The 222797-nt window shown below is 72.3% G+C and carries 216 protein-coding genes, 1 tRNA gene and 2 pseudogenes; 112 read left to right on the top strand and 107 right to left on the bottom strand.

The features are described 5' to 3' along the window. Nucleotides 1-182 precede the first annotated feature (182 nt). The 6 genes from ACGFWJ_RS12990 to ureA form a co-directional block, all read right to left on the bottom strand. Nucleotides 183-809 carry a TetR/AcrR family transcriptional regulator gene (locus ACGFWJ_RS12990; RefSeq protein ID WP_392948451.1) on the bottom strand — a complete coding sequence of 209 codons (627 nt, stop codon included), beginning with the start codon at nt 807-809 and terminating at the stop codon, nt 183-185. Nucleotides 810-880: 71 nt separating this feature from the next. Then, entirely contained in the window at nt 881-1042 is a 162-nt protein-coding gene (locus ACGFWJ_RS12985) for a hypothetical protein (protein WP_392948448.1), read from the bottom strand. 70 nt (nt 1043-1112) lie between these two features. Beyond that, nucleotides 1113-2024, bottom strand: coding sequence for a spherulation-specific family 4 protein (locus ACGFWJ_RS12980; protein WP_392948446.1), 912 nt, complete (start codon nt 2022-2024; stop codon nt 1113-1115). 183 nt (nt 2025-2207) lie between these two features. Then, a complete protein-coding gene (locus ACGFWJ_RS12975) occupies nt 2208-3251 on the bottom strand; it encodes an agmatine/peptidylarginine deiminase (RefSeq protein WP_387645637.1) in 1044 nt (347 codons plus the stop codon). A gap of 32 nt (nt 3252-3283) precedes the next feature. Beyond that, nucleotides 3284-5005: an urease subunit alpha gene (locus ACGFWJ_RS12970; RefSeq protein WP_387645634.1), complete on the bottom strand. Its 1722-nt coding sequence runs from the start codon at nt 5003-5005 to the stop codon at nt 3284-3286. A 37-nt stretch (nt 5006-5042) separates the two neighbouring features. Further along, nucleotides 5043-5753, bottom strand: coding sequence for an urease subunit gamma (gene ureA / locus ACGFWJ_RS12965; protein ID WP_387863798.1), 711 nt, complete (start codon nt 5751-5753; stop codon nt 5043-5045). Between the two features lie 689 nt (nt 5754-6442). On the opposite strand from ureA, the gene ACGFWJ_RS12960 reads away from it, so the two are divergent. Both ACGFWJ_RS12960 and ACGFWJ_RS12955 read left to right on the top strand, forming a co-directional pair. Further along, nucleotides 6443-6844, top strand: coding sequence for an ATP-binding protein (locus ACGFWJ_RS12960; RefSeq protein ID WP_387645630.1), 402 nt, complete (start codon nt 6443-6445; stop codon nt 6842-6844). Nucleotides 6845-7094: 250 nt separating this feature from the next. Next, complete coding sequence (locus ACGFWJ_RS12955) at nt 7095-9278, top strand: SpoIIE family protein phosphatase (RefSeq protein ID WP_392948442.1); 2184 nt, start codon at nt 7095-7097, stop codon at nt 9276-9278. Between the two features lie 165 nt (nt 9279-9443). On the opposite strand, the gene ACGFWJ_RS12950 is transcribed toward ACGFWJ_RS12955, so the two are convergent. The 5 genes from ACGFWJ_RS12950 to ACGFWJ_RS12930 form a co-directional block, all read right to left on the bottom strand. Beyond that, a complete protein-coding gene (locus ACGFWJ_RS12950) occupies nt 9444-10427 on the bottom strand; it encodes a DUF2637 domain-containing protein (RefSeq protein WP_387645626.1) in 984 nt (327 codons plus the stop codon). A 137-nt stretch (nt 10428-10564) separates the two neighbouring features. Next, complete coding sequence (locus tag ACGFWJ_RS12945; RefSeq protein ID WP_392948439.1) at nt 10565-11371, bottom strand: iron-sulfur protein; 807 nt, start codon at nt 11369-11371, stop codon at nt 10565-10567. A gap of 95 nt (nt 11372-11466) precedes the next feature. Then, complete coding sequence (locus tag ACGFWJ_RS12940; protein WP_392948436.1) at nt 11467-12246, bottom strand: hypothetical protein; 780 nt, start codon at nt 12244-12246, stop codon at nt 11467-11469. A gap of 195 nt (nt 12247-12441) precedes the next feature. After that, nucleotides 12442-13272, bottom strand: a complete 831-nt coding sequence (locus ACGFWJ_RS12935) for a hypothetical protein (protein ID WP_392948434.1) — start codon at nt 13270-13272, stop codon at nt 12442-12444. A 137-nt stretch (nt 13273-13409) separates the two neighbouring features. Then, nucleotides 13410-14000, bottom strand: a complete 591-nt coding sequence (locus ACGFWJ_RS12930; protein ID WP_392948431.1) for an NTP transferase domain-containing protein — start codon at nt 13998-14000, stop codon at nt 13410-13412. A 166-nt stretch (nt 14001-14166) separates the two neighbouring features. Here ACGFWJ_RS12930 and ACGFWJ_RS12925 point away from each other — a divergent pair, with 166 nt between their 5' ends. Continuing rightward, on the top strand, nt 14167-14928 hold the full coding sequence (locus tag ACGFWJ_RS12925; protein WP_392948428.1) for an HNH endonuclease family protein: 762 nt from the start codon (nt 14167-14169) through the stop codon (nt 14926-14928). A gap of 199 nt (nt 14929-15127) precedes the next feature. Here the strand turns inward: ACGFWJ_RS12925 and ACGFWJ_RS12920 are convergent, their stop codons facing one another. Then, entirely contained in the window at nt 15128-16258 is a 1131-nt protein-coding gene (locus ACGFWJ_RS12920) for an alpha/beta hydrolase (RefSeq protein WP_392948426.1), read from the bottom strand. A gap of 131 nt (nt 16259-16389) precedes the next feature. On the opposite strand from ACGFWJ_RS12920, the gene ACGFWJ_RS12915 reads away from it, so the two are divergent. After that, the gene (locus ACGFWJ_RS12915) at nt 16390-18231 is read left to right on the top strand and encodes a hypothetical protein (RefSeq protein ID WP_392948423.1); all 1842 of its coding nucleotides are present in this window, start codon (nt 16390-16392) and stop codon (nt 18229-18231) included. 36 nt (nt 18232-18267) lie between these two features. Further along, nucleotides 18268-20124, top strand: a complete 1857-nt coding sequence (locus ACGFWJ_RS12910; protein ID WP_392948420.1) for a hypothetical protein — start codon at nt 18268-18270, stop codon at nt 20122-20124. Between the two features lie 68 nt (nt 20125-20192). Here ACGFWJ_RS12910 and ACGFWJ_RS12905 read toward each other — a convergent pair whose 3' ends face one another. Continuing rightward, nucleotides 20193-22496 (bottom strand): glycosyl hydrolase family 18 protein, encoded by a 2304-nt coding sequence (locus tag ACGFWJ_RS12905; RefSeq protein ID WP_392948417.1) that lies wholly within the window; start codon nt 22494-22496, stop codon nt 20193-20195. Nucleotides 22497-22801: 305 nt separating this feature from the next. On the opposite strand from ACGFWJ_RS12905, the gene ACGFWJ_RS12900 reads away from it, so the two are divergent. The 3 genes from ACGFWJ_RS12900 to ACGFWJ_RS12890 all read left to right on the top strand — a co-directional run bounded on the left by ACGFWJ_RS12900 (nt 22802) and on the right by ACGFWJ_RS12890 (nt 28405). After that, complete coding sequence (locus ACGFWJ_RS12900) at nt 22802-23893, top strand: HoxN/HupN/NixA family nickel/cobalt transporter (RefSeq protein ID WP_392948414.1); 1092 nt, start codon at nt 22802-22804, stop codon at nt 23891-23893. A gap of 286 nt (nt 23894-24179) precedes the next feature. Then, nucleotides 24180-26618: an endonuclease/exonuclease/phosphatase family protein gene (locus ACGFWJ_RS12895; RefSeq protein ID WP_392948412.1), complete on the top strand. Its 2439-nt coding sequence runs from the start codon at nt 24180-24182 to the stop codon at nt 26616-26618. A gap of 128 nt (nt 26619-26746) precedes the next feature. Continuing rightward, the gene (locus ACGFWJ_RS12890; protein ID WP_392948409.1) at nt 26747-28405 is read left to right on the top strand and encodes an FAD-binding dehydrogenase; all 1659 of its coding nucleotides are present in this window, start codon (nt 26747-26749) and stop codon (nt 28403-28405) included. 8 nt (nt 28406-28413) lie between these two features. Here the strand turns inward: ACGFWJ_RS12890 and ACGFWJ_RS12885 are convergent, their stop codons facing one another. The 3 genes from ACGFWJ_RS12885 to ACGFWJ_RS12875 form a co-directional block, all read right to left on the bottom strand. Continuing rightward, a complete protein-coding gene (locus tag ACGFWJ_RS12885; RefSeq protein WP_392948406.1) occupies nt 28414-28914 on the bottom strand; it encodes a DinB family protein in 501 nt (166 codons plus the stop codon). A gap of 66 nt (nt 28915-28980) precedes the next feature. After that, nucleotides 28981-29721, bottom strand: coding sequence for a hypothetical protein (locus ACGFWJ_RS12880; RefSeq protein WP_392948404.1), 741 nt, complete (start codon nt 29719-29721; stop codon nt 28981-28983). A gap of 61 nt (nt 29722-29782) precedes the next feature. Beyond that, nucleotides 29783-30358: an HIT domain-containing protein gene (locus tag ACGFWJ_RS12875; protein ID WP_392948402.1), complete on the bottom strand. Its 576-nt coding sequence runs from the start codon at nt 30356-30358 to the stop codon at nt 29783-29785. Nucleotides 30359-30614: 256 nt separating this feature from the next. Here ACGFWJ_RS12875 and ACGFWJ_RS12870 point away from each other — a divergent pair, with 256 nt between their 5' ends. The 3 genes from ACGFWJ_RS12870 (at nt 30615) to ACGFWJ_RS12860 (ending at nt 33645) form a co-directional block, all read left to right on the top strand. Continuing rightward, a complete protein-coding gene (locus tag ACGFWJ_RS12870; RefSeq protein ID WP_392948400.1) occupies nt 30615-31394 on the top strand; it encodes an aminotransferase class IV in 780 nt (259 codons plus the stop codon). Nucleotides 31395-31621: 227 nt separating this feature from the next. Then, nucleotides 31622-33244 carry a purple acid phosphatase family protein gene (locus ACGFWJ_RS12865; protein WP_392948397.1) on the top strand — a complete coding sequence of 541 codons (1623 nt, stop codon included), beginning with the start codon at nt 31622-31624 and terminating at the stop codon, nt 33242-33244. Between the two features lie 68 nt (nt 33245-33312). Then, nucleotides 33313-33645 (top strand): YnfA family protein, encoded by a 333-nt coding sequence (locus ACGFWJ_RS12860; protein WP_387645581.1) that lies wholly within the window; start codon nt 33313-33315, stop codon nt 33643-33645. A 7-nt stretch (nt 33646-33652) separates the two neighbouring features. Here ACGFWJ_RS12860 and ACGFWJ_RS12855 read toward each other — a convergent pair whose 3' ends face one another. After that, the gene (locus tag ACGFWJ_RS12855) at nt 33653-34129 is read right to left on the bottom strand and encodes a hypothetical protein (protein WP_392948394.1); all 477 of its coding nucleotides are present in this window, start codon (nt 34127-34129) and stop codon (nt 33653-33655) included. Between the two features lie 85 nt (nt 34130-34214). After that, nucleotides 34215-35423 (bottom strand): HEAT repeat domain-containing protein, encoded by a 1209-nt coding sequence (locus ACGFWJ_RS12850; RefSeq protein WP_392948391.1) that lies wholly within the window; start codon nt 35421-35423, stop codon nt 34215-34217. A 253-nt stretch (nt 35424-35676) separates the two neighbouring features. Here ACGFWJ_RS12850 and ACGFWJ_RS12845 point away from each other — a divergent pair, with 253 nt between their 5' ends. Further along, entirely contained in the window at nt 35677-35961 is a 285-nt protein-coding gene (locus ACGFWJ_RS12845; protein ID WP_392948388.1) for a hypothetical protein, read from the top strand. On the opposite strand, the gene ACGFWJ_RS12840 is transcribed toward ACGFWJ_RS12845, so the two are convergent. Beyond that, complete coding sequence (locus tag ACGFWJ_RS12840; protein ID WP_392948385.1) at nt 35949-37160, bottom strand: pyridoxal phosphate-dependent aminotransferase; 1212 nt, start codon at nt 37158-37160, stop codon at nt 35949-35951. The genes ACGFWJ_RS12845 and ACGFWJ_RS12840 overlap by 13 nt on opposite strands. A 99-nt stretch (nt 37161-37259) precedes the next feature. Between ACGFWJ_RS12840 and ACGFWJ_RS12835 the strand changes: the two are divergent. Continuing rightward, nucleotides 37260-37616 (top strand): annotated as a pseudogene (locus tag ACGFWJ_RS12835) (winged helix-turn-helix transcriptional regulator); the annotation flags it as partial. A gap of 130 nt (nt 37617-37746) precedes the next feature. Here the strand turns inward: ACGFWJ_RS12835 and ACGFWJ_RS12830 are convergent. Then, the gene (locus ACGFWJ_RS12830) at nt 37747-37926 is read right to left on the bottom strand and encodes a hypothetical protein (protein ID WP_392948382.1); all 180 of its coding nucleotides are present in this window, start codon (nt 37924-37926) and stop codon (nt 37747-37749) included. Here ACGFWJ_RS12830 and ACGFWJ_RS12825 point away from each other — a divergent pair. From ACGFWJ_RS12825 to ACGFWJ_RS12800, 6 genes are all read left to right on the top strand, one after another. Then, nucleotides 37925-38389, top strand: a complete 465-nt coding sequence (locus ACGFWJ_RS12825; RefSeq protein WP_387645566.1) for a hypothetical protein — start codon at nt 37925-37927, stop codon at nt 38387-38389. The genes ACGFWJ_RS12830 and ACGFWJ_RS12825 overlap by 2 nt on opposite strands. An 11-nt stretch (nt 38390-38400) precedes the next feature. Next, a complete protein-coding gene (locus ACGFWJ_RS12820) occupies nt 38401-38913 on the top strand; it encodes a hypothetical protein (RefSeq protein ID WP_392948380.1) in 513 nt (170 codons plus the stop codon). Nucleotides 38914-39026: 113 nt separating this feature from the next. Next, nucleotides 39027-40088, top strand: a complete 1062-nt coding sequence (locus ACGFWJ_RS12815; protein WP_392948377.1) for a Dyp-type peroxidase — start codon at nt 39027-39029, stop codon at nt 40086-40088. Beyond that, the gene (locus ACGFWJ_RS12810) at nt 40085-40885 is read left to right on the top strand and encodes a family 1 encapsulin nanocompartment shell protein (protein ID WP_392948374.1); all 801 of its coding nucleotides are present in this window, start codon (nt 40085-40087) and stop codon (nt 40883-40885) included. Before ACGFWJ_RS12815 ends, ACGFWJ_RS12810 begins: the two co-directional genes overlap by 4 nt. 140 nt (nt 40886-41025) lie before the next feature. Next, a complete protein-coding gene (locus ACGFWJ_RS12805; protein WP_392948371.1) occupies nt 41026-42279 on the top strand; it encodes a cytochrome P450 in 1254 nt (417 codons plus the stop codon). Between the two features lie 37 nt (nt 42280-42316). Next, nucleotides 42317-43093 carry an SGNH/GDSL hydrolase family protein gene (locus ACGFWJ_RS12800; RefSeq protein ID WP_392948369.1) on the top strand — a complete coding sequence of 259 codons (777 nt, stop codon included), beginning with the start codon at nt 42317-42319 and terminating at the stop codon, nt 43091-43093. A gap of 7 nt (nt 43094-43100) precedes the next feature. On the opposite strand, the gene ACGFWJ_RS12795 is transcribed toward ACGFWJ_RS12800, so the two are convergent. Together ACGFWJ_RS12795 and ACGFWJ_RS12790 are read right to left on the bottom strand one after the other, a co-directional pair. Next, a complete protein-coding gene (locus tag ACGFWJ_RS12795) occupies nt 43101-43484 on the bottom strand; it encodes a PPOX class F420-dependent oxidoreductase (RefSeq protein WP_392948367.1) in 384 nt (127 codons plus the stop codon). Nucleotides 43485-43515: 31 nt separating this feature from the next. After that, a complete protein-coding gene (locus ACGFWJ_RS12790) occupies nt 43516-44793 on the bottom strand; it encodes a glycosyltransferase 87 family protein (RefSeq protein ID WP_392948364.1) in 1278 nt (425 codons plus the stop codon). Between the two features lie 238 nt (nt 44794-45031). Between ACGFWJ_RS12790 and ACGFWJ_RS12785 the strand changes: the two genes are divergently transcribed. Together ACGFWJ_RS12785 and ACGFWJ_RS12780 are read left to right on the top strand one after the other, a co-directional pair. Further along, on the top strand, nt 45032-47350 hold the full coding sequence (locus ACGFWJ_RS12785; RefSeq protein ID WP_392948727.1) for a Tex family protein: 2319 nt from the start codon (nt 45032-45034) through the stop codon (nt 47348-47350). Nucleotides 47351-47774: 424 nt separating this feature from the next. Further along, nucleotides 47775-48080: a hypothetical protein gene (locus ACGFWJ_RS12780; protein ID WP_392948361.1), complete on the top strand. Its 306-nt coding sequence runs from the start codon at nt 47775-47777 to the stop codon at nt 48078-48080. 1 nt (nt 48081) lies between these two features. Here the strand turns inward: ACGFWJ_RS12780 and ACGFWJ_RS12775 are convergent, their stop codons facing one another. The 5 genes from ACGFWJ_RS12775 to ACGFWJ_RS12755 form a co-directional block, all read right to left on the bottom strand. Continuing rightward, the gene (locus tag ACGFWJ_RS12775; RefSeq protein ID WP_392948358.1) at nt 48082-48648 is read right to left on the bottom strand and encodes an NUDIX domain-containing protein; all 567 of its coding nucleotides are present in this window, start codon (nt 48646-48648) and stop codon (nt 48082-48084) included. A gap of 140 nt (nt 48649-48788) precedes the next feature. After that, on the bottom strand, nt 48789-49379 hold the full coding sequence (locus ACGFWJ_RS12770; RefSeq protein WP_392948355.1) for a hypothetical protein: 591 nt from the start codon (nt 49377-49379) through the stop codon (nt 48789-48791). A 2-nt stretch (nt 49380-49381) separates the two neighbouring features. Continuing rightward, a complete protein-coding gene (locus tag ACGFWJ_RS12765; protein ID WP_392948352.1) occupies nt 49382-50599 on the bottom strand; it encodes a hypothetical protein in 1218 nt (405 codons plus the stop codon). Beyond that, nucleotides 50599-51330, bottom strand: a complete 732-nt coding sequence (locus ACGFWJ_RS12760) for an ATP-binding cassette domain-containing protein (protein WP_392948349.1) — start codon at nt 51328-51330, stop codon at nt 50599-50601. The genes ACGFWJ_RS12765 and ACGFWJ_RS12760 overlap by 1 nt, the downstream gene beginning before the upstream one ends. 307 nt (nt 51331-51637) lie before the next feature. Further along, entirely contained in the window at nt 51638-52303 is a 666-nt protein-coding gene (locus tag ACGFWJ_RS12755; RefSeq protein ID WP_392948347.1) for an FMN-dependent NADH-azoreductase, read from the bottom strand. Between the two features lie 157 nt (nt 52304-52460). On the opposite strand from ACGFWJ_RS12755, the gene ACGFWJ_RS12750 reads away from it, so the two are divergent. Then, complete coding sequence (locus tag ACGFWJ_RS12750; protein WP_387863716.1) at nt 52461-53081, top strand: TetR/AcrR family transcriptional regulator; 621 nt, start codon at nt 52461-52463, stop codon at nt 53079-53081. Nucleotides 53082-53236: 155 nt separating this feature from the next. Here the strand turns inward: ACGFWJ_RS12750 and ACGFWJ_RS12745 are convergent, their stop codons facing one another. The 3 genes from ACGFWJ_RS12745 to ACGFWJ_RS12735 all read right to left on the bottom strand — a co-directional run bounded on the left by ACGFWJ_RS12745 (nt 53237) and on the right by ACGFWJ_RS12735 (nt 56473). Further along, nucleotides 53237-53845 carry a GNAT family N-acetyltransferase gene (locus tag ACGFWJ_RS12745; protein ID WP_392948344.1) on the bottom strand — a complete coding sequence of 203 codons (609 nt, stop codon included), beginning with the start codon at nt 53843-53845 and terminating at the stop codon, nt 53237-53239. A 132-nt stretch (nt 53846-53977) separates the two neighbouring features. After that, complete coding sequence (locus tag ACGFWJ_RS12740) at nt 53978-54658, bottom strand: nitroreductase family protein (protein ID WP_387645523.1); 681 nt, start codon at nt 54656-54658, stop codon at nt 53978-53980. A 168-nt stretch (nt 54659-54826) separates the two neighbouring features. Continuing rightward, the gene (locus ACGFWJ_RS12735; RefSeq protein ID WP_387863711.1) at nt 54827-56473 is read right to left on the bottom strand and encodes an ABC-F family ATP-binding cassette domain-containing protein; all 1647 of its coding nucleotides are present in this window, start codon (nt 56471-56473) and stop codon (nt 54827-54829) included. 360 nt (nt 56474-56833) lie between these two features. Between ACGFWJ_RS12735 and ACGFWJ_RS12730 the strand changes: the two genes are divergently transcribed. Continuing rightward, nucleotides 56834-58444: an ABC-F family ATP-binding cassette domain-containing protein gene (locus ACGFWJ_RS12730; RefSeq protein ID WP_392948340.1), complete on the top strand. Its 1611-nt coding sequence runs from the start codon at nt 56834-56836 to the stop codon at nt 58442-58444. A 16-nt stretch (nt 58445-58460) separates the two neighbouring features. Here ACGFWJ_RS12730 and ACGFWJ_RS12725 read toward each other — a convergent pair whose 3' ends face one another. Both ACGFWJ_RS12725 and ACGFWJ_RS12720 read right to left on the bottom strand, forming a co-directional pair. Then, nucleotides 58461-60080, bottom strand: a complete 1620-nt coding sequence (locus ACGFWJ_RS12725; protein WP_392948338.1) for a right-handed parallel beta-helix repeat-containing protein — start codon at nt 60078-60080, stop codon at nt 58461-58463. 42 nt (nt 60081-60122) lie between these two features. Beyond that, nucleotides 60123-60626, bottom strand: coding sequence for a hypothetical protein (locus tag ACGFWJ_RS12720; protein ID WP_392948335.1), 504 nt, complete (start codon nt 60624-60626; stop codon nt 60123-60125). A gap of 205 nt (nt 60627-60831) precedes the next feature. On the opposite strand from ACGFWJ_RS12720, the gene ACGFWJ_RS12715 reads away from it, so the two are divergent. Beyond that, complete coding sequence (locus tag ACGFWJ_RS12715) at nt 60832-61917, top strand: substrate-binding domain-containing protein (protein ID WP_392948332.1); 1086 nt, start codon at nt 60832-60834, stop codon at nt 61915-61917. Here the strand turns inward: ACGFWJ_RS12715 and ACGFWJ_RS12710 are convergent. Beyond that, the gene (locus tag ACGFWJ_RS12710; protein WP_392948330.1) at nt 61914-62570 is read right to left on the bottom strand and encodes a GNAT family N-acetyltransferase; all 657 of its coding nucleotides are present in this window, start codon (nt 62568-62570) and stop codon (nt 61914-61916) included. The two genes, ACGFWJ_RS12715 and ACGFWJ_RS12710, sit on opposite strands and share 4 nt — an antisense overlap. A gap of 83 nt (nt 62571-62653) precedes the next feature. Here ACGFWJ_RS12710 and ACGFWJ_RS12705 point away from each other — a divergent pair, with 83 nt between their 5' ends. Continuing rightward, on the top strand, nt 62654-63340 hold the full coding sequence (locus ACGFWJ_RS12705; protein WP_392948327.1) for a hypothetical protein: 687 nt from the start codon (nt 62654-62656) through the stop codon (nt 63338-63340). A 14-nt stretch (nt 63341-63354) separates the two neighbouring features. Next, on the top strand, nt 63355-64011 hold the full coding sequence (locus ACGFWJ_RS12700; RefSeq protein ID WP_392948324.1) for a hypothetical protein: 657 nt from the start codon (nt 63355-63357) through the stop codon (nt 64009-64011). On the opposite strand, the gene ACGFWJ_RS12695 is transcribed toward ACGFWJ_RS12700, so the two are convergent. After that, nucleotides 64008-64238 carry a hypothetical protein gene (locus ACGFWJ_RS12695; protein ID WP_392948322.1) on the bottom strand — a complete coding sequence of 77 codons (231 nt, stop codon included), beginning with the start codon at nt 64236-64238 and terminating at the stop codon, nt 64008-64010. The two genes, ACGFWJ_RS12700 and ACGFWJ_RS12695, sit on opposite strands and share 4 nt — an antisense overlap. Before the next feature lie 73 nt (nt 64239-64311). Here ACGFWJ_RS12695 and ACGFWJ_RS12690 point away from each other — a divergent pair, with 73 nt between their 5' ends. Beyond that, nucleotides 64312-65331, top strand: a complete 1020-nt coding sequence (locus ACGFWJ_RS12690) for an LD-carboxypeptidase (protein ID WP_392948320.1) — start codon at nt 64312-64314, stop codon at nt 65329-65331. 82 nt (nt 65332-65413) lie between these two features. Here the strand turns inward: ACGFWJ_RS12690 and ACGFWJ_RS12685 are convergent, their stop codons facing one another. After that, nucleotides 65414-66136, bottom strand: coding sequence for a TetR/AcrR family transcriptional regulator (locus ACGFWJ_RS12685; protein ID WP_392948318.1), 723 nt, complete (start codon nt 66134-66136; stop codon nt 65414-65416). Between the two features lie 107 nt (nt 66137-66243). Between ACGFWJ_RS12685 and ACGFWJ_RS12680 the strand changes: the two genes are divergently transcribed. Next, nucleotides 66244-67152: an NmrA family NAD(P)-binding protein gene (locus tag ACGFWJ_RS12680; RefSeq protein WP_392948316.1), complete on the top strand. Its 909-nt coding sequence runs from the start codon at nt 66244-66246 to the stop codon at nt 67150-67152. Between the two features lie 59 nt (nt 67153-67211). Here ACGFWJ_RS12680 and ACGFWJ_RS12675 read toward each other — a convergent pair whose 3' ends face one another. Both ACGFWJ_RS12675 and ACGFWJ_RS12670 read right to left on the bottom strand, forming a co-directional pair. Next, complete coding sequence (locus ACGFWJ_RS12675) at nt 67212-68180, bottom strand: alpha/beta hydrolase (RefSeq protein ID WP_392948313.1); 969 nt, start codon at nt 68178-68180, stop codon at nt 67212-67214. A gap of 102 nt (nt 68181-68282) precedes the next feature. Next, complete coding sequence (locus ACGFWJ_RS12670) at nt 68283-68600, bottom strand: putative quinol monooxygenase (protein ID WP_392948311.1); 318 nt, start codon at nt 68598-68600, stop codon at nt 68283-68285. A gap of 144 nt (nt 68601-68744) precedes the next feature. On the opposite strand from ACGFWJ_RS12670, the gene ACGFWJ_RS12665 reads away from it, so the two are divergent. Then, nucleotides 68745-69638 (top strand): AraC family transcriptional regulator N-terminal domain-containing protein, encoded by an 894-nt coding sequence (locus ACGFWJ_RS12665; protein WP_387863684.1) that lies wholly within the window; start codon nt 68745-68747, stop codon nt 69636-69638. 158 nt (nt 69639-69796) lie between these two features. Then, nucleotides 69797-70546 carry an SDR family oxidoreductase gene (locus tag ACGFWJ_RS12660; RefSeq protein WP_392948308.1) on the top strand — a complete coding sequence of 250 codons (750 nt, stop codon included), beginning with the start codon at nt 69797-69799 and terminating at the stop codon, nt 70544-70546. A gap of 273 nt (nt 70547-70819) precedes the next feature. On the opposite strand, the gene ACGFWJ_RS12655 is transcribed toward ACGFWJ_RS12660, so the two are convergent. The 4 genes from ACGFWJ_RS12655 to ACGFWJ_RS12640 form a co-directional block, all read right to left on the bottom strand. Then, complete coding sequence (locus ACGFWJ_RS12655; protein WP_392948305.1) at nt 70820-71149, bottom strand: hypothetical protein; 330 nt, start codon at nt 71147-71149, stop codon at nt 70820-70822. Between the two features lie 37 nt (nt 71150-71186). Next, nucleotides 71187-71837, bottom strand: coding sequence for a DUF4937 domain-containing protein (locus ACGFWJ_RS12650; RefSeq protein ID WP_392948303.1), 651 nt, complete (start codon nt 71835-71837; stop codon nt 71187-71189). Between the two features lie 127 nt (nt 71838-71964). Continuing rightward, entirely contained in the window at nt 71965-72744 is a 780-nt protein-coding gene (locus ACGFWJ_RS12645; protein ID WP_392948300.1) for a sugar phosphate isomerase/epimerase family protein, read from the bottom strand. A 97-nt stretch (nt 72745-72841) separates the two neighbouring features. Next, nucleotides 72842-74737, bottom strand: coding sequence for a DUF2264 domain-containing protein (locus ACGFWJ_RS12640; RefSeq protein ID WP_392948297.1), 1896 nt, complete (start codon nt 74735-74737; stop codon nt 72842-72844). A 319-nt stretch (nt 74738-75056) separates the two neighbouring features. On the opposite strand from ACGFWJ_RS12640, the gene ACGFWJ_RS12635 reads away from it, so the two are divergent. The 6 genes from ACGFWJ_RS12635 to ACGFWJ_RS12610 all read left to right on the top strand — a co-directional run bounded on the left by ACGFWJ_RS12635 (nt 75057) and on the right by ACGFWJ_RS12610 (nt 81602). Next, nucleotides 75057-76412 (top strand): ABC transporter substrate-binding protein, encoded by a 1356-nt coding sequence (locus tag ACGFWJ_RS12635; RefSeq protein ID WP_392948294.1) that lies wholly within the window; start codon nt 75057-75059, stop codon nt 76410-76412. Further along, on the top strand, nt 76412-77476 hold the full coding sequence (locus ACGFWJ_RS12630; protein ID WP_392948291.1) for a carbohydrate ABC transporter permease: 1065 nt from the start codon (nt 76412-76414) through the stop codon (nt 77474-77476). The genes ACGFWJ_RS12635 and ACGFWJ_RS12630 overlap by 1 nt, the downstream gene beginning before the upstream one ends. Before the next feature lie 74 nt (nt 77477-77550). Further along, nucleotides 77551-78375, top strand: a complete 825-nt coding sequence (locus ACGFWJ_RS12625; protein ID WP_387645975.1) for a carbohydrate ABC transporter permease — start codon at nt 77551-77553, stop codon at nt 78373-78375. Between the two features lie 39 nt (nt 78376-78414). Then, the gene (locus tag ACGFWJ_RS12620) at nt 78415-79470 is read left to right on the top strand and encodes a hydroxyacid dehydrogenase (RefSeq protein ID WP_392948288.1); all 1056 of its coding nucleotides are present in this window, start codon (nt 78415-78417) and stop codon (nt 79468-79470) included. 202 nt (nt 79471-79672) lie between these two features. Continuing rightward, nucleotides 79673-80863 carry an alpha/beta hydrolase family protein gene (locus tag ACGFWJ_RS12615; protein ID WP_392948285.1) on the top strand — a complete coding sequence of 397 codons (1191 nt, stop codon included), beginning with the start codon at nt 79673-79675 and terminating at the stop codon, nt 80861-80863. Nucleotides 80864-80891: 28 nt separating this feature from the next. Then, on the top strand, nt 80892-81602 hold the full coding sequence (locus tag ACGFWJ_RS12610; protein WP_392948282.1) for a DUF6193 family natural product biosynthesis protein: 711 nt from the start codon (nt 80892-80894) through the stop codon (nt 81600-81602). 127 nt (nt 81603-81729) lie between these two features. Here the strand turns inward: ACGFWJ_RS12610 and ACGFWJ_RS12605 are convergent, their stop codons facing one another. The 3 genes from ACGFWJ_RS12605 to ACGFWJ_RS12595 form a co-directional block, all read right to left on the bottom strand. Beyond that, on the bottom strand, nt 81730-82161 hold the full coding sequence (locus ACGFWJ_RS12605) for an NUDIX domain-containing protein (RefSeq protein WP_392948279.1): 432 nt from the start codon (nt 82159-82161) through the stop codon (nt 81730-81732). Between the two features lie 344 nt (nt 82162-82505). Further along, on the bottom strand, nt 82506-82721 hold the full coding sequence (locus ACGFWJ_RS12600) for a DUF397 domain-containing protein (protein ID WP_392948276.1): 216 nt from the start codon (nt 82719-82721) through the stop codon (nt 82506-82508). Further along, nucleotides 82702-83544, bottom strand: a complete 843-nt coding sequence (locus ACGFWJ_RS12595; protein WP_392948273.1) for a Scr1 family TA system antitoxin-like transcriptional regulator — start codon at nt 83542-83544, stop codon at nt 82702-82704. The genes ACGFWJ_RS12600 and ACGFWJ_RS12595 overlap by 20 nt, the downstream gene beginning before the upstream one ends. Nucleotides 83545-83741: 197 nt before the next feature. Between ACGFWJ_RS12595 and ACGFWJ_RS12590 the strand changes: the two genes are divergently transcribed. The 5 genes from ACGFWJ_RS12590 (at nt 83742) to aroA (ending at nt 87308) form a co-directional block, all read left to right on the top strand. Further along, entirely contained in the window at nt 83742-84152 is a 411-nt protein-coding gene (locus tag ACGFWJ_RS12590) for a hypothetical protein (RefSeq protein WP_392948270.1), read from the top strand. Between the two features lie 118 nt (nt 84153-84270). Further along, entirely contained in the window at nt 84271-84513 is a 243-nt protein-coding gene (locus ACGFWJ_RS12585; protein ID WP_392948267.1) for a DUF397 domain-containing protein, read from the top strand. Between the two features lie 96 nt (nt 84514-84609). Continuing rightward, nucleotides 84610-85098: a hypothetical protein gene (locus ACGFWJ_RS12580; RefSeq protein ID WP_392948264.1), complete on the top strand. Its 489-nt coding sequence runs from the start codon at nt 84610-84612 to the stop codon at nt 85096-85098. Nucleotides 85099-85112: 14 nt separating this feature from the next. After that, the gene (locus tag ACGFWJ_RS12575; protein ID WP_392948262.1) at nt 85113-86012 is read left to right on the top strand and encodes a JmjC domain-containing protein; all 900 of its coding nucleotides are present in this window, start codon (nt 85113-85115) and stop codon (nt 86010-86012) included. Nucleotides 86013-86087: 75 nt separating this feature from the next. After that, nucleotides 86088-87308: a 3-phosphoshikimate 1-carboxyvinyltransferase gene (gene aroA, locus ACGFWJ_RS12570; RefSeq protein ID WP_392948259.1), complete on the top strand. Its 1221-nt coding sequence runs from the start codon at nt 86088-86090 to the stop codon at nt 87306-87308. Nucleotides 87309-87314: 6 nt separating this feature from the next. Here the strand turns inward: aroA and ACGFWJ_RS12565 are convergent, their stop codons facing one another. From ACGFWJ_RS12565 to ACGFWJ_RS12555, 3 genes are read right to left on the bottom strand one after another with little or no spacing between them, the layout of a single operon-like run. Then, complete coding sequence (locus tag ACGFWJ_RS12565) at nt 87315-88163, bottom strand: carbohydrate ABC transporter permease (RefSeq protein WP_387645433.1); 849 nt, start codon at nt 88161-88163, stop codon at nt 87315-87317. Next, the gene (locus ACGFWJ_RS12560; protein ID WP_392948255.1) at nt 88160-89134 is read right to left on the bottom strand and encodes a carbohydrate ABC transporter permease; all 975 of its coding nucleotides are present in this window, start codon (nt 89132-89134) and stop codon (nt 88160-88162) included. Before ACGFWJ_RS12560 ends, ACGFWJ_RS12565 begins: the two co-directional genes overlap by 4 nt. Nucleotides 89135-89177: 43 nt before the next feature. Next, nucleotides 89178-90476: an extracellular solute-binding protein gene (locus ACGFWJ_RS12555; RefSeq protein ID WP_392948724.1), complete on the bottom strand. Its 1299-nt coding sequence runs from the start codon at nt 90474-90476 to the stop codon at nt 89178-89180. Between the two features lie 204 nt (nt 90477-90680). Between ACGFWJ_RS12555 and ACGFWJ_RS12550 the strand changes: the two genes are divergently transcribed. Further along, a complete protein-coding gene (locus tag ACGFWJ_RS12550; RefSeq protein ID WP_392948252.1) occupies nt 90681-91490 on the top strand; it encodes an IclR family transcriptional regulator in 810 nt (269 codons plus the stop codon). A gap of 3 nt (nt 91491-91493) precedes the next feature. Here the strand turns inward: ACGFWJ_RS12550 and ACGFWJ_RS12545 are convergent, their stop codons facing one another. The 5 genes from ACGFWJ_RS12545 to ACGFWJ_RS12525 form a co-directional block, all read right to left on the bottom strand. Next, nucleotides 91494-91907: a DNA-binding protein gene (locus ACGFWJ_RS12545; protein ID WP_392948249.1), complete on the bottom strand. Its 414-nt coding sequence runs from the start codon at nt 91905-91907 to the stop codon at nt 91494-91496. Next, nucleotides 91889-92173: a hypothetical protein gene (locus tag ACGFWJ_RS12540; RefSeq protein ID WP_387645424.1), complete on the bottom strand. Its 285-nt coding sequence runs from the start codon at nt 92171-92173 to the stop codon at nt 91889-91891. The genes ACGFWJ_RS12545 and ACGFWJ_RS12540 overlap by 19 nt, the downstream gene beginning before the upstream one ends. 49 nt (nt 92174-92222) lie before the next feature. Next, nucleotides 92223-92873 (bottom strand): Pr6Pr family membrane protein, encoded by a 651-nt coding sequence (locus ACGFWJ_RS12535; protein WP_392948246.1) that lies wholly within the window; start codon nt 92871-92873, stop codon nt 92223-92225. 160 nt (nt 92874-93033) lie between these two features. Then, nucleotides 93034-93297, bottom strand: coding sequence for a DUF1876 domain-containing protein (locus tag ACGFWJ_RS12530; RefSeq protein WP_387645419.1), 264 nt, complete (start codon nt 93295-93297; stop codon nt 93034-93036). A gap of 205 nt (nt 93298-93502) precedes the next feature. Further along, nucleotides 93503-94996: a flavin-containing monooxygenase gene (locus ACGFWJ_RS12525; RefSeq protein WP_392948244.1), complete on the bottom strand. Its 1494-nt coding sequence runs from the start codon at nt 94994-94996 to the stop codon at nt 93503-93505. Nucleotides 94997-95124: 128 nt separating this feature from the next. On the opposite strand from ACGFWJ_RS12525, the gene ACGFWJ_RS12520 reads away from it, so the two are divergent. Both ACGFWJ_RS12520 and ACGFWJ_RS12515 read left to right on the top strand, forming a co-directional pair. Further along, on the top strand, nt 95125-96333 hold the full coding sequence (locus ACGFWJ_RS12520) for a PucR family transcriptional regulator (RefSeq protein ID WP_392948242.1): 1209 nt from the start codon (nt 95125-95127) through the stop codon (nt 96331-96333). A gap of 114 nt (nt 96334-96447) precedes the next feature. Further along, a complete protein-coding gene (locus ACGFWJ_RS12515) occupies nt 96448-96990 on the top strand; it encodes an AAA family ATPase (RefSeq protein WP_392948239.1) in 543 nt (180 codons plus the stop codon). An 87-nt stretch (nt 96991-97077) separates the two neighbouring features. Here the strand turns inward: ACGFWJ_RS12515 and ACGFWJ_RS12510 are convergent, their stop codons facing one another. Together ACGFWJ_RS12510 and ACGFWJ_RS12505 are read right to left on the bottom strand one after the other, a co-directional pair. Further along, a complete protein-coding gene (locus ACGFWJ_RS12510) occupies nt 97078-97605 on the bottom strand; it encodes a GNAT family N-acetyltransferase (RefSeq protein ID WP_392948237.1) in 528 nt (175 codons plus the stop codon). A gap of 47 nt (nt 97606-97652) precedes the next feature. After that, complete coding sequence (locus ACGFWJ_RS12505) at nt 97653-98354, bottom strand: GNAT family N-acetyltransferase (protein ID WP_392948234.1); 702 nt, start codon at nt 98352-98354, stop codon at nt 97653-97655. 149 nt (nt 98355-98503) lie between these two features. Between ACGFWJ_RS12505 and ACGFWJ_RS12500 the strand changes: the two genes are divergently transcribed. From ACGFWJ_RS12500 to ACGFWJ_RS12485, 4 genes are read left to right on the top strand one after another with little or no spacing between them, the layout of a single operon-like run. Continuing rightward, nucleotides 98504-99646, top strand: a complete 1143-nt coding sequence (locus ACGFWJ_RS12500; RefSeq protein ID WP_392948231.1) for a CaiB/BaiF CoA transferase family protein — start codon at nt 98504-98506, stop codon at nt 99644-99646. Between the two features lie 12 nt (nt 99647-99658). Beyond that, the gene (locus ACGFWJ_RS12495) at nt 99659-100801 is read left to right on the top strand and encodes an acyl-CoA dehydrogenase family protein (protein WP_387645403.1); all 1143 of its coding nucleotides are present in this window, start codon (nt 99659-99661) and stop codon (nt 100799-100801) included. A gap of 53 nt (nt 100802-100854) precedes the next feature. Beyond that, entirely contained in the window at nt 100855-102069 is a 1215-nt protein-coding gene (locus ACGFWJ_RS12490) for an acetyl-CoA C-acetyltransferase (protein ID WP_380481793.1), read from the top strand. Between the two features lie 41 nt (nt 102070-102110). Next, nucleotides 102111-104279, top strand: coding sequence for a 3-hydroxyacyl-CoA dehydrogenase NAD-binding domain-containing protein (locus ACGFWJ_RS12485; RefSeq protein WP_392948226.1), 2169 nt, complete (start codon nt 102111-102113; stop codon nt 104277-104279). Here the strand turns inward: ACGFWJ_RS12485 and ACGFWJ_RS12480 are convergent. The 6 genes from ACGFWJ_RS12480 to ACGFWJ_RS12455 form a co-directional block, all read right to left on the bottom strand. Further along, nucleotides 104267-105016 carry a MerR family transcriptional regulator gene (locus tag ACGFWJ_RS12480; protein ID WP_392948721.1) on the bottom strand — a complete coding sequence of 250 codons (750 nt, stop codon included), beginning with the start codon at nt 105014-105016 and terminating at the stop codon, nt 104267-104269. The genes ACGFWJ_RS12485 and ACGFWJ_RS12480 overlap by 13 nt on opposite strands. A 103-nt stretch (nt 105017-105119) precedes the next feature. Next, nucleotides 105120-106136 carry an isopenicillin N synthase family dioxygenase gene (locus ACGFWJ_RS12475; RefSeq protein ID WP_392948224.1) on the bottom strand — a complete coding sequence of 339 codons (1017 nt, stop codon included), beginning with the start codon at nt 106134-106136 and terminating at the stop codon, nt 105120-105122. A 120-nt stretch (nt 106137-106256) separates the two neighbouring features. Further along, a complete protein-coding gene (locus ACGFWJ_RS12470) occupies nt 106257-106331 on the bottom strand; it encodes a putative leader peptide (protein ID WP_354644872.1) in 75 nt (24 codons plus the stop codon). 84 nt (nt 106332-106415) lie between these two features. Next, nucleotides 106416-106976: a DinB family protein gene (locus ACGFWJ_RS12465; protein ID WP_392948221.1), complete on the bottom strand. Its 561-nt coding sequence runs from the start codon at nt 106974-106976 to the stop codon at nt 106416-106418. Nucleotides 106977-107016: 40 nt separating this feature from the next. Continuing rightward, the gene (locus ACGFWJ_RS12460; RefSeq protein ID WP_392948219.1) at nt 107017-107442 is read right to left on the bottom strand and encodes a VOC family protein; all 426 of its coding nucleotides are present in this window, start codon (nt 107440-107442) and stop codon (nt 107017-107019) included. 133 nt (nt 107443-107575) lie between these two features. Next, nucleotides 107576-108217: an NAD(P)-dependent oxidoreductase gene (locus ACGFWJ_RS12455; protein ID WP_392948217.1), complete on the bottom strand. Its 642-nt coding sequence runs from the start codon at nt 108215-108217 to the stop codon at nt 107576-107578. A gap of 116 nt (nt 108218-108333) precedes the next feature. Between ACGFWJ_RS12455 and ACGFWJ_RS12450 the strand changes: the two genes are divergently transcribed. Then, nucleotides 108334-108666, top strand: a complete 333-nt coding sequence (locus tag ACGFWJ_RS12450; RefSeq protein ID WP_392948214.1) for a winged helix-turn-helix transcriptional regulator — start codon at nt 108334-108336, stop codon at nt 108664-108666. Here the strand turns inward: ACGFWJ_RS12450 and ACGFWJ_RS12445 are convergent, their stop codons facing one another. The 4 genes from ACGFWJ_RS12445 to ACGFWJ_RS12430 all read right to left on the bottom strand — a co-directional run bounded on the left by ACGFWJ_RS12445 (nt 108667) and on the right by ACGFWJ_RS12430 (nt 114231). Next, complete coding sequence (locus tag ACGFWJ_RS12445) at nt 108667-109131, bottom strand: GNAT family N-acetyltransferase (protein ID WP_392948211.1); 465 nt, start codon at nt 109129-109131, stop codon at nt 108667-108669. It lies immediately after the preceding gene. Between the two features lie 11 nt (nt 109132-109142). After that, nucleotides 109143-111062, bottom strand: coding sequence for a hypothetical protein (locus ACGFWJ_RS12440; protein ID WP_392948208.1), 1920 nt, complete (start codon nt 111060-111062; stop codon nt 109143-109145). 100 nt (nt 111063-111162) lie between these two features. Beyond that, a complete protein-coding gene (locus ACGFWJ_RS12435; protein ID WP_392948205.1) occupies nt 111163-113577 on the bottom strand; it encodes an ATP-binding cassette domain-containing protein in 2415 nt (804 codons plus the stop codon). A gap of 204 nt (nt 113578-113781) precedes the next feature. Beyond that, the gene (locus ACGFWJ_RS12430; protein WP_392948203.1) at nt 113782-114231 is read right to left on the bottom strand and encodes a hypothetical protein; all 450 of its coding nucleotides are present in this window, start codon (nt 114229-114231) and stop codon (nt 113782-113784) included. Nucleotides 114232-114298: 67 nt separating this feature from the next. On the opposite strand from ACGFWJ_RS12430, the gene ACGFWJ_RS12425 reads away from it, so the two are divergent. Then, complete coding sequence (locus ACGFWJ_RS12425) at nt 114299-115027, top strand: SDR family oxidoreductase (RefSeq protein ID WP_392948200.1); 729 nt, start codon at nt 114299-114301, stop codon at nt 115025-115027. A gap of 178 nt (nt 115028-115205) precedes the next feature. Here the strand turns inward: ACGFWJ_RS12425 and ACGFWJ_RS12420 are convergent, their stop codons facing one another. Continuing rightward, nucleotides 115206-116804, bottom strand: a complete 1599-nt coding sequence (locus ACGFWJ_RS12420; protein WP_392948197.1) for a multicopper oxidase family protein — start codon at nt 116802-116804, stop codon at nt 115206-115208. 115 nt (nt 116805-116919) lie between these two features. On the opposite strand from ACGFWJ_RS12420, the gene ACGFWJ_RS12415 reads away from it, so the two are divergent. The 5 genes from ACGFWJ_RS12415 to ACGFWJ_RS12395 all read left to right on the top strand — a co-directional run bounded on the left by ACGFWJ_RS12415 (nt 116920) and on the right by ACGFWJ_RS12395 (nt 124727). Then, nucleotides 116920-117558 (top strand): alpha-ketoglutarate-dependent dioxygenase AlkB, encoded by a 639-nt coding sequence (locus tag ACGFWJ_RS12415; protein ID WP_387863598.1) that lies wholly within the window; start codon nt 116920-116922, stop codon nt 117556-117558. 151 nt (nt 117559-117709) lie between these two features. Further along, a complete protein-coding gene (locus ACGFWJ_RS12410; protein WP_392948194.1) occupies nt 117710-118495 on the top strand; it encodes a hypothetical protein in 786 nt (261 codons plus the stop codon). Between the two features lie 532 nt (nt 118496-119027). After that, a complete protein-coding gene (locus ACGFWJ_RS12405) occupies nt 119028-120872 on the top strand; it encodes a hypothetical protein (RefSeq protein WP_392948193.1) in 1845 nt (614 codons plus the stop codon). A gap of 81 nt (nt 120873-120953) precedes the next feature. Then, nucleotides 120954-124157 (top strand): error-prone DNA polymerase, encoded by a 3204-nt coding sequence (locus tag ACGFWJ_RS12400; protein WP_392948191.1) that lies wholly within the window; start codon nt 120954-120956, stop codon nt 124155-124157. 84 nt (nt 124158-124241) lie between these two features. Next, nucleotides 124242-124727: a hypothetical protein gene (locus ACGFWJ_RS12395; protein WP_392948189.1), complete on the top strand. Its 486-nt coding sequence runs from the start codon at nt 124242-124244 to the stop codon at nt 124725-124727. Nucleotides 124728-124739: 12 nt separating this feature from the next. Here the strand turns inward: ACGFWJ_RS12395 and ACGFWJ_RS12390 are convergent, their stop codons facing one another. Beyond that, on the bottom strand, nt 124740-125522 hold the full coding sequence (locus ACGFWJ_RS12390) for a TIGR03084 family metal-binding protein (RefSeq protein WP_392948186.1): 783 nt from the start codon (nt 125520-125522) through the stop codon (nt 124740-124742). 749 nt (nt 125523-126271) lie between these two features. On the opposite strand from ACGFWJ_RS12390, the gene ACGFWJ_RS12385 reads away from it, so the two are divergent. Further along, nucleotides 126272-126913 (top strand): NAD(P)-dependent oxidoreductase, encoded by a 642-nt coding sequence (locus tag ACGFWJ_RS12385; protein ID WP_392948184.1) that lies wholly within the window; start codon nt 126272-126274, stop codon nt 126911-126913. Here the strand turns inward: ACGFWJ_RS12385 and ACGFWJ_RS12380 are convergent. Together ACGFWJ_RS12380 and ACGFWJ_RS12375 are read right to left on the bottom strand one after the other, a co-directional pair. Continuing rightward, nucleotides 126907-127314 carry a hypothetical protein gene (locus ACGFWJ_RS12380; RefSeq protein ID WP_392948182.1) on the bottom strand — a complete coding sequence of 136 codons (408 nt, stop codon included), beginning with the start codon at nt 127312-127314 and terminating at the stop codon, nt 126907-126909. The genes ACGFWJ_RS12385 and ACGFWJ_RS12380 overlap by 7 nt on opposite strands. Nucleotides 127315-127370: 56 nt before the next feature. Next, nucleotides 127371-128153: a dioxygenase gene (locus ACGFWJ_RS12375; RefSeq protein WP_392948179.1), complete on the bottom strand. Its 783-nt coding sequence runs from the start codon at nt 128151-128153 to the stop codon at nt 127371-127373. A gap of 107 nt (nt 128154-128260) precedes the next feature. Between ACGFWJ_RS12375 and ACGFWJ_RS12370 the strand changes: the two genes are divergently transcribed. Continuing rightward, on the top strand, nt 128261-128725 hold the full coding sequence (locus tag ACGFWJ_RS12370; RefSeq protein WP_392948177.1) for a MarR family winged helix-turn-helix transcriptional regulator: 465 nt from the start codon (nt 128261-128263) through the stop codon (nt 128723-128725). A gap of 38 nt (nt 128726-128763) precedes the next feature. On the opposite strand, the gene ACGFWJ_RS12365 is transcribed toward ACGFWJ_RS12370, so the two are convergent. Then, nucleotides 128764-129858 (bottom strand): WD40/YVTN/BNR-like repeat-containing protein, encoded by a 1095-nt coding sequence (locus ACGFWJ_RS12365; RefSeq protein ID WP_392948175.1) that lies wholly within the window; start codon nt 129856-129858, stop codon nt 128764-128766. A gap of 163 nt (nt 129859-130021) precedes the next feature. Here ACGFWJ_RS12365 and ACGFWJ_RS12360 point away from each other — a divergent pair, with 163 nt between their 5' ends. Then, nucleotides 130022-130777, top strand: coding sequence for a pirin family protein (locus ACGFWJ_RS12360; protein ID WP_387863573.1), 756 nt, complete (start codon nt 130022-130024; stop codon nt 130775-130777). A gap of 180 nt (nt 130778-130957) precedes the next feature. Here the strand turns inward: ACGFWJ_RS12360 and trxA are convergent, their stop codons facing one another. After that, nucleotides 130958-131338 carry a thioredoxin gene (gene trxA / locus ACGFWJ_RS12355; protein WP_387645326.1) on the bottom strand — a complete coding sequence of 127 codons (381 nt, stop codon included), beginning with the start codon at nt 131336-131338 and terminating at the stop codon, nt 130958-130960. A gap of 221 nt (nt 131339-131559) precedes the next feature. Here trxA and ACGFWJ_RS12350 point away from each other — a divergent pair, with 221 nt between their 5' ends. From ACGFWJ_RS12350 to ACGFWJ_RS12330, 5 genes are all read left to right on the top strand, one after another. Then, nucleotides 131560-132117 (top strand): hypothetical protein, encoded by a 558-nt coding sequence (locus ACGFWJ_RS12350; RefSeq protein ID WP_392948172.1) that lies wholly within the window; start codon nt 131560-131562, stop codon nt 132115-132117. A gap of 282 nt (nt 132118-132399) precedes the next feature. After that, on the top strand, nt 132400-132888 hold the full coding sequence (locus tag ACGFWJ_RS12345) for a sigma-70 family RNA polymerase sigma factor (protein ID WP_392948718.1): 489 nt from the start codon (nt 132400-132402) through the stop codon (nt 132886-132888). Next, on the top strand, nt 132885-133604 hold the full coding sequence (locus tag ACGFWJ_RS12340; RefSeq protein WP_392948169.1) for an anti-sigma factor family protein: 720 nt from the start codon (nt 132885-132887) through the stop codon (nt 133602-133604). Before ACGFWJ_RS12345 ends, ACGFWJ_RS12340 begins: the two co-directional genes overlap by 4 nt. Before the next feature lie 82 nt (nt 133605-133686). Continuing rightward, nucleotides 133687-133851: a hypothetical protein gene (locus ACGFWJ_RS12335; protein WP_387645315.1), complete on the top strand. Its 165-nt coding sequence runs from the start codon at nt 133687-133689 to the stop codon at nt 133849-133851. A 31-nt stretch (nt 133852-133882) separates the two neighbouring features. Beyond that, nucleotides 133883-134128: a DUF1876 domain-containing protein gene (locus tag ACGFWJ_RS12330; protein WP_392948166.1), complete on the top strand. Its 246-nt coding sequence runs from the start codon at nt 133883-133885 to the stop codon at nt 134126-134128. Nucleotides 134129-134170: 42 nt separating this feature from the next. Here ACGFWJ_RS12330 and ACGFWJ_RS12325 read toward each other — a convergent pair whose 3' ends face one another. After that, complete coding sequence (locus ACGFWJ_RS12325; protein WP_392948163.1) at nt 134171-135376, bottom strand: NAD(P)/FAD-dependent oxidoreductase; 1206 nt, start codon at nt 135374-135376, stop codon at nt 134171-134173. A 268-nt stretch (nt 135377-135644) separates the two neighbouring features. Between ACGFWJ_RS12325 and ACGFWJ_RS12320 the strand changes: the two genes are divergently transcribed. Continuing rightward, nucleotides 135645-136346, top strand: coding sequence for a VOC family protein (locus tag ACGFWJ_RS12320; protein WP_392948161.1), 702 nt, complete (start codon nt 135645-135647; stop codon nt 136344-136346). Here the strand turns inward: ACGFWJ_RS12320 and ACGFWJ_RS12315 are convergent, their stop codons facing one another. Together ACGFWJ_RS12315 and ACGFWJ_RS12310 are read right to left on the bottom strand one after the other, a co-directional pair. Beyond that, nucleotides 136347-137102: a DUF2470 domain-containing protein gene (locus ACGFWJ_RS12315; protein WP_392948158.1), complete on the bottom strand. Its 756-nt coding sequence runs from the start codon at nt 137100-137102 to the stop codon at nt 136347-136349. A 71-nt stretch (nt 137103-137173) separates the two neighbouring features. Further along, nucleotides 137174-137800, bottom strand: a complete 627-nt coding sequence (locus ACGFWJ_RS12310; protein ID WP_392948156.1) for a TetR/AcrR family transcriptional regulator — start codon at nt 137798-137800, stop codon at nt 137174-137176. Nucleotides 137801-137967: 167 nt separating this feature from the next. Between ACGFWJ_RS12310 and ACGFWJ_RS12305 the strand changes: the two genes are divergently transcribed. The 3 genes from ACGFWJ_RS12305 to ACGFWJ_RS12295 are packed head-to-tail and all read left to right on the top strand — an operon-like array spanning nt 137968 to nt 140488. Then, nucleotides 137968-138723, top strand: a complete 756-nt coding sequence (locus ACGFWJ_RS12305; RefSeq protein WP_392948154.1) for an SDR family oxidoreductase — start codon at nt 137968-137970, stop codon at nt 138721-138723. Further along, complete coding sequence (locus tag ACGFWJ_RS12300) at nt 138720-139523, top strand: SDR family oxidoreductase (protein ID WP_392948153.1); 804 nt, start codon at nt 138720-138722, stop codon at nt 139521-139523. The genes ACGFWJ_RS12305 and ACGFWJ_RS12300 overlap by 4 nt, the downstream gene beginning before the upstream one ends. After that, on the top strand, nt 139520-140488 hold the full coding sequence (locus ACGFWJ_RS12295; RefSeq protein ID WP_392948151.1) for an NADPH:quinone oxidoreductase family protein: 969 nt from the start codon (nt 139520-139522) through the stop codon (nt 140486-140488). Before ACGFWJ_RS12300 ends, ACGFWJ_RS12295 begins: the two co-directional genes overlap by 4 nt. Nucleotides 140489-140532: 44 nt before the next feature. Here the strand turns inward: ACGFWJ_RS12295 and ACGFWJ_RS12290 are convergent, their stop codons facing one another. The 5 genes from ACGFWJ_RS12290 to ACGFWJ_RS12270 form a co-directional block, all read right to left on the bottom strand. Continuing rightward, nucleotides 140533-141762, bottom strand: a complete 1230-nt coding sequence (locus tag ACGFWJ_RS12290; protein WP_392948148.1) for an acyl-CoA dehydrogenase family protein — start codon at nt 141760-141762, stop codon at nt 140533-140535. A 4-nt stretch (nt 141763-141766) separates the two neighbouring features. Then, a complete protein-coding gene (locus ACGFWJ_RS12285; RefSeq protein ID WP_392948145.1) occupies nt 141767-142786 on the bottom strand; it encodes a phosphotransferase family protein in 1020 nt (339 codons plus the stop codon). Between the two features lie 129 nt (nt 142787-142915). Beyond that, entirely contained in the window at nt 142916-144367 is a 1452-nt protein-coding gene (locus ACGFWJ_RS12280; protein ID WP_387645287.1) for a catalase, read from the bottom strand. Between the two features lie 133 nt (nt 144368-144500). After that, the gene (locus ACGFWJ_RS12275) at nt 144501-145034 is read right to left on the bottom strand and encodes a DUF6529 family protein (protein WP_392948142.1); all 534 of its coding nucleotides are present in this window, start codon (nt 145032-145034) and stop codon (nt 144501-144503) included. Nucleotides 145035-145050: 16 nt separating this feature from the next. After that, a complete protein-coding gene (locus ACGFWJ_RS12270; RefSeq protein ID WP_392948139.1) occupies nt 145051-146322 on the bottom strand; it encodes a hypothetical protein in 1272 nt (423 codons plus the stop codon). A gap of 242 nt (nt 146323-146564) precedes the next feature. Here ACGFWJ_RS12270 and ACGFWJ_RS12265 point away from each other — a divergent pair, with 242 nt between their 5' ends. Together ACGFWJ_RS12265 and ACGFWJ_RS12260 are read left to right on the top strand one after the other, a co-directional pair. Next, a complete protein-coding gene (locus ACGFWJ_RS12265; protein WP_392948136.1) occupies nt 146565-147530 on the top strand; it encodes an ATP-binding cassette domain-containing protein in 966 nt (321 codons plus the stop codon). After that, nucleotides 147527-148348, top strand: coding sequence for an ABC transporter permease (locus ACGFWJ_RS12260; protein ID WP_392948134.1), 822 nt, complete (start codon nt 147527-147529; stop codon nt 148346-148348). Before ACGFWJ_RS12265 ends, ACGFWJ_RS12260 begins: the two co-directional genes overlap by 4 nt. Nucleotides 148349-148354: 6 nt before the next feature. Here the strand turns inward: ACGFWJ_RS12260 and ACGFWJ_RS12255 are convergent, their stop codons facing one another. Both ACGFWJ_RS12255 and ACGFWJ_RS12250 read right to left on the bottom strand, forming a co-directional pair. Then, complete coding sequence (locus tag ACGFWJ_RS12255; protein WP_392948131.1) at nt 148355-148717, bottom strand: hypothetical protein; 363 nt, start codon at nt 148715-148717, stop codon at nt 148355-148357. 102 nt (nt 148718-148819) lie between these two features. Further along, nucleotides 148820-149203, bottom strand: a complete 384-nt coding sequence (locus ACGFWJ_RS12250; RefSeq protein WP_392948129.1) for a hypothetical protein — start codon at nt 149201-149203, stop codon at nt 148820-148822. Between the two features lie 178 nt (nt 149204-149381). Here ACGFWJ_RS12250 and ACGFWJ_RS12245 point away from each other — a divergent pair, with 178 nt between their 5' ends. Then, nucleotides 149382-150707 carry a cytochrome P450 gene (locus ACGFWJ_RS12245; protein ID WP_392948126.1) on the top strand — a complete coding sequence of 442 codons (1326 nt, stop codon included), beginning with the start codon at nt 149382-149384 and terminating at the stop codon, nt 150705-150707. Here the strand turns inward: ACGFWJ_RS12245 and ACGFWJ_RS12240 are convergent. The 4 genes from ACGFWJ_RS12240 to ACGFWJ_RS12225 all read right to left on the bottom strand — a co-directional run bounded on the left by ACGFWJ_RS12240 (nt 150688) and on the right by ACGFWJ_RS12225 (nt 155047). Further along, on the bottom strand, nt 150688-151716 hold the full coding sequence (locus ACGFWJ_RS12240; protein ID WP_392948124.1) for an NAD(P)/FAD-dependent oxidoreductase: 1029 nt from the start codon (nt 151714-151716) through the stop codon (nt 150688-150690). The two genes, ACGFWJ_RS12245 and ACGFWJ_RS12240, sit on opposite strands and share 20 nt — an antisense overlap. Beyond that, a complete protein-coding gene (locus tag ACGFWJ_RS12235; RefSeq protein ID WP_392948715.1) occupies nt 151713-152231 on the bottom strand; it encodes an isoprenylcysteine carboxyl methyltransferase family protein in 519 nt (172 codons plus the stop codon). Before ACGFWJ_RS12235 ends, ACGFWJ_RS12240 begins: the two co-directional genes overlap by 4 nt. A 6-nt stretch (nt 152232-152237) precedes the next feature. After that, the gene (locus ACGFWJ_RS12230) at nt 152238-153296 is read right to left on the bottom strand and encodes a type III polyketide synthase (RefSeq protein ID WP_392948121.1); all 1059 of its coding nucleotides are present in this window, start codon (nt 153294-153296) and stop codon (nt 152238-152240) included. A gap of 86 nt (nt 153297-153382) precedes the next feature. Beyond that, nucleotides 153383-155047 (bottom strand): serine/threonine-protein kinase, encoded by a 1665-nt coding sequence (locus tag ACGFWJ_RS12225; protein ID WP_392948119.1) that lies wholly within the window; start codon nt 155045-155047, stop codon nt 153383-153385. 181 nt (nt 155048-155228) lie between these two features. Here ACGFWJ_RS12225 and ACGFWJ_RS12220 point away from each other — a divergent pair, with 181 nt between their 5' ends. Beyond that, a complete protein-coding gene (locus ACGFWJ_RS12220; protein WP_392948116.1) occupies nt 155229-156038 on the top strand; it encodes a UbiA family prenyltransferase in 810 nt (269 codons plus the stop codon). A gap of 16 nt (nt 156039-156054) precedes the next feature. Here the strand turns inward: ACGFWJ_RS12220 and ACGFWJ_RS12215 are convergent, their stop codons facing one another. The 5 genes from ACGFWJ_RS12215 to ACGFWJ_RS12195 all read right to left on the bottom strand — a co-directional run bounded on the left by ACGFWJ_RS12215 (nt 156055) and on the right by ACGFWJ_RS12195 (nt 160819). Beyond that, complete coding sequence (locus ACGFWJ_RS12215; protein ID WP_392948113.1) at nt 156055-157188, bottom strand: methyltransferase domain-containing protein; 1134 nt, start codon at nt 157186-157188, stop codon at nt 156055-156057. Nucleotides 157189-157410: 222 nt separating this feature from the next. Further along, nucleotides 157411-158259, bottom strand: coding sequence for a helix-turn-helix domain-containing protein (locus ACGFWJ_RS12210; RefSeq protein WP_387868670.1), 849 nt, complete (start codon nt 158257-158259; stop codon nt 157411-157413). A gap of 35 nt (nt 158260-158294) precedes the next feature. Continuing rightward, a complete protein-coding gene (locus ACGFWJ_RS12205) occupies nt 158295-158822 on the bottom strand; it encodes a DUF6879 family protein (protein WP_387645251.1) in 528 nt (175 codons plus the stop codon). Then, nucleotides 158776-159057 (bottom strand): hypothetical protein, encoded by a 282-nt coding sequence (locus ACGFWJ_RS12200; RefSeq protein WP_392948111.1) that lies wholly within the window; start codon nt 159055-159057, stop codon nt 158776-158778. The genes ACGFWJ_RS12205 and ACGFWJ_RS12200 overlap by 47 nt, the downstream gene beginning before the upstream one ends. A gap of 382 nt (nt 159058-159439) precedes the next feature. Continuing rightward, a complete protein-coding gene (locus tag ACGFWJ_RS12195; protein ID WP_392948108.1) occupies nt 159440-160819 on the bottom strand; it encodes an IPT/TIG domain-containing protein in 1380 nt (459 codons plus the stop codon). 367 nt (nt 160820-161186) lie between these two features. On the opposite strand from ACGFWJ_RS12195, the gene ACGFWJ_RS12190 reads away from it, so the two are divergent. Beyond that, nucleotides 161187-162044, top strand: coding sequence for an aminoglycoside phosphotransferase family protein (locus tag ACGFWJ_RS12190; protein ID WP_392948713.1), 858 nt, complete (start codon nt 161187-161189; stop codon nt 162042-162044). A gap of 238 nt (nt 162045-162282) precedes the next feature. Here the strand turns inward: ACGFWJ_RS12190 and hemC are convergent, their stop codons facing one another. The 5 genes and pseudogenes from hemC to ACGFWJ_RS12165 all read right to left on the bottom strand — a co-directional run bounded on the left by hemC (nt 162283) and on the right by ACGFWJ_RS12165 (nt 167262). Beyond that, a complete protein-coding gene (hemC, locus tag ACGFWJ_RS12185) occupies nt 162283-163203 on the bottom strand; it encodes a hydroxymethylbilane synthase (RefSeq protein ID WP_392948710.1) in 921 nt (306 codons plus the stop codon). Nucleotides 163204-163241: 38 nt separating this feature from the next. Further along, complete coding sequence (locus tag ACGFWJ_RS12180) at nt 163242-163595, bottom strand: hypothetical protein (protein ID WP_392948106.1); 354 nt, start codon at nt 163593-163595, stop codon at nt 163242-163244. A gap of 283 nt (nt 163596-163878) precedes the next feature. Next, nucleotides 163879-164901, bottom strand: a complete 1023-nt coding sequence (locus tag ACGFWJ_RS12175; protein ID WP_392948104.1) for a CU044_5270 family protein — start codon at nt 164899-164901, stop codon at nt 163879-163881. Then, a pseudogene (locus ACGFWJ_RS12170) lies at nt 164898-165530 on the bottom strand (RNA polymerase sigma factor). Before ACGFWJ_RS12170 ends, ACGFWJ_RS12175 begins: the two are co-directional and overlap by 4 nt. A 166-nt stretch (nt 165531-165696) precedes the next feature. Next, entirely contained in the window at nt 165697-167262 is a 1566-nt protein-coding gene (locus ACGFWJ_RS12165; protein WP_392948101.1) for an alpha-amylase family glycosyl hydrolase, read from the bottom strand. Between the two features lie 237 nt (nt 167263-167499). Here ACGFWJ_RS12165 and ACGFWJ_RS12160 point away from each other — a divergent pair, with 237 nt between their 5' ends. From ACGFWJ_RS12160 to ddaH, 14 genes are all read left to right on the top strand, one after another. Continuing rightward, entirely contained in the window at nt 167500-168783 is a 1284-nt protein-coding gene (locus ACGFWJ_RS12160) for a lysine N(6)-hydroxylase/L-ornithine N(5)-oxygenase family protein (protein ID WP_392948098.1), read from the top strand. Beyond that, the gene (locus ACGFWJ_RS12155) at nt 168783-170342 is read left to right on the top strand and encodes a class I tRNA ligase family protein (RefSeq protein ID WP_392948095.1); all 1560 of its coding nucleotides are present in this window, start codon (nt 168783-168785) and stop codon (nt 170340-170342) included. The genes ACGFWJ_RS12160 and ACGFWJ_RS12155 overlap by 1 nt, the downstream gene beginning before the upstream one ends. After that, nucleotides 170339-171397 (top strand): NAD(P)/FAD-dependent oxidoreductase, encoded by a 1059-nt coding sequence (locus ACGFWJ_RS12150; protein ID WP_387868678.1) that lies wholly within the window; start codon nt 170339-170341, stop codon nt 171395-171397. The genes ACGFWJ_RS12155 and ACGFWJ_RS12150 overlap by 4 nt, the downstream gene beginning before the upstream one ends. Beyond that, a complete protein-coding gene (locus ACGFWJ_RS12145; RefSeq protein WP_392948092.1) occupies nt 171394-172662 on the top strand; it encodes an MFS transporter in 1269 nt (422 codons plus the stop codon). Before ACGFWJ_RS12150 ends, ACGFWJ_RS12145 begins: the two co-directional genes overlap by 4 nt. Before the next feature lie 16 nt (nt 172663-172678). After that, on the top strand, nt 172679-173968 hold the full coding sequence (locus tag ACGFWJ_RS12140; RefSeq protein ID WP_392948089.1) for an ATP-grasp domain-containing protein: 1290 nt from the start codon (nt 172679-172681) through the stop codon (nt 173966-173968). After that, entirely contained in the window at nt 173965-175293 is a 1329-nt protein-coding gene (locus ACGFWJ_RS12135) for an ATP-grasp domain-containing protein (protein WP_392948086.1), read from the top strand. The genes ACGFWJ_RS12140 and ACGFWJ_RS12135 overlap by 4 nt, the downstream gene beginning before the upstream one ends. Beyond that, nucleotides 175290-176495: an acyl-CoA dehydrogenase family protein gene (locus ACGFWJ_RS12130; protein ID WP_392948083.1), complete on the top strand. Its 1206-nt coding sequence runs from the start codon at nt 175290-175292 to the stop codon at nt 176493-176495. Before ACGFWJ_RS12135 ends, ACGFWJ_RS12130 begins: the two co-directional genes overlap by 4 nt. Before the next feature lie 27 nt (nt 176496-176522). Next, on the top strand, nt 176523-177692 hold the full coding sequence (locus ACGFWJ_RS12125; RefSeq protein ID WP_387645215.1) for an acyl-CoA dehydrogenase family protein: 1170 nt from the start codon (nt 176523-176525) through the stop codon (nt 177690-177692). 36 nt (nt 177693-177728) lie between these two features. Further along, entirely contained in the window at nt 177729-179456 is a 1728-nt protein-coding gene (gene tsrT, locus ACGFWJ_RS12120) for a tryptophan 2-C-methyltransferase (RefSeq protein ID WP_392948080.1), read from the top strand. 121 nt (nt 179457-179577) lie between these two features. Next, complete coding sequence (locus tag ACGFWJ_RS12115) at nt 179578-180258, top strand: response regulator (protein WP_392948078.1); 681 nt, start codon at nt 179578-179580, stop codon at nt 180256-180258. Nucleotides 180259-180299: 41 nt separating this feature from the next. Beyond that, entirely contained in the window at nt 180300-180653 is a 354-nt protein-coding gene (locus ACGFWJ_RS12110) for a cupin domain-containing protein (protein WP_392948076.1), read from the top strand. Continuing rightward, nucleotides 180650-180988 (top strand): hypothetical protein, encoded by a 339-nt coding sequence (locus tag ACGFWJ_RS12105; protein WP_392948074.1) that lies wholly within the window; start codon nt 180650-180652, stop codon nt 180986-180988. The genes ACGFWJ_RS12110 and ACGFWJ_RS12105 overlap by 4 nt, the downstream gene beginning before the upstream one ends. Beyond that, the gene (locus ACGFWJ_RS12100; RefSeq protein WP_392948072.1) at nt 180985-182337 is read left to right on the top strand and encodes an FAD-binding oxidoreductase; all 1353 of its coding nucleotides are present in this window, start codon (nt 180985-180987) and stop codon (nt 182335-182337) included. The genes ACGFWJ_RS12105 and ACGFWJ_RS12100 overlap by 4 nt, the downstream gene beginning before the upstream one ends. A 72-nt stretch (nt 182338-182409) precedes the next feature. Beyond that, nucleotides 182410-183222: a dimethylargininase gene (gene ddaH, locus ACGFWJ_RS12095; protein WP_392948069.1), complete on the top strand. Its 813-nt coding sequence runs from the start codon at nt 182410-182412 to the stop codon at nt 183220-183222. 59 nt (nt 183223-183281) lie between these two features. Here the strand turns inward: ddaH and katG are convergent, their stop codons facing one another. Continuing rightward, complete coding sequence (gene katG, locus ACGFWJ_RS12090; RefSeq protein ID WP_392948067.1) at nt 183282-185504, bottom strand: catalase/peroxidase HPI; 2223 nt, start codon at nt 185502-185504, stop codon at nt 183282-183284. A gap of 191 nt (nt 185505-185695) precedes the next feature. Here katG and ACGFWJ_RS12085 point away from each other — a divergent pair, with 191 nt between their 5' ends. Then, nucleotides 185696-186118, top strand: coding sequence for a Fur family transcriptional regulator (locus ACGFWJ_RS12085; RefSeq protein WP_387645194.1), 423 nt, complete (start codon nt 185696-185698; stop codon nt 186116-186118). Here ACGFWJ_RS12085 and ACGFWJ_RS12080 read toward each other — a convergent pair. Further along, nucleotides 186076-187509 carry an MFS transporter gene (locus ACGFWJ_RS12080; RefSeq protein ID WP_392948063.1) on the bottom strand — a complete coding sequence of 478 codons (1434 nt, stop codon included), beginning with the start codon at nt 187507-187509 and terminating at the stop codon, nt 186076-186078. The genes ACGFWJ_RS12085 and ACGFWJ_RS12080 overlap by 43 nt on opposite strands. Nucleotides 187510-187587: 78 nt before the next feature. On the opposite strand from ACGFWJ_RS12080, the gene ACGFWJ_RS12075 reads away from it, so the two are divergent. Next, nucleotides 187588-188031 (top strand): MerR family transcriptional regulator, encoded by a 444-nt coding sequence (locus tag ACGFWJ_RS12075; RefSeq protein WP_392948060.1) that lies wholly within the window; start codon nt 187588-187590, stop codon nt 188029-188031. Nucleotides 188032-188231: 200 nt separating this feature from the next. On the opposite strand, the gene ACGFWJ_RS12070 is transcribed toward ACGFWJ_RS12075, so the two are convergent. After that, a tRNA-Leu gene (locus ACGFWJ_RS12070) sits at nt 188232-188319 on the bottom strand. Nucleotides 188320-188725: 406 nt separating this feature from the next. Between ACGFWJ_RS12070 and ACGFWJ_RS12065 the strand changes: the two genes are divergently transcribed. Continuing rightward, the gene (locus tag ACGFWJ_RS12065; protein WP_387645185.1) at nt 188726-189247 is read left to right on the top strand and encodes an ATP-binding protein; all 522 of its coding nucleotides are present in this window, start codon (nt 188726-188728) and stop codon (nt 189245-189247) included. A gap of 4 nt (nt 189248-189251) precedes the next feature. On the opposite strand, the gene idi is transcribed toward ACGFWJ_RS12065, so the two are convergent. Beyond that, a complete protein-coding gene (gene idi / locus ACGFWJ_RS12060) occupies nt 189252-189863 on the bottom strand; it encodes an isopentenyl-diphosphate Delta-isomerase (protein ID WP_392948057.1) in 612 nt (203 codons plus the stop codon). 428 nt (nt 189864-190291) lie between these two features. Here idi and ACGFWJ_RS12055 point away from each other — a divergent pair, with 428 nt between their 5' ends. The 15 genes from ACGFWJ_RS12055 (at nt 190292) to ACGFWJ_RS11985 (ending at nt 207456) form a co-directional block, all read left to right on the top strand. After that, nucleotides 190292-191047, top strand: coding sequence for a sugar phosphate nucleotidyltransferase (locus tag ACGFWJ_RS12055; RefSeq protein WP_392948054.1), 756 nt, complete (start codon nt 190292-190294; stop codon nt 191045-191047). Further along, nucleotides 191035-192096 carry an iron-containing alcohol dehydrogenase family protein gene (locus ACGFWJ_RS12050; RefSeq protein ID WP_387645177.1) on the top strand — a complete coding sequence of 354 codons (1062 nt, stop codon included), beginning with the start codon at nt 191035-191037 and terminating at the stop codon, nt 192094-192096. The genes ACGFWJ_RS12055 and ACGFWJ_RS12050 overlap by 13 nt, the downstream gene beginning before the upstream one ends. Next, nucleotides 192074-192904, top strand: coding sequence for a CDP-alcohol phosphatidyltransferase family protein (locus tag ACGFWJ_RS12045; RefSeq protein WP_392948050.1), 831 nt, complete (start codon nt 192074-192076; stop codon nt 192902-192904). Before ACGFWJ_RS12050 ends, ACGFWJ_RS12045 begins: the two co-directional genes overlap by 23 nt. Further along, the gene (locus ACGFWJ_RS12040; protein WP_387645172.1) at nt 192901-193785 is read left to right on the top strand and encodes a glycosyltransferase family 2 protein; all 885 of its coding nucleotides are present in this window, start codon (nt 192901-192903) and stop codon (nt 193783-193785) included. The genes ACGFWJ_RS12045 and ACGFWJ_RS12040 overlap by 4 nt, the downstream gene beginning before the upstream one ends. A 120-nt stretch (nt 193786-193905) precedes the next feature. Further along, on the top strand, nt 193906-194877 hold the full coding sequence (locus ACGFWJ_RS12035) for an ABC transporter permease (RefSeq protein WP_387868199.1): 972 nt from the start codon (nt 193906-193908) through the stop codon (nt 194875-194877). Beyond that, nucleotides 194870-195682 (top strand): ABC transporter ATP-binding protein, encoded by an 813-nt coding sequence (locus ACGFWJ_RS12030; protein WP_392948047.1) that lies wholly within the window; start codon nt 194870-194872, stop codon nt 195680-195682. Before ACGFWJ_RS12035 ends, ACGFWJ_RS12030 begins: the two co-directional genes overlap by 8 nt. Before the next feature lie 189 nt (nt 195683-195871). Further along, nucleotides 195872-196792 carry a squalene synthase HpnC gene (gene hpnC, locus ACGFWJ_RS12025; protein ID WP_392948045.1) on the top strand — a complete coding sequence of 307 codons (921 nt, stop codon included), beginning with the start codon at nt 195872-195874 and terminating at the stop codon, nt 196790-196792. Between the two features lie 41 nt (nt 196793-196833). Further along, on the top strand, nt 196834-197691 hold the full coding sequence (gene hpnD / locus ACGFWJ_RS12020) for a presqualene diphosphate synthase HpnD (RefSeq protein ID WP_387645953.1): 858 nt from the start codon (nt 196834-196836) through the stop codon (nt 197689-197691). A gap of 94 nt (nt 197692-197785) precedes the next feature. Further along, on the top strand, nt 197786-199183 hold the full coding sequence (hpnE, locus tag ACGFWJ_RS12015; RefSeq protein WP_387868194.1) for a hydroxysqualene dehydroxylase HpnE: 1398 nt from the start codon (nt 197786-197788) through the stop codon (nt 199181-199183). An 86-nt stretch (nt 199184-199269) separates the two neighbouring features. After that, nucleotides 199270-200343, top strand: a complete 1074-nt coding sequence (locus ACGFWJ_RS12010) for a polyprenyl synthetase family protein (protein WP_392948043.1) — start codon at nt 199270-199272, stop codon at nt 200341-200343. A gap of 7 nt (nt 200344-200350) precedes the next feature. Beyond that, nucleotides 200351-202309: a squalene--hopene cyclase gene (shc, locus tag ACGFWJ_RS12005; protein ID WP_392948040.1), complete on the top strand. Its 1959-nt coding sequence runs from the start codon at nt 200351-200353 to the stop codon at nt 202307-202309. After that, nucleotides 202306-202974: a 1-hydroxy-2-methyl-2-butenyl 4-diphosphate reductase gene (locus tag ACGFWJ_RS12000; protein WP_392948038.1), complete on the top strand. Its 669-nt coding sequence runs from the start codon at nt 202306-202308 to the stop codon at nt 202972-202974. The genes shc and ACGFWJ_RS12000 overlap by 4 nt, the downstream gene beginning before the upstream one ends. A 3-nt stretch (nt 202975-202977) precedes the next feature. Then, on the top strand, nt 202978-204000 hold the full coding sequence (gene hpnH, locus ACGFWJ_RS11995; protein WP_392948035.1) for an adenosyl-hopene transferase HpnH: 1023 nt from the start codon (nt 202978-202980) through the stop codon (nt 203998-204000). A gap of 124 nt (nt 204001-204124) precedes the next feature. Beyond that, complete coding sequence (gene dxs, locus ACGFWJ_RS11990) at nt 204125-206068, top strand: 1-deoxy-D-xylulose-5-phosphate synthase (RefSeq protein WP_392948032.1); 1944 nt, start codon at nt 204125-204127, stop codon at nt 206066-206068. Further along, entirely contained in the window at nt 206065-207456 is a 1392-nt protein-coding gene (locus ACGFWJ_RS11985) for an aspartate aminotransferase family protein (RefSeq protein ID WP_392948029.1), read from the top strand. The genes dxs and ACGFWJ_RS11985 overlap by 4 nt, the downstream gene beginning before the upstream one ends. On the opposite strand, the gene ACGFWJ_RS11980 is transcribed toward ACGFWJ_RS11985, so the two are convergent. The 4 genes from ACGFWJ_RS11980 to fabG all read right to left on the bottom strand — a co-directional run bounded on the left by ACGFWJ_RS11980 (nt 207453) and on the right by fabG (nt 210190). Continuing rightward, nucleotides 207453-207728: a DUF6343 family protein gene (locus ACGFWJ_RS11980; protein WP_392948027.1), complete on the bottom strand. Its 276-nt coding sequence runs from the start codon at nt 207726-207728 to the stop codon at nt 207453-207455. The genes ACGFWJ_RS11985 and ACGFWJ_RS11980 overlap by 4 nt on opposite strands. Before the next feature lie 81 nt (nt 207729-207809). Next, a complete protein-coding gene (locus ACGFWJ_RS11975; protein ID WP_392948025.1) occupies nt 207810-208820 on the bottom strand; it encodes a phosphatase PAP2 family protein in 1011 nt (336 codons plus the stop codon). Between the two features lie 291 nt (nt 208821-209111). Then, on the bottom strand, nt 209112-209303 hold the full coding sequence (locus ACGFWJ_RS11970; protein ID WP_387645137.1) for a hypothetical protein: 192 nt from the start codon (nt 209301-209303) through the stop codon (nt 209112-209114). Nucleotides 209304-209404: 101 nt separating this feature from the next. Continuing rightward, the gene (fabG, locus tag ACGFWJ_RS11965) at nt 209405-210190 is read right to left on the bottom strand and encodes a 3-oxoacyl-ACP reductase FabG (protein ID WP_392948022.1); all 786 of its coding nucleotides are present in this window, start codon (nt 210188-210190) and stop codon (nt 209405-209407) included. A 484-nt stretch (nt 210191-210674) separates the two neighbouring features. On the opposite strand from fabG, the gene ACGFWJ_RS11960 reads away from it, so the two are divergent. Continuing rightward, entirely contained in the window at nt 210675-211499 is an 825-nt protein-coding gene (locus ACGFWJ_RS11960; protein ID WP_387645132.1) for a MarR family winged helix-turn-helix transcriptional regulator, read from the top strand. Nucleotides 211500-211700: 201 nt separating this feature from the next. Here the strand turns inward: ACGFWJ_RS11960 and ACGFWJ_RS11955 are convergent, their stop codons facing one another. After that, on the bottom strand, nt 211701-212576 hold the full coding sequence (locus tag ACGFWJ_RS11955; protein WP_392948019.1) for an aldo/keto reductase: 876 nt from the start codon (nt 212574-212576) through the stop codon (nt 211701-211703). Between the two features lie 276 nt (nt 212577-212852). Here ACGFWJ_RS11955 and ACGFWJ_RS11950 point away from each other — a divergent pair, with 276 nt between their 5' ends. From ACGFWJ_RS11950 to ACGFWJ_RS11920, 7 genes are all read left to right on the top strand, one after another. After that, on the top strand, nt 212853-213095 hold the full coding sequence (locus tag ACGFWJ_RS11950) for a LapA family protein (RefSeq protein WP_392948016.1): 243 nt from the start codon (nt 212853-212855) through the stop codon (nt 213093-213095). 41 nt (nt 213096-213136) lie between these two features. After that, entirely contained in the window at nt 213137-213865 is a 729-nt protein-coding gene (locus ACGFWJ_RS11945) for an amino acid ABC transporter ATP-binding protein (protein WP_387868217.1), read from the top strand. A gap of 9 nt (nt 213866-213874) precedes the next feature. Beyond that, nucleotides 213875-214789 carry a glutamate ABC transporter substrate-binding protein gene (locus tag ACGFWJ_RS11940; RefSeq protein WP_392948013.1) on the top strand — a complete coding sequence of 305 codons (915 nt, stop codon included), beginning with the start codon at nt 213875-213877 and terminating at the stop codon, nt 214787-214789. 13 nt (nt 214790-214802) lie between these two features. Further along, nucleotides 214803-215447, top strand: coding sequence for an amino acid ABC transporter permease (locus tag ACGFWJ_RS11935; protein WP_387645121.1), 645 nt, complete (start codon nt 214803-214805; stop codon nt 215445-215447). Continuing rightward, nucleotides 215444-216298, top strand: coding sequence for an amino acid ABC transporter permease (locus ACGFWJ_RS11930; protein ID WP_392948009.1), 855 nt, complete (start codon nt 215444-215446; stop codon nt 216296-216298). The genes ACGFWJ_RS11935 and ACGFWJ_RS11930 overlap by 4 nt, the downstream gene beginning before the upstream one ends. 95 nt (nt 216299-216393) lie before the next feature. After that, entirely contained in the window at nt 216394-217086 is a 693-nt protein-coding gene (locus ACGFWJ_RS11925; RefSeq protein ID WP_392948006.1) for a spermidine synthase, read from the top strand. 99 nt (nt 217087-217185) lie between these two features. Then, entirely contained in the window at nt 217186-217536 is a 351-nt protein-coding gene (locus tag ACGFWJ_RS11920) for a hypothetical protein (RefSeq protein ID WP_392948003.1), read from the top strand. On the opposite strand, the gene ACGFWJ_RS11915 is transcribed toward ACGFWJ_RS11920, so the two are convergent. The 4 genes from ACGFWJ_RS11915 to ACGFWJ_RS11900 all read right to left on the bottom strand — a co-directional run bounded on the left by ACGFWJ_RS11915 (nt 217533) and on the right by ACGFWJ_RS11900 (nt 222528). After that, entirely contained in the window at nt 217533-217949 is a 417-nt protein-coding gene (locus ACGFWJ_RS11915; protein ID WP_392948000.1) for a DUF4259 domain-containing protein, read from the bottom strand. The genes ACGFWJ_RS11920 and ACGFWJ_RS11915 overlap by 4 nt on opposite strands. A 59-nt stretch (nt 217950-218008) precedes the next feature. Further along, entirely contained in the window at nt 218009-218755 is a 747-nt protein-coding gene (locus tag ACGFWJ_RS11910) for a dienelactone hydrolase family protein (protein WP_392947998.1), read from the bottom strand. 262 nt (nt 218756-219017) lie between these two features. After that, entirely contained in the window at nt 219018-221333 is a 2316-nt protein-coding gene (locus tag ACGFWJ_RS11905; RefSeq protein WP_392947995.1) for a hypothetical protein, read from the bottom strand. 412 nt (nt 221334-221745) lie between these two features. After that, nucleotides 221746-222528 carry a TetR/AcrR family transcriptional regulator gene (locus ACGFWJ_RS11900; RefSeq protein WP_392947992.1) on the bottom strand — a complete coding sequence of 261 codons (783 nt, stop codon included), beginning with the start codon at nt 222526-222528 and terminating at the stop codon, nt 221746-221748. Between the last annotated feature and the right edge of the window lie 269 nt (nt 222529-222797).

Genomic DNA, 222797 nt, shown 5'->3' with positions numbered 1-222797 from the left:
GTGGTTGCCCGGTGTGGCGCGGCATCCGATCGTGAACGCCCTGCCGCTTGCGTTCGTCGGCGGCCCGGTGCCCAACGGCCGGTGGCCGGTTGCCCGTGGCACGCCGCCGGTGGCCGGGCCTGTGCCGGTCGTTTTCCGTCGGCCCGTGCCGAAGCCGTCGCGCCCGTCCGACCGCTGCTCCGCTACTCCGCCGCCTTCGCCGGGACGCCGAGGAGGGCGTGGGCGGCGGAGGTGGCGTGGGCGGTGGCCTGGGGGCGGGTGGTGGCGGGGAGGCCGATGGCGAGGGGGATGGCGAGGCCGTCGAGGAGGGCGCGGAGCTGGGTGGCGCGAGCGGGAGCGGGGGTGTCGGCGACGGTTGTGAGGACGCCGGTGGTGAGGCCCTCGGTGATGAGTGCGGTGAGGTCGTTCTGCCAGGGGGTCTCGATGTCGGGCTGGCCCTGGCGGAGTTCCGCGGTGCCGGGGGAGCGGCTCCACACCTCGATCCACAGGATCCAGCGGGGGTCGCCGGGGCCTTCGGGCAGGTAGAGGTCGATGTAGCGGGCGAGCCGTTCGAGTACCGGCAGGTCGTGGCGGGCGAGTTCGCGGGTGCGGCGTTCGCCGAGCTGGGCCTCGCTCCAGCGGAGGGTCTCCAGCAGGAGCTGGTCCTTGCTGCCGAAGTAGTAGAGCAGGTGTCCGGCGCTCATGCCGAGCTGCTGGCCGAGGCCGGCCATGGTGAGGCGGGCGAGGCCGTGTTCGGCGATGGCGGCGCGGGCGGCCGCGTACACCTCTTCCCGCGGGCGGGCCGGGCGGCGGGTGCGTGGCGGGGCCATCCGCTCTCCTCGTTGCTGGCTGTCCGGCGTCCAGTTTCCCGTACGGGGCGGGGCGGGGGTGCGGCCGGGGGTCACCAGCCGCTGTGTTCGCGTCCTTCGGCGGTCTCCTGCCGGCCGTGGTCGAGGCCGGCCCGGTAGGCCTTGCGGAGGACGGCGGCGGCCTGTTCGCGGTCCAGTCCGGGGGCGAGGCGCAGCAGTTCGTCGGTGAGTTCGTCGAGCGTGGGGGGTGTCATGCCTCCATGACACCCCGGCGCGGCTGGGCCCGCCCCTCCTGTCGACGAAGGGGTGGGCCCGGCCGGGAGGTCAGCCGATGGTGGCGGCGTACGAGGTCTCCGCGCCGAAGCCCCAGGCGGGGGTGGCGTCCCACGGGTTGAGTTCGACGTCGTCGGTGGCGTACGCGTACCCGGCGCCGCGGGTGAACGCGGTGCTGAGGGCGGTCTTCATGGCGGTGGCGTTGGGCGTGGCGTGGATCAGGTGCCAGTAGGAGGTGCCGTCGGGGTCGAACCCGGCGCCGGGGTAGTAGCCGGCGGTCAGGTTGAAGACGTTCCCGCCCAGGTAGTGGTTGATGTAGTTGTCGTAGGTGCCTTCGAAGGTGACGAAGGTGTCGGCGGTGCGCTTGCCGGGCTCCAGGAAGCAGTCCTGGACGGCGGTGCCGGGGTTGTTCACCACCAGTTCCTGCACGGTCGGGTCGATCGAGTGGACGAGCGCCTGGACCTGGTGGCGCAGGTCGAGGTAGAAGTCGCGTTCGACGTTGTTGACGCCGCAGTTGCGGCTGCTGGTGTCGAAGAAGATGCCGTCGACGTGCAGCTTGCCGTCCGGGGTGACCAGGTAGTTGCGGACGTCCTTGAGTACGGCGTCCCGGTCGCGCCCGGTGGCTTCGGTGTGCACGTAGCCGATCACCTTGGTGTGCTCGCCGGTGGCGGTGGTCTTGGCGCGCAGCGCGTCGGCGCGGGCCTGCCAGTCGGCGGCGAACGGGGCTTCGCCGCTGCCCGGGTTGAGGATGACGACGGACGGCGCGGGCGTGGTGGCCTGGACGTTCAGCAACATCGGGTAGTCCGGGAAGCTGTAGGCCGGGATGCCGATCTCCAGGCCTCGGGTCGAGGCGGTGGTGGCGGCCGGGATGGTGCCGGCGCCGGCCTGCGGTGCGGCGGTGGCGCCGACGGCGAGCAGCGAGCCGAGGAGCAGGGCGGTGAGCCCCTTCGCGCGAATGCGCATGCGTGGATCCCCCAATGCTGGGCGGGCGCCCCCCTGGCGCCGCACGGGCATGCTAACCAGTGACGCGCGTTCCGAGGCCGAATACCGGAGATCGTTCGCAGGAGTTCACCGGCGACCGGACGGCCGGTCGGTGACGGAGCGTCGGCTCCACCACTGACCGGCCGTTCGATGCGTGAGGAGGCGTCAGGCCTTCGGCTGCTGCTGGGTGATGCAGTGGATGCCGCCGCCGTTGGCGAAGATCTCGCGGGCGTCGACCAGTTCGACGGTCCGGCCGGGGTACGCCTTCTCCAGGATGGCCTTGGCCTGCTCGTCGCGCGGGTCGTCGAAGGCGCACAGGACGACGACGCCGTTGGCCACGTAGTGGTTGATGTAGGAGTAGTCGACGGGCTCGCCGTCCTCGTCGAACAGGACGGTGGGGGCCGGGAGTTCGATGACCTCCAGGCTGCGGCCCCGGGCGTCGGTGGCGGAGCGGAGGATCCCGGCGAGCTCCTGGCAGACCGCGTGGTCGGGGTGCGCCGGGTCGGGCTGGGAGTGCACGACGACGGTGCCGGGGCGGACGAACGAGGCGACGATGTCGATGTGGCCGCGGGTGCCGAACTCGTCGTAGTCGCGGGTCAGTCCGCGCGGCAGCCAGATCGCCTTGGTGGTGCCGAGGTGCGCGTGCAGTTCGGCCTCGACCTGCTCGCGGGTCCAGTCGGCGTTGCGGCCCTCGCCGAGCTGGACGGTGTCGGTGACCAGGACGGTGCCCTCGCCGTCGACGTGGATGCCGCCGCCCTCGTTGATCAGACGGGAGGCGAAGCGCCGCACGCCGGCCAGCTCGGTGACGTGTTCGGCGATGTGCTGGTCGTTGTCCCAGCGGGCCCAGGACTGGGCGCCCCAGCCGTTGAACACCCAGTCGGCGGCGGCCAGTTGACCTTCGCCGTCGATCAGGAAGGACGGGCCGATGTCGCGCATCCAGGCGTCGTCCAGCGGGCGCTCGACGATCTCCACGTCGGGGGAGAGATAGGGGCGGGCGGCCTCGGTCTCGCCGGTGTTGACGACCAGGGTGACCGGCTCGTGGCGGACGATCGTGTTGGCGACCTCGGCCCAGGCGCGGCGGGCCGCGTCCAGCTGCTCCGCTCCGTCGAAGGTCGGGTTCGGGGTCGGGAAGGCCATCCAGGTGCGCTCGTGCGGGTGCCATTCGGCGGGCATCCGGAAGCCGAGCGAGGCGGGGGTGGGGGAGGTCATGAGGAATCAAGTCCTAGGAAAGTGAGGGGAGTTCACAGGAAGTACAGGCGGCTGAGGGAGACCGAGTCGGCGGGCGCGGAGCGCAGCGGCTCGCCGTCCAGCGAGACCAGGCCGGTCGCCGAGACGTCGACCTGTCCGAGCCGGCCGTTGCGCAGCATCGAGCGCGGGCCGATGCCCCGGGTGCCGCGCACTCCCACCCGCCGCCTGCGGGTGGGCAGTTGGTCGCCCGCGACGTCCAAGTAGGCGGAATCGGCGGCGGCTTGGGCGACGAACGCCACCGAGAGGTCCGCGGCGGTGGCGCCGTGCGCGCCGAACTGCGGCCCCAGCACCAGGGGTTCGCACCGGTCGGTGGAGGCGTTCGGGTCGCCGACCACGCCGTACGCGGGGAAACCGGCCTTCAGTACCAGCTGCGGCTTGGCGCCGAAGTGGTCCGGCCGCCACAGCACGATGTCGGCCAGCTTGTCGACCTCGATCGAGCCGACCTCGTGGGAGAGGCCGTGGGCGATGGCCGGGTTGATGGTCAGCTTGGCGATGTAGCGCAGCACCCGCTCGTTGTCGTCGCCGCCCTCGGCGGTGCCGTACGAGCCGGTGCCGTCCAGCGGGCCGAGTTCGGCCTTCATCTTGCCGGCCATCGCGAAGGTGCGGCGCACCGTCTCGCCGGCCCGGCCCATGCCCTGGGCGTCGGAGGAGGTGATGCCGATGACCCCGAGGTCGTGCAGCACGTCCTCGGCGCCCATCGTGCCGGCCCGGATCCGGTCGCGGGCCATCGCGGCGTCGCCCGGCAGGTCGGGCTTGAGGTCGTGGGCGGAGACGATCATGTCGTAGTGCTCGCCCAGCGCGTCCCGGCCGAACGGCAGGGTCGGGTTGGTGGAGGAGCCGATCACGTTCGGCACGCCCGCCATCTTCAGCACGTTCGGCACGTGGCCGCCGCCGCAGCCCTCGATGTGGAAGGCGTGGATGGTGCGGCCCTCCAGCACCGCGAGGGTGTCCTCCACCGACAGGCATTCGTTCAACCCGTCGGTGTGCAGGGCAACTTGGACGTCGTACTCCTCGGCGACCCGCAGCGCGGTGTCCAGCGCCCGGGTGTGCGCGCCCATGTCCTCGTGCACCTTGAAGCCGGACGCGCCGCCCTCGGCGAGCGCCTCCACCAGCGGAGCCGGGTCGGAGGACGAACCGCGGCCCAGGAAGCCGATGTTGACCGGCCAGGCGTCGAAGGAGTTGAACGCGTGCCGCAGCGCCCACGGCGAGTTGACGCCGACGCCCCAGACCGGGCCGAACTCCTGGCCGATGATGGTGGTCACGCCGGAGGCCAGCGAGGCCTCCATGATCCGCGGCGACAGCAGGTGGACGTGGGTGTCGATGGCGCCCGCGGTGGCGATCAGGCCCTCGCCGGAGACGATCGTGGTGCCGGTGCCGACCACCACCTCCACGCCGTCCAGGGTGTCGGGGTTGCCGGCCCGGCCGATCGCCGAGATCCGGCCGCCCCGGATGCCGATCGAGGTCTTCCGGATGCCCTGCACCGCGTCGATCACCAGCACGTTGGAGATCACCACGTCGCAGGTCTCGCGGACCGCGGCCGGCTTCAGGTGCAGCCCGTCCCGGGCGGTCTTGCCGAACCCGGCGAGGAACTCGTCGCCCGGGGCCTGCGAGTCCGACTCGACCCGGACGATCAGCCCCGAGTCGCCGAGCCGGACCCGGTCGCCGGCCCGCGGGCCGTGCACCGAGATGTAGTCGTGCGGGGTGATAGCACTCATGCGTGGTGATCCTTCCTGGTGCGGCGGGCGTTGGCGGTCACTGCGCGGGCTCCGTGTCGTCGAACTCGGTCAGGTAGCCGGTCGCCCGGGCCTTGGCCAGCGCCGCGTCCTTCGCGCCCGGCGCGTCCAGCGGCCCGTCCACCAGCCCGGCGAATCCGATCGCGACCCGCTCGCCGCCGATCGGCACCAGGCCGACCTCGACGGTGCTGCCCGGGTCGAAGCGCACCGAGGAACCCGCCGGCACCGCCAGGTGCATCCCGTACGCGGCGGCGCGGTCGAAGGCCAGGCGCGGGTTGGACTCGAAGAAGTGGAAGTGCGAGGTCACCGAGATCGGCACCGAGGCGGTGTTGTGCACCGGCAGCAGCAGCGCCTCCTCCACCGGGTCGTAGCCCGCGCCGGCGCCCGGCAGCGCCGCGCCCGGGGCCCCGTCGCCCAGCGAACCCGCGCCGCGGAACGGGTCGTTGACCACTGCCAGGCGCGTCCCGTCCTCGAACACCGCCTCCACCTGGACGACCGTCACCACGTCCGGCACGCCCGGCAGCACGTCGGCGGCGCTCAGCACGGTGCGGCCGGCCTCGATCGCCTCGGCCAGACGGCGGCCGTCGCGGGCCGCCTCGCAGACGGTGTCGGCGATCAGCGCCGTCGCCTCCGGCACGTTCAATCGCACGCCGCGCGCCCGTCGGGCGCGGGCCAACTCGGCCGCGGTGAAGATCAGCAGCCGGTCCCGTTCGGTGGGAGTCAGTCGCACGGTGCCTCGCTCGTCGAGGGTGGACGGAGGGTGGTCGGTGAAGAGTTTAGAACGACGTTCAAACGCGTCGGGCCCCATTGAACCCGCGGCTGCCCGCCATGTCCAGCGTCCGGCCGCGGGCCCGGGACGCCCCGCAGGCGCACGGGAGGGGTGTGGGAGAAGTGGGGAGGAGCTGTGCGGAAGTGGTCGGCAAGGATCGGAATCGATGATCGGGGCGGGCGAGGATCGCGCCGGGGACGAGCCGACGCACCGGCCCGGAGATCGCCGACCGGCGCACCGGCAACGCCGCGCCCGCCCGGCTGTGGGACTGCACCAACGGCGCCGACCAGGGCCGGCGGATCTCCTGACGCCGAACGGGCACGCGGGTGAACCGGGGCCCCGGCCCGGGCGAGCGCCCCCGGCTCACCCGCGTGCCCGCGCACGCCCTTGCGCACCGTTCACCACGGGCGTAGGGGCGGATCACTGTTGCAAACGCCGCCGAGTGGGCATGAGGATGACCAGAAGTGGCCGCCGGGCCGGTGGGGGACCGGAGCGGCCGTCCGGAACGAGGGCGGGGGCTGAAGAAGTTGATGGACGGTCAGGCAAGGTTCCCGCGGCAGCGCTCGGCCTCGCGCCGGGAGCAGACGGACCGGCAGGGGCCCGCACAGATTCAGTCACAGCCGGCGGCGAAGCCGCAGGGTCCGGCCCCGGTGCACCAGCCGGAGTGTGCCCTGCACCGCCGGCTGCACGCCTCCCTGGAGGCGGCGGACCTGCCCGCCGTCAGCACCGTCCGGCGCCGGCTGCGGGCCGCGCTCGACCACTGGGGTGTGCCGGAACTTGCCGACACCGCCGAGCTGCTGACCTCCGAACTGGTCACCAACGCGCTGGTGCACACCGGCAAGGGCGCCGAGTTCGACGCCCAGTTCACCGCCGAACAGCGCCTGCGGGTCGAGGTGCACGACCGCACCAGCCACCTCCCCGGCCGCCGCCACCCGAACGAGGACGCCACCTCCGGGCGCGGCCTGCTGCTGGTGGAGGCGCTCGCCGACGACTGGGGAGTGCAGTTGCGCGGGGACGGAAAAGTCACCTGGTTCGAGCTGTCCGTGCTCTGAGCGGGCCCGCCCCGAACCGGTGGGGGGAATTCCGGACCGGCCACCCGGGTGGGCCGTTCGGGTGAGGATTCTCCGGCGGGATCGTGTGCGATCAGTACCGCGCAGGTCACCGGCATTGCCGCCTTGCCGAACATACGAGAGGGTAGTGAGAATGTGTGCCAGTAGGCACACGCAACCATCGCGGTCCGGCCGGCCCAACAGGGGACACGGAAACCAGCGGCCGCCAGGCAAGGCATCCGGCAGGAGAAGCATGGCCACCGAGCCCGAGGCGCCTGGGCCCGCCCGCCGCACCCCGCCCGCCCAGGCCACCCGGAACAGCACTCCCGCGAACCCGCTGCGCACCGCCGCCGGCCGCGCCGTGCCGTCCACCGCCCGGGGCCTGCCCACCCGCACCGGGGACTCCACCCCCGAGTGGCTCGAACCGGCGATGGCCGCCAACGGCATCGGCTCCTTCGACTGGGACATCCGGCGCGACACCCTGGTCGGCGACCGGCGCGCCTGCACCATCCTGGGCCTGGCCGGCCAGCAGTTCGACCGCAGCTCCGGCGCCTTCCTCGCCCTGCTGCACCCCGAGGACGCCCCCGTGGTGCGCCGCCGGGTCGAACGGGCCGTCGCCGAACTCGGCCAGTGCGGCGCCTACTACCGCACCGTCTTCCCCGACGGCGAACTGCACGCCGTGCGTTTCCGAGGCCGGGTCCTCGCCGACGCCTTCGGCCGCCCCTCGCGGATGGTCGGCTTCGTCTGGGACGCCACCGTCGAACTCCACAAACGCGAACGCGCCGACGAACTCGCCGTGCTGCGCGAGGAACGCTCCCGGTTCATCAAGGAAGCCGCCCGCGCCCTCTCCGATGCCGTCACCGTCCGCGACGTCACCCGGGTCTTCACCGAACTTCCGCTGCCCGGCCTCGGCCCCGACGGACTCGCCCTCGCCTCGCTCGAAGGCGGCCGGATCGCCGTGCTCGGCTCCAGCGGCTACCGCAGTACCCTCGACGCCCAGTTCGACCGCATCCCGCTCGCGCCCACCCACCCCGCCGCCGAGGCGGTCCGGCAGCGCGCCCCGATCTTCGTCTCCAGCCGCGAGGAGTACCGCGAGCGCTACCCCGAGGCCTGGGACTGGGCCGAGAGCAGCGGACGCTCCTCCTGGGCGTTCCTCCCGCTGGTCGCCAGCGGCCGCCCCACCGGCGTCTGCGTGGTCTCCTTCGACGACGACCGCGAACTCGACCCCGACGAACGCACCCTGCTCTCCACCCTCGGCGGACTGGTCGCCCAGTCCCTCGCCCGGGCCCGCCTGCACGACGCCGAACACGAACTCGCCGCCGGCCTCCAGCGCGTCATGCTGCCCCGCACCGTCCCCGCCGTCCCCGGCGTCACCACCGCCGTCCGCTACCTCGCGGCCGGCTCCGGCCTCCAGATCGGCGGCGACTGGTACGACGTCGTCCCGCTGCCCGGCGGCCACGTCGGCCTGGTCATCGGCGACGTCCAGGGCCACGACGTGCACGCCGCCGGCATCATGGGCCAACTCCGTATCGCGCTGCGCGCCTACGCGGCCGAAGGGCACCCGCCGGCCGCCGTGATGGCCCGGGCGTCGCGCTTCCTGGCGGACCTCGACACCGACCACTTCGCGACCTGCACCTACGCCGAGGTCAACGTCGACTACGGCGTGGTCTACGCCGTCCGGGCCGGCCACCTCGACCCCGTGGTGCGCCGCGCCGACGGCAGCACCCACCCCGTTCCGGTGGCGGGCGGGCTGCCGCTCGGCGTCGCGCCCGACGAGGAGTACCGGGTGACCCGGTTCAGCCTCGACCCCGGGGAGACCGTGCTGCTGTTCACCGACGGCCTGGTCGAAGCCCGCGACATGGACCTCGACACCGGGTTCGCCCGCCTCTGCGACACCGTCTCGGAACACCTCCCCCCGATCGACGAATCCCCACGCGAGCCACTGGAGGAACTCGCCGACCGGATCGCCTCGCAGGCCGCCGACACCAGCGAACGCGAGGACGACATCGCGCTGTTGCTGCTGCGCTGGGACGGGCCCGCGGGCGGCCGCGCCGCGCAGCAGTTGCGGCGCAGGATCGGGCAGGCGGACCTGGCGCGGATCTCCGAACTCCGGGCGGAGCTGCGGGACGCGTTGCGGCGCTGGGGGGTGCCCGAACTCATCGACACCGCCGAGCTGTTGTCGTCCGAGCTCGTGACGAACGCGATTCGGCACACGGACCGGGACGCGATGTTCACTGCGCGGCTCTACCAGGAGGACGGGCGGGCGCGGCTGCGGGTCGAGGTCGAGGACGAGAGCGATCTCTGGCCGACACGCCGCACGCCCGGCGAACAGGCGTCGTCCGGGCGTGGGTTGATGCTGGTCGAGGGCTTGGCCGATGCGTGGGGGGTTGAGCCTCGCGGCTCGGGCAAGCGGATGTGGTTCGAGTTGAGCAGCTGAGTATTCAGGGGCTCGGGGAACGGCGAGGCCGGGCTGCGAGTGGTCGGGACTGCTTGGGGTCAGAGCGGGGACCAGAAACGGCGGAACCTTTCAGCGCCCTGTTGATCGCCAGCAGACTCGGCCCCGCCGTTCCCCGGGCCCCTGTCGGGGCTCCGTCCGTTCTCCTCAGCCGAACTGCTGCTCCAGGTCCTTGAGCTTCTGTTCGAGCGAAGCGAGTCTCGTGGTGTCCTCGTCCGGGGTGAGGTCGATGCTGCGGTGGGCGGGTGTGGCGGGGAGGCCGGCGGGGGCTATGGCGGGCTCCGTCGGGGTGGGGGTGGTGGGGGCGGGTTCGAGTTGGCGGGTGTGGCGGGTGCGCCAACTGGTGCCGGGCTGGCGGCCGATGGCGCGGATCTCGGCGCGTTCCCGGCGGGAGGCCATCCTGCGGCGTTCCCGGTTCTCCGCCGAGGTGCGCTTGTCGTCGCGGACCTCCTCGACGGCCTCGTCCAGGGTGCGGACGCCTTCGAGGAGCATCAGCGACCATGCGGCGTAGGTTTCGCGCGGGGCGCGCAGCCAGCGGACCACGCGGATCTGCGGGAGCGGTCGCGGGACCAGCCCCTGCTCGCGCAGGGCGGCGACCCGGGTCTGCTTGAGGGCGCGGTCGAACAGGACGGCGGCCGACAGCGACATGCCGGCGAAGAACTGGGGTGCGCCGTCGTGGCCGAAGCCGCGGGGGGCGTGCACCCAGTTGAACCAGGCGGAGGCCGCGGCGAACAGCCACACCAGGAGGCGGGAGCCGAGTGCCGCATCGCCGTGGCTGGCCTCCCGGACGGCGAGGACCGAGCAGAACATGGCGGCCCCGTCGAGGCCGAACGGGACCAGGTACTCCCAGCCGCCGGAGAGGCCGAGGTTCTGGACGCCGAAGCCGACCAGTCCGTGGAAGGAGAGCGCGGCGGCGACCGCGGCGCAGCAGAAAAGCAGTAAGTAGGAGGCGCCCCCGTAGAGGGATTCGGTGCGGCGGCGGCGTTCCTCGGCGCGTTCCCAGGAGTCCGAATTGCCGGTGTTGGTGGCTGCGGCCGAGCGGCTGCGGGCGAAGGCCAGCAGGGCGACGGCGCCCACGAGGGCGGCTGCGCCGGCGACGACCCAGCCCAGCGGTATGTCCGACAGTCTCATGAGCTGATCAAGCCTCGCTTTCCGCATCGTGATTGAGGGGAACCATCATGGCGGAGATATGCGGGGAATCATGACCGGATCGCGAGCAAAACACCAATTGGGGGGAATTTCGGAATCAGATCAAAATATTGTCGGAGCTATTTGCTGCGGGGGCAGCTGAAACAGGGTTCGGCCGGCCGGACCGTGTAGAACAGGCAGCAGCCGACCCTGGTCCTGGTGCGGTGTCCGCCCTCCTCGCGGAAGCCGGGCGGGCCGACGAACGGGGCCGAGGAGGCGTCGGCGGTCAGCAGGGTGGTCAGTTCGGCCACGGCCCGGGGCTCCTCGTCGAGCAGGGTGGCGAGGTACCAGAGGCCGTTCACCACGTCGTCGGTGGCGAGCGCCCAGAGGGTGCGCGGGCCGCGTCGCACGCGGGGGCGGAAAGCGTGGAGCACCGGCGCGAGATGGTCGGCGAGCGCGGTGCGCAGTGCGGCGTCGAGGGCCGGGCGGTCCGGGACGACCAGGGCGTTCGGACGGTCGGCCGCGGGGTCGTCAGGCAGGCAGTGGAGGGCGGTCGGGCGGGCGGTGAGTTCGCCGGTGGCGCGGTTGATCGAGACGCGTTCGACCGGGAGCACCGGGACGCGGCGCTCGAGGAACCACGGCAGGGTGAAGGCGAGGGCGGCCGGCCAGGCGTAGCGGTGCAGGCTGAAGCCGGCGGTGACGTCCGGGCGGGTGGGGGCGCCGTACAGCTCGAGGCCGAGGCGTTCGTCGAAGGCGATCGTCGCGTCGAGGGCGGCCGGGTCGGTGGCGAGGGCGGCGGCGGTGGTCCAGCCGGCGCCGGTGCGCGGGGCGGCCGGGTGGATCCGCAGGCCCGGGAAGACCTCGGTGAGGCGCCGCCAACTCCCGTGCAACACCTGGGAGTCGGCGGCGGTCGGTGCGGGGAACTGCTCGACCTGGTGCGCGGTCACGCGGGCTCCCTGGGTGGTACCCCGGGAGCGGGGCCCGGGCACGGCACGGTGGACCTGTCCGGGCCACTGCTCGCCCCGGACAGGTAAGGCTCACCTTAGCTGATGCCGTGCCGCGGGTCGTGCACAGTGCCGTCTTCCGGCTCCGCCGCCCTCGCCGGGGCCCGGCCCAGCCGCCGCGCCAGCCACACCGGCACCCCGCCGAGCGCCTGGACCAGCCGGGACGCCTCGGCGCGCAGCCGTTCCGCCTCGGCCGGTTCCGACACCTCCGCCAGCGAGGCCAGGGCCGGCGCCACCCCCACCGTGAACCCGAGTTGTTCACGCAGCTTCAATGCCGCGCCGAAACCCTCCCGGGCCCGCTCCGGATCGCCCGCTGCCGCTGCCAGCCCCGCCAGGTGGCACCAGGTCGAGGAGCGCAGCAGGTCGTCGCCGCGCTCCCTGGCCCCCTCGTGCGCCCGGGTGTACGCACTGTGCGCCGCCGCCGGATCGTGCAGCAGGTTCTCCGCGACCAGCCCGCGCCGGAAGTCCAGCAGTGGCCGGCCCGGTGCCTTCGGCGGCAGCAGCGCCGAGGTGCGGCCCAGCGCGGCCTGTGCCTCGTCCAGCCGGTCCCGGCGGTTCAACACGCTGGCCACGTACGCCAGGTAGCCGCGTGCGCAGGAGGCCGCCGCGCGGTGCTCGCTGCCGGCGACCGAGGCTTCCGCCTGGCGCAGGGCGTCCTCCGCGCGCTCCCAGTGGTCCGCGGTGAACAGGCACTGCTCGATCAGCAGTTCGGCCCGCTGGAGCGCCGCCGTCGGATCCCGGCCGGCCTGCGGGCGGAGCAGGTCCGCCGCCTCCTGCCAGCAGCCCCGCGACCGTAGCCGCCAGACGACGTCCGCCATGCCCCCCGGGGCAGTCCCGTGCACCGACAACGCCACCTCCTTGTGCGCGCCATGCAGCGACCAGCCGGCCCTCCCCAATCCCCAAGGGCCCGCGTCGTGGCGGCAATTCAACACGCGTAGGAGCTTGTGCACCAGATCACGAGCGTGAGGAAATCCGGAAGACGTGCTTCCGGGTGACGGTGGCGTGACGGCGTGTCAGGACGTCCAGCCGGTCTCCATCAGCGCCTCGGCCGCGCCGTTCGAAGGCTGCGGGATGCCCGCCGCGTCCAGCGTGAAGAGGGCCACCAGCAGCTGTTCGCCGCGCACCATGGCCTGCCGGGAGTAGCCGGAGACGGTGAACATCGCCGCCGCGACCTGCTCACTGTGCAGGGTCTCCAGCCACAGGCACTCCACCGCCTTGACGTCGGCCGGCTCCGTCCAGGTGTCCACCCGGGCCACCATCCGGCCGCCCAGCAGACTGGTCGAGTCGCGCTCCTGGCTGGTGGTCAGCTCCAGGTCGTCGAAGCCCAGCCACTGCAAGTAGCGGGCCGCCGTCAGCACCGCGTCCTGCGGGGTGCGCACCGGCTGCGGGCGGAACGGCGGGCGCAGCGCCCGGGCCGGGCCCGAACCGGCCGCGAGCGGGTCCGGCGGGGAGAGCGGCGGCACCGCCGTGGTGTACGGGCGGGCCGCCTCGGCCGGACGGGTCGCCCGCGGGCCCGCGCTCTGCAGCTTCGGCGCCCGGTCCACCGGCATCCGCACCGTCGCCCCGCAGTCGCAGGTGAACTCCGGCTGCGGCCACTGGTCGTTGCGCCCGCAGTGCGGGCAGCGCATGCTCACCCAGGAGTCCTCCCAGGAGCGGAACCGCACCTGCACCGGCACCCCGCCGCGCAGCAGCGGCACCCGCAGCTGCGCGCCGCACGGGCAGGGCAGGCTCGGCGGCTCGTAGCGGTGCTCGCGACGGCAGGCCGGGCAGCGCAGTTGGCTGGCCCCCGACGGCGAACCGGGGGAGAACCGGGCCGGATCTGCGGCGTCCTCGGGCAGCGGCATGGTGGGCACCGTCCGTCTGGGTCGAGCTGGCAGGGATGCCATCCATCCTCGCCGATCGGGCTCCGGCCCGGTGCGGAATGAGGCAATCCTGCACCGCAGTTGAGGCGGGGAAAAGGTGCAGACGGGCTGACGAACCGTCAACTGATGTGCCATCGGGCCAGATCCGCCGGGGTGTCCAGGTCGTCGGGGGCGGCCACGCCGGTGCAGTCCACCAGGGCGACCGGATGGGAGGACAGCAGGGCGCGGGCGCCCGCATCGCCGGTCGAAGTGGCCAGCAGCTCGGGAAAGTGCGCCGCGCCGATCAGGACCGGGTGCGCCCGGCGCCCGTGGTAGGCGCACGCCGCCAGATCCGTGCGCCGGGCGTGCGACGCCAGCAGCCTGCGCACCGCCTCGGCCGTGACGCCCGGGGTGTCCACCAGCAGCACCAGCACCGCACTCGCCCCGGCCGGCAGCGCGGCCAGGCCCGCGCGCAGAGAAGAGGAAAGCCCGGTGGGCCAGGCGGGATTGTCGACCAGCACGCAGTCGCCGGTGTCGACCCGCGACCGGACCTCCGCCGCCGCCGCGCCCAGCACCGCCACGGTTTCGTCGCACCCGCCGTCCCGCGCCGCCAGCAGCGTGTGCTCCAGCAGCGTGCGCCCCCGGTGGCGCAGCAGCGCCTTGGGCCGCCCGCCCAGCCGGGACCCGCCGCCCGCCGCCAGCACCAGGGCCGGCACCCGCAATTCCGTCATACCGCCAGTCTGCGCCCCCGCCCCCGGGCCTCGGCGAATCCTTCGTACGGACAGGTTTTGCCCGGATTGTGAGGTGTGTCATGCTGCGGCGTGGTCGCCTTGACCCCTGCTTGACCGGCTGGTCTTCTGGTGGGCCGTCAGACTCGCCCACCCGCAGAGGAATACCGTGCGATCCCGCCGTCCCGTCATAGTCGCCGCCCTGTTGCTCGGATCGCTCGCCCTCGGCGCGTGCACCAGTGCCAACAAGGCATCGACAACCGGCAGTTCGAAGCCCCAGTCGGCCCAGTCCGCCTCCAAGGGCACCAACCCGCTGCAGAACCCGGACGGCACCAAGCCCGGCCTGGCGCCCGTCACCAGCGACGCGGACCGCAAGGCGGGGCGGGATCTGATCGGAAAGGTCAAGACTGCCGACGCGGGTCCGAAGACCGGCTACGACCGCGACCAGTTCGGCCCGCCGTGGACGGACAATGTGGACGGCGTCCCGATGGGCCACAACGGCTGCGCCACCCGCGACGACATGCTGGCCCGGGACGGGCAGAAGGTGGAGCACAAGGACGGCTCCGAGTGCGTCGTCACCGGAATGACGATCTGGGACCCGTACACCGGCAAGACGGTGGACTGGAACAAGCAGCAGGCGTCGAAGATACAGATAGACCACGTGATGCCGCTGTCCTACGACTGGCAGCAGGGCGCCTCGCAGTGGGAGAAGCCCAAGCGGGTGCAGATTGCCAACGACCCGCTGAACCTGATCCCGGCGGACGGCTCGCAGAACGCCTCCAAGGGCGACTCCGGCCCCGCCAGTTGGCTGCCCGCCAACACCGAGGTGCACTGCTCCTACGCGATCCGCTGGGCGCAGGTCTCGCTGAAGTACCAGCTGCCGGTGACGCCCGCCGACAAGAAGACCATGCTGTCGCTGTGCGGCGGCTGACGCGGCAGTTGTCGACCGGCGTGGAATGACCCGAGGCCGTTCGCGTCCCCCCTCGGGGGGTCGCGGCGTCGGGCCACGGCTCGCTGGTCGGAGGAACGGAACCGGACGTGGTCATGGGAGACACGTGGGGTGGCGTGCCCGAGAACCCGATGAGGCCCGACTACGAGCGGGCCGCAATCTCCGCGCAGCCCACGGTTCGTCAGCTCGCGGCGGCAGCCGGCTGCGGGAGCCGGCTGCCGAGCCAGGTGAGGGCCGGGGGGATCTCCCGGGTCCAGGTGTGGAAGTTGTGGCCGCCGGTGTCCAGGGTGATGGTGGACAGCTGGGTCGGGGCCTTGAACGCGCCGATCATCTGCTGCGTCGCCGGGTAGTTCTCCTCGTTGCGGCTGGTGGCGAGCAGCAGCGAGACCGGCGGTGCGGGCTTGTTCTGGAGCCGCCACAGCAGGTCGTTGTCCTGCTTGACCTCGGCGCTGCCGCCGAACAGGTCGCCGGTGGTCGGGTCGTTGTGGACCTCGTAGTAGCCGGACAGTGCGATCGCCGCCCGGTACGAATCCGGCTTGCGCATCGCGAACTTGACGGCGCAGTAGCCGCCGGTGGAGTCGCCGATCACCGCGCGAGCCTCGGGCCGGTCGTCGATCCGGTAGGCGGCGGACATCGCCTTCGGCAGGTCCTCGGTGAAGAAGGTCTCCGCCTGCGGGCCGTTCGGCACGTCCATGCACTCGGTGTCGCGGTTGGCGACCAGGGTGGGCCGCATCATCACCAGCACCGTCGGCGGCATCTCCTTGGCCTCGATCGCCTTCAGCGTGGACGCCGGGTACTGGAGCAGCGAGATCAGCTTCTCCGCCGTGCCCGGGTAGCCGGACAGCGCGAGCAGCATCGGGAACTTCGTCCCCGCGTAGGCCGGCTGGAAGTACTGCGGCGGCAGGTACACGTACGCCGGGGTACCGGTCAGCCCGGAGTGCTCGCCGCGGATCTCGACCTTCTGGATCACGCCGGAGCGGTCCTGTGCGGAGCCCTGCGAGGAGTACATCTTCTGCTCGCCGGTCACCGAGACGGCCTTGCCGCCCGGCTCGTGGTTCACCACGGTGCCCGGGCTGCCGTCCAGGCCGAGCAGGTCGCTCCAGGTCGAGTAGAAGCCGAAGTACGAGTTGGCGACCAGCCCCATCGCGGCCAGCACCACGATCTGCGTCCCGAAGAACGCCCCCAGCCGCCCGAGCCACGCCCGCCAGCTCCGGCCGCCCAGCCGGGGCCAGAGCCACATGGTGGCGGCGAAGGCGGCGATCGCCAGCAGGCTGGCGATGATCTGGATCGGGACTCCGGTCAGGCTCGGCACCCGATGATCGTAAGGTACGGCTTCATCTGGCTCACAGCCGCCTCCCAGCACCTTCCCGGGTTTGCCAAGCACCCCCCAAGGGCGTGCCAACTCCCTGCTCTGTCAGTGTGGATCATTAGGTTCCGGTGCTCGTGAGAACACCTGAGCAACTGCACCTGGTCGACTGGGCATCGCTGTACCACGCGTACGGGGACGGCACCGACGTGCCCGGCTGGATCCGCGCGCTGTACTCCGAGGACGAGGCGGTGGTCGACGGGGCGCTGGACGAGCTGTTCGGACGGGTGCTGCACCAGGGCTCGGTCTACCCGGCGAGCGTCGCGGCGGTGCCGTACGTCGCGCACGCCGCCGTGCACGCCGTCCACCGGCGCCACCTCATGCTGGCGTACCTGGCGGCGACCGGCGGTACGGAGGCGGAGACCTGGCCCGGGCCGCAGCAGGAAGGGTGCGGCCTGGTCGCCGAGGAACTGCCCGGCCTGCTGCACCTGATACGCGACCCCGACCCCGAGGTGCGCCGACAGGCCGTGCGGGTGGCCCGCCGCGCGACCGGGGACAGCCTGCGGCCGGCGCTGGACGCGTTGACGGCCTGCCACCGCGACGACCCCGTCGTGCGGGTGCGGGCCGAGGCGCTGACGGTGCTGAGCCGCCTCGACGCCGACCCGGGCCCGCTGCTGCGCGCGGCACTGGAGGACTCCGAGCCGGCCGTCCGGGCCACGGCCGCGGTCGCCCTGCTGGAGGAGGACCCGACCCCCGAGTTGCCGGCGGTCCTGGTGGCGGACGGCGGCGACCCCGACTTCCGGCTGGTCTGGACCGAGTGGTTCCCGGGCGTCGGCAGCACCGAGGACCGCCTGCAGCGCCTGATCAACGACGACCCGGAGCTGGTCCACGAGCTCGCCACCGCCTGGATCGCGGCCGGCGACCACGACGGACGCGGCACCCGCCGCGCGCTGCGGCTGTCCACCCACTGGCGCGGCTACGAGGAGGAGACCGTCGCGCTGCTCCTCGCCGCGCTGCCGCACCAGCGGGAGTGGTACTGGCGGATGCGCGTCCTGGACGGCCTCGCCGACCGCGTCGCCCGCTGCGCCGACCCCGCCGCCGTCGCCGAGGCGGTGCTGCCGCACGCCACCGACCCCGACCCGCGCATCTTCCGGCCCGCCCAACTCGCCCTCGCCCGGGCCGGCGACACCCGCCTGCTCACTGCTGTCCCCGAACCCCACCCGGACGCCCTCGACGCACTCGCCACCCGCACCGACGACCTCGACCTGCGCCGCCAGGCCCTCACCCCGCACCCCTGCCCGGGCGGCTGCGGCGGCTCGCACAGCAGCACGGACGAACTCCTCGACGCCCTCACCCCCGAGAGCGCCGCCCCGCTGCTGCCCGAACTGACCGCGCTGCTGCGCACCTGCCCGAACCGTCGCCTCCTCCACCTGCTCGGCGAGCTCGGCCTCACGGACCCCGAACTCCTGGCCGCCCTGGACGAGTTGGCGCAGCGCACCGATCACCTGCTGGCGCCCGCCGCCGCTGTCGCCGCCGCCCGGCTCGGCGCGGACCCCGGGCCGGCCCTCCGCCTGCTCGCCGACCGCCTCGCCACCGACGCCGACCGCCTCCCCGAGGCCGCCCTGCTGGGACCGGCCGGCGCGCCGCTGCTGCCACTGGTGGAGCCGTACCTGGCAGCGGACTTCCCGAGGACGCGGGTCGACGCCGCCGAGGCCCTGTGGCGGATCACCGGCGACCCCACCCGGGCTGTCCCGGCGCTGCTCGCCGAAATCGCCGGGCCCATCCCGACCTGGTCGGCCGTGCAGGCCCTGTCGGTGCTGCGCCGGACGGGCCAACCCCTGCCACCCGGGCAACGGGCACTGGTGGAGGGCTGGCGGGACTTGGACCCGGCCGTGATGGCGGACGAGATCTTCTGGAGCCGGCAGGACGGGGAGCGGCTGCACGAAGAAGTCCGGCTGCTGCTCGACCAACAGCCGTAGGGCCTTGTCAGGGCGCTCGGCTAAGGTCCGGCGTTCGTGAGATCACCTGAGGAACTGCACCTGACCGACTGGGCATCGCTGGAGCACTCGTACGGGAGCGGTACCGACGTCCCCGACTGGATCCGCGGGCTGTACGCCGAGGCCCGGGAGGCTGTCGATCGCGCGCTCGGTGAGCTGTTCAACCGGGCCCTGCATCAGGGGACGGTCTCCTCGGCGGGGGCCGCCGCCGTCCCGTACCTGGCGCACGCCGCCGTGCACGCCGTCCACCGGCGGGACGACATGCTGGCGTTCATCGCGACCACCGGCGGGGCCGAGGAGGAGTACGAGGGCGAGGCGGACGAGTCCGGGTTCGAGGACAAGGTGACGGGGCGGACCCTGGCGGCCGAGGAACTCCCGGGCCTGCTGGGCCTGTTGCGCGACGACCCCAACCCCGAGGTGCGCCGTCGGCTCGTCCGGGTGGCGCGCTGGGCGGCGGCGGGGGAGTGTCTGCCGCTCGCGGTGGCCGCGCTGACTGCGTTTCAGCGCGAGGACCCGGCGCCCGCCGTGCGGGCCGAGGCGCTGACGGTGCTGCGCTTCCTCGACGCCGACCCGGCCGGGCGGCTGCGGGCGGCGCTGGCCGACCCCGAGCCGGCCGTCCGGGCCACCGCCGCGCTCGGGCTGCTGGAGGCGGCCGAACTTCCTTACCCGGCCGAGCTGTTGGACGTTCTGGTCGCGGACGGCGGCGACCCGGCGTTCCGGGTGGTCTCGGGCGAGTGGTTCCCCGGCGTCGGCAACACCGACGACCGGCTGCGGTACCTGCTCGACGAGGACGCGGAGGCGACCCGGGCCGTCGCCGCCGCCTGGATCGCCGCCGGCGACCACGACGGACGCGGGGCCCGCCGCGCGCTGCGACTGGCCGAACGCTGGCGCGGATACGAGGAGGAGGCCGCCGCGCTGCTGGCCGCCGCGCTGCCCCACCAGCACGAGTGGTACTGGCGGATGAGAGTCCTGGACGGCCTGGCCGATCTCGTCGCCCGCTGCGCCGACCCGGGCCCGATCGTCGAAGCGGTACTGCCGCACACCACCGACCCCGACTGGCGGATCCACCGGCCCGCCCAACTCGCCCTCGGCCGGGCCGGCGACACCCGCCTGCTCACCACCGTCCCCCAGCCCGAAGCGGCCGCACTCGACGCGCTCGCCGCCCGCACCGACGACCTCGACCTGCGCCGCCGGGCCCTCGCCCCGAAGCCCTGCGGCGGGTGCGGCAGCATGCACGGCCGCGCCGACGAACTCCTCGACACCCTCACGCCGGAGAACGCCGCCCCGCTGCTGCCCGAACTGACCGCGCTGCTGCGCACCCGCCCGACCGTGAAACTCGTCCGCTTCCTCGGCGGCACCGGCCTCACCGACCCCGAACTCCGCGACCTGCTGGGTGAGTTGGCGGCCGGGGAAGACCGGCAGCTGGCCCCTGCGTCCGCCGTCGCCGCCGCCCGGCTCGGCGCCGACCCCGAACCCGCGCTGCACCTGCTCGCCGAACGCACCGACTGCCTGGCCGACATCGCCCTGCTCGGCCCGCCCGGCGCGCCGCTGCTGCCACTGGTGGAACGCTGCCTGACGGAGGGCCACCCGCGGCAGCGAGTGGAAGCCGCCGAAGCGCACTGGCGAATCACCGGCGACCCCGACCGGGCCCTCCCCGTCCTGCTCGCCGCACTGTCCCGCCGCGCGCCGGCCGTCCACGCCCTCACCGTGCTGCGCCGGATCGGCCGGCCGCTGCCGCCCGAGCACCGGGCCCTGGTCGAAGGGTGGTTGGCCACGGACCGGCGCGTACCGGTCGGGAAGGACCACTTCTGGAACATGCGCGAGGAGGACCAACTCCGCGCGGAGGCCCGGCTGCTGCTCGCCCACCGGCCGTGAAACGGCGACGGCCCGCCGCACCCATGGGGAAGATGCGGCGGGCCGTCCGTTCATTGTGCGACGAGGTGTCAGCCCAGGCTGGTGAAGAGGGAGTTCAGCAGGGTGCCGGAGTTGTCGTCGTTCTCCAGGGCGAAGGCGAACATGCCGGCCAGGCCCTTGGACTTGGCGTAGGCCGCGCGAGCCTGGATGGCCTTGGGGTCGTCACCGGTCCAGAAGTTGGTGCCGTCGTAGACCCAGGTGGACTCGGTGATCGGGTCCCAGTGGGTGTTCTGGGCGGTCAGGGTGAGCTCGCGCCAGCTGGCGAGGCCGGCTTCCTGGCTGCCGGGCTTGGCAGGGGTGGCGCCGGTGGCCTTCTGGTAGAGGCCGTAGTTGTTGCCGGCCTGGACGCCGGTCCAGCCGCGGAAGTAGAACGGAACGCCGAGGACGATCTTGTTGGCGGGGAAGCCGCCGGTGATGCCGTACTCGGGGAGGCCGGTGGTGTAGGCGGCCAGCGCGGTGTCCACGTTGTACTTGGCGGTGCCGGGGGCGATCGGCAGGGTCGGGTCGGCGGGGCTGTCGTGCAGCGGGTCCTGGAGGTTGGTGGGGCCGGTGGCGTCCCAGGAGCCGTGCATGTCGTAGGTCATGATGTCGGCGTAGTCGAGGTACGCGCCGATCTTGTCGGTCTCGATGGACGAGATCTTGTCCTGTCCGGACGGCAGGGCCGCGGTGAGCAGGAACTTCTTGCCGAGGCTGGCGCCGTAGGTGTCCAGCTGGCTGCGGAACTCGGCGAGCAGCGCGGTGAAGTTCTGCTTGTCGGCGGCGGAGTAGTGGTTGCCGGTGTGGCCGCCGGCCGAGCCGGGGTACTCCCAGTCGATGTCGATGCCGTCGAAGATGCCCGCGGCGCTGGCGGCGCCGCCGGAGGCGTCACCGGCCACGCCGGTCGGCAGGTTGCCCTTGAGGAACATGTCGATGCAGGACGAGACCAGCTTCTTGCGCGAGGCGTCGGTGGCCGCCGCGTCGGAGAAGTACTTGGAGTAGGTCCAGCCGCCGAGCGACAGGGTGACCCGCAGGTTCGGGTTCTTCGCCTTGAGCTGGCGCAGCTGGTTGAAGTTGCCCTTCAGCGGCTGCTGCCAGTCGTCGCCGGAGCCGTCGACGGAGATGGCACCGCTGTAGTCCATCTGGTAGTCGGCGTACGCGTCGGCCGCGCCGTCGCCCGCGTTCGGGTTGTCCTCGTGGCTGGCGTCGGAGGCCTTGACCGCCTCGAAGCAGTTGAGGTTGGTCGGGTGGATGTTCTCGAACGCGTAGGAGATGACGTCCAGCTTGCCGGCCGCGCCGGAGGTGTCGACGTTCTTCGGGTAGTAGGCGGCGTCGTACACCGACCACTGGTCGAAGTAGGCGGACTTGACCGGCTTGGCGGTGGCGGGCGCGGCGGCGGTGGAGGTGGTCACCGCGGCGGACTGCTGGGAGGCGTGGCCGGCCTTGTCGTACGCCTGGACGGTGAAGGTGTACGAGGTGTTCGGCAGCAGCGAGGAGATCGCGATGGAGGTGCCCATCGAGGTGCCGACCAGCTGGCCCTTCGACCAGACCTTGTAGCCGACGTAGTTGTCGGTGGAGTCGGTCGAGGCGTTCCACTTCAGCACCACGGCGTTGGCGGTGGTGCTGCCGACCGTCACTCCGCCCGGGACGGTGATCTTGCCGTCGCCGGCGGGGCCGTTGCCGGTGCCGGAGCTGGAACTCGCCGACGGCGAGGGCGAGGTGGAGGTGGACGGGCTGGGGGAGGCGCTCTGCGAGGGGCCGGCCGAGGCCGAGGCGCTGGCGCTCGCGGAGGTCGACGGGCTCGGGGAGCCGCCGCCGTCGGGGCCGGTCAGGCTGAGGTCGTCGGCCTGGTAGGCGCCGGCGCCGTACCAGCCGTGGGTGAACACCGTCACCGAGGTGGTGGTCGCGCCGGTGGTGAAGGTGGTGCTCAGCTGGGTCCAGTTGGCCGCGGCCGGAGTCCAGGTGGAGGCGTTGACCCCGGTGCCGGTGGCGCCCAGGTACACGTAGTTGCCCTTGAGCCAGCCCGCCAGGGTGTACTTGGTGTTCGGCTGGACGGTGACGGTCTGCTGACACTGGCCGGTGTCGCCGGCGGTGGCGTTGGCGTTCAGTGCGTAGGTCCCGCCGTGTGCGCCGGTGTTGACCACCGAGGCGCTGGTACAGGTCCAGCCGCTCGGGCTGCCGGTCTCGAAGTCGCCGTTGGCGAGCAGGTTGACGGCGGCGGCCGAGGCGCTGCCCATGGAGAGCGCGAGCGCGGTGGAGCCGACCGTCATGGCGGCGGCCACCACGAGGGCGCCGGCGCGGCGACGGGAGGGGGCCCGGCGCGTCGACCCGGGTGCGGGCGTGGCCCGTTCAAGCATGGAGGAACCTCCGGAGTCAGTGGGGTTTGTCCGGTAGGTGCGGTGGCCCGGCGGGCCCAGGTGGGAGCCTGTGCGCTTTGGGGTGAGCGCGTCACCTAGATTGGACTGGACCAATCGTCCGGGTCAAGGATTTCGGCTCACGAACCGTCAGGAAGCTTTCCGATCGGTTCGGTTGGGGAGGGCCGGGCGGGACCGGGGATCGCGCCGTTGTGCGCCTTTGGCTTTCAGTTGCATATGACTTGCAATTACGAGCTGATCAAAGGAAGGATGATGCGGCTCGCCACCCTCCCGGAAGGACCTCCCCAATGCCCGCGCCCACGCGCCTGCGCGACCGGCTCACCCGCGAGGAGTGGATCCGGCTGGCCGGAATGGCCGCGTTCGTCCTCGCCCTGCACGTGGTCGGCTGGTTCACCCTGCTGGCGGTCATCGCGCCCAAGCACTACGACGTCGGCGGCCAGGTGTTCGGCGCCGGCATGGGCCTGACGGCGTACACCCTGGGCATGCGGCACGCCTTCGACGCCGACCACATCGCCGCCATCGACAACACCACCCGCAAGCTGATGGGCCAGGGCAAGCGCCCGCTCTCGGTGGGCTTCTGGTTCTCGCTCGGGCACTCCTCGATCGTGTTCGGCCTGTGCGCCCTGCTGGCGTTCGGCATCCGCTCGCTGGCCGGGCAGGTCGAGTCCGACGAGTCGGCGCTGCACAAGGCGACCGGCCTGATCGGCGTCACCGTCTCCGGCACGTTCCTGGTGCTGATCGGCCTGATCAACCTGGGCGCCTTCAACGGCATCCTGAAGGTGTTCCGGCGGATGCGGCAGGGCGACTTCGACGAGGCCGAGCTGGAGCGCCAGCTCGACAAGCGCGGTTTCCTGAACCGGATCCTCGGCAAGGTCACCCGGGCGGTCACCAAGCCCTGGCACATGTACCCGGTGGGCCTGCTGTTCGGCCTCGGCTTCGACACCGCCACCGAGGTGTCGCTGCTGGTGCTGGCCGGCGGCGCGGCCGCGTTCTCGCTGCCCTGGTACGCGCTGCTGGTGCTGCCGATCCTGTTCGCGGCGGGCATGAGCCTGCTGGACACCATCGACGGCTCGTTCATGAACTTCGCCTACGAGTGGGCGTTCTCCAAGCCGGTCCGCAAGATCTACTACAACCTCACCGTCACCGGCCTGTCGGTGCTGGTGGCGCTGGTGATCGGCGTGATCGAGCTGGTCGGCCTGCTGGCCGAGAAGCTGGACATCACCAGCGGCCCGATCGGCTGGATCGGCTCGCTCGACCTCAACCTGGTCGGCTACGTGATCGTCGGCCTGTTCGTGCTCACCTGGGGCGCCGCGATGGCGTTCTGGAAGTTCGGCAAGGTCGAGCAGAAGTGGTCGGCGGGGCTGCGCGAGCAGTCCTGACCGACGCGTCGTCAGCGAACAAGGGGCACCCGGCGGGTGCCCCTTTCGCATGTGCGGGGGCCGGGGTGTACCCGCTCGGTGGCGAGAAGTTCACGTCAAGGCCCTTGTCGGGCCAACTTCTACGCGCGTATCTTTCTGGCTGGATCTACGCGAGTTGCCGTTCGGGGCCCGCCCGGCAGGGCCGGAGAGGCCCCGGCGGTCAGCCTCCTGACGAACCCTCAATGCCACCCGGCGCCCGAATGACGGCGACCGGGCCATGGTCCTGCCACGAAGGAGCCCCGCCAAGGTGCCCAGCCCCACCCCCGCCCGCCGCTCCCGCCGCACGCTGCTGCGCGTCACCGCGCCGGCCGCGGTCGCCGCGTCCCTGGTCCTCGTCCCGCTGCCGGGCGCGTTCGCCGCGCCGTCCACCGGTGCGGTGATCGCCGAGGTGTACGGCGGCGGCGGCAACTCCGGTGCGACGCTGAAGAACGACTTCATCGAGCTCGGCAACCCGACCGGCGCCGCCTTCGGCCTGTCCGGCTACAGCGTGCAGTACCTGCCCGGCAGCCCCGGCGCCACCACCCAGTGGGGCGTCACCCCGCTGAACGGCTCGATCCCGGCCGGCGGCCGCTACCTGATCTCCGAGGCGCCCGGCGCCGGCGGCACCGCCGACCTCCCGGCCGCCGACGCCGGCGGCAGCCTGAACATGTCCGCCACCTCCGGCACCGTCGCGCTGGTCAACGGCACCGCGCCGCTGAGCTGCAAGACCGCCGCCGACTGCGCCGCCGACACCCGGATCGTCGACCTGGTCGGCTTCGGCTCCGCCGTGGTCCGCGAGGGCAGCGGCCCGGCCGCGGGCGCGTCCAACAGCGCCTCGGTGGCCCGCGGTTCGTCGCTCGCCGACACCGACGACAACGCCAAGGACTTCACCGTCGGCGACCCGACCCCGGTCAACTCCAAGGGCCAGACCACCGGCGGCGGCACCACCCCCGGCGGCGGCGGTGGCACGCCCGTCCCCGGCGACGTGCGGATCCACGACATCCAGGGCACCACCCGGATATCGCCGCTGAACACCAAGACCGTCACCAACGTCCCCGGCATCGTCACCGGCGTGCGCGGCTACGGCACCAAGGGCTTCTGGATCCAGGACCCCAACCCGGACAACAACCCCGCCACCAGCGAGGCCGTCTTCGTCTTCACCGGCTCCGCCGCCCCGACCGTCAAGGTCGGCGACTCGGTGCTGGTCACCGCCAAGGTGAGCGAGTACTACCCGAACAGCGCGGGCGGCTCGCAGTCCGTCACCGAGCTGACCGGCCCGAAGGTCACCGTGCTGTCCTCCGGCAACGCCGTGCCCGCCCCCGTGGTGCTGGACGCCGCCAAGATCCCGGCCGCGTACGCCCCGGACGCCGCCGGCGGCTCGATCGACAACCTGCCGCTGGACCCGTCGAAGTACGCCCTCGACCTGTACGAGTCGCTGGAGGGCATGAACGTCGAGGTCCGCGACGTGCCGGTGGTGCAGGCCACGGACAAGTACCACGAGCTCTGGGTGGACGCTTCGTCGGCCGACCCGCGCACCAACCGCGGCGGCGTGGTCTACCTCGGCTACGACAAGCCGAACAACGGCCGGATCATGATCCAGTCGCTGCCGCCGCTGACCGAGCAGCCCTTCCCGGTCGCCAACGTCGGTGACAAGCTGACCGGTTCCACCGCCGGCCCGCTCGACTACAACCAGTTCGGCGGCTACACCATCGCCGCGAACACCGTCGGCACCGTCCAGGACAACGGCCTGCAGCGCGAGGTCGCCGACCGGGCACTGCCCAGCGAACTCGCCATCGCCACCTACAACGTGGAGAACCTCGCCCCCGGCGACCCCGACGCCAAGTACAGCGAGCTCGCCCAGGCCGTCGTCACCAACCTGCGCTCGCCCGACATCGTCGCCCTGGAGGAGATCCAGGACAACAGCGGCGCCGTCGACGACGGCACCGTGGACGCCTCGGTCACCGTGCAGAAGTTCATCGACGCGGTCAAGGCCGCCGGTGGCCCCGCCTACGACTGGCGCTCCATCGACCCGGTGAACGACAAGGACGGCGGCCAGCCCGGCGGCAACATCCGCCAGGTCTTCCTGTTCAACCCCGACCGGGTCTCCTTCACCGACATCGCCGGCGGCGACTCCACCACCGCCGTCGACGTCACCGGCACCGGCAAGCGCACCTCGCTGACCGCCTCGCCCGGCCGCATCGACCCGAACAACGAGGCCTGGAACAGCAGCCGCAAGCCGCTGGTCGGCCAGTTCAGCTTCCACAACAAGCCGGTCTTCGTGATCGCCAACCACTTCAACAGCAAGGGCGGCGACCAGGGCATCGACAGCCGCTTCCAGGCCCCCACCCGCAGCTCCGAGGTGCAGCGCCAGAAGCAGGCCGAGATCGAGCACGCCTTCATCGCCAAGCTGGAGGCCGCCGACCCGAACGCCCGGATCGTCTCGCTCGGCGACTTCAACGACTACCAGTTCTCGCCCGCGATGCAGACCCTCACCAAGGACGGCGTGCTCCGCGACCTGGTGAACGACCTGCCCGCGAGCGAGCGCTACTCGTACGTCTACCAGGGCAACTCGCAGGTGCTCGACCACATCCTGGTCAGCCCCGCGTTCAAGCAGCAGCACGTCCGCTACGACGTGGTGCACATCAACAGCGAGTTCGCCACGCAGGCCTCCGACCACGACCCGCAGGTGGTCCGCGTCAAGCCGTGACGGCCCTTCGGGAGCCCTCGTTCCGCCTGAATCGGTGGGGCGGGGGCTCCCGCGTTGTTACCGGTGGGTTGACCTCGCGGCCGGGTGGCCGCAGGATCGGGGCTCACTGTCTCTGGGAAGGACCTCGGATGGCCCTCGACGCCGACGTCATCGTGATCGGAGCCGGCCTGGCAGGCCTGGCCGCCACCGCCGAACTCGCCGACGCCGGACGGCGCGTCATCCTGCTCGACCAGGAACCCGCCGGGTCGCTCGGCGGGCAGGCGCACTGGTCCTTCGGCGGACTCTTCCTCGTCGACTCGCCCGAACAGCGCCGGATGCGGATCAAGGACTCCCGCGAACTCGCCTGGCAGGACTGGCTCGGCACCGCCGGCTTCGACCGCCCCGAGGACGCCTGGGCGCGCCGCTGGGCCGAGGCGTACGTCGACTTCGCGGCCGGCGAGAAGCGGGCCTGGCTGCACGCGATGGGCGTCCGGCTGTTCCCGGTGGTCGGCTGGGCCGAACGCGGCGGACTGCTCGCCACCGGACCGGGCAACTCCGTCCCGCGCTTCCACATCACCTGGGGCACCGGGCCCGGCCTGGTCGAACCGTTCGCCCGCCGGGTCCGCGACGCCGTCCGGGCCGGACGGGTCACGCTGCGCTTCCGGCACCGCGTCACCGGCCTTGCCGCGAGCGGCGGTTCACTCGACACCGTCACCGGCGAGATCCTCGCGCCGTCCGCCGTACCGCGCGGCGAGGCCAGCTCCCGGTTGGTGGTCGGACACTTCGAACTGCGCGCCCAGGCTGTGATCGTCGCCTCCGGCGGCATCGGCGGCAACCACGACAAGGTCCGCGCCGCCTGGCCCGAACGGCTCGGCACCCCGCCCGCGCGGATGCTCTCCGGGGTCCCCGCGCACGTCGACGGCCTTATGCTCGACGTCGCCGCCGAAGCCGGCGCCGGACTCGTCAACGGCGACCGGATGTGGCACTACACCGAGGGCATCGAGAACTGGAACCCGATCTGGGCCCGGCACGGCATCCGCATCCTGCCCGGCCCGTCCTCGCTCTGGCTCGACGCCACCGGCGCCCGCCTCCCCGTCCCGCTGTTCCCCGGCTTCGACACCCTCGGCACCCTCGACCACATCATGCGCACCGGCCACCAGCACACCTGGTTCGTGCTCACCCAGAAGATCATCGAGAAGGAGTTCGCACTCTCCGGCTCGGAACAGAACCCGGATCTGACGGGGCGTTCCCTTCGACGGGTGCTCGGGCGGGCGCTGCCCGGCGCGCCCGGGCCGGTCGAGGCCTTCAAGCAGCGGGGCGCGGACTTCGTGGTCGCCACCACCGTGGACGAGCTGGTGCGCGGCATGAACGAGCGCCAGGACGGGGCCCCGCCCATCGACGCCGACGCGCTGCGCCGCGAGATCGAGGCCCGCGACCGCGAGATCGCCAACCCCTTCGGCAAGGACCTCCAGGTCACCGCGATCCACGGCGCCCGCCGCTACCTCGGCGACAAGCTGATCCGCACCGCCACCCCGCACCGCCTGCTCGACCCCGCCGCCGGACCGCTGATAGCCGTCCGGCTCCACATACTCACCCGCAAGTCCCTCGGCGGCCTGCACACCGACCTCGACTCCCGCGTCCTGCGCCCGGACGGCTCGGTGCTGGACGGCCTCTACGCGGCAGGCGAGGCAGCCGGCTTCGGCGGCGGCGGCATCCACGGCTACCGCTCCCTCGAAGGCACCTTCCTCGGCGGCTGCCTCTTCACCGGCCGCACCGCCGGCCGGGCGGCCGCAGCCGCCACCGCCTGATCCGCGCACTACCGGCCGGTCGCGCCGTCGATCTGCTCCCGCAGAATGTCGGCGTGACCGGCGTGCCGGGCCGTCTCACTCGTCATGTGGGCGACCACCCAGCGCACCGAGAGCAACTCCTCGCGGACCGGCACCGCCACCGGACGCGACAGGTCGGCGGACGCGCCGATCGCCGCGTCACTGGCCTCGATCGCCTCCGCGTATGCGGCCAGCACCTGCCCGGCGCTGGTGTTCGCCGGGACCGCCATGTCGAAGTCCACGTTCTCGTAAGCCATTTGGCCCGCCACATGGTGCCCGAACCAGTACCGCTCGGCCGCCGTCAGGTGCTGCACCAGACCCAGCAGGTTCGTCCCCGTCCCGACCAGGACGCGGCGCAGCTCCTCCTCCGTCAGCCCCTCGGTCTTCTTGACGACGGACTCCCGGGCGAACCTCAGGAAGGCCAGCGCGGTGTCGAGTTCGCCGCTGTCGTTGAACGGAACGGGGCGGCGCTGGGTCTCGGTCGCAGTCATCCTTCGAACCTATCCGGCCGCCGCGTGGGTCGCACCGAGATTTCCGGGTCGGTCAGCCCTGGCCGGTCAGCCCTGGCCGGTCAGCTGGGCCAGGACGATCTTGGCCATGGTCTCGGCGCCGAGCGTGGACTTCGGGTCGAGGGCCAGCTCGCCGAGAACGGCGACCGCCGCAGTGGGGTCGCTGTGCTGGAGCAGCAGGGCCTTGTTGACCAGCAGCATGCCCCGGGTCTCCCCGTCCGGCTCCCCGGCCAGCCCGCGTTCCAGGGCGTCGATCTGCTCGTCCGGGTCGGTCAGCAGCGCGGCCAGCTCCTTCCAGGCCGGCGGGAAGTCCGGGAAGCGCTGCACGATGCCCTGGAGCAGCTCACGCTTCTGCGTCGGATCCTCCAGCCACTCCAGCTGCAGGAACGCCTGACTGAAACCGTCGAACAGCTCGCCGCGAAGCTCCCGGCGCAGCGTGTCCAGCGTGGTCTTGCAGGTGAAGAACCCACGCGGCGCGAGCCGGTCCACCTCCGCGTACAACTTCTCCGCCCCCACAGCGTCACCCTGCAACAACACCGTGAACGCCGCGTCGTACGACGGATGCGGCCACCCCGGCGCCAGCGCCTGAGCCTGCCCCAACAGCCCGAGCGCCTCCTCGTACTCGCCGCGCTCCCCGGCCTCCCGCCCCCGCTGATGCAACAGCCGCGCCTCCGCCGGTACTTCCTCACCCCCGACGAGCTCCCACCCCACCTCCCCGCTCACCCCGGCCAGATCGCCCTCGGTGAGCTCCCGCCCCTCCGCGTCCCTGAACACAACCCGTCCGGCCATCGGGCACCCCCACCTGTCGCAGCGAATCCGTCGCGCGAGGCTACCGGACCCGAAGGGGAGCTCAGCCCTGACCCTCCGGCAGCCCGCCACGGAAGAGCACATGCCAGTGCAGGTGCTTCGAGTCCTGGTACGCACCCTCGTTCGTCATGACGCACGCCGCGCCGTACTCCTCCCGCACCTTCGCCGCGACCCTCCGAACCACCCGGAGGACGTCCGCGAGCACCTCCTCATCGCCGTCGCCGAGGCCCACCAGAGAGGGGATGTGCCGCTTCGGAACGACCACGATGTGCACCGGCCAGCTCGGCCTGGTGTGCTCGAACGCGAGGACCGTGTCCGTCTCCTCCACCACCGTCACCGGCGTTCTCCCGTTCAACGCCTCGTTGCAGTAGAAGTCCGAAACCTCCGCCGCCGGAGTCGTCACAGTTGCCCCCCGTTCCTCGCCGTCGTGCTCGCAGGCTTCCCGCTCATCCTGACTCTTCGTGAGGATGCCGAGAAAGCCGCTTTCCGGCCGGTCGTCACGAACCCCTACGAACCCCTCGGAGCAGATCCCGTGACGAGCAGGACCGCCTCGCGGCAGGACGCCGCCGTTGCCGACCGGGCGATCCTCGCGAACAGCGCCTACGCCGACGGACGGCACCTGGCGGCTCGGCAGTCGATCTACCAATGGCAGCAACCGCAGTACGACCTGCCCGGGATCCTCGTCGAGGAGCCGGCCGGCACCGGCGGCACCGTCCTCGATGCCGGCTGCGGCACGGCAAGTTCGTGGCCCGCCTGCACCGGGACCGCCCCCTCCGGGTTGTCGGGACAGACATCTCGGCCGGCGTCCTCGCCGACGTCGAGCGGCCGGTGCCGGTGTGCCGGTATTGAGTGGGCGGGTGCGGAGAATGGGGAGCGTGAACAGAGCGGAGTTGGACGGGCGGCCGGTGACGGTCGGGGAGTTGCAGGTGTTGGCGCTGACGAACTACGGGCACTTCACCACGATGCTGGTGGAGGACGGCCGGGTGCGGGGGCTGGGGTTGCATCTGGCGCGGTTGGAGCGGGACTGTGCGGCGGTGTTCGGGGTGCGGCCGGATTGGGAGTGGGTGCGGGAGTTGGCGCGGCGGCAGGCTCCGGCGCGGGGGGCGGTGGTGGTGCGGGTGACGTTGTTCGATCCGGCGATCGACCTGGGGAGTGTCGGGGGGCCGGCGCATCCCCGGGTGTTGGTGACGGCCCGTTCGGCGGGGAGTGGGGTGCCGGGGGCGACGAGGGTGCGGACGGTGCGGTACCGGCGGGATCTGCCGGAGGTGAAGAGTGTGGCGCTGTTCGGGGCGTTGCGGCAGCGGCGGCTCGCGCAGCAGGCGGGGTTCGACGACGCGCTGTTCGTGGACGAGGCGGGCGGGCTGACGGAGGGCGCGACGTGGAACGTCGGGTTCCTGCGGGGCGGTGAGGTGGTGTGGCCGCAGGGGGAGTACCTGGCGGGTACGGCGATGGCGCTGCTGCGGCAGGAGTGCGGCGGTGGCAGTGAGGAGCGGGTGGGCCGGGAACTGGCGGGCGTGGACGCGGTGTTCGCGACCAATGCGACCACCGGCGTGCGGGCGGTGGCGGCGGTGGACGGCCGGGAGTTCGATGTCGAGGCGGCGGGCCTGGCGCGGTTGCGGGCGGCGTACCTGGAGGTGCCGGGTGACCCGCTGTGAGCTGTGACGACGAGTCATGATCGGGCCGGGCACCTCGCGGCGTACCTGGAGGTGCCGGGTGACCCGCTGTGAGCTGTGACGACGAGTCATGATCGGGCCGGGCACCTCGCGGCGGAGGTGGCTTTACCAACGCATGGTCTGATCATGTGCTCGGCCAGACCGACGCGATGACGCTCGTTCACCGAGCATCCGGATGGCGGCCACCGGTCACTGACAGTCTCCCGCGCATGGATATCCCCAACATGGGCGTGCCCGCCCAGCTGGCCGCTCGCATGAACATGGCCGAGCAGCACGAGTACCTGCGCAGCAAGCTCTCCCGCCGCACCCTGCTGCGCTCCAGCGCGGTGACGGTCGGCGTGCTGGCCGTCGGCGGGGCGCTGGGCTCCGGCACGGCGTTCGCCGACCAGGCCGCGAAGCAGGGCAACGCGACGGACGCGGTGTCCGGTGCGCTGGTCGCCCCGGTCGGTCGTCACCTGCAGTTCGGTGCCGAGGCCGACACCCAGATGCGGGTGTCCTGGCAGGTGCCGGCGCCGGTGAAGAAGCCGTTCCTGCGCTTCGGCCGGCACCCGTGGGAGCTCAGCCACAAGATCGAGGCCGAGGTCCGGGCGCTGCACACCCCCGCGCTGGTCGACGGTGCCACCCCGGTCGACCAGTACTACCTGCACGTGGAGCTGAACCACCTGCAGCCCGGCACCACCTACTACTACGGCGTCGGCCACGAGGGCTTCGACCCGGCGTCGCAGCAGGCGATCTCGACGCTCCAGACCTTCACCACCGCGCCGTCCCGCAACGGCCGGCGGGGCCGCCCGTTCGAGCCGTTCACCTTCACCGCCTTCGGTGACCAGGGCGTCTCCTCGCACGCGGCCGGCAACGACCACGTGATCCTGGCCCAGAAGCCGGTGTTCCACCTGCACGCCGGCGACATCTGCTACGCCGACCCGATGGGCCAGGGCAAGGACAGCGACCGCGTCGCGTTCAACGCGCTGACCTGGGACGCGTTCCTTGCGCAGACCGAGACGGTGGCGGCGAAGATCCCGTGGATGGTCGCCTACGGCAACCACGACATGGAGGCCTGGTACTCGCACAACGGGTACGGCGGCGACGACGCCCGCTTCACCCTGCCGACCAACGGCCCGGACCCGCGCAAGGCGCCCGGCGTCTACGCGTTCAACTACGGCAACGTGGGCGTCATCTCGCTGGACGCCAACGACGTCTCCTACGAGATCCCGGCCAACCTGGGCATCACCGCGGGCCGCCAGACCGAGTGGCTGGAGCGCAAGCTGCGCGAGCTGCGGGCGGACGAGGCGATCGACTTCGTGGTGGTCTTCTTCCACCACTGCGCCTTCTCCACCACCCACCAGCACGCCTCCGACGGCGGCGTCCGGGACGCCTGGGTGCCGCTGTTCGAGAAGTACCGGGTGGACCTGGTCATCAACGGCCACAACCACGTGTACGAGCGCACCGACGCGATCCTCGGCAACAAGGTCAACAAGGCGGTGCCGAGCGGTGCCAGCATCGACCCGGCCAAGGACGGCGTGGTGTACGTGACCGCCGGTGCGGCCGGCCGCAGCCTGTACTCGTTCGACGCTCCCGACACCTACGAGGGCCACGAGAACCACCAGGACGAGGTGGTCACCTACCACTTCGACAAGGGCAGCGTGAAGGTCGCGGAGACCGTGCAGTGGTCGCGGGTCCGCTACACCGGCTACTCGTTCATCAAGGTGGACGTCACCCCGGCGCACCGTGGTGCGACCAGCACCATGAAGGTCACCGCGCTCGCCGAGAACGGCACCCAGATCGACCACTACTCGATCACCCGCCGCGCGGGCCGCAGCGAGCACGGTCACTGACGCCCACGTGCAGCGCCCCCGGCCCCGGTGCTGTCGGGTCCGGGGGCGCCGCCGTCTAGGGTTGTTCGGTGAGTACCGCCCGTTCGATCATGTTGTTCGCCGTGGCCGCGCTGCTGGAGATCGGCGGCTGCTGGCTGGTCTGGCAGTCCGTCCGCGAGTCCCGCCCGTGGTGGCTGGCCGGCCTCGGCGTCCTCGCGCTCGGCCTGTACGGCTTCACCGCCGCCCTCCAGCCCGACGCCAACTTCGGCCGGGTGCTGGCCGCGTACGGTGGGGTCTTCGTGGCGGGCTCCCTGCTGTGGGGCGTCGTCGTGGACGGCTTCCGCCCCACCCGCTGGGACGTGTTCGGCGCGCTGATCTGCCTGGCCGGCGTCGGCGTGATCATGTACGGACCGCGCCGCTGAGCGGGCCTCAGGCCGCGACCCACCGCCAGCCGTTCTTGTCCTCGCACCGGATGGTGCGCCCCGAGGCGTCCGTACCCCACACCCCGTGGTCCGAAGCCCGGCAGTACTGGCCCGCCTTGTAACAGTTCCCCGCGTTCGACAACGGGTGGCACCCCGCCGCCTCCTGCGTGTGCGTCGGCTCCGCCGGCGGCTTGGCGGTGGTGGTCTTCGGCGCGGGCTGCGGCGGCTGGGTGGCCGGCGGGGTCGGCGTCTCGGCGCTCGGGCTCGGCGTGGCGCTCGGCGTGGCGCTCGGCGTCGGGCTCGGTGTCGGCGTGGGCGACGGCGTCTCGGACGCGCTGGGCGATGGCGCGCTGTTGCTGACGGCGGCGGGTGCGGACGGCGCGGCGGGCGCCGTGTCGGCGGGCTCGCAGGCGGTGGCGAACAGTGCGGCGGCCAGCAGCGCACCGGCCGCGGAGGCCCGGCGCAGGCGGAGGGAGAAGGACAAGACGGCTCATCTCGGAAGGGCGGCTCAGGACGGGACGCCATCCTTCCGAGTGTGTGCGAGCCGTGTAGTTCGAGTGATGGGTTCGTTATCGATCGGCAACCGGAGCGCGGTGCAGCAACGTACCTTCGACGCAGGCCCGGACGTGCCGGCTCGGGTCCTCGCGTAGCTGCCGGATCACCGCGAAGGCCTCCGAAGTGCCGATCAGCGCAAGCGACTTGACGGCCTGGGCGCGTACCCGCTGGTCGCCGTCCCGGGTGGCGGCTTCGAGGCGGCTCAGCTGCTCCGGCTGGTCCGGCAGCCAGGGTGCGAGCCAGGCCCGCGAGATCGGTTCACGGATCCAGAGGCGCCGGCGCTCGACCAGGGCGGGGTCGGTCTCGGCGATCCGCCGGATGCCGTGGGTGGCGATGCGCCGGATCTTCCGGCTGGTCGTGGTGTTGACCAACTCGACCAGCATGTCGAGCAGTTCGGGGTCGCCGCGGTCGGCCAGCGGGCGGACCAGCTCGGGCCGGACCACGCCGTGCAGCAGCAGGGTGACGATCAGGTCGGTGGCGCGTCGGTCGGTGCAGCGGGCCAGGGCGTTCATGACCAGCGTGCGGTTGCCGTGGAGCGGGTTGCGGGCCTCGGCGAGGAGCAGGTCCACGGCCGGGTCGGGGCCGAGCTGTGTCAGGGCCGTGATCAGCATCGGCTGTGCCCACTTCGCGCGGCGGAAGGCGTCGACGAGGGCAGGCACCGCCTCGGTCGCGCCGAGTCGGGTGAGGGCCACCACGACGTCGTGGACGACCCCGTTGGTGCGGCCGATGGCGGCGATCAACTCGGGGACGGCCTCGGTGAGTTCGAGCCGGTGGGCGACGTGCGCGGCCCGGTCGGGTGCGGCGGTCGGGTCGCGCAGCACGGCGAGGGCGGCGCGACGGCGGGCCTCGGTGCCGCCGATCGCCTCGATCGCCTCGTCGGCGGCGCGCTGCAGCACACTGCTCCGGTGGCCGAGGGCGGCCGTCAGCACGGGCAGGGCGGACGCGTCACCGTGGCGGCCCAGGGCGCGGACGGCGCCGAGGTGTGACGGGTCGGCGGTGACGAGGGCGATCAGCCGGCGGTTGATCTCCTGCGGCCGGCGGGGCGTCGGTTCGTCCTCGGCGAGCCCCAGGACCGGGCGCAGCCGCTGTAGGTCGTACTCGGTGACGGCTGCGCGGGCGGCGGGGTCGTCGAGGCGGCGCAGGACCCGGGCCGCGCTGTCGCGCAGCAGCTCGTCGGGGTAGGTGACCAGGCGCAGGGCGAGCGGCAGTTGGGCGGTGGTCATGCAGCTGGCGGCGACTTGGATCAGCGTGAGCCGTCCGCGACGGCTGGCCCTCGCCCCCGCTCGCCGCCGAGCCGGGCAAGTCGCCCCGGCCGTCCCCGTCCCAGACCCCGGTCCGGCCGTTCGGCGGGCGCTGAGCCGGGCGCGCTGAGCCGGGCGCCGAGCCGGGACCGAATACCCCACCGTCCGGTACGACGCGGCGGGCAGGCCGACCGGCGTCAGCCCGCTCGGCGACCCGGTGGCCGGTCGGCCGGCCATGGGTCACTCGGAGTCCACGTCCTGGATCAGCCTCGACTCCTCGGGCAAGGCCAAGTCCCGTGGCGGCCCCGGCGGCAGGACCGAGACCCTCCTGGTGGCCCGGAACGCGGACGGCTCCGGCGGCCGCATCGAGTTGGCCGTGTGGCGCAACGACGGTGGCCCGGTGAACCGCGAGATGCTGCTCCGCCTCGCCGAGAAGATGCCGCCCACCCTGGACGGCTGGGGCCCGGCCGGAGCGGCGAGCGCCCCGGCCGTCGGGCTGACGCGCCGCTACTGGCGGTAGGTGGCCAGGAAGCGCCCGATCCGGTTGATGGCCGTCTCCAGGTCGTCGGCGCGGGGGAGGGTGACGAAGCGGAAGTGGTCGGGGCGGGGCCAGTTGAAGCCGGTGCCCTGGACGATGTGGATCTTCTCGCGGAGCAGCAGGTCGAGGACGAAGCGCTCGTCGTCGGCGATCTTGTGGACGGCGGGGTCGAGCTTGGCGAAGGCGTAGAGCGCGCCGCGCGGCTTGACGCAGGAGACGCCGGGGATCTCGTTCAGCGCCCGCCAGGTGACGTCGCGCTGTTCGGTGAGGCGGCCGTTCGGCAGGACCAGGTCGTTGATGGACTGCCGGCCGCCGAGCGCGGCCTGGACGGCGTACTGGGCGGGCACGTTGGGGCACAGGCGCATGCCGGCCAGCATGGTGAGGCCTTCGAGGTAGTCCTTGGCGCGCTGCTTGGGGCCGGAGACGACCAGCCAGCCGCTGCGGAAGCCGGCCACCCGGTAGGACTTGGAGAGGCCGTTGAAGGTGAGGGTGAGGACATCGTCGGCGAGGGCGGCCAGGCAGTGGTGCTCGACGCCGTCGTAGAGGATCTTGTCGTAGATCTCGTCGGCGAAGACCATCAGGTTGTGGCGGCGTGCCAGGTCGAGCAGGCCTTGGAGGAGTTCCTTCGGGTAGACCGCGCCGGTCGGGTTGTTCGGGTTGATCACCACGATGGCCTTGGTGCGGTCGGTGATCTTCGAGGCGATGTCGTCCAGGTCCGGGTACCAGTCGGACTCCTCGTCGCACAGGTAGTGCACCGCCTTGCCGCCGGCGAAGGTCACCACGGCCGTCCAGAGCGGGTAGTCCGGCATCGGGACGAGCACCTCGTCACCGGTGTCCACCAGGGCCTGCACGCTCATCTGGATCAGCTCGGAGACGCCGTTGCCGAGGTACACGTCGTCCACGCCGACGTTCGGGACGCCGCGCTGCTGGTAGTACTGCACGACGGCGCGGCGGGCCGGCAGGATGCCGCGGGAGTCGCTGTAGCCGTGCGCGTTGGCGAGGTTGCGGACGATGTCCTGGACGATCTCCTCGGGCGCCTCGAAGCCGAACGGCGCCGGGTTGCCGGTGTTCAGGCGCAGGACGCTGTGGCCTGCCTCCTCCAGGGCGTTGGCGGTGTCGACGACCGGGCCGCGGATCTCGTAGCACACGTCTTTCAGCTTGCTGGACTGGCGAAACTCCATCAGCGGCCTCCCGACCCGTCACCGAGCCCCTGCGGCCGGCTTGCTTCGTTCTACCAAGTGAGCACTTGGAAAGTCCAACTTCTTGGCTATGCTGACGACATGCCACGCCGAAGCTACGACCAGTACTGCGCCGTCGCCCGCGCCCTGGACGCGGTCGGGGAGCGCTGGAGCCTCCTGATCGTCCGTGAACTCCTCGGCGGACCGCGCCGCTACACCGACCTGCACGCCGACCTGCCGGGCGTCTCCACCGACATCCTGGCGACCCGCCTCAAGCAGCTGGAGGCCGAAGGACTGGTCGAGCGCCGCCGCCTGGAGCGCCCCGCCAACGCCACCGTCTACGAACTCACCGACCGCGGCACCGAACTGCGCCCCGTCATCGAGGCGCTCGCCCACTGGGGTACCCCCGAACTCGGCGAGCCGCGCCCGACCGACGCCTTCCGCGGACACTGGTACGCCGCCAAATGAGTTGAGCCGTACCACAGTTGGGTAAAATCACCTTGTCCGGGCACGACCGGTCGCCCGGCGGCGAACGGGGGGTTCCGCTGTGCTGCGTCCAATCGCGATGCTTGTCGATGTCTACCGCTGGTCACGCCGCCGGTTCGGGCGCCGGCGCCCGGCGTACGACCACACCGAGGCCCACCGCGCCGCCGTCGGCCGGGACGTCGCGGCGGCCCGGCACCACCGCTCCGCCAACCACACCTGGACCGGCGGAGGACCGGCCCAATAGCTCGGTGCTGTCGGCGAGTTGTGCTTGGCTGGCGGCCATGGACGACTCCTCGCGCATGTGGATCACCGCCGTACCCCCGTTCGGGCCGGACGAGATCGGGGTGCTGCTCTCGCTGGACGGCGAGTCCGCCGACCCCGGTGAACAGGCCGCCTTCCGCCTGCTGGACCGCGGCCACGAGGGCGAGGAGGGCGTCTTCTACCTGCTGCCCTTCGACCTCTCCGCCCGCTACACCCGCACCGGCGACCGGCTGGCCGTCACGCTGGTCGCCCAGCGGGCCGTGCTCGACGAGGAACTCGCCGCACCAGAGCGACAGTTGGACGAGGGCGGCTGGGTGACGCTGCTGCGCCGCGAACTCGTCACCGACTTCGAGCCGGCCGAGCAGGACGGCGAGAAGCAGGCCGTCCTGCTGATCGACCACCTCGGGCCGGTGCATACCCTGGACGAACTGCTCGCCGGGTTCGAGGCCGGGGATTCGGGGATCGCGGTGCTCAACGCCCAGTAGGAGGAGGGGACATGCCGGAGACCGACCGCTCGCGCGCGCTGGGCGGGCTGGCGGCGGGGGCGCTCGGGGCGGGCCTGGGGGTGGCCCTGATCCTGCTGGCCTGGGGGGTCATGGCGCTGCTCGGTGACGGCGAGTTCCCATCCGGCCTCCTGGGTGCGGCGCTCATGCCGGCGGGCGGCCCCATGCGCTCGCTGTGGGAGCGCCGGCCCGTGAACCGGCGGCCCGCCGTGCTGGTCGCGCTGCTCCTGCTTCTGCTGGTCGTCCTGTTCGCAACTGCCCTCGGCGACCTCTACGCGGAGGATTCGGACGGGCAGTCGGGCCTCGCTCAACTGCTGTTCGGCTACGTCCCGGGGGTGTTGCTGTTCGGCACGGTCTTCGGCGTACTGTGCGGCGAGTCCGTCGACGAGCCGGGCCGCCACTGGCTGCGCTTCACCGGCCGCGGGGGCCGCTTCCATCTCGCCGTGTACGGCGGCCTGTTCGCGCTGCTGGTGCTGACCGTGGCCGCGATCGGGGCGTCCGCCTGACAGCGGTTCCCCAGCATGGGGACACGCCCGATTAGGGTGCTATCGCGGAGTCTTGGGCCTTTTGCCCGGTATGGTCGGCGGGCGTCCGATCGTCCCCCCTGGGAGCATCCGCCATGCCGCAGCCCCAACCGGTCCTCGCCAATCTGACCGGGGCCGCCGTGTTCCTGGTGCTCGGCATCGAGGACGGTGGCGAGCAGACCGTCCGCGACCTGCTGCCCGACCTCGGCGGGCTGACCCGCTCGGTCGGCAGCCGCGCCCCGCACGACGGGCTGGCTCTGGTCGTCGGCATCGGATCGGACGCCTGGGACCGGCTGTTCGCCGGCCCCCGCCCCGCCGGGCTGCACCCCTTCGAGGAGTTGGCCGGGTCCCGGCACCTCGCCCCCGCCACCCCCGGCGACCTGCTGCTGCACGTCCGCGCCGAACGCATGGACCTGTGCTTCGAACTCGCCACCAAGATCACCGGCCGGCTCGGCGCCGCGGTGAGCGTCCTCGACGAGACGCACGGCTTCCGGTACTTCGACTGCCGCGACCTGATCGGCTTCGTCGACGGCACGGAGAACCCGGTCGGCCAGGACGCCACCGACGCCGTGCTGATCGGCGAGGAGGACCCGGCGTTCGCCGGCGGCTCCTACGTCATCGTGCAGAAGTACCTGCACGACATGGCCGGTTGGAACGCGCTCAGCACCGAACGGCAGGAGCTGATCATCGGGCGCACCAAGCTCGACAACGTCGAACTGGACGATGCGGCCAAGCCGGCGGACTCGCACGTCGCGCTGAACACCGTCACCGGGCCGGACGGGGAGGGGCTCGACATCTGGCGGCTGAACATGCCGTTCGGCTCGTTCACCGAGGGCGGCGAGTGCGGCACCTACTTCATCGGCTACGCCCGCGACCCGTGGGTGACCGAGGAGATGCTCCGCAACATGTTCCTCGGCCGCGGGCCCGCCACCCACGACCGGCTGCTGGACTTCTCGACTCCCGTCACCGGGACGCTTTTCCACGTCCCGAGCAAGGACTTCCTGAGCGACCCGCCGCCCGCGCCCGGCACCCCCGACGCGGCCCGGGCGCGCACCGACGCACCGTCCGCACCGCAGCCACCGGAACCGTCCGTACCTTCGGCGGCCCGGGACGGCAGTCTCCACATCGGCAGCCTGAAGAGGAGTCTCTCCCCGTGAACAACCTGCACCGCGAGCTGGCGCCCGTCTCCGCCGCCGCCTGGGCCGAAATCGAGGAGGAGGCCCGGCGCACCTTCACCCTGCACCTGGCCGGCCGCCGGGTGATCGACCTGCTCGGCCCCGACGGGCCGGAACTCGCCGCGATCGGCACCGGCCACCTCGCCGACATCGCCGCCCCGTCCTACAACGTCCAGGCCCGGGCCCGGGAATGCCGGGCACTGGTCGAACTGCGCGTCCCGTTCACCGTCACCCGGGCCGCCGTGGACGACGTCGAACGCGGCTCCAAGGACTCCGACTGGGACCCGGTCAAGGACGCCGCCCGCACCATCGCCCTCGCCGAGGACCGCGCCGTCTTCGACGGCTGGTCCGCCGCCGGCATCACCGGCATCCGGGACGGCTCCAGCAACCACCCCGTCGCCCTGCCCGCCGACGTCCGCGAGTACCCCAACGCCGTCAGCCGCGGCCTCACCGTGCTGCGCCTGGCCGGCGTCGGCGGCCCCTACTCGCTGCTGCTCGGCGCCGACATCTTCACCGCCGTCAACGAGACCTCCGACCACGGCTACCCCGTCCACAACCACCTCGCCCGGCTGCTCGACGGCGACATCATCTGGGCCCCCGCCGTCGAGGGCGCCATCCTGCTCTCCGCCCGCGGCGGCGACTTCGAACTCCACCTCGGCGAGGACCTGTCGATCGGCTACCTCTCGCACGACGACAGCACCGTCCACCTCTACCTGCAGGAGTCGCTCACCTTCCAACTGCACACCCCCGAGGCCTCGGTGTCCCTCACCTCCGACTGATCAATTGGCTTCAGTGGAGCGGGAGTTGGTGTTGGGAGGGGCGGAATCAGGCCAATGGTGAAGGGAGGCTTCCGGGGGTCGGGCGGGGGCGCGACGATGTGAGGCATCGCAAGGGCGTTCGGTGATGAGGGGAGCACGCCGTGTCCGATCCTTCCGTTCCCAAGTGTCCGTTTCTCGACCCCACCGCGGCCTCGCCGCACGCGGAGGCCGCCGAACTGCGGGTGCAGGGCCCGGCGGTGCTGGTCGAGCTGCCGGGCCGGGTCCGCGCCTGGTCGGTGACCAGGCACAGCGTGATCCAGGCACTGACCACCGACCCGCGGGTGTCGCGGGACTTCCGCCGCCACTGGCCGGGGATGGCGGACGTACCGGACGGCTGGGTGCTGGGGTCGGTGGCGTTCCAGGACAGCCTGGTCAACCGGTACGGCGAGGAGCACCGCCGGGCCAGGGGCCGGATCGCCCCGAGCTTCATGCCGCGCCGGGTCAAACTGATGCGCCCCCAGGTGCAGGCGATGGCCGACCAGCTGGTGGCGGCACTCGGCGCGCTCGCTCCGGGTGAGTGCGCCGACCTGCGGTCCGCGCTGGCGAGGCCGCTGACCATGACGGTGATCTGCGACCTGTTCGGCGTGCCCGAGGAGCGGCGCGAGAGGCTGGGCGCGCTGATCGACCGGGCGCTGGACTCCTCCATGGCCGAGGACGCCGCGCTCGCCGTGCAGAACGAACTCTACGAGCGCCTCGGCGAGTTGGCCGCCCACAAGCGGGCCAACCCGGGCGCGGACCTGACCAGCGACCTGCTGCTCTCCGACCGGCCGGGCGAACAGCCGCTGGCGGAACACGAGTTGGTCGGCACGCTGTTCACGATGATCGCCGCCGGCTTCGAGACGGCCGTCAACCTGATCTCCAGCGCCGCGCTGGAACTGCTCACCCACCCCGAGCAACTGGCCCGGCTGCGGGCGGGCACGATCGACTGGACGGACGTGATCGAGGAGACGCTGCGGGTGGAAGGCCCCGTCATGTACGTCCCGCTGCGGTACGCGCTGGAGGACATCGACCTCGGCGAGGGCGTGCTGATCGCCAAGGGCGCCCCGATCATGGTCGGCTTCGCCGCCGCGGGCCGCGACCCGCAGGAACACCCGGACCGCCCCGACGAGTTCGACCCCACCCGCGCGGACAAGAGCCACCTGGCGTTCGGCCACGGCCCGCACTTCTGCGTCGGCGCACCGCTGGCCCGGCTGGAGGCGGAGGTGGCACTGAGCACCCTGTTCGAGCGACTGCCCGAGCTGGCCCTGGCCGAACCCGGGCAGCGGCCCGCCCGCCTCCCGTCGCTGGTCGTCAACGGCCCGGAGGCCGTGGAGGTGGTGCCCCGGCCCCGCAGCGCCCCGGTTACGCCTGGGTAGGGTGGGGCGGGGCAGGAGCGAGAATCCAGGAGGCGGTGTGCGGCAGTACCGGGCGATGGTGGCGGTCGGGGACTCGTTCACCGAGGGGATGTGCGACGACGTCCTGCCGGACGGGGAGTTCCTGGGCTGGGCGGACCGGGTCGCGGGCGTGCTGGCGGCCGAGCAGGACGGCTTCCGGTACGCGAACCTCGCCGTGCGGGGCAAGCTGATCGGCCAGATCCGGGACGAGCAGGTGGGCCTGGCGGCCGCGACCGACGCCGACCTGGTGACGCTGGCGGGCGGGCTGAACGACGTACTGCGGCCCGGGTGCGACGTCGCCGAGGTGGAGCGGCGGCTCGGCGAGTGCACCGCCGAACTGGTCGCCGAGGGCCGCACCGTGGTGCTGTTCACCTCGACCGACCCGACCCGGCGGATGGCCGGCAGCGCGCGACTGCTGCCGGCGATCCTGCGGATGAAGGCGTTCGTCGAACGGACGGTCCGGGAGTACCCGGGCCGGGTGGTGCTGGTCGACCTGTTCTCGGCGCCCGCGTTCGACGACCGCCGGCTGTGGGCGGAGGACCGGCTGCACCTGTCGCCGGAGGGCCACCGCCGGGTCGCGCTGGCGGTGCTGGAGGCACTCGGCCGCCCGTCCGAGGAGGACTGGCGGGCGCCGCTCGCCGAGCCCGACACCCGCACCCGGGGCCAGAAGGTCCGCGAGGACGCCCGCTGGCTGCGCACCCACGTCGGCCCGTGGATCGGCCGGCGGCTGCGCGGCCGTTCCTCCGGCGACGGGCGGCCCGCCAAGCGCCCGGAGCTGCTGCCCTACCAGGCCTGAGGCGCCGTCAGGACAGCCGGATGGTGAGGCCGACGGTGCCGGTCCGGCCGCGGCGCAGCAGGCTGCCGAGGTGGGTGAGCCAGAAGAGCACGTGGTACTTGCGGGCGAGCAGCTTCCGGTAGCGCTCGGTGGTGGCCGCGTCGGCGATCGTCGCGGTGGCCGGCACGCTCTCGCCGCTGGGGTTGCCGCGCAGGTCGCACGCGCCGACCAGGACGTCGGCGCGCCGCCGGATCCGCTTGACCTTCCACGATTCGGCGGCGGTCCACACCCCGAGGGTGTCGCCGTCGCGCACCATCCACACCGCGGTCGGCACGGCCCTGCCGTCCTTGCGGTAACTGGTGACCAGCAGGTACTTTCCGGCGGCGAGCCGGTCCAATTCGGTGTCGGCCATGGCCGCGAGTGTACGGCCGGCGGCCGGTGCGTCAGGAGGTGCGGACCGGATCGGCGTCCGGCCGGGGCCCGGCGGGCGCGTCCGCGGCGCGGCGGGCACGGGACGGGACGGTGGCCCGCCACAGCCGGCCGGCCGACCACAGACCCGCCGCCAGCAGCAGCCCGTTGCGGGCCACGATCACCACAGTGGGCCGCCAGCCGCCGACCATCGCCGCCTCGAAGAACAGCGGGTAGTCGACGGTGGTCAGACCCACCACCGGGATCAGCAGCAGCGCCACCGGCCGCTGGCAGGTGCCCCGCACGGACAGGCAGACCGCGGCCAGCCCGACCAGCCAGATCAGGTACTGCGGGGAGATCACCCGGCTGGTCAGGGTGAACAGCAGCACCGCGCTGAGCGCCGCGTCGTACGGGGTGGCGGCCGTCCAGCGGCGGGCGCGCAGCCGCCACAGCAGCAACCAGCCGAACGCGGCGGCGGTCAGCAGCAGGGACAGCTGGGACGCCCGGTGCACGTACGGGCCGAGGAACTCCATCGAGCCGTAGTGGTGCTCGACCCGGCCGGGCCAGCCGAACAGCCGGGCCACCTGGAAGGCCGTGCCGCCCAGCGACTCGATCTCCACGCCGCGGGCGCGCTGCGCGTGCAGGAAGTCGAAGGCGTGGTCGAACAGCGCGGCCAGCACCAGCAGCAGGGCGAGCGCGGCGACCACCATCGACGTCCACGCCTGCCGGGTGGTGCGGCCGCGCGGGGTGCCGAGCACCGTCAGCGCCGGCCACACCTTGACCATCGCGCCGATCCCGGCCAGCGCCCCGCCCAGCCGCGGCCGGGCCGGAAGCAGCAGCAGCGCGAGCACCGCCAGCGCCGTCACCGCCAGGTCGTAGCGGCCGTACGGCAGGCCGAGCAGCAGCGGCAGCGTCAGCGTCCACATCCACGCGCCCGACGTCGAACGGCCGGGCCGCCCCAGCGAGACCCGCAGCAGCGCCCACAGGGTCAGTACGTCGGCGATCAGCATCAGCAGCCAGAACGCCTGAAGGTACGTCAGGAACGGCAGCAGGTCGGGCGCGAGCATCGACAGCGCCGCGCCCGGCGGGTACTGCCAGGTGACGTCGTTCACCGGGAAGGTGCCGGTGCGCAGCACCTGGGACCAGCCCTGGTACAGCCACTCCACCTCGACGGCGTTCTCGGGCCGGCCCGAGCGGATCACGCCGATCATCAGCATCCGGCTGGCGATCCAGTACACGGCCAGCGCGACGACCTCGCGCGGCCAGGTCGCGGGGCGGGTCCAGCGGATCGGCCGGGCGGGGACCTGCGCCACCGTGTCCTCCAGTGCGGTCGTACTGCGGTCGTACTACAGGGGCGAGCCTTCATGCGAACTTTCTCATATCAGACAAATCGGGCACGCCTTGATGGGCGCCGGTGCGTGTCCGCCGACGTCCCCGGAACGCGCCACGCCCCCTGCCGCCACCCGGCCGACGGATATCCGTCGGCCGGACCTGCCAGAATGCACGGGCGAGAAAGCGAAACCACCAGAAAGGGTGACCGGCATCGTGACCATGCCCGTCGAACGCAAGATCGCCGAGGAACTGGGCGTCCGCGAGAACCAGGTGCAGGCCGCCGTCGGCCTGCTCGACGGCGGAGCGACCGTCCCCTTCATCGCGCGCTACCGCAAGGAAGCCACCGGCGCCCTCGACGACACCCAGCTGCGCACCCTCGAGGAGCGGCTGCGCTACCTGCGCGAACTGGAGGAGCGCCGGACCGCCGTCCTGGAGTCCATCGACTCCCAGGGCAAGCTCAACGACAAGCTGCGCGCCCAGATCCTCGCCGCCGACTCCAAGGCCCGCCTCGAGGACATCTACCTCCCGTACAAGCCCAAGCGGCGCACCAAGGCGCAGATCGCCCGCGAGGCCGGCCTCGAACCGCTCGCCGACACGCTGCTCGCCGACCCGACCCAGGACCCGGCCGCGCTCGCCGCCACGTTCCTGGGCGAGCAGGTCGCCGACGCCGCCGCCGCGCTGGACGGCGCCCGCGCGATCCTCGTCGAACGCTTCGGCGAGGACGCCGACCTGGTCGGCTCGCTGCGCACCCGGATGTGGACCCGCGGCCGACTGGTCGCCAAGGTCCGCGACGGCAAGGAGCAGGACGGCGCCAAGTTCGCCGACTACTTCGACTTCGCCGAGCCGTACACCAAGCTGCCCTCGCACCGGATCCTCGCCATGCTGCGCGGCGAGAAGGAAGAGGTCCTCGACCTCGAACTCTCCCCGTACGACGGCGCCGAAGAGGCAGACCTCCCCGGCGCGAGCGACTACGAACAGCGGATCTCCGCCCGGTTCGGCATCGCCGACCGCGGCCGGCCCGCCGACAAGTGGCTCACCGACACCGTCCGCTGGGCCTGGCGCACCCGCATCCTGGTCCGCCTCGGCATCGACCAGCGCACCCGGCTGCGCGCCGAGGCCGAGGACGAGGCGGTGCGCGTTTTCGCCGCCAACCTGCGCGACCTGCTGCTCGCCGCCCCCGCCGGCACCCGCGCCACCATGGGCCTCGACCCCGGCTTCCGCACCGGCGTCAAGGTCGCCGTGGTCGACGCCACCGGCAAGGTCGTCGCGTACGAGACGATCTACCCGCACCAGCCCGCCAACAAGTGGGACGCGGCGCTGGGCGTGCTCGCCCGGCTCGCCGCGGAACACGACGTCGACCTGGTGGCGATCGGCAACGGCACCGCCTCCCGGGAGACCGACCGGCTCGCCGCCGACCTGATCAAGCGCCACCCCGAGCTCGGGCTCACCAAGGTGATGGTCAGCGAGGCCGGCGCGTCCGTGTACTCCGCCTCCGCGTTCGCCGCCCAGGAACTGCCCGAGCTGGACGTCTCCATCCGCGGCGCCGTCTCCATCGCCCGCCGCCTGCAGGACCCGCTGGCCGAACTCGTCAAGATCGACCCCAAGTCGATCGGCGTCGGCCAGTACCAGCACGACCTGAGCGAACTCAAGCTCTCCCGCTCGCTGGACGCCGTCGTCGAGGACTGCGTCAACGCCGTCGGCGTCGACGTCAACACCGCCTCCGCGCCGCTGCTCACCCGGGTCTCCGGCATCACCGGCACCCTGGCCGACAACATCGTCGCCCACCGCGACGCGAACGGGCCGTTCCGGACCCGGCGCGCGCTCAAGGACGTCGCACGGCTCGGCCCGAAGGCGTTCGAACAGTGCGCGGGCTTCCTGCGCATCCCCGACGGCGACGACCCGCTCGACGCGTCCGCGGTGCACCCCGAGGCGTACCCCGTGGTGCGACGGATCCTCGCCGCGACCGGCGGCGAACTGGGCGCCCTGATCGGCAACGGCGCCGTGCTGCGTTCGCTGCGGCCCGGCGACTTCGCCGACGACAAGTTCGGCGTGCCGACCGTCACCGACATCCTCGGCGAACTCGACAAGCCCGGGCGCGACCCGCGGCCCGCGTTCCAGACCGCCAGCTTCAAGGACGGCGTCGAGAAGATCTCCGACCTGGAGATCGGCATGATCCTGGAGGGCGTCGTCACCAACGTCGCCGCGTTCGGCGCCTTCGTCGACATCGGCGTCCACCAGGACGGCCTGGTGCACGTCTCCGCGCTCTCCAAGAACTTCGTCAAGGACCCGCGCGAGGTGGTCAAGCCCGGCGACATCGTCCGCGCCAAGGTCACCGCCGTCGACGTCCAGCGCAAGCGCATCGGCCTCACCCTGCGCCTCGACGACGAGACCCGTCCTGCCGCCGCCCCCCGCGAGAGCGCACCCCGCCGCGACTCCCGCCCCCCGCGCCAGGACCGCCGCCAGAACGACCGCACTCCGCCGCCGCCCGCCAACTCGGCGATGGCCGACGCCCTCCGCCGCGCGGGCCTGGGCAAGTAGCAGGCCTCCGCACGACGGCCGGCCCCATGGCAGGGGTCCGGCCGTCTTGTGCTGCCCGCAGCGTAAGATTCCCCATACAAGTGGGTGTGCAAGTTGGACAAACAGCGACCCGCGGTCCGGCTGAGGAGGCAACGGTGAGCGCTCAACCGCACGACTGCACCGGTGCGGGCCCCGGAATCCCCCGCACGCCGGACGGCATCGCGGCCGCGCTCTCGCCGAGCAGGCGCATGCAGTTCCGCGTCGAGCTCGGCCGGACCGCTACCGGTGAGGCGTTCGAACGCCTGCTGGAGGTCTGGTGGTGTCGAGCCACCCTGGACCGGCGTGGTGGGCGTGAGGCCCGAACCGCCGCCGCCCGCGCGGGTACACTCCCGCTGGGCTCCTGGGATTCGCTCCGGAGCCGGAGGGCGAACCGGGAGGGGTAGGGGTGGACGAGGAGTTCGACGCCGCCGACCTGTGGCCCGTCGAGCCCTCGTTGGAGGTCGAAGAGCTGCTGGTTGCCGCGCCGGACTCGCTGTACCACGCCCTGCTGGCCGTGCAGTTGCGTCTCATGCGAGATCCGTGGGACGGGGCCAGTGTGCCGATCGGCGACGATCCCTGCACTCGTGACATTCCGCTCGACGGTCACGCCGCCCTCGTCGAGTACGAGATCGTCACCGGCCCCCATCGCCATGTGGTGCTCACCGCCGTTCAGTGGTGGCACACGGACTTCCAGGACGGAAGTCCGTTCTGACTCACCCGCCGGTGCGGGATTCCGTTGCCAGGGCCACGAGTTCGGGCCACCAGGGTTCGCGGTGGTGGGCGAGGAGGTGTTGGGCCTCTTCGGGGGTGGTGAGGCGGACTTCGAGGACCTGTTCGCCGTCGGCGGGGTTGGTGGGGGCGGAGTCGACCTGGACCTCGGCCCAGCCCCAGAGCCAGGCCTTGACGGGGTGGGGTTGCCAGGGGCGGTAGGGGGTGGGGCCCTCGGAGACGGCGAGGTGGTGGCCGATCCAGGTCGGGGGGCCGGTGAGGCGGGCGCCGGCCTCTTCGCGGAGTTCGCGGGCCAGGCAGGACTCGATGCTCTCGGCGGCCTCGCGGGTGCCGCCGGGCAGGAACCAGTGGCCGCGGACGTCGCGGCAGAGGACCACGCGGCCCTCGGTGAAACCCACCAGGTGGATGTTGGTGACCAGTTCGTCCGGGGGCAGTTCCGTCGTGAACTGCACGTCCATGCCGCCCCACTCCCAGCGCTGCGGCGCGTGGAGGGCCGGGAACCTGGCCGCGACGGCGGCTCTGTCGTCTGTTCTGGGCGTTGTGTCCGTCATCGATCGATCGTAGTCCTGAGTGGGCGGAACCGGACCCGGGTGGTCAACAAATCGGACGGAACGTCACCCTTCAGTGTCCTTACGTCAATTCACCGCACCGGGGCGTCACCCGACGGTGGCCTCCCGGTCGTTCCGGCGGGTCAGTTCGCGGCAAGATCCGCTCGCCGCGACCACTCCAGCGGGCCGTGCCACAGCAGCAGCAGGCCGGAAAACAGCAGGACCAGCACTTCGAGGGCGGCAGGCAGCGAGCCGGCGGGCAGGAACGGCCAGGCCCAGACGCGGGGGACGCCGGCCCGGATCCCCAACGAGGCGCAGACGAACGGGAACACGGACACCACCAGGCCCGCCGTGAGCACACCCGCGCACCAGCGGACGATCAGCGCCAGGCCCAGGTAGCCGGCGAAATCCCGGGCCACCATCACCCCCGTCGCGGAGTGGAGCCCGGCGGCGCCGGCCACCACCGTCGCCGTGAGCGCCGCGGCCACGTCCAGCAGCGGGACGCGGCGCACCGCCGTCCGTTCGGCGGCCGCGTCAGCCCGGCCGAGGCCGTACAGGAAGAGGCAGACCGGGACCAGTGGGAGGAGGAAGGCCATCGGCAGTGGGAAGGAGATCCCGCCCACCACGATCGGAACCGGTACCACGATCGACCGGGCCTGCGAGCCGAGCAGTACCGCCAGCGCGGTGCCGGCCAGTACCGCCGGGAGGGCGCGGACGCGCAGCCACCAGAGCACGGCTAACCCCGTCCCGGTGGGTCGGCGAGGTAGTGCGCCGGGTCCAGGTCCGGCGTCCGGTCGCAGGACGTCAGGGTCTCCGCATTGCGCTGGAACCAGGCGAGTTGGGCGTCGGCCGGGGACGCGAGGAGTTGGCGGACCAGTGGGGCCTCGTCCTGGCGGAGCCTGCCGCCCGCGCTGGCCGTCAGCCAGGCGTCGACCGGTCCGACGGCGCGGGAGCCCGGCCAACTGCCGGTGCAGTCCGGCACGGTGTGGGTGACGGCGGAGTGGGCGACCGCGTTGATCACCTCGTCCCGCGAGGGGGTCGCGGAGAGCAGGGTCAGCCGGCCGGAGTCCTGCACGCCCGCGGCGGCGAGGTGCGCGTGCGCCTGGTCCGCCCAGGTGCGGATGTCGGCCTCGGACGTGCGTTGCTCCGGCCACAGGCAGAGTTGCGGACGTCCGGAGTCGCAGCGCAGCAGGCTCTCGTCCCGGGCCACCGACGCCCGGGTCCCGAGCGGCATCGCGACCAGCGACCCGGCGGCCAGCGCGGCCGCGACCGCGAGGGCCGAGACCGCCCGCAGCGGCCAGGCCGCACCGGCGAGCCGGAGCAGGGCGCCCGCGATCACACCGACGGCGACCAGGCAGGTCGCGGCGAGCGCCCGGTACGACACCTGCTGGTCGAGCGCGCAGCACTCGGCGAGGTTGTGACCGTTCAACTGCCGTACCCAGAGCGTGTTCAGCGAGGCCGGGTAGGCCATCCACACGAAGCTCGTCACGGTGACCAGCGGCACCGCGAGCAGCGTCGGCAGTGCGTGGCCGGCGCCGTACCCGAGGGCGGTGTGGGCCGCCACGACGAGCAGTTCGGTGCCCAGGACCGACAGCGTCGGACCGCCCGGCGACCCGGCGGCCTCCGGTGCCAGCAGCGCGAGCGGCAGCAGCACGGCGATCAGGCCCATCGCGAGGACCGGCAGCATCCGCCGGCCGGCGATCGCCGCCGCCGACCTGACGGGCGCTCCGTCCAGCACCCGGGAGGCTTTCACCCGGGCGCCCTCCCAGGCGGCGCACGCGGCGCAGGCCGGGGCGGTGAAGCCCAGCAGGAACGAGCTCTGGGCCGTGACCGACTCCCAATAGCCCTGCACGACCCAGGCGTTGAGGTTGCCGACGTACGCCACCACCCAGATCAGCAGCGCCGGCGCGACCCGGAGCGCGATCGAGGTACGCAGCAGAGTGGACCAGCGCATCAGGCCTCCTCGACGACGAGTCGGGCGTACACGGCCTCGGCCCGGCGCTCCTCGGACACCGCGGCCGGCGCCCGGTCGAGGAACTCGCCGATGGAGCCCTGGTACCGGACCTGCCCCTGGTCGAGGACGACCACGCTGCGGTAACTCGCGGCCAGGTCCTCGGTCTGGTGGGTCGACACGATGAAGCTGACGGTGTCCTGGAGTTCGGCGAGCAGTCTGCGGAAGGCCGCGCGCTGCGCCGGGTCGAGACCGGCGGTGGGCTCGTCGAGCAGCACCACCTCCGCGTCGTGCACCAGCGCCTGGGCGATGCCGAGGCGGCGGAGCTGGCCGCCGGAGAGTTCGGTGCTGCGGCGGTCGGCGAGCTGGGTCAGCCGGACCTTGGCGAGGGCGGCGGCCGAGGCGTCCCAGGCGGCGGCGCGGCTCATACCCTTGAGCCAGCCGCCGTACGCGACCTGCTCGCGGACCTTGAGCCCGGCCACCGGGCGGACCTGCTGCGGGAGCCAGCCGACCTTGCGCCGGTACGCCCGGACGGAGGTGGTGCTGTCACCGAGCCGGACTTCACCGGCCTTCGGTTTCAGCGCCGTGGCGGCGATTCCCAGCAGCGTCGACTTCCCGGCGCCGTTGGGCCCGAGCAGCACCGTCGCCCCGGGTTCGAAGGAGATGCTCAACCGCTCGATGACCGGCAGGCCGCGGCGATAACCGAAGGTGCAGTTCGACAGCTTGATCGGCATGACGTTCCCTCACCCCGGTGCGGTGGCCGGCTCGTCGGCTGTCGCGCGGACTTCGGGGTGGGCTCGCGGTGCGGCCGGGGGGCTGGCCGGCGGCGGCGCGGCGTCGAGCGGAGGCATGCGGGTCATTCTTCCCGGTGTCGCCGACCGGGCCGACTGCTTTTCCGGTTTTTCCGGGGCGGGGCTTGGGCTCGGGTCGGCTCCGACGGCTGGTGTGAGGCTGCCTGTTCCCGGTGGCAGAGCGGAGCGGAGAACGCGGCCGGCGCCGAGAGGGAGAAGTCCCTTCCGGCGCCCGGGCGTTGGTGGTGCGTCAGGCGGCGGTGACCAGGCGGTTTTCGGCGTTCTGGGCGGTGACCAGCTGCTTGCCGGCGTCGCGGGCGGCGTCCAGGGCCTGGGTGTGGTACTCAGCGGCCAGGCCGCGGAGGCTTTCCATGGCGGGGTTGACGGCGGCCATGGTGAGTTCGCGGCGGACCACGGTGAGGTCGGCGCCCCAGACGTCGCGCAGGATGCGCTCCAGGTAGGGGGTGGAGTGGTCCCAGCCCTCGCGGGGGGTGCCGGGGGCGAAGCCGCCGCCGGCGGAGGTGACGAGCAGGACGGGCTTGTCCTTGAGCAGCTGGGCGGTCGGGCCGGCGCCGGCGATCACCACGTCGAGCCAGGTCTTGAAGTGCTGCGAGACGCCCCAGTTGTACAGCGGGACGGCGATGATCGCGGCGTCCGCGGAGCGCAGTTCGTCGGCGAGCTGGTTGCCGAGCTCGGCGGCGGCGCGCTGCTCGTCGGTGTGCTGTTCGGCGGGGGTGAAGGCGGCGATGGCGGCGTGGGTCCAGGCGTCGGCGGGCAGCGGGTCGGTGCCCAGGTGGCGGTGGGTGACGGTGCTCTCCGGGTGGGCGGCGGTCCACTCGGCGTGGGCGGTGTCGGCCAGTTCGGAGCTGCTCGAGGTGGCGGGCATGATGCTGGCGTCCAGGCGGAACAGGTGCATGACAGTTCTCCTCGGATTCCGGCCCGCCGGGGAGGCGGCCGTGGGCAGGCAGGGCAGGGGGCGGCGCCCTGGGGTGGCGCTCCCGTCGAAGCGGACTTTACCCCGCTTCGATGAAACGGACTTTACCCCGTTTCGCTCGGAAGGTAAATTGGCAGCCATGGACGTCCCCTTCGGCAAACCCCCCGTCGAGCGCGCGGACGCGGCCCGCAACCGCGAGGCGCTGCTGTGCACGGCCCGCGAGATGATCGCCGAGCTCGGCACCGAGAAGGTCACCATGGACGGGCTCGCCGAACGGGCCGGCCTGGGCAAGGGCACCGTGTTCCGCCGCTTCGGCACCCGGGCCGGCATCTTCCGCGCCCTGCTGGACGCCGAGGAACGGTGCTTCCAGAACGAGGTGCTGACCGGCGCGCCGCCGCTCGGCCCCGGCGCCGACCCGATCGACCGGCTGATCGCCTACGGCCGCGAGCGGACGGTGTTCCTGCTGGCGCGGCACGACATCGCGCGCGCCGCGATCGAACGCAAGGGCGCCGTCCCGGCCGGCGGGCCGGTGTTCACCCAGCCGCACATCCGGATGCTGATCGGGCAGGCGGGGCTCGGCCTGTCCGACCTGGACACCCTCGCCTTCCAGCTCACCAGCGCCCTCGAAGGCCCACCGCTGCTGTTCCTGGCGATGGACCCGGCCGATGCCGAGCAGCGCGCCGAGAGCTGCCAGGGCGACCTCCCCACGCTGCTCGCCGACGGCTGGCAGGCGTTGATCGAACGGCTCGCCCGGCGCTGAGACGTCACGGTCGCCGGGAAACGTTTCTTCGGCGGTCGGCGGTCGGCGGTCGGCGGTCGGCGGTCGGAGGGCGCGTTGGAAGCGCGTTGGAAGCGCGTCGGAAACGCGAACGGGGACGGCCGCCGTCCGTCCCCGTCAGTACTGCCGAGCGAGCGTCAGGAGCCCGTCACCCAGATCATCTTGCGGCCGGTCTCCGCCGGGGCGGTCGGCGCCGCCGAGTCGATCCGGTCCAGCGTGTAGCCGAGCTTGCGCGGCACGGCGGCGCTCGCGGTGTTCGACTCGTCGCAGTGGATCTCCGCCCGGGTGATGCCCGGCAGGGCGAGCGCGGCCTCGGTGAGCGCGCGGGCGGCGGCGGTGGCCAGGCCGCGGCCGGTGTGCTCGCGGTGCACCCAGTAGCCGATCTCCAGCGCGCCCGGGCCGAGCCGGCCGTGCAGGCCGAAGCCGCCGATCACGAGGGCCGGTTCGGCGTCCAGGCCGAGCAGGTACATGAAGTCGGTGCCCTCGTCCCAGACCTGCTCGCCGCGCACCGCGAGCTGCTCGCTCTCGGGCAGCGTCGGCGCGTTGGCGGCCCACGGCATGTAGGGGCGCAGGTGGTCGAGGTTGGCGAGCACCGCGGCGTTCAGCGCGGCGGCGTCGGCCAGCCGGCGGCGGCGCAGGTGGGCGCCGCCGCCGATCGGCAGCAGCTCGGGCGGGCGGCCCGCGGTCAGCGGGTGTGCGGTGTGCTCGGAGGCACCGGTGTCAGGAGCGTCGGTGGAATGACTCATGATCGCGAGTATGGGTCATCCGCAACCGCTCCGACCAGCGATATTCCGTACCAACACGGCTTGTTCACGGCCCGGGCCGGGGCGGGGTCGCGCACGCCCGGAGCGCCGACCCCGCCCGCACGCTGCCCGCCGTCAGAGCCGGACCAGCACCTCGTCCAGCGGCTTGCGCTCCAGGTCCGGCACCCGGGCGTCGTCCGCCGGGTAGCCGACCGGGATCACGTACGCGGCGCGCTCCTCCTGCGGACGGTCGCAGATCTCGTTCAGGAAGCGCATCGGGCTCGGCGTGTGCGTCAGCGTCGCCAGGCCCGCCTGGTGCAGCGAGGCCAGCAGCAGGCCGACGGCGATGCCCACGCTCTCCTTCGTGTAGTACGGGCGCGGCGAGTTGGGGCCCTTGTGCACCTCGAACACCACGATCACCGCGGGCGCGTCCTCCAGGAACGGCTTGCGCCAGTCGGTGCCGATCGGGGCCAGCGCCGTCAGCCACTCCTCGGACGCCCGGTGCGCGTAGAACTCCCGCTCCTCCGCCTCGGCAGCCTCCCGCAGCCGCTGCTTGCGCTCCGGATCGGTCACCACCACGAACCGCCACGGCTGCACGTGCGCGCCGCTGGGCGCCGTCGCCGCCGTGCGGATCGCCCACTCCAGCACGCCCTCGGGGAGCGGGCGGGTCGAATAGTCGCGGACGGTGCGGCGCTGCGCCATCACCTCGTGGAAGTCCCGGCAGCGGTCCGCCGCCTGCTCGGCAGGCACACTCATCGGACGCAGGGGCACCGTCGGAAAGGACGGCGCTTCGGTGGTGGATGCACTGTCAACCATGGGCGACAGCACAGCACATGACAGGTGCTCGGCGGAAGGCTCGGCCTTGCCATTACTTGCCAGGGCTGCCGCGACCTGTCGGTCAGGCCGTGCCGGGCTGTGCCAGGGCTGCCGCGACCTGTCGGTCAGGCCGTGCCGGGCTGTGCCAGGGCTGCCACGACCTGTCGGTCAGGCCTCGGTGACCCGGCCGTCCGCGACCACCAGCCGCCGGTTCACCTTCACCGTGTCCAGCATCCGGCGGTCGTGGGTGACCAGCAGCAGCGTGCCGGTGTAGGAGGCCAGCGCCGACTCCAACTGCTCGATGGCGGGCAGGTCCAGGTGGTTCGTCGGCTCGTCCAGCACCAGCAGGTTCACCCCGCGGGCCTGCAACAGCGCCAGCGCCGCCCTGGTCCGCTCGCCCGGCGACAGCGTCGCGGCCGGGCGCATCACGTGCACCGCCTTCAGGCCGAACTTGGCCAGCAGGGTGCGGACGTCCTCCGGGTTCAGGTCCGGCACGGCGGCGGAGAACGCCTCCAGCAGCGGACGCCCGGCGTCGCCGCCGAACAGGTGGCCGCGGGCCTGCTCGACCTCGCCGATCTGCACGCCCGAACCGAGCGCCGCACTGCCCGAGTCCAGCTCCAGCCGGCCCAGCAGCGCCGCCAGCAGCGTCGACTTGCCCGCGCCGTTCGCGCCGGTGATCGCCACCCGGTCCGCCCAGTCGATCTGCAGATCCACCGGGCCGAACACGAAATCGCCGCGCTTGACCGACGCCTGCCGGAGCGTCGCCACCACCGAACCGGAACGCGGCGCGGCGGCGATCTCCATCCGCAGCTCCCACTCCTTGCGGGGCTCCTCCACCACGTCCAGCCGCTCGATCATCCGCTGGGTCTGGCGGGCCTTCGCGGCCTGCTTCTCGCTGGACTCGGCGCGCTGCGCACGGGCCTTCTTGTCGTTGTCGCCGCCCTTGCGCCGGGCGTTGCGGACGCCGTTGTCCATCCAGTTGCGCTGCATCTGCGCGCGCGCCTCCAGACCGGCCTTGGTGTCCGCGTACTCCTCGTACTGCTCGCGGGCGTGCCGGCGGGAGATCGCCCGCTCCTCCAGGTAGGACTCGTAGCCGCCGCCGTACAGGTTCACCTGGTGCTGGTGCAGATCCAGCTCGAGCACCCGGGTCACGGTGCGGGCCAGGAACTCGCGGTCGTGGCTGATCAGCACGGTGCCCGCGCGCAGGCCCTTGACGAACGACTCCAGGCGCTCCAGGCCGTCCAGGTCCAGGTCGTTGGTCGGCTCGTCCAGCAGGAACACGTCGTAGCGGGACAGCAGCAGCGAGGCCAGGCCCGCGCGGGCCGCCTGGCCACCGGACAGCGCCGTCATCGGCAGGTCCAGCGAAACCTTCAGACCCAGCTGGTCGGCGACCTCCTCGGCGCGCTCGTCCAGGTCCGCGCCGCCCAGGTCGAGCCAGCGGTCCAGGCTCACCGCGTACGCGTCGTCCGCGCCCGGACGGCCCTCCACCAGACCCTCGGTCGCCTCGTCCAGCGCGGCCTGTGCCGCCGCGACGCCCGTCCGGCGGGCCAGGAAGTCGCGCACCGACTCGCCCTCCCGCCGCTCCGGCTCCTGCGGCAGGTGCCCGACATTCGCCGTCGGCGGGCTCAGCTTCAGGCTGCCGCCCTCCGGCGCGTCCAGCCCGGCCAGCAGCCGCAACAGCGTGGACTTGCCCGCGCCGTTCACCCCGACCAGCCCGATCACGTCCCCGGGGGCGACGACCAGGTCCAGCCCGGCAAACAGCGTGCGCTCACCGTGGCCGGCGGCGAGGTCCTTGACGACGAGAGTGGCAGTCATGATGAGTCGATTTTAGACGGAGAGCGAAGCGCTCCCGGCCGGGCCGGATGTGGGGCGTACGACACCGGGAGTTAATTCCGTTGCATCCGGCGGCGGGGGTTCCGTACGCTCGGAGGCGTCACATTCCCGCATGTCTGGAGAAGGCCGTTGCTTGTCTGAGGTCATGAGACACCGCGCCACGCCACACCCGTGTTGTTTCCGGGTTTCCTGGTGTGCGGACGCGAGTGCGACCTCGGCTGGGCAGCGATCCATGGCTCCCGTGCGGGTTTTTTTCTTTCCCGTGACGGCCCTTCTCGCAGCCGCGTCCTCGGTGTCTCCCCGTGTTGTCCCCTTTTCCACGGCAACTGACGGAGGCCCTCCATGGCGCAACCCACCACCTCGATCCTCTGCACCGACCTCGGCTTCGAATGGCCCGACGGCCGCCCTGTGCTGAGCGGTTTCCATCTCGCGGTCGGCCCCGGCCGCACCGGGCTGGTCGGCCTGAACGGCGCCGGCAAGTCCACCCTGCTGCGGCTGATCGCGGGCGAGCTCACCCCGGCCTCCGGCACCGTCCGGGTCGCCGGTGAACTCGCCTACCTGCCACAGGACCTGACGGTCGCGTCCGACCAGCGGGTGGACGAGACGCTCGGCATCCGGGCCAAGCGCGAGGCCCTGCACGCCATCGAGTCGGGAGACGTCGACGAGCGGCACTTCACCGCCGTCGGCGACGACTGGGACGTCGAGGAGCGCGCCCGCGCCACCCTCGACCGGCTCGGCCTGACGGGGCTGCACCTCGACCGCACCACCGGCGAACTCTCCGGTGGCCAGGCCGTTCTGCTGCACCTGGCGGCCCTGCTGCTGCGCCGCCCCGACGTGCTGCTGCTCGACGAGCCCACCAACAACCTGGACGCCCAGGCCCGGGCCCGGCTGTACGACGCCGTGACGGCCTTTCCGGGCGTGCTGCTGCTGGTCAGCCACGACCGGGAGCTGCTGGAGCGGGTCGACCAGATCGCCGACCTGCGGGACGGCGAAGTCACCTGGTACGGCGGCAACTTCAGCGCCTACCAGGAGACCCTGGCGGCCGAGCAGGAGACCGCCGAGCGCCTGGTCCGCAACGCCGAGGCCGATGTGAAGCGGCAGAAGCGGGATCTGGTCGAGGCCAGTCAGCGGCTCGCCAAGTCCGCGGCCTACGGCAAGTCCCGCTCGGTGCGGCGCAACGACCCCAAGGCCCTGGCCGACAAGCTCCAGGGCAAGGGGGAGGAGACCGCCGGCCGTCTGCGCGGCATGCACACCGAACGCCTCAACGAGGCCAAGGAGCGGCTCGCCACCGCGGAGGAGGCGGTCCGGGACGACGCGGAGATCCGCATCGACCTGCCCCGCACCGCCGTCCCCGCCGGGCGCAGCGTGCTGCTGCTCGAACGGGTGCGGCTGGCCTACGGCGGCGCGGTCGACCTGGAGCTGCGCGGCCCCGAGCGGGTCGCCCTGATCGGCCGCAACGGCTCCGGCAAGACCACGCTGCTGCGCACCGTCGCGGGCGAACTCGCCCCCACCGAGGGCATGATCACCACGCCGGTGCCGATGCGGTACCTGCCGCAGCGCCTCGACGTGCTGGACGACGAAGCCACCGTCTTCCGGAACGTGAAGGCGCACGCCCCGGCCGCCACCGACAACGACATCCGGGCCAGGCTCGCCCGGTTCCTGTTCCGCGGCGCCCGGGCCGATCAGCCGGCCGGCACGCTCTCCGGCGGAGAGCGCTTCCGGGCGACGCTGGCGGCGCTGCTGCTGGCCGACCCGCCGCCGCAGCTGCTGCTGCTCGACGAGCCGACCAACAACCTGGATCTGGCCAGCGTCCGCCAGCTCACCCAGGCCCTCGCGGGCTACCGGGGCGCGCTGGTCGTCGCCAGCCACGACTATCCGTTCCTGCGGGAGATCGGCATCACCCGCTGGCTGGAGTGGGACGGGGGTGAGCTCCACGCGGTGGATCCGCGCTGAGCTGCTTCCTGCGGCGTCAGGCCTTGGTGACGGTCACGTCGTCGCACCAGCCGTAGCCGCTGCCGGTGCGCGCGTAGCAGTAGATGCGCGCGGTAGTGGCGGTCGGGCCGGTGGTGAAGACGGCCGAGCCCTGGCTCCAGCCCGTCGCGGTGAACGCCGCCCGGTTGCTGGAGCCGGCGGTGTCGTACTCCTTGGCGCCCAGCGACAGTTCGGTGCCGGCCGCCGACACCCGGCCCCAACCGGTCAGCCGGTAGCTGGTGTTGGGCTGTACGGCGATCACCTGCTCGGCGGCGGCCTGCGCGGGTCCGACCCGGACGGCGGCGCTGCCGCTGTGCGGGTTGGCGGTGTCCAGCTGCACGCCGCCGTAGTACGTCCACGGGGCGAGCGTCCCGGCCTCGAAACCGCCGTTGCGGACGGGGTCGGGCGCGCTGCAGCCCGCGTCGTCGAAGGCACTGGCCTGCTGGAAGCCGATGTCGGGGCGGCACACCTGCGGCACCGGGGCGCCGAAGAAGTCCTGCCCGCCATTGGCGGGGACGACGGCGCCCGCGCCCCGGGCCGGGGAGGCGGCGCCCAACCGGTAGTCGGCCGGGTCGGCGCCGCCCGGGTTCGCCGGCTGCGGGTCGGCCGTCACCTTCCGGGCGTCGGCCGGCTCGTTGGCCGGGTGGGTGCCGAAGAAGGCGTTGGCGTCCCAGCTGAAGTCGCCGGGCTTGTAGGTGCTGGTGCCGAAGCCGGTGTAGCCGCCGCTGCCCAGGTTGTAGAAGAGGTTGCCGCTCAGCGCGGTGGTCGAGGTCCCGGAGCCCTGCTGGATGATCGGCGTGGTCGAACCGGCCGGCAGGTACACGGTGTTGTTGTACATCCGGGCGTTCTTCTCACCGACCGCGAACAGCCAGCGGCTCTGGTCGGCCCGGCTCAGATTGTTCCGCACCACCGTGCCGGTCGAGGACGAGCCCGCCCCGCAGGCGCCGCAGAACAACATGAAGCCGCCCTGGTTGTCGTGGCTGTAGTTGTACTGGAACAGCGCCCCGTTGTTGCCGTAGTCCGAATCGAAGGCCATGCCGTCGTTGTTGTCGGAGAGCCGGCGCACGTGGTGCACCTCGTTGTACTGGACCGTCGTGAAGTCCGAATTGATGGTCCAGATCCCGGCGTTGGAGCCCATCGGGCGCATCGCCAGGTCGAAGGCGGTGTTGTGCTCGACCAGCGCGTGGTCGGGGGCCCGCACCACGATGCCGTCGCCGCCGGTGTCCTGGATGGTGTTGCCGCGGAACACCAGCCGGGTGCTGGCCCGCCAGTTGTTGGTGGTGCCGCAGCCGTCGCCGGTGCCGTAGCTGGGCCGGCACATCCAGGTCGAGCGGTTGGTCAGCCCCTCCCGGTCGACGTGTGCGATCTGCGAGTTCTGCACCGTGACGTCGTCGAAGTTGGTCGGCGTGGTGGTGCCGGAGACCCGGAACTGGATGCCGTTCGACCACTTGGTGGCATCGCCGTTGACGTCGTGCACGTACACGTCGTCCACCAGGTAGTGGGTGCCGACGCCGCTCGGCAGGTCGGCGATCTCCACCAGCAGGCCGTTGCGCTCCCGCTTGGTGGCGGCGGTGTCCCGGAAGGTGATCTCCAGGTCGCGGATCTCCCACTGCTCCACGTTGTAGAGGTGGACGGCCGCGTTCTGGCTGTTAGTGCCGCGTCAGGCAACCTTCGCCCCGTCGCGACGCCCGGCACGCACTCTCGCCGCACCGGTCGAAAACCCAAGTACATCCAGTACGAGGGCTTCCGTCCGGCACGCCGATAGCACGCACCGGACGCCGCTCCTTGACGGGCAAAGGCTGCCTGACGCGGCACTCGCCGGGTCGCCGGCCACCACCGGGCGGGCGGTGCCGGTACCGTAGCCCGCCAGGATGATCGGCGCGCCGGCCGTTCCGGAGCCCTGCGGCCGCAGGGTGCCGGTGCAGGTCGCGCCGCGCTTGAGCAGCAACTGGTCACCGGGCTGGAAGAGGTGCGCATTGGCGGAGGCGAGGCTGTTCCACGGGGCGGCCTGGCTGCCCGAGCCGTCGTTGGTGGCCGAACAGTCCAGGTACCACGCGGTGCTGGTGGCGGCGTCCGCGGTGGCTGCCGGCAGCGCGGGGGTCAGGAGGGTGGCGGCGGCCAGTGCCAGCGGCAGGGCACGCCGGAGGGAACGGTGCAGGAGCATCGTTGGGACTCCCGAGAATGGAGGGTGGGATGGGGCGCCCGTTCCGGCACCGTAGGTTGACCATGTGATCGAGTCAATACATTCAGACCTTTCGATCGAATGGCGATCGAATGATAAAAATTGATCGGGTAGTTGTCGTCGCACCGGTCGCGGCAACTGCCATCGCGGCCCGCCCGGGCCGCGGCCCGAACCAGGAGGGGACGCCATGACCGTCACGGCAGACGAACGCCGGACGCGGATCCTGCAGGTCGTGCGCGACCTCGGCACCGTCCGGGTGGTCGACCTGGCCGCCCGCCTCGGCATCCCCGCGGTCACCGTCCGCCGGGACGTCGCCGCCCTCGCCGACGCGGGCGAACTCGCCCGTTCGCACGGCTCCGTCGCCCTCCCCGACAGCGGCCCGAACGCCCGCCCCGGCCACCACGACCGGGTCATCGGCATGCTCGTCCCCACCGTCGGCTCCTACTTCGACGAAGTGATCGCCGGCGCCCGCGCCGCCGCCGCCACCGCCGGCGCCCGACTCGTCCTCGGCATCGCCGCCTACGAGGCCCGCGACGACCGCGCCCAGGTCGAGCGCCTGCTCGAATCCGGCGTCGACGGCCTGCTGCTCACCCCCAACTGGCAGCCCGGAGACCCGCCGCACCACCCCGGCGACCACCACTGGCTCGCCGAACTCCCCGTCCCCGCCGTCCTGGTGGAACGCAAGGCCGACCCCGGAAGCGCCGCCGCCGAACTCGACGCGGTCGGCTCCGACCACCGCCACGGCGTCCTGCTCGCCCTGCGCCACCTCGCCACCCTCGGCCACGACACCGTGCTGCTCGCCGCCCGCGCCGACACCTGGACGGCCCACCAGGTCCGCACCGGCTACGCCGAAGCCGGCCCGCTGCTCGGCCTGCGCACCCGCCCCGTCATCGACATGCACCGCCCCGGCACCCCCGCCGGCGTCCCCGACCCCGAATGGGTCGCCCAGCAGATCGCCGAAGCCGTCGCCGACGGCGTCCGCGCCGTCCTCGTCCACAACGACCAGGACGCCATCCAACTCCCGCCCCTGCTGCGGATCCGCGGCCTGCGCGTCCCCGAGAACGTCGCGCTGATCTCCTACGACGACGTCTTCGCCGCCCTCGCCGCACCCCCGCTCACCGCCGTCGCCCCGCCCAAGAAGTCCGTCGGCGCCACCGCCCTCGAAATCCTGCTCCGCCGCCTCGACGGCGGAGCCGGCCTGCCCGCGTACCACGTCGAACTGCTCCCCACCCTGAAGGTCCGCACCTCCTGCGGGGGCGAGGGCGGGGCCTAGCGTTCCGCGGCGGGCAGGCCGAAGAGGGGGAGGCAGGGCGCGAGGCCGTCGATCGTGACGGGTGTGGTGCGGCCGGCCTCCCAGTCGGCGCGGGTCAGCCGGTACCGGTGGGACGTCACCCGGCGGCCGCGCACCACGACGTGCTCGATACCGTCCGGCCGGTAGCCGTGCTTGCGGGAGACGGCGGACGAGGCGGGGTTGTCCGCGAACGCGGCCGAGACCGCCTCGTCGGCGCCCAGCCCCGCGAAGGCCAGGTGCAGGACGGCCGCGCGCATCTCCGTGCCGATGCCCCGCCCCTGGTGCCGCGCGCCCAGCCACGATCCGGTGCTCACTTGCCGCAGCACACCGAAGTTCCGTGCGGCGACGGTCTGCAGGCCCACCACCTGCCCGTCCGCGAGCACGGTGAGGTTGAGCGCCCAGTCGTCCGGCGCCCACGAGCCGAGCCGCCGCCAGTGGTGCTGCACCACCGAGCGGGCGCGCTCGGCGGGCGGCAGGTCCGTCCACGGGACCATGAAGGGCATGCGGTCGGGTTCGTGGATGCCGTCCGCCGCGAGCGCCGCCAGTGCGGCCAACTCCGCGTCCCCGGGCAGCCGGAGTTCGAGCCGGGGCGTCCTCAGACGCAGGCCCAGTACGGGCCAGTGATCGATCAGCATGTGGCATTGTGCTGTGCGCCGGCGGCCCTGGGCATGTGGTTTTCGGGCCCGGGGGTGTGGGTGTGACCTGCTTGGATGACGGTATGACTGTTGAACGCGTCGCTGCGTCGCTGCCCGGGATCGCCGAACTCCAGGACCACTGCCGGACCTTGGCGGTGCTGGACGCGATCCTGCTGCCCGTCTGGCACGACCGGTACTTCAGCTACGACGCGCGGTGGGGCGCGGCGGCCGGTGAGGAGATGGCCTCGATGCGGGACGGCAGCGGCGACGAGTACTCGATCGTGTTCGGCCCCGCCGGCGCGTACGTGCGCGGGTTCGCGCACGAGACGGAGATGAGCCCGTACCGCGACGAGGACCACGAGGTGTGGCCCGGCGTGCTGGACGAGGTACCCGCCGCGTTCGCCGCGCAGGTCGCCGAACCGGCGTTCCGCGACGAGAACGGCACCCCCGCGGTGACGGCCTGCCTGTGGCGCGAGAGCACCGACCCGGCGTGGCGGCACGGCACGATCGACTTCCCGGCCGGGGCCGATCCCGACGGCGCGGACGGCCTGTTCGAACTGCTGACGGACCGCCGGCCCGAGGCGTACCACGCGCACGCCGAGGAGCAACTGGAGGACGAGATCGACCTGGCGGCCGTCCGCGCCGTCTTCGCCGGCCGCCCGCTGACGGACGACCTGGTGGCCGCCCTCAACCCCGAACTGACCCTGGCGGACCTGGCGGACGACCTGGCCGAGATCGGTGCCGGGGGCTCGTCGCAGCCGCCGCGGTAGGGAAGACTGCGGGGATGCCAGCACCCGGCCCGCGCGCCACCGTCGAAGAGATCCACGCCCACCTGGTGGAGCGGACCAACCTGGCGCTGCGCCGGATCGTGATTTACGGGGGCGAGAGCGTCCTTCGGATGATGATCGACCACCTGCTGTTCGTCGAGCGCAGGCCCGAGGAACTCACCCGGCAGCAGCGGGAATGGGAGACCCGGGGCGTCTGGACGTGCCGAGGCGTTGTCGGCGCGTTCCGGGAGGTGCTCCCCGAGCAGGACGAGCAGTATGCGGCCTCCTCGGTGTACGCCGAATTCGCGCACCGCTGCGGCTGGTTGGAGCCGGACCGGGTGCTCACGGAGGACGAGTACGCGGCGCTGGCGGGCCGGGCCCGCGCATGGGCGCGGGAGGACCGGACCTGGCCGGAGGTGACGGCGGAGTTCGGGCCGCCGTCGGTGCTGTTCGGCGGGACCAACCCGCTGTACGGCAAGACGCTCGGCTACCTCGGCGCGGACCCCCGGCTGCCGATGGTGTCCTTCCACCTGGGCAACGGCGAGGCAGGGCAGTGGCCCCCGCCGTACGAACAGCCGCTGCTGCTGGCGGTGCGCTTCGGCGAGGGGCCGTTCCTGGAGTCGTTCACCTTCACGCCGGAGGGCGAACGGCGGCGGGCGGTGCGGGAGTCCTAGCCGAGCTGCTGGCTGGCGAACAGCTCCAGGTGGCCGCACTGGGGGCAGCGGAAGGCGTCGATCTGGAAGCGGGTGCGGCCCATTCGCTTGGCTCCGCCGAACAGGCCGCGTTCCAGTGGGCCCGCGATCCAGCGGGCGTCGCCGCGGCTGTGCTCGCCGGTGTCCTCGATGAAGCCCTGGTCGAGTCCGGGATTCCCGCAGTGGGTGCACTTCAAGTCCTTTGTCACGGCGGGATTTTAGGCCCGGCCCGATGGCGAAAGTCGGGTGACCCTGCCCCACGGCATCGGCGACACTGACGCCGTGACCGGTTCCGTACTGCCTCACCTGCTTCGGCCGCGCGCGCTGCGGCCCGGAGATCTCGTCGTCATCGCCGCGCTGTCCGGTCCGCTGCCCGCCGCCCACGAACCCAACGTCGAGCGGACGGTGGCGGTGTTCGAGCGGATGGGATTCCGCGTGCGCCGGGCTCCGCTGCTCGAAGTGGGCCGCCGTCGCTGGTGGAGCGCGGCCACGCCGGCGGAGATCGCCGGGGAGCTCAACGGTCTGCTGCGCGATCCCGAGGTGCGCGCGATCGTCGCGAGCGACGGCGGTCAGACGGCGCTCGGCTACCTCGACCTCATCGACGTCGAGGCGATCCGGGCCGACCCGAAGCCGATCCTCGGCTACAGCGACATCTCACTCCTGCACCTGGTGCTCCACGCGCGCACCGGTCTGGTCGGGTTCCACGCCGACATGGCCGTCCCCGGCTTCGGTGGCTGCTGGCCGTCCGCGTCCGTGGCGCGCCAGGCGGAACTCGAGAAGCTCTACTTCGACCTACTGACCGGGACCGGGGCGGTCGGTGCGCTGCCCGCGAGCCCGTCCTGGGAGTGCTGGCGGCCGGGTCGTGCCGAAGGCCGACTGATCGGCGGGGTGATCAACCGCATCGTGCTGGCGCAGGCAACGCCGTTCGCGCTGCCACTCGAACAGTACGACGGGGCGGTGCTGTTCTGGGAGGAGTTCGGCGGCCTGGCCTCGTACGTGTGGAGCTACCTGCAGGTGATGCGGCACAGCGGCATCCTCGACCGGATCTCCGGCATGGTCGTGGGCGTCCCGCGCGAGATCGGCGGACTCGAGCCCGGCGAGTCCCCGACCCTGCGCGAGATCGTCCTCGACGTCCTCGGTGACCGTGACATCCCGGTCCTGGGCAACGTCGACTTCGGCCACGCCGGTCCGAACCTGCCGATGCCGGTGGGCATTCGCGTCGGCCTCGACGCGGAGCGGCGGACGCTGTCGCTGCTCGAACCGGCGGTGGGGGAGCCTACGCTCAGCGCTGACCGATCGTGAGGGCGGCACCCGGCGCGGCGTACTCGACCGGGCCCGGGTAGCGGGGACGCGGCGTGGGTGAGTGCGCGATCGTGGCACTCGGTCAGCCGGCCGGGCGGCGGCGGTGGGCCCGTTGGCGGCAGGTGGCTCCGCAGTAGCGCGGCGGGCGGCCGGTGGGGCGGGGCGTGAGTGCGGTGCCGCACTCCTCGCAGCGGGCGTTCAGCCCGTCACGAAAAGGCGGGTGTTCCGTGACGAACGTGGACGGCCGCAGACCGTCCAGGGCGAGCCGGACGAGAGCGAGGCCGGCCTGGCGGTCGCGGCGCGCGGTGAGCATCGCGGTGCAGCCGACGGCGAACGAGGCGACGCCCTCGGGGTCGAGGTCGGGACGGGCGCCGCCCGCCCGCTGGGCGGCGTGGAGCAGGGCGGTCAGCACCTGGCGGAACCGCTGCACGGCCGCCGTGAGCACCGGGCGCGGCCAGCTCGGGTCGGCGGTCACCAGGTCGCAGACCGGTCCGCGCCGCTGGGAGGTCTCGACGACCTCCAGTAGGAACCCGAAGAACGCCTCGGTGGGCGGGAGTTGGGACAGCCGCCGCTCCCCGGAGGCGATCAGGTCGCTCAGGTGCTGGGCGTGCACCGCCTCCAGGAGGGCCTGCTTGCTCGGGAAATGCCGGTACACGGTGCCCGCGCCGACACCGGCCAGGCGGGCGATGTCGCCGAGCGGGACGTCGAGCCCGTGCTCGGCGAACGCCTCCCCGGCGGCGGACAGCACCTTCGCCCGATTGCGGCGGGCGTCGGCCCGGTCGCCGCCGTCGATCACTGCGGTCATGTCACGAAACCCCTTGTGCCCTCGGAGTCAACCGGGTTGGAGTGTCTCAGATAGCTCGGGCCGAGCACACCCATCCGCAACCGGGCCCGGGCGAGAGGGAGGACCGCATGACCACCGAAACCGTTCGGGGCGTCGTTGCCGTGACCGGCGCCACCGGGAAGCAGGGCGGCGCGACCGCCCGCCGCCTGCTGGCCGCCGGCCGGCCCGTGCGCGCGCTGGTACGGGACCGCACCGCACCCGCCGCCGTGGCGCTCGCGGACGCCGGGGCCGAACTGGCCGTCGCGGACTTCGACGATCCGGCTGGCCTCGAACCGGCGCTGGCCGGCGCCACCGCGCTGTTCGCCGTGCCGCCGGTCGCCTACGGACCGTCAGGCAGCGACGACGAACTGGAGTTCACCCGCGGCCGGGCCCTCGCTGACGCGGCAGCCGCCACCGGCATCCGCCAAGCGGTGTTCACCGGCGTCGCCTCGACCTCCGGCGCGGCGTTCGCCGCACCCGGGAAGCGGCGCATCGAGGAGTACCTGCACGAGCGGATCCCGCTGGTGACCGTCCTGCGGCCGGTCCGTTTCATGACCAACTACCTCGGCATGAACGGCCTCGCCCTCGACGGCATCGTCAACGGCGTCCACCGGCACCTCTTCACGCCGAACCAGCCCCTCCAAATCATCGCCCTGGAAGACATCGCCGAATTCGCGGCCCTGGCCTTCGAACAGCCGGACCGTTTCGCCGGACGCACCCTGGAACTCGCCGGCGACGCCCCCACACCGGTCGAAGCCGCCGCCGCGATCACCGCCGCGACCGGAATCGCCGTGCGCTACGAGCAACTCACCCACGACGAAGCGACCGCACTGAACCCCGGCTTCGCCGAGATCCGCCGGCAGTGGGACACCGGACACCGCTGGCACGCCGACATCGAGGCCCTGCGGGTCATCCACCCCGGACTGCGCACGTTCACGGACTGGCTCACCGAGACCGGCGCCGCCGCGCTCCGCACCCAACTGCTCGGCGCCCCGTAGCGGCAGACGTGGCAGCGCGGGCGGCCCGGGCGACGTTGGCCGAAACTCGTCGACTTCCCCTATGCGGCGGGGTTCGTGGGCAGGAGTCGGGCGAGCCAGTCAGTGCGGGTTCGGCGGGCTGTGGCCGAGATGTGTGCCTGCGGGTACAGGGCGTCGAATCCGTGGAAGCCGCCTGCCCAGACGTGGAGTTCGGCCTGGCCGCCGGCCGCCCAGATGCGGGTGGCGTAGTCGGTGTCCTCGTCGCGGAAGACTTCGGCGGAGCCGGTGTCGATGTAGGTGGTCGGCAGGCCCGCGAGGTCGTCGGCCAGGGCGGGTGAGACGTATGCGGGTACCTCGTCGTCGGTGAGGTCGCCGAGGAGGCAGCGCCATCCGAATCCGTTCATCTCGCGGGTCCAGACGCCGGGCCCGTTCGAGTACTGGAGGCTGGAGGCGGTGGTGTTGCGGTGGTCGAGCATGGGGCCGATCAGGACTTGGGCGGCGATCGTCGGGGTGCCGAGGTCGCGGGCCAGCAGGGTGACGCCGGCGGCGAGGCCGCCGCCCGCGCTGGCGCCTGCGACGATGATCCGGGCGGGGTCGATGCCCAGTTCTTCGGAGTGTTCGGCGATCCAGAGCAGTCCCTGGTAGCAGTCGTCGACCGGGATGGTACCGGTGGACTCGGGCGCGAGCCGGTAGTCGACGGAGACCACGACGGCGCCGAACTCGTCGAGCCACTCCAGCGGGATGTCGATCTGTGAGAAGCGGTCGCCCATGACCATCCCGCCGCCGTGCATCCAGTAGACGCAGGGTGCGGCGGTGGCGCGATCGGTGGTCGCGGGGCTGAAGACGGACAGGGGGATCGGGGTGCCGTCCGGACTCTCAGCGGTGACCTCGCGCCGGTCGATCGCGCGACCTTCCATGAGGGGTTCGACGGGCATCGAGGAGAAGGGGCGTACCTGCGCCAGCACTTCCGGGCTGAGCTGGGACATCAGCGGCATGTCGGCCAGGAGTTCATGCAGTTCGGGGTCGAGGGAGGGGCGTGCCGTGGTCATGGTCGTTGCCTTTCATGGGTGGTGGCGGAGGGTCGGGCGAGGACGGGGGTCGCCTCGGCGGGACCGGGGCGGCAGAGGCTGGGGTGCGGGGTGTTCGGCGGGTCAGAAGGCGGCCTTGCCGCGGACCGGCACGTAGTCGGTGTACTCGGACTCCTTGGCCAGCAGTCCGCCGATCTGCGCCACGATGGCCTGGGCGGCCTCGCCGGCGAAGATCCGCTGGTGGTCCTCCTCGCTGGTCCAGCCCTCGGTGACGTGGACGACGTCGGGGGCGGACGCGGAACGGGAGACGAGGTAGACCACGCAGTACTCGCTCGCGCCGGGGCTGCCCTCGTGCAGGCCGGTCAGCAGCAGGTCGACGAGCCGGTCGCCCATTCCGGGCCTGGCGGTCAGCGTGGCGTGGAAACCGTACGTGGCAATCATGGAGGCCTTTTTCTGCGTTGATGGAGTGCGGTGATTCCATTCAATCGCCGTGACCTGCGCAAACGTTAGAACGATGCTCGCTGGCACTTGCACGATCCTCGCGAGTACGGGAATGTCGGCACAGGACAGTGCTGCAATGGACGCATGCACCTCGAAGAGCTCCGCACCCTGCTGGCCCGGCATGCCCGGCCCGACTGGACCACCGCCATCGACGGCGTCCTCATCTCCAAGGTCGACCGGCCGGATCCGCCGGCGCCCTCGATGTCCGGCACGGTGCTCGCAGTCATCGCCCAGGGCGCCAAACGCCTCGCGCTGGGCGACCGGGTCTACGCGTACGGCGCCGGGCAGTACCTGGTCGCATCCGTCGACCTGCCCGTCACCGGACAGTTCACCCAGGCCGCCCCCGAGCAGCCGGCCCTCGGCTTCGGCCTCACGCTGGAACCGTCCGCCGTCGCCGAACTGCTACTGCAAGCCGGTCCCGGCGACATCCCCCGCCCCGCCGGAGGCACTCCGTCGGGGATCGTCGTCAGCGACGCCCCGCCCGCGTTGCTCGACGCGGTGGTCCGGCTACTGCGCCTGCTCGACGAGCCCAGCGACCGCGCCGTACTGGCCCCGCTGGTCAAACGCGAGATCCTGTGGCGCCTGATCACCGGCGAGCAGGGCGCGACGGTGCGCCAGCTCGGCCTCGCCGACAGCGGCCTCAGCCATGTCGCCCGGGCCGTGCGCTGGATCCGCGAGCACTACGCCGAGCCCTTCCGGGTCGCGGACGTGGCACGGCTGTCCGGGATGAGCGTCTCCGCGTTCTACCGCAACTTCCAGGCGGTGACCGCGATGAGCCCCATCCAGTTCCAGAAACAGATCCGGCTCCAGGAGGCCCGGCTGCTGCTCGCCACCCACCCGGGCGACGTCACCGGAGTCGGCCACCGCGTCGGCTACGACAACCCGTCGCAGTTCAGCCGCGAGTACCGCCGCCAGTTCGGCGCACCCCCGAGCCGGGACGCGGCCCGCCTGCGAAGCACTGCGGGCGTCCTTCCTTGAGCGGCCGGACGATGAGGGAGGATCGTGCAAGACGAAGCGACGATAGTTCTACTGTTCCAGCAGGTCAGAGCGATTCAATGGGATCAGCACCCGTTCTTCCGCGGGGCAGGAAAATGCCTGTCCATCCGCGGATCCCACTACATCGCAAGGATCACCGCATGAAGACGGTTCTGATCACTGGTGCCTCATCCGGATACGGACGGGAGACCGCCCTGTACTTCCACTCGCAGGGGTGGAACGTCATCGCCACGATGCGGACGCCGCGTGCTGGCGTCCTGCCCGAGTCGGACCGGCTCCGCGTCGTCGAGCTCGACGTGACCAAGCCCCAGAGCATCACCGCCGCGTTCGAGGCGGCCGGGCCCATCGACGTCCTGGTCAACAACGCGGGCGTCCCGTCGATCAGCGTGTTCGAGGGCACCCCCATGGCCCGAGTGCGGGAAGTCTTCGAAACCAACACGTTCGGCGTGATGGCGACGACGCAGGCGGTGCTGCCCCAGTTCCGCGAGCGCGGCTCCGGCGTGGTGGTCAACGTGACCTCCAGCGTGGTGCTGGGCCACATGCCGCTCTCGGCCGTCTACAAGGCAAGCAAGATGGCCATCGAGGGGTTCACCGCATCCCTCGCGCTCGAGCTCGCGCCGTTCGGTGTGCAGGCCAAGACGGTCGAGCCGGGCGCCTGCCTGACGACGAACTTCGCAGCCAACGCGACGAAGGGCGCCTCGCTGGACGAGCTGGTCCCGGCGCCCTACGCACCATGGGCGAAGAAGGCCATGGGCGACTTCACGGGCCAGGACCTGTTCACCAAGGAGAGCGACGTCGCCGAGACAGTGTGGCGAGCCGTGCACGACACGACCGGCCAGCTGCGATTCCCCGCCGGCCCCGACGCGGTCTCGCTCTCCCAGGCGAAGTGATCAGCCAGCAGGCAAGATCACGCCGCACTGACACCAGGAGCCGGCCCCGCGCCCACGCACCGGGTCGGCTCGCCGTCGGGCGCTCACCCCGATGAACGGAAGATCTTGCGGGCGAGCGCGTGGCGGCCTTCCTGCAGGTTGGCTCCCGTCCACCGAGGCGACCAGACCGCCGCCCCACGCTTGTGCGAGCGGGACCGACGCCTGGTCCGCGCCGGTCCAGGGACTGAGCGGGGGACCGCCGGGCCGGGCTGTCCAGGGGAGACGGTGTGCGACTCAGTCACCCACGAAGCACAGGTAGCTGCCCGGCGTTGCCGCGCACGCTTCCAGCAGCCCGTCGAGGTCGAGGAGGGCGGCCCGCTGGCGCTCGTCGGCGCAGCCGCAGAGCAGGGCGGTGACCTCCTGGCGAGCGGCTTCGGCCTCCTGCTCGTTGAACAGGGTGTCCCCGTACGGGTCGACCCGGCCCAACTTGCCGGACCCGTGGCGGACGAGCGCACTCAGCGCATCCGCGAGCGCGTCGCCGTGTTCGTAGGACCCGCGGAGCAACGTAGCCAGGGACGGACCCTTGCGCGGTCTCTCCGAGTGCAGTTCGAGCTCGATTCCCATGACTCTCCGATGATCACCGTGTGCGTCCGCCAGTAGATCACCTTTCGTGTGCGCGGGATTGCGGCAGGACGCGCCAGGCCGCTTCCAGCGGCAGCACATGGCCGGTCATCGATCGGATGTCGTGCTCGAGGGTGGCGCGGGAGCGCAGGGCCGGGAGGTGGTGGGTGCTGTAGTGCTGGTGGGCGGCGGAGTTGGACCAGAGGGTTGTGACCAGGTGGCGGTGCGCATCGAGTCGGGTGACGGTTCCGGCCAGCATGCCCCCGGCTGCGGCCATGCCCGGGGCCCACACGGTGCGTTGGACTTCGAGGAAGTGGTTCTCGCGGCCGGGCAGCAGCCGGCAGTCGGCGACCCGTAGGAGAGTGGCGCGTTCGAGGGCGTGCGGGAGGTCGGCGGCGTCTCCTGCCATTTCGAGGACGGTCTCGCCGGTGGCGACGTCGATCTCGGTGCAGGTGGTGCTCTGCTGGTTGCCGGAGACGACGGCGTCGTGTCGCTCGTGCATGAACGACCGGTAGGTTTCGGCGTCGGCCCAAAGCCCCAGTAGGTGGGCTCGGCCGGTGGCCGGGTCCCAGCCGCCCAGCTGGCCGACCAGGCCCGGCTGGTCGCTGATCGTCGACCAGGCGGCCTGGGCAGTGAAGAACTGCTCGCGCGCAGCCGCCGGCACCGTGCAACCGATCCACTTGCCCCACATGCGCATCCTTCCTCCCAGCCGGACTGGCACAAAAAATGATCGGGCGCGGACCACGGTCGGCGTCAATCAGCCTATCGGTGCGGGTAGTTCGGGCCAGCGGCGTACGTCGCCAGGCGCGAGCTCGGCGTCAGGCCGTGAGGTGGGACGTCAAGTAGGCCTGGCCGTGGGCGAGTTGCGGGGCAAAGGAGGCAGCGGTGGGGTGCCAGGGGGCTTCGTACTCCCAGGAGATCCAGGTGCCGGCAGGGAGTTGGGCCAGGCAGGCGGGGAGGGGGAGGACGCCCGCGCCGAGGGAGAGGGGGGTGAGGTCTTCGGCGGAGGCGACGTCCTTGACCTGGACGTAGCCGAGACGGGGGGCGAGCAGGCGGTAGGAGTCGGCGGGGGTCTCGCCGGAGAGCCAGGTGTGCATGACGTCCCAGAGGGCGCCGACGGCCGGGTGCGGGGTGGCGGCGAGAAGGGCGGCGAGGGCGGCGCCGGAGCGGTGGGAGTCGTGCGTCTCGACCAGGATGGTGACGCCCAAGTCGACTGCGGTGTCGGCGAGTTCGAGCAGGCGGTGGGCGGCGGTGCGGGTGCCTTCGGTGGCGTCGGCGCCGCCGCGTGGGAAGACGCGGACGTACGGGGCGCCCAGGTCGGCCGCGAGGTGCAGGTGGGCGAGCAGGTCGGCGAGGACGGGGGCGTCCGGGCCGGGCTCGGCGATGCCGACGTACGAGGCGACGGTGAGTGGGGTGACGGCTGCGGCGGTGAACTGGCGGGCGGCGGCGCGACGTTCGGCGGAGCTCAGGCCGGTGTGGACGGGTTCGCCCGGGGCGGCGCGGAGTTCGAGGCCGTCGTAGCCGTGGTCGGCGGTGAGAGCGAGGACGGCGGGGAGGGGGTGGGCGGGGAGGCCGAGAGTGGAAAAGGCGAGGGGCATGGGTTCCTCGGGGTGGGTGGTCGCTGTTTTCGCCCGCCCGCCCGGCACCCATCAGGGGAAGGGAGAGCGGGCGGGGGAGGGGTGGCGCGGAGATGCGTCAGGAGGTAGGCGGGAGCGGGCAGTTGGTGGTCGTCCCGTCCGGCCAGGTGATGGTGATGACGTCATCGGCGAGGGCGAAGGCGAGGGCCGTGAGCGCGGGCAGGGAGCCGGCGGCGGCCGTGAGGCGGGCCGCGGTGGCGAAGAGGCCGGTGGTGATGGTGCCGTGCAGCTGGGGGGTGGTGGCGGTGGGGCCGAAGGCGGTGCCGTCGGGGGCGGGGGTGGTGGTGGCGGTGGTCCAGCCGTGGAGGGCGAGGAGTTCGGTGTGGAGGTGGTCGTCGGCGGTGATCTGCGCGTGGCGCCCAGTAACGCGGGAACGGGCGCCGGTGACCGCCCAGCCGCCCTCGCGGACGGCCGTGCCGGCTATCGCGCCGCGTACGACGTGCACCCGGACTTCGTCGGCGCCGTGGGCGAGGGTGAGTGAGGTGACGGTGATGCCGGGCAGTTCAGCGCCGCGGTGCCGGGGCCGGTGCGAGGACGCGGCCCAACCGCAGGCGCCCAGGCGGCCCGCGCCGAGGGGGGTGATGGGGCCGCGTTCGCTCGGCTCGCCGTCGAGCAGCAGCGCGAAGTGGTTGTCGCCGGCGGTGCCCGGTCCGGTGCGGGTGGAGTGGGCGAGGCGGGAGTAGAGGGGGTTGTCGGCGACGGGCTCGTCCGCGGGCTGGTCGTCGCTGCCGTGGTTGTGCAGGCGGACGAGGCCGTCGGCGGCGGTGGACTGGATCAGCCAGCCGGGGGCGGGCAGGGGGGTGACGGCGTCGGCGGTTTCGGCGGGGGAGGGGGTTTCGGGGGCGGTCCAGAGGGGGTGGTCGGGCGGGAGCAGCAGGCCGAGGAAGCCGCCGGAGGCCCAGTAGGGGGAGGCGGGGCCGGAGTAGGGCTGGACGATCGGCGGGTAGGGGCCGTGCCAGCCGAGGGTGAGCAGGCCGTGGTCGTCGAGGGCGTCGCGGTCGAGGAAGTAGCGGAGGGCGCCGGAGGCGAGCCGGCGGGTGGTGCCGGGGTCGAGGGGGGTGGTGCCGAGCAGGGCGCCGGCCCAGAGCGGGGCGGCGGCGGCGAACCGGTAGCTGAGTGAGCGTCCCTGGTGGATGGGTGCGCCGTTGCGGTCGAACAGCCGGGAGTAGTCGGCGAGGTAGGCGTGCAGGCGGCTCCCGTAGCGGGCGGTGAGTGCGGGGTCGGCGGCGAGGTGGGCGTGCAGGGCGGGGTAGAGGTGCAGGGCCCAGCCGTTGTAGTGGTCGATGGCGCGGGGGCGGCCGTCGGTGTACCAGCCGTCGCCGAGGTACCAGCGGTCGATGCGTTCGAGGCCGCGGTCGATGGCGGCGTTGGCGGCGTCGGTGTCGATGCCGGCTTCGGCGAGGAAGCCGCCGACGGTGAACGGGAACAGCCACCAGTTGTTGTCGACGGGCTGGTGGTGCAGGGCCTGGGCGAGCCAGGCGCCGGCGCGTTCCTGGACGGCGGGGTCGAGGCGGTCCCAGAGCCAGCGGCGGGTGAGGCGCAGGCCGATGGCGACGGAGGCGGCTTCCACCATGGGCTGGCCGCGGTCGGTGATGGCGCCCCAGGAGGTGAGGTCGCCGTCGCTGAGGTTTCGTTCGGTGGTGGGGGTGCGGGTGCCGGCGGCGAGGCCTTCGGCGTAGCGCTCCAGCAGGTTGGTGGGGTCGTCGCCGCCGGCGCCGGCGACTCGGATCGCGGCGAGCAGGAAGGTGCGGGCGTAGCCTTCCAGGCCGTCCGAGCGGGGGCCGGACCAGCTGGGGCGGGTGCCGGGGAGGTTGATCAGGGCGTTGGCCGGCCCGGCGTACGGGCGGACGGCGGCCAGCAGGTGGTCGGCGGCGCCTTCCCAGTGGGCCCTGGTCCAGCCGGTGTGCGGGCTGAGCGCGCGGTCTTCCGGCGGGAGGGGGAGCGGGTGCGGCATGGCGGCCTCGGTTCCTGTGTGGGCACGGCTGGGCACTGGGGCTACCGGCCGACCCTAGGAAGAGGCGATCACCCCGTCAAGAATCGGTGATCGAATGATCTCCTTGATCCGATTGTGACCTCCGAGAAAACGCCGAAAACTCAAGGTGAACGGCGCTTGAAGGGTCAAGAGTGATTGATCAAGCACGATCATTTGATCCCACTCTCTTGACGTCTGATCGGAGGCCGTCCCAAGATAGCGATCAACCCGGCCCGACCTGCTCAAATCGGGTGATCGGGTACCTACCCGGCGTTTCAAGGACCCCCACAGGAGCCGTGCCATGTCCTCTCCCGCTCTCCACCGCCGCAGAGCTCTCCGTCTCGCCGCCGCCGCCACCGCCACCGTCCTGGGCGTGACCCTGCTCGCCGCGTGCGGCAGCGACGGCGACAAGTCGGCGTCGGCCTCCGACGCGGGCAGCGACGGCAAGCCGGTCTCGATCACCTTCTGGGGCTGGGCCAAGGGCACCAAGGACGTGGTGCAGGCCTTCAACGCCTCCCACCCGAACATCCAGGTCACCTTCGAGGAGATCCCGTCCGGCAACGCCGGCGGCTACGCCAAGATCTCCAACGCGGTGAAGGCCGGCAACGCCCCCGACGTGTTCAACGTCGAGTACCCGCAGCTGCCGGACTTCGTCAGCCAGGGCGCGGTGCAGGACATCAGCAAGCTGGTCTCCGCCGATCTGAAGGGCAAGTACCTGCCGCAGTCGATGGAGCTGACCACGCTGGGCGGCTCCACCTGGGCGCTGCCGCTGGACGCCTCCCCGCAGGCGCTGTACTACCGCAAGGACCTCTTCGAGAAGGCCGGGGTCGCCGTCCCGAAGACCTGGGACGAGTTCAAGGACGCCGCGGCGAAGCTGAAGGCCGCCGACGCCAACACCCGCATCGCCACCTTCTTCCCGGACGACCCGAGCACCTTCGAGGCGATGGTCTGGCAGGCCGGCGCCAAGTGGTTCGGCACCAGCGGCGACAGCTGGAAGGTCGACATGGCCGGCGCCGACACCAAGAAGGTCGCCGACTACTGGCAGGGCATGATCACCGATGACCTGATCCGCGTCCAGCCCTCGTTCAGCCAGCAGTGGACGGCTTCGCTGCAGAAGGGCGAGACCGCCGCGTACCTCGGCGCCGCGTGGGGCGGCGGCGTGCTGAAGTCCACCCTCGGCACCGACCCGGCCGCCAACGGCAAGTGGGCCGTCGCCCCGATGCCGAGCTGGGACGGCCAGCCCGCCTCCGGCATGCTCGGCGGTACCACCTTCGCGGTCTCCAAGGACAGCAAGAAGGCCAAGGCCGCGGTCGAGTTCGCCACCTGGGCGACCACCACCCCCGAGGGCATCCAGGCCCGCATCGCCTCCGGCTCCTCCTCCGCCTACCCGGCCGACCCGGAGCTGATCCCGGTGGCCAAGGCCGCGTTCAAGACCGAGTTCTACGGCGGCCAGGACATCTACGCGATCTACCAGGACGCCGCGAAGTCCATCAAGCCGAACTGGGCCTGGGGCCCGTCCATGGGCGCCACCAACAGCTCGATGAAGGACGCCTTCGGCAAGCTCGGCCAGGGCACCACCGTGCCGTCCGCCGTCGACGCCGCCCAGCAGGCCACCCTCGCCGAGCTGAAGAACCGCGGTCTGAAGGTGGCCGGCTGATGTCCGGCAGCACTCCCGTCCCGGGGGGCGGCACCTCCGCCGCCGCCCGGGGCGGTTCCGCGGTCGCCCCGGGCACGTCCGTCCGGGGCGGTTCCGCCGGATCGCGAGGCCCCCGGAAGCGCCGGGCGCCGTTCGCCGCCCCAGCCGTGCTGCTCGCCCCGTTCATGGTGCTGTTCACCGCGTGCACGCTGATCCCGATCGGCTACGCGGTCTACCTCAGCCTGTTCAGCGAGCGCCGCTCCGGTCTCGGCTTCGGCGGCACCACCAAGCAGGTGTTCACCGGCCTCGGCAACTACACCCGGGCGCTCGGCGACGCCGCGTTCCGCGACGGCTTCTGGAACACCGCCCAGTACTGCCTGCTGTACATCCCGCTGATGCTCGGCCTGTCGCTGGCCGTCGCGCTCCTGCTGGACTCCACGCTGGCCCGCGCCAAGCGGTTCTTCCAGCTCGCGCTGTTCATGCCGCACGCCGTCCCCGGCATCATCGCCGCCCTGGTGTGGACGTACCTGTACACCCCCGGCATCAGCCCGGTGATCGACGCGCTCAGCTCGGCCGGCACCCAGGTCGACGTGTTCGGCCACCCGCTGCCCGCGATCGTCAACATCGCGATCTGGGAGTGGACCGGCTACAACATGGTGATCTTCTACGCCGCGCTGCAGGCCATCCCGCGCGAGGTGCTGGAGGCCGCCGTGGTCGACGGCGCCGGGCCGCTGCGCACCGCGTTCAGCGTGAAGATCCCGCTGATCCGCGCGTCCGTGGTGATGGTCGGACTGTTCACCGTGATCGGCTCGCTCCAGCTGTTCACCGAACCGGTGATCCTGCACGACGTCGCCCCCGGCGTGGTCTCCACCTGGACCCCCAACATGTACGCCTACTCCGCCGCGTTCGAACGCAACGACTACGGCCTGGCCGCCGCGTCCTCGGTGATCCTCGCCCTGGTCGCCGCCGCACTGTCCTTCGTGGTCACCCGCTTCACCCGCGGCCGCGACGAGAAGCGGACGTCGCAGGCGACCTCGAAGCGGACATCGCAGGCGACCTCGAAGCGGACGGAGACCGCCCGATGAGCAGCACCCTCACCCCCGTCCGCCCCGCCGCCGACACCGGTTCCGCCGCCGGGAAGCCGCGCCGCCCCTGGACGATGTCGAAGACCGCCGTCAACGGGGCGCTGGTCCTCGCCACCCTGTACACCCTGCTGCCGCTCGGCTGGCTGCTCACCGCCTCCGCGAAGAACACCGCCGACCTGATCGGCGGCCGCTCGCTCGGCGCGGGCAACTTCCACCTCGGCCAGAACCTCCAGGACCTGGCCACCCAGGGCGACGGCATCTACTTCCGCTGGTACCTCAACTCCCTGCTGTACGCCGGGATCGGGGCCCTGCTGTGCGCGCTGATCTGCGTCGGCGCCGGCTACGCGTTCCACGTCTACAGCTTCCGCGGCAAGGAGAAGCTGTTCGGCGTGGTGCTGCTCGGCGTGCTGGTGCCCACCACCGCGCTCGCCCTGCCGATGTACCTGCTGGCCTCCCAGCTGCACATCGTCAACACCTACTGGGCGGTGCTGCTGCCCTCCCTGGTCAACCCGTTCGGGGTGTACCTGGCCCGGGTGTTCTGCGCCGGCTACCTGCCCGGCGAGACCCTGGAGGCCGCCCGGATGGACGGCGCGAGCGAACTGCGGATCTTCTGGTCGATCGGCCTGAAGATGGTCATGCCCGGCTTCGTCACCATCTTCCTGTTCCAGTTCACCGCCATCTGGAACAACTTCTTCCTGCCGCTGGTGATGCTCTCCGACAACCGGCTCTTCCCGGTCAGCCTCGGCCTGTACACCTGGAACGCCCAGACCCACGCCTTCCCCGAGTACTACCCGCTGGTGGTCACCGGCTCGCTGCTCGCCGTCCTGCCGCTGGTCATCGCCTTCGTGGCGCTCCAGCGCCACTGGAAGGCCGGAATGACCGCCGGCAGCGTCAAGTAACCACCTCCTTTTCCACTGCGCCTTCTGGGGAGCCCCGCCATGCCCAACTCCGCGCCCGCCGAGGCACCGAACTCCGCCGCCACCGTCCGGACCCGCCCGCGCGCCCTGCTCGCCATGCACGGCGACCTCGCCGCCCGGCTGATCGCCCCCGACACCATGGCCCGGATGGTCGAACTCGCCGACCTCGACCCGGAGTTGGTCATCGACGACTTCTCCTCCCCCGAGGGCGCGGCCGCCCTCGCCTCCGCCGAAGTCATCATCAGCAGCTGGGGCTGCCCGCCGCTCACGGACTCCGTCCTGGCCGCCGCCCCCAAGCTCCGCGCCGTCCTGCACGCGGCCGGCTCGGTCAAGCACCACATCACCGACGCCTGCTGGGACCGCGGCCTCGGCATCACCTCCGCCGCCTGGGCCAACGCCCTCCCGGTCGCCGAATTCACCGTCGCCGCCGTCCTGTTCAGCAACAAGCCGGTCCTCCGCCTCGCCGCCGACTACCGCTCCCGGCGGGCCCCCCACGACTGGCAGGCCGCATACGCCGGCGTCGGCAACTACCGGCGCACCGTCGGCATCGTCGGTGCCTCCCGGATCGGGCGGCGAGTGCTGGAACTCCTCGCCCCCTACGAGTTCGAGCTGCTTCTGCACGACCCGTACGTGACCTCCGACCAGGCCGCCGCCCTCGGCGCCGAGCTGGTCTCCATGGACGAACTGTGCACCCGCTCCGACGTGTTGAGCGTGCACGCCCCCGAACTCCCCGAGACCAGGCACCTGCTGGACGCCCGCCGCCTCGCCCTGATGCCCGACGGCGCCACCCTGATCAACACCTCCCGCGGCTCCCTGATCGACCAGGACGCCCTCACCGCCGAGCTCACCACCGGCCGCATCGACGCCATCCTCGACGTCACCGTCCCCGAGACCCTCCCCGCCGACTCCCCCCTCTACGACCTCCCCAACGTCCTCCTCACCCCCCACATCGCCGGCTCCCTCGGCGGCGAACTCCACCGCATGGCCGCCGCCGCAGCCGACGAACTCGCCCGCTACGTCGACGGCCTGCCGTTCGCCCACCCGGTGACGCGCGAGGAGATCGGCCGCACCGCGTAGCACGTCGGGAGCGCCCGGAGGCGCCCGTCGGCCGGATCGCGAACCTGTGCCAGTCATCGGCAGGTGCCACGGTTCCGTCGACGGGCGCCTTCGCTTTCGGGAGCCCCGCGCCGCCGGGGATCTCAGGGTGTAGCCAGTGCCACCCTCAAGACGGATGCCTGCATGATCGATCGTCAGGGCGGGGCCGGGCAGGATCGTGCCCGTGAACACCACTTCGAACCGCAAGCGCCGTATCAGCGCTGTCGCAATCCTGGGTCTCGCCGCATCAGTGGCCGCGACCGGCACCGGACTCGCCGCCACGACCCCGCCGTCCACCGTGCACGCGACCACCGTGCACGCGACCGCCGCCACGGCCGCCGCCGCGCCCACGCGGTCCTTCCAAGGCGTGCTCCCCGCGCCGACCGGCCCCTACGCCGCCGGCGAGGACGTCATCCACCTCACCGACGCGAGCCGTCCCGACCCGTGGGTGCCGTCATCCGGCCCCCGCCAACTGACCGTCACGATGGTCTACCCGGCCGTCCCCGGGACCGGGACTCCCGCCCCTTACATGACCCTCGGCGAGGCAGCCGGAATCGTCCAGCGGAAGAATTTGCCGGCGAGCTCCGGCGTCACCCCACAGACCCTTTCCAGCGTCACCACTCACGCCTTCGACGGCGCGCGGCCGCAGCGCGGCAAGTATCCGCTGGTGGTCCTCTCACCTGCGTACGAGGACCCGCGCATCACACTCACCTCGCTCGCGACCGATTTGGCCAGTCACGGCTACGTCGTCGCGCTCGTCGGCGACACCTACGAGGACAGCGGCGAGACGCTGGCGAACGGCCAGACGTCGCCGTGCGCGATCTGCGGTGACCCGACGCGGATCGACTCCATCCCCACCAGCCGCGCGCTGGACGTGTCCTTCTTGATCGACCAGTTGACACATGGCAACACCGCGTGGCGCCTGGCACATCTCATCGACAAGCACGAGATCGGCATGGCCGGACACTCCATCGGCGGAGCGGCCGCCGCCACCACGATGATCGCCGACCCGCGAGTACGGGCCGGAGTGAACATGGACGGCACCTTCCACCCGGAGCCGATGCCCGGCCAGATCACACGGCCGTTCCTCATGCTGGGTAAGACCGCCAACACCGATTGGGAGCACCCCTGGGCCGCCCTCGGTGGCTACAAGAAGTGGCTGACGGTCACCGGCGCCGACCACTTCAGCTTCTCCGACCTGAACCTGCTTCAGGGGCAGGCCGGGTTCCCGACGCCGCCCCTCTCCCCGGACCGCGGGATAGCGATCACCCGCGAGTACGTGACGGCGTTCTTCGACCAGACGCTGAAGGGGACCCACAGTCCGCTGCTGGACGGCCCCTCGCCGAACAATCCGGAAGTACTCTTCCAGCACTAGTCGACGCGCTCGGCGGCATACTGGCGGGATGAGCTTCGGGGCGGGGGCCGGCGAGAACGACTGGGGCGGGGTGGCACTCGGGGAGAGGTTGCTGCGTGCGGCGGACGGCCTCGGAGTCGTCCTGCCCCAGCCGGACGGGCAGTGGAGCGGCACAGCCACGTACGCCGACGCGGGGCCCGACCGGCGGGTGACGGTGCATCCGGCCGACGAGCAGCGTCGGACTTTCTGGGTGTACCTCCAGCACAACGGCCGGCGCCTGGCCGGCGGGTCGACCGCCGATCCGGCCGAGGTGGTCAGGGCGGTGGTGGCCTGGACCGGCGGAGCGGGGCTCGAGGAAACCAAGGAGCAGGCCCCGTGCATCGAGTTCCGCCCCTGGGCTCTCGAGCACGAGCGGGAGCCGCTCGGTGTTGTCGAACTGGAGTGGTGCCGCAGGCTCGACGGCATCCACATGCCGCCGATGAACCGTTTCCCGCGCGTGCACGCGCTGTTGGCGGCGGCGTACGCCGAGCCGGTGCTCCGCCAACTGATGCCGGTGACCAGCCACTTCAACCTCTGGTTCTCCACCAGCACCACGCCGAATCGGCGTACGACAGGGGTCGGTCCCATGATCTGGCCGCACTACGAGAGGTCCTACGCGGTACGCGACGGGCACGAACTGCTCGCACGCTTCGAGACGCCGGAGGAGGCCGTCGCCTTCATGGTGGCCGCCCTGCCGGAGGGGACCGGGCCGGCGCGCTGAGCGTCGTCCGAGCGGCACCGGCAGCGATCGTGTCCGTCGCCAGTTCGGCGGCACCTGGCGCCGGACACCCCCAAGGGCGGCCGGCCGCCGGTCGGACAGCTGCCGGTTCTCCTTGCCACCTTGACGGTCAACGGGCGGCGAGGATCTCCCCGCGCTCGACGGCCCCGCGCAGGACGGCCGCGAAGTCCGGGGGAAGGAGGTTGACCGCGTCGAGGGCGTCGGTGGTCAGGGGGATCTCCTCGAGGAGGTACTCGCCCCGGCCTTCCTGGCCGAACTCGGGTCCGGTGCGGTCCGCGAAGCTCCACTTCTCGATGGTGGCGAGGTAGAAGTCCTGGCGCTCGTCGTCGGTCTCGATGGTGTGGAGGAGGCTGACGATCTCAGCCTCGCCCGCGATCTCCTCGCGGACCTCTCGCAGCAGGGCCTCCTCGGGGCCGGCATCGGTCGGTTCGATCTTGCCGCCGACGATCACCCAGTACGGGTCGATGCCGGGGCGGATGCGCTTGATCAGCAGCATGGTGTCGTTCGGGGTGAGGAGGACGGCGCGGACGCGGTGCTGCATGGTGATCTCTTCTTTCTCCGGTGGTTTGGGGCGGCTCAGTGGAGGATCCAGCCGCCGTCGACGTGCAACGACTGGCCGGTGATGAAGGCTCCTCATCGGTGAACAGCGGGCCCAACTCGTCCCCGACCCGGATCTCCAGGCTTCCCTTCGGGAACGCTGCCCGCGCCATCGCCGGCGGGCCTACCCGGGATCCTGGGCCGCATCGACACCCGCACCCGTCCCAAGCGACAACGTCGACCTCCAAGACCACAACTGGGCCTTGAAGGTCGACGTCACGCACAGGCCCGAACCAACCAAAGGCATCCTCCGGGAAGAGGGCGGCGGGGCCTACATCCATTCGCGGCTCAGGCGGTGCCGAACTCCCCGTCGGCGATGGCCGACACGAACGTCGCCCACGCCCTGGGGGTGAACTTCAGGACGGTTCCGTTCGGGTCCTTGGAGTCCCGGACATGGCCGAAGTTGGCGTCGTCCACTTCGACGCACGAACCGGCGTTGCCACCGGAGTGGCTACTCTTCCGCCAGCGTCGTGGCGAGGCGGGCTCATTGGGGATCGTATGCATGTTCGTGTTCCTCCACGGCCGACTTGATTCGGGCGAGGGACGCCTCCGGTGACAACGCGGCGGCCCGTACCAAATCGTAGGACTGGCGGCATTTCGCGACCAACGTCGGCTCGTCGATGAGATGGCCGATGTGCGGGCCTTCCACGTACGCCAAAGGGGGCGCATTGTCGAAGGTCATCAGGCTGATCATGCCTTCGAGCATCGCGTGCGCACCGGCGTCGAACTGTACGACCTGGACGATGATCTGCCGTTCGGTGATCAGCCGAATGATGTGCCGGAGTTGCTCGGCCATGACTCGTCTGCTATTGACCACCCTCTGGAGTACGGCCTCGTCGAGAACCATCCACAACACGGGGCCGGTTGGATCCTCGACGATTCTCTGACGTTCCAGCCGGGCGGCCACGCGATCGGCCAACTCGGGCTCGTTCAGGAGTGGTTGGGCTCCCAGGAAGATCGCTTCCGCGTAGTCGCGAGTCTGGACAAGTCCGGGAATCACGAGCGCGGCGTACTCGGAGATGGTGCGAGCCCGGGCCTCCTGCTCCACCACCTCGACGAAGTAGTCGGCCATCCGCGGGTGCCGGAGCAGTGGATGAAGGCGCTCAAGGTGGCCGCCGGTGCCGAGCTCCTTGTCGATCGAGCGGGACAGGTCCAGCTGTGGCCGTCGCGTTGCGCTCTCAAGCTGGCCGATGTAGGCCCCGGAGACGAACACGCGCTCCCCGAGCGCCTGTTGGGAGATGCCGACGCTCTCCCGCAGCCGGCGCAGCTCGCTCCCGTAGAACGCCGCGGGCGAGCTGGAGGGGTCAAGTTTCTTGGGGCTGACCATCGGTCACCTCTGAGCAGTTTGGATGTTGTGTCGCCGCTGTTTCCCCGGGCGGCACCAAGCAGCCACGATTGAAGCACGGAAAGTAACCATCGCGAAGCGACGAGACAGGCGGTGCCGCCGTGACCGATTCTCTGCTGACCCCCCTTCACCGGGCTCGACGCGACGAGGCTCGCGATGCGTGCGAGAGACTGCGGGCCGTGCTCGCGACCGAAGGCATCATCCTTCCGTCACTCCGAGTTGACGGATCGTCGGACCCCGCCGCGGAGATCTTGGTGCGGCTCGGCACGGCGCCTCCGGCGGTCGTCAGCGGGATTGCGTTCGCACTCGACGTGGGGTTCTCCGTCATCCGGGCCGGCCGTGGCTCCGGCAGCGTGGTGCAGGTGCTGCGCACGCCTGCGGTCGGGGAGCTGGTGGTGGATGCGCGGGCCGATCGGGTCGGTGAGTACCGCGCGACGGACGAGTTGGGCCGTTTCGTGCTCGCCCCGCCCGCCGGTGGTGACCTGTGGACTGCGGATCCCGGCGACGTCCATGCGGCGACCCGGAACGATGTGGCTCGCGCGGAGGCGGCCAGGCAGACGGCCCGCAGCAACCGGAGGTGGGCTGGATGACCGGGCAGCGGCGGCCAGTTGAGACTCCCGCCCTGAAGGTGACTCCCGTGTGCAGGGCGGGCGCACCATCCGGCCGGTCGTTCGATCGGCTGGTAAGACCATCCCACGAGGAGGGGCCATGTCGGAGATCAACCTGTACGTGCTGCCGATCGAGGGCGCGACCTTCGTGCGCCAGTGCGGCGGCAACCTGACCAGCGAGGACGAGAGCTGCGTGGGTCTCGCGGCCATCCCCGGCGTCGCAGACGGCTTCGTCCTGCGCGACACCAAGGCGGAAGGCGCGGGCCGGGAACTGCGGTTCACCCGCCACGAGTTGGACGCCTTCGCCGTTAAGTGGGTGGAGGGCCGGGCCCTGGCGGTCTGACGTCCTTGGGCTGACGTACCGAGCTGAATTCACGCGGGGGACGTCCGGTCTGAGTCGCAGTCAGGCCGGGCGGCCCTCGCTCCATGGAGGATACCTGTGACGAATTCCCGGCACTGGCACGGCTACGGCCCCTGGATCGGCAGGCCGGAGCAGTACTTCGGCGAGTACCTGCGGCGGCCCTCGCCGTTCGACTCGGCCTGGCACGCGATGGTTGCCGGCATGAAGGGCCCCGACCAGGAGGCCCATCTGCCCTTCGAGCAGCGGACGGTTCCGCCCATGCAGACGGGGCACTACCTGCTGCGCCGTCCGTCCTATTTGGGGAAGCAGACCTGGCCGGAGCCCAAGGAGGCCGCCGAGTGGCTGGCGAACATCTACGAGCTGCACCCGCCGGCCCTCCGCCCGGACGGCGGTGCGGTGGACTGCGGGCTCGGCGCAAAGGTGGCGCACGCAACGATGTCTTTGGGCAGCGGTGTTGACGTCGTGTGGGTCCACTACCTGCCCGGCGAACGCATGCTCTGCATGGCGGTGGTCGCCTGCCCCAACCGGTTCCACCCGGGCGTTCCCTGCCCGCACCCCCTCTTGTGATCGGAGGCGACTGAATGGCACTCGCAACACTGGTCGGCCAAGAGGCCGCCGCCGCCCTCCTTCGGGCATGCCCGACCGAACCCGCGGTATACCGCCGTGAGGGCTCCGAGTTGGACGAACGGATCCCGCTGTCGCTGATCGAGGCATACATCGACCACGGGTTGACGGACCCGGCGTTCACCGCAGCGGTGAAGGATGGCAGGGCCGTTCACCCGGGGCGATTCTCGCGGGGCGGCAGGATGCGTCCCGGTCGGCTAAGGGCACTGTTCGAGAGCGGGCACACTGTCAACCTGCGGCACCTGCAGGAGCGCGTGCCGTACCTGGCCGAGCTGTGCCGCGCGATCCATGCCGAGACCGGGTACACCCTGTTCGTCTCGGGAATCGTCACTCCACCGGGGCAGCAGGGGCTGACCCACCACTGGGACCAGTTCCAGGCCGCGGTCACGCAGGTCAACGGCCGGAAGCGGTGGCCGATTTGGCGGCCCGAGGTGGTGTTCCCGGTGGACGACTACCTGGACTCGCCGGGCATGTGGACGGCCGAGATGCAGGAGCGCTGGGACAGTACCGAGCCGTACGCGGAGTACGTGCTGGAGCCCGGCGACACGCTGGTCCTGCCGCGGGGGTGGGTGCACAGCCCGCACTGTCTGTCGGGCGATCCGGACCCGTCGTTCCACCTCACGTTCGCCCTGCGGGAGCGGATGCCGCTCGACCTGGCGGAAGCGCTGGTGCGCACCGCGCTGCACAGCGAGGAGTTCCGGGCCGGGATCCCGCCGGAGAAGCTGACGGCGGAGAATCTGCCGGGCACGCTGGACGGCGTGCGTTCGGCGCTGGTGAGGTTCCTCGCCATGGCGGACACCAGCGCCACTGCCGGGGCCGTCCGAGCAGGGCTGGTGCCGTTGCTGTCCGAGGCGTAAGACGAGCCGTCTCGCCCGTAGCGTGGCAGGGCAGGATCGGGGGCGGCCCTGTTGTCGTCCTGCTGGAGCGCCTTCATGACTCTCGTCGAGATTCCCGGTTCGAAGTCGGTCACCGCGCGGGCGCTGTTCCTGGCGGCGGCTGCGGAGGGGACTACCACGTTGGTGCGGCCGTTGGTGTCGGACGACACTGAGGGGTTCGCGGAGGGGCTGCTCGCGCTGGGGTATGCGGTGGGGCGCGGAGAAAACGAGTGGCGGATCGGGGGGAGGCCGCAGGGGCCCGGGGTGGATGGGGCGCGGGTGTTCTGTCGGGACGGGGCGACGACGGCGCGGTTCCTGCCGGCGTTGGTGGCGGCGGGGCGGGGGACGTTCCACTTCGACGCGTCGGCGCAGATGCGGCGGCGGCCGCTCGGGCCGTTGACAACTGCGTTGCGGGAGTTGGGCGTTGAGGTGGAGTGCCACGGGCAGGACGGCCACCATCCGTTGAGTGTGCGGACGGACGGGGTGCGGGGCGGCGAGGTGACGCTGGACGCCGGGCTGTCCTCGCAGTACCTGACGGCGCTGCTGCTGCTCGGCCCGCTGACTCGCGAGGGGCTGCGGATACGCGTCACCGACCTGGTGTCCGCGCCGTACGTCGAGATCACGCTCGCGATGATGCGCAGTTTCGGCGTCGAGGTCGAGCGGGAGGAGAACGTCTTCAGCGTGCCGCCCGGCGGCTACACGGCGACCAGGTACGCGATCGAGCCGGATGCGTCCACGGCGTCGTACTTCTTCGCGGCGGCAGCTGTGACGGGACGCGCGGTGACGGTCCCGGGGCTGGGGCGGAACGCGTTGCAGGGGGATCTGAGGTTCGTCGAGGTGCTGGAGCAGCTGGGCGCCAAGGTGGAGGTGGGAGCGGACGCCACCACCGTCAGGGGCGGCACGCTGACCGGCGGCACCGTCAACATGCGGGACATCTCCGACACCATGCCGACGCTCGCCGCGATCGCGCCGTTCGCGTCGGGGCCGGTGCGGATCGAGGACGTGTACAACACCCGGGTCAAGGAGTGCGACCGGCTGGACGCGTGCGCGGAGAACCTGCGGCGGCTGGGCATCGACGTGCGGACGGGGCGGGACTGGATCGAGATCCGGCCCGGTGCGCCGCGGGCGGCGGAGATCGCCAGCCACGGCGACCACCGGATCGTGATGTCGTTCGCCGTCACGGGGCTGCGCACGCCCGGGATCACGTTCGACGATCCGGGGTGCGTGCGCAAGACCTTCCCGGGCTTCCACGAGGCGTTCAAGGGCTGGGCCCGATAAGGGAGTTCAGTCCTTCACGGCGCCGCCGAGCCCGGACACCATGTGCCGCTGCACCAGGACGAAGAAGATCAGCACCGGGACGGTCATCAGGGTGGAGGCGGCCATGATGCCGCCCCAGTCGTTCTCGTCCGGCTTGAAGAACACCATCAGGGCTGCCGGCAGCGTCTGGTGGTCGGTGTCCAGGATCAGCGTCTTGGCGAACACGAAGTCGTTCCAGGCGGTGATGAAGGAGAACACGCTGGTCGCTGCCAGCCCGGGCGCGACCAGCGGGAACAGAATCCGCCACAGGATGGTGAAGCGGCTGGCACCGTCGATCCGGGCGGCCTCCTCGAGCGATTCGGGGACGGCGGCGACGAAGCCGCGCAGCATCCAGACCGCGAACGGCAGCGAGAACGCCAGGTTGACCAGCATCAGCGCGCCGAGCGAGGAGAGGCCGAAGCCGGGGGCGACCGTGCCGATGTCGCGGACCAGGAAGAACAGCGGGATGGTGAGCGCCTCGACGGGCACCATCTGGGCGACCAGGAACATGATCAGAATGGTGGTCCGGAACCGGAACTTGAACCGGGACAGCGCGACGGCCGCCAGGAAGGCGATCGCGGCGGAGACGACCACCACGACCACGGCGACGGCGAGGCTGTTCAGGAAGTACCGCCCGAAGCCCGAAACCCCCAGCGCGTTGCGGAAGTTGTCCAAAGTGGGCGCGAAGGTCCACGGCCGCGGGTGCGCGCCGGTGATCTCGCCCTTCGGCTTGAGTGCCGACAGCACCATCCAGTACAGCGGGAAGACGGTCAGCAGGGCGAGCACGATCGCCACCACGTTCGCGCCCTGCCTCAGGACGCGATTGTCGCGCTTCAAAGTTCCTCCCCGGAGCGGCGCAGGCTGCGGATGTACACGGCGGTGACGGCCAGCAGGATCAGCGTCATCAGGACGCCGATGGCCGCGCCGAGGCTGTAGTTCTCCGCGACGAAGGCCTTCTGGTAGGCGTACACGTTGAGGACGAGGTTCTGGCCGGCGATGCCGCCGCCACCGGTCATCACGTAGATCTGGGTGAAGACCTTGAAGTCCCAGATGATCGACTGGATGACCACGATCACCAGCAGCGGCCGCAGCATCGGCAGCATGATCCGGTGGAAGATGGTGGCGGTTCCGGCGCCGTCGAGGCGGGCGGCCTCCAGGACGGAGTCGGGGATGGCCTGGATGCCCGCGTACAGGGTGATCATCACGAACGGGAAGCTGTGCCAGACCACGACCACGGCGACCATCGCGAACGCCGACCACTTGTCGTACATCCAGTTGTGGCCCTGGGTGCCGAGGATCTCGTTGACCAGGCCGGAGTTGGTGTCCAGCAGGAACATCCACACCGTGGAGCCGGTCATCGCGGGCGCGGCCCAGGCGCCGAGCGCGCCGAACATCAGCAGCAGCCGCGGCCACTTGCCGACCCGGGTCAGCAGCACCGCGCAGACCGCGCCGACCACCAGGGTGGCGACGACGCAGAACGCGGCGAACGCCAGGGTCTGGCCGAGCACCTCCCAGAACTGCGAATCGCCGAGGATGCCGGTGTAGTTGGACAGTCCGACGAACTCGGTCGGCACCCCGCCGGAGGCCTGTGGCTGGCCGAACTTGAGCACCGACAGCAGGCCCAGCTGGTACAGCGGATAGCCGAACAGCGGGATCAGCACCAGCGCGGCCGGCAGCAGCAGCCACAGCGGGACGGGGATCCGGGCGAGCGGCCCGGATCGGCGGCGGCCCTTCGCGGGGGCGCCGCCCGCCGGGCGGACCGGGGAGTCCCCGTGGTCCGCCCGGGCGGTGACGGTCGTGGCAGGCATCGACAACTTCCGCTTCTCGTCTACAGGTTGAAGGCTCCGACGGCTACTTGCCGCTGAACGAGGTGTTCATCGCGGCCGCCGCCTCCTTGGTCGCGGCAGCCACGTCGGACTTGCCGGTGATGACCTTCTGCAGCATCGTCGGCACCACGGCCTGGGCGTCGATCTTCGCCCAGGCGGCGTCCTTCGGGACGAACTTGGTGCCCGCCTCGATGGTGTCCGTGAACGGCTTCAGCCACGGCTGCTTCTGCACCACCTCGGCGCGTGCCGAGGACAGCGTCGGCAGGTTGCCCATCGCGTCGAACAGCGCCAACTGGTTCTTCTTGGACGCCAGTTCCTTGATGAAGTCGGCGGCCAGGCTGCGGTGCTGGGTGGACTTCATGACACCCAGGTCGTTGCCGCCGGAGAACGCCGGCGCGATCTGGCCGGCCGCCGCGCCCGGCAGCGGGACGATCGCGTACTTGCCCTTCGCCGCGCCCGCCTCCACCGCGCTGCGCGAGGAGTTCGGCAGGATCGCCATGCCGGCCTTGCCGGCCGCGAACGACTCCACCGTCTTGCCGCCGGTCAGGTCGGCGCACTGCTGCGCCGGACAGATGGCGTCGGTGAACAGGTCGGTGTACGCCTTCACACCCGCCTGCGACTTCTCCGAGTCGATCGCCGAGGCGTACGCCGAACCGTTCTGCGCCGCCAGGTCGCCGCCGTTCGCCCAGACGAACGGCAGCGCGCCGAAGGTGTACTTGCCGCCGACCGCGATGCCCAGCATGTCGCCGTGCGCCGAACGGACCTTCTCCGCCGCCGACTTCAGCTCCGCGTACGTGGTCGGCGCGGCCAGGCCCAGCTCGGTGAACACGTCGGTGCGGTAGTACAGCGCGCGGACACCCAGCCACCACGGCAGGCCGTACGTCTTGCCGTCCACCACCGCGGTGTCCTTCAGGTCCTGCGGCAGGTCCTTGCCCTCCTCCCAGCTCGCCAGGTCGGAGGTGATGTCGGCGAGGCCGCCCGAGGCGGTGTAGCCGAACAGGTCGGTGTTGCCGAACTCCACCACGTCCGGCGCGGAGGACGGGTCGTTGAACGCGCCCTTCATCTTCTCCGCGCGCGGCCCGGCGTCCGTCGGAATGTACGACACCTGCACGTCGACGCCAGCGTGCTTGGCCTTGAAGTCGGCGACGGCCTGCGCCACCACCTGCTCCTTCGGCGCCCGGTTCGCCTCGTCGTACAACCACACCTTCACGGTGCCGGTCTGCTTGTCCGCGGACGAAGCGGTCTTGGCGGTGCCCGGCGCGCAGGCCGTCGCCACGGTGCCCGCCAGCACGGCAAGGGCGGCACCACGGGCCAGCTTCTTCATGCTCAACGTCATCTCCTCGCCGAAAAGCGGGACGCACCTGCAAGATCCGGAGGAAACCGGGACATGCAGTGGGGGATCGGTGTGAGCGGGACATTAGAAAGCCGCCGGGCACGCCGACAAGAGCAGAGCGCGAAAGTTGTGCACTGCAAAACGATGTGCTGCGGAACTGGAACTGCGGCCCACCGCGTCATAGCGTCACACCCCATGACCAGCACCGCCGCCGAAAGCCGGCCCGCCGACCGGCCGGAACGCAACCAGTCCGCGTCGCTGCGCCGCGCCCTGGCCGTGCTCGAACACGTCCGCGACCACGCCGCGACCGGACCCGACCTCAGCCTGACCGCGCTCGCCGAGGGCCTCGGCATGTCGAAATCCACCGTGCTGCGGCTCGCCGCACCCCTGGTCGACGCCCAGCTGCTCGCCCGCGACCGCGACACCGGCCACTTCCGGCTCGGCCCCGGCGCCCTCCAGCTCGGCCAGGCCTACCTCGCCACCCTCGACCTGCGCACCGCCGCCTCCGAAGAGGCCCACCAGCTGATGCGCGAGGTCGGCGGCACCGTCCACCTGTGCGTCCCCGACGCGCCGTACGTGGTCTACGTCGACAAGGTCGAGAACGAGACCGCCGTCCGGATGGCCTCCCGGATCGGCAGCCGGGCCCCCATGTACTGCACCGCCGTCGGCAAGGCCATGCTCGCCTGGATGTCCGAGGACGCCTTCGCCACCGTGGTCACCCACGGCCTCCCCGCGATCACCCCCCGCACCCTGACCTCGGCCGCCGCCCTGCGCACCGAACTCACCCGCATCCGCAGCCGCGGCTACGCCGTCGACGACCGCGAGAACGAACCCGAGGTCCGCTGCATCGCCGCCCCCGTCTTCGACCACAACAACACCGTCATCGGCGCCATCTCCACCTCCGCCCTCACCTCCCGCATCACCGCCGCCCGAGCCCGCGACCTCGGCCCGGTCGTCGCCGCGACGGCCGCAAGGGTGTCGCGGACGATGGGCTCCACCCGCTGACGGCTATACGGCGACCAGCCGGACCTGGCCGCCGCAGAGCTTGGTGAGATCGGCGACGTCAGAGGTCAGCACCACCACGGGCCGCTGCTGGCGCAGGGCGAGTTCGGCCACGACAGCGTCGATTGCGTACTTGTGGCCATGCAGGCCGGCCGCGAGCAGGAGGGCTGACGCCGCCTTGGCCTCCTCGTCGCCGACTGGGGCGATGCGCATGCCGGACAGCAGCCAGCTCAGTCGGACCCGATCGGTCCGGTCGTGCACCGCTTCGATGATCGTCAGGGCGCTGATCACCACTTCCATGCCGCGGGCACGCGCTTCCGCGACCAGGGCGACCACCGGTGCGTGGTCCGAGAGCAGCTTGGAGAGCCCCTCGGAGTCGAGGACCAGCGTTCCTTCGTGGTTCAGCTTGCGGCGGGCCATTCGCCCTCTCCGGCGAACACTTCGTCGAACACCTGGCGGGCACGGTCCTGTTCAGCGGCGGGGATCGGCCCGTTGCGGCGCTCGTAGTCGGCCAGATATTCGTCCAGTATCCGGCCACGGAGCTCGCGTTCGACGGCTGTGGTGATGAACGCGGAGAACTCGCGCTTGCCGACCCGCTCCCGGATCGCGGCCGCGGTGCCCTCGGGCAGGGACAGGCTGACCCTGGTCGCCGGTCCGTCGCCGATGCTGTAGGTGCGCTCGGTCATGAGGCCAGATTATCAAAGGAGTGGGAATCGGCCCCGGGGCGACCGGCCGTCAGGCCTCCGCCGGCGCCGCAGGCTGGCGGCGGAGCTTGGTGCCGAGGCGGTCGAGGGCGACGACCAGGGCGGCGAGGACGATGAACTCCAGGACGAGCTGGACCATTTGGAGGCCGACCCAGCCGTAGCCCTTCTCGGTGGGGTCGAGGAAGAAGTAGGGGTAGCGGAGGGGGAAGTTCGGGAAGGCGATGGCGCGGGCCTCGGTGAGGAAGGCGTAGCCGAGCGGGTAGGAGAGCCAGAGCGGCAGGTCGCGCCAGCGGGACGCGTTGCGGGGGGAGAGCAGCAGCCAGTCGGCGAGCACCATCAGCGGGGTGGTGTAGTGCAGGAAGAAGCTGGACCAGTGCTGGAGGCGGTCGGGGCCGGAGACCAGGCCGGGCAGCGGGTTCTCGCCGTGGTTGAGCAGCACGTGCGCGACGATGCCGGTGATGGTGATGTACAGGACGGCGGCGCCGCGCAGCCGCGGCGCGGGGGCGTCGAGCGTCCCCCGCTTGACCATCCAGTAGGCCGCGCCGAGGAAGTAGCCCAGTACCAGCACGTTGCTCTGGAGTGTGAAGTACACCAGTGAGCTGTTGCTGAGGTAGATCCCCAGGAACGCGGACAGGGCGATGGCGCAGCGCCACCACAGGGCGGGGCGGGTCCAGACGGTCATGCGGTCACCGGTGATTCGTCTCGCTGGTGCCCCCCGTGGGCACGACTGATCGCCGCACTCTACCTGCCGGTTCGATGGTCCGAAAAGATCACCGGCCGGTGGACGGGCCCGCCCCGTAAGGGAGTTCGGCGCCGCTCAGACGCTCAGCTGCGCGAGGCGGTCAGAGCGGGAGGTGCGCCGGGCTGTGGGTGTGGCTCTCGATTCCGGTCTCCGCCTGGCCGGCCAGTTGGTGGGCCAGGTCGTGGAAAGCGCGGGCGGCGGCCAGCTCCTCGCCGATGACGGTGTCGGGGTCGTCGGTGGGATTGCGTCGAGCCATGCCCTTGCCCTGAGCGCCGGGCGCGCTGAAGCCGCTGAGCGATGCTGTGCAGGTGGTGCGGGACTCGTCCTCTTCGAAGGTCAGGTCGACGATCCAGTGGTTCTGCATGACGTGTCACCTTCCCGTGCGCACCGGCGACGGGCGGCCGGTGCGCCTTCCTCCCAGCGTCCGCCCGCCCCCGGCAAGCGGCAAGAGGCGGCGGCCGGGGTGCGGTCGGAGAAGGTTCAGTGGTCGGAGGAGGTGCAGCGGTCGGAGAAGGGCCAGCGGTCGGAGAAGGTTCAGCGATCGGAGGAGTTCAGCGGTCGGAGAAGGTTCAGGAGAAGTGCAGCTCGCGGTCGGTGACCTGCCCGGTGCCGAGCATCCGGCTGTCGTCGCGGTAGCTGGTGGAGGTCTGCCACGGCGCCCGGTCGCCCTGCCGGGGAAGCCCGTCGACGGCGCGCAGGATGTACCCGGCCGTGAAGTCCAGGAAGGGCCGGGTGGGCATCGCGGGGTCGGCGACCTCGGGGCGGCAGATCCGGTGCCCGCGCCGCTCCATGTGGGCCAGCAGGCGGCAGAAGTGCTCGCACAGCAGGCCGATCTTCAGCGTCCAGGAGGAGTTGGTGTAGCCGATCGCGTAGGCGAAGTTGGGGACGCCGGAGAGCATCATGCCCTTGTACGCGACGGTCTCGGCGAGCCGCACGGGCTCGCCGTCCACGCTCATCGGGATCCCGCCGAACGCCTGCACGTTCAGCCCGGTCGCGGTGACCACGATGTCCGCCTCCAGTTCCCGGCCGGACTCCAGCAGCACCCCGCGCTCGGTGAACGTGCGGATCCGGTCGGTCACCACGGCCGCCCGGCCGCCGCGGATCGCCTTGAACAGGTCGCCGTTGGGGACGGCGCACAGTCGCTGGTCCCACGGGTCGTAGGGCGGGCTGAAGTGCTCGTCCACCGGGTAACCCTTCGGCAGCTGGCGGGCGTTCACCCAGCGGATGATCCGCCGGGCCGCCTTCGGGTGCCGCTGGCAGAACGACCAGATCGCGTACTGCTGGGCGATGTTCTTGCGCCGGGCCAGCGCGTAGCCGCGCTCGTCGCCGAGCAGCCGCCGCAGCAGGTTGGCGATGTGGTCGCGGCGCGGCACCGGCATGATGTACGTCGGCGTGCGCTGGAGCATCGTCACCTGCCGGGCCCGCTTCGCCATCGCGGGCACCAGGGTGACGGCGGTCGCGCCGCTGCCGATCACCAGCACGCGCTTGCCGGTGTGGTCGAGGTCCTCGGGCCAGTGCTGCGGGTGGACGACGGTGCCGGTGAAACGTTCCAGCCCCTCGAACTCGGGCGTGAAGCCCTGGTCGTAGCGGTAGTAGCCCATCGCGCAGAACAGCCAGTCGCAGGTCGGGGTGAACTGCTCGCCGGTGTCGGCGCGTTCCACCCGGACGCTCCAGCGGGCGTCCGCCGTCGACCAGGACGCGTCCAGCACCCGGTGGTGGTAGCGGATCCGGTCCCGCAAACCGTTCTCCCGGACGGTTTCGCGCAGGTAGGACAGGATCTGCGGGGCGTCCGCTATCGACTCCTTCTCCCGCCACGGCTTGAACGCGTAGCCGAAGGTGTGCAGGTCCGAGTCGGACCGGATGCCCGGGTACCGGAACAGGTCCCAGGTGCCGCCGAGATCGGCCCGGGCCTCCAGGATCGCGAACTCCTTGCCGGGCAGTTCGGCGGTCAGGTAACGGCCCGCACCGATACCCGAGATCCCGGCGCCGACGATCAGCACGTCCAGGTGCTCGACGGGCGCGGCCGTCCGGTCCTCGGGCGCAGTGACGGTATCGGTGGACACGGGCGACTCCTGTGGCGGTGGCGGACGAGACCACGTCATCGTCCACAAATCCTGCGGCAGTTGCCCAGGTTCAACCTGCACCGGGCTGCCCCTTTCCCGGTGCACTCTGCACCAGTACGGTGACGGGCATGCCGCTGCCCCCGCCCCGGATCCTCAAATTGATCCGCCAGGGCGCCGAACTCGCCCTCAACCCGCAGCCCGACTGGCTCGCCGAACTCGACGCCGCCACCCTCGCCGGCGAGACCCGGCGACCCATCGCCGACGACCCCGTCCTCTCCGCCGGCCTGCGCCGCGTCAACCGCGCCAACCTGCTGCGCTGGGCCGCCGCCAACGTCACCGCCCCCGGCGCGCCCGTCCCCGCCCCCGAAGGCGAGGAACAGCGACTGATCGCCCGCGACATCGTCCGCCGCGGCCTCGACGAACCCGCCCTCGACTCCTACCGGGCCGGCGAGAGCGTCGCCCTCCGCCTGTGGACCCGGATCGCCTGCACCCTCACCACCGACCCCGACGAGCTGCGCGACCTCCTCGACGTCTCGCTCCGCTCCATCTCCGCGTTCGTGGACGCCTGCGTCGGCGAGATGACCACCCTGCTGCGCGCCGAACGCGCCGCACTCACCGGCTCCAACCACGCCGAACGGCTGCACGCCGTCGCCCTCCTCCTCGACGGCGCGCCCATCGCCCGCGCCCGCGCCGAAGCCCGGCTCGGATACCCCCTCGCCGGGACCCACACCGCCGCCGTCCTGTGGGTCGACGACCTCGACCAGGACTTCGCCCAACTCGACCGCGCCGCCGACCTGTTGGCGTCCTCCGCAGGCCGCCCCCCGGTCCTCGACGTCACCGCGAGCGCCGCCACCCGCTGGGTCTGGACCGCCGCGAGCCCCGACCTCTCCCGGCTACGCGCCGGCCTGGACCGGCTCCCCGCCGTCCGCATCGCCCTCGGCCCCGCCGCCACCGGGGTCAACGGCTTCCGCCGCAGCCACCTCGACGCCCTCACCACCCAGCGCATGCTCGCCCGCCTCGCCTCCGTCCAACGCCTCGCCTCCCACGACGAGATCGAACTCGTCGCCCTCCTCACCCAGGACCTCGAAGGCGCCGACCGCTTCGTCCGCCACGTCCTCGGCGCACTCGACGGCCCCCCGGCCGAAGCCGTCCGCGCCTACCTCGCCGAACAGTGCAACGCCACCCGCGCCGCCGCCCGCCTCTTCACCCACCGCAACACCCTCCTCCGCCGCCTCGCCCGCGCCGACACCCTCCTCCCACGCCCCCTCGCCGACCACCCCCTCGAAGTCGCCGCCGCCCTGGAAATCCGCCACTGGCGCGGCCAGACACCCGCCTGACGGCCGGCCTGAGAGCCGGTCACCGGCAGGTCGTGGTCCAGGGCCTGCTTCAGAAGTGGTTCTTTCTGTCCGGCTGTTCGCCAGGAGATGAGCGTCTGCCATTAGAGTGATCGGATGGTCACGGTGCTGGTCAACGGGCTTCCCGGAGCGGGAAAGACAACGCTCGCGCGGGCCTTGGCGGCCGAGATGAGCCTTCCGCTGTTCAGCAAGGACGCGATCAAGGAGACGCTCGCGGACACTCTGGCCGACCTTCGTCCGCCGGAATGTCCCGACCATGAGTGGAGCCGGGTTCTGGGGATCGCCGCCGGTGAGACCCTTTGGAAGCTGCTCGGTGACGCGCGGGGCGCGGCCGTTCTGGAGAGTCCGTGGTTGGCCCATACGCGGCCGATCGTGAAGGCCGGACTTCAACGCGCGGGTGTGGCCGAAGTACGGGAGGTCTGGTGCGAGGTGCCGCTGGACGTCGCCCGCCGCCGGTTCGCCGAGCGGATGGTCGAACGACACCCCGTGCATCCTGAGCGTCCTGGTGGCTTCGGCGGAGACTGGGAGATGTGGTCCCGGGGTGCTGAACCACTCGGGCTGGGGATCGTCCATCGCTTGGACACCACCGGGCCGGTCGACATTCCGGCGCTGGCCGCGTCGCTCACAGCCACTCGTTGATGGCCGCGATCAGCACGGTGGCCTCGTAGCGGACAGAGAGCTTGTCCTGTCTCGTGGCGACCGCGCGGTGGCGCTTGAGGCGGTTGATCACCCCCGGCCTTGATCCACTTCCGAAGCAGGGCCCTGAGGCCGGAGGGTCAGGTCGCGCCGGAACCAGGTGCCCGGCTTGCCGTCGAGCTCGGCCGGGCCGTCCGGGACGAACCCGGCCTTGAGCAGTACCTTCTGCGACGCCGGATTGGCCTGGGCAGCGGCCGCCCGCAGTGTGCGCAACCCGTGCCGTGTCACCGCCAGCCCGCACAACTCCCGGACGGTCGCCGTCGCGACGCCGCGCCCGGCGACGTGCTGTGCGACGCGGTAGCCGAGATCGGCACTGCCGTCCGCGAAGTCGTACAGGTTGAACCGGCCCAGCACCGAGCCGTCCCCGGCGAGCAGCACGTAGAACGTGCAGACGCCGGCCTCCTGCTCGGCGAGCAGGGCGCGGTGCCGGTCGGCGAAACGCTCGAAGTACTCGTCGCCCCGGTCGGGAATCGAGGCCGCGAAGTACGCACGGTTCGCGAGCTCGAAGGCGAGCACCGCCGGGGCATGGTCGGCATCCAACTGCTGCAACTCGGGCACGGCGGAACCCTATTCGGACGGCGCGCCGAGTTCACCCGACTTTCCCGTCAACGCCGCTCATCCCCACGGGGCGTGCGGTAGCCGCGGATGGTGATCTTGGTGCGGACGGTGAAACCCAGGTGTTCGTAGAGGGCGAAGGCCGGGGTGTCGGCGGCGGAGTGGAGGAAGGGGCGGTCGCCGCGGGTGGTGATCTGGTGGATGAGGGTGGTGATGAGGGTGGTGGCGTGGCCGCGGCCGCGGGCTTCGGGGGCGGTGCAGACAGCGCTGATCTCGGTCCAGCCGGGCGGCTTGAGCCTTTCTCCGGCCATGGCGACGAGGGCGCCGTTCTCGCGGATGCCGAGGTAGGTGCCGAGTTCGTGGGTGCGGGGGTGGAAGGGGCCGGGGCGGGTGCGTTCGGCGAGGGCGAGCATCTCGGGGACGTCTGCGGGGCCGAGTTCGACGATGTGGGCGGTGGTGCGGGGGAGCGGGGCGTGGCCGGGGTGGGTCATCTGGTAGCCCTCGAAGGTGAATTCGGGTACCAGGTGGTCGGGCGGCAGGACGGGGCAGTTGACGAGGAGGGCGAAGGCGTCGGTGCCGAGGAGTTCGGTCAGGTCGTCCCACGCGCCGGGTTCGGCCGTGATGGCGGAGAAGCTCGCGACCTCGGGGAGGAAGCTGGAGGCCCGGCCGTGGTGGCGGGCGAGGTGGGCGTGCCGGCCGGTGAGTGAGGCGGCGACGGGGTTGTCGAGGACGGTGGTGTCGCGGTCGGGCATGGCGGGTTCCCTCCGGTGGGTCGGACGCGATTTCCATCATCGCGGCGCGCGTGCCGCAGACCGTGCGGTTGACTCTTGTTACCGGCGAGTCGCATCCCTATCATCGCCACTGTGACAGCTTTACTGTCAAACCTGGGAGGCGGTCGCCGATGACCCCCGCAACACCCCCCGCCAAGGCCGCCGGGCCGCTCGCGGGCGTCCGGGTCCTTGAGCTGGCGGGCATCGGGCCAGGCCCGTTCGCCGCGATGCTGCTCGCCGACCTGGGGGCGGACGTGGTGCGGGTGGACCGCCCGGGCGGGCAGGTTCTCGGGCCGGCCCCGGAGCAGGACCTGACCAACCGCAACAAGCGCTCCGTCGTGGTGGACCTGAAGGCGGAGGACGGCCGCAGCATCGTGCTCGACCTCGCCGCCCGCGCCGACCTGCTGATCGAGGGCTACCGCCCGGGCGTCGCCGAACGCCTCGGCGTGGGCCCGGAGCAGTGCCTGGCCCGCAACCCGGCGCTGGTGTACGGCCGGATGACCGGCTGGGGCCAGGACGGCCCGCTCGCCGACCGCGCGGGGCACGACATCACGTATCTCGCCACCTCCGGCGTCCTCGGCCTGATCGGTGACGCGGACGGCCCCCCGGCGATCCCGGCCAACCTGCTGGGCGACTACGCGGGCGGTTCGCTGTACCTGGTGGTCGGCCTGCTGGCCGCCCTGCACCACGCCCGGGCCACCGGTACCGGCCAGGTCGTGGACGCGGCGATCGTCGATGGCGCCGCGCACCTGTCCACCATGCTGTGGGGCCTGCTCGGCGCCGGCCTGTGGCAGGACCGGCGGGGCGTCAACCTGCTGGACGGCGGCGCCCCTTGGTACGGCACCTTCGCCACCTCCGACGGGCAGTGGATGGCCGTCGGCCCGCTGGAGCCGCAGTTCTACGCCGAGTTCACCCGTCTCCTCGACCTGAAAGAGGACGCCCCGGCGCAGTACGACCTGCCCCGCTGGCCCGAACTGCGCGAACGGATCGCCCGGCGTTTCGCCACCCGCACCCAGGCCGAGTGGACCGAGCTCTTCGAGGGCCACGACGCCTGCGTGGCACCGGTGCTGACGCTCCGTCAGGCCGCGAACCACCCGCACCTGGCCGCCCGCGGCAGCTACACCGAGCAGCACGGCACCGTACAGCCCGGCGTCGCCCCGCGCTTCTCCGCGACCCCGGCCGCGCTGCGCACCCCGCCCGCGCGTCCGGGCGAGCACACCGCCGAGGTGGCCCGCGACTGGGCTGTTCCAACACTCGACCCGCAAGCCTCCTGAAGGAGACACCCGTTGCAGCGCGAGCTCTACACCGAGGAACACGAGGACTTCCGCGAGAGCGTCCGGGCCTTCCTCGCCAAGGAGGTCATCCCGCACCACGCCCGCTGGGAGCGGCAGGGCATCGTCGACCGTGACGCCTGGCTGGCCGCAGGTAAGGCGGGGCTGCTGGGTCTCGCGGTGGACGAGCAGTTCGGCGGCGGTGGCAGCCAGGACTTCCGGTTCGCGGCGGTGCTGGCCGAGGAGTTCACCCGGGTCGGCGCCAGTGGCCTGGCGATCGGCCTGCACAACGACATCATCGGGCCGTATCTGACGGGTCTGGCGAACGAGGAGCAGAAGCAGCGCTGGCTGCCCGGGTTCTGTTCGGGCGAGCTGATCAGCGCGATCGCGATGACCGAGCCGGACACCGGCTCCGACCTGCAGGCGATCCGCACCACGGCCGTGGACGCGGGCGACCACTACGTGCTGAACGGTGCGAAGACGTTCATCTCCAGCGGGATCCTGGCGGACCTGGTCGTGGTGGTGGCGAAGACCACCGCCGAGGGCGGCGCGCACGGGCTGAGCCTGCTGGTGGTGGAGCGCGGCATGCCGGGCTTCGAGCGAGGCCGCAACCTCGACAAGATCGGCCAGAAGGCGCAGGACACCGCCGAGTTGTTCTTCCAGGACGTGCGGGTGCCGAAGGCGAACCTGCTGGGCGAGGAGAACCAGGGCTTCCTGTACCTGATGCGCAACCTCGCGCAGGAGCGGCTGGCGATCGCGGTCGCGGCGATCGCCGGCGCGGAGTTCGTGCTGGACGAGACGATGGCGTACGTGAAGCAGCGCACCGCGTTCGGCCGTCCGCTGGCCAAGCTCCAGCACGTGCGTTTCGAGATCGCCGAGATGGCCACCGAGTGCGCCGTCACCCGGACCTTCGTGGACCGCTGCGTGCTGGAGCACAACAAGTACAACCTGACGCCGGCGGACGCTTCGATGGCCAAGTGGTGGTCCACCGAACTGCAGAAGCGCGTCGCCGACCGCTGCCTGCAACTGCACGGCGGCTCCGGCTACATGAGCGACAGCGCGGTCGCCCGGGCGTTCACCGACGGGCGCGTCCAGACCATCTACGGCGGCACCACCGAGATCATGAAAGAGATCGTCGGCCGCTCCCTGCTCGGCTGAACCCCGCTCGGCTGACCCCGGCCGACCCACCCGTCTGAAAGGCAACCGACACCGTGACCACCGAAGCGTACGTCTACGACGCGATCCGCACGCCGCGCGGGCGCGGCAAGCAGACCGGCTCCCTGCACGGCACCAAGCCGATCGACCTGGTGGTCGGCCTGATCCACGAACTCCGCCGTCGTTTCCCGACGCTGGACCCGGCCGCGATCGACGACATCGTGCTCGGCGTGGTCAGCCCGATCGGTGACCAGGGCTCGGACATCGCCCGGGTCGCGGCGATCGCCGCCGGCCTGCCCGACACCGTCGCCGGCGTGCAGGAGAACCGCTTCTGCGCGTCCGGCCTGGAGGCCGTCAACCTGGCTGCGGCGAAGGTCCGTTCGGGCTGGGAGGACCTGATCCTGGCCGGCGGCGTGGAGTCGATGTCCCGGGTGAAGATGGGCTCCGACGGCGGCGCCTGGTTCGCCGACCCGATGACGGCCTACGAGACCGGTTTCGTCCCGCAGGGCATCGGCGCCGACCTGATCGCCACCATCGAGGGCCTGTCCCGCACCGACGTGGACGCGTTCGCCGCCGAGTCGCAGGCCCGCGCCGCCAAGGCGCAGGCGGACGGCCTGTTCGACCGCTCGGTCGTCCCGGTGCGGGACCGCAACGGCCTGGTGGTGCTCGGCCGCGACGAGTTCATCCGCCCCGGGACCACCGTGGAGACGCTGGCCGGCCTCAAGCCGTCCTTCGCCGACATCGGTGACCTCGGCGGGTTCGACGCGGTCGCGCTGCAGAAGTACCACTGGGTGGAGTCCATCGACCACGTGCACCACGCGGGCAACTCCTCCGGCATCGTGGACGGCGCGGCGCTGGTCGCGATCGGCTCCAAGGAGATCGGCGAGCGGTACGGCCTGACCCCGCGGGCCCGGATCGTCTCCGCCGCGGTCTCCGGCTCCGAGCCCACCATCATGCTCACCGGCCCCGCCCCCGCCACCCGCAAGGCCCTCGCCAAGGCCGGGCTGACCGCCGCCGACATCGACCTGGTGGAGATCAACGAGGCGTTCGCCGCCGTCGCCCTCCGCTTCATGCGCGAACTCGGCTTCCGCCACGACCAGGTGAACGTCAACGGCGGCGCGATCGCGCTCGGCCACCCGCTCGGCGCCACCGGCGCGATGCTGATCGGCACCCTGATCGACGAACTGGAGCGCCGCGACCTGCGCTACGGCCTGGCCACCCTGTGCGTGGGTGGCGGCATGGGCATCGCCACCGTCATCGAGCGCATCTGACCATCCGTCAACTCACGTACTCACCCAAGGACTTCAACGAAATGACCGACGTGAGCAGCCCCATCCGCTGGGAGCAGGACCAGGACGGCGTGGTCACCCTCGTCCTCGACGACCCCGCCCAGTCCGCCAACACCATGAACGCCGCCTTCACCGACGCGCTCGAAGCCACCGTCGAACGGCTGGCCGGCACCGAGGAGTTGACCGGCGTCATCGTCACCTCCGCGAAGAAGACCTTCTTCGCCGGCGGCGACCTCAAGCTCCTCTCCGCCGTCGGGCCGGACGACGCCGAGCAGGTGTTCGCCAACTCGATGCGGATCAAGCGCGCGCTGCGCAAGCTGGAGACCCTCGGCAAGCCGGTGGTCGCCGCGATCAACGGCGCCGCGCTCGGCGGCGGCCTGGAGATCGCCCTGGCCTGCCACCACCGGATCGCCCTGGACGCGCCCGGCAGCAAGATCGGCCTGCCCGAGGTCACCCTCGGCCTGCTGCCCGGCGGCGGCGGCGTGGTCCGCACCGTGCGGATGCTCGGCATCACCGACGCCCTGCTGAACGTCCTGCTGCAGGGCCGGCAGTACCGTCCCGCACAGGCCGTCCAGCACGGCCTGGTGCACGAACTCGCTTCCACGACCGAGGAGATGATCGCCTCGGCGCGCGCCTTCATCGCCGCCAACCCGGTGAGCGCGCAGCCCTGGGACGCCAAGGGCTACAAGATCCCCGGCGGCACCCCCAGCACCCCCGCGCTGGCCGCCAACCTGCCCGCCTTCCCCGCCAACCTGCGCAAGCAGCTGAACGGCGCGCCCTACCCGGCGCCGCGCAACATCATGGCGGCCGCGGTGGAGAGCTCGCAGGTGGACGTGGACACCGCGTTCGTCATCGAGGCCCGGTACTTCGCCGAGCTGGCCTGCGGGGCCACCTCCAAGAACATGATCCAGGCCTTCTTCTTCGACATGCAGGCCGTCAACTCCGGCGCCTCCCGCCCGAGTTCGGTCCCCGCCTGGAAGGCCTCGAAGGTCGCGGTGCTGGGCGCCGGCATGATGGGCGCGGGCATCGCGTACTCGTGCGCGCAGGCGGGGCTGACGGTGCTGCTCAAGGACGTCACGCTGGAGGCCGCCGAACGCGGAAAGGCCTACTCCGCCGGCCTGCTGGACAAGCAGGTGCAGCGCGGCCGGCTGTCCGCCGAGGAGCGCGACGAGTTCCTCTCCCGGATCACCCCCACCGCGGACCCGGCCGACCTGGCCGGCTGCGACACCGTCATCGAGGCGGTCTTCGAGAACCCCGAGCTCAAGCACAAGGTGTTCCAGGAGATCCAGCACGTGGTCGCGCCCGACGCGCTGCTCTGCTCCAACACGTCCACCCTCCCGATCGGCCTGCTCGCCGAGGGCGTCGAGCGCACCGCCGACTTCATCGGCCTGCACTTCTTCTCGCCGGTCGACAAGATGCCGCTGGTGGAGATCATCCGCGGCCCGGAGACCGGCGACGAGGCGCTCGGCCGCGCCTTCGACCTGGTCCGGCAGATCCGCAAGACCCCGATCGTGGTCAACGACTCCCGCGGCTTCTTCACCTCCCGGGTGATCGGCCAGTTCATCAACGAGGGCGTCGCGATGATCGGCGAGGGCCTCGACCCGTCCTCCGTCGAGCAGGCCGCCGCCCAGGCCGGGTACCCCGCGAAGGTGCTGTCGCTGCTGGACGAGCTCACCCTCACCCTGCCGCGCAAGATCCGCAACGAGTCCCGCCGCGCCGTCGAGGAGGCCGGCGGCACCTGGACCGAGCACCCCGGCGAGATCGTCATGGACCGGATGATCGACGAGTTCGACCGCCCCGGCCGCAGCGGCGGAGCCGGCTTCTACGACTACGCCGACGGCCGCCGCACCCGGCTGTGGCCCGGCCTGCGTGAGCACTTCGTGCGGCCCGGCGCGGAGATCCCGTTCGAGGACATGAAGGAGCGGATGCTCTTCTCCGAGGCCCTCGACTCGGTCCGCTGCCTGGACGAGAACGTGCTGACCTCGGTCGCCGACGCCAACATCGGCTCCATCCTCGGCATCGGCTTCCCCGCCTGGACCGGCGGCGTCCTGCAGTACATCAACGGCTACCCGGGCGGCCCCGCGGGCTTCACCGCCCGCGCCCGCGAACTCGCCGCCGCGTACGGCGAGCGCTTCACCCCGCCGGCCTCGCTGGTCGCCCTCGCCGAGAGCGGCGGCCGCTACCGCGACTGATCGCTGTCGTCCTGGCCCGCCCGCTCCGCCGGGCGGGCCAGCTCCTCCGCCAGCGAACGCTGGAACGCCGTCACCAGCGCCTGCACCACCATCGGCTGGATCCGGTCGGCCAACTCCCGCATCCGCTCCAGCTCTTCGGGCTCCGGGCCGCTCTCCCGGTACGGCCGCCACACGGTGTCCCGGAACAGCCGGTGCAGATCGTGCGCCGTCGCCTGGCTGTGCAGCCGCACCACCGCCCGGGCCGCCACCAGCGTCTCCAGCGGGATCGGCACGTCCAGCACCCGCACGCCCAGCGGCAGCAGCCCCGGCTCCACCTTGAACACGTCCGGGTCCTCGGTGCGGTGCAGCGCGCCCATCGCGGCGAGACTGTCGAGATCCGCGTCCGACAGCGCCCGCCCCGTCCGCCGCTCCAACTGCGCCCGGCCGGCCTCCTCCAAGGACTCCGGCGTCCAGGACGCCACCAGCGCCCGGTGGATCGCCAGGTCCAACTCGCCGATGTCCGACGGCAGTTGCGTGAGATACCGGTCGATCGCGGCCAGCGTCAGTCCCTGCCGCTGCAACTCCTCGATCAACTCGAGCCGCCCCAGGTGCTCGGCCCCGTACAGCCCCACCCGCCGCGGCCCCAGCTCCGGCGGCGGCAGCAGCCCCTTCGCGCCGTAGAACCGCAGCGTCCGGACCGTCACCCCCGCCCGGGCGGCCAGCTCGTCCACCGTGAACCGCGGCTCCCCGCCACCCATCGCACCCCAGCCCTCGCACCAGTACCACTGTGACACCAGCAGTGTGACACCGGTCTCGCCCGGCGGTCCATGGCCCCGCCGGGCGTACGGGCCGGTGCCGGGCTCAGCCCTGGGGGAGGAGTTCGGCGTGGTGGCGGCGGGTGACCTCCGGGTGGGCGCGGCTGAATCCCTTCAATTCGTTCACACCGAAGTCCGCGTGCAGAGGATTCGACGGGTCCTGGGTGATGCCCGGCGCGTGGTGGGAATGCGGGAAGTCGAGCGGGGCGATGTGGGCGTCGAGCCGGGGGTTGTAGAAGAACGGGACGGAGAAGCGCTCGCGGGCGCCCGCCGGGGAGACCACGCGGTGGCTGGTGGCCTTCAGGTAGCCGTCGGTGGCGACCTCGAGGAGCTCGCCGAGGTTGACGACGAAAGCGCCGTCCAGCGGGGGCACGTCCAGGAAGGTGCCGTCCGGGCGTTCGACCTGGAGGCCGCCGACGGTGTCCTGCAGGAGGAGGGTGATGAAGCCGTAGTCCTTGTGCGTGCCGACGCCCTGCGCGGCGCCGTCGGGCGCGGTGCCCGGGTAGCGGACCAGCTTCAGGTGCAGGTGGGGGTGCGGGGCGAAGGCGTCGTCGTAGAAGTCCGGGCGGGCGCCGATCGAGGCGAGCAGTTCGTGCAGCAGCCGACGGGCGACACCGTCGAGCCGGTCGATCCAGTGCAGGGCCGCGGTGCGCAGCTCCGGGAGCGCGGCGGGCCACTGGTTCGGCCCCTCCAGCCACCAGTAGGCGGGCTCGCCGGGCGCGGGCACGTGCGCCGGCAGTTCGGGGCCGATGTCGAGCTGGTCGCGCCAGTCGCGGCTGCCGCCGGTGCGCTCGTCCCCGGTGCGCGTGTAGCCGCGGAAGTGCGGGGAGTTGAGGTTGCTGACCGACAGCCGGTCGGTCTCGGGAAGGGCGAAGAAGGCGCGCATCGCGGAGGTGAGGTCGGCGGTCTCGGCGGCGGTCACGCCGTGGCCGACGAGCTGGAAGAAACCGACTCCGGTGGCGGCCTCCCGCAACTCCCGGCGGAGCCGGGCCCGGTCGGTGGCGTCACCGTCGGCGAGCGAGAGGTCGATGACGGGGAGGGTGATGGGGTGCTGCAGCGTCATGGGTGCGCGTCCACGGTGAAAGGCCCGGCCGCGGCGGCGGGTCGCGCCGGGGCATGCCGGGGTGGCGGCGCCCGGCGCGGCCGGTGGACCGCTACGGGCAGGGGATGTGGATGGGGCGGATCAGCCGGAGCGTCGACAGGACATGCTCGTGACGCGGAGCAGGTCCACGTGGCGACGGCTGACGAGAAGAAGCACCCCTTCAGGCTACAACCCCCGTCCGGACGGATTCCGGGAAACGGCGGAGATCGGTCGACCGATCGTTCGGTAGTGAGTCCCCGATCAGTAGCCGGTCGAGCCGTCGATGCGCTCGCGCAGCAGGTCGGCGTGCCCGTTGTGGCGGGCGTACTCGGCGAGCATGTGCAGCAGGATGCGGCGCAGCGAGACCGGGCGCCCGGTGGTCTTCTGGGTGCCGGTGGCGTCCAGCGACGGGGCCTCGGCGACGATCCGGCGGGAGATCTCGACCTGGGCGCGCCAGAGCGCCAGCGCCTCGGCGAAGTCGCCGTCGAGGTGCTCGAAGTCCTGCTCCGGGTCGTCGTCGGAGTAGTAGAGCAGCGGCCTGGTCTCGTCGCCGGCGAACTGGATCTCCAGCCACCACTGTTCGGCGCCGGTCAGGTGTCGCACCAGCCCGTGCAGGCTCAGCCCCGACGGCGGCACCGCGAGCTCGGACAGCCGCTCCACGGGGACGCCCGCGCACTTCAGCGCGAAGGTCTCCCGGTGGAAGTCCAGGAACGCGGTGAGGAGTTCACGCTCGTCGCCGACCAGCGGCGGAGTCGCCCGGCTCTCGGCGTCGGCCCAGGCGGGGGAGAGGTGCTGCGGTGGCGGTGTGGGTGCGGTCGTCATGGCCGCCAGCGTGCCACCCGGGCCTGACAGTGACGTACCGTCAGTGGCGGGGTGCTTCGCCCCGGTAGGTGCCGAACGACCAGCGGTTGCCCTCCGGGTCCAGCACCGTGAAATCCCGTGAACCGTAGTCGGTGTCGTGCAGTTCGGCGGTCACCCGGGCGCCCGCGCCGACCGCCCGCCGGAACAGACCGTCCGGATCGTCGGTGACCACGTACGCGCCGAAGGTGCCGGGCCGCAACGGCCACGGATCGTCCTCGCCCTCGGCGGGCTCCTTCGCCGAGCCCAGCATGATGCCGCCGCCGAGCGGCCATGCCAGTTCCGCATGCTCCACCCGGTCGCCGTCCGCGTACACCGTGGTCGCCCGGAAACCGAACGCCTCCACCAGGAACGCGATCAGCCCCCGGGCATCACGCGCCCGCAACGTCGGCCACACCTGCGGCGGCGGGGGAACGGCGGCTTCGGGCATCTCCGGCCTCCTCGGCTCTGCGACCTGCGACGACGGGCCCACCCTAGGCCCGCCCCGCAGGCCGAAGGGCGTTGGCACGCCGGGGAAACGGCGGCCCGTCCGGGTGGGATCGGCCGGATCGGCGGTACCGGCGTCAGTGGGAGACGGCGAGTTGGGTGGCGTGGTGCTCGGGGGTGTCGATCTCGTCCAGCAGGGCCACCGCCAGGTCCGGGTGGGAGATCCGGCCGGTGCCGGTGACGGTGTTGACCGCGGTGACGTACTGGCCGGTGGTGGGGGCGTCGGCGTTGAGGTCCATGGGCGGGACGACCATCAGCCAGTCGAGGGGGCCGGCCTCGGCGGTGAGGAGGTCGAACTCGGCGACGTGGCCCTGCGAGAACGTCCGGTACTGCTCGGGGAATTCGGGGTCGTCCATGATGCGCACCCCGGGCGAGGTCTCCAGCGTGGTGGCGATGCCGAGCACCAGCAGTCGGCCGACCCCGGCACGGTTCAGACCCGCCGTCAGGGAGCGCGCGGCGGCGGTGAAGTAGCTCTCGGACGGGACGTCCAGCCGCACCGAGGCGTTGATCGCCGCGTCGTGGCCGGCCGCCACCCGGGCCACCGCATCCGCGTCCGTCGCGTCGCCGCGCACCAGCGTCACACCTGAACTCCTCTCCAGGCCAGGGTACTTGGCCGGGTCGCGGACCACCGCCGTCACGCTGTGACCGCGTCGGACGGCCTCCGCGACCGCCGCCCGGCCGACCCGCCCACCCGCGCCGAAGATCACGATCCTGCTCATGGCTGCTCCTCGTTGTCCTGGTTGCCGTGCTGCGTTCCGTGCCGTCGCCGACGGTAGGACGGGCACCCCCGGTTACTGCAACGGAACCGGCTCCGAGGTGCGGCTATCGTCGAGGCATGACCATCTCCGAGGAAGCCAGTGTGTTCGACCTCCGGAAGTGCGCGCACCGCTCACCGATCCAGGTCGGCGACAAGTGGTCCGGCGCGGTGCTGCGTTGCCTCCAGGACGGGCCGCACCGCTTCACCGAACTCAAGGCCCGGCTGCGCGGCGTCAACCCGAAGGTGCTCACCGAAACGCTGCGCGCGATGGAACGCGACCACTGGCTGACCCGCACCGACCACGGCGGCAACCCGCCGCACGTCGAGTACGCGCTGACCGAGGTGGGCGGCTCGCTGATCGGCGTGCTGGACACCGCCTGCACCTGGGCCCGCGAGCACCAAGAGGACTGATCAGATCCCGCGCCGGTACACCTGCCGCGAGCCGCCTTCCGGCCCGTTCCCGGCGGCCTCGGCGGGGGAGAACCCCAGCCGCTCGTAGAACACCCGCGCGCCGCCGGCCACCGCTCCTGGGTGGTCCGCGCCGAAGGTCACCACCTCGACGCTCGCCACCCCGTCCGGGCAGCGGGCCAGCGCCTCCGCCACCAGCGCCCGGCCGACACCCGCACCCCGGGCGCTCTCGTCCACCACCAGCCAGTGCAGGTGGCACACCGACGCCTCGTACCCGACCAGCAGGCCACCCACCACGCGATTCCCGTCGGTCGCCACCAGCGCCGTCCCCCGGTCGAGTTGACGCTCCACCGCCTCGTGGAACCCCGGCTCGTCCACCATCGCCCCGAACCAGCGCTCGACCTGCCCGGCCAGCCGCACCAGCCCCGCCGCGTCGCCGTCCCGGCCGGTGCGGATCCGTACGTCCATCGGTTCTCCTGTCAGGTGGCGTCGGGGCAGGCGAGGGCCTGGTCGATCAGGGCACGGTGGTGTTCGTCGTCGAGGATCGCCTCGTAGCCGTCCCGGTCGGACAGGCGGCCTTCGGAGCGACGGGCCGCCAGCAGGGCGGTGCGGATCGCCGGGCTGATCGTGCCCATTTGGATCGCGGCCCGCATGGCCGTGGCGAACAGGAAGTAGTTGGGTTCGGCTTCGGCGATCGGCACGATGAACTCCGCCAGGGCGTCCAGGCTCGGCCCGGGCCGGCCGGTGACTGAGCAGAGCGCGGAGGCGGCGGCGATGCGTGTCTTGTGCTCGGTCGTGGCCATGACGTGGCGGAGGTGATCGGCGTACGGGGCTGCGGCCGGGCCGAACTCGCCCAGCCGCGCGATCGGGGCCTGCCACGGGTGTTCGGCGCTCAGTACGGCCTCGCCGATCAGGCGCAGCGCGGTCGGGCGGTCCTCGGCGATCAGGTCGGGCCGGTACTGGAGTCGGGCGGCCGTCAGGCCGAGGCCGCGGATGATCGCTGCGGCGTCCGGCCCGAACGCGGACAGCGCGGCGAGCGCGTCGGGTGCCGTGAAGGGCTCGTCGAGCAGGGGTAGTACGTCCGGCAGTGCCGCTGCGGCGTCCCGGCCCCAGGACTCCAGCACGGCAAGGAAGTCACAGGCCGCACCGTGCGGACTCTCCCGGCGGAGCGCCTCGCGCACTTCGGGCAGCAAGGTGTCCGCGTCCGCCCTCAGCGGGGCCAGGGCGTGGACGATCGACGGAGGGTGCGGACCGTCCACGGCGCCGCACCCGCGGCACTCGTCCTCCCCCTCCGCATGCGCGCGCAACTGTTCGGCCAGGCCCGGCAGTCCGCGCCGGTCGCCGATCCTGAGCAGTGCCCAGCGGGCGAGCTCGCCGACGGTCCCGTCCATCTCCGGGTCCGTGGCGTCGTCGTCCAGCAGTGCTGCCAACTGGTCCGCGTACGGGGCGGCGACGGGTCCGAGGCCGCCGAGGAAGTTGGCGGCGCGCTGGCGGACGTCCGGGGAGGGGTGCGTGAGCAACTGGCCGACGGTAGAGGTCAGTTCGGGGTCCACGGAGCGCCGCCGGGTGAGCAGGACCCAGGCGATGTCCAGCGTCTCCTGGCACAGGAGCGCGTCGGCGGTGCGTTCGGCGACGGCCAACAGGCGCAGCAGGTACGCGTTTTCCAGGTCGGGTCGGTGCGCGAACAGGCGAGACACCCACCAGATCACGTTCTCGCGTTCCAGCGGCTCGTCGATGCCCAGGATGTACCAGACGCCGTCGAAACGGGGGTTCGGCGCCGGGTCGGTCAGGACGGCGATCAGGCGCTCGAAGTGTCGGACCGGCAGGTCGGGGTCGGTGGCGGCGGAGGTGTGCACGGCCGCGACGTACAGCGCCGGGTCGTCGTCGGCCAGGGCCTTGGCGAGGACGGCGGGCGCCTCGACGCTGTCGCACTTCCGCAGGGCGAGCAGCAGCGCGATCCGCGCCGTCCGATCGGTCTCGGCCTGCCAGCGTTCCGACAGCAGCCCGGCGGCGACCGCCAGCGGGGCCGCCACCTGCCGGACGGCAGGGTCGGGGTCGGCGAGCAGCAGCAGGACGGACGCGCGGTGCTGCTCCATGAGCTCGGGCGACAGCGGCAGCAGGAGGGCCAGCAGCTCGGTCAGCGCACGCCGGGCGCCCATATCCGGGTCGGTGGCCAGCGCGAGCAGGAACGGCGCGGCGACCGGTGCGGCGGACGGGAGTTGACGCGGCGACCGCGGGCACAGGCGGTACAGCGGATCGCAGTCCTCCTCCGTGGCCGCCGCACCCGCCTGCGCCAGGTGGCGCAGTGTCTGCGGCACGGCCTCCACGGGATCGGACCGGCGAGCGGTCTCCAGTCCGGCCCACTCCACGGCGTCCAGTGCGTCCAGCGACAGCCCCAATTCCCGTCCTCCCCGTCGAACCCGGCCGTCATTCTGCTGGTCTGCCGGACGCCGTGTCGCGCGAATTCCCGGCCGTCAGGCGCCCGCCTATCCCCGGAGGTCAGGCGCCCACGTACTCCGCGAGGTGGCGGCCGGTGAGGGTGGTGCGGTCGGCGATCAGGGCGGCGGGGGTGCCCTGGAAGACGATGCGGCCGCCGTCGTGGCCGGCGCCGGGGCCGAGGTCGATGATCCAGTCGGCGTGGGCCATGACGGCCTGGTGGTGTTCGACGACGATGACGGACTTGCCGGAGTCGACCAACCGGTCGAGCAGGCCGAGGAGTTGTTCGACGTCGGCGAGGTGCAGGCCGGCGGTGGGCTCGTCCAGAACGTAGATGCCGCCCTTCTCGGCCATCTGCGCGGCCAGCTTCAGGCGCTGGCGTTCGCCGCCGGAGAGGGTGGTGAGCGGCTGGCCGAGTGTCAGGTAGCCGAGGCCGACGTCGGAGAGGCGCTTCAGAACGGTGTGCGCGGCGGGGGTGCGGGCCTCGCCGGTGGAGAAGAAGGATTCGGCTTCGTCGACCGACATGGCCAGGACCTCGGCGATGTTCCGGCCGCCGAGGTGGTAGTCCAGTACCGCGGCCTGGAAGCGCTTGCCCTCGCACTCCTCGCAGACGGTGGCCACTCCGGCCATCATCGCCAGGTCGGTGTACACCACCCCGGCGCCGTTGCAAGTCGGGCACGCGCCTTCGGAGTTGGCGCTGAACAGGGCCGGCTTCACGCCGTTCGCCTTGGCGAAGGCCTTGCGGATCGGCTCCAGCAGGCCGGAGTAGGTGGCGGGGTTCGAGCGCCGCGAGCCGCGGATCGGGCTCTGGTCGATCGCCACCACGCCCTCGGGTGCGCCGCCCTTCAGCGCCGCGCCGCTGACCAGCGAGCCGTGCACCAGCGAGCTCTTTCCGGAGCCCGCCACGCCGGTGACCACCGTCAGCACGCCCAGCGGTACGTCGACGTCCACCTCGCGCAGGTTGTGCGCGCTCGCGCCGCGGATCTCCAACACGCCGGTGGAGATGCGGACTTCGGGTTTGAGGGCGGCCCGGTCGTCGAAGTGCCGGCCGGTGATGGTGTCGCTGGTGCGCAGCCCGTGCACGCTGCCCTCGAAGCAGACCGTGCCGCCCGCCGAACCCGCGCCCGGGCCGAGGTCCACCACATGGTCGGCGATCGCGATGGTCTCCGGCTTGTGCTCCACCACCAGCACCGTGTTGCCCTTGTCGCGCAGCCGCAGCAGCAGGTCGTTCATCCGCTGGATGTCGTGCGGGTGCAGGCCGGTGGTCGGCTCGTCGAAGACGTACGTGACGTCGGTCAGCGAGGACCCGAGGTGCCGGATCATCTTCACCCGCTGCGCCTCGCCGCCGGAGAGCGTGCCGGCCGGGCGGTCGAGCGAGAGGTAGCCGAGGCCGATCTCGGTGAACGAGTCCAGCACCTGCCGCAGCGAGGCCAGCAGCGGGCCCACCGAGGGCTCATCCAACTCCCGTACCCAGTCGGCGAGATCGCTGATCTGCATGGCGCACGCGTCGGCGATCGAGCGGCCCTCGATCTTCGAGGACCGGGCGGCCGCGCTCAGCCGGGTGCCCTCGCAGTCGGGGCAGCGGGTGAAGGCGACGGCGCGGTCCACGAAGCTGCGGATGTGCGGCTGGAGAGCGGCCCGGTCCTTGCTGAGCATCGACTTCTGGATCCGCAGCACCAGACCCTCGTAGGTCATGTTGATGCCCGCGATCTTCATCCTGGTCGGCTCCAGGTACAGGAAGTCGTGCAGCTCCTTCTCGGTGTACTTGCGGATCGGCTTGTCCGGGTCGATCAGCCCGGACTCGGTGTACAGCCGGTAGTTCCAGCCGCCCGGCTTGTACCCGGGGATGGTCAGCGCGCCCTCGTTCAGCGACAGAGCCTCGTCGTACAGCTGCCCCAGGTCGATGTCCGAGACGCTGCCCCGCCCCTCGCAGCGCGGGCACATCCCGCCCGCCCGCGAGTACGTCCGCTTCTCCGCCTTCGAGCCCTCGCCGCGCTCCACCGTGATCGCGCCGGAGCCGTGCACCGTCGGCACGTTGAAGGAGAACGCCGGCGGCGGGCCGATGAACGGGTCGCCGAGCCGGCTGAACAGGATGCGCAGCATCGCGTTGGCATCCGTCGCGGTGCCGACGGTCGAGCGCGGGTCGGCGCCCATCCGCTGCTGGTCCACGATGATCGCGGTGGTCAGGCCGTCCAGCACGTCCACCTCGGGGCGGGACAGCGTCGGCATGAACCCCTGCACGAACGCGCTGTACGTCTCGTTGATCAGCCGCTGCGACTCCGCCGCGACGGTGCCGAACACCAGCGAACTCTTGCCCGAACCGGACACCCCGGTGAACACCGTCAGCCTGCGCTTGGGCAGTTCGACGCTGACGTCCTTCAGGTTGTTCACCCGCGCCCCGTGCACCCGGATCAGATCGTGGCTGTCGGCCAGGTGCTGACGGTCCGCCCGCTTGCCGGTCCGCTCGGTGCCGCTCATCGTCCTCGTCCCTCCGTCCGGCGGCGCCCGTGGCGACACCGCCGCCCCGATCCAACCACCCGGCCGGGCGGGGAGCGGGGAGGTGTCCGAACCGTTGCCGGCGCGCGTGGGTAGAACGGCTGGCCGAACCACGGGGGAGGGGCAGCCATGCGCATGCGGACAATCGGGCGGACGGGGGCCCCGAGGACACCCTCGCCGCCCGGGTCACCGCGGGCCGCCCCAAGGGCTGAGCGCCGTCCCGGTGCCGGTCGCGACCTCGGCGGGCACCCCGCGCGCGGCCAGCCGCTCGCGCAGCCAGGCGGCCTCGGGGAGCGTCCCGGCCAGTCCGTCCCCCGCCAACTGCTCTGCCAGCTCCCGGGCTTGAGGCAGCTCCAGCCCCCACGCCTCGCGCACCGTCCGCAGCACCGCGACCCGCCCCGCCGCCGGATCGATCAACCGCAGCCGCACCGTGCCGTGTTGGGCGATCAGCGGGTCGCGCACCCAGGGCGGCGCCTCGCCGGTGCCGAACCCGAGGCACGACCCCGCCCCGCAGGCGCGGCAGTACAACTCCGCGTCCCAGCACAGTTCTCCGCCCCGCAGCGCCTGCCCGACGTCCTGCCGCGCCTCGGCCCCGCACTCGCACCCCACCGCGAGTGTCACACCCCACCCGGCCACTTCGTCCCTCCTCGGTCAACAGTCCTATTCTTCCCTCAGTACTGGGAAGCAGACGAAGGGTCGGTTCATGGATCTCACCGGACGCACCATGGTCATCACCGGCGCGGGCCGCGGCACCGGCCGGGCACTCGCCATCCGGGCCGGGCGGCTGGGGGCGCGGGTCCTGGTCTCGGCACGGGAGCTGGACGCGGCCCGGCGGACGGCCGACGAGATCACCGCCGACAGCGGCGCGCAGGCGGAGGGCCTGGCCTGCAACCTGTCCGACCCCGCCTCGGTGCGGGCCTTCGCCGCCGAGGTCGCGTCCCGCACCGACCGGGTCGACGTACTGGTCAACAACGGGGCCCGCTACCTGCACGGCGCCGACCTGCTGGGCGCCGACGACGACGCGATCGTCGACACCATCGCCTCCGGAGCCACCGGCACCGTCCTGGTCACCCGTCACCTGCTGCCGCTGCTGCGCGCCTCGGCCGCCGCCGACGTGGTCAACCTGGTCTCCTCGGTCGGCGAACTGCGCAACCACCGCTCCGACTCGCACCCCGCCTACTACGCGGCGAAGGCCGCCCAGTCCGGCTTCTCCGACGTACTCTCCGCCCGCCTGCGCCCCGAGAACATCCGGGTGATCGCGCTCTACCCCCCGGACTTCGACGACGCCGACCCCCTCGCCCCCAGCTGGGACACCACCCCCCGCACCGCCGCCGACCCCCTCACCACCCAGTCCGTCACGGACTGCGTCCTGTTCGCCATCTCCCAGCCCCGCGACTGCTTCATCCGCACCTTCCGGTTCGAACAGCTGTAGCGCCGGGGGTCACCGACGGCCGATCAGCTGCCGGTGCAGGTCCTGCGTCCCTTCGGGGAGGTCGTCCGGTGCGAACCACCGGGCCTCCAGGATCTCGAACGGGTCCACCCCGATCCGGCCGCTGACGTAGAGACGGCGTCGCCCCCCCAGGGCGCCAAATTTCAACTGGCCCAGGGGCTCACTCCTCGACGTAGTGGACGGTCTGCATCATGCCGAGGTCCTCGTGGTGGAGCTGGTGGCAGTGGGCGACGGCGTGGCCGGTGAAGTCGGCGTATCTGACCAGGAAGGTGACGGACGCTCCGGGGGTGCCGCCGGCCAGGCCGACGGTGTCGTGCCAGACCGGGGGGTCGAGGCGTTCGCCGTTGCGGTGGGTGACGAGGAATTGGTTGGTGTGCAGGTGGAAGGGGTGGCCGTGGGACGGCAGGGTCTCGTCGGTGCGGACGGTCCAGCGTTCGATGTCGCCCAGGCGCAGGGTGTGGTTGACGTAGTCGGGGTCGAAGCGGCCGTAGGCGGGGTCGCGGGTGAGGTCGCCGTCGGGGTCGTCGGGGGGCGTGGCGTTGCTGCCGAGCATGCGGTAGGCATTGGGGAACGCGCCGGGGAAGACCTGCGGGTCGACGTGGAGGAGCACTTCGCGGTCGGCGTCGGGGTTGACGATGTCCCTCTCGTCGAGGAACGGCCGGCCGGGCGGCAGTGAGTCCGGCAGGTCCATCGGCGGTTCGACGGGCTCGTCCGCGACCTCGATCGTCATCAGCGGGTCGGGCACCCCTTCGGCCCGCAGCTCGTACCGGCCGGGCCGGCCGCCCCGGACCAGGACGTCGGCGCGGTTGCCCATGGCCAGGTTCACCTGCGGCTGGGCGACGGGCCTGGCGAAGCTGATGCCGTCCTGCGCGATCTGGTGCATCGTCAGGTCTTCGCACTCCCCGGCGATCCGCAGGCGCAGGGCGGTGAAGGCGGTCGCGGCGACCAGCCGCCAGCGCTGGACCTCGCCCGGGCGCAGGGTGAGGGTGGGGTTGACCGTGCCGTTGACGGCGAAGGTGGACGGGACGTCGTTCACCCAGCCGCCCGAGGTGAAGGCGGGGACTTCGCCGTCCTCGAACTTGAGCTCGTTGATGCAGACGACGATGTCGTCGGCCGCCTCGATCTCCGGCACCTCGTCGATGTCGCCCTCGACGATGATCACCCCGGCCATTCCTCCGACGATCTGTTCGGCGGTGGATCCGTGCAGGTGGGGGTGGTACCAGTAGGTGCCGGCGGGGTGGTCGGCCGGGATGTGGATGGTGGTCGTGTACCGCGGCTCGGGAAGGCCGTAGGCCACTGCGGCGGCGGTGCGCGGCGCGAACTCGCGCTGGATGTTGTCGGCGTGCCCGGACGGGGAGACGTGCATCCCGTGGGTGTGCAGGTTGAAGCTGTTGGTGCGGTGCGGCGTGTTGTGGTCGCCGTGGAAGGGCCGGTTGGGCGGCAGGCCGTTGATGTGCGTCAGCCGCAGGGTGTCGCCGCCGCGCACGCGCAGGGTCGGCCCGGGGATCGTCCCGTTGTAGGTGCGGGTGGTGACCTGGCCGTAGCCCGGCACCTCGATGTCCGTGAAGCGGACGTCCAGGGTCTGTTGGACGAGCCGCGGCGCCGAGCCGGTCCCCGGGGCCGTCGCTTCCGGCTGCGGGAAGCGCGCCGGTGCCGCCGCCGTCGCGCGCTGTGCGGTCAGGATCCCGTTGGACGCCGCGGCGAGGCCGGCAACGGCTTTGAGGACCAGGCGTCGGCTGATCCAGCGATTCTCTGCCATAAACGGGCAATTTAGGTCAAACGGTCAAAATCGCTCCGACGGCGCACCGGATCGGTCAAAGGTCCCACTTTCCCGAATATCGTACGAGTGTTCGAACGGGGCGTACGCTGGCAGCATGACGTACCAGCTGCAGGGTTCGCTGTTCGACACCGGCGGCCCGGAGGCGGAGCCCGCGCTCGGCCCGCTCGCCGGAATCGAACGGACGGTACTGGGCCACGGGGCCTGGATCGACGTGCTGCCCGGCTGGCTGAACGGCGCCGACGCGCTGTTCGAACGGCTGGTGGACGGGGTGCCCTGGCGGGCGGAACGGCGCGAAATGTACGAACGAGTGGTGGACGTCCCCCGGCTGCTGGCCTTCTACCCCGAGGGCGCCACGCTGCCCGACCCCGTCCTGACCGAGGCCCGGGACGCGCTCGGCGCCCACTACCGGGCGGAACTCGGCGAACCGTTCGCCACCGCCGGACTCTGCCTCTACCGCGACGGCCGGGACAGCGTCGCCTGGCACGGCGACCGGATCGGCCGCGGCGACCGCGAGGACACCATGGTCGCCATCCTCTCGATCGGCCAGGCCCGCCCCCTGCTGCTGCGCCCGCTGGCCGGCGGCGGCCCGACGGTGCGCCGCTCGCTCGGCCACGGCGACCTGCTGGTGATGGGCGGCTCCTGCCAGCGCACCTGGGAACACGCCATCCCGAAGAGCGCCGGCGCGGTCGGCCCCCGGATCAGCATCCAGTTCCGCCCGCGCGGCGTCCGCTGAATCTCGGCGGGACTCGGCGGGACTCGGCCGAACTCGGCCGAACTCTGGCGCGAACGGTCACCGAGGGTCGTCGCGCGGGTGTTTCTGCAGGTCAGTCAGATTCCCGGACTTGAATATTTGCGAACGAGTGTTCGATGCTGGAGTCGTGCACATGTTCGAACCAGAATCGATCGACCCGTCCGGGACGGGCGCTTTCGCCCACTTTGCCCCCGCCGGGACGGCCGACCCTGTCCGGACACTCGAACGCGATCGAACGGTCGTCGTCCCGCTGCGGCCCGGCATCGCCCCCGCCCCGCCACTGCCGACCGTCGCCGAACCCGAACTGCTGCCCGTCCTCCCCGCACTCGCCCCACTGCTCCCCGGCGGCGGACTGCGCCCCGGCACCGCCGTCTCCGTCACCGGCGACACCGGACTGCTGCTCGCCCTCGGCGCCGGCGCCTTCACCGAACAGACCGGCGACACCGCCTGGGCCGCCGCCGTCGGACTCCCCGAACTCGGCCTGTCCGCCGCCGCCGGCTACGGCTACGACCTGCGCCGCCTGCTGCTCGCCGACCACCCCGGACCGCACTGGCCCGACGTGGTCGCCGCCCTCGCCGGCGCCGTCGGCCTGATCCTGCTGCGCCCCACCGGCCCGGTCGCCCCCACCCTCGCCGCCCGCCTCACCGCCGTCCTGCGCCGCACCCGCTGCGCCCTGCTGGTCGCCGGCCCCTGGCCCGGCGCCACCCAGCGCCTCAGCATTCGCACCGGCCGCTGGTTCGGCCTCGGCGACGGCCACGGCCAACTCACCGGCCGCCAGGTCGAAGCCGTCGCCGAGGGCCGCGGCACCGCCACCCGCCCCCGCACCGCCCACCTCTGGCTCCCCGACGCAACGGGCGCCGCCCGCGCCTTCGCCCCCGCCGAACCGGCCCTCACCCGGCCCGCTTTGGAGGCGGTCTGAGATGCGCAACCCTTCGGCTCCACGCCAACGGCCTTCGCCCCGCCCGGCAACTGCGGGGTCCCCGTCGCCTGCGCCGTCGCCGTTCGGTTGCGGCGATGGCGGCTTGCGGTGCCGGCGTTTTCGTCGGATGCCGGGGGTGGACGGATTCGCCGTGGGCGGTCGGGGCGGTCGTCACGTCGAAGTGCTGTCCGAGCAGGTCACCGACACCACCCCGCCGCCCCGGCTCTCCGCTGCGCACACGCGCTTCCGGCCCCGGCCCGCGGTTCCCGTCGCGGCCTCCCGCCCCGGCCGAGTTGCCCGGTTGCCCGGTTGCCCGGTTGCCCGGTTGTTCGAGTGGGTCGGCGACGGCGTTCTCGCCGTTCCGGCCTGTCGTCGCCACCGCGGCGGCCTCTCGGCTCGGGAGGTGTCCCTGAGCGTCTGCCGATCCCGTCCCCCCCTTCTCCCACCGAACCTCTCCGAGTGACCAGCCATGAAGCACCCCAATCCGATTCGTAAGCCGGCGTCGTCCGTGAGCCGTGGTGGCGGCGGGCCGTTGTGGGGTACCGCCCGGGCGGGGGACGGGGGTGCGGGGTGGGGGCCGGCGGGGCAGCGGGTGCTGGTGGTGTGGTGTCCGGACTGGCCGCTGGTGGCGACCGCGCCGGTGGGTGGGGACGCGGGGGCGGTGGCGGTGGTGGAGGGCGGCCGGGTGCTGGCGTCCTCGGACGCGGCCCGGGCGGCGGGGGTCCGTCGTGGGCAGCCGTTGCGGTTGGCGCAGCGGTTCTGCCCGGAGTTGCGGCTGCGGGAGCGGGACGAGGAGGCGGAGGCGCGCCGGTTCGAGCCGGTGGTCGCGGCGGTGGAGGCGTTCACGCCGCGGGTGGAGGTGCTCCGGCCGGGGCTGTGCGCGATTCCGGTGAAGGGCCCGGCCCGGTACTTCGGCGGTGAGGAGGCGCTCACGGTCGGGATCCGGGACGCGGTCGCCACCGTCCTGGCCGAGACCTGGCCGGGCGCCGCGCCGGAGGAGCCCGCCGACGAGCTGACCGAGGAGACCGAACCGGCGTGGGTGGACGAGGTGTTCGCCGAGCATGAGGCCGCCGGACGACCCCCGCTCACCGTGATCGACGGCGGCTCCGCCGAGCCCGCCCCGCCGCACGGCCCCACCCCGCTCGCCCTGGTGGCCCCCGCCCATCCGGAACCGAAGCCGGAACCGAAGCCGGAGCCCGCGCCGACCCCCGAGCCCGAGCCGGAACCGTCGCCCGAACCCCCGCGAGGGCTGCTCGGTGTCGCCGACGGCCTGTTCGCCGCCGTGCTGGCGGCCCGCGCCGAGCTGCTGGTGCCGGCGGGGCGGACGCCGGAGTTCCTCGCGCCGTACCCGGTGTCGACGCTGGGCGAGCCGGAGCTGGCGGAACTGCTGCACCGGCTGGGCGTGGAGACGGTGGGGGCGTTCGCGGAGCTGGCGGCGGACCTGGTGGCGAACCGGTTCGGCCCGACCGGGAGCGCCGCGCACCGGCAGGCCCGCGGGCTGGACCCGCGCCCGCTGGCGCCCAAGGACCAGGGCCTGGACCTCGCGGTCGAGCAACTCTTCGATCCGCCGGAGGAGTTGGCGGAGCCCCTGGTGTTCGTCGGCCGCGCCCTCGCGGAGCGCCTGCACGCCCGGCTGGCCGAGGTCGGACTGGCCTGCCAGCGGGTGGCGGTCGAGGTGTCCTGCGAGGGCGGCCGCACCGTCGCCCGGCTGTGGCAGCACGAAGGGCGGCTGACGGCGGCGGCCCTCGCCGAGCGGATCCGCTGGCAGTTGAACGCCTGGCAGTCCACCGGCACGTTCACCGACGCGGACGGCGCGTTCACCGCGCTGCGCCTCGTCCCGGACGGCCTGTTCCCGGACCAGGGACGGCAGTTGGCGCTGTGGGGCGAGGCGGTCGCGGAGGACCGGGTGGAGCGGGCGGTGGCCCGGGTGCAGTCGCTGCTGGGCTACGCGGGGCTACGGCGCGGCGCCCCCGAGGGAGGCCGGGCCCCCGGCGAGCAGCAGGCGCGACTGCCGTGGGACGAGGCCGAACTCCGCCGGAACGACAGAGCGGACGGCCCCTGGCCGGGCCGGCTCACCGACCCGTCGCCGTCCGTGGTGCCGCCCGACCCGGTTCCGGTGCTGGTGCTGGACCGCGACGGGCAGCCCGTCGCGGTGGACGGCCGCGCCGAGGTGTCCGCCCCGCCGGACCGGGTCGAACTGCACGGCCGCACCCTCGAAGTGCTCGGCTGGACCGGCCCGTGGCCGGCCGTCGAACGCTGGTGGGACCCGCGCACTGCCCGCCGCCGGGCCAGGTTCCAGGTCGCGGTGGAGGGCGGCCGCGCCCTGCTGCTCACCGTGGAGGGCGGCCGCTGGTACGTCGAAGGAGCATACGACTGAACGAAGTTGACGAACCATCAGATCGAGCGCAGAAGGGGGAGCGCCCGCACCGACCACCCCGAGACCGGAGCACCACCCGCGATGGGATTCACCAGCCACCCCTCGCTCCCCTGGACGGAGCTGCAACGCCGGATGTCCGGCGCGGCCACCGCTGTCCCGCATACCCGCGAGGAGCCCGAACGCCCCCGGCCCGCGCCGCCGAAGGACGCCGTCCCGTGGGCCGAACTGCACGTCCACTCGGCGTTCAGCTTCCTCGACGGCGCCAGCGACCCGGAGCAACTGCTCGACGAGGCAGTCGCGTTGGGCATCGAGACGGTGGCGATCACCGACCACGACGGGTTCTACGGGGCGGTCCGGCTGGCCGAGGCCGCCAAGGGCACCGGCATCCGCACCGTGTTCGGCGCCGAACTCACCCTCGGCCCGGACGACCACCTGCTGGTGCTGGCCCGCGACCCGGAGGGCTACCGGCGGCTGTCCGCCGCGATCAGCGCCGCCCAACTGCGCGGCGGCGCCAAGAACAACCCGCGCTACGCGTTCGAGGAACTCGCCGACGCCCACCACGGCCACTGGGCGGTGCTCTCCGGCTGTCGTCGCGGCCGGGTCCGGCACGCCCTGGAGACCGCCGGCGAAGAGGAAGCCGAACGCCAACTCCGTTCCCTGGAAGAGGCGTTCGGGCCGGGCAACGTGTACGTCGAACTGACCGACCACCGAATGCCCGGCGACGACCTGCGCAACGACCGCCTCGCCGCTCTCGCCGCCCGCACCACGCTGCCGCTGATCGCCACCAACAACGTCCACCACGCCGCACCCGCGCAGGGACGGCTCGCCCAGACCCTGGCCGCCCTGCACGAACGCCGCACCCTGGAACAGGCCGCCCCGTACACCATGGCCGCCGGCACCGCGCACCTGCGCTCCGGCCGCGAGATGGCGAACCGGCTGCGGAGGTTCCCCGGCGTCCAGCAGGCCACCGTCGACCTCGCCCGGGCCTGCGCCTTCGACTTCTCCACCCTCGACCCGCAACTGCCCGGTTACCCCGTCCCCGACGGCCACACCGAGAGCAGCCATCTGCGCGCCCTGGTCGCCGAGGCCGGACCGCGGCGCTTCGGCCCCGACAACGACCCGGCCCGCCGCCAACTCGCCCGCGAACTCGACGTGATCGAGACCCGCGACCTCGCCGGGTACTTCCTGATCGTCCATGACATCGTCGACTTCTGCCGCCGCGAGAACATCTGGTGCCAGGGCCGCGGCTCCGCCGCCAACTCCGCCGTCTGCTACGCCCTCGGCATCACCGCCGTCGACCCCATCGCCTACGGCCTGCTGTTCGAACGATTCCTCAGCGTGGCCCGCGACGGGCCGCCCGACATCGACCTCGACATCGAGAACCGCCGCCGCGAGGAGGTCATCCAGTACGTGTACGGGCGCTACGGCCGCGCCCACGCCGCCCAGGTCGCCAACGTCATCACCTACCGGCCCCGGCTCGCACTGCGCGACGCCGCCCGGGCGCTCGGCTACCCGTCCGAGCAGGTGGACGCCTTCACCCGGCAGGTGGAGTTCCACGGCACCGTCCAGGACGACGCCGTCATCCCCGCCGACGTCCTCGACCTCGGCAGCCAACTCCACGGTCTGCCACGCCACTTGGGCATCCACTCCGGCGGCATGGTGCTCACCCGGGAACCCGTCGGCGAGATCTGCCCCACCGAATGGGCCCGGATGCCCGGCCGCTCCGTCCTGCAATGGGACAAGGACTCCACCGCCGGCGCCGGACTCGTCAAGATCGACCTGCTCGGCCTCGGCATGCTCGCCGCCCTGCACGACGCCTGCGACCTGATCGAACAGCACTACGGCGAACGGCTCGACCTCGCCACCATCCCCCAACACGACCCCAAGGTCTACGAGATGCTCTGCCGGGCCGACACCGTCGGCGTGTTCCAGGTCGAGTCGCGCGCCCAGATGGCCACCCTGCCCCGGCTCAAGCCCAAGCACTTCTACGACCTGGTGGTCGAGGTCGCGCTCATCCGCCCCGGCCCGATCCAGGGCGGCTCCGTCCACCCCTACCTGCGCCGCCGCGACGGCGTCGAACCCGTCGACATCCCGCACCCCAGCATGGAACGCGCCCTCGCCAAGACCCTCGGCGTCCCGCTGTTCCAGGAACAGATGATGCAACTCGCCATCGACTGCGCCGGATTCACCCCCGACGAGGCCGACCGGCTCCGGCAGGCGATGGGCGCCAAACGCTCCCTGGAACGCGTCGCCGTGCTGCGCACCCGCCTGCTGGAAGGCATGGCCGAACGCGGAATCCCCGCGGAGACCGCCGAGGACGTCTACACCAAGATCGAGGCCTTCTCCAGCTACGGCTTCCCCGAGTCGCACGCGATCAGCTTCGCCTACCTGGTGTGGGCCAGCGCCTGGCTCAAGTACCACCACCCGGCGGCGTTCACCTGCGCACTGCTCGCCAACCAGCCGATGGGCTTCTACTCCCCGCTCAGCCTGATCACCGACGTCCGCCGCCACGGCGTCCGGGTGCGCGCCGTGGACGTCGCGGTCAGCGACCCCGGCCCCACCCTGGAACCCGGGCGGCACCCGTCCTACCCGCATCCCCTCACGGCCGGGACCCCGCAGGCCGCGATCCGGCTCGGCCTCACCTCGGTCCGCGGCCTCGGCCAGGCCCAGGCCGAGACCATCGCCGCCGGGCGCCCCTACACCGACCTGGAGGACTTCGCCCGCCGCACCGCCCTGCCCCGCACCGTCATGGAGGCCCTCGCCACCGCCGGCGCGTTCTCCTGCTTCGGCCTCGGCCGCCGCCAGGCCCTCTGGTCGGCCGGCCTGTACGCCGCCGCCGACCCCGACTCACTGCCCGGTACCCTCCCCGGCGCCGACGCCCCACCGCTGCCCGCGATGACCCCCGTCGAGGAGACCATCGCCGACCTCTGGGCCACCGGCAGCTCCGCCACCAGCCACCCCGTCCAACACCTGCGCGAAGCCCTGCACCGCTCCGGCGCCGTCACCGCCGCCCAACTCCAGCACGTCCCACCCGGCACCCCCGTCGTCATCGGCGCCCTGGTCACCCACCGCCAACGCCCACCCACCGCCGGCGGCGTCCTCTTCCTCAGCCTGGAGGACGAGACCGGCCTGATCAACGTCATCTGCAACCGCCCGGTCTGGGAGGCCCACCGCCGCACCGTCCTGGAACGCGCCGGCCTGCTCATCCACGGCACCATCGAACGCACCCACGGCGCGACCAATCTGATCGCGACGCGCATCTCGCCGCTGCGGCTCGGTATTTGACGAGTCGGTGGCGGTTTGCCGGACGGGCCACGGAAAGCGCTTGCCAGGGCCGGTACGGTGTCTCCGATCAAGAAGGGGGACCCCATGTCCAGACGCCTCGCCACCGCTCTCGTCCTCGCCGCAGCCACCCTTGCCGCGACCGGCTGCAGCACCGATTCGAAGCAGGCCGCCGCGCCCGCCGCCGGCGCCACCACGCCGGCCGGCGCCTCCGCATCCACTTCCGAAGGTCCCGGCCCCGCCTGCAGCGCCGCACCCAGCCCCACCGAGAGCTGGATGGGCGGCTGGGAGGGCCCGCTGCCGGACGAGATCCGCTGCCTGCCGCACATCGAGCACGGCACCTACTCCCACATACCTCCTGCGGCGGATGTCTACGAGGGCGGCACGAACGCCGTCTCGGTCACCGTCACGTCCGAGACCACCCGCGATCAGGCCCTGGCCGTGTGTCTGCGCATCACCGAACTCGGCTACGGCCTCGGCGGCCCACACCAGGTTTCGATGCTCCAGGTCAGCGGGGCCAATGGCCACTACATGTCGATACCCGGTCAGGAGCCCTGCTACAAGGTCCACTGACCGGCATCGCGGTCAGTGGCGGCGCAGCGGCTTCCGCCCCTCCCCGGGCGGCCCCGCGAACGCCTGGGCGCGGGGGAGCCAGGCGTTCGCGGTGTCGCCCTCGACAGTCAGGGCGAGGTCGTCGGGGTGGCGGCGCTGAGTGACCAGCAGGCAGAAATCCAGCGCCGGGCCGGACACCCGGTCGGCGGCGTTCTCCTCGCCCCAGGCCCACAATTCGCCGCCGGGGGAGCGGAGTTCGAACCGGATCGGGGCGGTCGGCGCGGGCAGACCGTGGGCGGCGAACGCGAAACCGACGGTGCGGACGCCCAGATGCGCGATGTGCCGCAGGCGGTCGGTGGGGGTGCGGTCCGCGCCGAGCGCGTCCGCGACGTCCTGCCCGTGCGCCCAGGTCTCCATCAACCGGGCCGTCAGCATCGACCGGGCCTTCATCGGCGGCCCGAACCACGGCAGCCGCACGTCCGCCGGTACCTCCGCGAGCACCCGGGCCACCTCGGCCCGGCCCGCGCGCCAGCGTCTCAGCAGCGCGGCCGGCTCCTCGCCGACACCCTCGGCCGCCCCCTGGTCCACCGCCGCCATCCCGTCCGCGAACTCCCGCTCCAGCGCGGCCGCGAACCCCTTCGGGTCCCGCGCCGCGAGCAGCGTCCACCGGTCCGTCCACGCCAGGTGCGAGATCTGGTGCGCCACCGTCCACCCAGCCGCCGGTGTTCCCACTTCCCAACCGGCCGCCCTCAACTCCGCCACCAGGGAGTCCAGTTCCGCTCCCTCGGCCATCAGATCCGCCACCAGCCCGTCCACCCGCCACCCCTCTCGCCGTCCGATGCCCACACTCCTACCCCGCCACCCCCCACCGCACCGGCCCCGCGCAGCGGGTGGGCTTCGGCGTCGGCAGTCGGGCACGGGCGGGGCCTGCCGGCGGCTCCTCGTTGCGGGGTCCGCGTGCAACTCGGCGCACCGGCCCCCATGCGCGTCGCCCGCGGCCCTGCGGGCGCGACGGACTCCCGCTCCCGGCCCCGCGCAGCGGCCCGGACCCCCGTTTCCGGCCCCGTGCAGTGGTTTGCGTCCCCGCTCCCGGCCCGGGGCAGTGGCCCGCACCCCCGTTCCCGGCCCCGTGCAGTGGTTTGCGCCCCCGTTTCCGCCCCCGCGCAGCGGTCCGCACCCCCGTTCCCGGCCCCGCGCAGTGGCCCGCACCCCCGTTTCCGCCCCCGCGCAGTGGTCCGCACCCCCGTTCCCGGCCCCGCGCAGTGGCCCGCACCCCCGTTCCCGGCCCCGCGCAGTGGTCCGCACCCCCGTTCCCGGCCCCGCGCAGTGGTCCGCACCCCCGTTCCCGGCCCCGCGCAGCGGTTTGCGTCCCCGCTCCCGGCCCCGCGCAGTGGTCCGCACCCCCGTTCCCGGCCCCGCGCAGCGGTTTGCGTCCCCGCTCCCGGCCCGCACCCCCGTTCCCGGCCCCGCGCAGCGGTTTGCGCAGCGGGTTTCGTTGCCGGGCCGGTGGCCGGCGCCGTGGTCTGATGAAGGGTCGGGCTGGTGGAGCGGGAGGCTGGTCGGGTATGCGGGTGGTGGTGGTCGGGGCCAATGGGGAGATCGGTCGGTGCGTGGTGACCGAGGCGCTGGCGCGGGGGCATCAGGTGACGGCGGTGGTGCGGCGGCCGGAGGAGTACCAGGGGCTGGCGATCAGTGTGGAGCGCGGGGACGTGCTGGACCCGGCGGACGTGGCGCGGGTCGCGGCGGGAGCTGACGTACTGGTGAGCGCGGTCGGCGGCGGGGACGGCCCGGGCCGCGGCCGACTGATCGAGCCGGCCGCGCACGCGCTCGTCGCCGGCCTGCGTCAACTCGCCGACCAGGCGCCGAGGTTGCTGGTGGTCGGCAGTGCCGGCAGCCTGACCACCCCGTCCGGCACCCGCCTGTGGGACGACCCGTCCGTGTCACCGCGCCAACTGGAGGTGATGCGGGCACACGGCCGCGCCCTGGAGTACCTGCGTACCGTCAGCGACCTGGACTGGACGGTACTCAGCCCGCCCCAGAGCCTGCTGCCCGGCGAGCGCACCGGCGTCTACCGCACCGCCACCGACGACCTGGTCGCCACCCCGGACGGCCTGTCCACCATCTCCCTCGCAGACCTCGCGACCGCCCTGGTGGACGAACTGGAATCGCCCCGGCACCACGGCGAACGCTTCACCTGCGGCTACTGAGGGCCGGGCAGCAGCGGGGCGGAGCCGACGCAGGGGCTGGGCCGCGGCCCGAATTCGTCCGCCGCCGTCCGCTCCGCCGCCACCTGGACCACCAGTCCGACCGCGGCCAGCGGTATTACCAGCCACAGCATCGGATGCCCGCGACTCGGCCGAGGACCCCGTCGGCGCATGACCACGACCAGCTGGACCAAGCCCCAGATGGTCCCCACCGCGCTCAGCACCAGCCCCACCACGGCGAGCACCATCACGTACTGCGGCACCCCGGGCCCGTCCAGGCAGCGCCGGGCCAGGTCCGTCACCTCGGCGTCGGCAGGGAACACCACCGCAGTGCACGCCCAACCGACGACCACGGCCACCAGAACGTAACGGGCCCGGAACCACCACGCCCGGTCATCGATCACGCTGAACCCCCTCCGGCGGGTCATCCTGCCAGAGGGCCGGAGGGGGCGGCGGGCGGTCAGCCGAGTTGGATCGAGCGCTTGGCGAGGCCCATCCAGAAGCCGTCGATGACGCTGCGCTGGTCGCCGAGGTCGGCCTCGCCTGCGCCGAGGGTGACGAAGAGGGGGGCGAAGTGTTCGGTGCGGGGGTGGGCGAGGCGTCCGGCGGGGGCCTTGTGTTCGAAGTCGAGGAGGGCGTCGAGGTCGCGGGCCTCGAGGGCGCGGCGGCCCCAGTCGTCGAACTCGGCCATCACGGAGCTGATGCGGCCGTCGGGGGAGAGGGCGCGCAGGTTGTGGGTGAAGAAGCCGGAGCCGACGATCAGGACGCCCTCGTCACGCAGCGGAGCGAGCTTGCGGCCGATCGCCAGCAGTTCCTGCGGGTCGAGGGTGGGCAGCGAGATCTGCAGGACGGGGATGTCGGCGCCGGGGTACATCTCGACCAGCGGGACGTACGCGCCGTGGTCGAGGCCGCGGTCCGGCACGTCCTGCACGGGGGTGCCGGCGGTGCGCAGCAACTTGCGGACGGAGTCGGCGAGTTGGGGTGCGCCGGGGGCGGCGTACCGCACCTGGTAGTAGTGCTCGGGGAAGCCCCAGAAGTCGTACACCAAGGGGATGGTCCGCACGGCGCCGATCGCCAGCGGTGCCTCCTCCCAGTGCGCGGAGACCATCAGGATCGCCTTGGGGCGGGGCAGGTCGGCGGACCAGGCGGCGAGCTGGCCGGGCCAGATCGGGTCGTCGGCGAGCGGGGGCGCGCCGTGCGAGAGGTAGAGAGCGGGCATGCGCTCGGGGATGGCGGTGCTCATGGGTCCGTCCTCCTGGCTTGGACGCCTCGTGTGGTTCAAATTTGAACCGAACGCTTTCGACGGTACACCTGAGTTCAAATTTGAACAACCGGAGTAGGATGCGGGACATGGACGAACCCCGCTGGCTCGACGAGACCGAGATGGCCGCATGGCGCGGATTCGTCGAGGCCACGAACCTGGTCGCCCGCCGACTGGAGCGCCAGCTCAAGGACGACGCGGGGCTGTCGCACACCCAGTACGAGATCCTGGTGCAGCTGTCCGCCGTTCCCGGCGGCTCGCTGCGGATGACCGACCTGGCCGACCGGCTGGTCACCTCCAAGAGCGGCCTGACCTACCAGGTGACCCAGCTGGAGAAGGCCGGACTGGTCGGCCGCCGCTCCTGCGCCAGCGACGTGCGCGGCGTGTTCGCCGAACTCACCGAGCAGGGCCGGCAGGCGCTGCGGGCCGCCGCCCCGGGGCATCTCGCCGCCGTCCGCGAAACGCTGATCGACGTGCTCACCCCGGAGCAGCTGGCCGCGCTGGCCGACAGTCTCGGCACCGTCGCCGACCGCCTGCGCGCCGCCGACGCCTGAACCGTCCGTCCGGCCGCCGCCTGAACCGTCCGTCCCCGTTAAACCATGGCGGCGCGCACGCAGAGCACGTCCGGCAGGTGCGAGGTGAGCAGCGACCAGCTCTCGCCGCCGTCGGCGGAGCCGTACACCTCGCCGTTGCGGTTGCCGAAGTAGACGCCCGCCGGGTCGGCGTCGTCGGTGCACAGGGCGTCGCGCAGGACGACGCCGTAGTGGTTCTCGTGCGGCAGGCCGGTCTCCAGCGGTTGCCAGGTCTCGCCCGCGTCGGTGGTGCGGAAGACCCGGCAGCGGCGTTCCACCGGCAGGCGGGCGTAGTCGGCGTCCAGCGGGAACAGGTACGCGGTGCCCGAGGTGTGCGGGTGGGCGGCGACGCCGAAGCCGAAGTCTGCGGGCAGGTCTCCGGAGATCGACTCCCAGGTCCGGCCGGTGTCGTCGCTGCGGTACACCCCGCCGTGGTTCTGCAGATACAGCCGGTCGGGATCGGCCGCGTCCCGGGCCATCTTGTGCACGCACTGGCCGTACTCGGGGAAGCGGTCCGGCAGGAAGTCGGCCCGGATCCCGGTGTTGGACGGCTCCCAGCTGCGCCCGCCGTCGGTGGTGCGGTAGACGCCGCCGGAGGAGACCGCCACCGCCAGGACGTCCGCGTCGCGCGGGTCGGTGACCACGGTGTGCATGCCCTGGCCGCCGAAACCGGCGCCCCAGTGCTCGCGCTGCGGGTGGTCCCACAGGGCGTCGACCAGGGAGAACGACTCGCCGCCGTCGGTGGAGCGGAACAGCGCGGCCGGCTCGGTGCCCGCGTACACCACGCCCGGCGCCTCCTCGCCGGCCGGCTGCAACTGCCAGACCCGCTCCAGCGAGGCGCCCGTCCGTTCCGGGAAGCGCACCGCCGGCTTCGACGGCTCCTGCCAGCTCGCGCCGAGGTCGTCCGACCACCAGACCGACGGGCCCCAGTGGCTGCTGTCCGCTCCCACCAGCAGTCGGGTGCGCCCGCCCCGGCGGTCGATGCCCACCGAGTAGATCGCGTTCATCTGGAAGTGCGGGCCACTGAACTCCCACTTCTCACGGCCCGAACTGCGGCCCAGGAAAAGGCCCTTCTGCGTGCCGACGGCCAGCAGGACTTCCCGTACGTCGCTCATCGTGAACCATCCGGAACTCGGTTGTGCGCGGTCCCGCAGCAGTCTCCTCCGGGGGTCCGACAGTCGCACGGCAGCGCGCCGCGACCGCGGGGCGGGCGCGGCGGAATGCGGCGGGCGGCGGAATGGTTTATGATTCAACAACAGCCCGACGAAGGAGGACCCGATGGCATCCACGATCGACCTGCGCCGCGCCGACCAGCGCTTCCACACCCGCGCCGGCTGGCTGGACTCCAAGCACTCCTTCTCGTTCTCGCGCCACTGGGACCCGGCGAACACCCACTTCGGCCTGCTGCTGGTCTCCAACGACGACATCGTCGCCCCCGGCACCGGGTTCGAGACCCACCCGCACCGGGACATGGAGATCATCACCTGGGTGCTCGACGGCGGCCTGGTCCACCAGGACTCCGAAGGCCACAACGGCGTCATCTACCCGGGCCTCGCCCAGCGGATGAGCGCCGGCACCGGCATCCTGCACAGCGAGAAGAACGACTCCTGGACCATCACCGGCGAGCCGCAGCACCAGGACCCGGTGCGCTTCATCCAGATGTGGACCATCCCGGACGCCGCGGGCATCGACCCCGGCTACGAGCAGCTCGACATCAACGACCAGCTCGTTCAGGGCGGTTGGACCACCCTCGCGTCCGGCATGAGCAAGCACTCCAACCAGCGGGCGATCGGCATTCGGCAGAAGCACGCCGCGCTGCACGTCGCACGCATCCGCCCGAACGAGACGCTGGAACTCGCCACCGCCCCGTTCGTCCACCTCTACGTGGCGCGCGGCGAGGCCGCCGTCGAAGGCGCCGGACTGCTGCACGAGGGCGACGCCCTGCGCATCACCGGCGCCGAGGGCCAGCGGGTCACCGCCGGTCCGGACGGGGCCGAGCTCCTCCAGTGGGAGATGAACGCCACCCTCAACTGAGGCCACCGCAAGGCCCGTCGAGCGCTTTCGAGCGCCCGGCGGGCCTTTCGTGCTGTCCGGACGGCATTGTTCTCGCCTTGCCCGGGCTGCTGGGCTTCACGCGGGCAGCACGAAGGGGCGCCGGGAGATTCCCGGCGCCCCTTTCGTGGCGTCATGCCGTCAACCGACGTGCGGTGTACGTCAGTTCTGCTTGGCGTTCTGCGCCGCCACGCCGGCGTGCACCTCCGCCATGTCGAGCTTGCGGGCCTGGCCGATCAGGTCCTCCAGGGCCGCCTCCGGGAGCGCGCCCGGCTGGGCGAAGACCAGGACACCCTCGCGGATGATCGCCAGCGTCGGGATCGACCGGATCTCGAACGCCGCCGCGAGCTCCTGCTGCGCCTCGGTGTCGACCTTCGCGAAAGTGATGTCCGTGTGCTTCTCGGCAGCCCGCTCGAAGACCGGCGCGAACTGGCGGCAGGGACCGCACCAGGCCGCCCAGAAGTCGATCAGGACGAACCCCTTGCCGTCCTCACCCTGGACCACCTCGTCGAAGTTGTCCTTGGTCAGTTCCACCGTGCTCATCGCCGCCACCTGCCTTCCACAGCCGGGTCTTTCCCTAGCGGGCCCGCTCCCGGACCCACGCCCGCCTCAACCCTGCCACCTGCGGAACTATTCCGGGCGACCCGACTCCCGCTGAACGTTCAGGACCTGCCGTACGTACCCCCGGGCGAACCGGTCGAACCCCGGGGCCCGGCAATCCGGCGGCCCGGCCGACCGCACCCCTCCCGGACGGGAGCAAGCCAATGACCACCACCGGCCGAACGGCCCCCAGCGGCCGCCGCGTCACCATGCTCGCCGCCGGTGCCCTGGCCGCTGCCGCACTGATCGCCGGCTGCGGCAGCGGCGGCGGCGGCGGAAGTTCTTCCTCGACCATGCACTCCGGCAGTCAGACCCAGGCCACGACGCTGATGACCGAGCACAACGGCACCCTCGGCACCCTGGTCACCGACGGGCAGGGGTTCACCCTGTACCGCTTCGACCAGGACACCAACAACCCGTCGGCCACGCACTGCACCGGCGACTGCGCCACCCTCTGGCCGCCCGAACTCACCACCGGCAGCGGCGCGCCCGCCCTCAAGGGCATCGACGCCAAGCTGGTCTCCACCGTCACCCGCCCCGACGGCACTCATCAAGTCACCCTGAACGGCTGGCCGTTGTACCGCTACACCCCCGACACCAAGCCAGGCCAGACCAACGGCCAGGGCGTCGGCGGCACCTGGTGGGCGACCACCCCGACCGGCGACAAGGCGATGCCGATGGCCGGCTCGGGGCCGAGCATGCCGTCCGGCGGCGGGTACTGAACGGGCACCGGAATGGTGGCCGGAGCCGAGGGAGTGCGGCGCGGGCGCCCGCGCCGCACCCCTGGCACGGTTATCGACACCGGCCGGGCCGGACTTGAGAACCCCGGCCCGCCGCGCGCCCCGCACCGGCAGCCGCGCGCCCCGCACCCGCCGTCCCGGATCGACCCGCGGCCGCACCCGCGCGAGGATGGCGCCGTGGCCGAGCACCCCCGCACCACCGGTCACGACGGCGCCGCGACCGGCCGGACCCGTCCCACCGGTCCCGCCGCCGAGGACCGGCTGATGCGCGTCCTGTACCGCGAGCACGCGCGCCCGCTGTACGGGATGGTGCTGCACCTGGTCGGCGGCGACCGCCAGCGCGCCGAGGACGTCGTCCAGGAGACCCTGGTCCGCGCCTGGCGGCACCTGGACCGGCTCGACACCGACCACGGCAGCCTGCGACCCTGGCTGGCCACCGTCGCCCGGCGGATCGTCATCGACGGCCGGCGCGGCCAGAGCGCCCGGCCCCGCGAAGTCCCCGACGGCGAGCTGGAACGGATCCCCGCCGAGGACGAACTCGACCGTGTGCTGCGGCTGATGACACTCACCGACGCACTCGATTCGCTGTCCGAGGCGCACCGCGGCGCGATCACCGAGACGTATCTGCGCGGACGCACCGCCACCGAGGCCGCCGCCGTCCTGGGCGTCCCGCCCGGCACCGTCCGGTCCCGGCTCTACTACGCTCTGCGAGCCCTCCGGCTCGCCCTGGAGGAACGGGGAGTGACACCATGACCACCCCCGGCGCCCATGAGTACCCCGATCCGCACCAGGACCTCGCTGCCCACCTGCTCGGTGTGCTCGAACCCGAGCAGGAGGCCCGGTTCGCCGCCCACCTCGCGCACTGCCCGCGCTGCACCGCCGAGGCCGCCGAGCTCGGCCCCGTCACCGAGCTGCTGGCCGAACTCGCGCCCGCCGCGAGCCCGGAGCCGGTGGCCGTGGTCGCGGAGCCGGACGAGCCGCCGCCCGAGCTGCTGAACCGGCTGGCCGGGCAGGTGGTGGCCGAGCGGCGGCGTGCCCGGGTGCGGCGGCTGGTGCTGGCCGCGGTGGCGGCGATCCTCGCGCTGGGCGGCCCCGCAGTCACCTGGGCGCTCACCGAAGGACCTCAAGTCGCCGTCGCGGCCCAGCAGTTCAGCGCCACCGACGCGAACTCCGGGGTGTCCGCCACGGTCGGCGTCGACCCGGCCGCCTGGGGCAGCCGGGTCACCCTCGACCTCGGCCACCTGTCGGGCCCGCAGAGTTGCAGCCTGATCGCCGTCGGCACGGACGGATCCCACCAGACCGTGACCAGCTGGACCGTCCCCGCCACCGAGTACGGCGGCCACACCCGACTGCGCACCGGCGGCGGCACCGGGCTGGCCCCGTCGGCGATCGCCCGCTTCGAGGTGCACTCCGGCACGGCCGTCCTGGTCACCGTTCCCGTGCACCCCGCGCTGCCCGCCCAGCGGTGAGCACCCGAGCGCGGCACACTGGTTGATGAGGAGGCCACGCGGGCCCGGGAGTCGCCCGCCGCGGGGCGCGTGGACGGCCGAGATGCACCCGATCCCCCTGCTCTGCCCGCGCTGCGGACAGCCCCAGCAGGTCATCCACATCGACGACCCGCACCACCCGATCCGGGTGGTGCACACGGAGACCGGCCGCGAGGACTGCGAACCGGCCTCCGAGGAGCCCACCACGGCGAACCAGCCGGAAAGCTGAACACCCTGTACCCACCCGGGAGGTGGCGGCCATGAAGACGCTGGTCGGATGGCACATCGAGATGGAGTTCGAGGAGGACGGCAACCGCACCAAGGCTGCCGCGATGGTCCGCCTCGCCGACGGAACGGAGGTCCGCGCACACGGCTACTCCACCCGTCACCACGCCGACCGCCCGCAGCTGCGGGTCGGTGAGGAGGTCGCCGGGGCCCGCGCCCTGAACGACCTCGCCATGCAGCTGCTCACCAAGGCCCACGAGGAAGTCAGACAGCCCAACTGACCACGAGGAAGTCAGACAGCCCAACTGACCTGACCGGCCCCGTCAGATCCCGGTCAGTGGCACGGCCGGGTCCGCCAGCCGCTCCGGGTCCACACCGCGCCCGGAGCGGACCAGTTCGCGGATCGGGTCGGTCACGTCCCACACGTTGACGTTCATGCCGGCCAGCACCCTGCCGCCGGACAGCCAGAACGCGATGAACTCCCGCCCGGCGACGTCACCGCGGAACACCACCCGGTCGTAGCCGCCGGGCTCCGCGTACCCCGTGTACTCCATGCCCAGGTCGTACTGGTCGGTGAAGAAGTACGGCACCCGGTCGTACACGGCGTCCTTGCCGAGCATCGCGGCCGCGGCGACGGTCGGCTGGTTCAGCGCGTTCGCCCAGTGCTCGACCCGGATCGGCTTCCCGAACAGCGGGTGGAAAGCGTTTGCCACGTCGCCCGCCGCGTAGATGTCGGGGTGCGAGGTCGCCAGGTGCTGGTCGGTGCGGACGCCGTTGTCGACGGTCAGCCCGGCCTGCTCGGCGAGCGCCGTGTTCGGGCTGATGCCGACGCCGACCAGCAGCACATCGGCGGGCACCGTGCTGCCGTCGCCCAGCCGGACGCCGTCCGCCCGCAGCTCCTCCACCTTGACGCCGAACCGCAGGTCCACGCCGTGCGCGCGGTGCAGGTCGGCGAAGACCTGCGCGACCTCCCGGCCGAGGACGCGCAGCAGCGGCAGCTCGGCCGCCTCCAGCACCGTGACCTCCGCCCCCGCGGTGCGGGCCGCGGCCGCCGCCTCCAGGCCGATCCAGCCCGCGCCGACGATCACCACCCGGGCGCCGGGCTTGAACGCCGCTTTCAGTCGCTCGCTGTCGCCGACCCGCCGCAGCGTCTGCACGAAGTCCCCGACGCCGCCCGGCACGGGCAGCGTGCGCGGCGAGGAGCCGGTGGTCAGCAGCAGCTTCGAGTACGGCAGGCGGTCGCCGCCCTCGACGGTGACGGTGTGCGCGGCCGGGTCGATCGCCGTGGCCGCGACGCCCAGCCGCAGGGTGACGTCGTGCTGCTGGTACCAGTCGGCGGGGTGGACGTAGATCTTCTCCCGCTCCTCCTTCCCGAGCAGGTACCCCTTGGAGAGCGGCGGCCGTTCGTACGGCCGCTCGCTCTCGTCGCCGACCAGGGTGATCGGCCCCCCGTAGCCCTCCGCGCGCAGCGCCTCGGCCGCCTTCGCCCCGGCCAGGCTTGCCCCGATGATCACGATTCCGGTGTCCATGCCCAATCTCCTTCCCGCCATCCGGCTTCCCCGACCATGGCACCGCCACTCCCTCGGCCGGGGGACCCGCGCCGGGCGGGGTCGGTGCCGGGATCCGCCCGCGAGGCGGAGCGCGATCCGGCCGGGACGTCGTCCTAGGCTGGGTCGCGGGTCCGGCCGGGCGGCCGGGGCGGCGGCGAAGGGAGCCCGAGGGATGGTGGCGGAGCGAACGGCCACGGTGCGCTGTGTGCCCGCGGTGCCGTGCTGGGCGGGCCTGACGGTCCGTGACATGGGTGCCGCGCAGCGGTTCTACGGGCCGTTGCTGGGTTGGGAGTTCGTCCCCGGCCCGGACCGCTGGGGCCCGTACGTGCGCGCCGCCGTCGACGGCGTCGAGGTCGCCGGGCTCAGCCAGTTGGACGCCGCGTGGGAGCGTCCGGTCGCCTGGACCACCTACTTCGGCATCGAGAGCGCCGACCGCGCCGCCGACGGCGTCCGCGAGCGTGGCGGCACGCTGGCCGTCGGCCCGCTGGCGTTCGACGCGGGCCGGGTGGCGCTGGCCGCCGACCCGTTCGGCGCGCCCTTCGGTATCTGGGAGGGCGAGCCCGGCGAGGACAAGATCTGGATGACCGCCCCCGGCGCGCCCGCCTGGATCGAGCTGCGCACCGTCGACCCGTTCGCCGCCGCGCTGTTCTACGGCGAGGTGTTCCGCTGGGACGGCCGCGACCCGGCCGAGTTCGAGGTCCGCTACGAGGACGAACGCGTGGTGCTGCTCTCCGAGGGACACAGCGTGGCCGCGCTCCGGCTCGCCCACGACCTCGCCCCGCACTGGGAGGTGTTCTTCTCGGTCGCCGACACCGACGCCACCGCCCACCGCGCCACCGCCCTCGGCGGCCGCGTCCTCGATGGCCCGGCCGACTCCCCGTACGGGCGCGTCGCCCGCCTCGCCGACCCCGAGGGCGGCCGGTTCTCGATCCAGGCCGGGCCCCGCTAGTCAGGTCGTGCTGCGGTCGTGGGTGGGGGCGAACAGGCGGTGCATGGCTTCCGGCAGGTCGTCGGGGTGCGCCACGGGGTGGTGGAAATCGAAGCGGACGTCCAGCGGGGCGGCCGGGTCGGTGGCGAGCAGGCGGACGCGGAGGCCGTGGCGGTCGAGGGCGACGGGGCGGACCTCGCGGAGGTGCTCGGGCCGGAACGGCGGGGTGCCGGGGCGGGTCAGGGCGCCGGCGCCGAGGAGGAGGAGCTGGTCGGCGTGGGCGGCGGCCAGGTGCTGGAGCAGGTGGGCCTCGTCGGCGGCGACCGGGTCGGGGGTGGCGGCGGTCAGGTCGGCGGGGTCGAGGCAGCACTCGGAGCCCCACAGGTCGTCCAGCGCCAGGTGGTCGATGTCCAGGCGCAGCAGGACGCCCTCGCCGGTGGGCGGCGTCTCGCCGGGGGAGCGGGTGAGCAGGCCCTGGGCGTGCAGCCGGCCGCGGATGCGGTGCGGCAGGGCGACGGGGGCGACGTCCACGCACTCGAGTTCGGCGGTGAGGGGGCCGCGGGCGAGGGCGGTGATCCGGTGCAGGGCGGACTCGCGGCCGACCAGGACGGCCACCGTGCCGTCCGGCCGCAGGGTGCACCGGACCTGTGGGGGCAGGCCGGGGCGGGCGGTGAGGTCGGCGCCGCGGATGTCCAGGACGGCGGAGGAGGCGAACTCCAGCAGGGTGCGGGCGCGTTCGGCGGCCGAAGGCGAGCGGCGGGCGGGCTGGGGCAGCACGGGAAGCCTCCTGGTTGCTTAGGTGAGGCTAACCTAAGTCAACGGGAGGTCGGGCGTCCAGCCATGGTGGCTCAGTCGTCGATCGCGGAGGGCGGTGCGCCCAGCATGCGCAGCACCAACTGCCCGTAGCGGCGGCCCAGTTCCTCCGGCGACTCGCTGCTGCGCTCGCTGTACCAGCGCGAGACGTCGATGCCCAGCGAGGTGACGGCGCGGGCCGTGGTCCGCTGGTCGGGCACCTGGAAGGCGCCGTCCGCCACGCCGCGCGCGATGATCCGCAGCACCGTCTCCTCGATCCGGATGCGCAGTTCGGCGACGGCCGCGAAGTCCTCCTCGGGCAGCGCGTGCAGCTCGTGGTTGACGATCCGCCCGACCGTGTGGCCGCGGGCGTGCCAGGTGGTGAAGGACTCGGCGAGGGTGCGCATCTGGGCGACCGGGTCGGTGGCGGAGGCCTCGGCGTCCTCGACCAGGTTCAGCGTCGCCTGGTGTCCGGCGCGGGAGATCTCGGCGAGCAGGGCCGCCTTGGAGGGGTAGTGGATGTAGAGCGCGGCGGGGCTCATGCCGGCGGCGGTGGCGATGTCCCGGGTGGTGGTGGCGTGGTAGCCGCGGCGGGCGAAGGAGTCCACGGCGGCCAGCAGCAGTCGCCGCGCTGCCTCGGTGCGCTCCCCGGGCCACAGTGCGGCGGTCGCTGGGTCGTTCATGGGGCAATCCTCGCAGACGGTTCGGGCCGGTCCGGGCGGGTGGGCTGTTGACAGTGTCGCCCGCCGCCAAGATGCTAAGCAAGCGCTTAGTCAAGTCGTCGGTGCGAGGGTGGCGCCGGCGCGAGGCGGCGGAACCATCCCTGGCAGCAGATCCGAGAGGTATGGCGATGACAGTGTCGTTCAAGGGCAAGGTGGCGGTGGTCACCGGAGCGAGCCGCGGTATCGGCCTCGGCATCGCGCGCGAACTGGTGCAGCGCGGCGCCAAGGTCTGCATCACCGCCCGCACCCAGGAAACCCTGGACGAGGCGGTGCGCGAACTCGGCGGCCCCGACCACGCGTTGGCGGTGGCCGGCAAGTCCGACGACACCGCGCACCAGGAGGAGACCGTCACCCGGGTGATGGAGACCTTCGGCCGGCTCGACCTGCTGGTCAACAACACCGGCATCAACCCGATCTACGGCCCGATCCTGGACACCGACCCGGTCGCCGCCGCGAAGATCCTCGCCGTCAACGTGCTCGCCCCGCTCGCCTGGACCCGCCGCGCGCACGCCGCCTGGATGGCCGAGAACGGCGGCGCCGTGGTCAACGTCGCCTCCATCGCGGGCATCCGCGCCTCCAACGGCATCGGCATGTACGGCGTCTCCAAGGCCGCGCTGATGCGGCTCACCATGGAACTCGCCTCCGAACTCGGCCCCGACATCCGGGTCAACGCGGTCGCCCCCGGCGTGGTCAAGACCCGCTTCGCCGAAGCCCTGTTCGAGGGCCGCGAGGAGAAGGTCGCCCGCGCCTACCCGCTCGGCCGCCTCGGCCTCCCCGAGGACGTGTCCGGCGCCGTCGCGTTCCTGCTCTCCGAGGACGCCGGCTGGATCACCGGCCAGACCCTGGTGGTGGACGGCGGCGTCACCCTCGGCGGCGGGCTGTGACCGGCGGCCAACCCCGCTTCGACGCCGGCGGGATCGGCGCCGTCGTCACCGGCGCCGGCCACGGCATCGGCGCGGCCCTCGCCCGCGCGCTGACCGAGGCCGGCGCCCGCGTCGTGGTCAACGACCTCGACCCGGACGCCGCACACGCCGTCGCCGACGAACTCGGCGCGCACGCCGCCCCCGGCGACGCCGCGAGCGCCGAGGGCGTCGCCGCGCTGATCGGCGCCGCCCGCGCCCACCTCGGCGCCATCGACCTGTACTGCGCCAACGCGGGCGTCGCCACCACCGGCGGCCCCGACGCCCCGCCCGAAGCCTGGGAACAGGCCTGGCAGGTCAACGTGCTCAGCCACGTCCGAGCCGGCCAACTGCTGCTCCCCGACTGGCTGGAGCGCGGCCGCGGCCGCTTCCTGGCCACCGTCTCCGCCGCCGGGCTGCTCACCATGCTCGGCTCCGCCCCGTACGCCGTCACCAAGCACGGCGCGCTCGCCTTCGCCGAGTGGCTGTCCGCGACGTACCGGCACCGCGGCGTCCAGGTGCACGCGCTGTGCCCGCAGGGCGTGCGGACCAGGATGCTGGACGGCACCGGCGAGTACGGGCAGGCACTGCTCGCGCCCACGGCGATCGAGCCCGCCGAGGTGGCCGAGGCCGCCCTGCGGGGCATGGCGGCGGGCGAGTTCCTGATCCTGCCGCACCCCGAGGTCGCCGACTACTACGCGGCCCGCGCCACCACCCCCGACCGCTGGCTGCACGGCATGAACCGGCTCCAGCGGCAGATCGAGGACCGACAGGAGGCCCGATGAGAGCCTGGCAGATCGCCGAACTCGGCGCCCCGCTGGACGTGATGAAGCTCGCGGAGGACGCGGACCGCCCCGTCCCGGGCGAGGGGCAGCTGCTGGTCCGGGTCCGGGCCGCCGCCGTCAACTTCCCGGACGCGCTGATGGCGGCCGGTCTCTACCAGGTGCGCCCGCCGCTGCCCTACACCCCCGGGGTGGAGCTCTGCGGCGAGGTGGCCGAGGGCCCGCGCGCGGGTGAACGCCTCATCGGCACCGCCGAGTTGCCCGCCGGGGCGTTCGCCGAGTACGCGCTGATGAACGCCGCCACCGCGCTGCCCGCACCCGACAGCCTGGACGACGCCGAGGCGGCCGCCCTGCTGATCGCCTACCAGACGGCGTGGTTCGCGCTGCACCGCCGGGCCCGCCTGGCTGCCGGCGAGACGCTGCTGGTGCACGCGGCGGCCGGCGGCGTCGGCAGCGCGGCCGTGCAACTCGGCAAGGCCGCCGGGGCGTTCGTCATCGCCGTGGTCGGCGGAGCGGAAAAGGTCGACGCGGCAAGGAAGTTGGGTGCCGACCTGGTGATCGACCGAAAGTCCGAGGACTTCGTCGCCGCCGTCCGGACCGCCACCGCGGGCCGGGGTGCCGACGTGGTCTTCGACCCGGTCGGCGGCAGCGCCTACACGGGCTCCACCAAGTGCGTCGCCTTCGAGGGCCGGATCGTGGTGGTCGGCTTCGCCTCCGGCGAGATCCCCGCGCCGCCGCTCGGCCACGCCCTGGTGAAGAACTACTCGGTGCTGGGCCTGCATTGGGGCCTGTACGTGGCCAAGGACCCGGCGGCCGTCCGGGACTGCCACGACGCCCTGACCGCGCTCGCCGACACCGGGGTGGTCCGCCCGCTGATCTCCGACCGCGTCCCGCTGTCCGGCGCCGCCGAGGCCGTCCACCGGGTCGCCACCGGCGCCAGCACCGGCCGGATCGTCGTCCTGCCGTAACTGCCAAGAAGGGGCGGCCCGTTGGGGCCGCCCCTGCTCCGTGCTCAGCGGTACTTCTTCAGTTCCCGCCGCGCCAGCGAGCGCTTGTGGACCTCGTCCGGGCCGTCGGCGAGGCGCAAGGTGCGGTTGCCGGACCAGAGTTGGGCCAGGACGGTGTCCTGGCTGACGCCGGCCGCGCCGTGCGCCTGGACGGCCTTGTCGAGGATCCACTCGACGGTGGACGGGACGGCGATCTTGATGGCCTGGATCTCGGTGTGGGCACCCCGGTTGCCGACGGTGTCCATCAGCCAGGCGGTCTTCAGCACCAGCAGCCTGGCCTGCTCGATCCGCACCCGGGCCTCGGCGATCCAGTCCTGCACCACGCCCTGGTCGGCCAGCGGACGGCCGAACGCCACCCGGGAGTCGACCCGGCGGCAGGTCAGTTCCAGCGCCCTCTCGGCGATGCCGATGGCCCGCATGCAGTGGTGGATCCGGCCCGGCCCGAGCCGGGCCTGGGCGATCGCGAAGCCGGAGCCCTCCTCGCCGAGAAGGTTGGCCGCCGGGACCCGGACGTCGTCGAAGACGATCTCGGCGTGCCCGCCGTGGTCGGCGTCCTCGTAGCCGAACACCCGCATGCCGCGCAGGACTTGCACTCCCGGGGTGTCGCGCGGCACCAGGATCATCGACTGCTGGCGGTGCACCTCGGCGTCCGGGTCGGTCTTGCCCATCACGATGAGGAGTTGGCAGTTCGGGTTCATCGCCCCGGTGATGTACCACTTGCGGCCGTTGACGACGTACTCGTCGCCGTCCCGCTCGATCCGGGTGGTGATGTTGGTGGCGTCCGAGGAGGCGACGTCCGGCTCGGTCATCGCGAACGCCGAGCGGATCTCGCCGTCCAGCAGCGGGCGAAGCCAGCGTTCGCGCTGCTCGGCGGAGCCGAACTGGGCGAGCAGTTCCATGTTGCCGGTGTCGGGGGCCGCGCAGTTGACCGCAGCCGGGGCCAACAGGACGGAGCGGCCGGTGAGTTCGGCGAGCGGCGCGTACTGGAGGTTGGTCAGGCCGGCGCCGTGCTCGCCCGGCAGGCTGTGTTTGTCCACAAAGAACAGGTTCCACAGGCCGCGGGCCTTCGCGGTCGCCCGCAACTCGCCGATCACCGGCGGGATCGCCCACGGCTCGCGCTTCGGGTCCTCCAGCTGCTCGGCCAGTACCGGCTCGGCCGGGTACACGAACTCGTCCATGAACGCGCCGAGTTCACCCAGCAGGTGGACCGTCCTGGCGGCGTACGCGAAATCCATTTCCTCAGCCCTCCACCGACGTGCGTCCGAACTCCACGAACAGCGGCACCATGTCACCGACCCGGTCGAACCCGGCGCCGACCGTGCCGCCCTGGGTGAACCGGAAGTGGATGCCCTCCAGGACCACCGCCAGCTTGAACGAGGCGAAGCCCACGTACCAGCCCAGCCCGGAGACGTCCCGGCCGGACAACTCGGCGTAGCGGCGCACCAGTTCGTCGGTGCCGGGGAAGCCGGGGGCGAGTGCCGCGCCGGGCAGTACGCCGTCGAAGCGGCGGGCCAGTTCGGTGTACATCACCAGGAGGCCCAGGTCGGTGAGCGGGTCGCCGATGGTGGACATCTCCCAGTCCAGTACCGCGGTGATCCGGTCGTCCGGGCCGACCAGCACGTTGTCCAGGCGGTAGTCGCCGTGCACCAGCGCGGGGGCGGGGGAGTCGGGCAGGGTGTCGGCGAGGCGCTGGTGCAGCTCGTCGATCCCCGGTACCTCGCGGCTCCGCGAGGCGTCCAACTGCTTGCCCCAGCGGCGCAGTTGGCGCTCCAGGAAACCCTCGGGGCGGCCGAATCCGGCCAGGCCGATCGCCTCTGGGTCGAGTGCGTGCAGGGCGACCAGGGTGTCCACCAGCTGTTCGCCGAGGCCGTGCACCCGCTGCTCGCCGAGCGCGGCCAGCGTCTTGGCGTCCCGGTGCGCGGTGCCCTCGACGTACTCCATCAGGTAGAACGGCGCACCGATCACCGTGTCGTCCTCGACCAGCAGCACGGGGTCCGGCACCGGCACGGCGGTCGGCGCCAGCGCGCCCAGCACGCGGTACTCGCGGGTCATGTCGTGCGCGGTGGCCAGCACGTGTCCGAGCGGGGGCCGGCGCAGCACCCAGCGGGAGGCGCCGTCCTCGACCAGGTAGGTCAGGTTCGACCGGCCGCCCTCGAACCGGCGGGCCGTCAGCGGTCCGGCGGTGGGTGCGGGCAGGGCGACGTCCAGGTGGGCGCGCAGCCTCTCCAGGTCGAGTCCGGGTGGAGCGGCGGTGGTCATCGGGGGCACCTCGCAGAGAAACGTGGGCTGACTAAGCGCTTGCTTAGGATTGCCCCGGGGGCCCGAGTTGTCAACGAGCACCGCCCGCCCGGCAAAGGAATCCGGACGGGCGATGCGAGCGGCGGGGGTTCAGCGGGCCACGGCGGCGGCCACCCGTTCGCCGAGCGAGCGGTCGACATTGCGCCAGTACTGGAAAGCGCGTTCCAGCACCGGCGCGGACACGCCGTCCTGCAGGTGCCCGGCGATGTTGGCGACCAGCCGGTCCCTGGCCGCGTCGTCCATCACCTTGCGCACCAGCGTGCCGGCCTGCCCCCAGTCGTCGTCGTCCCGGTGCATCGGATACGCCTCGCGGACCATCTGCCCGGCGACGTCCCACCCCAGCGGCGCACCCCACAGCTCCGGGTCGGCGGCCGGCCCGCCGTAGGAGTTCGGCGCGTACGGACGGGCGGTGCGGGCCGCGTCGAACCGCATCGCGCCGTCCTTGGCGTACGAGTGCACCGGCACGTGCGAACGGTTCGGCGGCAGCTGCGCGTAGTTCGTGCCGATCCGGTGCCGGTGGGTGTCCGGGTAGGAGAAGATCCGGCCGAGCAGCATCTTGTCCGGCGAGACGCCGATGCCCGGCACCAGGTTGGACGGCTCGAACGCGGCCTGCTCGATGTGGACGAAGTGGTCCTCGGGGTTGCGGTTCAGGGTGAACCGGCCGACCTCGATCAGCGGATAGTCGCCGTGCGGCCACACCTTGGTCAGGTCGAACGGGTTGAACCGGTAGCTCCACGCCTCGTCGAACGGCATCACCTGGACGTGCAGTGTCCACGACGGAAAGTTGCCGCCCTCGACAGCCTCGAACAGGTCGCGCCGGTGGCAGTCGCCGTCCACGCCCGCCAGCCGGTCCGCCTCCGCCTGCGGCAGGAAATCGTTGCCCTGATCGGTCCTGAAGTGGTACTTCACCCAGAACCGCTCGCCGTCCTCGTTCACCCAGCTGTAGGCGTGCGAGGAGAACCCGTCCATGTGCCGCCAGTTCTTCGGGATGCCCCGGTCGCCCATCAGCCAGGTCACCTGGTGCGCCGACTCCGGCGACAGCGTCCAGAAATCCCACTGCATGTCGTGGTCGCGCAGGCCGTTGTCGGGACGGCGCTTCTGCGAGCGGATGAAGTCCTGGAACTTCATCGGGTCGCGGACGAAGAACACCGGCGTGTTGTTGCCGACCAGATCGTAATTGCCCTGCTCGGTATAGAACTTCAACGCGAAACCGCGCGGGTCGCGCCAGGTGTCCGGCGAACCCAGCTCGCCCGCCACCGTGGAGAACCGGGCCAGCATGTCGCAGCGCTTGCCCGGCTGGAACAGGTCCGCCCTGGTGAACCGGCTGACGTCCTGCGTCACCTCGAAGAAGCCGTACGCGCCACTGCCCTTCGCGTGCACCACCCGCTCCGGCACCCGCTCCCGGTTGAACTGGGCCATCTTCTCGACCAGATAGTGATCGTGCAGCAGGATCGGGCCGACCGGGCCCGCCGTCAGCGAATGCTCGTCGCTCTCGACCGGGACACCCGCGTTGTTCGTGGTGAACGGGACGTGCTGGGACATCGGGGCAACTCCTCCTCGGGCACCCCGCCGGGCGCCGTAGCCGCGCGGCGGCGAGGATCGTCCACCGCGACTGCCTACCACTCGAACACCGGCCCCCGCCGCCCACAACCGCAGACCAGCATCTGACGCAGCATCAGAAACCGGGTGTGGCAAATCCGTTCAGGAACCACAGCGCCGCCGTCCACCACAGCAGCCCGATCGCACAGAACAGCGCCCCACCCGCCACCGGCAGCGCCCAGCCCGGCAGCTTCCCGTGCTGCACCAGCAGCACCTTCGCCGCGAACGCCCCGTACAGGAAGCACCCCGCCATCGAGTGCACCCCGACCCGCGCGTCCGTGAACCGCACCCCGTACGCCAGCAGACAGTGCTGCGCGATCGGCAACGACAGCACGAACGCCACCACCCCGCCCACCCGGTGCCAGAGCCGCACCCGGTCCGCCCGGACGCCGCCCCGGTACATCCACAGCGCCAGCAGCACCTGCGCCAGCGCCACACCGAGCAGCGCCGTACCGAGCTGCGACTTCAGCCGCAGCGCGTCCTCGCCGGACTGCCCGAACAGGCTGCGACCCGGGTCGGGCGTGTGGGCCCGCCCGAACCACAGCAGGCCCGCCACGACCACGAGCGGCGCGAGCACCGCCAGGGCGGTCAGGGCGGTCTGCCTGGACATCGTCGGGCGCGGCACCTCAGTTGTCCTGGGTGCCGTTGTCGATGGCGGCCTGGCCGCCTTGGTTGCTCTGGCTGCCTGTGCCGGGGTCGGTGCCGGGGTCAGTGTCGGTGCCGGTGATGTTGTCGGTGCTGGTGCTGGTGCTGGTGCTGGCGTCGGTGCTGGTGCTGGTGCCGGTGCTGGTGCTGGTGCCGGTGTCCGCGTCTGTGTACGTGCCGGTGCCGGTGCCCGGATTCGTTCCGGTACCCGTGTCCGCGTCTGTGTGCGTGCCCGTGCTGGTGCCCGCGTCCGCGTCCGTGCCCGCGCCCGTGTCCGTGCTGGTGGCCGCGCCCGGGCCGGTGCCTGTGCTGGTGTCCGTGTACGTGCCGGTGGCCGCGCCCGTGTCGGTGCCCGAGCTCGTGGCCGCGCCCGTGTCGGTGCCCGTGTCGGTGCCCGTGCTGGTGCCCGTGCCCGAGTTGGTACCTGTGTCCGTGCCCGGATTCGTTCCGGAGGTGCCTGGCGGCTGCACCACGGCGGGCGCGGAGGGCGCCACCGGCGCGTACGGGTCCGCCGGGTTGTTGGGCGCCACCGGGGTGTCGGTCCCAGCCGTCGTGCCGGTGGTGGCACCTGCCGTGGCCCCGGCAGTGGGACCGGCGGTGGCGGTAGCGGTGGCCCCGGCAGTGGGACCGGCGGTGGCGCTGGTGGTGGCGGTGGCCCCCGGGCTCGCCGTCGCCGCCCCCGACGGCACGGTCCCGGCCCCGTGCAGCGTCGAGACGTCCACGCCAACCGGGTCGCCCAGCGAGGTCACCGCGTAGAACTTGCCGCGCGGGTCCGCCACAGTGTGCCCGGTGGCCTCGCCCGGCCCGTGGTCGCCCGTGTACCGGTACAGCGGGTGGCCCTTGTACAGCACCTGCGCCGACCCGTCCGGGAGCGCCGCCGCGCCCAGCAGCCCGTCGTCCACGCCCGGATCGGCCATCGGGAAGCCCGGCGTGGTCACCGGCGGCCAGGACTTCGCGCACTCGTCCACGCAGGTGCCGTGCACCGAGGTGTCCGCGCCGTACAGGTACAGCGTGCGGCCCTGCGCGTCCACCAGGATCGGGCCGAGGCTGCCCACGCTCGCCAGCGCCACCCGGGTGCCCGCCGAGGTCGCGAACGTCGACCCCGACGGATTCTCCTCGGCGGCAGGCGCCGGTACCGGGGACCCGGATCCGGCCGGTGGGGCACTCGGGGCGAGATCCGCGCCGCAGCCCGCGGCCGCGAGCACGGACAGGGACAGCACCGCGGCGGCGGTGAGACAACGGGAACGGGGCATCACGACTCCTGGCGACGGAGCGGGGGCTGGTCTGCGGGGGCTGGTCACCATCCACCCCCGCCACCGGCCACCCGGCCACTCCAGAGCGGGCCCGGTCCGCACCAGGAGGTACCCCATTGCCCTGGACGGCCCACCCGCCGCGGCTGGCGGCCCGTCAGCCCCGACCGTCGAACGGCCGTCCTGCGCGCCCCACCCGGACGGGCGGACACTGGAGAGGTACGACCTCGCCCGAGGGGGCGCCCATGACCACCCAAAACAGCACCACACCCGCGATCCGGGTCCAAGGGCTCGGCAAGCGCTTCGGAGACCTCGTCGCACTCGACGACGTCGATTTCGAGGTGCCACCCGGCAGCGTGTTCGGACTGCTCGGGCCGAACGGGGCGGGCAAGACCACCGCCATCCGGATCCTCACCACCATCATCCGACCCACCAGCGGCCACGCCGAAGTGCTCGGCACCGACGTGGTCGCCCACCCGGGCACCGTGCGCCGACTGATCGGCCTGGCCGGCCAGTACGCCGCCGTCGACCCCAACCTGACGGCCCGTGAGAACCTCCGCCTGATCGGCAGGCTCACCCAGCTGCCGCGCCACCGAAGGTCCCCGCGCGCCGCCGACCTGCTGGCCCAATTCGATCTCACCCAGGCCGCTGACCGGCCCGTCCGCACCTTCTCCGGCGGCATGCGCCGCCGGCTCGACGTGGCCGCCGCGCTGGTCCCCGAACCACCCGTGCTGTTCCTCGACGAACCCACCACGGGACTCGACCCGCAGAGCCGCACCGCCCTGTGGGAGCTGATCCGGGAACTCGTCGCCGGAGGCACCACCGTCCTGCTCACCACCCAGTACCTGGAGGAGGCCGACCGGCTCGCCCAGCGCATCGCCGTCCTCGCCGAGGGCCGGGTGGTCGCCGACGACAGCCCGCACGCCCTCAAGACCCGCCTCGGCACCACCGTGCTGGAACTCGGCATGGGCGAGGACCCGCGCGCCGTCCGCGCCGCCGCCCTGCTCGCCGACCGCCTCGAACGCGCCCCCGAGCGCGAGGGCGCCCTGCTGCGCCTGCCCAGCCCGGACGGGTCGCTGCTGCTGACGGACGTCCTGCACGCGCTGGAGGCCGAACAGCTCACCCCGCACACCATCGCCGTCCGCGAATCCAGCCTCGACGACGTCTACCTCGCTCTCACCGGCCACCGCACCTCCGGAGGCACGTCATGACCGCTGCTGCCCCAGCCATCGACCTCGCCCCCACGCCCGGCCTGTCCGGACGCCTGCTGGCCCCCGTCCGGGACGGCCTGGCCGTCTGCGGACGCAACCTGATCGCGCTGAGACGGGTGCCCCGGCTGCTGATCTTCTCCACCGTGCAGCCGGTCGTGTTCGTGCTGATGTTCCGCTACGTGTTCGGCGGGGTGGTCGGCGCGGCCCTGCACGGGGTGAGCTACGTCGACTACCTGATGCCGGGCGTGTTCGTGCAGGTGGTCGTCTTCGGCGCGGTCAACACCGCGATCGGCCTGGCCACCGACCTGCAGACCGGCCTGATGGAGCGGTTCAGGTCGCTGCCGATGGCCCGCTCCGCGGTGCTCTCCGGGCGGACGGCCGCCGACCTGGTCCGGAACGTGTTCGTGGTGGCGCTGATCAGCGGCGTCGGCTTCCTGGTCGGCTTCCGGGTGCACAGCAACGCCTGGGGATTCCTGGCCGGGGCGCTGCTGGTGGTGGCGTTCGGCTTCGCGATGTCCTGGGTGTTCGCCGTGGTCGGCCTGGCCGTCGGCGACCCGGAGACCGCGACCGCTGCCGCCTTCCCGGTGCTGGCACCACTGGTGTTCGCGTCCTCCGCGTTCGTGCCGACCGTGACCATGCCCGGGTGGCTCCAGGTGTTCGCCAACCACCAGCCCGTGACCATCACCGCCAATGCGGTCCGCGCACTGATGCTCGGCACGCCGGTCGGCTCGCAGGTCTGGCAGGCGCTCGCCTGGGACGTCGGCATCGTCGCGGCGTTCGCGCCGCTCGGGGTCTGGCTCTACCGCAGGGCGGTGTGAACCCGGCTAGGACGGCGCGTCCTCGGGCCGCTCGGGCTTCTGCGGAGGCTCGGGCGGTTCGGGCTGTTGTGCCTGTTGTGCCTGTTCGGGCCGCTCGGGCTGCTCGGGCTGTGAGGGCTGTGAGGGCTGTGCGGGCTGTTCGGGTTGGGACCACACGGTGTGGTCGCCGCCGCGCCAGGCGACCAGCTCGGGGTCGTCCAGGTCGGGTTCGTCCACGCCCGCGCGGCGGATGAACTCCGCCACGTCCTCGGCCGAGGTGGCCCGCCCCACCGTCCGCCCGTAGATCTCCACCCGCCGGTACGGTCGCGCCCCGCGGGTCGGTGGGCGGACCACGACCGGCGGGTGGAATATGTCTCCGGACTGGCTCATACCCCCAGTGTCGCGCGCCCTGGACGGACCGGCATCGGCGCAGGTCGGCGGGCTTGTGCGGAGCGTGTGCGGACGGTCGCGGAGCGCGCCCGGGGCGGCGGTTCAGGCCGTGATCAGCCGGCGCAGGACGGGCACCCCGTCCGGCACCAGCGGCAGGCGGTGGCCGGCCAGCAGTTCGGCGGGCAGGACGAAGCCGCACCAGTCGATCTCGGCGTCGTCCGGGCCCGGCACCGGCGGGCGGTCGGTCAGCACCCGGCGCACCACCAGGAAGCCACCGCCGGCCAGCAACTGCCCTTCCGGTGGCCTCCGTTGCATCAGCAGGTCGTAGTGCCCGGGGTAGTGCGGCGCCTCGGCCGTGCGCCGGTACAGCAGCACCCGCCCGGCCGGATCCACGTGCACCGTGGCGACGAGGCGCCGCAGCAATGGCGGCTGCGGGACGGGCAGTTCGGCGGTGCGGGCATCCGTCGGTGCGGGATTTGAGGGCACGGTCGTCCCGTCTGTCGGTGGACCGGGGCCGGGCCGGCCGCCGGGCCGGAGGCGACGGCCGCGCCTGACGCATCATCACCACCCGGATGCGGCACGATTGTTGCACATTGTGTGCGCGTGGTGACGTATCGTGGCGCTCGCGTGTGCCATCCGCGTCCCGTCACCGAATCGAGGGCCCATGCACCCCGCCACCGTCCCCGGCGGCCTCCCGCTGCTGGGCCACCTGCCGGCCATGATCAGTCGCCCGCTCGCCTTCCTCGACACCCTGCCCGGGTACGGCGAAGTGGTCCGCGTCCGGGTCGGTCCGCGCGAGCTGTACATGGTCGGCGCACCGGAGTTGATCCGGCAAGTGCTCACCGACCGGGCCGACTTCGACCGCACCGGGCCGCTCTACGCGAAGATCCGCACCTTCCTCGGCAACGGCCTCGCCTCCTGCCCGCACTCCGACCACCAGCGGCTCCGCCGCATCGTTCAACCCGCCTTCCAGCGCGCCCTGTTGCCGCGCTACGCCGAGGTGATGACCGCCGAAGTGGCTGCTCTCACCGCCCGTTGGCAGGCCGGGCGGACCATCGATGTCACCCGCGAGGCATTCACCCTCACCACCGCCGTCGCCGTCCGCACCCTGTTCTCGGCCGGCCTGGCCACTGATGCCGCCGAACAGCTGCGCCACGCCCTGGACGTACTTCTGCGCGGCCTCTACCTGCGCGTCGTACTGCCCGCCGCCGACCTGCTGCCCACCCCCGCCCGCCGCGAGTACCGCCGGGCGCTTCGCACCTGGCACGCCGGAGTGGCCGCCATCATCGCCGACTACCGGGCCCGCGGCACCGACCACGGCGACGTGCTGTCGCTGCTGCTGGCCGCCCGCGACGAGAACGGCCGGCCGCTGGCGGAACGCGAACTCGCCGACCAGGTCGCCACCTTGGTGCTGGCCGGGGCCGAGACCACCTCCTCCGCGCTGGCCTGGTCGCTCCGCCTGATCGCCGAACACCCCGAGGTGGAACGGAAGTTGCACGCCGAGCTGGACGCCGGACCGGCCGGCGCCCCCGCCGGCTGGCAGCACCTCACCCAACTCCCGTACACCGCCCAGGTGGTGAGCGAGGCGCTGCGGCTCTACCCGCCCGCCTGGGCGATCAGCCGCACCACCACCCGCCCGCTCGAACTCGGCGGCGTCCGACTGCCCGCCGGTGCGCTGGTGATCTGCTGCCTCTACCTGCTCCAGCGCCGCCCCGAACTGTTCCCCGACCCCACCCGATTCGACCCCGACCGGTTCGCCCCCGGCGCCGTCCACCGGGACGCCTACCTGCCGTTCGGCCTCGGCGCCACCCGCTGCCCCGGCGACCGCTTCGGCACCGTCGAAGCCACCCTCGCGCTGGCCACCATCGCCGGCCGCTGGCAACTGCGCCCGGCCGTTGCCGGACCGGTGCGGCCACTGCCCCGGCTGGTGCTCTCGCCCGGGCCGCAGCCGATGCGGCTGACGGAGCGGCTCAGCGGGCCAGCGAGTTGACGGCGGCGCGGAACAACGGCGGTGCCGCGGCGGACAGTTGGACGATCCGGGGGCCGGTCAGCGGGTGGTGCCGGGCGGCCAGCAGGGCGGTGGTGAGCAGTCGGTAGGGTCGGGTGGCGCGGTGCCAGGCGCGTTCGTACCCGGCCGGGCGGTCGGTGGTCAGGCAGCGGACGGCGGCCTCGGCGGAGGCCAGGGCGATCGCGATGCCCTCGCCGGTGAGGGCGTCCAGGTACCCGGCGGCGTCCCCGACCAGCAGCACCCGCCCGTGCACCCGCGCCGCCGCGTGCTGGCGCAGCGGCCCCGCGCCCCGGACCGGGCCCGCCTCCGCTCCGGCCAGGCGCTTCAACAGGGCGGGGAAAGCGGCGAGTTGGTGGTCGAACGGCAGGCGCTGCGAGCCCAGAATCGCCACCCCGACCGCCCGGTCCGACACCGGAGTGACGTACGCCTCCGCGTGCCGCGACCAGTACACCTCCACCAGGTCGCTCCACGGCCGCACCGCGAAGTGGCGCCGCTGCCCGTACCGCGCCGGCCGGCGGGGATCGGCCGGCCGGTGCAGGCCGAGCGCGCGGCGGACGGGGGAGTGCAGGCCGTCGGCGGCGACCACGTGTCCGGCGGTCAAGTCGCCCACCGTCACGGCCTGTTCGGTGACTTGCAGATTCTCCGCGCGGCCGGTGGCGCGTCGGACGCCCAGCCGGTCCGCGCGGTCCGCGAGGGCGGCGTGCAGCACGGTGCGGCGTACGCCCAGGCCGTGGCCGGTGCGGAAGCGGGCCTCGGCGGTGTGCGGGCCCTCGGCCTCCAGGTAGCGGATGCCGTGGAACGGATGCCCCTCGACGGTGACGCCGAGCCGGGCCAACGCCAGTACGGCGCCCGGCATCAGGCCCTCGCCGCAGGCCTTGTCGACCGGCGTCGGACGCGGCTCCAGCACGGTGGTGGACAGCCCGGCGCGGGCGGCGTGGATCGCGGTGGCCAGCCCGGCCGGGCCGCCGCCGATCACCAGCAGGTCGATCACGCGGCGGCCCGGCAGAGCGTCAGCGCGGCGTCCTCGCAGCGCAAACGGGTGGCCAGCAGCAGGGAGTTGAGCACGGTGAACGTCAGCGCCGTCAGCCACGCCGTGTGCACCAGCGGCAGTGCGAAGCCTTCCACCACCACCGCCAGGTAGTTGGGGTGCCGCAGCCACCGGTACGGCCCGCCGGCGACCAGCGGCAGGCCCGGCACCACGATCACCCGGGTGTTCCAGCGCGGCCCGAGCGTCGCGATGCACCACCAGCGCAGCCCCTGTGCGCCGAGTGCCAGCGCCAGCATCGGCCACCCCAGCACCGGCAGGAACGGCCGCCCCGCCCAACGGACTTCCAGCAGACAGCCCACCAGTAGCCCCGTGTGCAGGGCCACCATCGGCGGATAGTGCCGCCGCCCGTACTCCACCCCGCCCCGGGCCAGGCTCCAGGCGGCGTTCCGGCGGGCGACCAGCAGCTCCGCCAGCCGCTCCACGGCGACCAGCGCGACCAGCACGGTGTAGGCGATCATCATCAACTACCAGCGCAGCAGGACGAGTTCGGAGGAGAAGCCAGGGCCGAGCGCCAGCATCAACCCGAACGAGCCCGGTGGCGGCGGGCCTTGGTCGATCACGTCGCGCAGAATGTGCAGTACCGACGCCGAGGACAGGTTGCCGCAGCGCGCCAGTGATTCCCGGCTCGGCGCCAACGCGGCATCCGGCAGGCAGAGTTCCTCACCCAGCACGTCCAGCACCCGGGGCCCGCCCGGATGGCACACCCAACTGCCCACGTCCCCCGGCTTCAAGTCGTGCGCGGCCAGGAATGACGCCACCTCCTCGCCGACGTGCAGCCGCACCAGCTCCGGCAGGTCGGGCCCCAGCAGGATCCCGAACCCGGAGTCGCCGACCTGCCAGCCGAGCAGCCGCTCCGTCCCCGGGTACAGCCGGCTCCGGGTCGCCACCACCGTCGGCCCACCGCCTGCCGCCGGGTGCTCCTCGCCGACCGCGAGCAGCGCACCCGCGCCGTCCCCGAACAGCGCGGTGGCCAGCAGGTTCGGCGGCGAGACGTCCGTCCGTTGCAGCGTCAGCGAGCACAACTCGGTGGCCAGCAACAGCGCCACCCCGTTCGGACGCCCCGCCAGCACCTCGTCCACCACGGCCAACCCGCCCGCCCCGCCGGCGCACCCCAGGCCGAACAGCGGTACCCGCCGCACGTCCTGGCGCAGACCGAGCCGGGACGCGATCCGCGCCTCCAGCGAGGGAACGGCGATTCCGGTGACGGTGGTGGAGACCACAACGTCGACCTGCTCCGCGTCCATCCCGGCCGATCTCAGTGCCAACTCGGCTGATCTGTGGGCGAGTTCGGATGCAGCCTCCAACCAGGCATCATTGGCCTGCCCGAACCCGTCGAACTCGCCGTACCGCTCCAACGGGAACATCAGGTGCCGGAACTCCACCCCCGCCCCCGCGAAGAACCGCTCCGCCAGCGCCAGTTCGTCCCCCGCCCCACCCCGCAGCGCCGCCAGCCCAGCGCCCAACTCGCCCTGCCGGTACCGATGGGGCGGAAGGACCCCGCCCACTCCCGCGATCCGCGTCACCGACCCAGGATAGGGACCGAACCCACCCGAACCGGGCAAATCCCGCACGCCGGGCGCGTCCTGCAGGTGGTCGGAGACCTCGGTTGTCAGAGGCGGAGCGTGCTCCAGCCGCGGGTGATCTCGTCGCGGACGTCCGTGGTGCCGTCCGCTTGCGGGGACGCCAGCAGCGCGAGCAGCGCGGTGCCGTCGGCCGGGCGGGCGGCCGGGTCGGGGGTGAGAGCACGCGCGACCACCGCGGCGAGCGCCGGGTCCAGGGCGCGGACAGCGGCGAGGGCGGCCTGGTCCGGGCCGGTGTCGATGATGCGGCGGATCACCCCGCCGGTACTGGTCGCCGCGAACGGGCTGGCCCCGTGGGCGGCGCACACCACGCAGCACGCCCACGCCCAGATGTCGGCGGCCGTGCCCACCCGCTCCTCGCCGAACTGCTCCGGAGCCATGTACGTGAGCGTGCCCGGCCCCGCGCCCGTCATGGTCAGCCGGGTGCCGTCCACCAGTGCCGCGATACCGAAGTCGAGCAGCCGGGGCCCCGCCGAGGTCAGCATGATGTTCGCCGGCTTGAGGTCGCGGTGCACCAGGCCGAGCCGGTGAACGCCCGACAGCGCCACCGCCAACGCCAGGCCGAGCGCGCGCAGCGCCTCCGGCGAACGCACCGGACCGTTCTCCCGCAGGTGGGCGTCGAGCGGCCGCCCGTCCAGCAACTCCATCGCGAGGAACGGACGCCCCGCGTCCACCCCCGTGTCCAGCACCCGCGCCGTGTACGCCCCCGGCACCATCGCCAGCACCTCGGACTCGCGCTGGAACCGGCGCAACAGGTCCGGATCGTCCAGCAGTTCGAGGTTGATCGTCTTCAACGCGACCTGAGTGGCCGCGCCCTCGCGCCGCGCCAGGTACACCGTCCCCATGCCGCCGGCCCCGATCCGGCCGAGCAACTGGTACCCGCCGATGCTGCGCGGCTCGTGGCCGCTCAACGGCTGGTGCGGCACCTGGGCGGGCGCCGGGGCCTGCACCGGGGGAGTCGGGGGCGGCGGGGTGGCGATGGCTGTCGCCGGGGCGGTGAACGCGGTGGCGGGCGGGACGAAGGGCTGGACGGGCGGCTGGGCGAAGGGCTGTCCGTACGGCTGCCCGTGCGGCTGTCCGTACGGCTGTCCGTACGGTTGGACGATCGGCGCGGCGGGCGGCGGTGTCGGGCGACGGCGGGCGGTGATCAGCGCCACCGTCTGGAACACCAGCGCGCCGATCACCACGCCCAGCGGCAGCACCAGCACCGCCAGCACCGCGAGCACCGTGAGCGCGATCCGGCCCCGCAGGCGGAACCGCCCGTCCGCGGCCACCTCGGGCGGCATGCCGACCGTCAGCAGCGCCTGCCGGACGAGGTGGGTGAGCAACAGCAGCGCACCCACCAGCACCGCCGAGACGCCCCACAGCCAGAACTGCACGCTGTCGTCGAACACGTGCAGGGCCAGCGTGAGCCAGCGGGCGTCGGCGAACGCCGCCGGGCTGTCCAGCAGCTGGAAGCCGAAGTTCGGGATGAGGATCATCCCGACCTCGAGCGCGGCCGCGACCACCACGCACACCGCCAACTCGCCCACCACCGGCCCCACACCGGGCGGCGAGGACCCGGCCACGGCGGCCACGGCCCGCGCCCGGAGCGTGCGCTGGGAGCGCCGCAAGAGCGGCAGGGACAGCATGCGGGTGACCAGTGCCAGCAACAGCACGACTGGCAGGTCAACGGCGAGACTGGTCTCCAGCACCGTCGGATTCCCCCTGGTCGGCCGGTGAACGGGCACCGGGAGTATATCTGCGTCGCGTCCCTTCGGGCGGGACAACTCCGTTACTCCACACGCTTCTTGACATTCCCGCGCATCTCGTCGCGGTGCGCGGTCGGCGCGGTGATCCCACGCCGCCGCTTCCCGGACGGTTAGCGTGGCGGGCATGAGCAGCGGTGCGGCGGTGGTGGCCCGGGGGCTGGTCGGGGGCCTGGTGCGGGCCTGCCATCCGGTACCGGCCGCGGCCGTGACCGGACTTGCCGGGGCGATGGCCGTCGGTGCCGGACGCGGGCTGGCCGGGACGCTGCTCACCGGCGGCGCGGTCGCCGCCGGGCAACTGTCGATCGGTTGGAGCAACGACCTGATCGACCGGCAGCGGGACGGGGCCGCCGGGCGCACCGACAAGCCGCTCGCCGCCTCCGAACTGCCCGTGCATCAGGTCGTGACGGCCACCGGCTGGGCCGTCGCCTGCTGCGTGCTGCTGTCGGCGGCGTGCGGGGTCGCGGCGGCGACGGTGCACCTGCTGGCGGTGGCCGCCGGCTGGACGTACAACCTCCGACTGAAGGCCACCTGGTGGTCCTGGCTGCCCTACGCGGTCGCGTTCGCCCTCCTCCCCGCCTTCGTCACTCTCGCCCTCCCCGGCCGCCCCTGGCCCGCCGCACCCGTCCTCGGCGCGGGCGCACTGCTCGGCATCGCCGCCCACTTCACCAACGTCCTACCGGACTTGGCCGCCGACCGCGCCGCCGGCATCCGAGGCCTCCCCCAACGCGCCGGCGCCCGCACCTCGGCCCTCACCGCCGTCCTCGCCGCAACCGCCGCCGCCCTCCTCCTCGCCCCCGGCTGGCCCGTCCTCGCCATCACCACCCCACCCGCCCTCGCCACCCTGCTCGCCCCCCGCGGCCGCCTCCCCTTCCTGTCGGTCATCGCGGCGACGGCGGTGGCGTTGGCCCTCCTGCTGCTCAACGGCGGCCTTTAGCGGAGCGCAGCGGGGCTCAGACCGGGCGGTCGGGGTCGTCGAGCCAGGCGTGCCAGCCGGTCGGAGTGACGGTGAGCCCGAGCCGTTCGACGCCGGGCTCGCCCGCATGCTGCCACCAGGCGAGGGTCTGTTCGAGGTCGTCCCACAGGCGGCGGTCGCCGTACTGGCGGACGTGGTGGACGTCCTCGCCCTCGCGGAAGGTCGCGGCCGCCCACGCCGGGGCGGTGAGGGAGTACAGCCACAGGGTGCGGGCGCCGTCGTCGTGGGTCTGGACGGCGTGGGTCACGTCCCGCAGGCGAAGACCGGCGACGAACGGGAACGGGTCGAACTTGCCGTGCGGAGGGAGGGCGTGAGCGATGGTGCTCTCGGCGACGGTGCCGCCGGTCGGCGGGGGCGCGGGCCAACTCAGGCGCTGGGAACGCATCTTCATGAACTCGACGGGCTGGAGGAACGGCCCGGAAGCGGTGCCGTCGGCGTGCACGGTGAGGCGGACCAGCGCGTCGGCGTTGGAGTAGTAGGTGCCGAACGGTGCGAGGACCAGCCCGCCGGGCCGGGTCTGCTCGATCCAGACGCGGGGGATGCCGCGCAGGCCGTAGGTGGCGATGGTGCGGTCGTACGGAGCGCCGTCCGAGTGCCCGTGCACGCCGTCCCCGCAGACGGCGTGCAGCCGGTAACCGGCGGCGTGCAGACGGGTGCGGGCGTGGGCGGCGACCTGTGGGTCGATCTCGACCGTGGTGACATTGGCGTCGCCGAGACGGTGGGCGAGCAGGGCCGCGTTCCAACCGGTGCCGGTACCCTGCTCGATCACCCGCATCCCCGGCTTGACTTGCAGATGGTCGAGCATCGAGGCGACCAACGACGGCTGCGAGGCCGAACTGGTGGGCACCGTACCCGGCCCGGTGCCCCGGTGCTGTCCGTCGTCCCACTGCGTGACGATCGGGATGTCGGTGATCGCGGCGGCCAGCCACCCGGCCTCGTCGGCGGTGCGGTCGATGGCGCGGCTGGTGCCGGTGGCCATGTCGTGGGCCCAGACCAGGCCGGGCAGGAACAGAGAGCGCGGGACGGCGTCGAAGGCCGCTGCCCAGTCGGAGGAGACGGGGAAGGACCGCCCCGCACAAGGGCGGTCCTCCTGCTCGGGGACGAGCGTCACTTGCGCCGTCCCCCGTTTCCGGGCGGCGGTCCGCCGTCGGGGGACGGAGGGGTGGGTGGCGGTGTCCACGGCGTGCCGGGGTGGCGGTCGCCTCCACCGCTGCCTGTGTCGTCGATGTGCATGTCGGCCTCCTTGCCGTCGCTGTCGTTTGCCGGCGCGGTGGTTCGACGGTAGGGAACAGCAGGCGGTGCCCTCAACGAAGTTGCGCAATCTTGCGCGTCGTCACTCGAGCGTGGCGATCGCAGCGGTGATCAGTTGACGGGCTCCCGCTCCGTGGACGGCCATGGACGCAAGATCGGCGAAGGTACGCACGTAGTCGGCGACCTCGCGCGACTGGGTGATCCGCAGGTAGCCGGACGTCAGCTCGACAGCCACCTCGGCCTCGTCGAACAGGTAGAAGTCCTCGACCGGCAGGTGCGGCCGATCCGCCCCGGTAGGGATGACACCGACGCTGACGAAGGGACTGGAGGAAACCGCGAGCAGGTGGCGGAGCTGGGCCGCCATTGCCCCGGGATCGCACACCGTGGCACGCAGCACCCACTCCTCGATGAGCAGACCGAACCGGTGCCGACCGGAGAACAGCATCCGCCGGCGCTCCAGGCGGGCCTCCACGGCATCGTCGACGTCGTCGACCTCGACACGGGCACGTTGGATCGAGCGCAGCACGGCGGTGGTGTACTCGGGGGTCTGCACCATGCCTGGCATGACACGACTGGCGTAGACACGGAACAGGCCGGTGCGCCGGTATAGCGCGGCGACGGACTCCTGGGCGGCGCGCAGCCCGCTGCGCTCCAGTCGGCGCCACTCGGTGTACATCGAGTCGACGGTACGGGCGGCGGCGATGAGGTCCGGGGCCTGGTCACCGGCGCCGCAGGCGGTGCACCAGGCGCGCAGGTCGGCCTCGGAGGGGGCGGACTTGCCGCTCTGGATCCGGGAGGTCTTCGCCGGGTGCCACCCACAGCGTGCGGACAACTCGTCGCCGGTCAGGCCGGCGTCCTTACGCAGACCGACCAGGCGGCGGGCGAGCGCCTTGCGGGCCTCGACGACGCTGGACGACGGTGACGACGACATGGTGCAGGCGCCCGGCGGGTGGTCGGAGCGCCGGGTCAGAGTGCGAACTGCGAGTGCGGGACGGCCCGTTCCCACACCGCTTCGAAGGCTGTGGTCACCGTCTTCACGAGGGCCGGGTCTTCGGTCACTTCGTGGCCGGCCCACTCGCCGGCGCCGGTGAACCAGTGAAACAGGACCAGACGGTCGTCGATCAGCCACAGGTCGTTGCCCGGCAGCGCAAGGTCGGACGCCTTCGACCGGGGCAGCCAGCGGACCTGCTCGCCGAGCGCGATGTTGTGCCGCTCGGTGATCGCGTGCTCCCAGCGGATGTAGGCACTGGCCGGCTCCGAGACGATCCTTGCCCGGCGCATCGCCACCCCGCGTCCCACGGTCTCCCGAACCAGGGCGGCCCAGGCGATGTACTCGTCGGGCAGGTCGTACGCCTCGGGCTGCCCGACCGGCAGACCGGCACGCCAGTCGGCGAACACCGGGTCCTCCATGTAGGAGTCCCGCATCTCCAGGTGGCACGCGGAGCGCTCAGCACTCCTCAGCAGGGTGCCAAAGTCCGGCACGCTCGGCTTCATCGCACACCTTCCTCAAGAACGGGATCATCCGGACCGGGATCCTTACGACGCCCTCGTGGTCCGGCACGCCGATGTCGTGGCCCGGTGCCCACTCGGTCTCGCTGATCACGCGGTACATCTCCAAGCCGGGCAGCCAGCCCTGGATGACGATCTCGGCCTTCTCGTCCTCCAACCACACGGTCGGAGAGCCGCCGTTGGGCGAGTCCGGGTCGACTCCCCTGAACCGTAGCGCCATGACCACTCCTTGTGCCAAGCCGGTTGCGGTTCCTCGCACGTCCACCGTTCCCGGACACTGACGGATCGTCAAGGGCGCGCAGACGCGGGTGAGAGCGGGAAGCGTCGTGTGAACCACCCGTTCGCACTGAGCGCTGTCGAGACCGGACAGCGCATCCCGGCGCTGCCGTTCTCGATCCTGCCGGTGAGTGCGGGCATGCGGCTGCTCGACTTTCGCGTGGTCCCCACCGGAGAGCCCTCATCCAACCGGCAGAGGCGCCGGGGGATTTCGTGCTGGGTATCACTGTGGACGGCGCCCACGTCGGCGTCGCCCAAACGTCGCAGGGCCGCGGGATGGTCGTGACCGGACGTCACGACCACCCCGCGGCCCGGCTTCGGGAGGATCAGTTGTGACGGCCCTTGCGGCGGCTGAGGGCGACGGTGAGACCGCCGATCAGCAGCAGGGCGCCGCCGGTCGCGGCGGTGCTGAGGACGGTGGTGCCGGTGCTGGCGAGGACGCCAGAGGTCTGCGACGACGTGGTGGCCGACGGGGTCTGGGTGTCGGGCGAGGCCGGCGGGGTGGAGGAGGTCGACGGGCCGGGGGTGCCGGGGGTCTCGCTGCCGCCGGTGGGTGTCGGTGTCGGCGACGGGGTGGGCGACGGGGTGGTGGCGTCCTTGACCGTGAGGTCGGTGGTGCAGGCCGTCTCGTTGTCGCAGTCGCCGCGCGGGTCGTCCGGCGCGATGGCGGAGGTGGACAGCTTGCGGTCGCCCTTGCCGTTGACGGTCACGGAGTAGGTGATCGTCGCGCTGCCTTCGACCGGGAGGTCGCCGGTCCAGAGCAGCCTGCCGTCCTTGACCTCGGCGGTGCCGAGGTCGGCGGTGACGTCGCCGTTGTAGTCGGCGTCGTCCAGCACCTGCGACAGGTCGTCGAGGATCCGGGCGGTCTTGACCGCGCCGTCGCCGTGCTGGGCGACCTTCACGGTGTAGGTCACCTTGTCGCCGGGGTGTACGACCGAGCCGGACTTCGGGTCGGAGTTCTCCGTGAAGGTGTACGTCCCGACCGGGGCCGGGTCGTAGGTGTACTGGCCGGTGCTGGTGCCGGCGGGGGTGGTGACCACGACGGCGACGGGGCCGGGGAACTCGGCGGCGGGGACGGTGGCGGTGATCCGGCTGTCGCTGTCGACGGTGAAGTCGGTGGCCGGGGTGGAGCCGAAGGAGACCCCGGTCGCCCCGGTGAAGTGGCTGCCGGTGATGGAGACGGTGGTGCCGCCGGCCAGCGGGCCGTGACCGGGCTCGAGGCCGTTCACCACGGGGGCCGGGGCCGCGACCTGCGTGTCGAGGGTGGCGCTTCCCAACGGACGGTTGCGGGTGTCGGTGGCGGAGGCGGTAGTGGTGACGGTTCCGCCCGCGGTCGGCTTGACGGTGAGGGTGATCGACACCGGGGTGCCCATGCCGGCGAGGTTCCAGCACGAGACGGACGATCCCGACTCGACGTTGCACGCCCAGTCCCAGACCGAGGTGAGTGCGCTCGTCACGCTGGCGGAGGCACCGGACAGCTTGACGTTGACCATCGGTGCGCCGGTGCGCTGGTCGGTGTTGGGGAGGTTGATGGTGAGGGTGTAGGGGGTGTTCGTCGGCACGGGCGCGGCCGGGCCGTTGATCTGCACGACGGAGTCGGCGTGCGCGGGTGCGGCCAGGGTCAGCAGGCCGAAGGTGGTGGTCGCCGTGGCGAGCAGCGCCGCGGTGCGCCGGGCCGGCGTCGCGGCGAGTATGGAACGGGACATGAACACCCTTCATGAGGGGTCGGGCCGCGCCATGACGGGCGATGCCGGTCCGGCGAGGCCGAGCGGGGGCGCGTGAGCGCGGCCGCCCGCTGAACGGCAGTTGTTGGTGGGCGCTCGCCGCACTCGGCCGCCGATGGTGACACCAGGGCGTCGGCGATGTGGGCGCAGTGCCGACGGAGATCCTTCCACACCTTTCACAATCGGACTGCGCATTCATCAAATCCCGATCCGACAATCTGATGAATCGTCAAGTACTGGAGCTCTCGGCGAGGTTCGAGGGGTCTCGATGGACAGGTCGGCAGGGGTGCGATGTGATGGCTTCGACTGTCCGCCGCACGGAGCGGGTCGGGCTTGGGGGTTGCTGTTGGTGGCCCGGGTGCTGATCGATGCCGCGCTGGCCAGGCGGCTGGTTGACGTGCAGTTCCCGCAGTGGGCGGGGCTGCCGCTCACGCCCCTGGAGGCTGCCGGATCGGATCATGCGATCTTCAGGCTGGACGGCGAGTTGGCCGTACGCCTGCCCCGGCACGCGGATGCTGTGGGCCAGGCGCAGAAGGAACTGGAGTGGCTGCCGCGGCTCGCGCCGCAGCTGCCGCTGGCGGTGCCCGTGCCGGTGGCCGTCGGGGAACCCGGGTTCGGGTACCCGTGGCCGTGGGGGGTGAGCCGGTGGCTGGACGGGGAGGTGGCCACCGTCGAGGCGCTGGGGGAGTCGGCGGTGGCGGCCGTCCAACTGGCCGGGTTCCTCAGGGCACTTCAGGGGTGCGCGCACGGGGGAGCCGAGAGCAGCGGTGAGGAGCTGGCCGAGCGGGACGAGGACACCCGGGCCGCCATCGCCGCGCTCGACGGCGCGTTCGACGGCGCCGCCATGACGGCGCTGTGGGACGCGGCACTGGCCGCGCCGGGGTGGGGGCGGCCGCCGGTCTGGTGCCACGGCGACTTCCACACCGGCAACCTGCTGACCAGCGGCGGCCGGCTCAGCGCGGTCATCGACTTCGGCGGCCTCGCCCTCGGTGACCCGGCCTGCGACCTGACCATCGCCTTCACCCTGATGTCGCCCGCGAGCCGGACCGCCTTCCGGGACGCACTCCACGTGGACGAGGCGACCTGGGCCAGGGGTCGCGGCTGGGCACTGACCACCGGCCTGAACGCCTACACCCACTACGCCGCCGCCAACCCGCGCGTCGCCGCCCAGACCACCCGTCAGATCACCGAGGCACTGCGCGGCTGACCGGAGAAGCACCTCAGGTGGCCGCGCCGCACAGCGCGCAGTCGACCAGGTCGTCGAGGCGCTGCGCGGCCGGCCGGAAGCGACGTCAGGCGGAGAACCCGTCGTCCACGGAGATCACCGCGCCGGTGACGTAGCGCGTGTCGGGGCTCGCCAGGTGGACGACGGTGACGGCGATCTCGATGCCTGTTCGGGCGCGAGGCTGTCGCTGGCGGCAATTCGGACTGCGCGTCCCGGGTCGTCAGGCGTACGCCCGGGCCTCCGCCAGGATCGCTTCGGCGCCCTGGTCGAGCAGCAGCCCGGCCACCGCGATGCCGAGCTTCTCCGGCCCGGCCGGGGTGCCGGACAGTCGGGCCTCCACCTGCCGGGTGCCGTCCACCGAGGTGACTTGGCCGTGCAGGGTGAGGATGCCGTCCACGGTGCGGGCGAACGCGCCGACCGGGACGGAGCAGCCGCCGTGCAGTTCGGCGAGCATCGCGCGTTCCGCCCGCACCTCGGCGTCGGTGTCCAAGTCACCTGTACCGTCCAGGAGTTCGCGGGCCAGGGCGTTGTCGGCGCGGACCTGGATGCCGAGCGCACCCTGCCCGGGGCTGGGCGGGAACAGTTCGACGGGGAGGAGTTCGGCGATCTCCTCGGCCCGGCCGAGGCGGCGCAGGCCGGCGGCGGCCAGCACCACCGCGTCCAGGGTCTTCAGCCGGGCGAGCCTGGTCGGCACGTTGCCGCGGATCCGCTCGGGACGCAAGTCCGGTCGGACGTGCAGGAGTTGGGCGATCCGGCGGGCGGCGGAGGTGCCCACTCGGGCGCTCGGCGGCAGTGCGGTCAGCCGGGATCCGCACAGTGCGTCGCGGACGTCCGCGCGGGGCGGCGGCGGGAGCAGGATCAGGCCGTCCGGGTTCTCGGTGGGCAGGTCCTTGAGCGAGTGCACGATCACGTCCACCTCGCCGTTCACCAGCGCCGAGACCTGGTTGGTGGAGAACGCCGAGCCGCCGCCGCGCTCCGACACCTCCCGCAGCGCGGCCTTCCGGTCCAGGTCGCCGTCCTCCAGGATGGTCCGGTGGCGGATCACCAGCTCGGGGAAGCGCTCCCGGACCGGCGCGAGGAACTCCCGGACCTGGGCCCGCGCCAGCTGGCTGGCCCGCGACCCCACCACCAGTTCGACCATCGTCAACTCCCGCCAGTCTCCGTCACCCTGACGGCATGCTAGACCCTGGCGAGCGTTCCGTTTTCCGACGGAATGTCGGGAACCGTGGTAGTGGGGCGTTCCAGCCGGAGCAGGGCGGGGACGGCGGCCAGCGAGGCGGCCGGCAGGAACAGCCAGGGCCAGGCCGGGCCATGGACGAACAGCAAGGTCAGCAGGCCCGGAGCGAGCGCCTGGCCGATGCTCCAGGAGAGCTGGTTGACCGCCAGGTACCGGCCGCGGCGCGCCGGATGGGCGAGCGCCACGCTCAACTCCTCGCGGCCCGGCGTGGCGACCGTCTCGGCCAGGTTGTACACCACCATCGCGGCGACCAGCCCGCCGCCGACCACCCACCCGGGCGCGCCGCCCCCCGGCACCTCGGTGCATACGCTCGCACCTTCCCAACCCTTGGACACCAGGAGGTGGAGTCACCGTGCGTCCACTTCGCACACTCGTCGCCATCGCCGGAGCCACCAGCGCACTCGTTCTGGCCGCGCCCACCGCCATGGCGGCACCCACGCCGACAGCGCCCACCGACCCCAGCATCCAGCAGTCCTTCAAGTCCCCTGCCACGGTGCCATCCAAGCCGTTCCGTCAGACCTGTACTGCTGCAGGCCAATCGGAGTCCCAGAAATCTGCCAATCATCGGCAAAGATTCTGTCAAATGTTTGATTCCGTGGTGGGCGTCTGTCCGGGATTGTCTGCGACACCGCGCGCGACGATGGCGATCGAGGTCACCTCGTCGCCGGCCTTGCCCCAGGGGCCGTCCTTCAACAGGATGGTGCGCTCGCCGAGCAGGCGCAGGCTCTGCTTGTCGAAGATCCACTCGTTGCGCTCACCCCCGTGCACGCGGGCCACGGCCACGCCGTGACGCCCGGCCGCGTCGACCGCGTCGTCAACGGTCATCACTCCCGGAATGTGTCCTGCGGCCCGGTACAGGGCCGCGCTGACCTGCGGGGGTGCGGCCGAGGAACGCAGCAGGTCGCCGATGGTCACGAACGCCTCCTGGTCGGGACCGGTCGTGGACGCGCTGCCGGAGCCGTGGTTCAGATCGGCATCGGCGTAGATCTGCTTCAGCAGTGCCTCGGGGGCGGTCGGCAGGCCGGCCAGGAGCTTGTAGGTGGGGGAGTTGAGCGCGCCGCCATTGGGGGCCGGGATCTGCTTGTCGCCTCCGGTCCCGCGCTGGAGGCCGGGCCGCAGGCCGTCCACCGCGATCCACTGCTCCGTGTTCTCGGTGATGATGTCGCGCTGCATCGTTCCACCGCTGCCCTCGCTGAGCGAGACGCTGTGTCCGACCGTCTTGACGTAGCTGTACTGGTCGTCGCGGACCTGCGTCTGGGGTCGGCTGAAGGCGACCTGCGCCACCTGGTCCAGGAGCTGGACGGAGGCCGCGGTGGCCGGCGGTGCCTTTTCTGCGGGCGCGTTGCCGCCCTGCGTGGCGATCACCACGGCGACGCCGGCGACGGCGGCCACCGCAGTCACCAGGGCGAGTCGACGCCGGCGCCCAGGGGCGGGGGTGGAAGGACGGTGGTGCCGATCGATCTCGTTCAACAGGAACTCCTTGCTCGCGCGATGGCGGTCGAGTCCCATGTCCGGGTGGGTCGGGGGCGGCAGCAGGCGCATGAGGTTGCGGCGCTCGCTGTGCTCGTCCGGCGCGTGGCGGTCTCCGGAATCGGTGATCACGGCTGCTTCCTTCCTTGGTGACTCCCCACCGAGAGATGGCTGTCATGGAGGTGGTGTTTGCGGGCGGACTGGGGTTCTGGCCTTCCGCGGACTGGTGACTGTTCCGCGGAGACGATCTTGTGGCGCCTGTCCCGAGCGCGCGAGAGCCGGGAGCGCACGGTGCCGACGGGGACGCCGAGCGCCTGGGCTGCCTCCGCGTAGCCGAGGCCTGACCACACCACGAGCATGAACACCTCGCGCTCGCCGCGACGCAGCTGACCGAGCGCCCTCACCGCTGCCGCAGCCAGGTCGGCGTCGACGATCCGGCCCACAACCTCGTCGGCGAAGTCCGGCAGCGGCTCGCGCGGAGGCAGCCGGGACATGGCCGCTCGGTGCCGACGCGCCGCCCGCGCGGTGTTGCGCAGTACGTTGGTCGCGATCCCCAGCAGTCATGCCCGCGGGTTGAGCACCTCACCGCGCAGCTTCTCGCGCAGCCGCCAGGCCTCGAGGAACGTCAGGGACACCACGTCGTCGGCCAGATCCCGGTTCCCCGTCGCTCTGATCGCATGCAGATATACGGCCTTGGCGTACTCGTCGAAGAGCAGGGCGAAGGCGCGCCGGTCACCGGCCGAGCTCTGCTGAGGGGGCAAGAAGGACTCCACACACCTTCCGTGTCCGCAGCAGCGGAGCGGTTCCAGGAATTCACCTGCACGCCCTGCACGACGCCGGCCTCGCCGCCCGCCACCGCATCGGCCGCACCGTGCTCTACGTGCGCACGGCGGCGGCCGAACTGCTCTGCGGCGAACGCTAGTTGGATCAGAGCCCGAACACGCCGTACGAGAACCCGTCCGCGTGCAGCACCGAGTGCGTCAGCGACACTCCCCGCCCGAACAGCAACCGCCCCGGCAGCTCCCGCTCCACCGGCAGGTGCGCGGGCGTGCGGCGGGGATTGACCACCACCAGGTAGCGGCCGTCGCGCAGGTACGCCAACGGGTAGCCGGTGTGCAGCAGTTCGACCGACCCGTCCGGCCCGAGGCCGGGGTGCGCGCGGCGCAGTGCGATCAACTGCCGTACCTGGTGCAGCAGCGAGGACTGGTCGGCGCGCTGGGACGCCACGTCCGGACGGCCCGGCGCCGGGTCCAGCGGCAGGTAGAAGCGTTCGGCGGGCGCGGTGGAGAACCCGGCGTCCGGCGTCGCGTCCCACTGCATGGGGGTGCGGCAGCCGGCCCGGTTGTAGTGCGGGCCGAGCGCGCTGCCCTCGGTGTCCGGCAGGCCCGGCACGAAGCGCATGCCGATCTCGTCGCCGTAGTAGATCGCCGGGACGGTCGGCCAGGTCAGCTGGAAGGTGAACGCCGCCGCCAACTGCTCGCGGGTGCGCGGGCCGCAGGCCAGTCGCGAGTAGTCGTGGTTCGCGGTCGGCAGCGAGGCGAAGCCCCGGCCGTCCATGGCCTGCGCGGTGCGCTCCCACTCGGCGACGAACGGCTGCATCGAGCCCTGGCCCTCGGCGTCGAAGTAGCAGTCCTGCCGCGGCCAGTGCTCGTGCACGGTGCCCGCGCCGTTGTCCCACAGCGAACGCAGCGCGGCGCCGTCGTCCGGGCCGCCGAACTGGAGGAAGAAGTCGCCGTGGAAGCCCATCGGCACCGAACGCGCCGGGTCGCCCCACTCGGCGAGGATCACCTGGTCGGGGTGGTGGGCGTCCATCCAGGCCCGGGTCTCCCGCCACAGCCTGCCGGTCTCGACGAACCCGGGGTCGTCCTTCACCAGCGAGGACGCCATGTCCACCCGGAAGCCCGACACGCCCAGGCCGAACCAGTGCGTCATGATCTCCCGCAGCGCCGCCCGGTTCGCCCGCGGGCCCTCCGCGTCCACCGGCTGCCGCCAAGGCTCCGTCGAATCCCGTTGCGCGTAGCCGAAGTTGAGGGCGGGCTGGAAGTCGAAGAAGTTCGGCTTGTACCAGCCCGGACGGCTCCCGGGCGAGGCCACGAACCCGGGCGCGGGCCGGTCCGCCCAGATGTACCGGTGGTCGTCCGGGTCGCCGGCCGACCGCGCGAACCACGGGTGCTGGTCCGAGGTGTGGCCCGCCACCAGGTCCAGCAGCACCCGGATCCCCGCTCGGCGGGCCGCGTCCGTGAACTTCGCCAGATCCTCCGGCGCGCCGTACCGCGGCGCGGTGGCCAGGAAGTCCGCGACGTCGTACCCGGCGTCTCCGAACGGTGAGGCGAAGCACGGGTTCAGCCACACCGCGTCCACGCCGAGCCACTGCAGGTACTCCAGCCGCTCCGTCAGCCCCGCGAAGTCCCCGATCCCGTCGCCGTTCCCGTCCGCGAAACTCTGCGGATAGATCTGGTACAGCACCGCAGCGCGCACCCAGTCCGTCCCCACACCCGTCCCCTTCCGTCCCGACCGCCACAGTGCTGCCGTTCTCCTCTGCCATGCCCGGCGTGGGGCCGGGAAAACGGTGGACGGCGGTGCCCGGCCTTCGTGTGTCGGGTCGGCGGGCCGTTCCGGAAATTCCCCCGCGGGCGGGAACGCGGCCCTACCTGGTGGGAATGCGGGCTCCCTAGGTTTCTCGGCGCGACAACCGGCCCTGGAGAACACCGAGTTCACGTAGGGGAGAGCATGGCTGACCTGGAAGTGGGCGTACTGGCGATCGGCGCCGGCCCGGCGAATCTGGCCCTCGCGGCCGCGATCGAGGAGAGCGGTTCGGCCGAACTGGCCGAAGGCACCCTGCTGTTGGAGCAGGCCCCGGACATCAAGTGGCAGCGCGACCTGCTGATGCCGTGGGCCCGCAGCCAGGTTTCCTTCCTCAAGGACCTGGTGACGCTGCGCGACCCGCGCAGCCGGTTCTCGTTCCTCAACTTCCTGCACCAGCACGACCGGTTGGACCAGTTCATCAACCTGGGCACCTTCCACCCGCACCGCTGGGAGTTCTCCGACTACCTCCAGTGGGTGGCCCGTTCGCTGGAGAAGGTGCGGATCCGCTACGACGCCAGGGCCACCGCCACCGAGCCGCGCTACGACGCGGACGGAAAGCTGATCGGCTGGCAGGTCACCCTCGCCGACGGCGACACCATCCGCTGCCGCGACCTGGTGGTCGGCGCCGGCCGCGACATGCACATCCCGCCGGTCTTCGCCGACCTGCCCGCCGAACGGGTCATCCACAGCGCCCGGTTCCGCAGCCGCATCAACGCCGTCGACAAGGACGCGCCGCTGCGCGCCGTGGTGATCGGCGGGGCGCAATCCGCCGCCGAGATGTTCATGGCGCTGTACGAGAACCTGCCGAACTCCACCGTCACCATGCTGGTCCGCTCGATCGGCCTGCAGAACTACCAGACCAGCAAGTTCGTCAACGAGCTGTTCTACCCGTCCTTCGTGGACGAGTTCTACGACGCCCCGGCCGAGATGCGCGCCCAGGTGCTCGACGAGATGCGGCTGACCAACTACGCGGGCCTCGCCCCGCCGTTCCTGGACGAGCTGTACATGATGCTGTACCGGGAGAAGATGATCGGCACCGGCCGCGCCGAGGTCCGGTCGATGACCGAGGTGGTCGCCGCCCGCGAGGAGGACGGCGAGGTGGTGCTCGACCTGCGCGACCGGCGCACCGGGAAGGTCGCCGAGCACCGCTGCGACCTGGTGCTGCTCGGCACCGGCTACGACGGCCGGATGCCCGCCCTGGTGCGGGAGTTGACCGAGAAGGCCGGGCTGCCCGAGGTGTCCGTCAGCCGCGACTACCGGGTCGACCTGGGCGCCGGCACCGAGGCCGCGCTGTACCTCCAGGGCGTCAACGAGGCCACCCACGGCATCGCCGACTCGCTGATCAGCGTGCTCGCCCACCGGGCCCGCGACATCACCGGCGACCTGCTGGCCCGCCACGGCCTCGACTCCGCCGCGGCGGCGCGCTGATGGCCGCGCTGCTGGTGATCGCCCCCGGCCCCACCGCCAACGGGGACCTGCACCTGGGCCACCTCGCAGGGCCCTTCCTCTCCGCCGACGTGTGCGCCCGCTACGCCCGCGCCACCGGCCGGGACGCCCTGTTCGGCACCGGCGTGCACTTCACCCAGAACTACATCGTCACCACCGCCCGCCGCCTCGGCGAACAGCCCGAGGAGCTGCGGCTGCGCGCCGCCGAGCAGGTCGAGGCCACCCTCGCCGCCGCCGGCATCGTCCCCGACGGCTTCGTCCGGTTCGACGAGCGGTACCTGAAGACCGTCCGCACCTTCTTCGAACGGCTGCACGGCGAAGGCCACTTGAGGCTCCGCAAGGTGAGGTTCCCGTACCTGCCGGAGACCGGCGAGTACCTCACCGACGCGTACGTGCGCGGCGGCTGCCCGGTCTGCCTGGCCGAGGGCTGCGCCGGGCTGTGCGAGAACTGCGGCCACTGGATCGCCTCCGGCGAACTGCTCGACCCGCGCTCCACCCGGCACCCCGAACTCCCGGTCGAACTACGGGAGAAGGACGTCCTGGTGCTGCCGCTGGAGGAGCACCGGGCCGCCCTGGCCTCCTACTTCGCCCGGCTCGCCCCCACCATGCGGCCCCGACTCGCCCAACTCGTCGAGGAGTTGATGGCCCGCCGGCTGCCCGACTACCCGATCACCCTGCCGATCGACTGGGGCATCCCCGCCCCGTTCCCGGAGACCCCCGACCAGGTCCTGTACTCCGATACCGAGACGGTCGCCTGGAGCCTGCACGCCATCGCGCTGGCCGCCGAGGCCCGCGGCGAAGTCCCCGGCGACGAGGAACGGCACTGGGCCGCCGAGGCCGGACCCGAAGTGGTGTACTTCTTCGGCTCCGACGCCAGCTTCGCGTTCGCGCTGGCCGGCACCGCCATGCTGCTGGCCCTCGGCGGACTCGCCCTGCCCGCGCACTTCGTCACCAACGAGTTCTACGAACTCGACAGCGACAAGTTCTCCACCAGCCGCGGCCACGTGGTCACCGGACGGCAGCTGACCGCCGAAGTGCCGCGCGACCTGGCCCGCTACTACCTGGCCGCCACCGGACCCGACTTCCAGCGCACCAACTTCACCCGAGCCGCCATGGACCGGGTCTGCGGACAGCGCCTGGTCGAACCGTGGAACCGGGTCGCCGCCAAGGCCGAGGCGTACCTCGACCGCGGCCCGCTGCCCGTCAGCGCCCGCTCCAGGCACGCCGCCGCGCTGATCGCCGAACGCTTCGCCGCCGCGCTGCGCCCGCGCCGCTTCAGCCTCAGCGCCGCCGCCTTCACCCTCACCGAACAGCTCGGACGGCTCGACCGCTGGGAGGTCACCGACCAGGACGCCGGCGACTTCTGGCACGAACTCGACCTGTTCCTGCGCTGCGCCGCCCCGCTGCTGGTCGACCTCGCCGCCGAAGGGCTGCCGGACAGCGCCGTCCCCGCCGAGCCGACCGCCACCACCGTCCTGCCCCGCCCGCTGCCCAGGCTGGCGACCCGCGTCCGGCCCCGGCCGCACGGCGGCGGACGGTGAGCACCGACAGCGCCGCCGCGCACGTGGTGGTGGTCGGCGCGGGCGTCACCGGCCTGCTCGCCGCCGTCGCGTGCGCCCGGGCCGGGCACCGGGTCACCGTGCTGGAGCGCGGCCCGCTGCCCAACCCGGACGCCACCTCGCACGACCAGCACCGCGCCATCCGCACCCTGCTGCCCGGCGACCCCGACGGCACCGCCCGCCGGCTCGCCGCGCACCGCCACTGGGAAGACCTGGAGGCGCTGTTCGGCACCCCGCTGTACCGCCGGGTCGGCACGCTCACCGCCCACCCCGAAGGCCGCCTCGACGAGCTGCTCGCCGAGGCCGACAAGGCCGGCGTCCCCGTCGACCTGCCGGCCGAGCACGAACTCCCGCCGCTCGGACTGCCGCCCGGCACCGTGGCACTGCGCGAGCGCACCGGCGGCGTGCTGCTCGCCGACCGGGTGCTGCACGCCGCCGCCCGCTGGCTGGCCGCCCGGCCGGGGGTGGTGCTGCGCCCGCACACCACCGTCCGCTCGGTGTTCACCGGCTCCGGACGGATCGTGCTGGACAGCGGCGAAGTGGTCCGCGGCGACCTGGCGCTGCTGGCCGGCGGGCCGTGGACCCGGAAGTTGACGGCCACCCGGGTCGTGCTGCACCGGCAGACCATGGTCTACCTCGGCCGGCCCGCCGGCGGCGACCGCTGGGACGACGCGCCCGCCGCGGGCGGCCTCGGCCGCGAGGGCCGCGGCTGGGTGCTGCCGCCCGGCGCGGGAACCCTGCTCAAACTCAGCTCCGACTCGGTGTGCCGCCCCGTCGCGGACACCGACAGCGCCGGCGAGGACCAGCGGCCCTACCTGGACCGGCTCGCCGAGGAGGGCATCCTGCCCGACCTGGACCGCTACCGGGTGGCCGGCGTCCGGGTCTGCCACTACACCGCGGACGCCGCCACCGGCGGCCCGCAGCTCACCCGGGTCTCCCCGGGCCTGTGGACCCGCACCGCCTGCGGCGGCAGCGGGTTCTCCACCGCTCCGCTGGTCGCGGAACGCATCGCCACGGCAGTGAAGGAGGCGGCATGACCGACGACAAGCCACCGATCGGCGTCCTCGACACGCTCAGGGCCACCCCGACCACCGTCCGGTACCTGCTCGGCGGCGTCCTGGTCAACCAGCTCGGCGCGTTCGTCCAGACCTTCCTGGTGCTCTACCTGACGCACAAGGGAATGTCCGACGGCACCGCGGGCTTCGCGCTCGGCGCGTACAGCCTGGGCACGGTGTTCGGGACCGTCCTCGGCGGGGAGATCACCCAGCGGCTCGGGGCCCGCACCACCATCGTCGCGGCGATGGCCGTCTCCGCGCCGCTGGTCGCCGTTCTGCCGCTGCTGGCCCGGCCCGGACTGGTCCCGGCGCTGCTGGTGGCGATCGCGCTGGCCGGTCTGTCCGCCCAGGCGTACCGGCCCGCCGCCTCGGTGCTGCTCAGCGACCTGATGCCGGAGCGCTACCACGTGATGGCGTTCTCCATGATGCGCATCGCGCTGAACACCGGAGCGGCGCTCGCCCCGCTGATCGCCGCCGGGGTGATCCTGCTCGACTGGGACCTGCTGTTCTGGGTGGACGGCTTCACCACCCTGCTCTACGCGGCGCTCGCCTACCGGCTGCTGCCCCGGCACGCGGTGCCGGAGGCCGCCCGGCAGGAGACCGCCGAGCGGCGCTCCACCGGCCGGGCGGCGTACGCGGCGATGCTGCGGGACCGGGCGTACCTGGCGTACCTGGCCGCGGTGGTGCTGGGGACGGTCGCCTACGTGCAGTCCTCCATCTCGCTGCCGCTGGAGATCGTCCACGACGGCTACCCGACCTGGCTCTACAGCGCGGTGCTCACCGCCTCCTCGCTGGTGCTGATCACCTGCGAGTTGAAGATCACCGCCTACATCACCCGGATCCCGACCCACCTGGCGGTCGGCGTCGGCCACCTGGTCAACTCGATCGGACTCGCCGCGTACGGCCTGGCCGTGCACTCCGGGGCGTTCGTGCTGTTCGGCGCGGTGCTCGCGGTCAGCGGCCTGATGATCGCCGGGCCCAGCATGTTCGCCCACCCGGCGACCTTCCCGGACGCCTCGAAGGCCCGCTACCTGGCCACCATGCAGGCCGCGGCCGGGCTCGCCTCGGCGGTCGGACCGCTGTTCGGCGTGTGGGCCTGGACGCACCTGCACGCCGGGTTCTGGGTGCTGATGGCCCTGGTCAACGGCCTGGCCGGAGTGCTCGCGGTGACCGGCATCAAGCACCGGGCCCAGCACCGGGCCGCCGAGCGGACCACCGACCCGGACCCCGTGGGAGAGACCGTATGAACAGCGGAGAGACCGTATGAACAGCAAGGCAGCCGGCCCGCGCCCGGTGCTGATCGTCGGCTACGTCGCCTTCGCGGTGCCCGCCATCACCGCCTTCCAGGCCGCCGACTCGGTGGTCTACGTCGAGGAACCGGACGTCGCCCGCAAGCGCAACCTCGCCGAGGCCGTCCAACACATCGGCTACGCCCGCGAATTGATCGAATGGGAGTACCACCTGCCGGGCCGGGCGGACGCCTTCTTCGCCGCCCACCCCGATCTCGACCCGGTTGCGGTGATCCCCGCCGTGGAGTACGCGGTGCCGTTCGCGGCCCGCCTGGCCGAGCGCTACGGACTGCCGGGCGCGAGCCTCGGAGCCGCGCAACTGCTTCGCGACAAGCACCAGTTGCGCACCGTCGCGGCCGCCGCCGGGATCGCCAACCCGGCCTCCGAGCCGGTCGCCGACGCCGCCGAACTGGCCGACTTCATGGCCCGGCACCCCGGACCGGCGGTGCTCAAGCCCGCGGGCCGGCAGGCCTCGGTCGGCACCCGGGTGCTCCGCACGCCCGACGAGGCCGAGGAGGCCTGGGCGTTCGGGCAGGCGCAGGACGAGGGCGCCTTCGTCCCGGACCGGCCGATCGCGTCCGTGATGCTCGCCGAAGAGTACGTCGACGGACCGGAGTTCAGCGTCGAGATGCTGGTGTCCGACGGCCGCCCGGTGTTCGCCAACACCACCGGCAAGGTGCTCTACCCCGGCCCCTGCCCGATCGAGGCCGGGCACACCGTCCCCGCCGAACTCGACGACCGGCAGCGGAAGTCACTGGTCGCCGAGACCGAACGGCTGGCCGCCGCGATCGGCTTCGGCGACGGGGTGCTGCACTGCGAGTGGATCGTGGCGGACGGCGTGCCGGTGCTGGTGGAGTGCGCCGGGCGGCTGCCCGGCGACTCGATCCCCGACCTGATCGAGGCCGCCTACCCCGTCGAGCTCACCCGCGCCTACTTCGCCCTGATGAGCGGCGCGCCCCTCGGCCCGCTGCCCGACCGGGCCGAACGGGCCACCGCCGCCCGCTTCCTGGCCCCCGACCGGCCCGGCACCGTCACCGCCGTGCACGGCCTGGACGCGGCCGCCGCCGCGATAGGCGTGCAACTCGCGGTGGTCGGCATCGCCCCCGGCCACCGAGCCGCCGGACTGCGCAGCTCCTGGGACCGGGTCGGCATCGTCACCACCCTCGCCGACACCCCCGCCGAGGCCCGCCGGCTCGCCGACGCGGCCGCCGCCCTGGTCCGGTTCGAGATCGACCCCAACGCAAGGACGGAGGACCACACATGACGGACAGTCACGACGGAGAGCCGGTGCCCGCCACCGGCACGCTGCTGGTGATCGGCAGCGGACTGAAGGAGTACCGCGAGTACCTGGTCGGCCCGATGAGCCGCCGCGCCCGCGCCGCCGGGCTGGAACTGCTGCTGGTCAACAACCTGCGGCCGACCTGGCAGCGCGACCACTTCGACGAGATCGTGGTCGCCGACGTCTTCGACACCGCCACCATGAACGCCACCGTCCGGGAGATCGCCGCCCGCAAGCACATCGTCGGCCTGCTCTGCTGGGACGAGCCGCTGGTGCTGGACGCCGGCCTGCTGGCCGCCGAACTCGGCGTCCCCGGCCTGTCCGAGCGCGGCGTGCGCGGCGTGCGCGACAAGGAGCGCACCCGCGTCGTGCTCACCGCCGCCGGCCTGCGCCAGCCCGGCTTCGCGCTCACCGCCGACCTCGCCGAGGCCCGCGCCGCCGCCGGACGGATCGGCTACCCGGTCGTCCTCAAGCCGCGCGCCATGGGCGCCAGCATCGGCGTGGTGTTCGCCGCCGACGAAGGCGAGCTGGACGGGGCGTTCGCGACCGCGCTGTCCGCCAGCGAGGTCGACCCCGGGCCGTACCGGGCCGGCGTGATCGTCGAGGAGTACGCGGGCGGCCCGGAGATCAGCGTCGACGGCGCCGTGCACAAGGGCGAGTACCTGCCGCTGTTCCTGGCCCGCAAGTACAGCAGCGACGAGCCGTACTTCGAGGAGGTCGGCCACATCGTCGACGCCGCCGACCCGCTGCTCGCCGACCCGCAGCTGCTGGCCGTGCTCGCCGACGCGCACCGGGCGCTCGGCGTCGAGGACGGCATCACCCACACCGAGCTGCGACTCACCCCGCGCGGCCCGCTGATCGTCGAGGTGAACGGCCGGCTCGGCGGCGACCTGATCCCGCTGCTCGGCCGGATCGCCACCGGACTGGAGCCCGGCGAGGTGCTGTTCGACGTCGCCGTCGGCCGCCGACCGGAGATCGCCCCGACCCGGTCCGCGGTCGCCGGGATCCGCTTCGGCTGCCCCGAACAGGACTGCCGGCTCGACGAGTTGACCCTCCCGCAACCCGGCGACGCGCCCGGCCTGCTGCACGCCGCCCCGATGGCCCCGCCCGGCACCGTGCTGCGGCTGCCCCCCGGCGGCTACCTGGCCCGGCACTCCTTCGTCATCTGCGAGGCCGACAGCGTCACCGGGTGCGAACAGCGCCTGGACGCCGCCGCCGCGCTGGTCGGCACGGTCACCTCCGACGTCGAACCCGCCGACCCGCAGGCCCCGTTCGCGATGCCCGCCGGACTGCTGGACGTGGACCGGTGAGCGCCGCGCGCTGGGACGCCCCGCCCCAGGACGCCGCCGAGGTGCTGCGCCGGGCCAAGGAGATCGCCCCCGTACTGCGGGAGAAGTCCCCGCAGATCGAGGCCAACCGCACGCTGCCCGTCGAGGTGGTCGAACTGCTGCGCGGCACCGGCGTGTTCCGGATGTGCTTCGCCCGCGAGTGGGGCGGCCCCGAACTCACCTCGGCCGAACAGCTGGCGGTCGTCGAGGCCCTGGCGTACGGCGACGCCTCCGCCGCCTGGTGCGGCGTGATCGGCGCCAACAGCGGGCTGCTCGCCAACTTCCTCCACCAGTCGGTGGTCAAGGACGTGTACCCGGGCCTGGACCTGATCACCGCCGGGGTGCTCGCCCCCGCCGGCCGGGCCGAGCGGGTGCCGGGCGGCTTCCGGCTCAGCGGCCGCTGGTCGTTCGGCTCCGGCATCAGGCACAGCGACTGGGTGACCTCCGGGGCCTTCCTGTTCCAGGACGGCGAGCCCTGGGCCGAGCCCGGCAGCCCGCACGCCCACGACTCCCGGCAGTTCCTGGTGCCCCGCTCCGAGGTCGAGGTGGTCGACAACTGGGACACCACCGGCCTGTGCGGGACGGGCAGTTGCGACTACACGATGACCGACGTGTTCGTCCCCGACGAGCACACCTTCACCTTCTGGGAGGTCCGCGGCACCCCCAGTCCGCTCGCCCAGCCGGACTCCTTCATGCGCGCCCTGTGCGGCGTCCCGCTCGGCGTGGCCCGGGCCGCCCTCGACCACGCCCGCGAGGTCGCCACCGACCGCTACGACCGGATGGCCGGCCGCAGTTGGGCCGACAGCTGGCGGGTGCAGACCGAACTCGCCCGCTGCGAAGCGGAGTTCAACGCCGCCCGGGAGGGCGTGTACGGGGCGGTGCGCCGCCAGTGGGAGGTACTCGCGGCCGGCGGCACCCTGGACGACCTCACCCCGACCGAGCGCGCCGCCTCCCCGCTCGCCTGGCTGCACGCCTTCCGGGCCTCCCGGGCCGTCGTCACCCGGCTCTACGACCTGCTCCAGACCTGGTCGATCAACCGCTCCTCGCCGATGGACCGCTGGCTGCGCGACACCGCCGTGATGTGCCAGAACCTCACCGCCCAGGACGCCGTACTGGAGTCGGTCGGCGCCTACCTGCTCGGCCGGCCCCCGATGTTCCGGATCAGCCTCGGGCTGGACCGCTGACCCCCTGCTGGAAGGAGAAGTGACGCGATGACATCGGAGATCCTGCGCCGCGCCCGGGAGCTGGCACCGACGCTGCGGGAGAAGTCCCCGGAGATCGAGGCCAACCGCACGCTGCCCGCCGAGGTGGTCGAACTGCTGCGCACCACCGGCGTGTTCGGCATGTGCTTCGGCCCCGAGTGGGGCGGCCCCGGACTCACCTCGATGGAACAGACCGAGGTGGTGGAGGCCCTGGCGTACGGCGACGCCTCCGCCGCCTGGTGCGCCGTGATCGGCGCCAACACCGGCATCTACGCCAACTTCCTGGACCAGCGGGTCGCCAAGGAGGTCTTCCCGCGCCTGGACCTGGTGGTGGCCGGCCTGCTCCAGCCCGCCGGCCGGGCCGAGCGCGTCCCCGGCGGCTTCCGGCTCAGCGGCCGCTGGTCGTTCGGCTCCGGCATCAAGCACGCCGACTGGGTGACCTCCGGTGCGTTCCTGTTCCAGGACGGCGAGCCCTGGTCGGCGCCCGGCAGCAAGCACCGGCACGACTCCCGGCAGTTCCTGGTGCGCCGCGAACAGGTCGAGGTGATCGACAACTGGGACACCACCGGCCTGTGCGGCAGCGGCAGTTGCGACTACACGATGACCGACGTGTTCGTCCCCGAGGAGCACACCTACACCTTCGCCGCCCCGCAGGGCCGCCCCGGCCCGCTCGCCCAGCCGGACTCCTTCACCCGCGCCATGTGCGGCGTCCCGCTCGGCGTGGCCCGCGCCGCGCTCGACCACGCCCGGGAGATCGCCACGTCCCGCTACGACCGGATGGCCGGCCGCAGTTGGGCCGACAGCTGGCGGGTGCAGACCGAAATCGCCCGCCTGGAAGCCGAGTTCAACGCCACCCGGGAGGGCGTGTACGGATCGATGCGTCGCCAGTGGGAGGTGCTCGCGGCCGGCGGGACGCTGGACGACCTCACGCCCGTCGAGCGCGCGGCCTCCCCGCTGTCCTGGCTGCACGCCTTCCGCAACTCCCGGACCATCGTGGCCCGCACCTACGACCTGCTGCAGACCTGGGCGATCAACCGCAGCTCGCCGATGGACCGCTGGCTGCGCGACACCACCGTGATGGCCCAGCACCTGGTCGCCCAGGACCGCATCCTGCAGTCCGCCGGAGCGTACCTGCTGGGCGGCACACCCGAGTTCGGCATCAGCCTCGGCCTGGTCTGACCGGCCGCCACCCACCTCCCAGGGAAGGGGAACCCGATGAGCAGACCCGTCCTGCTGGTCAACCCGAACAAGGTGCACCCACCGATCGCACCGTACGCCCTCGACGTCCTCACCACCGCGCTGGAGGACGCCGGCTTCGAGGTCGAGGTGCTCGACCTGACCTTCCGCCGCGACGACTGGAAGGCCTGCCTGCACGAGTACTTCGCGGAACGCAGCCCGCTGCTGGTCGGCGTGACCGTCCGCAACACCGACACCGTGTACGCCTTCGAGCAGCGCCCGTTCGTCGGCGAGCACCGGGAGATCATCACCGAGATCCGCCGGCTCAGCGACGCGCCGATCGTCGGCGGCGGCATCGGCTTCTCCACCATGCCGTTCGCGCTGGTCGAGTACTTCGGCATCGACTACGGGGTGAAGGGCCCCGGCGAGAAGATCCTCTGCGAACTCGCCGCAGCCGTCGCCGAGGGCCGCGACACCTCCGGCATCGCCGGCCTGATCCGCAACACCGAACGCGGCGCCGTCCGGGTCCCGCCCGCGGTGCTGACCGTCCGCCACGGCGAGCCCCAACGGGTCGACCCCACCGGCCGGTTCGAGCCCCGGGTGTGGCAGGTCGACCGGCTCTCGGTGTACCGGCGGCGCTCCGGCCTGCCGCACCGGGTGGACAACCTGGAGTACTACCGGCGCGGCGGACTCGGCTCGATCCTGACCAAGAACGGCTGCGCGTACCGCTGTTCGCACTGCGTCGAACCCGACGCCAAGGGCACCCGCTACGGACAGCGCGAACTGGCCTCCGTGGTGGACGAGATGGAGTCGCTGGCCGCGCAGGGCATCCTCGACCAGCACACCACCGACAGCGAGTTCAACCTGTCGATCGCACACGCCAAGAACCTGCTGCGGGAGATCGTCCGCCGCCGGCACGCCGACCCCGGCAACCCGCTGAACGACCTGCGGCTCTGGGTCTACTGCCAACCCAGCCCGTTCGACGAGGAGTTCGCCGACCTGCTGGCCGCGGCCGGCTGCCGGGGGGTCAACGTCGGCAGCGACCACATCCGGCCGGAGGTGCTCAGCGGCTGGAAGGTCACCGAGAAGGGCAGCACCTACTACACCTTCGCCGACACCGAGCGGCTGGTCCGGCTCTGCCACGAACGCGGCATCCTCACCATGGTCGAGGCGCTGTTCGGCATGCCCGGCGAGACCCCCGGGACGGTGCGCGCCTGCGTGGACGCCTTCATGGCGCTGGACGCCACCGTCACCGGCTTCTCGCTCGGCCTGCGGCTGTTCCCCCACACCCCGATGGGCATCGACCTGGCCGAACGGTGCGCGGGCGTGCGCACCGTCCCGGGCCTGCAGTCCAACACCGCCGACGGCCCGATCGTGCTCAAGCCGCTGCGGATGTGCGCCTCCCCGGCCGAGTACGAACGGCAGTTCATGTTCGACGAGCACGGCAACTTCCGCCTGGTCTGCTACTTCTCGCCCGACCTGCTGTCCGACCCGGCCCGCGCCGCCGACCCGGCGGAGCGCTGGCACAGCGCGGTCACCGACCTGTGGGCGCTGATCGACCCCGCCGACCACTACCGGGTGATGCTGCCGACCGTCGAGGGCATGAGCGAGCACGACAACAACTACGCCGACAACCCCTTCCTCACCAGCCTCGGCGGCCTCGGCCACACCGGCGCCTTCTGGTCGCACTGGCGCGGCCGCGAGGAGATCATGCGCAAAGCCCGGGAAGCGGCCTCTCAACCCTCACATCTGCCAACTCCTGCATGACATTGCGCACTTGAGACGGAGAAGTGATCGGCTCATGCTGGTGTGGCGGAGTCATCACTGCCGGTGATCACGGTCGGCAGCGCCGCACCACCGCCGCACCCCCACACGCCGCGAGGGAACGATGAACCAGCACGGGAGTACGGTGCCACCGACCGTGCTGCTCGCCGACGTGCAACCCGCCGTCCGGCAGGGCGTCCGCTCCATGGTCGAGGCCTCCGGGGGCGCGGCGGTGGTCGGCGAGGCCGGCACCACCGGCGAAGTGCTCGCCGCCACCTCCCGGCACCGGCCCGACGTCCTGGTCCTCGACCCGCAGATGGACGAGAGCGCCGGCGTGCGGGTGATCAGCCAGGTCCTGCGACTCACCCCCGAGACCGGTGTCCTGGTCTTCAGCACCCTCGACGACGACAAGGCCGTAGCCGCCGCCTTCCACGCCGGCGCCCGCGGCTACCTGGTCAAACGCGCCACCGCCGACCAGATCGTCCGCGGCATCCTCGCCGTCGGCGCCGGCGAGGCCATCCTCGACCGCACCATCGCCGCCCGCCTCGGCACCCTGATCGGCACCGGCCAGCGCGCCCGCAGCTACCCGTTCCCGCAGCTCAGCCACCGCGAACGCGAAGTACTCGAACACCTCGCCGCGGGCCGCTCCAACACCGCCATCGCCCGGGAACTCGCCCTCGCCTCCAAAACCGTCAGCAACCGGATCTCCGGCATCCTCGGCAAACTCGGCGTCGCCGACCGCGCGCAGGCACTGGTGCTCGCCCGCGACGCCGGCCTCGGCCACGCGGTCGCCGCCGTCCGCTGACACCCCACTCCACCGTCCGCCCCTTCCGAACGGAGTCCGCCATGCCCGAAACCGGCCCACCGCCCGGCCTGGTGATCCGCCGCCAGGAACACCGGCAGCTCGAACGCGCCCACGGCCTCGACCTTCGACTCCTCCACCCCTGGGACGGCCTCACCACCCCCTTCCACGGCTCCTGGTGCGTCCTGCGCCCCGGCGACCTCACCGACACCCACCAGCACGCCGAACGCGAACTGTTCATCTGCATGAGCGGCCGCGGCGAAGTCCGCACCCCCGACGGCGCGAGCCACCCCATCGCCGCCGGCGACCTCGTCCTGCTGCCCGCCGACACCGACCACGCCGTCGCCAACCCGCACGACACCGACTTCGCCTACTACGCGATCTGGTGGCAGGCATGAACACCCGCCACCTCGACTACGAAGGACGCCGCTTCCACGCCCCCGACGGCGACCACCGCACCGTCGCCGTCTACCACCAGCAGGGCGACCTGGTCTGGGGCGAGATCTCCGGCGGCGCGATCCGACGCGGCTGGACCGCCGGCACCCGCCGGCCCGACGGCACCCTCGCCATGGGTTACACCTTCGTCCTCACCGACGGCGAAGTCGTCTGCGGCCACACCCGCAACACCCCCTCGCTCACCCCCGACGGCCGTATCCGCCTGCACGAAACCTGGGAACGCTACGGCCCCCACCCCACCACCGGCACCTCCACCATCGAAGAGGTCGCCCCGTGACCCCCGACTGGGCGCTGCTGGACAAGCACACCGCCGGACCGCTGCTGCACCCCGGGGACGGCGCGTTCCGGGAGTCGTCGGCGGCGTTCAACGAACGGTGGGCGGACCGGGCGCCCACCGCCGTCCTGCGGGCGGCCGGTCCTGCGGACGTGCTGCGGGCCGTCGAATGGGCGGGGGAGAGCGGGGTGCCGATCGTCCCGCGCGGGGGCGGGCACTCGTACGCCGGACACTCCGTCAACTCCGGCCTGGTGGTGGACCTACGGGCGCTGGACGCGATCGACGTCGATCCCGCGACCGGGCGGGTCGTCGTTGGCGGGGGCGTCCTCACCGGCGCGCTGTACGCCGCGCTGCGGCCGCACGGGCTGGCTCTGCCGCTCGGCAACGGCGCGGGAGTCGGCATCGCCGGACTCGCCCTCGGCGGCGGATCCGCCGCCACCTCGCGCCGGCTCGGGCTGACCGCCGACACACTGCGCGCCACCACCCTGGCCACCGCGTCCGCCGCCGTGCTGAGCTGCGACGCGCAGGAGAACGAGGACCTGTACTGGGCCTGCCGGGGCGGCGGCGGAGGCAACTTCGGGATCAACCTCGACCTGACCTTCCAGGCCGTCGAGGCCCCGGCCGCGTCCACCTGCCTGCTGCTCTGGGAGGTCCCGCACGCGCCCGCCGTGTTCGAGGCCGTCCAGCGGGTGATGCGCACCGCCCCGGAGGAGACCTCGCTGCGGCTCGGCGTCGCGACGTCCGGCGGCCGCACCCTGGTCTCCACCGTCGGCCTGCACCTCGGCCCGGCCGCCGAACTGCGCGACCTGCTCGCCCCGGCGCTCGCCGCCGGCCGGCCGCTGCGCGCCGACATCGCCGACCGGGACTTCTGGGACGCCATGGAGTACCTGCAGCACGAGACCGCCGGCGGGGCGTTCGCCGTCCGGACCCACTTCGCCACCGACCCGCTGCCGCCAGAGGCGGTCGCGGCGGCGCTCGACCTGCTCGCCGCCGCACCGCCGAGCGGCAACCCGGACGGCTGCGGCCTCGCCCTGTTCGGCTGGGGCGGCGCGATCAACCGGGTCGACCCGCAGGCCACCGCGTTCGTCCACCGCGACGCCCAGTACCTGGTCAGCCTGGACACCTCCTGGCTGCCCGGCGAGGACCCGGCCGGCCGGCTCGACTGGCTGGCCGGATTCGATCACCTGATCGCCGCGCACACGACGGACGGTGCCTACCTGAACTTCACCGATCCGGACCTGCGAGGCTGGCGGACCGCCTACTACGGTGCGAACTACCCTCGGCTGGTCGCCATCAAGCACCGTCACGACCCGAGCGGGCTGTTCGCCTTCCCGCAGTCCATCGGCAGCTGACCCTCCCCCACCAGATCGCGCGCCACTGACCCACCGTCAGCCGTCGCGTTCCGCCCGGAAGGAGACACCACCGTGTCGCCGCGAACCGCCCGCCCGCGCCACTACCTGATGTGCCGGCCCGCCCACTTCACCGTCGACTACTCCATCAACCCGTGGATGGACCCGGCCAAGCCCACCGACACCGGCGCCGCCCTCGCCCAGTGGGACGAGCTGTACGCGCTCTTCCAACGCCTCGGCCACACCGTCGAGTTGATCGAACCCCTGGCCGGCCTGCCGGACATGGTGTTCGCCGCCAACGGCGCCACCACGGTCGACGGCAAGGTGCTCGGCGCCCGCTTCCGGTACCCGGAGCGCACCGCCGAGGGCCCGGCGTACGCCGACTGGTTCCGCGAGCGCGGCGGCTGGCAGGTCCGGGACGCCGAGCACGTCAACGAGGGCGAGGGCGACCTGCTGGTGGCCGGCGGGCGCATCCTGGCCGGCACCGGCTTCCGCACCGAACCCGCCGCACACGCCGAGGCCGCGGCCTTCCTCGGCCGCGAGGTGGTCACCCTGCGGCTGGTCGACCCGCGCTACTACCACCTGGACACCGCGCTCGCCGTCCTCGACGACGACGAGATCATGTACTACCCGCCGGCCTTCGACGCCGCCTCCCGGGCCGTCCTGGAACGCCTCTACCCGGACGCGATCCTGGCCGGCGCCGAGGACGCCCGGGTGTTCGGCCTCAACGCCGTCTCGGACGGCGCGAACGTCATCCTCCCCGAGGCCGCCACCGGCCTCGCCGGGCAGCTGCGCGCCCGTGGCTTCACCCCGATCGGCATCGACCTCACCGAACTGCTCCGGGCCGGCGGCGCCGTCAAGTGCTGCACCCTCGAACTCCGCCACTGACCCCGGACGCCCGAAGGCCCGGTTCCGCGAACGGAACCGGGCCTTCGGTCAACTCAGTGTCACACCAGGTCGTAGCGGTCCAGCTCCATCACCTTCGTCCACGCGGCGGCGAAGTCCTCGACGAACTTCCGCGCGGCGTCGTCCGAGGCGTACACCTCGGCCACCGCGCGCAGCTCCGAGTTGGAGCCGAACACCAGGTCGGCCCGGGTGCCGGTCCACTTGACCGCACCGGAGGCGTCCCGGCCCTCGTACACCGTGTTGTCGGAGGCGACCGGCGCCCAGGTGGTGTCCATGTCGAGCAGGTTGACGAAGAAGTCGTTGCTCAGGGTGCCCGGACGGTCGGTGAACACGCCGTGCTGCGAGCCGCCGTGGTTGGCGCCCAGCACCCGCAGGCCGCCGACCAGCACGGTCATCTCCGGGGCGGACAGGTTCAGCAGGTTCGCCCGGTCCACCAGCAGGTACTCGCCGGGCAGCCGGGTGGCCTTGCCGAGGTAGTTGCGGAAGCCGTCGGCCTTGGGCTCCAGCGCCGAGAACGACTCCACGTCGGTGGTCTCCTGGGTGGCGTCCACCCGGCCCGGGCGGAAGGCGACCTGGACGTCCACGCCACCGGCCTGCGCGGCCCGCTCGACCGCGGCGGAGCCCGCCAGCACGATCAGGTCGGCCAGCGAGACCTGGTGGCCGCCCTGCGCGTTGAACGCCGACCGGATGCCCTCCAGCGCCCGCAGCACCTGAGCCAGCTGCTCCGGGTCGTTGACGTCCCAGCCGCGCTGCGGCTCCAGGCGCACCCGGGCGCCGTTCGCGCCACCGCGCTTGTCGCTGCCGCGGAACGAGGACGCCGAGGCCCAGGCGGTGGAGATCAGCTGGGCGGTGGTCAGCCCGGAGGCCAGCACCCGCTCCTTCAGCGCGGCGATGTCCGCCGCGTCGATCGGCTCGCCCTGCGCCTGCGGCAGCGGGTCCTGCCAGATCAGCTCCTCGCTGGGCACCTCGGGGCCGAGGTAGCGGACGACCGGGCCCATGTCGCGGTGCGTCAGCTTGAACCAGGCACGGGCGAAGGCGTCCGCGAACGCCGCCGGGTCGTCTCGGAAGCGGCGGGAGATCGGCTCGTAGATCGGGTCGAAGCGCAGCGACAGGTCGGTGGTGAGCATCTGCGGGGCGTGCTTCTTCGCCGGGTCGAACGCGTCCGGCACGGTGCCCTCGCCGGCGCCGTCCTTCGGCTTCCACTGGTGCGCGCCGGCCGGGGACTTGGTCAGCTCCCACTCGTAGCCGAACAGGATCTCGAAGAAGGAGTTGTCCCAGGTGGTCGGCGTGTTGGTCCAGGTGACCTCCAGGCCGGAGGTGATCGCGTCACCGGCCTTGCCGGTGCCGTAGGTGCTCTTCCAGCCCAGGCCCATCTCCTCCAGGCCCGCGCCCTCGGGGGCCTCGCCGACCTTGTCCGCCGGGCCGGCGCCGTGGGTCTTGCCGAAGGTGTGGCCGCCGGCGATCAGCGCGACGGTCTCCTCGTCGTCCATCGCCATCCGGCGGAAGGTCTCGCGGATGTCGCGGGCCGCCGCGATCGGGTCCGGGTTGCCGTTGGGGCCCTCGGGGTTGACGTAGATCAGGCCCATCTGGACGGCGCCCAGCGGGTCCTCCAGGTTACGGTCGCCGGTGTAGCGCTCGTCGCCCAGCCAGGTGGTCTCGGGGCCCCAGTAGACGTCCTCGTCGGCCTCCCAGACGTCCGGCCGGCCGCCGCCGAAGCCGAAGGTGTCGAAGCCCATCGACTCCAGTGCCACGTTGCCCGACAGGATCAGCAGGTCGGCCCAGGACAGGCTCTTGCCGTACTTCTTCTTCACCGGCCACAGCACCCGGCGGGCCTTGTCCAGGTTGGCGTTGTCCGGCCACGAGTTCAGCGGGGCGAAGCGCTGCTGGCCGGCGCCCGCGCCGCCGCGGCCGTCGGAGATCCGGTAGGTGCCGGCGCTGTGCCAGGCCATCCGGATGATCAGCGGGCCGTAGTGACCGAAGTCGGCCGGCCACCAGTCCTGCGAGGTGGTGAGGGCCTGCTCGATGTCCCGCTTCACGGCGGGCAGGTCGAGGCTGTTGAACGCCTCGGCGTAGTCGAAATCCGCGCCCAGCGGGTTCGCCACCGCCGGGTTCTTCGCGAGGATCTTCAGGTTCAGCCGGTTCGGCCACCACTGCTGGTTGCCGCCGCCCTGGGTGGGATGGGGCGCGCGGCCGTGCGCGACCGGGCAGCCGCCCGCACCCTCGGACTTGGGGTCGGTGACGATGGCGTCGTCGTTCTCGGGCATGGGAGTCCCTCCGGGTCGGGCAGATCGCACTCTTCTGACGGGCACCTTGGCTGTTCGCCGGAGTCGATCCTAAGATAGACACAGTCTAAGTCAAGAACTCCCTCAATCGGGTGGTGGTTCCCGCTCGAATCCGGTGCGCTGCCGCGCCCCCTGTACAGTTCGGGCGTCTGTTGAGCTGAATGGATGAACACATGAGTGACCTGCTGGAACGTCTGCGTGACCGCGGCTGGCGGCTGACCTCCCAGCGCCGGGTGGTGGCCGAAGTCCTCGACGGTGACCACGTCCATCTGACGGCGGACGAGGTCCACGCGCGCGCCGCCGAACGCCTCCCCGAGATCTCCCGCGCCACCGTGTACAACACCCTCGGCGAACTCGTCACCCTCGGTGAGATCCTCGAAGTCGCCACCGACGGCCGGGCCAAGCGCTACGACCCCAACGCGCACCGGCCGCACCAGCACCTGGTCTGCTTCGTCTGCGGCACCATCCGCGACGTCCACCCCACCGGCGACCCGCTGGCCTCCCTTCCCGCCGCCGAACGCTTCGGCTTCACCATCACCGCCGCCGAGGTCACCTACCGCGGACTCTGCGCCGACTGCGCCCGCGCCGCCGCCTGACGCCCACCCCCGGGCCCACCCGACCGGCGGCCCGACCCCGCCGCGCCGAGCACCGCGATCACCACACCCGCCGCCACCAGCAGCCACCACACCCCGCGCGCCGCCGAGGTGAACGCCGCACCGCCCGCCGCCACCCCACCGGCCAGCACCGTGCCCGCCACCGCCACGCCCACCGCCGAACCCGTCTGCCGGGCCGCCGAAGCCAACGCCGATGCCAGCGCCGCCATCGACACCGGCAGCCCCGCCACCGCCGTCGTGGTGACCGGCGGATTCACCGTCCCCTGGAACACCCCCACCAGCGCGAAAGGCGCCAACAGCGCCGGCACCGGCGTCCCCGGGCCCACCAGCAGCAACAGGCCGCCCGCCGAGGCCAGCGCCACCCCCGACACCACCAGCGGCAGCCGCGTCCCCCGCCGCCCCACCACCCGGCCCGTCCACGGCGACAGCAGCACGATCAGCACCCCCACCGGCGCCACGCACAACCCCGCCCGCAGCGCCGACATCCCGCGCACCCCCTGCAGGTAGAGCGTCACCGCGAACAGGAACGCCCCGAACGCGCACAGCGCCGCGAACGCCATCACCAACGCCGACACCACCGGGACGCTGCGCAGCAGACCCACCTCCAGCAACGGGTCCGCCCGCCGCCGCTCCCACCACCCCAGTACCGGCACCGCCACCGCCGCCACCGCCAGCGGCCCCCACACCACCGGCGCCGACCAACCCTCCCGGCCCGCCCCGATCAGCCCGAACACCAGCCCGCCCAGCAGCACCACCACCAGCGACTGGCCCACCGGATCGAACCGCCGCGCCCGCGCCGCCCGGGACTCCGGCACCCAGCGCGCCGCCCCCGCCAGGCCCGCCGCCACCACCGGCAGGTTCACCCAGAACACCGCCCGCCAGCCCAGCGCGTCCACCAGCGCCCCGCCCAGCACCGGCCCCAGCGCCAGCGACAGCCCCGACACCGACCCGAACACCCCGACCGCCCGGGCCCGCTCCTCCCGCCCCGGAAAGGTCGTCGCCACGATCGCCATCGCCACCGGGTTCAACATCGTCCCGCCTGCCGCCTGCACCGCTCGCGCCCCCACCAGCGCCCCCGCCCCCGGCGCCAGCGCACACAGCGCCGACCCCAGCCCGAACAGCGCCAGCCCCACCATGAACACCCGCCGCCGCCCCCACCGGTCCGCCGCCGCCCCCACCGGCAGCAGAAACGCCGCCAGCACCAGCGTGTACGCGTCCACCGTCCACTGCAGCGCCGCCACCGACGCCCCCAACTCCCTTCGGACGGACGGCAATGCGACGTTCACCACGGTGATGTCCAGCACCACCATCACCATGCTCACGCAGCACACCGCGAGCACCAACCGCTTCCGCCGGTCGCCGAGTTCGGACACCTGACACCCCTCCACCCTTGCCCGGAGCGGCAATTGACGCCCAGTCCGGTCCTCGGTGCCGACGCTACGATTTCGAGCGTGCTCGAAATCAAGCCCCAACCCGCGCTCCCCGCCCAGGGGTTGACCATCGCCGAGGCCGCCGCGCGGACCGGCGTCAGTGTCCACACCCTGCGCTACTACGAACGCGCCGGCCTGGTCGTCACCCCCATCGACCGCACCCCCGGCGGCCGCCGCCGCTACCACCGCCGCGACCTCGAATGGATCGACCTCTGCACCCGCCTGCGCGCCACCGGCATGCCGATCCGCACCATCCGCCGCTACGCCGAACTCGTCACCGCAGGCCCCGGCAACGAACCCGACCGCCTCGCCCTCCTCGAAGCCCACCGCACCGAGGTGGCTGCCCGGTTGACCGAACTCCAGTCCCACCTCACCCGCATCGACCACAAGGTCGACACCTACCGATCCCGCCTCACCACCGGCCACGCCACCGGCCTCTGGGCCCCCGGCGAACCGTCCGCGTGAAGACCGCATCCCGGCCAACTCCGCAGCCGGGCGGGGTGGCACCACCGTCACGGCCGACGTCCCTGGGCACTCCGGCGGCAAGGAGTGGTGGAAGCCGGACGCGTCCTACCTGAAGGCGTTCGTCCACCACTGACCCGCGCGATTCACCTACAGGGGCCGGGAAAAGCAGAAAGACCCCAGATCAACTGGGGCCTTTCCGTTGGTGTCCGAGGGGGGACTTGAACCCCCACGCCCGATAAAGGGCACTAGCACCTCAAGCTAGCGCGTCTGCCATTCCGCCACCCGGACTAGGTGTCTTGCCGCCTTCAGGCTTCCTTTCGGCTGCCCCCTGGCGACAAAGAGAACATTACCAGGCTTCCGGAGTGCTTCTCACCTGCGTTTTCGTGGTGCGGGCCGGGATTGGTGGGCAATTCGGGCGGAAGGGGGGCAAGGCGGGCGGAGATCGGGGTGAAACAGCTGGTGGAGGGGGTTCGGGCGGGTGTTCTGGCGGCAGACCCGGCGGTGCGGGCGAGCAGGACGGGGCAGGTCGCGTGCCGAATCGGTCGGGAAGCTTCACGACACGCGTCAATCCGGTCCCGGTGCGAGCCCCCACCACCCGCTCTCCTAGCCTCGGGTGACCAGGAGCCCCGAGCGGAACGCCCGATGTCCCGACAGCTGCCGCCGGCTCCCGTCACCGCGTGAAGGGCGGCGTGCAGTGGAAGAGACGCAGAAGGCGGTCGCGACCCGACGGCCCGGCCGGAAGCCCGGGCCGGGTCAGGGCGTGTGGCGGTTCGCCGCGGCCCCGCACGAGTCCTCGGTGCCGCGCACCAGACACGCGGTGCGGGACAGGCTGCTGGCGCAGGGCATGGCGGGGGAGCGCTACCAGGAGCTGGTGGACGATCTGCTGCTGATCGTCTCGGAGCTGGTGTCGAACGCCGTCACGCACGCCGCGGCGCTTTCCCCGGAGGTGCACTGCGAACTGGTGATCGGCCCGGACCGGGTGCGGATCTCGGTGGTCGACGGCCACCCGTACCGCCCGAGGGCGCAGGAGAACGACCCGGCCCGCCCGGGCGGTCGCGGGCTGCTGCTGGTCAAGAGCGTCACGCTGCAGGCGGGCGGCGAGTGCGACGTGGAGCGCACGGCGGACGGCGGCAAGGTGATCTGGGCCGACCTGCCACTGCCCGCACCGGGGCCCGCCGGGACGGGGGACGGTCCCGACGGGGACCCGGACTACTGAGGTGTCACCAGTCGTTGCCGGCGATCTCCCGGATCCCGGGCAGCGCGGCCTCGAAGACCGTCTCGAACCACACCGAGAACGGCTTCTCGGCCCGCAGCGCGCGCAGCTCGGCGGCGGTGACGAATCGGGTGTCCTCGACCTCGTCCGGGTTGGGGTCCGCCTCGGCGGTGATCAGGCCGACGAACAGGTGGTTCCACTCCCGCTCGATCAGCCCGGTGGTCTCGTCCGGCAGGTCGTAGCGGACGGTGCCGGCCTCGCAGAGCAGCGCGGGGGCCGCGCCCAGTTCCTCGGTGGTGCGGCGGGCGGCCGCCACGAACGGCTGCTCGCCGGGGTAGGGGTGGCCGCAACAGGTGTTCGACCAGACGCCCGGCGAGTGGTACTTGCTCAGCGCCCGGCGCTGCAGCAGCATCCGGCCCTGCCGGTCGAACAGGAACACCGAGAAGGCGCGGTGGAGTCGGCCAGGCTGCTGGTGGGCCCAGTGCTTCTCGCCGGTCCCGATGGTCACGCCGTGGTCGTCGACCAGCTCCAGCATGATCTCGCCGGGTGCGGCCGGGGACTGGGCGGCGACCTCGGGGGAGAGGTCGTCGGTCGGGCTGACAGCAGGGCTCATGGGCACAATGCCCCTTTCGGCACGTGGACCGGGGGCGGCCTCCGGGCCGCCCACCCCGGTCCTTGAGGTCGGCTGCGCGCACGGCGGGACCGGATCGGACCGGCCCGGTCCGCCGACGGCGTCGGGGCCCAAGTCTGCCGCATGGCCAGGCGGGCCCGGGGCCGCGACGCACACCGCCGGGACGGTGGATCGGATGTTCGGCAGAACTGTTCGATCCGCGACAGCAGACCTTCGCCGAAGGTTCACGTCGTACCCTCAGCTGATCACCTGACCTGCCCGGGCCGCGTTCTGGCAGGTGGTCGGGGTCGCCTACCATCAGGTAGACCGGGCGGTCCGCAAGGCGCGCCCGTACGGCGCGCCGCAGCCGCGGCCGCGCCCCGGCGCCCAGACCCGCACCGGTGCGCCGGACGGCACCCGAGACCCTGGAGTCCCGCATGATCGGCCTCGTCCTGGCCGCCGGCGCAGGCCGCCGGCTTCGTCCGTACACCGACACCCTGCCCAAGGCGCTGGTGCCGGTCGACGGGGAGCGGACGGTGCTCGACCTGACCCTGGGGAACTTCGCCGAGGTCGGCCTGCGGGAGGCCGCGATCGTCGTGGGCTACCGCAAGGAGGCGGTCCACGACCGCAAGCAGGCGCTGGAGCAGAAGTACGGCGTGAAGCTCACCCTGGTCGAGAACGACAAGGCCGAGGAGTGGAACAACGCCTACTCCCTGTGGTGCGCCCGCGACCTGTTCGGTGAGGGCCTGCTGCTCGCCAACGGCGACACCGTCCACCCGGCGTCGGTGCAGCGCACCATGCTGGACGGCAACGACCGGCGGATCAAGGAGGGCAAGGCCCCCGGCATCCTGCTGGCGCTGGACACCGTGAAGAAGCTCGCCGACGAGGAGATGAAGGTCGTCGTCGACCCGGAGCTCGGGGTGCGCCGCATCACCAAGCTGATGGACCCGCTGGACGCCACCGGCGAGTACATCGGCGTCACCGTGATCAACCCGTCCGCCGGCCCGGCCCTGGCCGACGCCCTCAAGGCGGTCTTCGAGCGCGACCCGCAGCTGTACTACGAGGACGGCTACCAGGAGATGGTCGACCGCGGTCTGATCATCGACGTCCAGCCGATCGGCGAGGTCTCCTGGGTCGAGGTCGACAACCACGACGACCTGGCCAAGGCTCGGGAGATCGCGTGCCGGTACTGACCCGACTGGTGCCCTCGCCGGTGTTCGTCGAGGTGCGGGCCGGCGCACTGGACGCGCTCGGCGGCATCCTCGCCGACCAGCGGCTGTCCTCGTCCGGCCGGATCGCGGTGGCGATCAGCGGTGGCTCGGGAGCGGTGCTGCGCGAACGCCTGGAGCCGGCGCTGCCCGGCGCCGACTGGTACCAGGTCGACGACGGCACCCTGGACAGCGCGGTCCGGCTGACCGACGAGATCCGCCGCGGCCACTACGACGCCCTGGTGGGCCTCGGCGGCGGCAAGATCATCGACGTGGCCAAGTACGCCGCGGCCCGGGTCGGCCTGCCGGTGGTCGCGGTCGCCACCAACCTCGCCCACGACGGCATCTGCTCCCCGGTCTCCACCCTCGACAACGACGCCGGCCGCGGCTCCTACGGAGTGCCCGGCCCGATCGGCATCGTGGTCGACCTCGACGTCATCTCCAAGGCGCCGAAGCGGTTCGTGGCCGCCGGGATCGGCGACGCGGTCTCCAACATCTCCGCCTGCGCGGACTGGGAGCTCTCGCACACCGTCACCGGCGAGCCGGTCGACGGCCTGGCCGTGGCGATGGCCCGGGCGGCCGGCGAGAACCTGCTGCGGCACCCGGGCACCCTGGAGGACCCGGACCTGCTGACCACGCTCGCGGAAGCACTGGTACTGTCCGGCATCGCGATGAACATCGCCGGCAGCACCCGGCCCAGCTCTGGTGCCTGCCACGAGATCTCGCACGCCCTGGACGTGCTCCACCCCAAGCGGTCCGCCCAGCACGGCGAGCAGGTCGGCCTCGGCGCGGCCTTCGCCTGCTTCCTGCGGGGCGAGCAGGACCTGTCCGGACTGATCGTGGAACGCCTGCGTTTCCACGGCCTGCCGGTGACGGCCGATCAGCTCGGCTTCACCGAGGCGGAGTTCACCGAAGCGGTGCACTACGCTCCGAACACCAGACCGGGGCGCTTCACCATCCTCGAACACCTCGACCTCTCCGCCACAGACATCAGGGACGCGTACGCCGACTATGTCCAAGCCGTCAACAGCTGAACGCCCGCCGGTTGACCTCACCCGCCGCCCGTCGATCGAGGAGCTCCGGGCGGTCATCCACCCCGAGGGCATGCTCCAGCGACGCAGCGCCGAGCACTGGGCCGGCCGCCTCTACATGCGGAAGATCTCGCTGCGGATCACCCGCATCCTGTCGACCGTCACCGCCATCACGCCCAACGGCCTGACCTACCTGATGATGCTCACCGGCATCCTGGCCGGCATAGCGCTGGTGGTCCCGGGCCTGGGCGGCGCGATCCTCGGCGCCCTGCTGATCCAGATCTACCTGCTGCTGGACTGCGTGGACGGCGAGGTCGCCCGCTGGCGCCGCCAGACCTCGCTCACCGGCGTCTACCTCGACCGGGTCGGCCACTACATGTCCGAGGCGGCGCTGCTCACCGGCCTCGGCCTGCGCGCCACCGACCTGCTGCACCGCGAGGGCTCGCACGCCGCCTGGCAGTGGGCCTTCCTCGGCACGCTGGCCGCGCTCGGCGCGATCCTGATCAAGTCCGAGACCGACCTGGTCGACGTCGCCCGGGCCCGCTCCGGCATGACCGCCGTCCTGGACGAGGCCTCGGTGCCGCGTTCGAACGCCGTCGCCAAGGCCCGCCGGGCCGCCTCGCTGCTGAAGTTCCACCGCCTGGTCGGCGCCGTCGAGGCCTCGCTGTTCATCCTGGCCGCCGGCATCGCCGACCAGGTCCACGGCGGCCTGTACTTCACCCGCCTCGCCGTGGTGGTGCTGGCCGCCATCGCGATGCTGCAGACCGTCCTGCACCTGCTGTCCATCGTGCTCTCCAGCAGGCTCCGATGAGCGACGACTTCCGCCTCGGCGCGGTCATCATCACCATGGGCAACCGGCCCGCCGAACTGAACGCGCTGATCGAGTCGGTGCGCGCCCAGCAGGGCCCGCCGGTCGAACTCGCCGTGGTCGGCAACGGCGCCCCGCTGCCCCCGCTGCCGGCGGACGTGCGCACCGTCGAACTGCCCGAGAACCTGGGCATCCCCGGCGGCCGCAACGTCGGCATCGAGCTGTTCGGCCCGGACGGCCGGGACGTCGACGCGGTGCTGTTCCTGGACGACGACGGCTCGCTGCCGAACACCGACTCCGCCGAGCTGCTGCGGAAGGCGTTCACCGCCGACCCGTCGCTGGGCATCGTCTCGTTCCGGATCGCCGACCCGGAGACCGGCACCACGCAGCGCCGGCACGTGCCCCGGCTGCGCGCCAGCGACCCGCTGCGCGCCTCCCGGGTCACCACCTTCCTGGGCGGCGCCAGCGCGGTGCGCAGCGCGGTCTTCCCGCAGGCCGGGCAGCTGCCCGCGGAGTTCTTCTACGCCCACGAGGAGACCGACCTGGCCTGGCGGGCGCTGGACGCCGGCTGGTCGATCGACTACCTCCCGGACGTGGTGCTCTACCACCCGGCGACCTCCCCGGCCCGGCACGCGGCGTACTTCCACAACGTGGCCCGCAACCGGGTGTGGCTGGCCCGACGGAACCTTCCGGCCCCCTTGGTGCCTCTCTATCTGGGGACCTGGTTCCTGCTGACGGTCGCCCGGCGGCCCTCCGGCTCGGCGCTCAAAGCGTGGCTCGGCGGGTTCCGGGCAGGCTGGAGCGAGCCCTGCGGCCCGCGTCGGCCGATGAAGTGGTCCACCGTCTGGCGCTTGACCAGGCTCGGCAGACCGCCAATCATCTGATCGCAACCGGTCGGCATTACCCTCGCCGCCCGCACGCAAACCTGAGCTCCTCGTGGTACGCCCCGGTTCCGCGCCCCGTCCCCCCGGGGCCGCGGAATTTCGACCCCCTGAAGGACGAATGTGTCGACACTGAGTGACCCGGTCAACCTCTCCGCACCGAGGGGCACCGACGCGGGTCTGACCCCGAAGCAACTGGCGGACAAGTACGGGCTGTCCGTCAGCGGCAAGCGGCCGAGTCTGCCGAAGTACATCGGCCAGCTGTGGGCCCGGCGCGCCTTCATCAGCTCGTTCGCGACCGCCCGCCTGGTCGCGCAGTACACCACCGCGAAGCTCGGCCAGCTCTGGCAGGTGCTCACCCCGCTGCTCAACTGCGCGGTGTTCTACCTGGTCTTCGGTGTGATCATGCAGAGCCGGGACGGCGTCCCGGTCTACATCGCCTGGCTGTGCGTCGGCGTCTTCGTGTTCCAGTTCTCGCAGAGCGCGATCCAGGCCGGCACCCGGTCGATCTCCGACAACCTCGGCCTGATCCGGGCACTGCACTTCCCGCGCGCCTCGCTGCCGATCGCGTTCACCGTGATCCAGCTCCAGCAGCTGCTGATCTCGATGGTGGTCCTGGTCGCCATCGTGCTGGCCAACGGCATCCGTCCGGCCATGACCTGGCTGCTGATCATCCCGGCGCTGGTCCTGCAGTCGCTGTTCAACACCGGCCTGGCCATGGTGATGGCCAGGATCGGCGCCAAGACCTCGGACATCTCGCAGCTGATGCCCTTCCTGCTGCGCACCTGGATGTACGTCTCCGGCGTGATGTACAGCGTCTCCGGCTACATCAAGAGCTGGCCGACGATCTGGCAGACGGTCTACTCCTGGAACCCGGCGACGGTCTACATGGACCTGATGCGCTACGCGTTCATGCCGGACAGCTTCGACAAGAGCAAGTACCCGGGCGGCTACGACGCGGCGGGCCACAAGCTCCCCGAGGCGCTGAACCTCCCGCACCACATCTGGATCATGGCCGGCACCTGGGCGGTCGTCGCCTTCGTCATCGGCTTCGTGTTCTTCTGGAAGTCCGAGGAGGAGTACGGCCGTGGCTGACGCAGCGATCGACACCCTGAAGGAGACCACCGCGGTGGACAACCAGGCCCGGGTCCCCACCGTCGTGGTGGACGACGTGCACATCATCTACAAGGTGCACGGCGCGGGCGCCGGCAAGGGCAGCGCCACCTCGGCGCTGAGCCGGATGATCACCCGCAAGAAGTCGCCCGCGATCCGCGAGGTGCACGCGGTCCGCGGCATCAGCTTCACCGCGTACAAGGGCGAGGCCGTCGGCCTGATCGGCTCGAACGGCTCCGGCAAGTCGACCATGCTGGCGGCCATCGCCGGCCTGCTGCCGACCGCGAAGGGCGCCATCTACACCAACGGCCAGCCCTCGCTGCTGGGCGTGAACGCGGCGCTGATGAACGACCTGACCGGCGAGCGCAACGTGGTGCTGGGCTGCCTGGCGATGGGCATGTCCCCCGCCCAGGTGCGCGAGCGCTACCAGAGCATCGTGGAATTCTCGGGCATCAACGAGAAGGGCGACTTCATCTCGCTCCCGATGCGCACCTACTCCTCCGGCATGGGCGCCCGCCTGCGGTTCTCCATCGCCGCGGCGAAGACCCACGACGTGCTGCTGATCGACGAGGCCCTCGCCACCGGCGACCAGGGCTTCCAGCAGCGCTCCAAGGCCCGGATCAACGAGCTGCGCAAGGAGGCCGGCACGGTCTTCCTGGTCAGCCACGACAACAACGCGATCCGCGAGACCTGTGAGCGCACCATCTGGATCGAGCACGGCGAGCTGATCATGGACGGGCACACCGACGAGGTGGTCCGGCGGTACGAGAAGGGCGAGCGCCCCTGACGGGGCGCGGCCGACGGTCGCAGGGCCGGTGCGCGGGGAGCTCTCCCCGGCACCGGCCCTGTGCCGTGCGGCGGGTGAAGGCGTGGAGACGGAAGCGTGTCCGAGGCGCGATGGCGGCCGGGACCGGTGTAGAACGGGGGAGTGACGGCAGTGTCGGCTTCAACCAAATCTGATAACCAGACAGCGGCGGTGACGCTGGACAAGGCGGACCTGGAGAACTTCCCGGTCGCGCCCGCCTTCCTGCCCGCCGCCTGGCGCGGCGACCTGATGGCGGTCTACGGCTTCGCCCGGCTGATCGACGACGCCGGCGACGGCGACCTCGCCGACCCGGTCTCCGTCGCCCACCTGCTGGACGTCCCCGGCGCGCCGGAGGACGAAGGCTTCCGGCTGGCCCTGCTGGACGGCCTGGAGCGGGACCTCGACCGGGCCTTCGCCACCGCCCTCGGCGACGACCGCGCGCAGGGCGGCACCGTGCTCGGCACCGCCGCCGGCGAGCCCCGGCACCCGCTGGTGCGCCGTCTGGTCCCGCTGATCGAACAGCACGCCGTCACCCCCGAGCCGTTCCGCCGGCTGATCGAGGCCAACCGGGTCGACCAGACCGTCACCCGCTACCCGACCTACGACGACCTGCGGCACTACTGCACGCTCTCCGCCGACCCGGTCGGCCGCCTGGTGCTCGCGCTGGCCGGCCGCGCCACCCCCGAGCGGATCGAACTCTCCGACGCGATCTGCACCGCGCTGCAGATCGTCGAACACCTGCAGGACGTCGCCGAGGACCTCGACCGGGGCCGGATCTACCTCCCGCAGGAGGACCTCGCCACCTTCGGCGTCACCGAACAGGACCTCGCCGCCCCCGCCGCCTCGCGCGAGGTGCGGCAGCTGATCGCCTGGGAGGCGAGCCGGGCCCGGACCCTGCTCGATCGCGGCGCGCCGCTGGTAGGTACGGTTCACGGGAGGCTTCGACTGCTGCTGGCGGGATTCACCGCCGGCGGGTACGCGGCCCTGGACGCCATCGCGGCGGCCGGGTACGACGTGCTCGCGCACCGGGCGAAGCCGGACAAGCGCCGCCTGGCCGGCCGGGCGGCGGCACTTTTCGCGAAGGGAAGGTGAGCGCCCGCGTGGGGGCATCACCACTGGCGTCCGCGCCGGTCATGGCGGCCTACCGGTACTGCGAGGCGGTCACCGCCCTGCAGGCCCGCAACTTCAGCTACGGCATCCGGCTGCTGCCCGAGGCCAAGCGGCTGGCGATGTCCGCGCTGTACGCGCTGGCCCGCCGGGTCGACGACATCGGCGACGGCGAACTGCCCGCAGAGCAGAAGACCGAGGCGCTGGCCCGCACCCGCGTCCTGCTGGACGAGATCCGGGCGGGCGCGGTCGGCGAGGACGACACCGACCCGATCAAGGTCGCGCTGGCCGACGCCGCCCGCCGCTTCCCGATCCCGCTCGGCGGTTTCGACGAGCTGATCGACGGCGTCGAGATGGACCTCAAGGGCGTCGAGTACGAGACGTTCGACGAGCTCAAGGTGTACTGCCGCTGCGTGGCCGGCTCGATCGGCCGGCTCTCGCTCGGCGTGTACGGCTGCGAGGACTGGGAGCGCGGCGCCGCCTACGCCGACACCCTGGGGCTGGCGCTGCAAATCACCAACATCCTGCGCGACCTGCGCGAGGACGCCCTGAACGGCCGCACGTACCTGCCCGCCGAGGACCTCGCCCGGTTCGGCTGCCAGCAGGGCTTCGCCCTCCCGAAGCTCCCGCTCGGCGCCGACTTCACCGGCCTGGTCGCCTTCGAGGCCGACCGCGCCCAGCAGGCCTTCACCGAGGGCCTGCAACTGCTGCCGATGCTCGACCGCCGCAGCCGCGCCGCCACCGCCGCGATGGCCGGCATCTACCACCGCCTGCTCGGCCGGATCGCCGCCGACCCGCACTCGGTGCTCCGCGGCCGGGTCTCGCTGCCCGGCTGGGAGAAGGCGTACGTGGCACTGTCCGGGCTCGCCGGAGGGCGTTCTTGATTCTCACGCCAGTTATGTCACGCTGTGTCAACAGGGAGTCACGACGCATGCGCACGTTGTTGTGCCCTCAGTCCACTGCCGCCAGGGAGGACCGATGAGCACGCCGACGCCGCAGCGGCAGCGCACCGCCGTGGTGATCGGCGGCGGCCTGGCCGGCATCACCGCCGCACTCCGGCTGGCCGAGGCCGGTGTGCGCACCACCCTGGTCGAGGCCCGCCCCCGGCTCGGTGGCCTGGCCTTCTCCTTCAAGCGCGGCGACCTGACGGTCGACAACGGCCAGCACGTCTACCTGCGCTGCTGCACCGCCTACCGCGGCCTGATCGACCGCCTCGGTGCGAACGCCCTGGTCGACCTCCAGGACCGGCTGGACGTCCCGGTGCTCGGCCTGGCCGCCGACGGCACCCGCAGCCTCGGCCGGCTGCGCCGCGCCGCCCTGCCCGTCCCGCTGCACCTGGCCGGCAGCCTCGCCACCTACCGTCACCTGAGCCCGGCCGACCGACTGCGGGTGGTGCGCGGCGCGCTCGCCCTCAAGGGCCTCGACCAGGACGACCCGGCGCTCGACGAGATCTCCTTCGGCGAGTGGCTGCGCCGCCACGGCCAGACCCCGGCCACCATCGAGGCGGTCTGGGACCTGGTGGGTGTCGCCACCCTGAACGCCACCGCCGACCGCACCTCGATGGCGCTGGCCGCCAAGGTGTTCCAGACCGGCCTGCTGTCCGACCCGGGCGCCGCCGACATCGGCATCGCCCGCGTCCCGCTCGGCGAGATCCACCACGACCGGGCCCGCGCCGAACTCGAACGCGCGGGCGTCCGGGTGCTGCTGCGCACCAAGGCCGCGGAACTCAAGGCCGCCGAGCCGAACGCCGTCCGGCTGGAGAGCGGAGAACTGCTCACCGCCGACACCGTGGTGCTGGCCGGCGCCCAGGACACCGCGGCGGCGCTGCTGCCGCCGGGCGCGATCCCCGGGCAGGAGCGGCTCGCCGAGTTCGGCACCGCGCCGATCCTCAACGTGCACGTGATCTACGACCGGCCGCTGATCCGCCGTCCGTTCTTCGCCGCGATCGGCTCCCCGGTGCAGTTCGTCTTCGACCGCACCCCGCACTCCGGCCTGGACGTCCCCGGCGCCCAGTACCTGGCGGTGTCGCAGTCCGCCGCCGAGGACGAGATCGACCTGCCGGTCGCCGAGCTGCGCGAGCGCTACCTGCCCGAGCTGGCCCGGCTGCTGCCCGCCGCCCGCGACGCGCGGGTGCTGGACTTCTTCGTCACCCGGGAGCGCACCGCCACCTTCGACCCGGCGCCCGGCACCGCCCGGCTGCGCCCCGGCGCGCGCACCGAACTGCCGGGCATCCTGCTGGCCGGCTCCTGGACGGCCACCGGCTGGCCCGCGACCATGGAGGGCGCGGTGCGCAGCGGGCACGCCGCGGCCGACGCCGCGCTGGCCGGCACCGGCCGGCTCCCGGTCGATCGCGCGGACGGGCGGTGGCCCCGATGACGGCGACCCGGCAGTCCCCGACCACCGACATCGCACCCGGCCGGCCGCCGTTCGCGGCCGGTCAGACGTACCGAGAGGGAACGCACGTGGAGGCACGCACCGGCTCGACGGTCGGGGACACCCTGACGGTCCTGGACCTGCTGGCGCGCGGGCGCACGCTCTGCACGCCGCCGATGCGCGAGGCCGTCGCCCGTCTGGCCGCGCCGATGGACACCGTCGCGGCGTACCACTTCGGCTGGATCGACCGTGACGGCAAGCCCGCCGCGGGCGACGGCGGCAAGGCGGTGCGCCCGGCGCTGGCGCTGCTGTCGGCCGAGGCGGTCGGCGCGGACGCGCAGGTGGGCGTACCGGGCGGCGTGTCGGTCGAGCTGGTGCACAATTTCTCCCTTCTTCATGATGATCTGATGGACGGTGACGAGACGCGTCGGCACCGGGCCACCGCCTGGACGGTGTTCGGCCCGGCGCAGGCCGTGCTGGTCGGCGACGCGCTGTCCACTCTCGGCACCGAGGTCCTGCTGGACGCCGCGGTGACCGGCGGGGCCATCCCGACCGACGCCGCCCGCGCGGTCCGTCTGATCACCACCGCGACCCGGCGGCTGATCGACGGTCAGGCGCTGGACGTCTCGTTCGAACAGCGGGACGTGGTGACGGTCGAGGAGTGCCTGACCATGGAGGGCGGCAAGACCGGCGCCCTGCTGGCGGCCTCCGCGGCGATCGGCGCGGTACTGGCCGGCGCCGACGACCGGATCTCCGACGCGCTCCAGCGGTACGGCTACCACCTGGGTCTGGCGTTCCAGGCGGTGGACGACCTGCTGGGCATCTGGGGTGCCACCGAAGTGACGGGCAAGCCGCACTGGAGCGACCTCCAGTCGCGCAAGAAGTCGCTGCCGGTGTGCGCCGCGCTGGCCGAGGGGGGCGCCGCCTCCCGCGAGCTGGCCGCACAGCTGGCCGACCCGACCGGCCGCGGCGAGGAGAGCGAGCAGCAGCTCGCCGCCCGCGCCGCGCTGATCGAGCAGGCCGGCGGCCGGGCCTGGACGCAGGAAGAGGCCCGCCGCCAGTACGACACCGCCCTCGCCGCGCTCGGCGAGGTGCCCATGGCCGACGAGGTGCGCGAGCACTTCGTCGCACTCGCCGAATTCGTGGTGGTCAGAGAGAGGTGACGTAAGAGTGACAGCAACCGCGGGTGGAAGGCTCGGACCCCAAACCTCAGTTGCAGTAACACGATCTGACGATTCCTCACCCGCGGCGGCGCTCAGCCGGGCCACCGCACACCTGCTGTCACTCCAGCACGCCGACGGCTGGTGGAAGGGCGACCTGGAGACCAACGTCACCATGGACGCCGAAGACCTGCTGCTCCGCCAGTTCCTCGGCATCCGCACCGAGGAGCAGACCCGGGCCACCGCGGCCTGGATCCGCTCCCGGCAGCGGGAGGACGGCACCTGGGCCACCTTCCACGGCGGCCCGCCCGAGCTGTCCACCACCGTCGAGGCGTACGTCGCCCTCCGGCTCGCCGGGGACCCCCCGGACGCCCCGCACCTGCGCGCCGCCGCCGCCTTCGTCCGGGAGAACGGCGGCATCGCCGCCACCCGGGTGTTCACCCGGATCTGGCTCGCCCTGTTCGGCTGGTGGCCCTGGGCGAAACTCCCCGAACTGCCCCCCGAAGTGCTGTTCCTGCCCAGCTGGGCGCCGCTGAACATCTACTCCTTCGGCCAATGGGCCCGGCAGACCATCGTCCCGCTGACCGTGGTCTCCGCCCACCGCCCGGTCCGCCCGGCCCCGTTCGACCTCACCGAACTGCACACCGACCCGGCCGACCCGTACCCGAAGCGGCCGCTCGCCCCCGCGCACAGCTGGGACGGCCTCTTCCAGCGCCTCGACCAGCTGATGCACCGCTACCACCGGCACGCCATCAAACCGGTGCGCCGCCTCGCACTGCGGCAGGCCGCCGCCTGGATCGTCGAACGGCAGGAGGCCGACGGCTGCTGGGGCGGCATCCAGCCGCCCGCCGTGTACTCGCTGATCGCGCTGCGGCTGCTCGGCTACCGCCTCGACCACCCCGTGATGAAGGCCGGACTGGCCGCGTTCGACAGCTTCACCGTGCACACCGAGGACGGCAAGCGCTGGCTGGAGGCCTGTCAGTCCCCGGTCTGGGACACCTGCCTGGCCGCCATCGCGCTGCGCGACGCCGGACTGCCCGGCGACCACCCCGCGCTGGTGCGGGCCGGCGACTGGATGCTCGGCGAGGAGGTCACCACCCGCGGCGACTGGGCCGTCAAACGCCCCCGGCTCGCCCCCGGCGGCTGGGCGTTCGAATTCCAGAACGACACCTACCCGGACGTCGACGACACCGCCGAGGTGGTGCTCGCGCTGCGCCGGATCGACCACCCCGACCGGGTCCGGCTGGCCGGCGCCGTCGAACGCGCCGTCGGCTGGAACCTCGGCATGCAGTCCAAGGACGGCGCGTGGGGCGCCTTCGATGCCGACAACACCAGCAAACTTCCCAACAAGCTGCCGTTCTGCGACTTCGGCGAAGTCATCGACCCGCCCTCCGCGGACGTCACCGCGCACGTGGTCGAGATGCTCGCCGAGACCGGCCGCACCCGCGACCCCCGGACCCGGCGCGGCGTCGCCTGGCTGCTGAGCCACCAGGAGGCCGACGGCTCCTGGTTCGGTCGGTGGGGCACCAACTACATCTACGGCACCGGCTCCGTGGTGCCCGCCCTGATCGCCGCCGGACTCACCCCCGGCCACCCCTCCGTCCGCCGCGCCGTCGGCTGGCTGACCGGCCGGCAGAACACCGACGGCGGCTGGGGCGAGGACATGCGCTCCTACGAGGACCCGGCCACCTGGGCCGGCCGCGGCGACTCCACCGCCTCGCAGACCGCCTGGGCCCTGATGGCGCTGCTCGCCGCCGGCGAACGCGACTCGGAGGCGGTCGAACGCGGCATCGCCTGGCTGACCCGCACCCAGCGGCCCGACGGCAGCTGGGACGAACCGCAGTTCACCGGCACCGGGTTCCCCTGGGACTTCTCCATCAACTACCACCTGTACCGGCTGGTCTTCCCGGTCACCGCGCTCGGCCGTTACGTGCACGACGCCCCGCTCGGCCGCGGTGGCCGGCGATGAACGACCCCCTGCTGGTGCTCTGCGCGCTGCGACCCGAGGCCTGGGCGCTGCGCGGCGGCGACTGGTCCGGCGCGGCCGGCGGCCCCCCGGTGCTGGCCCGCACCGGGATGGGCCGCCGGACCGCCGGGCGGCGGGCCGGCGCGCTGCTGGACGTCGGCGGCTACGGGGCGCTGCTGGTCGCCGGGTTCGGCGCCGCGGTCGGCCCCGGGGTGCGCCCGGGCGAGGTGATCGTCGCCGACCGGGTCACCGACGCCGAGGGCAGCGTCCACCCGCTGGCCACCGCGCCCGCGCTGGCCACCGCCCTGGAGGAGGCCGGGATCCGCGCCCACCTGGGCACCCACCGCACCGCCGACCACGTGGTGCGCGGCGCCGAACGGGCCCGGCTGCACGCCGAGGGCGCGCTCGCCGTCGACATGGAGGCCGCCGCGGTGCTCGCCGCCCGCGCCGAGCGCGCTCCCGACCTGCCCGCCGCCGTGCTGCGGGTGGTGGTCGACACCCCCGAGCGGGAACTCATCCGCCTCAGCACCCTGCCCGCCGGATTCCGCGCCTGGCGGGTGCTGCGCGCCGCCGTCCCCGCCCTCACCGCGTGGCACCGGCAACTGGCCGCCGCGCCCCGTCCGCCGACGACCACACAGCCCTCGACGCTCCCTCAGGAAGCGAGCTAAGTCATGGCCATGCCGCTGCGTCAGACCGTCCGCGTGTCCACCTACCTCATGCAGCAGAAGCTGAAGCGCCGGGACAAGTTCCCGCTGATCGTGGAGCTGGAGCCGCTGTTCGCCTGCAACCTGAAGTGCGAGGGCTGCGGCAAGATCCAGCACCCGGCGGGGGTGCTCAAGCAGCGGATGCCGGTCGCGCAGGCGGTCGGCGCGGTCCTGGAGTGCGGCGCCCCGATGGTCTCCATCGCCGGCGGCGAACCGCTGATGCACCCACAGATCGACGAGATCGTCCGGCAACTGGTCGCCCGCCGCAAGTACGTCTTCCTGTGCACCAACGCGCTGCTGCTGCGCAAGAAGCTCGAGTTGTTCACCCCGTCCCCGTACTTCACCTTCGCCGTGCACATCGACGGACTGCAGGAGCGGCACGACGCCTCGGTGGCCAAGGAGGGCACCTTCGCGGAGGCCGTCGAGGCGATCAAGGAGGCCAAGCGGCGGGGCTTCCGGGTCACCACCAACTCGACGTTCTTCAACACCGACACCCCGCAGACCGTGGTCGAGGTGCTGGACTACCTGAACGACGAACTCAAGGTCGACGAGATGATGATCTCCCCGGCCTACGCGTACGAGAAGGCCCCCGACCAGGAGCACTTCCTCGGCGTCGAACAGACCCGCGAGCTGTTCCGCACCGCCTTCGCCGGCGGCAACCGGCGGCGCTGGCGGCTCAACCACAGCCCGCTGTTCCTGGACTTCCTCGAAGGCAAGGTCGACTTCGAGTGCACGGCCTGGGGCATCCCCAACTACTCGCTGTTCGGCTGGCAGCGGCCCTGCTACCTGATGTCCGACGGCTACGTCCCCACCTACCGGGAACTCATCGAGAAGACCGACTGGGCCAAGTACGGACGCGGCCGCGACCCGCGCTGCGACAACTGCATGGCCCACTGCGGATACGAACCCACCGCCGTGCTCGCCACCATGGGCTCGCTCAAGGAGTCGATCCGCGCCGCCCGGGAGACCCTCGCCGCCCCCAAGGCCTGAGCAGCCGTCACGGGCCGCCCGCGTACCCGCGCAGGCGGCCCACGCCGACAGGCGACCGCGAGAGCGGGGCCGCAGGCTGGACACCGACCGTCCACCCACCCGCACCAGCCGTGAGGGGTACGCCATGCCACTGCTGAGCCGGATCACCGGGCCCGCCGACCTCCGCCGACTGCACCCCGAACAGCTCCCGCCGCTCGCCGCCGAGATCCGCCACTTCCTGATCGACGCCGTCACCCGCACCGGCGGCCACCTCGGACCCAACCTCGGCGTGGTCGAACTCAGCATCGCCCTGCACCGCGTCTTCGACTCCCCGCACGACCGCATCCTGTGGGACACCGGCCACCAGGCCTACGTCCACAAACTGCTCACCGGCCGGCAGGACTTCAGCCGACTGCGCGCCAAGGACGGACTGTCCGGCTACCCCTCGCGCGCCGAATCCCCGCACGACCTGATCGAGAACTCGCACGCCTCCACCGCGCTCGGCCACGCCGACGGCATCGCCAAGGCCAACCAACTGCTCGGCGTCGACCGCTGCACCGTCGCCGTGATCGGCGACGGCGCGCTCACCGGCGGCATGGCCTGGGAAGCCCTCAACAACATCGCCGAGGCCGAGGACCGCCCGCTGATCATCGTCGTCAACGACAACGGACGCTCCTACGCCCCCACCATCGGAGGCCTCGCCCACCACCTCGCCACGCTGCGCACCACCAAGGGCTACGAACGCTTCCTCGCCTGGGGCAAGGACGCCCTGCAGCGCACCCCCGTGGTCGGGCCGCCGCTGTTCGACGCGCTGCACGGCGCCAAGAAGGGCTTCAAGGACGCCTTCGCCCCGCAGGGCATGTTCGAGGACCTCGGCCTGAAGTACCTCGGCCCGATCGACGGGCACGACATCGCCGCCGTCGAACAGGCGCTGCGCCAGGCCCGCAACTTCGGCGGCCCCGTCATCGTGCACTGCCTCACCGTCAAGGGCCGCGGCTACCGGCCCGCCGAACAGGACGAGGCCGACCGGTTCCACGCCGTGAACCCGATCGACCCGTACACCTGCCTGCCGATCTCGCCGACCGCCGGCACCTCGTGGACGTCCGTGTTCGGGACGGAGATGCTCGCGCTCGGCGCCGAGCGGCCCGACCTGGTGGCCGTCACCGCCGCGATGCTGCACCCCGTCGGACTCGGGCCGTTCGCCAAGGCCTACCCCGGGCGCACCTTCGACGTCGGGATCGCCGAACAGCACGCCGTCGCCTCCGCCGCCGGGCTGGCCACCGGCGGGCTGCACCCCGTGGTGGCGGTGTACGCGACCTTCCTGAACCGGGCGTTCGACCAGGTGCTGATGGACGTCGCGCTGCACCGGCTCGGCGTCACCTTCGTGCTCGACCGGGCCGGCGTCACCGGCAGCGACGGGGCCTCGCACAACGGCGTGTGGGACCTGTCGGTGCTGCAGGTCGTGCCCGGGCTGCGGATCGCCGCGCCGCGCGACGCCGCCCGGCTGCGCGAACAGCTGCGCGAAGCCGTCGAGGTCGCGGACGCGCCCACCGTGGTGCGCTTCCCCAAGGGGGAGCTCGGACCCGAGGTGGCCGCGATCGAACGCACCGGCGGCATCGACGTGCTCGCCCGCACCGGGCCCACGCCCGACGTGCTGCTGGTCGCCGTCGGCCCGATGGCGTCCGCCTGCCTGGACGCCGCCGCGCTGCTCGCCGCCGAGGGCATCACCGCCACCGTCGTCGACCCGCGCTGGGTCAAGCCCGTCGACCCCGCGCTCGTCATGATGGCCGCCGAGCACCGGATGGTGGTCACCGTCGAGGACAACGGCCGCACCGGCGGCGTCGGCGCCGCCCTCGCCCAGGCCATGCGGGACGCCGGCATCGACACGCCGCTGCGCGACCTCGGCGTCCCGCAGGAGTTCCTGGCGCACGCCTCCCGCGGTGAGCTGCTGGAGGAGATCGGGCTCACCGGCACCGGCGTCGCCGCCCAGACCGCCGCCCACGCCCGCCGGCTGCTGCCCGGGACCCGCACCGGCGTCCAGGAGTACCGGCCCCGGATGCCGCTGACCGATTGGAGCGAACCAGCGTGACCCAGGCCGAACCGTTCGACCTCGCCGCCCTGCTCGACGCCCGGGGCGGCGAACGCTACGAGCTGCACGCCCGCTACCTCAACCCGCAGCTGCCGCGGATGCTGCACACCATCGGCTTCGACCGGTACTACGAACGGGCGAAAGGCCCGTACTTCTACGACGCCGAGGGCAACGAGTACCTCGACATGCTCGCCGGATTCGGCATCTTCGCGCTCGGCCGGCACCACCCCGCCGTCCGGGCCGCCGTCCAGCAGGTGATGGAGCTGGAGACCGCCGACCTCACCCGCTTCGACTGCTCCCCGCTGCCCGGCCTGCTCGCCGAACAGCTGATCGCCCACGCGCCCGGCCTGGACCGGGTGTTCTTCGGCAACAGCGGCACCGAAGCGGTCGAGACGGCGCTCAAGTTCGCCCGGTACGCCACCGGCCGGCGCCGCGTCCTGTACTGCGACCACGCCTTCCACGGCCTCACCGCCGGCTCGCTGTCCGTCAACGGCGAGGGTGGCTTCCGCAAGGGCTTCGACCCGCTGCTGCCGGACACCGCGATCCCGCTCGGAGACCTCGGCGCGCTGCGGCGGGAGCTGAAGAAGGGCGACGTCGCCGCGCTGATCGTGGAGCCGATCCAGGGCAAGGGCGTGCTCGCCCCGCCGCCCGGCTGGCTGGCCGCCGCCCAGCAGCTGCTGCACGAGCACAAGGCGCTGCTGATCTGCGACGAGGTGCAGACCGGCGTCGGCCGCACCGGCACCTTCTTCGCCCACCAGGCCGAGGACGGCGTGCAGCCCGACCTGGTGTGCGCCGCCAAGGCGCTGTCCGGCGGCTACGTGCCGATCGGGGCCACCCTCGGCAAGTCGTGGATCTTCGAGAAGGTGTACTCCTCGATGGACCGCGTGCTGGTGCACTCCGCCAGCTTCGGCTCCAACGCCCAGGCGATGGCCGCCGGCCTGGCCACCCTGCACGTGATGCGGCAGGAGGAGGTGGTGGAGAACGCCGCCCGGGTCGGCGAGCTGCTGCGGGCCCGGTTGGCCGCGCTGGTCGAACGGTATGAACTGCTCGCCGAGGTGCGCGGTCGCGGACTGATGATCGGCATCGAGTTCGGCCGCCCCAAGTCGCTCAAGCTGCGCACCGGCTGGACGGCGCTGCAGGCCGCCCGCAAGGGACTGTTCGCGCAGATGGTGGTCGTCCCGCTGCTGCAACGGCACCGGATCCTCACCCAGGTCTCCGGCGACCACCTGGAAGTGATCAAACTGATCCCGCCCCTGATCATCACCGAGCGGGACGTCGACCGCTTCATGGACGCCTTCACCGACGTCATGGACGACGCGCACCGCGGCAGCGGCCTGATGTGGGACTTCGGCCGCACCCTGGTCAAGCAGGCCGTCGGATCGCGTTAGAGCTCGGTACGGCGGCGGCGCACCACGACCCACAGGTCCGCCGCCGCCACCAGCGTCAGCAGCCCGCAGCACACCGCGAACACGGTCAGCGTCCCGCTGCTGGGCGCGCCGTGCGGCGACGCGAAGGCCGCCCAGACCGCGAACCCCGCCGTGCACAGCGCGAAGAACGGCAGGAACAGCATCGACAGCAGGAAGCGCAGCTTCAGATCGGTGCGCGCGGTGGCCGGCTCCGTTCCGCTCCGCCAGACCACCGGAGTCTTCGCCCGCCGCATACGCAACCGCCTCCCTCTACCCTTCCAGCGTAGAACTGTCGGGGTGCGGGGAGGCGGGGCGATGAACGACCGGTTGGACGACTATCTGGGGCTGCGGGTGGAGCCCGCGCGGGCGCTGGCCGCCGAGCGCGGCTGGCGCACCGTGCGGGTGGTGGAACCCGAGGCGCTGCTGACCATGGAGTACCGCTCCGAGCGGCTCAACCTGACCGTCCGGGACGGCGTGGTGGAACGCGCCTGGGCGGGCTGAGGACGCACCGGCAGCGGGCGGCCGGCCCAGTGCGCGGCCGCGGGCTGCGGGCGGGGCACCGGGACCGGCCGGGCGAACCGGCCCTCGCGGTGCCAGACCGCCAGCACCCGCTGGTCCAGCGCGGCGATGGCCGGCTCGGCCAGCGGCAGCGACAGCAGCACCAGCGCACCCGCCGCCCAGCCGGCGAACACGTCGGAGATCCAGTGGGTGCCCAGGTAGACGGTGGTCAGGCCGATCGAGGCCGCGGTGAGCGAGGCCAGCACCGTGCCGGTGCGCCGCCAGCGGGCCGCCAGGTAGGCCAGCACGCCCCAGGTGACCACGGCGTTGGCGGTGTGCCCGGACGGGAAGATGGTGCCGCCGGAGAACAGCTCGGGCGACCCTATGTAGTGCGCGTAGTGCGGGCCCAGCCGACCGGTCAGGATCTTCACCGCGCCCACTGTGACGTTCAGCAGCAGCAGCGCCATGCCCATCACCAGCAGCGGCCGCGACGAGTGCGTGCGGTAGCAGCGCCATCCCAGCCACAGACAGGCCGCGATCGCGGTCGGGCCGCGCTGGCCGGCGATCACCCAGATGTCCAGGTACGGCAGCGCCTGCGGCCACACCTTGTACGGGCGCAGCTGCTGCAGCGACCAGTCCAGGTCGACCAGCGGCGAGTCGAGCACAATGGCCAGCACCACCGCCAGGTAGAGCACGGCGGTGATGCCGAAGAGCAGAACGTGCCGCCGGCTGATCGACGGGGGCGCGGATTCTGTCGGCGCGGTGACGGAATCGCGCTCGGACTGGACCGGAAACGTGCGTGGTCCGGTCGATATCCGCGGCACGGGGGATTCGGGCTTGGCTGGCACCCTTCGACATTACCGGCTGCCTCCGAGCGCTCCGGGCTGTACGGGCAATCTGTCACCCGCCGGTGATCGGTTGTCCGCACTTTCCCCATACGGGCAGTTCGGCGTGCGAGCGGAAGGGCCGTAAAGCGGAGCCGAGTGTGCGAAATCACCCTCTGCGGCGCTCCGGGTGCCGTTTCCTCCGGGTTTCTCCAATTGCCGGGCGGGTAGTGCGGGAACGAAAGAAGCGGCCGATTTCCCGTGACGCAGGTCACTTCCGGGAAATCGGCCGTCGGGTCGGGCGACGGGGTCGGGTCAGGGCAGAACCTTCTCGACGGCTGCCGCGCCGTGCTCCTCCAGGTCCTTCTTCGCCTTCGCGACCCGCTTCGGGGTGACGTCGAGCCCCTGGGCCATCACCAGGTCCTCGGGGTCGACGGGGTTCTCCGCCCCGGTGTGCAGCAGCTTGTCCGGAGTCGGCTTGGAGTCGCTGTCCGTGGTGTCGGTCATCAAGATCCTCCGTGGGTACGCCCGCCGCCGGTGGACGGCGGCGGGAGGTCTGCACGTCGAGTCTGGACCCGCGCCGTTGAGGGCGCACCACGAGACCCCAACTAGTCGAGCGGGCCGCCCGCCACGTAGATGACCTGGCCGGAGACGAAGCCCGCGCCCTCGGAGGCGAGGAAGGAGATGGTGTGCGCGATGTCGTCCGGCACGCCGACCCGCTGGACCGGGATCGCCGAGGCGGCGGCCTGCTTGAACGCCTCGAACTCCATGCCGACCCGGGCGGCGGTGGCCGCCGTCATGTCGGTGGCGATGAAGCCGGGGGCGACCGCGTTGGCGGTGATGCCGAACTTGCCGAGCTCGATCGCCAGGGTCTTGGTGAAGCCCTGCAGGCCGGCCTTGGCCGCCGAGTAGTTGGCCTGGCCGCGGTTGCCCTGCGCGGAGGAGGAGGACAGGTTGACGACGCGTCCGAAGCCGGCGGCGACCATGTGCTTCTGCACCGCGCGGGTCATCAGGAAGGCGCCCTTGAGGTGCACGTTCATCACGGTGTCCCAGTCGGACTCGGACATCTTGAACAGCAGGTTGTCGCGGAGCACGCCGGCGTTGTTCACCAGCACGACGGGGGTGCCCAGTTCGGTGGCGATGCGGTCGACCGCGGCCTCCACCTGTTCGGCGTTCGAGACGTCGGCGCCGACGGCCAGCGCCCGGCCGCCCGCGGCGACGATCGCCTCGGCGGTGCCCTTCGCGTTGGACTCCTCCAGGTCGACCACCGCGACCGCGTAACCGTCGGCGGCCAGCCGGAGCGCGGTGGCCGCGCCGATCCCGCGGGCCGCACCCGTCACCACGGCCACCCGCACCGGAGCGTCTGCGGTCACGGACGTGCTCTGCTCGGTCATCTTCGTACTCGTCTCTCTCGAAGTCGGACGACGGGACCGGCCCGGGCCGGTGACCCGCGGATGGGAATTGAATGAGGTGCGCAGCGCGCAGCGCGGCAACCCTACCGGCGAGTAGAAATTCCGGCCAGGGGCAGCGCCGCAGGTGACGGAGGGTGAGGGCGCTCGGCGGCCGACTGGGTGAACCAGGTTGGTCGTGACCCCGACATAGGGGGGAAATATGCCAACTTTGCCGAACCTGCGACTACTCTGCGCCCCTACCTGCCGGTCCAGGCCGACCGTTTGTATAGTGTGCGCCAGCAGCCACCGGCTGCACGGCCGGCGCGTCCTTACTCACAGCGGGATGCTCACTCGCCGTTACTGCCCCGCTCGGGTGTCCCACACACACCGCGAGCGTGACACCGGGACGGATTTCATGGTGCTGGGGGAGATCCCGACAACCCGTGTGCCCGGTCGACTGCAGCAGTCGCCCGGTCACCTCATCCGCGTGGCCCAGCAGGTACACACCCGCTTGTGGTCCGAATACGTCGGTACCGAGCTGACGGCTCCGCAATTCGCGGTGCTGCTGGTACTGGCACTGGAGCCCGGCGCCGACCAGCGAACGGTCGGCGAACGGGCATCGCTCGACAAGGCGACGATGGCCGAAATGGTCGCCAGGCTGGTCCGGCGGGGCCTGGTGCTCCGCCGCCGGGACCCGGCCGACGGTCGTCGCAAGCTGCTGGCCCTCTCGCAGAGCGGTGCTCAGGCCGTGCGCGAGGCGACCGGCGGCGTGGTCCGGGTCCAGCGGACCCTGTTCGAGTCGCTGAGCCCGGACGAGCAGCTGGAACTCGTCCGGACCATGGCACGGATCGCCCGGCTGGAGCCGGCCGCCGTTGCCGTGATGGCCGACGCCCGGCCCACGCTGGACGCCCAGCGTGCCATCGGCTACCTGATCCGGGTCGCCCAGCAGGTGCACACCAAGCTCTGGTCGGAGAAGGTCGGCACCGAGCTGACGGCTCCTCAGTACGCGGTGCTGGACGCGCTGGAGACCGAACCGGGCGCCGACCAGCGCACGGTCGGCGAGCTCGCCTCGCTGGACAAGGCGACGATGGCCGAGATGGTCAGCCGGCTGGTGCGACGCGGCCTGGTGCTGCGCCGCCGCGACCCCTCGGACGGGCGCCGCAACCTGCTCTCGCTCTCCCCGACCGGCCAGGAGCTGTTGCACCGCTCCACCGCCGGGGTGCGTGAGGTCCAGGAGGCGCTGCTCGCTCCGCTGGAGCCGCACGAGCACGCGCAGGCTCTGGCGCTGCTCGCCAAGGCGGCTCGGCTGTAACGATTCTGCAAAGCGTCGTCCAATTTTTTGGGCGACGAACGCGCTCCGGCGGGCACGCGGCACCGCTCGGGACGCTCCGGAAGGGGCCGACACCTCGTCAGGTGTCGGCCCCTTCCGGGTTGTTCCGGCCGTCACTCTCCGTGCTGACTGGGCGTCAGCTCGAGCTGACGTGACGTCAGCCGCGCGGGGGAACGACGGGTGTCAGTTCCAGTCGAAGTCGGCCGGGTCGGGGCCGATTCGCTTGCCGGTGGCGACGGCTGCGATCGCCGCGAGGTCCTCGGCGTCCAGCTCGAAGCCCGTCACGTCCAGGTTCTCCCGGATGCGGGCCGGGGTGACCGACTTCGGGATGGCGATCACGCCGCTCTGCAGGTGCCAGCGCAGCACCACCTGGGCCGTCGAACGGCCGTGCTTCTCGGCGATCTTCAGCAGCGCGGGCTCGGCCAGCAGGTCGCCGCCCTGGCCCAGCGGGCTCCACGCCTCGGTGGCGATGCCGTGCTCGGCGTGGAAGGCGCGCAGCTCGGCCTGCGGGAAGTACGGGTGCAGCTCGACCTGGTTCAGCGCCGGGACCACCGAGGTCTCCTTGAGCAGCAGCTCCAAGTCTGCGATGTGGAAGTTCGAGACGCCGATCGCGCGGACCCGGCCGTCGGCCTGCAGCTGCTCGAAGGCGCGCCAGATGTTCACGAACGCGGGGCCGTGCATCGCCCGCGGCCAGTGGATCAGGTACAGGTCCAGCTGCTCCAGGCCGAGCTTGGCCATCGACTCGTCGAAGGCGCGCAGCACCCGGTCGCGGCCCTGCTCGCCGGACCAGTCGAGGGTGCCGGAGTTCCACAGCTTGGTGGTGACGAACAGCTCGTCACGGGCCACGCCGGACTCGGCGATCGCCTGGCCGGTGCCCGCCTCGTTCTCGTAGATCGCGGCGGTGTCGATCGAGCGGTAGCCCGATTCGATCGCGGTGCGCACCGCCGGGACGGCCTCCGCGTCCGGCACCTGCCAGACACCGAAGCCGAGCTGGGGGATCCGCACGCCGTTGTTCAGCGTGATCGACGGGATCGGGGGTACTGCGGGAGTGCTGGTCACGAGAAGGGGTGCCCTTCGGTCGGGTGGCTGCGGGGAGTTTCCAAGAGGGCGGCAACCGGGTTGAACAGCGGAGTATTCCCGATGGGCAGGAGTTCCCCCCAACAGGGGAAACGCTTCGGGGGTGGCAGTCGGATCGCGCGGAGCCGCGAAAGCGCGTGTGGCGTGCATCACAGGTGATTCCGCCGCGTCCGGGGAGGGTGGTCCGGACGGGTGAATGGGCGGGCCCGGCGGTGGTGGTGCGGCGGTCGGTGGGCGGGCCCGGGCCAGACTGCCGGGGTGACCAAGACTTCAGGTTCTCCGTCAGGCCAGCGCGGTGAGATCGGCGGCGTCCCGACCCGGTACATCGGTATCGGCGTCATCGTGGTGCTGGCGATCTGGTTCCTGTTCGCCAACCTGGACAAGGTGAAGATCCAGTTCTGGGTCTTCACCGTCACCTGCCCGCTCTGGATCGCGCTGCTGGCCACGCTGCTCGCGGGAACGGTGCTCGGCTGGCTGCTGAAGGGCCGGCGCACCCGGTGACGGCGCCGCAGGAGGCCACGGGGCGGTCGACCGGAGAGCCGCTGATCGAGCTGCGCCGGGTGAACAAGCACTACGGGCAGCTGCACGTGCTGCAGGACATCGACCTGACGGTGGGCCGGGGCGAGGTCGTGGTGGTGATCGGCCCGTCCGGGTCGGGGAAGTCCACGCTGTGCCGGGCGATCAACCGGCTGGAGCCGGTGGAGAGCGGCGACATCCTGATCGAGGGACAGCCGCTGCCCGCCGAGGGCAAGGGCCTGGCGAAGCTGCGGGCCGAGGTCGGGATGGTGTTCCAGTCCTTCAACCTGTTCGCGCACCGGACGGTGCTGCAGAACGTCACGCTGGCCCAGATCAAGGTCCGCAAGCGCGGGAAGGCGGCGGCCGAGACCAAGGGGCGGGCGCTGCTGGAGCGGGTCGGACTGGCCTCGCAGGCCGACAAGTACCCGTCGCAGCTGTCCGGCGGCCAGCAGCAGCGGGTGGCGATCGCCCGGGCGCTGGCGATGGACCCGAAGGCGCTGCTGTTCGACGAGCCGACCTCGGCGCTCGACCCGGAGATGATCAACGAGGTGCTGGAGGTGATGCGCTCGCTGGCCGCCGAGGGGATGACCATGGTGGTGGTCACCCACGAGATGGGGTTCGCGCGTTCCGCCGCCAACCGGGTGGTCTTCATGGCGGACGGGAAGATCGTCGAGGACCGCGTCCCCGAGGAGTTCTTCGCGAACCCGCAGAGCGAGCGCGCCCGGGACTTCCTGTCCAAGATCCTGAAGCACTGAGGCGGCGCGGTGAAACAGCGGTACATCCTGCGCGCACTGGCGCTGTGCGCCGTGCTGCCCGGCCTGGCGGCCGGCCTGTCCGGCTGCGGCAAGGAGGGCACCCCGCCGCCGAAGGGCCCGCAGCCGAGCGCGCTGCCCAGCTACCAGGTGCGCAACAACACGATCACCGGCTCGCCCACCCTGGACGCGGCCCGGGCGCGCGGCCACCTGGTGGTCGGCGCCAAGGAGGACCAGCCGTACCTGGGCCAGAAGAACCCGGCCACCGGCGAGTACTCCGGCTTCGACATCGAGATCGCCAGGATGGTCGCCGCCGACCTGGGCTTCGCGCCCGACCAGATCGAGTTCCGCACCATCGCCTCCGCCAACCGGGAGACCGCGCTGCAGAACGGCCAGGTCGACTACTACGTGGGCACCTACACCATCAACGACAACCGCAAGAAGCTGGTCGGCTTCGCCGGCCCGTACTTCATCGCCGGGCAGGCGCTGATGGTCCGCAAGAACGAGACGAAGATCAACGGCCCGCAGGACCTGGCGGGCCGGAAGGTCTGCTCGGCCGCCGGGTCCACCCCGTACCAGCGGATCCAGACCAATTATCCGAAGGCCAAGCTGGTCGGCTACGACACCTACTCGGCCTGCGTGGACAACCTGATCAGCAATCAGGTCGACGCCGTCACCACCGACAACGCGATCCTGCAGGGCTACGTGGCCAAGGTCCCCGACGAGCTGAAGATGGTCGGCGAGCCGTTCTCCACCGAGCCGTACGGCATCGGCGTCCCCAAGAACGACACCGTGCTGCGGATGGCGATCAACGACGCGCTGCAGCTGAACATGGACAACGGCAACTGGAAGAAGGCGTACGAAGCGACGCTCGGCCTCTCCGGGGTGCCCGCGCCGCAGCCCCCGGCCATCGACCGGTACAAGTGAGCAGGGGGCGCGGATGAACGTCCTGACCAGCAACTGGTCCACCTACTGGCACGGCTTCCTCGGCACCCTGTGGCTGACCCTGGTCAGTGCCGCGCTGGCGCTGGTGCTCGGGGTGGTCATGGCGGGCTTCCGGGTCTCGCCGGTGAAACCGCTGCGGGCCGTCGGCACCGGGTGGGTGACGGTGCTCCGGAACACCCCGCTGACCCTGCTGTTCTTCATCGTGGTGCTGGGCCTGCCCCGGTTCCACATCACGCTGCCGTTCTTCACCTTCGCCGTGCTGGCGCTGGGCTGCTACACCTCGGCGTTCGTCTGCGAGGTGCTGCGGTCCGGCGTGAACACCGTGCCGACGGGGCAGGGCGAGGCGGCCCGCAGCCTGGGGCTGACGTTCGGTCAGACGCTGAGCCTGGTCATCATGCCGCAGGCGTACCGCTCGGTGGTCGCGCCGCTGGGCAGTGTGATGATCGCGCTGGCGAAGAACACCGCGATCGCGGGCTCGTTCAGCGTGGTCGAACTGCTCGGCACCTACCGGACCATCAACGAGCTGGGCTACAGCATCGTCTGGACCTTCGTCTGGATCGCGGTCGGCTATCTGATCATCACGCTGGCGATCAGCGCCCTGTTCAACGTACTGGAGCGACGGGTGGCGGTGTCCCGATGACGGTGGAGTCCTCCGCGCTGTACGACATCCCCGGGCCGAAGGCGCTGGCCCGGCACCGGCTGTACGGCATCCTGACGCTGCTGGTGATCGCCGCGGTGGTCGGCTGGGTGATCTGGATGCTGTTCCACACCAACCAGTTCACCCACCAGAAGTGGATGGCCTTCGAGTACAAGGGCGTCCAGGAACTGCTGCTGCGCGGCCTCGGCAACACGCTGAAGGCGTTCGGCTGGACGGTGCTGTTCGCGCTCCCGTTCGGCGCGCTGTTCGCCGCCGGACGGCTCTCCGACCACCGGGCGGTGCGGTGGGTGTCCACCCTGGTGGTGGAGTTCTTCCGGGCCATGCCGCTGCTGGTGATGATCTTCTTCATCTTCGTCGCGCTCAAGGTCGAACCGCTCTGGGCGCTGGTGGCCGGACTCACCCTGTACAACGGCTCGGTGCTGGCCGAGGTGTTCCGGGCCGGCATCCTCGCCGTCCCCAAGGGGCAGAAGGAGGCCGCGTTCGCGCTCGGCCTGCGGAAGACCCAGGTGATGACGTACGTGCTGGTGCCGCAGGCGGTCCGGGCGATGTCGCCGACCATCGTCAGCCAGCTGGTGGTGGCGCTGAAGGACACCTCGCTGGGCTTCCTGATCACCTACGAGGAGTTCCTGCACGCCGGGAAGCTGATCGCCACCAACCTGGACTACGACCTGCCGTTCATCCCCGTGGTGATGGTGATCGCCCCGGTCTACATCGGCATGTGTCTGCTGCTGTCCTGGCTGGCCAAGTGGCTGGAGCGGCGCGCTCGGCGCAGCCCACGCGAAGGGGCGACGCCGGTCGCCGAGGCCGGGCCGGTGGTGGACGGGCAGGGGTAGCGCCTCTTCGGGGTCCGGAAAAGGGTTGGGTCCGGGTCGGGGCGGTCGGCTAGGGTCGGAAAGTCTGTGACCGAGCGCACACGAGGAGTTGCCGGATGTCCGTGCTGCCCAGCCGGCAGGGCCTGCCCGATGCCGAAGTGATCGACCGGCGGGACGGGCCGTACGGCGAGGTGGCGCTGCGGCGGCGCGGTGGGCACTACGAGATCATCGCGAACGGGTGCTTCCTGATGGACACCGCCGACGGGCGGTCCGAACGGCTGCTGATCCAGGCGGCGTTGGACTCGGTGGGTGCGGGGGGCGGATTGAGTGTGCTGATCGGTGGGCTGGGCGTCGGCTTCTCGCTGGCGTACGCCGCCGCCGAGCCGCGGTGGGGGCGGATCGCCGTGGTCGAGCGGGAGGGGGCGATCATCGACTGGCACCGGAGCGGGCCGCTCGGGGCGTTCTCCGCGGGCGCGTTGGACGATCCGCGGGTCGAGGTGGTGCACACCGATCTGGTGGCGCATCTCGGTTCCACCGGGGAGCAGTACGACGCGCTGTGTCTCGACATCGACAACGGGCCCGACTGGACGGTCGGTGAGGAGAACGACGCGCTGTACGGCCCGGTCGGCCTGGCCAATGCCGCTGCCCGGCTGCGGGCCGGCGGCGTCCTCGCGGTGTGGAGTGCCCAGCCCTCCGCCGCTTTCGAACAGGCGCTGCGGGACGCCGGGTTCATCGATGTCCGGAGCGAGGAGACCGCCGTCGAGCGCGGGGTGCCCGACGTGGTGCACCTGGCGCGCCGGGCCGCCTGACGGGGCGCGGCCTTCACGCGGCCGAACTGCCGGATTCGGTGCGGAAGTTGTGCCCGTCACGCGTTCACAGCAGCGCTCGCGTGCGGCATGATCACCATCATGGCGGACGAGAAGACGGACCTCCTGGCGTGCCTCTGGGACGAGTTCAACGCCATGCGGTTCCCCAACGGCTGGTACGACCAGGAGCCCGAAGGCACCTGCCTGGTCACCCTGGGCACCGTCCTCACCGGCTTCGCCGCCAGCGTCCTCGACGGGCCGTCGCTCGGCGCCCGGCACCGCGAGCACCTGCGCCGCCGGATCGTCCTGCTCGGCGAGCTGCTGCCGGCCTTCGCCGTCGACGGCTACGCCTCGCGGTACTTCGTCGCGCTGTACCGGATGGCGGTGCTGACGGAGGAGATCGACCTCGAGCGGGAGGAGATCGACCTCGAGCGGGGAGGCGGAGGGATTTAGCCGGCGGAGAGGGCGGCGGACAGGACGGTGCGGAGCTGCTCCAGTTCGTGACGCCAGGCCGGGCCCTCGTCCGACTCGTCCCAGAGCTCGGCGAGTTCGGATTCCTCGCTGAGCACGCCGGCCAGTGCGTTCAGGGCGAGGCGGCGTACCTCGGGACCGAACAGGGGGAGCGGCTGGTCCGGTCCGTACGCGGTGCTGATCGGGGTGCCGCCCGGGCACTGGGCGGCGACCAGGGCGGCAGCGGCGACGATCTGGCAGCCGTCGTCGGCGTCCAGGTCGTCGAACTCGCCGACACCGCCGCCGAGTACGGCGCGGATCAGGGCCTCGCGCTGCTCCGGGGCGGCCTCGTTGAGGTCGCCCGCGAAGTCGGCGGCGGTGTCGTTGTCGAACGGACCGATGTCCCAGGCACCCATGGTGATCTCCTTCGGTAGCTGTGCGGAGATCGTCGCAGGGTGGACTGACAGGTCAGGTGTCAGACGGCGGGCAGCGTGCGGGTGAGGAGGGGGAGCAGCCGGGCCCAGTGCAGGCGGAGCGCGGCGGGATCGAAGGCGTCGGTGTCGGGCATGGTGAAACCGTGGACGGTGCCGGGGTAGATCTCGGAGATGTGGCGGACCCCGGCGGCATCGAGGGCGTGGTTGAGCTCGGCGAGGGCCTCGGGCGTCAGATCGCTTGCGGCGTGGCCGAGATGGACCTCGGCGGTGAGTTCGGCGAAGACCTCGGGTCCGTCGGCGGCCACCGGGGCGTGGAACGCGGCGAGGGCGGCGACCCGGTGCGGGTGGGCCGCGGCGGTGCGGACGGCCTGGAGGCCGCCGATGCAGTAGCCGGTCACGGCGACCGGGCCGGCGGCGACCTCGGGGCGGGTGGTGAGGAAGCGCAGGTAGGCGTCGGCGTCGCGCAGGGCGCGTTCGCGGGTGTGCGCCGTGATCAGCGGCATCAGGTGGGTGAAGAGGTCGTGCCGGGCGTCCTCGCCGATGTACGCGGGGAGTTCGAGCACCGGGGCCGGGCCGTGGCGGTAGAAGAGGTTGGGGACGAGCACGTAGTAGCCGTGGCCGGCCAGTTCGCGGGCCAGGGTGCGCAGTGCCGGGCGGATGCCGAAGCCGTCCGGGTACATCAGTACCGCCGGGTGCGGGCCGTCCTCGGAGGGGAAGGCGGCGAGGGCGTCGGCGTGGCCGTCCGGGGTGGGGATGTGCAGCAGGTCGGTGCGGGGCTGGGCGGGCATCAAGTCTCCTGTCGTGGTTGACGGTTGGATGAGGTGTCAACTCGACGGAGGTGGGGCCCGGGCGGCGCTCAGGGGAGGGCCGGGTCGCCGATTCGTGTGTGGCGCGAGGCCGTCCCGGTCGTCATGGTCGGACAAGGTAGTCGACCGGACGGGGCGAGGCCAGCGGGCCTGGTGGGTGGCCGGGTGGGCGGGTGGGCGATGGGGTGGCCGGGGAATGCGGAACGGCGAGCCCGGGGTGGGCTCGCCGTTCGTCAGGTGCGGATCAGCCGAAGGGGCTGTTGGCCGGCGGGGGCGGCGGGGACTGCGGTGCCGCCGCAGGGGCCGAGGGTGCGGAGAGACCGCCGAAGGGGTTGTAGTCGGCCGGGGGGACCTTGACGAGGCGTCCCTTGGTGGGGTCGGCCTCCTCCGGTTCCTCGGCGGCGGGGGCAGCTGCTGCGGGGGTCGGGGCTGCGCCGAAGGGGTTGAAGTCCGCCGGGGGGACCTTGACCAGGCGTCCCTTGGTGGGGTCCGCCGCCTCCGGCGGGTCGGCCGGGGCCGGGACCGTCGGCGGGGCGCTGGGCCGGGGCGGGATGTTGCTCGGCGGGCCGGTGATGGTGCCGAACGGGTCGGACGGCTCGGAGGACAGAACTGTCCCGAACGGGTCGGCGGACGCCGCGCGGGCCGGCGCCGGTGCGGCGACCGGGGCGGGCGCCGGGGTGGCGGCAGGGGCTGCTGCGGCCGGGGTTGAGGCTGCGCCGAAGGGGTTGAAGTCCGCCGGGGGGACCTTGACGAGGCGGCCCTTGGTGGGGTCGGCGGCTTCGGGTTCCTCGGTGGAGGGGGTTGCCGCTGTGGGGGTCGGGGCTGCGCCGAAGGGGTTGAAGTCGGCCGGGGGGACCTTGACCAGGCGGCCCTTGGTGGGGTCGGCGGCTTCGGGGGCCGGTGTCGGTGCCTGGGCGGGGGGTGCGGCCGGGGCGCCGAAGGGGTCGGCGGCCGGGGCGGCGGGCTCCGGGGCGGCAGGAGCTGCCGCTGCGGGGGTCGGGGCTGCGCCGAAGGGGTTGAAGTCGGCCGGGGGGATCTTGACGAGGCGGCCCTTGGTGGGGTCGGCGGCTTCGGGTTCGGGTTCGGGCTCGGGTGCCGGGGTGGGGGGTGCGGCCGGGGCGCCGAAGGGGTCGGCGGCCGGGGCGGGTTCGGGCGCGGCCGGGGCGGCGGCCTGGGCTGCCGGGGCGCCGAAGGGGTTGAAGTCCTCCGGGGGAACCCGGACGGTGGTGCCCTTGGCGGGCTCCTCCGGGGCGACCGGGGCCGGGGCACCGAACGGGTCGGCGGAGGCCAGAACCGGGGACGGCTGCTGGGCCCGCGGATCGGCGGGGGCCGGGGCGCCGAAGGGATTGAAGTCCGAGGGCGGGACCCGCACGGAGGTGCCGGACGGGGCGTCGGGCTGCTCGGACGTCGCGACCGGAACCGGTGGGGCGACAGGCACCGATGGCGCGGCGGACTGCGCCGGAACGGCCGGGCTGTGAGCGGGGACGGCCCGGCCGACCGGCACCGGGGCCGGGGCCACGGCCACACCGTCCCAAGCGAGTTGGACCGAGCAGAGCAGGTCCGCGAAGACCGAGGTGTAGACGTCCCAGTCCTCGGTGTCGGAGGTGGTCAGCTGCACCGTCAGGACCGTCGCCCCGTCCGGCATCGGCACGAACGCCTCGACCACCGAGCTGTACACCACGCCGCCGGGGCGCTCGTCGTGCAACTCCTTCAGCGCGGGCATCGCCCGGTTCTCCACCAGCACCGCGGCCGGGCCGGCCGGCAGCAACACCGTCCACACCTCGGAGTACGGGCGCTCGGTGGACAGTTCCACCGCCAGCTCCTGGATCGGTTGCGCGCACGGGACGGTCGACACCACCAGCGAGACCCGCGAACGGCGGCCGTTCACCAGCAGCGTCGCGACACCCGCGTAGGCGACGCTCGAGGCGGCGAACTGCTCGGACAGCAGCGCCGCCACCACGGCGAAGTCGTTGCGCTCGGCCGGGGACGCGCCGGAGAACAACTCTTCGGCGGTCTCGGTGAGATGGGCGGACAGGGCGTTGCCCGAACCGCGCACCGTCAGAGTGTGGAACGCCGGCGGGACGACAAGGCGCGCCTCGACACCCGAGCCGGTCGACAGTTCGTCAGGGGCGACCGTCACGCGAGGTTCGGCCAGGGCCGCGAGGGCCTGGGTGAAACCGGCGAGCGGCTCGGTGTCCACCGGGGTCGGCTCGGCGTGCAACCGCAGCGCGGAGACCGACGCGGGGTCGGTCAGGCCGAGGGCCGAGGCGGCGAAACGCTGCGTCAGCACCGGGACGGCCTCGCGGCCGGCGTTCGCGTTCGGGCGGCGGTTGGCGGACACCTCGATCACCGTGCCCAGCTTCGGGACGGAGAGCAGGCCCGGGCCGATCTGGCTGATCCGCAGACCGAACAGGGCCTTGGCGGCCGGATGCTGAGGCCGACGGAACGCGGTGAACGCGTCGATCGGGTAGTGGGTGGCGCGGCTGCCGAGAAGTGCGGCGCATGCCGCGTCCAGCGTGGCCGTGATCCGGTCTGCGGCGGCGAAGCCTTCCTGCGTCATTCGCCGAGCCCCCTCGTTCTCGGGTGTGGACAGTTCAGCCACTTTGTATCAGACGTGGACGACGTGGGTTGAGGGGTCGTCGGGGGTGGGGTGGGTGGTGCGGGTGGGGGTGTGGGGTGAAGGGGCGTTGGGGGGTGGGTGGTTGGGGGTGCCTGCGGCGCGGGTGTGGGGGATGGGGAAGGTGATGACGTGGGTTGAGGGGTCGTCGGGGGTGGGGTGTGGGGTGTGGGGTGAAGGGGAGTTGGGGGGTGTCCGCGGGGCGGGTGGGGAGGATGGGGAAGGTAACGACGTGGGTTGAGGGGTCGTCGGAGGGCGGGATGGTGGGCGGGGTGTGGGGTGACGGGGGCTTGGGGGTGGGGTGAGGGATCGTCTGGGGAAAGCGACGTGGTTCGGCGGCGGGAGTTGAGGGGGGTCAGGGGGTGGGTGGGGTGGCGAGGCGGAGGAGGGAGGGGGTGAGGGGGGCGAGGGTGGTGGTGAGGTCGCGGATGAGGCGGGCGGTGGGGCCGTCGGGGTGTTCGGTGGTGAAGAACTCGGTGAAGAGGGCGGCGAGTTCGGGGTCGCGGGTGGCGGCGACGGCGAGGGCGGCGACGAGTTCCTGGACCAGGTGGAGTTGCAGGGTTTCGGCGGGGACGGGCTTGTCGGCGAGCCAGTCGAGGGAGCTGATTTCGGCGTTGGCGATCCAGGCGCGGACGGTGCGGCGCAGGGTGGGGCTGGGGTCGGGGAGGCCGAGGTGGCGGAGGATCTGTTCCTGGGCGGCGCGTCGGACGTGGTCGATGACGGCGTCGGCGTCGGGGCTGGCGGCGACCGAGCCGCCGCGCAGCAGGGCGGTGAAGCCGGCTTCGTGGGACTGGACGAAGTCGAGGTAGCGGCCCATGACGCGGTAGAGGCGCTCGGAGAGCGGGCCGTCGGCGACTTCCTCGAAGCGTCCGGCGAGTTCGCGTCCGGCCCGGCGCAGGGCTTCTTCGTAGAGGGCCTGCTTGCCGGGGAAGTAGTGGTAGACGAGCGGGCGGGAGGCGCCGGCGGCGGCCGCGATGTCGTCGATGGAGACGTCCTCGGGGGCTCGGTCCGAGAACAACTCGAGGGCCACCGCGATGAGTTGTTCGCGGCGTTCGTCGACGGTGAGCCGCCGCCTGGGGGGGCGGGCGGGCTGCTGTTCCTCCGAGCGGGGGGCCACGGACGGCGTACGGGAAGCCATGCGGCCCACCCTAGTGCCGCAGCAGGCAACTTTTGCCCGTCAAGGAGCGGCCCGAGGCGCCCGGCTGGGCGTGCCGCCGAAGTGCCCTCGTACTGGGTGTACCTGGGTGCTTTGGCGGTGCGTCCAGGCGGGATGCATCGGGCCGCGACGGGGCAAAGGTTGCCTGTTGCGGCACTAGATGAATGATGCGAAGGGTTAGTGGTCGTAGGCGGTCAGCGAGCGCATAACTGGCTGACCGGCTCGGTCGTTGTGCCAGATCGCCGAGGTCA

Source organism: Kitasatospora sp. NPDC048407 (assembly GCF_043200475.1).
Classification (GTDB): domain Bacteria; phylum Actinomycetota; class Actinomycetes; order Streptomycetales; family Streptomycetaceae; genus Kitasatospora.
This window is presented reverse-complemented; position numbering and strand designations above follow the sequence as displayed.

Bases quoted from the DNA above. Each gene is read 5' to 3' on its own strand.
- ACGFWJ_RS12990 (WP_392948451.1), bottom strand. From the start codon at position 809: ATGGCCCCGCCACGCACCCGCCGCCCGGCCCGCCCGCGGGAAGAGGTG.
- ACGFWJ_RS12985 (WP_392948448.1), bottom strand. From the start codon at position 1,042: ATGACACCCCCCACGCTCGACGAACTCACCGACGAACTGCTGCGCCTC.
- ACGFWJ_RS12980 (WP_392948446.1), bottom strand. From the start codon at position 2,024: ATGCGCATTCGCGCGAAGGGGCTCACCGCCCTGCTCCTCGGCTCGCTG.
- ACGFWJ_RS12975 (WP_387645637.1), bottom strand. From the start codon at position 3,251: ATGACCTCCCCCACCCCCGCCTCGCTCGGCTTCCGGATGCCCGCCGAA.
- ACGFWJ_RS12970 (WP_387645634.1), bottom strand. From the start codon at position 5,005: ATGAGTGCTATCACCCCGCACGACTACATCTCGGTGCACGGCCCGCGG.
- ACGFWJ_RS12955 (WP_392948442.1), top strand. From the start codon at position 7,095: ATGGCCACCGAGCCCGAGGCGCCTGGGCCCGCCCGCCGCACCCCGCCC.
- ACGFWJ_RS12950 (WP_387645626.1), bottom strand. From the start codon at position 10,427: ATGAGACTGTCGGACATACCGCTGGGCTGGGTCGTCGCCGGCGCAGCC.
- ACGFWJ_RS12940 (WP_392948436.1), bottom strand. From the start codon at position 12,246: ATGGCGGACGTCGTCTGGCGGCTACGGTCGCGGGGCTGCTGGCAGGAG.
- ACGFWJ_RS12935 (WP_392948434.1), bottom strand. From the start codon at position 13,272: ATGCCGCTGCCCGAGGACGCCGCAGATCCGGCCCGGTTCTCCCCCGGT.
- ACGFWJ_RS12930 (WP_392948431.1), bottom strand. From the start codon at position 14,000: ATGACGGAATTGCGGGTGCCGGCCCTGGTGCTGGCGGCGGGCGGCGGG.
- ACGFWJ_RS12905 (WP_392948417.1), bottom strand. From the start codon at position 22,496: ATGCTTGAACGGGCCACGCCCGCACCCGGGTCGACGCGCCGGGCCCCC.
- ACGFWJ_RS12900 (WP_392948414.1), top strand. From the start codon at position 22,802: ATGCCCGCGCCCACGCGCCTGCGCGACCGGCTCACCCGCGAGGAGTGG.
- ACGFWJ_RS12890 (WP_392948409.1), top strand. From the start codon at position 26,747: ATGGCCCTCGACGCCGACGTCATCGTGATCGGAGCCGGCCTGGCAGGC.
- ACGFWJ_RS12885 (WP_392948406.1), bottom strand. From the start codon at position 28,914: ATGACTGCGACCGAGACCCAGCGCCGCCCCGTTCCGTTCAACGACAGC.
- ACGFWJ_RS12880 (WP_392948404.1), bottom strand. From the start codon at position 29,721: ATGGCCGGACGGGTTGTGTTCAGGGACGCGGAGGGGCGGGAGCTCACC.
- ACGFWJ_RS12865 (WP_392948397.1), top strand. From the start codon at position 31,622: ATGGATATCCCCAACATGGGCGTGCCCGCCCAGCTGGCCGCTCGCATG.
- ACGFWJ_RS12850 (WP_392948391.1), bottom strand. From the start codon at position 35,423: ATGACCACCGCCCAACTGCCGCTCGCCCTGCGCCTGGTCACCTACCCC.
- ACGFWJ_RS12845 (WP_392948388.1), top strand. From the start codon at position 35,677: ATGGGTCACTCGGAGTCCACGTCCTGGATCAGCCTCGACTCCTCGGGC.
- ACGFWJ_RS12840 (WP_392948385.1), bottom strand. From the start codon at position 37,160: ATGGAGTTTCGCCAGTCCAGCAAGCTGAAAGACGTGTGCTACGAGATC.
- ACGFWJ_RS12825 (WP_387645566.1), top strand. From the start codon at position 37,925: ATGGACGACTCCTCGCGCATGTGGATCACCGCCGTACCCCCGTTCGGG.
- ACGFWJ_RS12830 (WP_392948382.1), bottom strand. From the start codon at position 37,926: ATGGCCGCCAGCCAAGCACAACTCGCCGACAGCACCGAGCTATTGGGC.
- ACGFWJ_RS12820 (WP_392948380.1), top strand. From the start codon at position 38,401: ATGCCGGAGACCGACCGCTCGCGCGCGCTGGGCGGGCTGGCGGCGGGG.
- ACGFWJ_RS12815 (WP_392948377.1), top strand. From the start codon at position 39,027: ATGCCGCAGCCCCAACCGGTCCTCGCCAATCTGACCGGGGCCGCCGTG.
- ACGFWJ_RS12795 (WP_392948367.1), bottom strand. From the start codon at position 43,484: ATGGCCGACACCGAATTGGACCGGCTCGCCGCCGGAAAGTACCTGCTG.
- ACGFWJ_RS12785 (WP_392948727.1), top strand. From the start codon at position 45,032: ATGCCCGTCGAACGCAAGATCGCCGAGGAACTGGGCGTCCGCGAGAAC.
- ACGFWJ_RS12775 (WP_392948358.1), bottom strand. From the start codon at position 48,648: ATGACGGACACAACGCCCAGAACAGACGACAGAGCCGCCGTCGCGGCC.
- ACGFWJ_RS12765 (WP_392948352.1), bottom strand. From the start codon at position 50,599: ATGCGCTGGTCCACTCTGCTGCGTACCTCGATCGCGCTCCGGGTCGCG.
- ACGFWJ_RS12760 (WP_392948349.1), bottom strand. From the start codon at position 51,330: ATGCCGATCAAGCTGTCGAACTGCACCTTCGGTTATCGCCGCGGCCTG.
- ACGFWJ_RS12755 (WP_392948347.1), bottom strand. From the start codon at position 52,303: ATGCACCTGTTCCGCCTGGACGCCAGCATCATGCCCGCCACCTCGAGC.
- ACGFWJ_RS12750 (WP_387863716.1), top strand. From the start codon at position 52,461: ATGGACGTCCCCTTCGGCAAACCCCCCGTCGAGCGCGCGGACGCGGCC.
- ACGFWJ_RS12745 (WP_392948344.1), bottom strand. From the start codon at position 53,845: ATGAGTCATTCCACCGACGCTCCTGACACCGGTGCCTCCGAGCACACC.
- ACGFWJ_RS12740 (WP_387645523.1), bottom strand. From the start codon at position 54,658: ATGGTTGACAGTGCATCCACCACCGAAGCGCCGTCCTTTCCGACGGTG.
- ACGFWJ_RS12735 (WP_387863711.1), bottom strand. From the start codon at position 56,473: ATGACTGCCACTCTCGTCGTCAAGGACCTCGCCGCCGGCCACGGTGAG.
- ACGFWJ_RS12730 (WP_392948340.1), top strand. From the start codon at position 56,834: ATGGCGCAACCCACCACCTCGATCCTCTGCACCGACCTCGGCTTCGAA.
- ACGFWJ_RS12720 (WP_392948335.1), bottom strand. From the start codon at position 60,626: ATGCTCCTGCACCGTTCCCTCCGGCGTGCCCTGCCGCTGGCACTGGCC.
- ACGFWJ_RS12715 (WP_392948332.1), top strand. From the start codon at position 60,832: ATGACCGTCACGGCAGACGAACGCCGGACGCGGATCCTGCAGGTCGTG.
- ACGFWJ_RS12710 (WP_392948330.1), bottom strand. From the start codon at position 62,570: ATGCTGATCGATCACTGGCCCGTACTGGGCCTGCGTCTGAGGACGCCC.
- ACGFWJ_RS12705 (WP_392948327.1), top strand. From the start codon at position 62,654: ATGACTGTTGAACGCGTCGCTGCGTCGCTGCCCGGGATCGCCGAACTC.
- ACGFWJ_RS12700 (WP_392948324.1), top strand. From the start codon at position 63,355: ATGCCAGCACCCGGCCCGCGCGCCACCGTCGAAGAGATCCACGCCCAC.
- ACGFWJ_RS12685 (WP_392948318.1), bottom strand. From the start codon at position 66,136: ATGACCGCAGTGATCGACGGCGGCGACCGGGCCGACGCCCGCCGCAAT.
- ACGFWJ_RS12680 (WP_392948316.1), top strand. From the start codon at position 66,244: ATGACCACCGAAACCGTTCGGGGCGTCGTTGCCGTGACCGGCGCCACC.
- ACGFWJ_RS12675 (WP_392948313.1), bottom strand. From the start codon at position 68,180: ATGACCACGGCACGCCCCTCCCTCGACCCCGAACTGCATGAACTCCTG.
- ACGFWJ_RS12670 (WP_392948311.1), bottom strand. From the start codon at position 68,600: ATGATTGCCACGTACGGTTTCCACGCCACGCTGACCGCCAGGCCCGGA.
- ACGFWJ_RS12665 (WP_387863684.1), top strand. From the start codon at position 68,745: ATGCACCTCGAAGAGCTCCGCACCCTGCTGGCCCGGCATGCCCGGCCC.
- ACGFWJ_RS12660 (WP_392948308.1), top strand. From the start codon at position 69,797: ATGAAGACGGTTCTGATCACTGGTGCCTCATCCGGATACGGACGGGAG.
- ACGFWJ_RS12655 (WP_392948305.1), bottom strand. From the start codon at position 71,149: ATGGGAATCGAGCTCGAACTGCACTCGGAGAGACCGCGCAAGGGTCCG.
- ACGFWJ_RS12650 (WP_392948303.1), bottom strand. From the start codon at position 71,837: ATGTGGGGCAAGTGGATCGGTTGCACGGTGCCGGCGGCTGCGCGCGAG.
- ACGFWJ_RS12645 (WP_392948300.1), bottom strand. From the start codon at position 72,744: ATGCCCCTCGCCTTTTCCACTCTCGGCCTCCCCGCCCACCCCCTCCCC.
- ACGFWJ_RS12640 (WP_392948297.1), bottom strand. From the start codon at position 74,737: ATGCCGCACCCGCTCCCCCTCCCGCCGGAAGACCGCGCGCTCAGCCCG.
- ACGFWJ_RS12635 (WP_392948294.1), top strand. From the start codon at position 75,057: ATGTCCTCTCCCGCTCTCCACCGCCGCAGAGCTCTCCGTCTCGCCGCC.
- ACGFWJ_RS12630 (WP_392948291.1), top strand. From the start codon at position 76,412: ATGTCCGGCAGCACTCCCGTCCCGGGGGGCGGCACCTCCGCCGCCGCC.
- ACGFWJ_RS12625 (WP_387645975.1), top strand. From the start codon at position 77,551: ATGTCGAAGACCGCCGTCAACGGGGCGCTGGTCCTCGCCACCCTGTAC.
- ACGFWJ_RS12620 (WP_392948288.1), top strand. From the start codon at position 78,415: ATGCCCAACTCCGCGCCCGCCGAGGCACCGAACTCCGCCGCCACCGTC.
- ACGFWJ_RS12610 (WP_392948282.1), top strand. From the start codon at position 80,892: ATGAGCTTCGGGGCGGGGGCCGGCGAGAACGACTGGGGCGGGGTGGCA.
- ACGFWJ_RS12605 (WP_392948279.1), bottom strand. From the start codon at position 82,161: ATGCAGCACCGCGTCCGCGCCGTCCTCCTCACCCCGAACGACACCATG.
- ACGFWJ_RS12600 (WP_392948276.1), bottom strand. From the start codon at position 82,721: ATGCATACGATCCCCAATGAGCCCGCCTCGCCACGACGCTGGCGGAAG.
- ACGFWJ_RS12595 (WP_392948273.1), bottom strand. From the start codon at position 83,544: ATGGTCAGCCCCAAGAAACTTGACCCCTCCAGCTCGCCCGCGGCGTTC.
- ACGFWJ_RS12585 (WP_392948267.1), top strand. From the start codon at position 84,271: ATGTCGGAGATCAACCTGTACGTGCTGCCGATCGAGGGCGCGACCTTC.
- ACGFWJ_RS12575 (WP_392948262.1), top strand. From the start codon at position 85,113: ATGGCACTCGCAACACTGGTCGGCCAAGAGGCCGCCGCCGCCCTCCTT.
- aroA (WP_392948259.1), top strand. From the start codon at position 86,088: ATGACTCTCGTCGAGATTCCCGGTTCGAAGTCGGTCACCGCGCGGGCG.
- ACGFWJ_RS12560 (WP_392948255.1), bottom strand. From the start codon at position 89,134: ATGCCTGCCACGACCGTCACCGCCCGGGCGGACCACGGGGACTCCCCG.
- ACGFWJ_RS12555 (WP_392948724.1), bottom strand. From the start codon at position 90,476: ATGAAGAAGCTGGCCCGTGGTGCCGCCCTTGCCGTGCTGGCGGGCACC.
- ACGFWJ_RS12550 (WP_392948252.1), top strand. From the start codon at position 90,681: ATGACCAGCACCGCCGCCGAAAGCCGGCCCGCCGACCGGCCGGAACGC.
- ACGFWJ_RS12545 (WP_392948249.1), bottom strand. From the start codon at position 91,907: ATGGCCCGCCGCAAGCTGAACCACGAAGGAACGCTGGTCCTCGACTCC.
- ACGFWJ_RS12540 (WP_387645424.1), bottom strand. From the start codon at position 92,173: ATGACCGAGCGCACCTACAGCATCGGCGACGGACCGGCGACCAGGGTC.
- ACGFWJ_RS12535 (WP_392948246.1), bottom strand. From the start codon at position 92,873: ATGACCGTCTGGACCCGCCCCGCCCTGTGGTGGCGCTGCGCCATCGCC.
- ACGFWJ_RS12530 (WP_387645419.1), bottom strand. From the start codon at position 93,297: ATGCAGAACCACTGGATCGTCGACCTGACCTTCGAAGAGGACGAGTCC.
- ACGFWJ_RS12520 (WP_392948242.1), top strand. From the start codon at position 95,125: ATGCCGCTGCCCCCGCCCCGGATCCTCAAATTGATCCGCCAGGGCGCC.
- ACGFWJ_RS12515 (WP_392948239.1), top strand. From the start codon at position 96,448: ATGGTCACGGTGCTGGTCAACGGGCTTCCCGGAGCGGGAAAGACAACG.
- ACGFWJ_RS12505 (WP_392948234.1), bottom strand. From the start codon at position 98,354: ATGCCCGACCGCGACACCACCGTCCTCGACAACCCCGTCGCCGCCTCA.
- ACGFWJ_RS12500 (WP_392948231.1), top strand. From the start codon at position 98,504: ATGACCCCCGCAACACCCCCCGCCAAGGCCGCCGGGCCGCTCGCGGGC.
- ACGFWJ_RS12485 (WP_392948226.1), top strand. From the start codon at position 102,111: ATGACCGACGTGAGCAGCCCCATCCGCTGGGAGCAGGACCAGGACGGC.
- ACGFWJ_RS12480 (WP_392948721.1), bottom strand. From the start codon at position 105,016: ATGGGTGGCGGGGAGCCGCGGTTCACGGTGGACGAGCTGGCCGCCCGG.
- ACGFWJ_RS12475 (WP_392948224.1), bottom strand. From the start codon at position 106,136: ATGACGCTGCAGCACCCCATCACCCTCCCCGTCATCGACCTCTCGCTC.
- ACGFWJ_RS12465 (WP_392948221.1), bottom strand. From the start codon at position 106,976: ATGACGACCGCACCCACACCGCCACCGCAGCACCTCTCCCCCGCCTGG.
- ACGFWJ_RS12460 (WP_392948219.1), bottom strand. From the start codon at position 107,442: ATGCCCGAAGCCGCCGTTCCCCCGCCGCCGCAGGTGTGGCCGACGTTG.
- ACGFWJ_RS12455 (WP_392948217.1), bottom strand. From the start codon at position 108,217: ATGAGCAGGATCGTGATCTTCGGCGCGGGTGGGCGGGTCGGCCGGGCG.
- ACGFWJ_RS12450 (WP_392948214.1), top strand. From the start codon at position 108,334: ATGACCATCTCCGAGGAAGCCAGTGTGTTCGACCTCCGGAAGTGCGCG.
- ACGFWJ_RS12445 (WP_392948211.1), bottom strand. From the start codon at position 109,131: ATGGACGTACGGATCCGCACCGGCCGGGACGGCGACGCGGCGGGGCTG.
- ACGFWJ_RS12435 (WP_392948205.1), bottom strand. From the start codon at position 113,577: ATGAGCGGCACCGAGCGGACCGGCAAGCGGGCGGACCGTCAGCACCTG.
- ACGFWJ_RS12425 (WP_392948200.1), top strand. From the start codon at position 114,299: ATGGATCTCACCGGACGCACCATGGTCATCACCGGCGCGGGCCGCGGC.
- ACGFWJ_RS12420 (WP_392948197.1), bottom strand. From the start codon at position 116,804: ATGGCAGAGAATCGCTGGATCAGCCGACGCCTGGTCCTCAAAGCCGTT.
- ACGFWJ_RS12415 (WP_387863598.1), top strand. From the start codon at position 116,920: ATGACGTACCAGCTGCAGGGTTCGCTGTTCGACACCGGCGGCCCGGAG.
- ACGFWJ_RS12410 (WP_392948194.1), top strand. From the start codon at position 117,710: ATGTTCGAACCAGAATCGATCGACCCGTCCGGGACGGGCGCTTTCGCC.
- ACGFWJ_RS12400 (WP_392948191.1), top strand. From the start codon at position 120,954: ATGGGATTCACCAGCCACCCCTCGCTCCCCTGGACGGAGCTGCAACGC.
- ACGFWJ_RS12395 (WP_392948189.1), top strand. From the start codon at position 124,242: ATGTCCAGACGCCTCGCCACCGCTCTCGTCCTCGCCGCAGCCACCCTT.
- ACGFWJ_RS12385 (WP_392948184.1), top strand. From the start codon at position 126,272: ATGCGGGTGGTGGTGGTCGGGGCCAATGGGGAGATCGGTCGGTGCGTG.
- ACGFWJ_RS12375 (WP_392948179.1), bottom strand. From the start codon at position 128,153: ATGAGCACCGCCATCCCCGAGCGCATGCCCGCTCTCTACCTCTCGCAC.
- ACGFWJ_RS12370 (WP_392948177.1), top strand. From the start codon at position 128,261: ATGGACGAACCCCGCTGGCTCGACGAGACCGAGATGGCCGCATGGCGC.
- ACGFWJ_RS12365 (WP_392948175.1), bottom strand. From the start codon at position 129,858: ATGAGCGACGTACGGGAAGTCCTGCTGGCCGTCGGCACGCAGAAGGGC.
- ACGFWJ_RS12360 (WP_387863573.1), top strand. From the start codon at position 130,022: ATGGCATCCACGATCGACCTGCGCCGCGCCGACCAGCGCTTCCACACC.
- trxA (WP_387645326.1), bottom strand. From the start codon at position 131,338: ATGAGCACGGTGGAACTGACCAAGGACAACTTCGACGAGGTGGTCCAG.
- ACGFWJ_RS12350 (WP_392948172.1), top strand. From the start codon at position 131,560: ATGACCACCACCGGCCGAACGGCCCCCAGCGGCCGCCGCGTCACCATG.
- ACGFWJ_RS12345 (WP_392948718.1), top strand. From the start codon at position 132,400: ATGCGCGTCCTGTACCGCGAGCACGCGCGCCCGCTGTACGGGATGGTG.
- ACGFWJ_RS12340 (WP_392948169.1), top strand. From the start codon at position 132,885: ATGACCACCCCCGGCGCCCATGAGTACCCCGATCCGCACCAGGACCTC.
- ACGFWJ_RS12335 (WP_387645315.1), top strand. From the start codon at position 133,687: ATGCACCCGATCCCCCTGCTCTGCCCGCGCTGCGGACAGCCCCAGCAG.
- ACGFWJ_RS12330 (WP_392948166.1), top strand. From the start codon at position 133,883: ATGAAGACGCTGGTCGGATGGCACATCGAGATGGAGTTCGAGGAGGAC.
- ACGFWJ_RS12325 (WP_392948163.1), bottom strand. From the start codon at position 135,376: ATGGACACCGGAATCGTGATCATCGGGGCAAGCCTGGCCGGGGCGAAG.
- ACGFWJ_RS12320 (WP_392948161.1), top strand. From the start codon at position 135,645: ATGGGTGCCGCGCAGCGGTTCTACGGGCCGTTGCTGGGTTGGGAGTTC.
- ACGFWJ_RS12310 (WP_392948156.1), bottom strand. From the start codon at position 137,800: ATGAACGACCCAGCGACCGCCGCACTGTGGCCCGGGGAGCGCACCGAG.
- ACGFWJ_RS12305 (WP_392948154.1), top strand. From the start codon at position 137,968: ATGACAGTGTCGTTCAAGGGCAAGGTGGCGGTGGTCACCGGAGCGAGC.
- ACGFWJ_RS12295 (WP_392948151.1), top strand. From the start codon at position 139,520: ATGAGAGCCTGGCAGATCGCCGAACTCGGCGCCCCGCTGGACGTGATG.
- ACGFWJ_RS12290 (WP_392948148.1), bottom strand. From the start codon at position 141,762: ATGGATTTCGCGTACGCCGCCAGGACGGTCCACCTGCTGGGTGAACTC.
- ACGFWJ_RS12285 (WP_392948145.1), bottom strand. From the start codon at position 142,786: ATGACCACCGCCGCTCCACCCGGACTCGACCTGGAGAGGCTGCGCGCC.
- ACGFWJ_RS12280 (WP_387645287.1), bottom strand. From the start codon at position 144,367: ATGTCCCAGCACGTCCCGTTCACCACGAACAACGCGGGTGTCCCGGTC.
- ACGFWJ_RS12275 (WP_392948142.1), bottom strand. From the start codon at position 145,034: ATGTCCAGGCAGACCGCCCTGACCGCCCTGGCGGTGCTCGCGCCGCTC.
- ACGFWJ_RS12270 (WP_392948139.1), bottom strand. From the start codon at position 146,322: ATGCCCCGTTCCCGTTGTCTCACCGCCGCCGCGGTGCTGTCCCTGTCC.
- ACGFWJ_RS12265 (WP_392948136.1), top strand. From the start codon at position 146,565: ATGACCACCCAAAACAGCACCACACCCGCGATCCGGGTCCAAGGGCTC.
- ACGFWJ_RS12260 (WP_392948134.1), top strand. From the start codon at position 147,527: ATGACCGCTGCTGCCCCAGCCATCGACCTCGCCCCCACGCCCGGCCTG.
- ACGFWJ_RS12255 (WP_392948131.1), bottom strand. From the start codon at position 148,717: ATGAGCCAGTCCGGAGACATATTCCACCCGCCGGTCGTGGTCCGCCCA.
- ACGFWJ_RS12245 (WP_392948126.1), top strand. From the start codon at position 149,382: ATGCACCCCGCCACCGTCCCCGGCGGCCTCCCGCTGCTGGGCCACCTG.
- ACGFWJ_RS12235 (WP_392948715.1), bottom strand. From the start codon at position 152,231: ATGATCGCCTACACCGTGCTGGTCGCGCTGGTCGCCGTGGAGCGGCTG.
- ACGFWJ_RS12220 (WP_392948116.1), top strand. From the start codon at position 155,229: ATGAGCAGCGGTGCGGCGGTGGTGGCCCGGGGGCTGGTCGGGGGCCTG.
- ACGFWJ_RS12210 (WP_387868670.1), bottom strand. From the start codon at position 158,259: ATGTCGTCGTCACCGTCGTCCAGCGTCGTCGAGGCCCGCAAGGCGCTC.
- ACGFWJ_RS12205 (WP_387645251.1), bottom strand. From the start codon at position 158,822: ATGAAGCCGAGCGTGCCGGACTTTGGCACCCTGCTGAGGAGTGCTGAG.
- ACGFWJ_RS12200 (WP_392948111.1), bottom strand. From the start codon at position 159,057: ATGGCGCTACGGTTCAGGGGAGTCGACCCGGACTCGCCCAACGGCGGC.
- ACGFWJ_RS12195 (WP_392948108.1), bottom strand. From the start codon at position 160,819: ATGTCCCGTTCCATACTCGCCGCGACGCCGGCCCGGCGCACCGCGGCG.
- hemC (WP_392948710.1), bottom strand. From the start codon at position 163,203: ATGGTCGAACTGGTGGTGGGGTCGCGGGCCAGCCAGCTGGCGCGGGCC.
- ACGFWJ_RS12160 (WP_392948098.1), top strand. From the start codon at position 167,500: ATGGCTGACCTGGAAGTGGGCGTACTGGCGATCGGCGCCGGCCCGGCG.
- ACGFWJ_RS12155 (WP_392948095.1), top strand. From the start codon at position 168,783: ATGGCCGCGCTGCTGGTGATCGCCCCCGGCCCCACCGCCAACGGGGAC.
- ACGFWJ_RS12145 (WP_392948092.1), top strand. From the start codon at position 171,394: ATGACCGACGACAAGCCACCGATCGGCGTCCTCGACACGCTCAGGGCC.
- ACGFWJ_RS12140 (WP_392948089.1), top strand. From the start codon at position 172,679: ATGAACAGCAAGGCAGCCGGCCCGCGCCCGGTGCTGATCGTCGGCTAC.
- ACGFWJ_RS12135 (WP_392948086.1), top strand. From the start codon at position 173,965: ATGACGGACAGTCACGACGGAGAGCCGGTGCCCGCCACCGGCACGCTG.
- ACGFWJ_RS12125 (WP_387645215.1), top strand. From the start codon at position 176,523: ATGACATCGGAGATCCTGCGCCGCGCCCGGGAGCTGGCACCGACGCTG.
- tsrT (WP_392948080.1), top strand. From the start codon at position 177,729: ATGAGCAGACCCGTCCTGCTGGTCAACCCGAACAAGGTGCACCCACCG.
- ACGFWJ_RS12115 (WP_392948078.1), top strand. From the start codon at position 179,578: ATGAACCAGCACGGGAGTACGGTGCCACCGACCGTGCTGCTCGCCGAC.
- ACGFWJ_RS12110 (WP_392948076.1), top strand. From the start codon at position 180,300: ATGCCCGAAACCGGCCCACCGCCCGGCCTGGTGATCCGCCGCCAGGAA.
- ACGFWJ_RS12105 (WP_392948074.1), top strand. From the start codon at position 180,650: ATGAACACCCGCCACCTCGACTACGAAGGACGCCGCTTCCACGCCCCC.
- katG (WP_392948067.1), bottom strand. From the start codon at position 185,504: ATGCCCGAGAACGACGACGCCATCGTCACCGACCCCAAGTCCGAGGGT.
- ACGFWJ_RS12085 (WP_387645194.1), top strand. From the start codon at position 185,696: ATGAGTGACCTGCTGGAACGTCTGCGTGACCGCGGCTGGCGGCTGACC.
- ACGFWJ_RS12055 (WP_392948054.1), top strand. From the start codon at position 190,292: ATGATCGGCCTCGTCCTGGCCGCCGGCGCAGGCCGCCGGCTTCGTCCG.
- ACGFWJ_RS12045 (WP_392948050.1), top strand. From the start codon at position 192,074: ATGTCCAAGCCGTCAACAGCTGAACGCCCGCCGGTTGACCTCACCCGC.
- ACGFWJ_RS12040 (WP_387645172.1), top strand. From the start codon at position 192,901: ATGAGCGACGACTTCCGCCTCGGCGCGGTCATCATCACCATGGGCAAC.
- hpnD (WP_387645953.1), top strand. From the start codon at position 196,834: ATGGCGGCCTACCGGTACTGCGAGGCGGTCACCGCCCTGCAGGCCCGC.
- hpnE (WP_387868194.1), top strand. From the start codon at position 197,786: ATGAGCACGCCGACGCCGCAGCGGCAGCGCACCGCCGTGGTGATCGGC.
- ACGFWJ_RS12000 (WP_392948038.1), top strand. From the start codon at position 202,306: ATGAACGACCCCCTGCTGGTGCTCTGCGCGCTGCGACCCGAGGCCTGG.
- hpnH (WP_392948035.1), top strand. From the start codon at position 202,978: ATGGCCATGCCGCTGCGTCAGACCGTCCGCGTGTCCACCTACCTCATG.
- dxs (WP_392948032.1), top strand. From the start codon at position 204,125: ATGCCACTGCTGAGCCGGATCACCGGGCCCGCCGACCTCCGCCGACTG.
- ACGFWJ_RS11980 (WP_392948027.1), bottom strand. From the start codon at position 207,728: ATGCGGCGGGCGAAGACTCCGGTGGTCTGGCGGAGCGGAACGGAGCCG.
- ACGFWJ_RS11970 (WP_387645137.1), bottom strand. From the start codon at position 209,303: ATGACCGACACCACGGACAGCGACTCCAAGCCGACTCCGGACAAGCTG.
- fabG (WP_392948022.1), bottom strand. From the start codon at position 210,190: ATGACCGAGCAGAGCACGTCCGTGACCGCAGACGCTCCGGTGCGGGTG.
- ACGFWJ_RS11935 (WP_387645121.1), top strand. From the start codon at position 214,803: ATGAACGTCCTGACCAGCAACTGGTCCACCTACTGGCACGGCTTCCTC.
- ACGFWJ_RS11930 (WP_392948009.1), top strand. From the start codon at position 215,444: ATGACGGTGGAGTCCTCCGCGCTGTACGACATCCCCGGGCCGAAGGCG.
- ACGFWJ_RS11925 (WP_392948006.1), top strand. From the start codon at position 216,394: ATGTCCGTGCTGCCCAGCCGGCAGGGCCTGCCCGATGCCGAAGTGATC.
- ACGFWJ_RS11920 (WP_392948003.1), top strand. From the start codon at position 217,186: ATGGCGGACGAGAAGACGGACCTCCTGGCGTGCCTCTGGGACGAGTTC.
- ACGFWJ_RS11915 (WP_392948000.1), bottom strand. From the start codon at position 217,949: ATGGGTGCCTGGGACATCGGTCCGTTCGACAACGACACCGCCGCCGAC.
- ACGFWJ_RS11910 (WP_392947998.1), bottom strand. From the start codon at position 218,755: ATGCCCGCCCAGCCCCGCACCGACCTGCTGCACATCCCCACCCCGGAC.
- ACGFWJ_RS11905 (WP_392947995.1), bottom strand. From the start codon at position 221,333: ATGACGCAGGAAGGCTTCGCCGCCGCAGACCGGATCACGGCCACGCTG.
- ACGFWJ_RS11900 (WP_392947992.1), bottom strand. From the start codon at position 222,528: ATGGCTTCCCGTACGCCGTCCGTGGCCCCCCGCTCGGAGGAACAGCAG.